The following is a 230,686-nucleotide window of genomic DNA, read 5'->3' on the forward strand; positions in this document are numbered from 1 at the left end:
ACCTCTTCGCCATCACGCAGCAAATGGGCGCCGAGCGCAACAACCTGCTCACCGGCATTGAGGCCCGCAGCGATACGTACCGAATCATCGCTCAATCCCGACACCTGAACCGCTCGCCAATTCACCTTTGCCGGTGCACCGGCGATCACCCAGACACCCGGACCTTTGCCCGCGTCGTAAACAGCTGCGATGGGGACTTGTAACGCCGGTGTCTGGCTGGCGCCCTCGGCAATTTTGAGGGTCACTGTTGCACCGATCGGCGCATTGGCCAGCGGCCCCTCGAGCACATAGCGCGCCTCAAACGTGCGCGTTGTTTGATCGGCCGAGTCCGAAAGCAGCCGCAGTTTCACCGTAACCGCCGCTGAATCCACCCCGTAGAGGCTCGCTTGCGCGGTAGAACCCGCAGCCGGACGCAGGGTTTCCGGCAGATGTACGATGGCTTCGCGTTGACCGGCGCGCGCCAGGCGCACCACCGGTTGTCCCGGGCTGATGACTTGTCCAGGTTCGGCGAGTGTTTCCACCACCACGCCGTCCGCATCAGCGACCAGCAGCGCATAACCTGAAGCATTACGCGCGACGTCCGCTTGCGCTTGCGCGGCGTTTAGCTGCGCTTTTGCAGTCTCGGCGGCGGCTCTGAACTGATCGTAGGCTGATGCCGAAATGGCGCCAACGCCGACCAGTTTGCGATAGCGAGCCTCATCGTCGGCCGTCTGTTTGGCGCGGGCGTGAGCTGCAATGACCGCCGCCTGCTGCGCCCGCGCTTGCAGCCCGAGGTCGATCGGGTCGAGCCGCATCAGCGGCTGCCCTCGCTTGACGGCCTGTCCCGTATCAACCAGACGTTCGAGTACCTTGCCCGATACACGAAAACCCAAGTCGCCCTGAACGCGCGCCGCGACCACGCCGGTGAAAGCGCGAGCGACAGCGGGTGACGTTTGAACAGCAGCGGATCTGACCAGCGGCGCCTGCGTACGGGGATCTGCAACGCTGGCAGATTCGCCACAGGCGGTCAGGGCAAAAGGCAACAAGCATGCGGCAATGGGGAAAGGTCGGAGCCGGCGCATAGATTCCCTTACTGAGGAATAGGATGGTCATCATATTCTCAGTCTTGTGACCAATATCGTCAATGGTCACCCATCGAGAAATAACTGCATCCTGACCAGCAGCAATATTGGACTATCAATCGTCTGAGGGCGCGACTCGCTATTGCTATGGTTACCTGACATCCAGGCGTGCATGTAGTCATATCATTCATATGACCAATTCAGTCAATAGTCACTAAGAGCGTGTCGCCTTGAATTGATTCGCCTGAGAATTTTGCTCAGGGAAGGGTCAAGGCATGAGGCTGCGCAGGATGAGATTGGTGGTCAGCGTGGGCGCTTGCTCGATCAGATCCAGATTGTGTTGCAACAGCAGCGGGTTGACGAAAGGTCGCAGCGCCAGATTGATCGCCTCGACGGTCTCGTCCAGCGGCGTCTTGCGTTCGAACTCCCCCGCTTCTCGACCTTGACGCACGATGTCGAAGATAAAGCCCTTGATCTGCGCTTCATACACCTGGGCACTGTTCCAGCGCTCCGATGCGGAAAACGCCGCGATGTCGTAGAGCTTGCGATCGTTGAAGAACAGGTCCACACCCGTGGCGATCACGGTTTTCACCAATCGGCGCAGACGCTCGGTCGCTGAAATGGCTTCTGCGTTAACCGCCTGTTCGACAGCGGCAGCGATCTGGCCCAGACAATTGGCGCAAATGGCCTCGCCAATCGCCTGCTTGGAATCAAAGAATTTATAGATGTACGCTTTGGAAAAACCGATGGCCTTGGCCAAATCGGAAACCGTGGTTTTAGCGTAGCCATACTGGCTGAAGTGTTCGTTGGCCGCAGCGACAATCTGGTCACGAATGTCGTGCTCGGCGGGGCCACGAGTGCTCGGCGAGGAGGTAGATAGAGATGGCTGGTTCATGAGGGCAGCTTACTCACCCCATCAAGGACTGACAACTCGCCGAGCATTGTTCAACTGTTCACCGCGAGCTTGTCACACCACGGTGGCTGCAATCATTCTGGAACGCCAGGCAAACGCCAACACCATCAGCAGCCCCAGGCCCGCCATCGCCGCTCCGGCCAGAGAAATCGCCGGATAACCCAGACCCGCGTTGATCACCGCGCCACCCAGCGCCGCGCCAATCGCGTTGCCGAAATTGAAAGCGCCAATGTTCACTGCCGAGGCGAGATTGGGTGCGTCCTTGGCCGCTTCCATCACGCGCATCTGTAGCGGTGGCACCAGGGCAAAGCTGGCGATCCCCCAAATCAGGATGGCCACGGCGGCCGGGAGCGGCCAACGCATCAGTACGGTGAACGCCAACAAGACCAGAATCAGTACGCTCAGCGAGACGATCAGCGTGCGATCAATCGAGCGGTCAGCGGCCTTGCCGCCCCACATGTTGCCCAGCGTCAACCCGACACCGTAGAGCACCAGCATGGCGGTGATGTAAGCGGTTGACGCATGGGTTTCATTGCTGAGGATCGGTGCGATGTAAGTGAACACGGTAAACATGGCGCTCGAACCGACGACGGTCAGGGCCAGCGCGCCCAACACCGGACCGCGCCCCAATACCCGAATTTCCGCCATGACACCGACGCTTTGCGGCGCCCGCACATTGGGCAGGGCAAACCACAGCGCGACCATGGTCACCACGCCCAGGCCGGTAATGCCCCAGAAAGCGGTGCGCCAGCCGTACAGTTCGCCAAACCAGGCTGCCAGCGGCACACCGCCGATGGTCGCCAGGGTCAGGCCCATAAACATCGCAGCAACCGCCCCGGCACGTTTCTCAGGGGCGACCACGCTGGCGGCGACAATGGAGCCAACGCCAAAAAATGCACCATGGTTCAGTGAGGTCACCACCCGGGCGACCATGAGACTGTAGTAATCGGTGGCCAAGGCCGACATCAGATTACCCAGGGTGAAAATCGCCATGAGTCCGATCAGCAGATAGCGTCGGGGAATCTTGCCCGTGGTCAGGGTCATCAGCGGAGCGCCGAGCAACACACCCAACGCATAAGCACTGACCAGCAAACCGGCAGCGGGAATGGAAACGCCCAGATCCGCAGCGATACCCGGCAACATGCCCATGGGGGCGAATTCTGTTACGCCGATGCCAAAGGCACCGATGGCGAGTGCAACAAGTGGTGGATTGATACGCATGGAAGGCTCCTTATCTATGCGGCTAATGCTACGATCCCGTCATTTCGGGCGGTAGATAGCATTTTTGGCAATCACCTTTGCGCAGGAGGCACAAGTGGATTTCAACGGCAGGTCAGGTGACATGAGCGTATTCACCACCGTGGCGCAGGAAGGCAGTCTGTCGGCCGCCGCGCGTGTGTTGGGCCTGACACCCTCGGCAGTCAGTCGGATCATCGCGCGTACCGAGCAGCGCCTTGGCACCCGCCTGCTCTTGCGCACCACCCGGGCGATCACCTTCACGGCCGAGGGCGAAGCGTTTCTGCGCGGCGCCCGACGTATCCTGGCCGACATGGACGAGGTCGAAGAAGCCATCGCTGACCAGGGCGTACCCAAAGGGCGATTGCGGGTCAGTGCCGCCCTTGGCCATGGACGGCTCGCCATCGTTCCCTTGGTCGCCGCATTCAGCGCCCTTTACCCGAACATTGTCGTCGACCTCACCCTCGGCGACGAAGTGGTCGACATTCTTGGCGGGCAGGCCGACGTCGCGGTCCGCTTTGGCCATCTGCCCGACAGCCCGCTGACCGCGCGCAGGATCGGCGACACCGGCCAGGTCGTGGTGGCATCGCCCGGTTATTTGCAGCGTCACGGCATCCCCCAGCAACCGGAAGACCTGCTACAGCACAACTGCCTGCGCTTCAATTTCAAGCGTGCCGAACCCAACTGGCCGTTCATCCGCGATGGCAAAGAGTTTTCCCTGAAGGTCAGCGGCAACATCGAATGCAGCAGTGGTGAAGCGCTGGCACAACTTGCACGAGTCGGTGCCGGCATTGCACGTATCGGTGAGTTCAGCGTGCGCGAGGATCTACAGCGCGGCGACTTGATTGCGCTATTGGGGGACTGCAATCCCGGGGATGAGGAACCGATCCATGCGGTGTTCGTTGGCGGAGCAACAATGCCGGCGCGGGTGCGATTGTTCGTGGACTTTTTGCTGGAGCATCACCGGATGTAAGCTCCCGCCCGCAGCCCTGCACCGTCGCGAATGAAACAAGGCGATCGCATTATCGCGCCCCCTGCTGATACTCCCGAGGTGTACAACCCAACTCCCGTCGAAACACCGTGTGCAAATACTGCGCAGATTTAAACCCACAACTGCGCGCCACGTCGGCAATCACCGAGTCAGTATTTTTCAAGCCGGCGGTGGCCGCTGCCAGTTTGAAACGCAGGATCTCGTCGTGCACGCTGCAACCGCGCTCGGTGCGAAAATGCGCTTCGAGTGACGACCGCGAAACGCCGACATAAGCCGCCACCTGCGCCGTTTTGATGCCTTGGCAAGCATATTGGCGAATGAACAGCAGCGCTTGCATGACGTACGGATTGCCCAATGGCTGGTGCAAGCTCGACACCTGCACGTTGACCGCATCAGGAGGAATGAGGATCTGCGAGCCGGTGGACGGCATGCCGTGCAGCATCTGGTGGAGTAATTGCGCGGCGGTACGGCCCATGGTTTCGGTGCCCTGGATGACCGAGCTCAGGGGCACTCGGGTCAGGCTGCGGGTCAGCGGATCATTGTCGATGCCAATCAATGCCACCTGCTCCGGAACGGCGATGCCGGCGGTCAGACAGGCTTGCAGCAACTGGCGCGCGCGGGCGTCGCTGACGGCGATGATGCCGATGGGTTTGGGCAGGCTTTGCAGCCAGGCGATCAGTTGTTCGACGGCGCTGTCCCACAGCGGTGCACTGGTGCCCATGCCGCGATAGATTTCGCCGTGCAGGCCGTCGCGCTGCATCAGTTTGCGAAAGGCTTTTTCGCGCTCCTGCGCCCAGCGATTGGCCTGCGCTTCAGGCAGGCTGAAGCAGGCAAAGCGCTGCAGTCCCGCCTCGATCAAATGCGAGTAAGCCAGGTTGATCAGCGCATGGTTATCGGTGGCGACGTAGGGAATCGCTTTCGGATAGGCGCGCTTATCCTCGTACGAGCCCCCTACCGCTACCACCGGCATCTGGATATCGGCCAACGCCTCGCCAATCAGCGGATCGTCGAAGTCGGCAATGATCCCGTCACCCTGCCAGCGCTCGATGCCTTTCAAACGGCAGAGAAAATCCTCTTCCAGAAACAGGTCCCAGGAGGCACGGGTGCTGCTCAGGTAGTTGCCGATGCCGCTGATGATGCCGCGGTCGTAGATCTTGCTGCCGTTGAACAACAGCGCGATGCGGTGCACAGGCGGGACTGTTTTCATTGTTTTTATGCTTGTTCGAGGCCCCTTGTTTGGGAGGCGATTGGCACAGACTAGGCGCGTGGGCGACGAAGCTCAATACGCAAAATCGCACTCGGTGTTGATGTTTTTCATAATCAGCAGGGTCGGGGCCGTTGCTAGTATCGAGACACCGCCAAGAACAACAAGGACAAGGTCCATGCCGTACTTCCCCGATGTCGAGCCGATTCGCTACGAAGGCCCGGATAGCGATTCTCCCCTCTCCTTTCGTCACTACGACGCCGACAAACTCATCCTCGGCAAACCCATGCGCGAACACCTGCGCATGGCCGCCTGTTACTGGCACACGTTCGTCTGGCCGGGTTCCGATGTGTTCGGCGCGGGGACGTTCAAGCGACCATGGCAACACGCCGGCGACCCGATGGAAATGGCCATCGGCAAAGCAGCCGCCGCCTTCGAATTTTTCTCCAAACTGGGTATCGACTATTACTGCTTCCATGACACCGATGTCGCCCCGGAAGGCCAGTCGCTCAAGGAGTACCGCAACCACTTCGCGCAAATGGTTGATCACCTCGAGCAACACCAGGAAGAAAGCGGCATCAAGCTGCTGTGGGGCACCGCCAACTGCTTCAGCAATCCGCGCTTCGCCGCAGGTGCCGCGAGCAACCCCGATCCGGAAGTGTTCGCCTGCGCCGCTGCTCAGGTGTTCAGCGCCATGAACGCAACCCAGCGCTTGAAAGGCGCCAACTACGTGTTGTGGGGCGGTCGCGAAGGCTATGAAACCCTGCTCAACACAGACTTGAAACGCGAGCGTGAACAACTGGGGCGCTTTATGCGCATGGTGGTCGAGCACAAGCACAAGATCGGTTTTACCGGCGACCTGCTGATCGAACCGAAGCCGCAGGAGCCGACCAAGCACCAATACGATTACGACAGCGCCACTGTGTTCGGCTTTCTCCAGCAGTACGGGCTGGAGCACGAAATCAAGGTCAACATCGAGGCCAACCACGCGACACTGGCCGGACATAGCTTCCATCACGAGATTGCGACGGCGGTCTCGCTGGGGATTTTCGGCAGCATCGACGCCAATCGGGGTGATCCGCAGAACGGCTGGGACACCGATCAATTCCCCAACAGCGTCGAAGAAATGACCCTGGCCACTTACGAAATCCTCAAGGCCGGCGGGTTCAAGAATGGCGGCTTCAACTTCGACTCCAAGGTGCGCCGGCAAAGCCTCGATCAGATTGACCTGTTCCATGGCCACGTCGGCGCGATGGATGTTCTCGCCCTGTCCCTGGAGCGCGCTGCGGCCATGGTTCAGAACGACCGGCTTCAACAGCTCAAGGATCAACGCTACGCCGGCTGGCAGCAACCGTTCGGGCAGGCGGTGATGGCCGGTGACTTCAACCTTGAGTCGTTGGCCGAGCACGCATTCACCAACGAGTTAAACCCGCAAGCCGTCAGCGGCCGCCAGGAAATGCTCGAAAACGTCGTCAACCGGTTTATCTATCGCTGATCACACAGGGAGTCTGCGGGCGCGACCACGCGGTGACATTTCTACGACAAATCTGTGCCTGCGGCGTCTGCGGATTCTCTACAGTTTTACCAGCCCGATACTCATCGTCAGGCCGTGTCTTTCCAACAACAATAAAAGGACGCCCCACTATGAAGAACGTAAAACGCACGTTATTGGCCACTGCCCTGGCGTTGCTGTCACTGCCGGTGATGGCTGACGCAGCCCACCCGAAAATCGGCTTCTCCATTGATGACCTGCGGCTGGAACGCTGGTCGCGTGACCGTGACTACTTCGTTGCGGCGGCCGAGAAAATGGACGCCAAGGTCTTCGTGCAATCGGCCGATGCCAACGAGCAGAAGCAGATTTCCCAGATCGAAAACCTGATTTCCCGGGGTGTCGATGTCATCGTCATCGTGCCGTTCAACGCCACGGTGCTGACCAACGCGGTGGCCGAAGCGAAGAAAGCCGGGATCAAGGTCGTGTCCTATGACCGGCTGATTCTCAACGCCGATATCGACGCCTACATTTCCTTCGATAACGAAAAGGTCGGTGAGATGCAGGCCAGCGGTGTGCTGAATGCAGCGCCCAAGGGCAATTACTTTTTGCTCGGCGGAGCGCCCACCGACAACAACGCCAAAGTCTTGCGTGAAGGCCAGATGAAAGTGCTGCAACCGGCCATCGACAAGGGCGATATCAAGATCGTCGGCCAACAGTGGGTGAAGGAATGGAACCCGACCGAAGCGCTGAGCATTGTGGAAAACGCGCTGACCCGCAACGACAACAAAATCGACGGCATCGTCGCCTCCAACGACGCCACGGCCGGTGGTGCGATCCAGGCACTGGCGGCGCAGCAACTGGCCGGCAAGGTGCCGATTTCCGGGCAGGACGCTGACCTTGCAGCGGTCAAACGCGTGATCGCCGGCACGCAAACCATGACCGTGTACAAACCGTTGAAACTCATCGCCAGCGAAGCGGCCAAGCTCTCGGTGCAACTGGCGCGCAACGAAAAACCCGCCTACAGCTCGCAGTACGACAATGGCAGCAAAAAAGTCGACACCATCCTGCTCACGCCAACCCCGTTGACCAAGGACAACATCGACCTGCTGGAACAGGACGGCTTCTACACCAAGGCGCAAATCGCCGGGAAGTGATCACATCACAAATCCCCGGTTATGCGAAAACCCTTGTGGGAGCGAGCTTGCTCGCGAATGCGGTGTGTCAGTCAACGCAGCATTGTCTGAACTGACGCCTTCGCGAGCAGGCTCGCTCCCACACAGGTTCAGGTGTGTGAGTCTTTGATATACGAGCCCTGTCCATGTCCGACTATCTGCTGCAAATGAATGGCATCGTCAAAACCTTCGGCGGTGTCAAAGCACTCAACGGCATCGACATCAAGGTCAGGCCGGGTGAATGCGTTGGCCTGTGCGGCGAGAATGGCGCCGGCAAATCCACGCTGATGAAGATCCTTTCGGCGGTCTACCCCCACGGCACCTGGGACGGCGAAATCCTCTGGGACGGGCAACCACTCAGGGCGCAATCGATCAGTGAAACGGAAGCCGCCGGTATCGTCATCATTCACCAGGAACTGACGCTGGTGCCCGACCTGTCGGTGGCCGAAAACATTTTCATGGGCCATGAACTGACGTTGCCCGGCGGACGCATGAATTACCCGGCGATGATTCACCACGCCGAAGCGCTGATGCGCGAATTGAAAGTGCCGGACATGAACGTATCGCTGCCGGTTTCGCAGTACGGAGGCGGCTATCAGCAACTGGTGGAAATCGCCAAAGCCCTGAATAAAAAAGCCCGCCTGTTGATCCTCGACGAGCCTTCATCAGCCTTGAGCCGTTCGGAAATCGAGGTGTTGCTGGACATCATCCGCGACCTCAAAGCCAAAGGTGTCGCCTGCGTCTACATCTCGCACAAGCTCGATGAAGTGGCCGCCGTGTGCGACACCATTGCGGTGATCCGCGATGGCAAACACATCGCCACCACTGCCATGGCCGACATGGACATTGCGCAGATCATCACGCAGATGGTCGGCCGGGAAATGAGCAACCTCTACCCCACTGAACCCCACGATGTTGGCGAGGTCATTTTCGAGGCCCGTCACATCACCTGCTACGACGTCGACAACCCCACGCGCAAACGGGTCGACGATATTTCCTTCGTCCTCAAGCGCGGCGAGATCCTTGGCATTGCCGGCCTGGTCGGTGCTGGCCGTACCGAACTGGTGACCGCGTTGTACGGCGCTTACCCCGGTCGCCACGAGGGCGAAGTCTGGCTGGACGGTCACCCCATCGACACCCGCACGCCACTCAAGTCCATCCGTGCCGGCCTGTGCCTGGTGCCCGAGGACCGCAAGCGCCAAGGGATCATTCCCGACCTGGGCGTCGGCCAGAACATCACCCTCGCCGTACTGGACAACTACGCGAAACTGACCCGCATCGACGCCGAAGCCGAACTGGGCAGCATCGATCGGGAAATCTCGCGCCTGCACCTCAAGACCGCCAGCCCGTTCCTGCCGATCACCAGCCTGTCGGGTGGCAATCAGCAAAAAGCCGTGCTGGCGAAGATGTTGCTGGCCAAACCCCGGGTGCTGATTCTCGATGAGCCCACCCGAGGCGTGGATGTCGGCGCCAAATACGAAATCTACAAATTGATGGGCGCGCTGGCCGCTGCGGGCGTGTCGATCATCATGGTCTCGTCGGAACTGGCTGAAGTGCTCGGCGTTTCCGATCGCGTGCTGGTGATCGGCGAAGGCCAGTTGCGTGGCGACTTCGTCAACCATGAATTGACGCAGGAACAGGTGCTCGCCGCCGCCCTCAGTCAGCCTGGCAGTCATAACAATAATGATCGGAAATCCGCGTAAATGAATCAGGTCAAACAACTGTTCACCCGCTACAAAATGCTCGCGCTGGTGTTTGCCGTGGTGCTGATCTGGCTGTTCTTCAGCTGGCAGACCGAGGGCGGATTCCTGACCCCACGCAACCTTTCCAATCTGCTGCGCCAAATGTCGATTACCGGCATTCTCGCCTGCGGCATGGTGCTGGTGATTATCAGCGGCGAGATCGATTTGTCGGTCGGCTCATTGCTGGGCCTGCTCGGTGGCCTCGCGGCCATTCTCGATGTGATCTACCACATTCCGTTGCTGGCGAATCTCAGTCTGGTCGCCCTGTGCGGACTGTTGATCGGTCTTGCCAACGGCTACATGGCGGCTTACCTGCGCATCCCGTCGTTCATCGTCGGCCTGGGTGGCATGCTGGCTTTTCGCGGGATTCTGCTGGGAATTACCGGCGGCACCACCATCGCGCCGGTGTCGCCGGAGCTGGTCTACATTGGCCAGGGCTATTTGCCCCACGCGATCGGCACCGGCCTGGGCGTTCTGCTGTTCGCGCTGACGCTGTTCCTGACCTGGAAACAACGGCGCAATCGCGCCCTGCACGGCCTCGCGGCGCATTCATTGGTGCGCGATATCATGCGCGTGCTGGTGATCGGCGCCGTGCTGGCCGGTTTCGTCCAAACGCTAAACAGCTATGACGGCATTCCCGTGCCGGTCTTGTTGCTGCTGATTCTGTTGGGCGTGTTCAGTTACGTGACCAGTCAGACCGTGTTCGGTCGCCGCGTCTATGCCGTGGGCAGCAATATGGAAGCGACGCGCCTGTCCGGCATCAATGTGCAGGCGGTAAAGCTGTGGATTTTCGGAATCATGGGCGTCATGTGCGCCCTCGCCGGCGTGGTCAACACCGCGCGCCTGGCCGCCGGCTCGCCTTCGGCCGGCAGCATGGGCGAACTCGACGCCATCGCCGCGTGCTTCATCGGCGGCACTTCCATGCGCGGCGGCTCTGGCACGGTGTACGGCGCCCTCCTCGGCGCATTGGTCATCACCAGCCTGGACAACGGCATGTCGATGCTCGACGTCGACAGCTATTGGCAGATGATCGTCAAGGGCAGCATTCTGGTGTTGGCGGTTTGGGTGGATGTGAGTACACGGACCGGGCGCCGTTGAGCCACAGGTATCACGCGGCGGGCGTGGTCACGGCCGCCGGGTTGAGAATCTCCACCAGAAAATCGATGAACACATTGATCCGGCTGGACCCTCGGTGATTGGGTAAATACAACGCGTTGATGCACGTGCTGGCGCTGCCAGGATTGACCTCGTACTGCTCAAGCAATCGGGTCAGCCGGCCGGCGGCGACGTCGTCGCGTACCAGCCAGTCAGCCAGCAGCGTCACCCCGCCGCCGCCGATGGCTGCTTCGCGCAGGATATCGGCATTATTGCTTTGCAGGCGCCCATGGACGTTGAGCTGAATAGGCGCGTCTTCATTCTGAAAGGTCCAGTGCTGGTGGGTGGCGCCGTAATCGAAACGCAGGCATTGATGCTCCAGCAAATCCCGTGGATGACAGAGCGCCGCGCTACGCGCCAGATACGCCGGACTGGCCACCACCCAGCGTTCGAAATGCCCCACGCGTTTGCTGACGATGTCTTCACTGACCACGGACGACCCCAGCCGCACCGAAACATCGATCTGCTCGCTGAGCAGATCGCTGACCTGATCGCTCAGCGACAGACTGATCTCCAGACCCGGATGCCGTTCAAGCAAGCGGCTCAAGTGCGGCGCAATCAGGCGCCGCCCGAACTCCACTGGCACGCTGATGCGCAGACGGCCCTGCGCTTCGGCGCCACGATCGGCAACGACGGCATCGGCTTCGTCGATCGCGTCGAGAATCGCCACGGCTTTTTCGAAATAGGTCTGGCCGGCAACGGTCACGCTGGTGTTGCGCGTGGTGCGATTGAGCAGGCTCGCGCCCAGCTCGTGTTCCAGCCCTGCCACTTGCCGTGTCACTGACGACGTTGATATCCCGAGTTTGCGCGCTGCCGAGGAATAGCCCCCGCAGCGCACGGTTTCCACAAACATCTTCAGTGCCAGCAACTTGTCCATAAGCGGGGTCCGGTCGATAGGGAACGCGGATGATTGTGCATCACTGTTGCCCCGTCGTCTTGTACCGCCGTGCTTGCCCGCACTCGCCGGCTGTTCAGGCATCGGCCTGGCGGCTCAGGAACAACCCGAGCGCCAGCGCTGGCAACAGCGCCACCGCAGCGGCGGACAGGTTCCAGCCGAAATGCTCGTACAGCGGGCTCGCCACCAGCGACCCCAACGCGCCGCCGACGAAAATGCTGGTCATGTACACGGCGTTGAGGCGCGCGCGGCTGTGGGGGTCGAGGGCGTACACCTCACGCTGGCCGAGCACCATGTTCAATTGCACGGCGAAATCCAGCAGCACCGCGCACACCACCAGCCAGACATAGCCGCTGCCCGGTAGCGCGGCGACCAACAGCGCCACCGGCGCCAGCAACAACGCGACCAGGGTGCCGCGACGACCATGCCCGGCATCGGCCAGACGCCCGGCAATCGGCGCCGCAATGGCACCCACTGCACCGACCAGCGCGAAGATCGCCACGTGCGCCTGAGTGAAGCCGTGGTGACGCATCAGTTCAATCGGTGCGAGGGTCCAGAACAGGCTGAAACTGGCAAACAGCAGCCCTTGATACAGCGAGCGCTGACGCAACAGCGGATAGCGCCGGGCCAAGGTAAACACCGAACCGATCAGCGCAGCATACGTGGCCTTATGCGTCGGCAGCCGGCGCGGCAATGCCACGGCGGTAATCAGCGCGATGACAGCCATCAGGGCCGCTGCGCTGTAAAACACCCCGCGCCAGCCGAACACTTCCACTAACAGGCTCGACAGTGGCCGCGACAACAGAATGCCCAGCAGCAGACCGCTCATGATATTGCCGACGACACGGCCACGGCTGGCCTCGGGCGCCAGGTGTGCCGCCAGCGGCACCAGGATCTGCACGGCCACCGACGTCAGGCCGATCAGCAAAGACAACACCAGGAACATCGACGGTGAATGGCTCAGACCGGCGCACAACAGCGTGACGCTCGCCGCGAGGGTGAAGCCGACCACCAGCCGACGGTTCTCCATCAGGTCGGCCAGTGGCACCAGCAGCAACAGGCCGAGCGCGTAACCAAACTGCGTCAGCGAAACGATCAGGCTGGCATTGGCGCTGGACAGACCGATCTGCGGTGCAATCAGCTCGACGATCGGCTGTGCGTAATAAAGATTGGCCACGACCGCGCCACAACAGAACGCGAGGAACGCGACCATCAGGCCGGAAAGTCCTGCCGGCTGTTCGGCGTTGGTCGCAACGACCGGATTGCCCGTGAGCATGATGACACCTCATTGAGTTCAGGAAAGTGCGGCCAAGGCTACGGCCCTGTGGCGATCCGCAGAATCCACGCGGCGGGCAACGCTGTGATGCGTGCGGCGCAACGGCGCAGGCGTTGCTTCTCGCGCAACGCGCTGTTGCGTGCGCCGGTGATTCTCCCGCGCCGGCGGTTTCTCTAGGCTTTGCCCCATGGCGCCGCCGTCTCCGGCGGTGCCCTTCCCCGGCTGTCACAAGGAGCGTTGTCATGACCCGTATCCCATCCGTTCTGCCATTGCCTGCCGCGTTTTTCTCTGTCCCATGAACCGCCACTTCCTGAAGTCCAGAACGCTTTGGATCAGCGTGGCAGTCGTCGCCGTGCTCGGCCTGATCGGCGCCGTTTGGCTGATGTGGCGCCCGGCAATCGCGCCGATAGAGCACCCGACGCTGTTCGATACTGCGCAGTTGCAACGCGGGGCGCGGGTGGTAGAGGCCGGCGATTGTGCGGTCTGCCATACCCGCCCCGGCGGTGAATATCTGGCCGGTGGCCTGCCGCTGGTGACGCCATTCGGCACGCTGTACAGCACCAACATCACCCCGGACGCAGAGACCGGTATCGGCCAATGGTCGCTGCCGGCTTTCGAGCGGGCGATGCGTCAGGGCATTGCTCGCGATGGTCACTTCCTCTATCCGGCGTTCCCCTACGTGCACTACCGGCGCATGAGCGCAGCAGACATCGCCGACGCCTATGCCTACTTGATGAGCGGCCCCGCCGTGCACGCGCCGGTCGAGCACAACCAGATGAATTTTCCGATGAACATTCGGCCGTTGGTGGCGTTCTGGAACCTGCTGTTCCTGCACGGTGAGCCGCTGACGCCGGTGGCGCAGCGAAGCGAGGCGTGGAATCGCGGGCGTTATCTGGTCGACGGTCCGGGCCATTGCGCCGGCTGCCATTCGCCGCTGAACCTGATCGGCGCAGAAAAATCCGCGGACTATCTGCAGGGCGGCAGCGTCGATGGCTGGCAAGCACCCGCGCTGGTCGGTATGGGCCAACGCAGCAACCCGTGGAGTCGCGAGCAACTGGTGGGCTATCTGCGCGCCGAGATTATTGATGGCCACGGCACACCCGCCGGGCCGATGCGGCCGGTCAGCTTGAGTCTGGCCCGCTTGCCCGCCAGTGAAGCCGAGGCGATCGCCGAATACCTGCTCAGTCTGGAAAACCCGCGTTCGGTGACAGAGACGACGCCCAAGACGCCTGCCAGTGAACCGGCAGACTCTTCGAACGGCGCCCTGCTCTTCAGCAGCGCCTGCGCCGGTTGCCATGGCCCGGCGGCGCCGATGCGCACCATCGATGGTCGCCCGGGCCTGCAAAACACCTCGGCGCTGCAAGCGGCCAGCTCGCGCAACTTCCTCAAAACCGTGCTTGAAGGGTTGCCCGCCACACCCGGATCGCCTGGCCCGGTGATGCCTGCATTCGCCGCCAGTCTCGACAACGCGCAACTCGGCGCACTGGCCGCGTATCTGCGTCAGCAAGCCAGCCCCGATCAGCCGTGGGCCGACCTCTCTTCCACTATTGAAGCGTTACGTCAGGAGACGAAATGAGCCAGATCACCCTCAACGTCAACGGGGCCGCGCAACCGCTTGAGCTGGAACCGGACATGCCGCTGCTGTATGCGCTGCGCAATCACCTGAACCTCAACGGCGCCAAATACGGCTGCGGACTCGGCCAATGCGGCGCCTGCACGGTGATCGTCGATGATCAACCGGTGTTCGCCTGCCTGACGCCCTGCGCCGGCCTCGAAGGCAAAAAAATCCGCACCGTGGAAAGCCTCGGCAGCGCGGAAAAACCGGGCCCTCTGCAAGCCGCATTCATCGAGAAACAGGCCGCGCAATGCGGCTACTGCATTGCCGGCATGCTGATGCGCGCGCAGGCGTTGCTTGAGCGTGATCGACACCCGGATGAGGCGACCATTCGCGAGCACATGGCCGGTAACCTGTGCCGCTGCGGTACGCACTTGCGGATCATCGAGGCGATCAAACAGGTGGCCGGGCACAACGGGAGCCTGACATGAGTGAGTCGAATGAATTGAACCCAAGCCGACGCGCCTTCCTGCGCGGCGGCGCGTTGCTGATGGCGTTCACCCTGATGCCGGTGGCGCGACGTGTGTTGGCCGATACCGAAGTCGATACGCTCGGCACCGTGGTCCTCGCGCCCGACCTCCCCGGAAGCCTGCGCACCAACCCGTTTCTCGACGCCTGGATCCGCATCGGCGCCGACGGCATTACCGTCTACACCGGCAAGGTTGAATTGGGCACTGGCGTGAAAACCGCGCTGCTGCAAATCGCCGCCGAGCGTTTGCAGGTGCCGGCAACCTCCATCAATCTGCTCACCGCCGACACCGCGCTGACGCCCAACGAAGGCTACACCGCCGGCAGCCACAGCATTTTCGACAGCGGTACCGCGTTGTATAACGCCGCCGCACAGGTGCGCGAACTGCTCGTCGCTGCCGCCGCGCGCAGTTGGCAGGTCGATGCAGCGCTGCTCAGCACCCGCGATGGTGTGATCGAAGGCCCGGCCGCTCAGCGGATGAGTTACGCCGACGCGGTCAAGCATGTCGATGTGCATCAATATGCCAAGGCTCAGTCACCGGCGATGGCCGCCGCTGACTTCAAACTCATCGGCCATTCATTGCCGCGCCTCGACATCCCGGCGAAGGTCAGCGGTGGTGCAGCATTCGTTCAGGACATGCGCCTGCCGGGCATGTTGCATGCGCGGATGATCCGCCCGCCTCGTCCGGGCTGCACGCTACAAGCATTCGATGCGGCGTCCATCGAAGCGCTGTCTGGCGTGGTCAAGGTAATCCGCGACGGCAACTATCTGGCGGTGGTCGCCGGTGATGAGTGGCAAGCGATCAAAGCCATGCGCCGTGCCGGCGAGGTGACGCAATGGAGCGAGGGCGAGGCGATTCCCGAGGCGGCCGAGATTCATGGTCTGCTCAAACGCCTGCCTTCACGGCGCTATCCGATCAGCCACAACGGCACGCCGAGCGGCGCGGCCGACACGCGTTTTCAGGCGCGGGTCACCAAGCAATATCTGATGCACGGCTCGATCGGCCCGTCTTGCGCGGTGGCCTGGTTCAAGGACGGCACGCTCACCGTCTGGACCCACACCCAGGGCGTTTACCCGCTGCGCGCCGGCATTGCCGAAATGCTCGGTCTGCCACCTGAGCGGGTGCGCTGTATTCATACCGAAGGCTCAGGGTGCTACGGGCACAACGGCGCCGATGATGCCGCCGCCGATGCAGCATTGATTGCCCTGCGTGTGCCCGGGACGCCGGTGCGCGTGCAATGGATGCGCGAACAGGAAAATCTTTGGGAGCCGTATAGCTCGGCGATGGTCACCGAAGTTGACGCCGGTCTCAGCCAGGGCCGCCTGCAGGACTGGGCCTACGAACTGTGGACCACGCCGCACAACGAACGCATCGTCAACGCCGGGCGTCTGTTGCCGGCACGCTTGCTCGCACGGCCCTTCGCTTCGGCGCCCTCCGTGCCGATCGCCCAGCCCGAAGGCGATGGTGATCGCAACGCGGTGCCGCTGTACGACCTCAACTCGACACGCATCAACATGACCTTCGTCACCCAGATGCCTTTTCGCACCTCGGCCATGCGTTCGCTGGGCGCGCACATCAACATCTTCGCCATCGAGGCGAGTATCGACGAGCTGGCGATCCGGGCCGGCATCGACGCGGTCGCCTTGCGTCTGGCCCATCTCAGCGATCCGCGTGCTCGCGCGGTCGTAGAACGTGTGCGTGATGAGATCGGCTGGCCGCAAAAAAGCAGCGAGCCCGGCGCCGGTATCGGTTTCGCCTTTGCCCGCTACAAAAACATCATGGGTTACTGCGCCATCGCGGTGAAGCTGCGGGTGCATCCGCAGACCGGCGAGATCCGCATCGATCACGTGGTGACGGCGGTTGACGTTGGCCAGATCGTCAGCCCCGATGGCCTGCGCAATCAGGTCGAGGGCGGGATTGTCCAGTCCGCGAGCTGGACCCTGTACGAAAAAGTCGCCTACGACGCGGGGGGCATTCGCAGCTACGACTGGAGCGGCTATCCGATTCTGCGTTTCACGCAACTGCCGAAAAAAGTCGAGGTGCATGTGCTCGACCAGCCGGGAGAACCCTTCCTCGGTGCCGCTGAAATTGTCCAGGGGCCGATGGCCGCCGCCCTTGGCAACGCCGTCGCCAACGCCACCGGCCGGCGCTGGCTGAACCTGCCGCTGACCCGCTCCAACCCACTCGCCTGAGCCACGCCCGTGTTCATCGCCGATGAGCACGGGCGCCGTTGCGCCCTACGCAAAACAGCGTAGCGCCGGCCACCGATTATCAGCCCCGCCGTACCCGGTTAAGTTAGCGCCACTGGTTCGCGGCACCGCTGCCGCGCTTGAATTCCTTTTATTGAAATCTGGAGCTACCCATGACCCGTCGCCTGTTCCAACCCCTCGCACTCGGTCCTTACACCCTCGCCCATCGCGTGGCGATGGCGCCATTGACGCGCTCACGCGCCGGCCAACCGGGCGATGTGCCGACGCCGATGAACGCCGAGTATTACCGCCAACGGGCCAGCGCCGCGCTGATCATCACCGAGGCCACGCAAATCTCCCGGCAAGCTCAGGGTTACGCCTGGACGCCGGGCATCTACAGCCCTGCGCAGGTCGACGCGTGGCGCGACGTCAGCGCGGCGGTGCACGAGGCCGGCGGTCTGATCTTCATGCAACTGTGGCACGTCGGCCGGGTGTCCCACCAAAGCTTTCAACCCGATGCCGGCCTGCCCGTTGCGCCTAGCGCGCTACCGGTGCCTGGCAAGACGTTTATCGTCGACGAAAACGGTAACGGTGTCTGGGGAGATGTGCCGGTGCCGCGCGCGCTGGAAACTGCGGAAATCGCCGGCATCGTCGAAGACTATCGAGTGGCCGCGCGCAACGCATTGCAGGCGGGCATGGACGGTGTCGAGATTCATGCCGGCAACGGTTACCTGCTCGATCAGTTTCTTAACAGCAACAGCAACCAGCGTGACGATGCCTATGGCGGCAGCGTGGAAAACCGCGCGCGGTTTCTGCTCGAAGTGGTCGCGGCCGTCGCTGAAGAAGTCGGTGCCGAGCGGGTCGGCGTACGCCTGACACCGATGGGCCGCTTCATGGGCATGGGCGATGACACCCCGGAGGCGACCTTCGGCCACCTCGTCGAAGCACTTAATCAATGGAATCTGGCGTACCTGCACCTGGTCGAGCCAGCGATGGTCGGCACAGTCAAAGATGAAAATTTCGACCCGCGCTGGGACGCGATCATTGCCCAGTTGCGCAAGACGTGGAACGGCGTACTGATCCTGGCCGGCGGCTACGATGCGCAATCTGCCGAACAGGCACTGATCGCCGATCGTGCCGACATCATCGCGTTTGGCCGCCCGTTCCTGGCCAACCCGGATCTGCCGCGTCGACTGCACGATGGCCTGACACTTAACGCGCCGGATCCAAGTAGCTTTTTTGGCGGGGATCAACGTGGGTACATTGATTATCCATTTCATGCTTGAACAGAAACAGACGGGAGCCAGACCAGTGGGAGGGGCCGATGGGCCCCTTTTCTATTAGGTCAACAAATGGGCTACGCCAGCATTCTCATGAGGTCGGCATAGCTATTAAGCGACGCATACTCAATTTTCATCCTGACTATTGATTAGCCATTGCACTGGCGTTTGTCTGGCCTGCTTCGTCCAGCTTCTTTTGCAGATAAAAAAGCATCAAAACCGAATTTTTCTGAACCTGCCGAGACTGCTGTTCAAACAACGCCACAAGCTCTTCTTCACGTTTGCACTCCGCGTTGACATTGCCCTTGGCAAATTCGCAGGTAGCGTATTGGCCCCAGCCTATGCGGGCTTCATCGGTGTCTCGGGCGGGATACAGCCAATACGCTTTCCATGCACCGTCGACGACAGGTTGACCGGCCGAGTCTATCTGCTCTATCGCCTGCAAGGTCGCTGTGGCAGCGGCGTCCAGAAAACGTTGAGGGGTGGCGTCGGCCTTACCCGCCTCATCGCGCAGCGCCTGACACTGCGCGTCAGACAAGCCGAACACTGGCAGCGCTTCAATGCTTTCGAACTCATCGAACGGATCGGCATGATTGCCTGGCAACTTGGCGTGGTAAGCCGGCACCACATGGCCGGGGACGCTCATGTCCTGAATGTAATGCAAGACCCGCCCCGCTTGCTCGTACACCTCGACCGGATCGGCAACAGGTTTCACCAGGAGCTCGTTCAACTGTTCAATGCGTTTGGAAAAAATCACATCCAGGCTGCGATGGGCGAACCAGAATGGCTCGAGTTTTTTGTTGCGGTTGTAGAAGTGCCAGTTGGTGATGCGCTGAAGAATCGTCAGCGGGCTTGAATCCTCAGCTTCAGTGCCTTTCGCCAATGCCTCGGCCAACTGTTCGGGCAACTTTACTCCCGGGCAGCGCTGATACGCCTGAGCTGCTGTCAGTGCATAGGCCGAATGCAGGTCGGGGTTGAAGGCGAAGGCCGGGGTTGAAGGGTTGAACAGCAGCGATAGGCCAAAGGCTGCGAAGTAACGTGTTGCGGCTGTTCGGCCTATTGGGGTGGCTTCCATGCTGCTGATCTCCAGAAACGTGCGTAATTGCGCAACACTGAGCGTACGTGAGGCAATTTAGCACTTGGGTGATGGCCGAAAGCTATTTTTTCTCCGGCCACTCAAGACAAACATAAATGGCAACACCTGCGTCCTAACGCCGCAGCAAACAGCTATTGGCAAATCCTGCACAAGCCTTAGAATCCCGCGCTCTCTTGCAGCCCCCGTCGGTGGCTGCCTGCATCAGTGTCACAAAACGCGTACCTGAATGGCTGGCCACACCTCGCTGACGTGTGTCCGACTCAACCGCCCTGCCCGATCGGCGGGCACTTGAACCACAACACACTTGGGCTTGGCAATCGCCTGCGCAGAGGCGCACGTTGCGCTGTTCGTTTTCTAGAGGTTTTTATGTCTCCGCGTTTGCTGGCCATGGCGCTGGCGCCCCTGCTCGGGCTGTTCATTGTTGCGCTGGGCAACGGTTTTCTGTCTTCCCTGACCACCCTTCGCCTCGATGCTGCCGGCGCGTCAACGACGATGATCGGTGTCGTTTCATCGGCCTACTTCATCGGTCTGACTCTGGGTGCCGTATTCAATGACCGCTTGATTCTGCGCATCGGCCATATCCGCGCCTACGGCAGCTTTGCTTCGCTGATCGCCGTGACCATCCTGCTGCAGGGATTGTTCTATGACACCTGGGGCTGGTTCGCCCTGCGCCTGATCAATGGCTGGGCCACGGTCGGCGTATTTCTGGTGATTGAAAGCTGGCTGCTGCTGGCCGGTGACGCGAAGATTCGCGGGCGCTTGCTCGCGTTGTACATGATCGTTCTGTACGGCGCCGGTGTGCTGGGTCAGGCCACGCTGGGTAAAATCACCGGGTTGAGCGACAGCGCGCCGTTTATGGTCGCCGGCATGCTCGCCTCTTTTTCGGTGTTGCCGATCGTGATCCTGCCGCGCGTGTCGCCATTGCTCGATCAGGTTGAGCCACTCAAGCCACGGCAACTGCTGGGCGTGACGCCGACCGGACTGGTCGGGTGTTTCGGCTCGGGCGTGACCATCGCGGCGATTTACACCTTGCTGCCGTTGTACCTGCAGCGCACCGGCCTGAATGTCGGTGAGGTCGGCAGCATGATGGCCTGGACGATTCTCGGTGCGATGCTCCTGCAATACCCGGTCGGGCGCTGGTCCGACCGCAAGGATCGCTTGCAGGTGCTGACCATTCTGACGATAGCGTGCACTGTGTTATCGCTGGTGATCGTGCTGCTGCCGCTGTCCTCGACGATGCTCGCGGCGATGCTGTTTTTGCTCGGCGGCGGCGTGTTCGCGCTGTACCCGGTCGCCGTCAGCCACGCCGCCGACCGTGCGCCTGCCGAAGCGTTGGTGCCGATGATTCAGGGCTTGCTGCTGATCAACTCGCTGGGCTCGGCGCTCAGTCCGATGATGATTTCGCCGGTCATGAACTCATTTGGTGCCAATGGTTTGTTCTGGGTCTTTGCGCTGGTCAACCTGTGCATGGTCACGTTCTTCCTGTGGCGACGTGGCAAACGCCCGGTTCCGGCCAATCCTGCGCCGTTTGCAGCGGCAGCCACGTTCTCGCCGACAGGTGCTGAACTGCGGGTGACCGAAGATTTGCGTCAGGCGGTGCAAGAGCATCCGCCGATGGTGGATGCGTTGAGCGGTGAATCGGTGCCCACGGTGTGAAATGTGCTGAGGAGAATCTGGTAAGCCCCACTCCGGTTGCTACCTGTCGCCGAAAGTAGTTTTCTGATGGGATAAGCGTTGAAGAGATGAACTTCAGCGCTTACTACATTGGCCTCTACACCTTGTCTTCCGGTTTTTATCAACTGAAGATCTAATTAAGATTTAACCAGTTTGCGTGTTCAAGTAAGTCAGAAAACGTCGGTTTTTTCACTTCCGTATAGTATGTAAGCGGGAGAACGAAATCATCAGCATCAAAACCTCCACCGAACAGCAGGTTTTCCCTGGCGCCTATAGAAAGCCCGGCAAACCCAGCACGCTTCATCTTTTTGACAAGAAAATCCATTCCTACTTTAGTTAAAGATGAATGTTCACTTTCAGGCACATTTAACTTCCACTCCGGGTCGATCAAATCAGGCACCTTGTGCGAATTCGGCGCATTCTTCCTGCGAAGGTGGAGTAGCAGCTCAGGCGGGTTATCTACGTTAACATTGCACCTCGGGCTCCCGATGGCGCAGACGCGGAAGAAAAAGTTTGAAACCAACGCGGCAAGTGCATGCGGCATTACCTCTTCTCTGACGACTTGAATAGGTAAGCCGATCTGGCTGGCAAGCAAATAGCAAAAAGACTCTGTATTTGCCGAAGTGATAATCGCCAGTAAATCCTTCCCTATAATCGAAGCCCTAGTGGCTTCCACTCTAAATATAAAATTTGGCGTTTTCGAAATGATACTTTTAACGTTTTCCAAGTCTTTGGCTGATGGCCGAATAAACAATAACGCCCCATCGCTTATACGGTTGAACGAGAGCTCGGGACTCCAGATTATCCCGCGCGAACGTGCAAACTGCAGCACCTGTTGGGGGGCTTCGATGAAGTGGAATCGACCGTCGATTTTTGCTTGTGCTCTAACTTGAGCCCAAGTCAATGGCGCCATGGCTAAAGCGTCTATAGTGCCTACACCACCCATTGCGGATAAAAATCCCGACCTGGAGTTATCAAGAAAGTTAATCAGCCAGTTGGCATGTTTCTCAAGTTCACCACTCGTCCAACGCAGGAATGTTTCGTCAGGCTCGACCAATCGCTGAGTCATGACGACGATGGGCGTGGCGCCCCTTGCTCCGACGTCGGAAACGCAGCCCGGGCGATCCATCAGTTCCTCATTCCAGGTCAATGAAAGTTCGGACTTGATCGGCTGCGTGGCTTTCCCACATGAGAAGGAGTTGAAGCAACTCCGCTCCGTGTCACAAGACTCAGAGGGAGGCGAGATACGCTCCACTCCGCGAACATTGGTGCACATGACGGCGGCACCTACCGACCGCAGCGCGTCTCGCATTCGATTATGCGGCAAGCCATACCTACCGCTAGCGCTGACGATGGCGATGCGAGGCCTGAGCCAGAGATAAGTCTGCTCGACTGCCGCTTCATTAAAATTATTCGCGCCTTTTTTGTTATCCGTCAGGTAGACCATTCCGCCATGGTGAGGAACCTTGAGCACATCCACGCCCAACCCGGCCGGATGGCGAGAGGCGATATACGCCCAGTTCTCCTGGTCACCCGTCAGTAAGATCCGCCGCCGATGCTTACCGTCCAGCCACACATCGAGCGCGATAACAAGTGAGGTGTCGTTAAGGACTTTATTGCCGAAGAAATCGGGTTCCTCAGATTCATCGGCAAACAACTCAGGGCGCTCTGGCTGTACCGAAACAGGGGGAAAATCCGCCCGGAAATCGTTGGGCACGCAGAAAGAACGCTGATCAAAACCAGGAAGAGTTTCTTCATCATCGTTAATCGATGGGCCGATCAGCCATTCAAGTGGTAACTGCCCAGTGTTCGTCACCGTTTCTTCAAGTTCTTGTGGGAGTGATTGATACAGGCGGCGAATCAATCGGGCTGGAGGCGAAATGACACTCGCCGTAACTTTTCCGTCTACCCATCTATCCGAGTGCCCTTCCATTGGATAAATGGTCTTTATGTCACGTTCACTGAGTGTAAATTCCAGGAAAGCGGCCGTCTCCACTGCTTGTTGTATCCGGTCGCGAAATAACCACCCTAGTTTCCTGAAGGCTGGCAAGCAAGGAGCCCAATACGAACCTAAAGTGATTGAATTATTCGAGAACAGTTCGAGCATTCCACCTTGGTGATCGGTGTCGACATGTGATAAGACCACCAAATCCAGATCATTCTGTTCCGGTCGTCTATTGGCTTCCAGATAGGCAATCAATTCTTTTACATGCGGGCCTGCTTGGCCGGCATCGTTCAGCATGCGAAAAACAGCTTTACCGGCGGACAGTAATTCGATTAACAGGCAGTCACCATGACCAACGCCAAACGTATGTATTTTAAGCTCGTCAGCTGGTTGGCCGTTGGGAGCTTGGGGTTGGCTTGATTTGATTGGCACTCACATCATCCTTGTCTGAACTGCCTTGAAGACAAAATCGGGAGATTCCCGTTATCAGGCAATAGTAGTGGAAGACATGTGCGAAGTGCCATCACCTTGTCCGTACTTACGCTGCGCAACTGTCAGTTGGAAATCCTACGTCACTTTAGGGGCCATGTTCCCGAGGACCTTGCCCTTTGCAGTTCAAGCGGGAGTCAAATATGCCCTATTCAGATTTGATCGCTCCGCTGTTTGCCAGAGTCCACGAAAATCAGCTCGCGCTCGAAGCCGCCATCATGGAGCTCTCGAACCGGGTTGAACAACGCGGCCCGGCGGACGTTGCCGACAATGTCCGCGAGGCGCTCTCGGCAAATGACCGAAACGAAGAGTTCATCAGAATGACACTCGCGTTGATTGACGCACCTCTAGAGACACCGCCTTCAGACACCGTCAACAATACGTCTCCCGTTTTCCTGCATCCGCCCGCACAGTCATTCGTCTTCGTGGGTGATGTCCACCAGCGGAATCGGCTCGATCGCCCAAGCGCGAACATGACGCCGTTCCGGACTGGGGACTGCACAGGCCTTGCGCCCGGTGAACGTTCGCGCAAGACGTTCTTCATCGATGCGCCAACCACGCTCTTCCAGTGCCTGCACGCTTCTGCGAAAGGCAATCTGCAGCGCATCGGACTTCAACGAAACCTCCTGCTGGAAAGACTCCGGTACGCGCTCGGGCCGCACGTTTTTCAGCACCGCATGATCTTGTTCGAAGATGCGGATATTGCTGGCAATGAACCTGCGATCCAGCAGTCGGGAGCGCAGAAAGGTTCTGCCCATCATCCACCAGGTGCGCGTGCGATTGGCGTCAATCGGGACATGCGCCGAAACGATGTAGATCCGCCAGCCATTCGGCAAGTTGAGTTCTAGTGTTGTACACGGACCGGACAGGTGAAATCCCGGAACAGTGGCGACGCTGACAAACTCGGTAGAGGATTTGCGCCGCAGCAGTCCTTTGCGTGCAGGCCTGCGCATGAGCATTTGGGCGCTGCCGCTCCACGCATCGCTTTCGACTTCGAATGATTCAATCTCGGGATGATCAGGATCGCCGAAGGTTGAACCATGGACAAACGGTGCGTGCGCGAAGTCGAGGCCGTTTTCGATAATCCGGTCCCAGCTGGCTTGCCAATCGAAATGCCCGGCGACCACCCGAATGGCCGGGTCATCGACCCAGTCGAGGGTGGGTAAAGGCGGACGTTCAGACTCAGGGAGATCCCCCAGAAAAGCCCAGATCCAGCCGTATCGCTCCAGCGTCGGGTAGGCATCCACTCGGGCCTTTGCCGGAATCCGCAGGTCGGGCTGCGCCGGTATCAGCGTGCACACACCGTCACCGCCAAACCGCCAGCCGTGATAGGGACACTGCACGCTGTTGCCCACTTTGCTGCCGGCGGACAGTGAACCGCCGCGATGCACGCAAACATCCGACAGCAAGCGAGCGACGCCGTCCTCATCACGGAACGCCACGAAGGGTTGGCCGAGCAATCGAACCGGCATCAGTCCGTCAGTCAACTGTGACGATGGGAGAACGACATACCAGAGGTTGGTGAGCATGGGCGGCGTGCGATCCGTCAGTTCGGTGAGTTCGGTGAGTTCAGATCAGAGAAACCCGGCATTCAACACCACGCCAGGTGGCTCCACTTTGACAATCAGCGAAGCACTTTATAAATCTCTGCAACCACCTGAGTCGTTGCAGCTTCGATGGTTCCTTCATTGCGGCACAACACCCAGCCTTGATCAGCCACTGCCTGCTCGAACATCTCGCTACACGCGACGTGTTCTGCGTGTTTCTGGATCACCGTGCCGCCCAGTCCACGTGAGCGGGCCGTTGCCCGCGCCCAGGAAATATCCGGCGCGGTGACGACGCCGACATGCAGATCCGGCACGCGCACGCCTCGCTCCATGTTCAACTGCAGAATCTCGGCAAACGGCACGCTATGACGAAATGCGGCATCCGACGGATACCAGCGATCGATCAAGATGATGCTGTTCAATGGCTGTTTGGGCAGCACCTGCCGGGAAATCCAGCGCCGGCTATCCGCAAAGCGCTGACACACCGCCCACTCCAGATCCCGCGAGGGATGTCTGGCGAGTTGGTTGACGAGGGCCATGGTTTCACCCCGGTCGGGATCGCTTTTCCTCTCGCACAGGCGGATGACTTTCTGGTTATCTGCCCGCAGTGCGGCGGTGACGGCCTCCAGCAGTGTGGTTTTGCCGGTGCCCTTGGGCCCATCCAGAGAAATGAACAGCGGGAGATTCATGGTTTACGCAACGATTGAGACATTGATGAGCACTTTAACCTCATTTTTGCATTTCAATGAGCTGATCCCTGCCCTTTGCCTACACTTGCTTGCCAATGAAGTTCGCCTCTCTGCCAAAGGAGTCACCCCATGTCACAACTCTACCCCGGTATCGATCCTGAGGGGCTGGTCGAGTATTCAGTGGTCTATACCGACCGCTCGCTGAACCACATGTCGCAGTCCTTCCAGGGCGTGATGAACAATATTTCCAGGACTCTTAAACAGGTCTACCACGCCGAGGCGGTTGCGGTGGTTCCGGGCAGCGGCACCTTCGGCATGGAAGCGGTGGCGCGCCAGTTCGCCACCGGCCAGCAATGCCTGGTGCTACGCAACGGCTGGTTCAGTTATCGCTGGAGCCAGATTCTGGATATGGGCAACATCCCCGTAGCCACCACAGTGCTCAAAGCCCGGCCGGTCGACACGGGTCGCCAGGCCGCCTACGCCCCGGCGCCGCTGGACGAAGTGCTGGCCGCCATCGCGGCGCAGAAACCAAAGGTTGTCTTCGCCCCTCACGTTGAAACCTCGTCAGGGATTATTCTGCCCGACGCGTACCTGCGGGCCGTCGGCGACGCCGTGCATGCGGTGGGTGGCCTGTTCGTGCTGGACTGCATCGCCTCGGGCACGATTTGGGTGGATATGCACCAATGCGCCGTCGACCTGCTGATCAGCGCACCGCAGAAAGGCTGGAGCGCGTCCCCTTGCTGCGCGCTGGTGATGTTCAGTGCTTTGGCCCTCGAGCGTATCGAGCAGACGCAAAGCAGCAGCTTCGCCTGTGACCTGAAAAAGTGGCTGCAGATCATGCAGGCCTACGAACAGGGCGGACATGCCTATCATGCGACCATGCCCAGCGATTCCCTCGCGCGCTTTAACGATGTGATGAAAGAGACGCAAGCCTACGGTTTCGACAAGGTTCGCGATGAACAACAGGCGCTGGGTGATCGGGTGCGCGCGATGTTGACCGGCAAGGGTTTCAAAAGTGTGGCCGCAGAAGGCTTTCAAGCCCCTGGCGTGGTGGTGAGCTACACCGAGGACGCCGATATCAAAAGCGGCAAGAAATTTGCGAGCCACGGCTTGCAGATCGCCGCCGGTGTGCCGTTGCAATGCGACGAACCGGCCGACTTTCAGACGTTTCGCATCGGGCTGTTCGGACTCGAGAAGCTGCAGAATATCGAGCGCACGGTCAGTACGCTTGAGCAGGCGCTGGACGAGGTGATGGCTGACTGATCTTGTGCAGACCGCTCAGCGTCCCGGACACATTGTGTAAAGCGATCAGCGAACCTTTCCCACGGAAACACCGTCCGAGCTAAGGCATCAATGCGTCCCGCTCGCCACGAGGTTTCCGTTTGAAAGCTGCCATCGTCAGAAAATACCGTTTGATCATCAAGACTATGGGCTATGTCGGCTGGGCGTTGTTCTGGCTGCTGCTGTGGGACATCGCCGTCACCGTCGACTTTATGCTGTTCCTCAACGCCAAGCTGAATCTGCCATTGATGCCCCTGACGTTATTGGGTTCGGCGTTGATTGTGCTGATCAGTTTTCGAAACAGCAGCGCTTATAACCGTTGGTGGGAGGCACGGACGTTGTGGGGATCGATGATCAACAATTCGCGCAGCTTCGCCCGACAGGTGCTGACGTTGCTGGATGACCCCGACGGCGAGGTCAACCCGGTCAAATCTACGTTGTTGCGTCGCCACGTGGCGTATGTGAATTGCCTGGCGGCGCATCTGCAAGGCCAGCCTTGCCCGGAGGAAGTCCGCGCCTTCATTCCCGCCGATGAGTTCGCCCGCAGTGGCACCACCAATAACTTTGCCAATGACATCCTCACCGGCTCGGCGACTTTGCTTGCGCGCGAATACAAGGCCGGACGCCTGGACAGCATTCGCCTGGCGCGGCTGGAATCGACGCTGGTCGACCTGTCCAACAGTCAGGGCGGCATGGAGCGGATTGCCAACACGCCGCTGCCCTACCCTTATGTGTATTTTCCGCGCCTGTTTATTTCGCTGTTTTGCCTGATCGTCCCGGTGGGATTAGTGGAGTCCCTGGGCTGGTTCACGCCGCTGGCCTCGACCGTGGTGGGTTTTATGCTGCTGGCCATCGAGCGCATTGGCACCGACCTGCAAAGCCCGTTTCGCCACAGCGAACACCAGATTCAGATGGAAGCCCTGTGCGAAACCATCGAGAAAAACCTGCAGTCGATGCAGCGTGATTCTTTGGGTGACGTGCGCCGGATTGAAGAGAACGCTTAAGGGGGCGGGAACCTTCAGGGCTTCTGACGGTTCCCGAGTCAATCAGAATGCCGGCACGACATCACCGTGATAACGCTCAAGAATGAACTGCTTCACTTGCGGGGAATTGAGCAGCGCGCCAAGTTTCTGCACCGCCGGCGCGTTGGCCTTGTCGCGACGCACGTACAGGTAATTGGCATACGGCGACTCCGAACTTTCGATAAACAGCGCGTCCTTGTGTGGCACCAGTTTGGCTTCCAGCGCGTAGTTGGCATTGATCAACGCCAGATCGACCTGATTCAACACGCGCGGCAGCATCGCCGCTTCCAGTTCCTGAAACTTCAGGTGCTTGGGGTTGCTGACGATGTCCAGGCGCGTCGCCATGATGTTGTCAGGATCCTTCAGGGTGATCAGGCCTTGTTTAGCGATCAGCAGCAGCGCACGACCGGAGTTGGTCGGGTCGTTGGGAATGGCGATCGTCGCGCCGTCCTTGAGTTCGTTGATGTTTTTGATCTTCTTCGAATAGGCACCGAACGGTTCGATGTGCACGGCCACGACCGGCACTTGATCGCTGCTCGGCCGGTCTTTTTTGTAGGCCTCGTAATACGGTTTGCTCTGGAAATAGTTGGCGTCGAGCAAGCCTTCATCCGTTTGCCGGTCTGGTTGGATATAGTCCGAGAACACTTTGACGTCCAGCGTCACCCCTTCCTTGGCCAGCTCCGGTTTCAAGAACTCCAGGATCTCGGCATGGGGCACGGGCACCACGGCGATTTTCAGGGTTTCGGCAGAGGCTGAGCCCATGGCGGCGACCAACAGTGCTACGGAGAGCGCGACGCGTTTCACGATAGTTTTCCTTCGAAGCGTTTCAGGGAGAAAGAGGACAGATCCAGGTCGGTCGAGCCATGCATGCACCACTGGGCAAACGCCTCGCCCAACGCGGCGGAGTGCTTGAAGCCATGACCCGAGCAGGCCGAGACGAACAGGGTGTGTTGCAGCGACGGGTGCTCATCGATGATGAAATGACGATCCGGCGTCACGGTATAAGCGCAGACCGCAGTCTTGAGCACTTTAGAGGTGACGCCGGCGATGCGGCCGTGCACCTGGTGTTCGTACATGTCCTGCTCTTCGGCGGCTGAAACCGTGCGATCAATGGCCTGTGGCGAGGATGAAGTGTGGTATTGCGCGGTGGCGATTTTCAGGCTGCCTTCGCCGGGGAGCGCGGGAAAACCGTAGTTGATCTTGTCGTCACCACGGCCGTGCGTGAGGATGAACGTCGGTGAGTGGCCAACCAGCCCAGCGCTTTCATCCACTTCGAACCAGAACAGTTTTTGCCGGTAAACACTCAGCAGATGCTCATACGGCTCACCGAGCCACTCGCCGTTCCAGTTACCTGCACTGATCACCAGTTTGTCGGCAAACAGCGTGCGTCGGTCGGTGGTGACCGTGACACCTTGCTCGTTCGAGCGGATAGCCGTGACGGTTTCGCCTTTATGCAGGATCGCCCCGTGTTGTTCGGCCAATTTGAGCTGCACGTCGATGCAACGCTCGGGGCGCAGGAAACCGCCGCCCGGTTCGAAATAACCAATGGCCGAGTCGTGTACGTTGGCGAATTGCGGGAAGCGCTGGCGGATCTGCTCAGCAGACAAGACCTCGTGCTCGATGCCATAGGTCTGCGCCAAGCCGATAGTACGCAGGGTGAAGTCGGTGTGGTCATCAGGATCGAAGTCGGCACTCGACGTCAGGACCAGCAGCCCCGATTGCTCGAACAGTGACTCTCCCGTCAGCGCCTCAAGCTCACGCCAGATGCGATGCGCGTTACGCACAATCGGCACGTATTGCGCGCCCTCGCCGACCGAAAGCCGGGTGATGCGTGTATCGCCATGGCTGGAGCCGAGGTTGTGCGGCGGGTGATGGCGGTCGATGCCGACGACGTTCACACCCGCTTTCGCCAACTGATAAACCGTGGCGGCGCCCATCGCGCCCAAGCCTAAAACCAGCACCTCACATCGCTCGGACATAAATAGCCACCTATCAAAAAGGCGCCAGTTCAGCGGTAAAACACGACGAATTCCAAGATTAAAAAAGCATATCCATATAGCTCTATGCGTTTACCGACAGCTCTGGATCGGGCTGATGGGCGGTTATTCGTCGCATTTACATTCCGGCGCGGATAATTTAAGCCTGAGAGCACGGGATCTTATATCTGTCACAACTGACAATAAATCCTACAGAACAGCGATTTTTTCGCGGATTTCGACAAACTTTTCATCATCTGAGCCCCTCTCAGGCGCGAGTCAAAAGCGCGAACTACGCTTCACGTTGAAATTTGTGATTTAACTAGGTAGTTACCTAACTATATAATGCGCGCCTCATTTCAACGGGACACTCAACGTGAAGCAGAGTCAACGCCTCTCGGGCATATCAAAATTCATTCTGGTCGGGCTGGGCGTCGTCATCGCCCTGCTCGGCTTGGCGCTGGCTGCGGGCGGCGTGAAGTTGGTCAGCCTGGGAGGGTCGTGGTACTTCCTGGTGGGTGGCTTGGTCATGGCCGTTTCCGGTCTACTGATCGCGCGCTTCAAGCCGGCCGGTGCATGGCTGTTCGCCGCGTTCCTGGTGGGCACCGCGATTTGGGCGGTGAGCGATGCAGGCCTGGTGTTCTGGCCGGTGTTCTCGCGCCTGTTTATGTTCAGTGTGATCGGCCTGGTCGTGGCACTGGTTTATCCGCTGCTCAAGCGTGCCAACGGTGACGTTGCCGGTCGCGGCGCCTACGCCGTGGCGGCGGTGCTGGCGGTCGGCGTGGCTGTGGCGGCTGGCAATATGTTCGTTGCGCACCCGACCGTTGCCGCCACTGGCACCGGCCCGGGCCTGACCCCGGTCGAGCCGGACAAGGCGCAAAAGGATTGGGCACACTACGGTAATACCGAAGGTGGCAGCCGCTTCGCCGCGCTGGACCAGATCAATCGCGCCAACGTCGACAAGCTGAAAGTGGCGTGGACCTATCACACCGGTGACGTCGCCGAGAGCGATGGCAACGGTGCCGAAGACCAGCTCACCCCGCTGCAAATCGGCAACAAGGTGTTCATCTGCACCCCGCACAACAACCTGATCGCCCTCGATGCCGACACCGGTAAAGAGCTGTGGAAAAACGCGATCAATGCCCAGTCGAAAGTCTGGCAGCGCTGCCGTGGGATGGCGTATTTCGACGCCACTACCGCCATCGCTCAGCCGGCCAATTCGAAAATCATCGAAGCCAAGCCCGCGCCGGCCGCCAATTGCCAGCGTCGTCTGCTGACCAACACCATTGATGCGCGTCTGATCGCGGTCGATGCGGACACCGGCGAGTTCTGCCAGGGTTTCGGCAACAACGGCCAGGTTGATCTGAAGGCCGGTCTGGGTAACGTGCCGGACAGCTACTATCAGTTGTCCTCCGCACCGCTGATGGCCGGTACCACGGTGGTGGTTGGCGGTCGCGTGGCTGACAACGTACAAACCGACATGCCAGGCGGCGTGATCCGTGGTTTCGACGTGATGACCGGCGCCATGCGCTGGGCTTTCGACCCGGGCAACCCGCAGGATAAAAACGCTCCGGCCGAAGGCAGCACTTATGTGCGCAGCACGCCGAACAGCTGGGCGCCGATGTCCTATGACCCGGCGACCAACACCGTGTTCCTGCCGATGGGCAGCTCGTCCACCGACATCTATGGTGTCGAGCGCAGCAAACTCGATCACACCTACGGTGCTTCGATCCTCGCGTTGGACGCCACCAGCGGTGAAGAGCGCTGGGTGTTCCAGACCGTGCACAACGATCTCTGGGACTTCGACCTGCCGATGCAGCCGAGCCTGATCGACTTCACCAAGGACGGCAAAACCGTACCGGCCGTGGTCATCGGCACCAAGGCCGGGCAGATCTACGTGCTCGACCGCGCCACCGGCAAACCGCTGACCGACGTTAAAGAAGTACCGGTCAAAGCGGCGAACATCCCGAACGAACCGTACTCCCCTACTCAGCCGAAATCCCTGGGCATGCCGCAGATCGGTGCTCAGCACCTGACTGAATCGGACATGTGGGGCGCCACGCCGTACGACCAGTTGCTCTGCCGCATCGACTTCAAAGGCATGCGTTACGACGGCTTGTACACCGCGCCGGGCACTGATAAATCGCTGAGTTTCCCGGGTTCGCTGGGCGGCATGAACTGGGGCAGCATCTCCACTGACCCGGTGCACGGTTTCATCTTCGTCAACGACATGCGCCTGGGTCTGTGGATTCAGATGATCCCGTCGCAGAACAAAGGCCAGGCCGCTGGCGGTGGCGAAGCGCTGAACACGGGCATGGGCGCCGTGCCGCTGAAAGGCACGCCGTACGCCGTCAACAAAAACCGCTTCCTGTCGGTCGCCGGTATTCCTTGCCAGGCACCACCGTTCGGCACGCTGACCGCGATCGACATGAAAACCCAGAAAGTCGCCTGGCAAGTGCCGGTCGGCACGGTTGAAGACACCGGTCCACTGGGCATCCGCATGCACTTGCCGATCAAGATCGGTCTGCCAACCCTCGGCGGCACCCTGTCGACCCAAGGTGGCCTGATCTTCATCGCCGGCACCCAGGACTTCTACCTGCGCGCCTTCAACAGCGGCAACGGTGAAGAAGTCTGGAAAGCACGTCTGCCGGTTGGCAGCCAGGGCGGCCCGATGACCTATGTTTCGCCGAAAACCGGCAAGCAATACATCGTCATCACCGCCGGTGGCGCGCGTCAGTCGACCGATCGTGGCGACTACGTGATGGCTTACGCCCTGCCGTAACCCCCTGCGTCCACGTTAAACGCGGACGCTTGTTTTAAGCGCGGCACCTTCGGGTGCCGCGCTGCTTTCTCCTAATGCTCGAGTTTTCAGCAGGAAGATTTACATGCTATCGGCTGTTCGTTTTTCCCGTTCCGACCTGTTCAAAGGCCTGTTGCTGGGCCTGACGTGCACCGCCACCCTCCCCGCGCTGGCCGACAACGATTCCGATCTGTTGACCCGCAGCACCCTCACCGGTGACTGGGGTGGCTTGCGTCACCAGATGGATGAACAAGGAATCAAATTCACCGGCGACTACAGCGGTGAAATGGCTTACAACGCCGACGGCGGTTTGCATCGATCGGCGCGCTACTCGCAGAACATCAAACTCGGCGTGCAGTTCGATCTGAGCAAACTGTACGGCGTCGACAATGCCGGCAAGGTCCAGTTGACCATCAACGACCGACGCGGCAACAGCGCTTCGGAAGACCTCGTCGGCAACCGTTTGCCGATTCAGGAAAACTACGGCGGCCTGTACACGCGCCTGACCGAACTGAGCTACGAGCGCAGCCTGTTTACCCCGGCGCTCAACGTGAAACTCGGTTACATGGCCATGGGCAATGACCTCGGCGGCCTCGACAGTGGCATTCTGTGCAACTTCATGAACGCCGGTTTCTGTGGCCACCCGCTGAACATGTCCGGTGGCAGCGGCTGGACCAACTACCCCAACGCGCGCCTCGGCGTGCGGGTGAAATACGATCTGTCGTCTTCCTGGCAACTGCGGGTGGCTGCATTCAACGTTGATCCTGAAAGCAACGGCAACTCCAGCCGAGCTTGGCACCTTGACCCGAAACACACCACCGGCACCGTGGTTCCCATCGAGTTGGTGTACAAGCACGCGGGCACCCTGCCCGGCGAATACAAGCTCGGCTACTACTACGACAGCTCCGATGTAAAACGCATCGGCAGTGACAAAGAAGTGTCCGGTCGCGGCGGTCATTATCTGCTGATCGATCAAGCCATCTGGAGCTCGCCAACCTCCGAAGGCCGCAGCCTGCACGCCTTCGGTCAATACTCGGCGGCCAGCGAAGCGGCTTCGCCGTTCAGCAAGTGGTACGGCACCGGCGTGGTTCTGTACAAGCCGTTTGAAGGTCGCCCGCGTGACACCGTCGCCCTGGGTTATGGCCGCGCCGTGCCGAACCCGCGCAGCCGCGATGTGCAGCAGGACGCCGCATTGAACAACGGCACTGCGTTCCCGAACCTGGACAGCGCCGAGCAATTGATCGAACTCGGTTATGGCTACCAGGCGACGCCTTGGCTGACGCTGCGCCCGAATGTGCAGTACATCATTGAGCCCGGCGCGTTTTCCGGGCAGGACATCGATAATGCGTTGGTGTTTGGACTGCAAGTGAAAGCGGCGCTCTAAGCCCCCCATAAAAGGCAATAAAAAACCCGGTTCGAATGCCGGGTTTTTTATGGGCTTTGTATTATTTCGGCTCGGGATGTTCGCTCGAGACAGAGTTGTTGGCATCGACATCGCTCATGTCTTCATCGACCGGCGAATCGTCGTCCGCCGGCAGCGGCACTTCAGGTTCATCGTGTCGCGGATCATGGCCGGTCTCGTTGTCCGTAGTGCGGGTGACTGGCTGCTGCGAGATGTTGCCCTGCGCTTTCTCATCAATGTCCATGCTGGCTCTCCTGCTGAAGCACGGAAGTTCCGCGCATAAATGTCAGAGACGATCCGTCATCGCGAGTGCCAGCCAGTGGACGAATGGCAGCACTCCATGGCTTTGGCCATGAACAATATTCTGTCGTGAATCGCCCAAAAAGAAGCCAGGGCATAAAGCCCTGGCAGACAGAAAAAGATCACTTTTTCTTTTTAGCCGGCTTATCAGCCTTCTTCGTATCCTTGGCCTTCTCAGGCTTGCTGTCCGTTTTTTTCGCGGACTTCTTGGGCTCGGCATCTTTCTTCTTGTCTTTCTTGTCGGAAGACTTTGAAAGCGCCGAAGCCGCCGCTGATTTCTTCTCAGGTGATGACTTCTTGTCTTTCAAATCCTTGCTGGCTTTCGAAGCGTCACCTTTGTCTTTGCTTTTCTTTTCGTCTTTAGCCACGTTGACCACCTCTCGGAGTGTGCCGTTATTGACACAGCGCCTGTGCGATTGACCACAAGCTAATCATTAGGCGAGCAGGCCTCTGAGCGGTTCAGATTATTTTGAGGCATCAGCAACAAGCCAAATGAAGTGGCGCCGGCTGTCGCCAGCGCCACCCGCACCCCGCGCGCTAGATTCGCGTGCTCACTGATCTGCTGGTCGAGTACTTCGGCGAATCTCCGCACCTCGCGGCGCAGCCGCTGTCACAGCACGATGAAGCGCCGGCCTCTGGTTGAGGGTTCCATTGGGAGCTTTTTTGCTGACGCCATGACAGGGGAAACGAAGTGACGCAACGCCTGCAACCGCCAACGCGTCGGACTGCATTTATCGCAGACACCACGGCGCTGATCCTGTTTTTCACCACCACCGGCATCATCAATGAGCGTTTCATTGCCGGCATGACGTGGGATCAGGTTCTGCACGCGCGCCTTCTGGGTGCAGCGCTGATGGTTCCGGTCGCGCGACCTTACGGTATCTGGCGCGATTGGGTGATGACGCGCGCAGGTCAGGGCCGGGTGTCGAGATTGATATGGGACAGTATTGCCCTGGTCAGCTTTCAAGTGCCGATCTATGCGGCGATCATTGCCTTCAGTGGCGCATCGGGAGCAGGACTGGTGCGCGGCACGCTGGGTGCGGCCGTGATGATGCTGGTTCTGGGGCGGCCTTATGGAGCGTTTCTTAATGGGGTGCGGAGGCTGTTTGGCTTGCCTCCGGGTGGAGACAAGCCGATGTCGTTGAATGGTTGAGTGGCTGTTATCGGCCAAGAGCGGTCAGTCATGATCGACTGTTATCGACCCTTAGAGGACGTTGTCAGTGCACTGAGTAACTAGTAAAAAGGTCATCTCCAGTTCTAGGTGCTGAAACGAATTTATGATTACTGGCTATGGTCAACGCGTTTGTAATCGTTGCGGCGAGTCAATTACTGCTTATTGTCCATCAACTGAAACGCTAGCAATCATTGGGATTTTCCACGGAAAAGGTGATCGGGTAGTAGTAGATGAGATAGTCCGCAGAGAAAATATTGATCCGGATGTTGTCTGGGAGTATTTCCACCATCGGATGAATTCTCTGTGCGAGCAAAAGCTTGCCCAGTGCTCATTCTGTGGAGGTCAGTTGAGGACTTGGCGCGCGCGTCAATGCATGCACTGCTTTAGAGACTGGCACTGATACACAGCGATTATCGAGCTGAGCTTTCATGTTCTGAATTGCATTCTGACGATTTCTGACTGATCGCTTCTGGTCGGAAGCAGTCCACTGCCAACGGCTGCTCTTGGCCGTTTGCTGCCTGTCACAAAGGGCAGCAGTCGACCCAAAGCTGCCGATCAGCACAGGCAGTAAATAGCCACAATCAGACATCCGTGACGGGTAGCATTCAGCTCGAAGTAGCCTCCCGCACGGTAGTTACGTCAGCTTTTCAATCAAAATCGAGGTGGCTGTGATCGTTATATCTCCAAAATCACCTTCAAGGGATAGAACATTATCAAGGATGTTTATCCCTTCAAGCTCTCCGAGTTCACTGGTGTTTTGAACGTTAAGAGCGCCAAGCCTGATAGTTAGCTCAGTGCCATCCGCGTTCCATGCCATCAGCTTATTTCTGGACCCGTCATCCAGTCTGACAACCATCTCGAAATAGCGATGGGCTTGGTCCACTGTGATCGATAAGACACTGCTTTCTTCAAGTGCGTGAACATCCATGATGAAGCTTCTTTTGTTCAAATCCGCATCCTACTACAGGCCGCTATAGGCGAATGCATGCGTCTGAAATGAAGGTCCGCTTCTGGCCGAAAGCAGCCGTTCTCAACCACCAGCGTTCGGCCAAAAGCGGTAAGCGTCTGCTGAAAAGTTGGACGGGTTGCATCCTTCTTCTAACAAGCGCTCTGCAAGCTCGTGTGAATTCATTACATTCAAGAAATTGCCCTCGCCCTCACAAATACCACCGATACTCCCGCGCCCCAATCTCCTGCATAAACGCCAAATGATCCTGCCGTTTATTCTCACAATAAACATCCACAAACTCTGCGCCCATGCCCTCACGCAACAGCGGCTGATGCTGCATCGCCCGCACGGCCTCGAACATCTCCTTGGGAAAATCAATCCCGCTGTTGCGGTCTTCATTCAGCGGCGCAATCGGCTCTTTGGCCGATTGCAGCCCATGCTCCAGCCCCACCAGAATCGCCGCCAACACCAGATACGGATTGGCATCCGCCCCCGCCAGCCGATATTCAACCCGCAAATTCTTCGCGTCCGACTCGGGAATTCGCAGGCATGCATCGCGATCCTCAAATCCCCAACTAGCCTTGGTCGCCGTATTCACCGTGCCGCCCAATCGGCGCATCGAGTTCTGGTTCGGGGCGAAGATCGGCATGCTGTGCGGCAGTAATTCCAGGCAACCTGCAACTGCGTGGCGCAACGGTTGCTGCTGGTTCGCAGCCAACAGGTTATGGCCATCAGCGTCGTTCAAACTGACATGCACATGCATGCCGCTGCCCGGATGCTGCAAGTACGGCTTGGCCATGAAACTGGCGCGATAGCCGTGTTTAAGCGCAACCCCGCGGGTGCTGCGGCAGAACAACGCGGCCCAATCCGCTGCACGCAAGCCGTCGTCGAGATGGCCGAAGTTGATTTCAAACTGGCCGGGACCGAGTTCTGCGGTGATCACCGTGGCGTCGATACCTTGCGCCCGCGTCGCTTCGACCATGTCATCCAGCACCGGCGCGAAGCGTGAAAGACGCTCGATGTGCAAGTTCGGTTGATCATCAGCATCGTCGGTCAGGTCGTCACGAGGAAATTGCGGCAGACCGTCGCGCAGCTTTTTGTCGAACAGATAAAACTCCAGCTCGAACGCCACCACCGGATGAATGCCTTTGTGCGCCAGACGCTTGAGTACCTGCGCGAGGACTTCACGGGGTTCGAATTCGATCGGCTTTTCAGTGCCATCCGAGGTAATCAGCATCTGCCCCAGCGGCTGCGCTTCCCACGTCACCGGCTTCAGCGTGCCCGGCACGAGGCGGCGCACGGCATCCGGGTCGCCATCGTTGAAGCAGTAATCGCCAATTGGAAACAAACCGCCCTGCACGCCCAGCAACACACAGTTCTGCGGCAATTTCAGGGTGCTGCCAGCGGCAACTTTTTCGAGCATGTCCACCGGATAACGCTTGCCGTAAAAGTGCCCGGGAATGTCCAGGGAAATCAGGTCGACATAACGCACCTCGGGGTAGCGTTGGCGAAAGGCTCGCACTTCAGCGAGCAGGTCAGCGCAGACAGCGTCCATCGTGTTCATCCTTTGTTGTGATCAGGTATAGACCCAGAGCACGCGGGTGAGCTGCTCGGTGAGGTTGCCGTAGCGGCAGCGGGTATGACTGTCGAATTGAAAGCTGTCGCCGGCCTTCAAGGTGGTCGGTTCTTCGTCGTCGCCCAACCACAACGTCAGCTCGCCTTCGAGGACGTAACCGCCCTGCTCCGAGCTGTCGGTCAGATGGCGGTCGCCGCTGCTGGCGCCGGCTTCGAGATGACTTTCGAGCATCGAGAACGATGCGCGAATCTGCGGCGACACCAGAATGTCGGTGATGCCGTTGGCGTAATACAACGTGCGGCGCTCGGCCGGACGCGTCACCCAAGGCAGTTCCTTGGGCTTGGGCAGGCTGTAGAAATAGGTGGTCGGCACGCCAAAGGTTTCACTGATCGCGGTCAGATCTGCCACGGTCGGCCGCGACAAGCCGCGCTCGACCTGCGAGAGAAAACCCACCGAACGGCCGATCTTGTCGGCCAGCTCCTTGAGGGTCCACTTCTTGTGCTTGCGCAGGTCGTGGATAAGGATCGCCAGCGCGGCGATTTCTTCTTGCTTGTTCATGGTCAATGTCTCATCAAATGCTGTCGCGCAGTCGGTACCAGGCCTTGCCGATGGCTTCCAGCGGTGCGGCGAGGTATTTGCCGCCGGGGAAACGGCCATTGCTCAGGCCCTTATACAACGCCAGTTCATCGCCATCGCCAAGAATCGCATCCGACACCGCGCGCGCGGCGGCCAATGTCGGCAGAACGCCGTGGCCCGAGTAGCCTTGCAGCCAATAACGATTGCCCGCGCCGCCGACATCGGGTGTGCGGTTCATCGTCAAGTCGATATGCCCGCCCCAGGCAAACTCGATGCCGACGCCTTTGAGCTGCGGGAACACCCGCTCCAGAAACGGCCGCGTCGCTGCCGCAATGTCCTTGGGCATGCCGCCCAGATAGGTGCAACCGCCACCGAACAACAAACGGTTGTCCGGCGTGCGCCTGAAGTAATCGAGAACGAACTGGTTGTCGGTCACGCAGACATTGCGCGGCAACAGCGCGCTGGCCTGCTCGGGCGTCAGTGGGGCGGTGGCCACCTGGTAAGTGCCCACCGGCAGAATGCAGCTGGACAGTTGCGGGTCGAGTTCATCGAGATAAGCGTTGCACGCCAGCACCAGCACATCGGCGCGAACCGAACCGCGCTCGGTGTTGACCCGGAAACCGTCGCTCTCTTCCTGATAACTCAACGCTTTGCTTTGTTCATGAATACGCCCGCCGGCTCGCTCGATGGCGTCCGCCAGGCCCAGTGCCAGTTTAAGTGGATTGAGGTGCGCGCCTTCAGGGTCATAGAGCCCGGCCTGATAGCGATCGGTGGCCACCCATTCCGGCAGTTGTTCCCGAGCAATGAACTGCAACACATCGTGGCCCCACTTGTGGCTGGCCTCGTGTTGCCATTCGCTGAGCAGACTGACCCGCCGAGGCATCACCGATGTCCACAGATGCCCGGGCCGATAATCGATGTCGAAGCCGTGACGATCCGGCATTTCACGCAACTCCCGGGCGGCCCAACGCATGCCGTCCCATAAGCGTTTCGCCCGCTCATGACCGAGTGCAGCTTCCAGCGGCGGCATGTCACACGACCAGCCGAGAATGGCCTGCCCGCCATTACGCCCCGACGCCGCCCACGCCACGCGACTGGCTTCGAGTACCGTCACGCGCTTGCCAGCCAAGGCGAGACGCAGCGCCGTGTGCAGGCCACTGAAACCGGCGCCGATGATCACCACGTCGGTGTCATGGTCACCTTCCAGCACAGCCCGATGGCGCAGGATATCGGCGCAACTGTGGGCGTAATAGCTGTCGACGTGCTGGCTGGATTGCAGGAACATTCGCGACCTCATGAAATTATCTTTTTATAATTTCATGAAAATCTACAGAATAAATTTCACGCCGGCAACCCGCAGATGTCCCGATCAAAAATCGTAGCGCGCCGTCATGCCGAGTGTTCGGGAGGTGCCCAACACCCCTGTGTACGCACCGTTGGGTGAATTCCACAGCGTGGTGTAGTAGGTCTTGTCGAAAGCATTCTTCAACCACAACGACACGTCCCACTGGCCCTTGCCCCAATCACCGCGCACACCGCTGGACAGGTTCACCAGCCCGTAACCGGGCAACTGCGCGTAACGGGAGTCATCGACGGTGCCGACCGCATGGGAGCGCCACGCGTAGCTGCCGTTGACGTAGGGTTGCAGGCCATTGTGCAGGCTCCATTGGTAACTGGCGTTAGTGTTGAAAACCCATTTCGACGCGCCGACCACCGCGTGACCACTCAGGTCGCAGGCAGCCGGAGCGCCGGGACGCAAGGCAACTTCTGCCGGGCACGGCGCATCCTCGTAAGACAGATAGCGCACATCATTGAAGGCGCCGTTGAGGTTGATGGTCAGGCCCGCGACTGGCCGCCAACTGCTGTCGACTTCCAGACCCCGGCTGCGCACCGTGCCGGCGTTGGTCAGGTAACTGCTCAGACTGGCGTCATCGTAGGCATTGGTCTGATAGCCGTGCACCACTGTCCAGAACAGGTTGGCATTGAGCAACAGACGCTGATCGAGCAGCGTGGTTTTGATGCCAAGTTCGGCGTCGTTGGCCCGTTCACTGCCGATCAACAGTGAGTCGGCCCCCGCGACCGGCGCACTGGCGACACTGAGGTTGACCCCGCCAGATTTCTCGCCGTGAGACAGCGAGGCATACGCCAGTACCTGATCGTTGACGTGCCAGGCCAGACTGGCCAGCGCCGAAGGGCTGAAGCTGTAGAGGCTCAAATCACCGGAATCGTAAGCACCCAGGCGCCCTGCTCTGGCGGCGGCTGCCGCGCCGCTGACGTTGGCACCTGCGACGGGTGCGTTGCGTGTGACTTGCGCCTGTTTGCGCTCATAGGTACCGCGCGCGCCGAGGCTGAAATCCAGTTGTGGCGTCAGGTGCCAGGTGCCTTGGGCAAACGTGGCAAAACTGTCGGTGTCGACATCGCCATGGCCAATACTGATGACGTTGTTCAGCGCGCCTTGCGGGGTGCCATTCCAGGTGTCGGCCAACGGCCCGTAGTCGGTGAAAACCTTGTTGCTCATTTCCTGGCGAAAGTAATACGCGCCCAGCACGTAATCGAAGTGTTCGCCGACCGGCGAGGCCAGGCGAATCTCCTGCGAGTATTGCTTGTCGCGCGCTGATTGCCCGACGTTGTCCATCACATCGACGTTCAGCTCATCGTCGTTACGCGGCGTGAAATCCCACCAGCGATAAGCGCTGATCGATGTCAGCGTGTAATCGCCGCTCAGCGTCCAGTTCGCCTCCAGCGACGTGCCGCCCTGAAACACCGTGACATTCTGATCGGCGTCGAGGTTGACCCGACGTCCTTCGACCAACGTCGCGCCGACGGCGGCGGCGCGTTGTTCATAGCGGTTGACGCCATTGACGGTCGTTCCGGTGCTGAACAGCGAGCGCGTGCCGGCACTGGAATCTTCCTCGTGGTAATCGGCCAGCCAGCGCAGATTGAAATCGGCATTGGGCTCGAACAGCAGTTGCCCACGAACGCCCTGACGCGTGCCGCCGCCGAGGGTATGGCCGTCATATTGGTTGTTCACGTAACCATTTTCGTGGGTCTTGTACGCCGCGATACGGCCAGTCAGCGTGTCATTGAGCGGACCGGAAAAACTGGCCTGGTTTTGCGAATAACCGTCCTCGCCCACCGAAGTGGCGAAGCTGCCTTGCGGCGTCGTTGAAGGCCGGCGCGTGGTGATGTTCAACACGCCGGCCGTGGTGTTCTTGCCGAACAAGGTGCCTTGCGGGCCGCGCAGCAGTTCGATCTGCTCGATGTCGAGCAAATCCATCACCGCCATACCGGGACGACCGAGATAGACGTTATCCAGATAAATCCCGGCGCTGCCTTCCAGGCCGTCGCTGGCCGGGTTGTTGCCCAAGCCGCGAATCGACAGGCTCGATTGCCGGGCGTGCATGAACGCGACGTTGACGCTCGGCATCGCCTGCTGCAGATCCTGCAAGCGGTACAGGCGTTGTTCCTCCAGAGTCTGCGCGCCCAGCACGCTCATCGCCGTGGGCACTTGCTGTGCGTCCTCGCTACGGCGCCGGGATTCCACCGTGACCGTTTGCAGAACATCGTTATTGTTGGGTAAATCACTGGCGGTGGCCGGCAGCAGCGGCATTAACCAGCACAAACCCAAGGTGCCAGCGCAAACGTTGCGCGAATAAAGAAGTTTCATCGGTGATTCCTGGAGCGGCTTCACGCCGCTCTTCGAGAGGAGTCGATACTTCGCTGCGCGTGGCTTGCGTGAGCGTGATCGTTGCGGTGGATGTCAGAAAGTGTTCAGTCACGCAGCCAGGGCAGGTCTGTGCGCTGATAACGGTGGGCACGGAATATGGCGTTGTTTTCGCCCGGCAAATAACCTCGCGAGGCCGCATCGGGGTACGTGGCGAAGTGCGGATTGACGTACTCCCAGACCACTTCACCGGCCGGCGTGACCTCGAATAACCGGCCGAAATTGGCCTCGGTGATCAGCGTATTGCCGTTGTGCAAACGCTGCGCTCCGCCCATGAACGGGGTGAAAAACGCATACCCCGGGGTATCGGCGTATTGCCATTCGATGCGTTGCGTCGACGGGTTGATTTCGAGTATGCGCGAGTGCGGCATGCTCACGTGCGGGCGGAAGATGCCGTTGTCGAACACCAGCACGTTGCCGTTTTCCAGTTCACTCGGGCAATGCTGCTGCGCGACCAGATCGTGGCCCAATCGCCACAGCACTTCACCACTGCCGCGCTGTACAGCGATGACTGAAGAAACACTGCGCAGGCTGAGGATCACCTTGCCGTCACGGCCCGGTGTGACCGCGTTGGTCATTGGCCAATGGTGGCGTTCAAAGCATTCGTGCAGCGGATAGTCTTCAGGTCGCAAATGTTCCCAACTGCGCCATTCCCAAACCACATTGCCTTGGCGATCAACCTCCTTGACCACGTCGGCATAAATCACCCCGCCGGGCGCCTCGCTGCCGGGAATGCCGCCCACCACACGCCGGGCCAAATCGGCACTCAACGGCTCGGCGGTGGTGTAAAGCAGATGGCCGTTGTCCAGCCATTGCGCATCATGGTGGTGAAGCAGATCGGTGTGTTCCCAGACCACCTCGCCTGCCGGCGTCACTTCGCTGAACGCGCCGCCATGCCACACCGACCAGCCCGGAAACAGATCCGGTGAGTCCGGATGGTTGCCGTTGTAGCCGAGGTTACCGTTGCGCAGGATCACCGCGTCGCGGCCAGGGCGCTGAGGCAGTTTCCAGCGATGGACGACCTCGCCGTCGAGATCGACCAGGAACACATGGCCATCTGCTGTTTGTGGCGCGAACAGCGTGTAGCCGCCAGCGCTGCGGGCATGATCTACAGCAATCAGGCCGGTTTTGCGGCGCTTGAGCGTGGTGGCTTCGAGGTTAGACATGGCTTTTCTCCGGGCGTGTAAAAACCTGCCGCCAGCAACGCGGCAAGATGAACTGGATGGGTTATGGGTGGTTTGGCAGTAAAGCGTTGAAGCGATCGTCGAAGATCTGCCCGACCTGCAGCGGCCGTGGAATCAGACGTTCGCTGGCGAACAGGTCGGCCAGACGCTGCTGCGAAGTGATGACTGACGACTCGATCGGCACGTAGTGAAGATCCTGATGCGCGAGCATTTCTTGCACCAGCGAGACGGGCAGCCGCGTGGTTTGCGCGAACACCTCAGCCCATTCTTGAGGGTGCGCAGTGGCCCAGGCTTGCGCGCGGGCCAGCCTGGCGAGCAGGTCGCCCAACGGCCCTGTCCGCTGCGGATCATTCAGTGCCTGCAGGCTGGCAACCGTGAAATTCAGCCCGGTTTCCGGCCAGGCGCTGCCATCGACCAGCACCCGTGCACCGCGTGAAGTGGCCTGGCCGACAAAGGGATACCACACCGCCCAGGCATCGAGCTTGCCGCTGGCAAACGCATTTTGCGCATCCACCGGACTGACGTAGGCAATGTTCACCTCGCGGGGTGTGAGGCCGGCTCGCTGCAGCGCTGCCAGTAACAAGTAATGGCCGCTGCTGCCCTTGGCCACAGCGATGCGCTGGCCTTTCAGGTCGGCGACCTGGCGGACGCCGGAACCTTCGGGAACCAACAGCGCATTGTTGTTTTGCGCGCCGCTCGCCACGCCGACAATGCGCACATCGAACCCGCCAGCCTGAGCGAACACCGGCGGTGCATTGCCCACGACACCGGCATCGATCGCCCCGGCGCTCAAGGCTTCGAGCATCGTCGTCCCGGCCAGAAACGGGTGCCACGACAGCGCATAAGCGATGCCTTGGTCTTCCCCCGCTGCCTGTAACAAGGCCTGAGTCAAACCGCTCTGATCGCCGACTTTCAATGCGCTGTCGGCCGCTGCCGCCGAATGCGTCAGCAGCAACGTGGCAGCGCACAGCAGCGCCCGCAGGTACAACGCGACGTGTCGGGTGAGCGGGTGCTTGGCAGCAGAAGGATTTACCGGCATTGTCGTGCCCTCGTTTTTGCGTTGAACCCAGTATGTCGAGGCCCGCCGTGCCGCTCCATGCCAAACACCCCTCCTTTACTGCCATGTCGGACACCCCGCCGCTGCCGTCGCGCACGGTCGTGGTGCTGGCCTTCGATGATCTATTGCTGCTCAATGCGGCCGGCCCGCTGGAGGTATTCGCAGCGATACCGCGCGTATTGGGCGGCACCTTCATTGGCCAGCCGCCCTATCGGCTGTTGGTGGCGTCGCCACAGGGCGGCCAAGTCACGTCGATTTCAGGCATCAGCGTGGCGACCTGCTCACTGGCGCAGATCGACCAGATAGCCCCGGTGATCGATACCTTGATCGTCGCCGGTGGCCCCGGAATGGCCGTGCTGGAAGCCGATGAACATGCCTGTGACTGGTTGCGCGGTCGCGCGCCACAGATCCGTCGCCTCTGCTCGATTGGCACCGGCAGCTTTGCGCTGGCCGCCGCCGGGTTGCTCGATGGTCGTGAGGTGGTCACCCACTGGAAATTCGCCGCTGAACTGCAGGCGCGCTACCCGGCAGTACGCTGTCAGAGCGATGCGCTGTACCTGCATGACGGCAACCTGTGGACCTGCGGCGGTGCCACCGCTGGCATTGATCTGGCACTCGGTCTGGTTGAACAAGACCTCGGCGCGCACGCGGCACTGTCGCTGGCGCGTTATTTCACGGTGTTCCTCTGGCGCGGCGCGGAGCAGCCGCAACTGAGCGCTTCGCTCAACGCTCAGTCCAACGCTTTGCGCACCGATCCGGACGGGCGACTGGCGCGTCTGCACGCGTGGATTGCGGCTAATCTGAATGGCGATTTGCGCGTCGAGCGGCTGGCTGAACAGTTCGGCATGAGCCCACGGCATTTTGCCCGCGCCTATGTCGCCGCCACCGGGAAAACCCCGGCGCAAGCGGTGGAGGATCTGCGCCTGGAAACGGCCACCCGATTACTCAAAACCACCAGCGAGCCGATCAAACGGATTGCCGAAACGGCGGGGTTTGGCCGCGAGGAACGGATGCGCCGTGCCTTCCAGAAGCATTTGGGCATCAGCCCTCACGGCTACCGCAGCGAAATGAAAGCGGCTACCGCGGGTGCGCCGCAGCCGTTGGGCATTGCGCTGGCGGGGCTGGCCCGGTAGCTCGATCAATGCTGGAGCGCATAGCGCCGACAATGTTCCAAATAGCCTTTTTCATGATTGCCGACCAATTGCACAACACTGGTCCACAGCCACGAAGGCGCATCCAGACGTTTCGACCGGCAGGTTTGCAAGTCCGCCATCCACTCGGATCGGGTGGCCAGATCCATTTGCCGGGCATGCGCCACGCCGACGACTCGCGCCAGGTAGCCGGCCGCGAGCATCGCATCGCGCTGACTCAGCTGATCCAGTTCCAGCTTCATGTCCTGCGGCAGTAATTCCCGGACGAAAAAGCCGTGGTCGAGCATGCGTGTCGCCAGCATCCGATTGCCCAGCCCAGGAGACAGAAACCGCGCGCCTTCGACCACGCGTTTGCCATTGTCGCGGGGCATGGCCGCTCGGGCGGCGCGCGGTGCCGCAGCACCGACGGCTTCTTTGATATCGAGCAGGCAATATTCCTCATCGTCGCCCTTGCCCACGCCCAGCAGCACGGCGTAACGCTTCAACCCCAGCGAACTACAGCCTTTTACCCAATACGCCGAGTCGAGCATTTTCACTCGATCATCCTTGGAGCGGCCCTTCAAGGAAGTCACCAGCGTATGGATTTCGGGGGTGGCACAGAGCGTTTTCAACGCCGCGCGTTCATCGCGTGAAAGCGTCCAGAACTGTTTGCCCAATGGAATGGTTGGCTTGGTGTTCTCGATGCGCTCTTCGGCCAAATGCTTCCAGGTGCGCTGCACGGCGCTGCGCATCCCGGCTTTGACTTGTGCCGGCCGCGGCGGATCTTCATCAAGATTGCCGGCAAAGGCTTGCTCGTAGCCGCGCATCATTTCTTCCAGCATGCGTGCGGTCGCCACGCCCGGCAGGTCTGAGCCGCGTGCTGCCGTCGCGAGTGACAGCGCCAGACGCACCAGATCATGCACCGGGTTGCCGATCACGGTCTGGTCAAGGTCACGGATATGAATATCGATCTGCCCTTTGAGATCCCCGGTCGGGCCCAGATTGCCGGCATGACAATCGCCGCAGATCCACACCGGCGGGCCTTTTGGCAGGCTGCGGCCCGGCTGGCTGTGCAGCCACTCGTAAAACTGCACGGTGCTGCCGCGCACATAGGCGTGCGCGGATCGGGCCATCTTCAGATTGCGCAGTTGCGACAGCGGTTCAAGTCGGGCGGAAGGACGCGGGGTTTTCATGGACGCTTCTTATGCGGGATGTGACCTGTTGACCGCTCGCGACGCACGAATGTTTCAAAGTGTTTCAGAGAAATTCGTAAAAGCTATTCGCTCTAGAGTGGCAGTTCTACGCACGCCAGTAACCCTCCAGCGTGGCGGTTGCTCAGCGTCAACTCGCCCCCCTGCTCGCGCGCAATCGCCCGCGCCGCCGACAGCCCCAGGCCTACGCCCCCGGTGTCGCGGTTGCGCGAAGCCTCCAGACGAAAGAACGGATCGAACACCCGCTCCAACGCCGCTTCGGGAATACCGGGGCCTTCGTCGCTGACCTCGATACGAATCGAATACTCGTCACGCGTCAACGCAATGGCCGGACGCTGCGCATACTTCAACGCATTTTCCAGCAGATTGACGATCACCCGTTTGATCCCCAGCGGCCGGCCTTCGTACACCAGATGCGCCGGGCCATCGAAATCGACATTGATGTGTTGATCGCGGTAATCGTCGACGATGGTTTGCAGCAGCTCCGACAGATCGAACGCAGTGGTCTGCTCGCGGTGCGTGTCCTCGCGAAAAAACGCCAACGCAGCGTTGATCATCGACTGCATCTCCTCAACGTCACGAATCAGTTTGCCCTGATGATCGAGGTCTTCCATGAACTCACTGCGCAAACGCATGCGTGTCAGCGGTGCGCGTAAATCGTGGGAGATGGACGCCAGCATGTGCGTGCGCTCGGCGATGAAGTGCTGGATCTGCGCCTGCATGGTGTTGAAGGCGATGATCGCCTGGCGAATTTCGTCGGGGCCTTCGAGCTTGATCGGCGGTGCGCGTAGATCGGTGCCGAAGCGTCTGGCGGCACGCGTGAAACGCTGCAACGGATTGGCCAGTTGCCGGGTGGCGACCCAGGCGACGAGCAATGTGGCAATCAGTCCCAACGCGATGACGATCGCGATACGCACGCCAAATTCCAGACCCCAACTGCGCTCCGGCGGGATAAATGACAACCAGCTGCCATCGACCAATTGCACGACGGCGGCGTAATGCGCCTGGGGATTACCGTTCGGCCAGTCGCCTGGGCTGAACACCTCGATTTTTCGATCATTGCCCAGCAGTTGCTGCAGCACCGGCACCCGGCTCGCTGGCAGGCGAAGCCCGTCATTGGGCAGGCCGAAGTCCGCACGCTGCGCTTTCCACGTCACGTGCAGCATGGCGCTGCTCGCCGCTGCGGCCAGTTGCGGGCGCAGGTTGGCCGGGGCCGCTTCGATCACCCGCGAGGTCGCGGCAATCTGCTCTAGCAGGCCGGTGCGTTCAATCGGTGGCCGCGCCCAGATGCCGGCGACTTGCACGAACAGCGCATTCAATGCCAACGAAGCGACCATCGCCGCCACGATGGTCAGGGCGATGTGCCGGCGCAGGGTGTCGCCGCGCAACAGTCGGCGGATCATCAGCGGCTGACCTTGGCGGTGAACAGATAGCCGCCGTTGCGCACCGTACGAATCAGGTCCGGGCGCTTGCTGTCCGGTTCAATCTTGCGGCGCAGGCGGCTGACTTGCACATCGATGCTGCGATCAAAGGCGTCATGGCCGTGGCCGTGGGTCAGGTCGATCAACTGTTCGCGGGTAAGAATGCGCTGCGGGTGATCGAGGAACACCACCAGCAAATCGAACTCGCCACCGGACAGCGGAATCATCACGTTCTCCGGTGAGCGCAGTTCGCGACAGGTGATGTCCAGATGCCAACCGGCGAAACCGATCACCGGCCGCGACGGTTCGACCGGATTGCGCTGTTCAGCGGCGCGGCGCTGCAAGGCACGTACGCGTGCGAGCAGTTCCTGTGGGGCGAACGGCTTGGTCAGGTAATCGTCTGCACCCAGTTCCAGCCCGACAATGCGATCGCTCAGCTCGGCCATGGCCGTGAGCATGATGATCGGAATGCCCAACTGCGCGCGCACTTTCTGGCACAGGCTCAGGCCGCTTTCGCCGGGCATCATCACATCAAGAATGATCGTGTCCGGACGGTTCTGCGCGATCGCTGCCCACATGGCCTCGCCGTGCGGCGCCACGTCGACTTCATAAGCGTGCTGAACGAAGAACTTCTTCAGCAGCGCGAGGATTTCCACGTCGTCGTCGACGAACAGCAGTCTGCTCACAGTCACAGGATCCATGCACCCAAAAAAGCCAATCTAAAGCCATTTCGCCGCCCGGGTCATTTATTTCAATCGAGCAACATTTCTACCCGCCAGACATCAAGCGGACATTCTCTGGCAAAACCTCGCGGGCATTCTGCAGCCATTCCAATCCAGGGGGTTCGCATGAAGCTATTGAACGACAACCATTGCGCCGAGGGGCACAACAGCAATCGTCCCTTGATCCTCAGCCAGCGCACTGCCGCGCTCGGCCCTGATACACCGATTGTGTTTCAGGAGTCGTGCCTGAGCGTGTCCGGCGATCAGAGCCGCATCGTCCTGCGCCGCTACTTCGAGCAGTTCAGCCCGACCAATGCGCACTGGGTCGAATACGTCCACAGTATTGCCGCCGCCGACCTCATCGCATGGATCATGCGCCACGGCCAGTTGCACATCGAATGCTCGGACAGCGTCACGACACAACACCACAAGGGAACCCGGTCATGAGAAGCCCTTGCCTGATGACGCTGCTCTGTACGACGTCAATGAGCCTGTCCGGGTGCAGCAGCAATAACGTCGAACCGACGGGGTTTCTGCATGATTATTTGCAGCACACGGGATCTGCCGATCAATGCGTTGGATATCGTTGTTCGCTGACGAATTAGGTGTTATTTAAAAAGACAGATCAAAAGATCGTTCGATCTTTTGATCTAAACAGACACGTTTAAAAGACACCTTCAGACACGGGTTCAAGGCTACGCATCCTTGCGTAATTGCCTACAGCTACGCCAGAATCCGCCGGCTTGTGCGCCTTGGGGCCGGGTTCTATTGTGGTTCGGTCGCTGACGAATCAGCGATCGGGTTTCGCAGCCCGGACCAATCAAGGCGCACAGCGCTCCCGATCGTTGCTCTCAGGATTTATTGCAACGGTGCTTCATGGCGGCTGTGCGCGGGATACCTTCGGGTATGCCGGGTTCCTTGATTCCCGGTCTGCGAACCTGCGTACAGTTGCCACCTCTCTTCGTTTCGCAGCGAAATGTGGCGGCTCCAACAATCAAGGAGCTTCACCATGATCAAACCAACGCCAAACCCGCCCGAAACCGACCTCACCTCCCCCTACGAATCCCTCGATTCGAAAAAGCTAAACGACGCCGCCGACCGCGCCCTCGATCACTACCTCTGCCCGCCCGGGTCGACGCCACCGCCCCGTAGAACCCGCAGGATGTACGCCGTTACCGCGGACTTCAAAAACGAGGAGCTGCTGGCCGATGCCTTTGAAACCCTCGCCTCGGCAAGAACCATCGCCAATGACTTCGCCCATCTCATGCCTGCTTCGCAGCGTCGAACGCTGTTGGGCATTGCGCAACTGATCATGCTCGGGGAACTGGCGGTGAATCGGGTACTGGATAATTTGCAGGTGCCGAGTTGAAGCCGGGACTGTAAACACTGGCTGAGTTATTCATTAACCCTCTGGCCCCTTCGCGAGCAAGCTCGCTCCCACGGTTGATCGCGTTCCAATGTGGGAGCGAGCCTGCTCGCGAAGACTGGCGTGTAAGCAACGCAATTCCATCAGACAAAAAAAGCCCCGCCACCCCGTGCAATCGGGATGGCGGGTTTTGTCGTTTTCGCGAGGCAAGATCAGCAGATCGCAGCCTTCAGCAGCTCCTACATGGACCAGTGTAGGAGCTGCCGAAGGCTGTGATCTTTTGATCTAAACAGACGCGTTTAAAAGACACCTTCAGACACGGGTTCAAGGCTACACATCCTTGCGTAATTGCCTACGGCTACGCCAGAATCCGCCGGCTTGTGCGCCTTGGGGCCGGGTTCTATTGTGGTGCGGTCGCTGACGTTTCAGTGATCGGGTTTAGCAGCTCGGCAATTCTCAAGGCGCGCGAGTTTCGCCATTACGTTATGGCGGCTTTGCGTGGGGCACTTCGGTGCGCCGGGATCCTTGAGCCTGGTCTGCTAACCCGCGTACAGCCGCCACCTCTTCGTTTAGCAGCGATGGTTGACGGCTCCGTTTTTCTCAAGGAGCTTCACCATGATCAAACCAACGCCAAACCCGCCCGAAACCGACCTCACCTCCCCCTACGAATCCCTCGATTCGAAAAAGCTCAACGACGCCGCCGACCGCGCCCTCGATCATTACCTCTGCCCGCCCGGGTCCACGCCACCTCCCCGTAGAACCCGCAGGATGTACGCCGTCACCGCGGACTTCAAAAATGAGGAGCTGCTGGCCGATGCCTTTGAAACCCTCGCCTCGGCAAGAACCATCGCCAATGACTTCGCCCATCTCATGCCTGCTTCGCAGCGTCGAACGCTGTTGGGCATTGCGCAACTGATCATGCTCGGGGAACTGGCGGTGAATCGGGTACTGGATAATTTGCAGGTGCCCGGTTGAGGCCGGGACTGTAAGCACTGGCTGAGTTCTTCAGTAACCCTCTGGCCCCTTCGCGAGCAAGCTCGCTCCCACGGTTGATCGCGTTCCAATGTGGGAGCGAGCCTGCTCGCGAAGACTGGCGTGTAAGCAACGCAATTCCATCAGACAAAAAAAGCCCCGCCACCCCGTGCAATCGGGCTGGCGGGTTTTTCCTTTTCGCGAGGCAAGATCAGCAGATCGCAGCCCTAGAGAAGCGTCTACAGGGAAAAAAAGCAGTTAGCGGTGAATTATTTCGTGTCCTCATGTATCTGAGCCAAAGAGCACGCGCCATCAAATAGATGGCATCTACGCGGCAAGATGGATTAGTAAAGAGAATACGCGGATGAAATCACGTAAAAACAGCGTCAAACCGATCGGCCTGAAAGACATCACCATCGTCGACGACGCCAAGATGCGCAAAGCCATTACGGCCGCCGCACTCGGCAATGCCATGGAATGGTTCGACTTCGGGGTCTACGGCTTTGTCGCCTATGTGCTCGGCAAGGTGTTTTTCCCGGGCGCCGATCCGGGCACGCAAATGATCGCCGCACTGGCGACGTTCTCGGTGCCGTTCCTGATTCGGCCGTTGGGTGGGCTGTTCTTCGGCGCACTGGGCGACAAGTACGGGCGGCAGAAAGTCCTCGCCGCGACCATCGTGATCATGTCGCTGAGCACCTTCGCCATCGGCCTGATTCCGTCTTATGCCTCGATTGGCATCTGGGCACCGATTCTGCTGTTATTGGCAAAAATGGCCCAAGGCTTCTCGGTGGGCGGCGAATACACCGGCGCGTCGATCTTCGTCGCCGAATATGCGCCGGACCGTAAACGCGGGTTTCTCGGCAGTTGGCTGGATTTCGGTTCGATTGCCGGTTTCGTTCTCGGTGCCGGCGTGGTGGTGTTGATTTCTTCGACGCTGGGTGAGGCGAAATTCGAAGAATGGGGCTGGCGCCTGCCGTTCTTCCTTGCCCTGCCGCTGGGCATGATCGGCCTCTACCTGCGCCACGCTCTGGAAGAAACCCCGGCGTTCCAGCAGCACGTCGAAAAACTCGAGCAAGGTGATCGCGAAGGCCTCGCCGGCGGACCGAAAGTCTCGTTCAAGGAAGTCGCGACCAAGCACTGGCGCAGCCTCATGACCTGCGTCGGCGTGGTGGCCGTGACTAACGTCACTTACTACATGCTGCTCACTTACATGCCGAGTTACCTGTCGCACAACCTGCACTACAGCGAAAACCGTGGCGTGCTGATCATCATCGCGATCATGGTGGGCATGTTGTTCGTGCAACCGGCCATTGGCTTCATCAGCGACAAGATCGGCCGCAAGCCCTTTATCGTCGTCGGCAGCATCGGTTTGTTCATTCTGGCGATTCCGGCGTTCATGCTGATCAACAGCGGCAAGATCGGCCTGATCTTCGCAGGCTTGCTGATGTTGGCCGTGCTGCTCAACTTTTTCATCGGCGTGATGGCCTCGACCTTGCCAGCAATGTTCCCCACGCACATCCGCTACAGCGCCCTGGCCGCGGCCTTCAACATTTCGGTGCTGATTGCCGGTTTGACCCCGACTGTCGTCGCCTGGTTGGTGGAAAGCACCAACGACCTGTACATGCCGGCTTATTACCTGATGGTCATTGCCGTGGTCGGCCTGGTTACTGGCGTGACCATGAAAGAAACCGCCAACAAACCACTGCGTGGCGCGGCACCGGCGGCTTCCGACCTGGAAGAAGCGAAAGAGTTGTTGCAGGAGCATCACGACAACATCGAGCAGAAGATCGAAGACATCGACGCTGAAATTGCTGAACTGGAAGCCAAACGCAAGAATCTGGTGCAGCAGCATCCGCGGATCAACGAATAAACAATCCGCCCTTGTGGCTGGGGAGCAAGTTCCCTGGCCACAAAGTCATTCGGGGTTCCAAGTCTGCGCCCCGGGATTTTTATCAGCTAGCCTTGATTGCTGAGCGTCATCAAGGAGCTGTCATGTTCAAGTTCATCAAAACCACAGTGATCGGCGGACTGCTATTTATTTTGCCGTTGGTGCTGATCTTCATCCTGATCGAAAAAGCCATTCACCTGCTGCGCGGACCGATGCAAAAGCTGCTGCCGATGTTCGAAGGTCATGATGTGGCGGGCGTGACCGTGGTGACGCTGGCCACGCTGCTGGGCCTGATCGTGCTGTGTTTTCTCGCAGGACTTCTGGCCAGGACCTCGGCGGCGGCCCGGGCGATTGAAGCCACCGAAGACAAAGTGCTGAGCAATCTGCCGGGTTATCAGTTGCTCAAGGACACCACGGCGCGGTTTGCCGGCATGGAGCACGCCGATGGGACGAAGGTCGGCATGATCGCCGTAGAGCAAGGCTGGCGACTGTGTCTGGTGGTGGACAGCAGCGACGACTGGCTTACGGTGTTCATGCCTGATGGCGGCACTTCCGGCGGCACGGCTGGGGAAGTTCGCTTGCTGCGCGCCTCTGAGGTAATCATGACCGACCTGTCATGGCTGGGACTGGCAGCAGGATTGCGTCGGGGCGGACGCGGTTTACTGGAGCAGATGCAACCATGGTTGCCGAAAACCTGATCTCTGGATGTTGAAGACCCTGTGGCGAGGGAGCTTGCTCCTTCGCTACGGTTGATCACTGATCGTTTGGCTTCTGCACCCTGCTTAGAATTCCATGGCAGATCAGCCCCAGCACACTGCGCATATGCCGGGCATGCGCTTCTCGATCCGGCGCCACTTCGGTCGCCAGTCGAATAAACGCCATGTTTGCGTACTGATTGAACAACGTCGCTGCGACGTCGATATCGACGGACTCGCGCACCTTGCCCTGCGCCTGAAAATGCGTCAGCAGCGCTTTGGTCTCTTCGATCACCGCCGCGTTCCAGGGGCTCAACGCCTGCGCCATCTCCCCCGTGAGCAGAAACGGCGCCAACTCGCGCCACAGCGAAGCCGGCATGGCATGCAGTTGGTAGTCGGTCATCAGCCCTTCGAACTCGCACAGCGCCTCCAGCGGATCGCTGTCGTCATCAAGATTGGCGCGGGCGTCGCGCATGGCCTGCTCGTCCGGTTGCTTGAGCAATGCCAGCAGAATCTCCTGTTTGCCGCCGAAGTAGTTGGTCACCGTCGGCGCGGAAACCGCCGCTGCATTGGCGATCTGCTCGAGCGTGGTCGCGCCGAAGCCGTTGCTGATAAACAGCTCCAGTGCCGCCTGCGCAATGACTTCCCTGCGCTGTTCCTTTTGCCGCTCTCTGAGTCCGCTCATGTCGTGCCTGCTGTGCCTTGCCAATGTGCTTCAGCCTACGGATATCTTTTTCTACCGACAAATATTTTCTTTACAAAAATATTTTTAAGTGACAAAACTTTACTCGTGCAGCGCAGCACCGAACGCACTCATTTGCCCTTTGCTCTGGAGATCCGCCATGTCCGCCGAATTCGATTCGACCCGCAGTACCCGCGATTACCAAGCCTCTGACGCCGCTCACCACATCCACGCGTTCGTTGATCAGAAGGCCCTCAACGAGGAAGGCCCGCGGGTGATGGTCAGCGGTGATCGGCTGGCGTTGTGGGACAACGATGGCAATCGTTACCTGGACGGCATGTCCGGCCTGTGGTGCACCAACCTCGGTTACGGACGCAAGGATCTCGCCGCTGCCGCGACCGCGCAGCTGGAACAACTGCCCTACTACAACATGTTCTTCCACACCACTCACCCGGCGGTAATCGAACTGTCCGAGCTGCTGTTCAGCCTGCTGCCCAGGCACTACAGCCACGCGATCTACACCAACTCCGGCTCTGAAGCCAACGAGGTGCTGATCCGCACCGTGCGCAAGTTCTGGCAAGTGATGGGCAAGCCCGAGAAGAAAATCATGATCGGCCGCTGGAACGGTTACCACGGCTCGACGCTGGCCGCGACGGCGCTGGGCGGTATGAAATTCATGCACGAAATGGGCGGCACCATTCCCGATGTGGCGCATATCGATGAACCGTACTGGTTCGCCCACGAAGGCAACCTCAGCCCGGAAGAATTTGGCCTGCAAGCGGCGCGGCAACTGGAACACAAGATTCTCGAACTGGGCGCCGACAAGGTCGCCGCGTTCGTCGCCGAACCGTTCCAGGGCGCGGGCGGCATGATCATTCCGCCGGCGACGTACTGGCCGGAAATTCAGCGCATCTGCCGTCAATACGATGTGTTGCTGTGTGCTGACGAGGTGATTGGCGGGTTCGGCCGCACCGGTGAATGGTTCGCGCATCAGGCGTTCGGTTTTGAACCCGACACGCTGTCGATCGCCAAGGGCCTGACCTCTGGTTACATCCCCATGGGTGGCCTGATTCTGTCGCGGCGCATGGCCGAGGCGCTGGTGGAAAAAGGTGGCGTGTTTGCCCACGGCCTGACGTATTCCGGGCACCCGGTGGCTGCCGCCGTGGCGATTGCCAACCTCAAGGCCTTGCGCGATGAGGGTGTGGTCACTCAGGTGAAAACCGACACCGGCCCGTACCTGCAAAACTGCCTGCGCGAAGTGTTTGGCAACCACCCGTTGGTGGGTGAGATTCAGGGTGTCGGGCTGGTGGCGGCGTTGCAGTTCGCTGAAGACAAGGCCACGCGCAAGCGTTTTGCCAACGAGAACGACATCGCCTGGCGCTGCCGCACGATCGGCTTTGAGGAGGGTTTGATCATTCGCTCGACGTTGGGCCGGATGATCATGGCCCCTGCCCTGATTGCCAACCGTGCGGAGCTTGATGAGCTGATCGACAAGACGCGGATTGCGGTGGATCGCACGGCGCGTGAGTACGGGGTGCTGTGATCGGCTGAAGTGATGGGTTGGCCGGGCTGACGCCTTCGCGAGCAAGCTCGCTCCCACATTTGGAATGCATTCCACTTTGACTGCCTGGTTGCAAATTTGGAATGCAACCCCTGTGGGAGCGAGCTTGCTCGCGAAGGGGCCGTCCGGAGAGAAACTCGGTGTGAGATCAATACCGTCGATTACTCAGCGCGCCGCTTGGTGTTAAATAGGCGCCAGTCTTAACCTTGTCGCTTATAGCTGTGCAACGAGAACCGATATGAACACCCCTTCCAAGAAAAACACCCCAATTCCAACAGCGGTGAACGCATGATCGAAGTCACCGAAGTTTCCATTGCCCAACTGCGTGCCGCGCTTGAGTCCGGCCAGACCACTTCGGTCGAGCTGGTGCAGGCTTATCTGGCGCGTATCGATGCCTACGACGGCGCCGACACCGCTACAGCGCTGAATGCCGTAGTCGTGCGCAATCCTGAAGCGTTGGACGAGGCACGGGCCTCCGATGCCCGTCGCGCCAAAGGCGAAACCCTGAGCCCGCTCGATGGCATTCCTTACACCGCCAAAGACAGCTATCTGGTCAAGGGCCTGACCGCCGCGTCCGGCAGCCCGGCCTTCGCTGATCTGGTTGCCTATCGCGATGCCTTCACCATCGAACGCCTGCGCGCCGCCGGGGCGATCTGCCTGGGCAAGACCAACATGCCGCCGATGGCCAATGGCGGTATGCAACGCGGCGTCTACGGTCGCGCCGAAAGTCCTTACAACGCCGATTACCTGACCGCGCCGTTTGCCTCCGGCTCGTCGAACGGTGCCGGCACCGCCACCGCCGCCAGTTTCGCTGCATTCGGTCTGGCTGAAGAAACCTGGTCGAGCGGGCGTGGCCCGGCGTCGAACAATGGCCTGTGCGCCTACACCCCGTCGCGCGGGGTGATCTCGGTGCGCGGCAACTGGCCGTTGACCCCGACCATGGACGTGGTCGTGCCTTACGCGCGGACCATGGCTGACCTGCTTGAAGTCCTCGACATCGTCGTGGCCGAAGACCCGGACACCCGTGGCGACCTCTGGCGCCTGCAACCGTGGGTGCCGATCCCGAGCGTCAACGAAGTGCGCCCCGCCGCTTACGCCGATCTGGCCGCCGACGCCAAAGCGCTGGCCGGTAAACGTTTCGCCGTACCGCGCATGTTCATCAATGCCGACTCTGAAGCCGGCACCAGCGAAGCACCGGGCATCGGTGGCCCGACCGGGCAACGCATCAACACCCGCGCCTCGGTGATCGACCTGTGGCAGCAGGCGCGCCAGGCCCTCGAAGCCGCCGGTGCCGAAGTCATCGAAACCGATTTCCCGCTGGTCTCCAACTGCGAAGGCGATCGTCCCGGCGCGCCCACCGTGTTCACCCGTGGCCTGGTCTCGAAAGAGTTCCTCCACCATGAACTGTGGGACCTGACTGCGTGGGCGTTCGACGACTTCCTGCAAGCCAACGGCGACCCGAAACTCAATCGTCTGGTCGACGTCGACGGGCCGAAAATCTTCCCGCACGAACCGGGCACGCTGCCTAACCGTGAGGGCGATCTGGTGGCGGGGATGGACGAATACGTGCGCATGGCCGAGCGCGGCATCACGCCGTGGAATGAAATCCCGACTGTGCCTGACGGCTTGCGTGGCCTGGAACAGACCCGACGCATCGACCTCGAAGACTGGATGGACACACTCGGCCTCGACGCTGTGCTGTTCCCGACTGTTGCCGATGTCGGCCCGGCGGACGCCGATGTCAACCCTGAGTCGGCCGACATCGCCTGGAGCAACGGCATCTGGGTGGCCAACGGCAACCTCGCGATCCGCCACCTCGGCGTACCGACCGTGACCGTGCCGATGGGTGTGATGGCCGACATCGGCATGCCGGTCGGCCTGACCTTCGCCGGCCGCGCCTACGACGACTCGAACCTGCTGCGCCTGGCCGCCGCGTTTGAATCGACTGGCAGCAAACGCCAGATCCCGCCGCGTACGCCGCCGCTGACGTAACGCTTTTAAAACTGTAGGAGTGAGCCTGCTCGCGATAGCGGTGTGTCAGTTAAATTTATCGAGACTGACACACCGCTATCGCGAGCAGGCTCACTCCTACAAGGGTTTGTGTGATGCCGTTCATTGAGCACATCCGCTCAATCTCCCGCGCTGTAAACACTTGATCATCCCAGCCATCTTAATTGCTGCTGGCCACTGACCATGATCGACCGCGCCCCCCTGCGTTTCACCCTCCTCGCGCTGCTCTGCAGTCTGAACACAACCGCCCACGCCAGCGGTTTTTTCGACGATGCCAAAAGCGACGTGCTCAGCCGCAACTTCTTTCTGAGCAATGACTATCGCTCGCCTTCACCCTCCGGCAAAAACTATAAACAAGAGTGGGCTCAAGGGCTTATCGGTACTTTCTCATCTGGATTCACATCCGGCACAGTCGGTTTCGGCATCGATGCCCACGCCTTCGCCGGGCTGAAACTGGACGGTGGCAAAGGGCATTCCGGGACCGGTCTGCTGCCAGTCGACAGCGACGGTCGCAGCGAAAACGACTATTCCAGCGCGGGCGGCGCGCTCAAGTTGAAAGCCTCGCGCACCACCCTCGCCTTCGGTGAAATGACCGTCGAAACCCCGGTGTTCGACACGTCCGACAAACGCTTGCAACCGGAGTACGCCACAGGCTTTCTGCTCAACAGCGCCGAGTTCGACCACCTCAATCTGGTGGCCGGGCATTTCACCGCGTTCAAGAACCAAGACAGCTCATCCGGCAAAGGCGATTTCTACGGCTATGGCGCCAATACCGAGGCCGGCGGGATCAGTTTTCTTGGCGCCGACCTGTTCACCGACAGTCCAGTGGGCGGCGCGTTGTATGCCTCGGATCTCAGCGACACTTGGCACCAGTACTACGGCAATCTGCATTTCAAACAATCGGGTTTATTGCTCGACGCCAACCTCTACCATACCCGCGACACCGGTCGAGCACTGGCAGGTGCCATCGATAACACCGCGTTCAGCCTGTCCGGAAAGTACGCCTTCGGCCCCCACGCGGTCATGCTCGGCTGGCAACGGATCAACGGCGACACGCCGTTCGACTTCGTCGGTGGCGACTCGATCTACCTCGCCAACTCGATCAAATACGCCGATTTCAACGGCGCCAACGAACGTTCCTGGCAAGCGCGCTACGACCTCGATCTCGGCGCCTTCGGCATTCCCGGTCTGAACTTCATGACTCGCTACGTCTCCGGCAGCCACATCGACGGCACCCACGCGCCAGAGGGCGGCGCCTACAACCCGTTCGATCCTGACAGTGGCCGTTACCAGCCACAGCAGGGCGACGGCGGCAAGCATTGGGAGCGCGATATCGATATGAAGTACGTCGTCCAGTCGGGCGCGGCAAAGGATCTGTCGGTGCAGGTATCGCATGTCTCGCACCGGGCCAATGCGGCGCAGGCCGGTGATGACATCGACCGGATCTACGTAGTCGTCCAGTACCCCTTGAGTTTCTGACAGCACGCGGTCGACCGTAGGCGTGAGCCCGGCATTGAAACATCTTCAAATAACAATATTTCTCGTTTGACACTAAATCCCCGCCGTCCCCCTCGTCTTTGAACAAACGGAATTTTTCCCTCAAAGACAAGGAGTCGGCTGCGATGTTCGCGCCCATTACCCGTTCCATGACCCTCACCATAGGCCTGTGCAGCGCTGCATTCAGCGCCGATCTGCTAGCTGAAACCGAAGCTGAAAAACCGTCGCAGCCTGCTAACACAGCGCTTCAGCTGGCGGCGACCAACGTCAGCGCGCAAGGCCTGGGCAGCACCACCGAAAACACCGAGTCCTACACCACCGGCGCCATGAGCACAGCGACGCGGCTGAACCTGTCGATCAAGGAAACCCCGCAATCGGTGTCGGTGATCACCCGTCAGCAGATGGATGATTTCAAACTCGGTACATTGTCCGAGGCGATGCGCCAGACCACGGGCGTGGTGGTGCAGCATCTGGATTCGGATCGGGTCAGCTATTCGTCGCGCGGTTATGCGATCAACAACTTCCAGATCGACGGGATGCTCAACACCTTCGATCGCATGAAGTCCGATTCCGACACCATCATTTACGACCGTATCGAGGTGGTGCGCGGTGCCACGGGGCTGACCACGGGGGCCGGTGATCCCTCGGCGACCATCAACATGGTGCGCAAGCGTCCGACTGCGCAATGGCAGGCGCTGGCCGGGGTCAGTGGCGGCAGCTACGACAATTATTACAGCTACGTCGATGTCGGCGGGCCGCTGGCTTTCGACGGACGCTTGCGCGGGCGGACGGTGTTGGCCTATCGCGACAACCAGTCGATCAAAGACAAATACGCGCTGCAACGGGAAGTCGGTTATGGCGTGCTGGAAGCCGATCTGACCGACTCTACCGTGCTGGCGGTCGGTTACGACTATCAGAACAAACATGTGCAAGGCTCGTCCTGGGGCACTGTGCCCTACTGGAATGCCGATGGCAGCAAGGCCGGCCTGGGACGTTCGACCAACATGGCGACGTCGTGGAGTTCCTGGCCGCTGCAAGACAAAACCGCATTCGCCACCCTTGATCAGCAACTGGCCGGCGGCTGGCGTCTGAAAGCGGCGTACACCCACCGCGACAGCGCGAGCGACGGCAAGGTCTATTACGGCGGTGCCGGTTTCCCCGAGGCCGACCGTAGCGGCATGCTCGCTTACACCTCGCACATGATCGGCACGCAGAAAATGCAGGCGTATGACTTCAACGTCTCCGGCCCCTACGCGTTGCTGGGTCGTGAGCACGAAATGATGTTCGGCTACGGAGAAGCTGAGCGCCGTTCGAACTCGCCGTACACCATTGCCGGCGCACGACCGAGCGATTACGGGAAAATCCGCGACTGGAAATACATGGGCGATATCGCCAAATTCAGCGATACCATCACCGACCTCACCGGTTCCAAAGACAATACCCGACAAAAAGCCGGCTACATCGCCACGCGCCTGAGCCTGACCGATGAACTGCACGCGGTGCTGGGCAGTCGCTACGGCAGTTGGGAGGCGTCCAGCACCAGCAACCGTTACGACGCCAACCGGCAACTGACCGAGGTCGATCACACGAGCCAGAAACAGAACGACGTCTGGACCCCTTATGCCGGTCTGTTGTACGACCTGACCCCGGAATACACGGCGTACGTCAGTTACACCGACATCTTCAAACCCCAGGGCAACCGCGACAAGAACCGTAAATACATCGACCCCGTGGTCGGCAAAAACTATGAAGTGGGCGTCAAAGGCAGTTTGCTCGAGGAACGCCTGAACCTGTCCACGGCGCTGTTCTGGAGTAAACAGGACAATGTCGCCGAACTCGACAACTCGGTCCCGGCGGATCCGGTGACCCGCGAGCAGTTCTACAAATCCGGAGGCAAGGGCAACAAGGTCAACGGCTTTGAGGCTGAAGTGTCCGGCGAAATCCTGCAGGGCTGGAACATGACCGCCGGTTACACCTATACCCACTCGGTCAACGGCGACAGCGAGCGCACCAACACCAATCAGCCGATGAACCTGTTACGCGTCTCTACGGCGTACCGTTTGCCGGGCGAATGGCAGGCGCTGACCGTCGGCGGCGCGGTGAACTGGCAAAGCGATGTGTATGGCACGTCGAGCCGACCGGTTGGCGGCGACACAGAGCAGGCGCGCATCAACCAGAGCGCCTACACCGTGGTCAACCTGATGTCGCGCTACGCGTTCGATCGACACCTGTCGGCGTCGCTGAACGTCAACAACCTGTTCGACAAGAAGTATTACGACAACGTCGGCTTCTATAACGGCGTGTATTGGGGCGATCCGCGCACGGTGACGCTGAGTCTCGACTGGAAGCTCTGACCTGCCCCTTCGACGCGGTGCTCTGGACTTGATGTGCACCGCGTCTGTCAGTTATCGCGTCGCAACATGCCGCAAAACCTCAACTTAACCGGCGTTAACCCGGTGTTAATTCATGCCATCCAGACTCTCTTCCGAGATCTGTTTCATGGACGAACGGCTCCCACTTGTTCAGTAGGAGGCACCATGAAAATCACCACCGCAATTGTTGCCGGGCTGTTTGCCCTGGGTTCTGCCAGCGTCTTTGCCGAAGGCGGCGCTGAGCGTATGCGTTATTACTACAACAACTTCCCGGTTCACCACGCCCAGAGCGCGCAGCAGAGCGACGCCAACGCAAAAGAAATTCGCGTTCCCGCCGACCAGACGGCGCAAGTGACCGAGTCTTACCGCGACTGAGATTGACCGAGCAACCGATGGACCTTCCCTGGCTCCGCTCTGGCCCGGGAGAAGACAGTTTGGCGCCCTGATTGGGGCGCCTTTTTTATGGGCATTGAGTTAGGTGTTCGGCTTTCTACCGTGGCGAATTCGCCCCTCACCCCAGCCCTCTCCCCAAGGGAGAGGGAGCTGATTTGTGTGCTCTTCAAAACTTGAGTTCGGCTCGATATTTCAGGTCGGCGTATTTACTCCAATCAACTCGGTCAGTCCCCTCTCCCTCTGGGAGAGGGTTAGGGTGAGGGCCTTCTAGGCCTGCAGATTCTTGATCCAGAACAGCATGCGCCCGTGATTCGGGTCGAACATCCCCGGCGCGAAGCCGAACTTGCTGTAGGCGTTCTGCGCGACGGCGTTGCCTTCCAGCACTTCGAGGGTGATCTTGCAGCAGCCGCGCTGGCGAGAGATTTCCTCGACTTTCTGCAGCATTTTCTGACTCAGGCCGAGGCCGCGAAACTTCCCCACCACCGCCACGTCGTGGATGTTGACCAATGGCTTGCAGGCAAACGTGGAGAACCCTTCAAAGCAGTTCACCAGCCCCGCCGGTTCCCCCCCGACAAAGGCCAACACGCTGAATGCATACGGGCGTCGGGCCAGTTCTTCGGGCAGTCGACGCAACATGTCAGGGTCGAGCGAATGACCGCCGCCCATGGGGTCTTCTGCGTAATGATTGAGCACGATACCGATGGCCTCGGCGTGCGTTGGATTGCTGTAACTGGCTTGAAGCACAAGAATCTCTGCGGAATCCATTTCCATCCCCGAACACACAAAAGCCCCGGCGCGCAAAGTGCGTGCTGAAAGGCTGTCTGACCTTAGCGCGAGTGTGGACCGGCCGACAATCGTAAAGATCAAAAGATCGCAGCCTGCGGCAGCTCCTGCACACGATTACCTGTAGGAGCTGCCGCAGGCTGCGATCTTTTGCTTTGTCAGTGTCCCCAGATCAATTCCTCGGTCCAGCCAAGTTCAGCAAAATCTTCAGCACGCAGCTCACTTTCTCCGACACAAAAGAACTCATCCAGTTGCGGCGGCTTCACTGCGGTATCGCTGAGCATCGCATGCACCTGGCCCCGGTGATGAATCTGGTGTTCAAACAGGTGCGACAGCATGCGCAAACGGCTGTCGTGCTGCGGCGTGTCGCGGGCGATGGTGACGATCCGGGCCAGATCGGCATCGCGCAGTTGCTCGCAATAGGCGATCAGGCGTTGATCAACGTGCGCCTGCTCTTGGCGCAGTTGCGGGCCGTCAGTGAACGGCTCATCGACGTTGAAAAACACATAGCAGTCGGGATGCGGCTCAGCCCCGCGCAGCTCGCGTTCCAGTGCATCGACGTAGAACCAGTCGCAGGTGAGGATGTGATTGAGGGTCAGACGAATGCTCGGGAAGAAACTCACCCTGGGGGCGGCCAGATCTGCCGCACCGAGCTGGCTCCAGGCCTTGGCCAGACGATGATTGGCCCAGGCATTCTGGTAAGCCATCGTCAACAGGTGATGGGAAAGCGGTTGGCTCATGTCGGCGCCCTCTTCACTCAAGTTTCGGCAAAGCGCTGCAGTTGCATCTCCTGCAAACGACTGAGGGTGCGGCGGAACGGGAATTCCAGGTAACCCTCGGTGTACAGCGCATCCATTGGCACTTGCGCCTCGATGTACAGCGGTACTTTGCGGTCATAGCACTCGTCGACCAACGCGATGAAGCGCCGCACGCCATCATCGTGAACCGACAATTGCGGCAGCTCGCGGTCACCTGCAACGACCCGCTGCGCGCCATCTTCAGTGCCGCGCGCGATGCGCCCTTCGCGTTTTTGGGCGCTGAGGTTCGGCACCTCGCTCAACAGAATAGCCGTGTAGCGATCGCACAGCGCGATGAAATCCATGGCGGCGAACGGCTGCTCGCAGAGATCCGCATAGCGACACCACAACACCGATTCGCTGGCCTGCACTACGTGCAACTGACGATGACCGACCGACACCGGTTCGCTGCTGGCGGGCTGTCCGGCGGTCAACGCCTGAAAGACTTCTTCCAGCGCGCTGGCCGGGGATGTGGCGACAAAGTAGCGTTGCAGGCCGGCCCCCGGATGCAAGCGATGATCCTCGGCACCATTCACCGCCACCACCTGCATATGCGCCTTGATCGCGGCAATTGCCGGTACGAAGCGATCGCGGTTGAAGCCATCGGCGTACAAATCATCCGGCGGCAGGTTGGACGTGCAGACGATGACCACGCCTTCGTCGAACATCACCTGAAACAGCCGACCGAGAATGATCGCGTCACCGATGTCGTTGACGAACAGCTCATCGAAACACAGCACCCGCACCTCGGATGCCAGCTCCCTGGCCAGCGCGCGCAACGGATCGGCAATCCCGGTCAACTGGAACGAACGCTGATGCACCCAGCCCATGAAATGATGAAAGTGTTGGCGTCGCGCCGGTACGCGCAGGCTCTGATAGAACTGATCCATCAGCGACGTCTTGCCGCGCCCGACCGGGCCCCACAGGTAAACGCCGGTGACCGAACGGGCACCGGCGTGCAGCGCTTCATGGCATTTTTGCAGTGCCCAGACCGCGTGTTCCTGAGCTTCATCCTGGATGAAGCCCTTGTGTTGAACGGCGTGTTGCCAGGCGCTGAGGGGGGAGTCGAAAGTCATGCGCGGCAGTATGCCACGATGCTTACAGGGAAATATCCAGGCGGGCGATTTTCCCTGCTCGTTCAACCGGAACGTGTAGCGCAGCGTGTCAGTAACGAACAGTTTGACTGACACGCTGCATTCGCGAGCAGGCCCGCTCCCACTGGAATATGTTGCGCCGGTTAAATATCCACTTTGTGTCGGGCGGCGTAGAGGCAGAGCATTTCCATCGCCAGTGTGGCGGCGGCCAATGAGGTGACTTCGGCGTGGTCGTAGGCCGGAGCGACTTCGACCACGTCCATCCCGACCAGATTGATCCCGCGCAAACCACCGAGAATCTCCAGCGCCTGCACGGTGCTCAAGCCCCCGCAGACAGGCGTTCCGGTGCCGGGAGCGAACGCCGGATCCAGACAGTCGATGTCAAACGTCAAGTACACCGGGTTATCGCCAACCCGGGCGCGGATCGCTTCGACAATCGCTTCGCAGCCACGGCGATGCACCTGTCGGGCGTCCAGCACCTGAAAACCCATGTGATCGTCATTGGTCGTGCGCAAGCCGATCTGAACCGAACGCGCCGGATCGACCAGACCTTCGCGCGCCGCGTGCCAGAACATGGTGCCGTGATCGACGCGTTTACCCTCTTCGTCCGGCCAGGTGTCGCTGTGCGCATCGAAATGAATCAGCGACAGCGTGCCGTGCTTGCGCGCATGGGCCTTGAGCAGCGGATAACTGATGAAGTGATCGCCGCCAAACGTGAGCATGGCGCTGCCGGCATTGAGAATCTGTTCGGCGTGGGCTTCGATGCTTTCCGGGACGGTGTGTGGCGAGCCGTAATCGAAATCGCAGTCGCCGTAATCAATGACCGCCAGATGATCGAACGGGTCAAACGTCCACGGCCAGTGGCGTTCCCAGGCGATTCCGGTGGAGGCGGCGCGAATCCCCCGTGGCCCGAAACGTGCGCCGGGGCGATTGCTGGTGGCCGTGTCGAACGGCACGCCGCTGACCGCGACATCGACGCCGCGCAGGTCACGGCTGTAACGCCGGCGCATGAAACTGGTGATGCCGGCGTAGGTGCTTTCGGCGGCGGTGCCATAAAGGCTGTCACGGGTCAGGGCCTGGTCGTTTTGCATGGGCGCATCCATCGTGGTGCTCCTGTTGTTATTGGTGGCTACGGAAAGTGGTCCACAGACGCGTGCGCTGACGCATGTCCTTGAGGCTCATGCTGCGATCGGCATAGAGCCGCGCGCGCACCTCGCTCGGTGGGTAGATGTCGGGATCGTTGCGCACGGCTTCATCCACCAATGGCGTGGCGGCCTGGTTGGCGGTGGCAAAAAACAGCGTGTTGGTCAGTTCGGCCACCGAGTCCGGCCGCAGCATGAATTCAATGAACGCCCGCGCAGCTTCGGGGTGCGGCGCATCTTTGGGGATGGCCAGATTGTCTTGCCACACCAGCGTGCCCTCCTTGGGAATGCGATACGCCACTTCGAAGGGTTTATTGGCCTTGTGCGCTTGATCAGCGGCCATGCTCGCGTCGCCGTTGTACGTCAGCGCAAGGCACACGTTGCCGCTGGCCAGGTCATTGATCTGCCGGCCGGTGGCGACGTAGAGCACCGACGGCTGAAGTTTCTGCAACAACGCTTCGGCGGCGGCCAGATCGTTCTTGTCCGTGCTGTAGGGATCTTTACCCAGGTAATGCAGGGCCAGTCCGATGACCTCTTGCGGCGAATCGAGGATCGCGATGCCGCAGTCTTTCAGCTTGCTGGCGTTCTCGGGCTTGAACAGCAGATCGAGGCTGTTCAGCGGCACATCGGGCAAGCGCTGCTTCACCGCCTCAACGTTCATTCCCAGACCCAAGGTGCCCCAGGTGTACGGCACACCGTAGCGATTACCGGGGTCGACGGCGGCCATTTTTTCCAGCAAGTCCGGATCAAGGTTGGCGTAGCCCTTGAGGCCTTCGTGGGGGATTTCTTTCAACGCACCCGCCGCGAGTCCTCGCGCCAGAACGCTGGACGACGGCACCACCACGTCATAGCCGCTACCACCGGTGAGCAACTTGGTCTCCAGCACCTCGGAGGTGTCGAAGGTGTCGTAACGCACATGGATACCGGTTTCCTGCTCGAACCGTTGCAGGGTTTGCGGCGGCACGTAATCGGCCCAGCTGTAGAGATTTAGCATGTTGTCCTCGGCCTGAGCCTGAAGAGCCACGGACAACAGCAGCGCGGGGAAACACAGCTTGAACACGAGAGCCATGACGAACACCTGACCGGAGGAAGTGGTTGCAGGATGCGCGGTTCGATACATTAGAAAAATAGCCGAATAATTATCCTGACTTTATCCCGGAGTAATGTGATGTTGGGTCAACTGCACGACGTGGATTTGCAACTGTTGCGCCTGTTTGTACGGGTGGTCGAGTGCGGTGGTTTCAGTGCAGCCCAAGGGGATCTGGGCCTGAGCCAGTCGAGCATCAGCCAGCAAATGGCCAAACTGGAAACCCGCCTCGGCTATCGCCTGTGCAGTCGCGGCAAGGGCGGTTTCAGTGTCACGCCCAAGGGTGAGCAGTTGCTGATCGCGGTGCGCACGTTGTTTGAATCGATTGAAACGTTCCGCCATCAATCCAACGGTGTTGCCGGACGCTTGATCGGTGAAGTGCGCCTGGGGATCTCCGAGTCGGTCGATCAGTCGGTGTTGCAGCGAGTGGCGCTGGCGATCCGACGCTTTCGCGAGCGCGACGAGTCTGTACGCATCGAACTGATCAGTGCCATGCCCGGCGAAATGGAACGGCTGCTGTTGCAGCAGCGACTGGATCTGGCGATCGGCTATTTCTCGCAAGTGCAAAGTGCCTTCGACTATCGCCAGTTGTTCAGCGAAACCCAGCATTTGTACTGCGCTGCCGGCCATCCCTTGTTTACCGATGTAGCGCCGAGTGATGCCGCCCTGCAGGCCTGCGACCGAGTCGATCACCCCTATCGGTTTTTGCGCAGCGACGAACCGTTTCAGGGCAAGGTCTGCTCGGCGCGGTCGGAGCAGGTTGAAGGCACGCTGACCTTTATTCTGTCCGGCAAACATGTCGGTTATCTGCCGGATCACTATGCGCGCAGCTGGCAAGCCAAGGGCCTGCTGCGGCCAATCCGCGAGGGCGAGTTGAGTTTCGAGGTGGCGTTTCATCTGGCCCGGCATCGGGCGCAGGTGCCGGGGGATGCGCAAAAAGCCTTTGAAGAGGATCTGCTCGCAGCGTTCTCCTGAGACATCTCCCTGTAGGAGCTGCCGCAGGCTGCGATCTTTTGCTCTTAAAAGATCGCCACCTCGTTTCACTCGACAGCGCCTGCACCGGCGTTTACCGCTAGCGGCCAATAAAACCTGACCTTTCAGGCAGTTATTGCTCGTTGCCCTCGCCGCCCTCTTCCGGCATCCTGCGCCTCCATTTTCTGACCCGGCCCCGCCTCGCGGCGCGCAAAACACCATGACCGCCTCTGAAAAAGCCCCGCGCAACAACGACCTGATCTATGGTCTCAACGACCGCCCGCACCTGACCGCCACCGTATTTGCCGCGCTGCAACACGTGTTGGCGAGCTTCGTCGGCATTATCACCCCGACCCTGATCATGGGCGGCGCCCTCGGTCTGCATAGTGAAATCCCCTACCTGATCAGTATGGCGCTGTTCGTTTCCGGCCTCGGCACCTTCGTCCAGGCCAAGCGCTTCGGCCCGGTCGGTTCGGGATTGTTGTGCCTGCAAGGCACCAGTTTTTCCTTTATCAGCGTGATTCTCAGCGCCGGTTTCATGGTCAAGGCGCGCGGTGGCGGCACCGATGAAATTCTCTCGACGATCTTCGGCGTGTGTTTTTTCGCCGCGTTCATCGAAGTGGTGCTGAGTCAGTTCATCGGCAAACTGCGCATGCTGATCACCCCGGTGGTCACCGGCACCATCATCACGTTGATGGGCCTGTCGCTGATCAAAGTGGCAATGACCGACATTGCCGGCGGTTTCGGCGCGCCGGATCTGGGGGCTGCCAGCCATCTCTTTCTGGCAGCGCTGGTGATCGGCACCATCGTCGTGCTGAACCGCGTCGACGTGCCGTTTCTGCGCCTGGGCGCGATCGTTATCGGCCTCACTCTGGGTTATGTGGTTGCGTGGCTGATGGGCACCGTGGATTTCGCCTCGATGCCCGAGGTGCCGCTGGTCAGCGTGCCGGTGCCGTTCAAGTACGGTTTCAACTTCGACTGGGTGGCGTTCGTGCCGGTGGCGGTGATTTTCCTCGTGTCGCCGCTGGAAGCTGCCGGTGACCTGACAGCCAACTCGATGATCTCCCGGCAACCGGTCAAAGGCCCGCTGTACATCCGCCGAATCAAATCCGGCCTGCTCGCCGACGGCCTCAACTCGGCGATGGCTGCCGTGTTCAACAGCATGCCAATGGTGACCTTCGCGCAGAACAACGGCGTGATTCAGCTCACCGGCGTGGCCAGCCGCTACGTCGCCTTCTTCATTGCCGGTCTGCTGGTGCTGCTGGGGCTGTTCCCGATGATCGGCGCGGTGCTGCAGTTGATGCCCAAACCGGTACTGGGTGGCGCCGAACTGGTGATGTTCGGCACCGTCGCGGTGGCCGGCATCAAGATCCTTGCCGAGGCGGGCCTGCATCGGCGCAACATGCTGATCGTGGCGATTTCGCTAGGCATGGGCCTGGGCATTGCGGCGGTCCCGGAAGTGTTGCGCGAGCTGCCGCAAGCGCTGCGCAACATCTTCGAATCGCCGATCACCGTCGGTGCGTTGTGCGCTATCGTGCTGAACATCTTTCTGCCGGAAGAATTCATCGAGCTGGAAGAAGACGATTTCGACCCGGAAGCTTCTATTCTTCAGGTCATGGAAAACCCGGACATGCCGGCCAAAGGTGAACCTGCTCCGGCGGCGGCTGTCGCACAGTTGAACCGCTAACGTCTGGCCTTTGATAGAAAGGGCTGAGCCGGTGACGGTTCAGCCCTTTTTTGTTGAGAGACTGTTTATGCGCCGTTTTCAAGCCGTCATTCTGTCACTGCTCCTGCTGTCCCTCAGCGCCTGTGCGCTATTCCCCAACCGTGATCCGGTGAACATCAACGTGGTCGGCCTGGAGCCGTTGCCGAGTCAGGATCTGGAAGTGCGCTTCGCCCTGAAAATTCGCGTACAGAACCCCAATGAGACGGCCATCGACTACAACGGCATCGCCCTGGATCTGGAGGTCAACGGCCATTCGCTGGCCTCGGGCGTGAGCGATCAGAGCGGTTCGATCCCGCGTTTTTCCGAAACCATTGTCAGCGTGCCGGTGAGCATTTCCGCGTTCTCGGTCCTGCGCCAGACGCTGGGGCTGAGCCAGACGCAAACCCTCAATAACCTGCCCTACGTGCTGCGCGGCAAGCTTGCCGGCGGTCTGTTTGGCACCATGCGCTTCGTCGACAGCGGCAAGCTCAGCCTGCCCAAGGCCACTGCCGCTACCTGGTAAAAATGCGCTAGCCTGCTTCGTTCCTGAAAGACACTCATGGAGGCTGCAGGTTTATGGAAGACACACCGACGCTGTACACCGAACGACTGATCCTGCGCCCATTGCAATTGACCGATGCCGAGTCCGTGCAACGCGAATTTGCGCATTGGGACGTGGTGCGATATCTGAATGCGGCCGTGCCATGGCCGTACCCGGACGATGGCGCCCTCACCTATCTGCGCGACATTGCCTTGCCGGCGGTGGCGGCCGGCAAGGAATGGCATTGGACGATTCGTCTCAAGTCCGCACCTGAACAGTTGATCGGCAATATCAGCCTGATGGATCAAGCGGACAACCATCGCGGTTTCTGGCTGGCGCCGGCGTGGCAAGGTCAGGGGTTTATGACCGAGGCGAGCGCAGCGGTGACCGATTACTGGTTCAACGTACTTCAACGGCCAGTGATGCGCGTGCCCAAAGCAGCGCCGAACCTGGGCTCTCGCAGGCTCTCGGAGCGCGCCGGGATGCGCTTGATTCGGACCGATGAAGACGATTTCGTCGGTGGGCGTTTTCCTCGGGAGATTTGGGAAATCACCCGCGAAGAGTGGCTAAAGCACCACTGATTTCCAGACACACCACCAATCCAATGTAGGAGCTGCCGGAGGCTGCGATCTTTTGATTTTGATCTTGAAAAGCAAAAGCAAAAGATCGTCCGATCGCGGCCCGAGCCTTCGGCAGCTCCTACAGGGGTCACGAAGACAGTGGGTTATGTGTTAAAGCGCACACCCGGTTTTGCCCGTTCATCCACGCTCAACTCAAACACATCCGGCCGCGCATAATGGCCGACCACATCGTAGTCATAACGTGCGCGCACCAGTTCATCGGTGTCGATTTCAGCCGTGAGCAACCCCGCCTCCCCGCGCAACGGCCCCGCCAGCACATCGCCCATCGGCCCGACGATCACGCTGCCGCCGGCAATCAGCGGGCGATCCGCTGGCCAATTGGCGATTTCCACGCCCAGTTCATTCGGCGAGGCCTGCACCTGGCACGCACTGACTACAAAGCAGCGGCCTTCATGGGCGATGTGGCGCATGCTGACCTGCCACATTTCCCGCTCGTCCACAGTCGGTGCGCACCACACTTCAATGCCTTTGGCATACATCGCCGTGCGCAGCAGCGGCATCATGTTTTCCCAGCACACCACGGCGCCGAGCTTGCCAACCCGGGTGTCGAACACCGGCAAAGTCGAGCCGTCGCCCTTGCCCCAGATCAACCGTTCGGTGCCGGTGGGCATCAGTTTGCGGTGTTTGCCGACGAGGCCGGCCTGCGGGTCGAAATACAGCGCGGTGCAATACAGCGTGCTGCCGGAGCGTTCGATCACACCGATCACCAGATTGGCCCCGGTGCGCGCCGACAGATCGGCCAGTGCTTGCGTCTCGGGCCCCGGCACGTCGATCGCATTGGCGAAGTAACGGGCATAGGCTTCACGCCCCTCGGGCAGGCGATAACCTAATTGTGTGCCGAAACCCTCGCCTTTCGGATAACCGCCCAACAGGGCTTCCGGCATCACTACCAGCGCCGCACCGGACTCGCTGATCGCGCCTTCCCAACTCAAAATCTGTTCCAGAGTGGCAGCTTTGCCGTCGGGCAATGCGCCGATTTGCAGCGCAGCAACAATCGATTTGGCCATGGCGGGGATTCCTTAAGGTTCAGTGGTTGCTGATTCTGCGGCGCCACGCGATCATGAATAAAGCCCCGATCACTGCTGAATGATATGAGCCAAATGAATATCGCCACGATCGACCTCAACCTGCTGAAAGTCTTTGAAGCCCTGCATGAAGAGTCCAGCGCCAGCCGCGCGGCGTTGCGTCTGGGCGTCACGCAATCGGCCGTCAGTGCGGCGTTGCGCCGGTTGCGCGAGTTTTACGGCGATCAATTGTTCGTGCGCACCGGGCGTGGGCTGGCACCGACGCTCAAAGCCAATCAATTGAAACCGGTGGTCAGCGACGCGCTGAACAAATGCCGGCAGACTCTGGCGATGGTCGACCCGACGGCCAATCAATACGATGGCCGCTCGGTCACGCTGGGGTTGTCGGATGACTTCGAGATTGCCTACGGCCGTCGCCTGATCGAGGAAATTGCCCGCAGCGCACCGAGGCTGCGGGTGATCTTCCGACAGACTCACAGCCAGATCGTCGCCCGCGCGCTGATGGAGCGCAGCATCGATCTGGCGATTACTGCCGGTGGCTTTGCCGAGCGCTTGCTCAGCCGTCAGGTGTTGGGCGAAGGTGGCTATGCGTGTCTGGTCGATCCGGCGAGCCTTGCGCCCGGCCAGCAGCAGATTGATCTTGAGGCGTTCGTTGCCCGCGAGCACATTCTGGTGTCGTCCGGCGGGTTTATCGGGATTACCGATGAGGGGTTGGCGGCGCTGGGCCGGAGCCGACGGGTGTGCGCCTCGACCACGCATTTCGCCGCGCTGCCGTATCTGCTCAAGGGCAGCCGGGCGGTGGCGACGATTCCGACGCATGCCGCCGAGAGCATCGCAGCACTCAGCGGTCTGGCGCTGCTGCCCTGCCCGCTGCAGTTGCCGCGGTATCCGGTCGAACTGGGCTGGCGCACCAGCACGCAGATCGATCCGGTGGTGGTCAAAGTGCGTGAAGCGATTGCCGCGACGTTCAGGTGAGGCGTTACTTGTTGGCGGCCATCAGTCGATTGACTTCACTGCGAACCATGTTGGCGAACTCCGGCGGCGACATGCCGTCCAGTTCCGCGCGGACCCACTCAGCCCATTTGCCTTTGCGCTTGCCGCGCTCGCCGAACAAACGCGCGGCTTCGCCTTTGGCTTTGCCCAGATTGTTCTGCCAGAGTTCGAACAGACGGGATTTCTCGTCTTCCAGCGCGGCGCGCTCTGCGAGTGATTTGTCGGCCAGATTGAAACTCATGGGGAATTATCCTGCTGCGTAAAATGGCGACATCTTACACGCTCGGCAGAAATCTCCCGCGCAGGTTTTTCTTTCTGGCCTAAATTCAGTGCAACTTTTCCGTAAGCGCCACACTCCATTGATCACTGTCCATTCAACTGCAAGGAGTCACCCAATGGCCCGTAAATCCGCCGTGCAAGCCGCCGAAGATCAAATCAAGGATCAGGCCTTCAGCGAACTTCAGGCTCTGATCGAAGAGTCCGACAAACTGCTCAAGAGCAGCGCCTCACTGGTCGGCGAAGAAGCGGAAACGCTGCGCGGACAAATCGCCCTGAAACTGCAACAGGCTCTGGATTCCGTGTCGAGCGTGCGTGATCGCACCAAACCGGCGGTCGATGCCACTGAAAGCTACATTGGCGGCCATCCGTGGCAGACCGTGGCAATCTCCGCCGGTTTCGGTCTGGTGGTCGGCTTGCTGCTCGGCCGTCGCTGATTCAAAGTGTCTAGTCCTGAAATAGGTTTACACCTGTTTCACCCCAACGCCCGATGCACCGCATCGGGCGTTTTGTATTTTAAGGACAGGTGCGGGCGTTCCTGGTTGTAGATCAGGATCGCTTGTCGCACCATTTGCTCCGCTTGCGCCAAGTCTGTCGGCCGGTGGAGTAATAGTTCTGTTTTCAAGATGCCGTTGACCCGCTCTGCCAAGGCGTTTTGGTAGCAGTCGTAGCCATCCGTCATCGAACACGTGATGCCATGCTTGGCGTGGAGCTTTTGATACAGCGCCGAGCAGTACTGGACTCCTCGATCCGAGTGGTGGACCAGTTTCTGACGTGTTCGACGTGCCTTTAACGCCATGCGTAAGGCTTGGGCCACCGAGTCGGCATGCAGGCTGCCATGCACGTGATAACCGACAATTTTTCTTGAGAAGGCATCTGTGACCAGGCTCAGGTAGACCGGATCGTCACGCTGGGTGGACAGGTAAGTAATATCGGCCACCCAGACCTGTTCCGGACCGGTTGCAACGACTTGCTGCGGACCTGGCTTTAGCAGATTGGGATGGCAGCGAAAGTGATGATGGCTGTCGGTCGTCTTGTGATAGGCCCGTTTCCTGCGAACCAACTGCCGGTGCTCGCGCAGCACTTCAAACAAGCGATCCCGGCCAACATGCAACTCAGGTTTCTCACGCTCCGCGTGCATCAATGACTGGAGCTTGCGTGCGCCAATGCAGGGTTGGCGCACTCGGATTGCCTGCACAAACTTGATGAGTTTCTGATCTTGATCGACTCGCGCCCGATAGACGCGATCACGCTTGTAAAAGGCTTGGCGACTGATCCCCATAAACTGGCAAGCCCTGCTGACACTCAGGGTTTGGGTTTGCGCAACGACTTGCCGGGCCGCTTTTTTACAATGGATACGCCGTAGTCATTCTTCAAGACATCAACCACATCTTCAAAGAATTTGGCTTTCTGATTTGCTAGTGCCAGTTGCTCCTCAAGCTCTTTGATTCTCTGCTCGGGGGTCAAAGGCAAAGTTGGCTCGTCCATCGGTCGAGTCCTCTGCGTACGAATGGAGGCGCCTTGGCTCCAATCTTGTCGACCATGCTTGCGTAACCAGACCAACACCGTCGATCGACCCTGAATCCCATAACGCCGTTGAGCCTCTTTATAACTCAACTCGCCTTTTTCTACTTGGTCGACAACCGACAATTTAAAAGTCAGCGTGTAATCGCGCTGACTACGTTTTGCGCCCGTATCCATTGCACCTTCCTGATAAAAAGCCAGAAGGTGTAAACCTTATCCAGGACGAGACAAAGACGAAAAAAAAGGCGAACCCGCTGGGTTCGCCTTTTTTATGCCTGCGTGATTTAGGCGACTCCAGGCTTGCAAAACCTGAGTTCAGCTCGATCTTTCACGTCGGCGCACATCCCCCATTCACCGCGGTCAGACCCCTCTCCCTCGGGGCGGTCCGACGTTTCGGGAGGGCCAGGGTGAGGGGCTTTCGATCTTTGATCATGCTCCCGCCAGTCCACGCAACTGCGCCAATGTCTGCTCATCCAGCACAATGCCCTCAGCCAACGATTTGCTCCGCTGCCAATGCCGACGATCCCCCGGCAAACGCTTGAGGCCGACGCCGTGCATCTGGCGCACCAGTTCGCCACTGCGTTCGGCAAAACCCTGCCCGGCGGCCTTGCTCGGATCGATGACGATCAACAATTGCCCGGTCCACGGCGTTTTCGCCCCGGGATGATCGGACCAATCGAACTCGAAGGAAAAGTTGCCTCCCGTCAGCGCCGCCGCCATTAGCTCGACCATCATCGACAGCGCCGAGCCTTTATGACCGCCGAACGGCAGTAACGCGCCGCCTTCAAGAATCGCTTTGGGGTCCTGGGTCGGCTGACCGAGGCTGTCCACGCCCATCCCGGCCGGCAGCCGCTCACCTTTGCGCGCGGCGATCTGCACGTCGCCATGGGCGATCGCGCTGGTGGCCAGGTCGAAGACTATCGGCGCGGCGCCGGCTCGTGGGGCGGCGAACGCAATCGGGTTGGTGCCGAACAGCGGCCGGTCAGCGCCATGGGGCACCACGCAGGTCATGCTGTTGACCACGCTCAGCGCCACCAGCCCCTCGTCGGCGAAAGGCTCGACGTCCGGCCACAGCGCGGCGAAGTGATGCGAGTTGCGAATCGCCAACACGGCAATCCCGGCGCTTCGCGCCTTCTCCACCAACAACGGCCGAGCGGCGGCCAGTGCCGGTTGCGCGAAACCGTTGCCGGCATCGACACGGACAAATCCCGAGGCGACATCTTCGACTTGCGGCACGGCGCGGCCGTTGACCCAGCCGCTTTTCAGGGTCGAGACATACCCGGGAATGCGAAACACGCCATGGCTATGGGCACCGTCACGCTCGGCGCCGGCACAGTTGGCGGCCAGCACTTGCGCGACTTCGGCGGAGGTGCCGTGGCGCAGAAAAATCGTTTCAAGCAGTTGCGTCAGCGCTTCAAGAGACAACGAGGACGAGACAGCAGAGGACACCTGATCGTGTGGCGCAGACATCTGAAGCTCCAGAATGATTATTGGAGGGAACAACAGCGTATGGACGACTTGCTCACCGATTAACCATGGCGGAGCTGTCGGCTGTCAACCCTTCGATCATTCGGGAGTGACTGACGCCCTTCCCTGCATATTTCAACTCGGCGTGTGCGGTAACTATGTACCGCCTGTGCACGGAACTGCGTACCTATTCTTGAGCCCCCCGCCCAAGGCGCCTGCATTCAGAGCTCGATGATGTCTAGCCCCACTGCACCTTTACTCTTCCCCGACATTCTCAAATCCCCAGGCCTGCATAACGACTTCCGTCAAGCCCACGGCCTGAACAGCAAGGATTTCCCTTGGCTCGCTCATGTGCAACTGGCAACCCATGCGCTGCGCAGCGAACAAACCCCACCCATGCTGGCCGAACGCATTCTGTTAAACGCCGACAAGCAATTGGCTGTGCCGCTGGCCGGCAGTTTTATTCTCAGCGCCGGGCCGGATGACCAGGGCGTGTTTCTCTACACCCCCTACGATGGCCTGAAAAAATACGCTGATCACGAGGCGCTGACCGAGGCCTTGCAAACGCGCCTGGACAACGCTGACGAAAAGGATGATCTGTTCGCCTTTCTCACCGTGTCGCTGCGCAAAGAGTTAGTAGAAAAACGCGGTATTACCCAGACCCGGGAGACGATCGAAGGCGATGTGTTCGACGATCAAACTGCCGCGATCAACCAATCTCAGGACACCTGCGCGCGCGACCTGCTGGATGAACTCAAACGCCTGCCTTCGCTGACCACCCTGCTGGAAAAGATTCTCGATGAACTGCTCGAACCTCACTTCGCCGGTTTGCAGCAGTCGCGCACCCGGGTCAGTTTTTTCGCCGAAACCGATCCACTCTCCGGGGATGTCAGGCAATGGGTCGATTCGCTGTCGCTCAGTGAAGCGCTACTGCTGTACTTCCGTCATCAAGGCTGGCCGCGTGGTCAGACAGCTGAATTTTCCCATGCCGCCCGCTCTGGCCGGGAGGCTGACCAGATCGCTTGGGCGCATGCGATCAAGTCCGCAGCGGGAAAACTTGCCATGCTGTTGTTTCGACAGCTCGAGGCCTACTGGAATGCCGCCTCATTCGAGGGCTCGCCCAGACGCGCATTCTTCAGCCAGACACTGCAGGATCAGGTGCGTGCGGATTTGATGATCAAGCGCGAAACGGAAATCCTCTCCGCCGCTGAGTTCAACGCATTGCACTGCTTGATTCGGGAACCGAATGTCGCTTTCCAGCGACCCACCTTCGAAACCGTGTGCTTGCGCGAGGACACCGCCTATGTCGAGTTGGCCGGCTCGCTGATGATCAACCATGACAACGCCTATCTCTACACCCCCACTCAAGGCTTTCAGGTCCTCACCAACTACGCCGATCTGAAACAGACGTTGACCGCCAAACTCAATGCCGCCGGACATGAGGACGAGCTATACGGCCTCATGAGCCTTGAGGAACGCAATCGCTATCTTGGTTTCGCCAACGCCCAGGTGGCCGGTGAACACATCGGCGGCGAGATCATTACGACGCTGTTTGAGGCAATCCTCACCAAACAACGCCAGAACGTTGAATACGCCTTGCAGCTCTTGCGCCAAAGCGAACGCACGACTGACATCCATGCGCTTTTCGACAAGGCGCTGGATATCCGCGCAATGATTCACGAGCGCCTGCTCAAGCTTGACGTCAACGAACGCTGGAGCACCCGCCCGTTGTTTTCCAGCGCACCACCCTCCTCAATCGTGCAGGCCGACAAGGCTGGACAATTGGCGACAAAGCTGGAACGCACCCTGGAGAATCTCACCAGCCACTTTAAAGACCAGCCGACCACCAGCAGCACTGAGCAACGCGCCTTTCTCGAAGGTATTCGATGGAAACTGGCGCAGGCCTTCGAGGACGGTGTGCGTGGTGAGGCACAGATGAGAAACCTCAGCGGATCCTGGCTGACGGCCGAGCGAACAATCGTCGAAGCGGTGTTCAACGCAAAACACGCAACACGCATGGATCGCCAGTCCGTCAATGGCTTCCGGCCGGATGCCTGGTCGCTCACCCTCACCCGCACAGGCCAAAGTGAAGTGATGTCGCTTGCCCACTGCGTACTCCTGACCGAACGCGGAGGCATGGATGTCGAGCATTCCGGGCGTGCCATTCTGTGGACCCCAGCCATGGGCCTGGAATCGTTCGACGACATCGCCATTGCGCAAAAGCAGCTGCAACGGCGGCTCGACGACAACAATCAGAATCAGACACTGCTGGAAAATCTGCCACCGAAGCAACGCCCACTCGATCAGCAATACATCCTGGGTACCTTCCAACTGATTGAAGGCAATGTGATGAACGATCGCATGCAATCGGCCATTGAACATTTCCTCGACCATTGTCAGGTGTTACGCGTTTGCATCAAGGACAAGGACACACTCGCAAACTTCCTGAGTCAGATGAAAAACACCGTCATCGATACCAACTTGCGCCGGACCATTGAACTCGCGTGGGCCATCGTCCGTCGTCTCGACTATCCAGACTGGTTGCGCATGGCCCCGGTTACCGAACAACGCACGCAACTCGCCCTGCTGGATGAACTGCGACGCAGCTTTATCGATGGCAAGGATTTTCTCGAAGGCATACCTGCGTTAACCACCCATGTCGAGGACACGCTGAAGACCCTGCTCGACGCCAGATTCCCGAACAAAAGACTCAAGCCGCAGGAGATTCAGATCACCCCGAATCTGACGCTGGCCGGTCCATCCTGCAGTTTGCTCGATTTTGCCTTGCATCACTACAACATCGTGCAGGGCACCGGTTTCAAGGTTGCCTCGAACACAGCCACCGCGTTACCGAAGAACCTCAATCAGTCTGCCGTGCAGCAACTGTTGCAATCCCTCGATATCACCACCACCTACACGCAGAAAGTGACCGAAGCGCTGTCAGCTGACAGCGACTCGGCACGCCTCAGCAAAACACGCTTTTTACGTCAGGTGCCCTGGCAGTTGATGCAGCACGCGCACTCGTTGAAGTTGCAGCAACAGCTGTCGGAAAACGGGTATGACTACATTTGCCAGGTTCTGGACATGCCGGACGGGGTGGCGCGTGCGACGGTAAAGGACGCCCACGCCATTGTTTGCCCGCTGTCATCGATCAAGGCCACAGGCGGCACTGTTGTCGACGCCCTCGGACTTTATGTGATCGGGCCGGGTCCGGGACAAACAGGCCCACGGGTGCTCTACGCGCCTTACTCCAAATACGTTTTTCGCGAATTCGATACTGAAGCGCAGTTGATCGATGCGTTTAATACACCGGGGCATTTCCAGGACTTGATCATTCGACGCTTGCCCTCAGGGCAACAGGCAGGCTTCAAGAATCTTTTGAAAACAACGATCGGCAAACCTGCTGAAATCAAGCTGCAAAGCACTGCCATCAACGGCAATCTACTGGAGCGGTTGCACAAGGACACGCTCAGCCTGCTGCCACAGTTGCTCAGTTGCCAGCCGCAGATCAATGCGCAATCCGACTGGGAAGCGGCGAAGTTTCTATTCAGCCACGGTGTGCGTCTGGTTCCGTACCTGTTGCAGGGGAAACTCGCCTCATTGTTTTTTCTCTGGAAGAGTTACCAGGACTTCAAAGAGTCTGCCGAAGATTTGCAGGAACATCATTGGGCGAACGCCCTGAAAAGCTTCATCACAGGAGCGATCTCCCTGTTCAGTCTGGGCCGTTTATCCTGGGAAACAGAAGTGCAGGAGGAAACAGCCGAATTTGCGCAGGCGCCTGGATCGACGGCTGGCGAAAACGGCGGGAACCCAATGGTAAAAGCCGCTCGCTGGGCAAAAGTCGCACCCGTTACGGACTCTCGCATTAATCTGCAACGCTTTGAAACCACCACCGCTCTCGAGAAGCTGAAGCTTGAGAACAACAAACTTGTTTATGGGGATTCGTCGACGGGACAAAAATACGCGGCGATTGCCGGCAAGGTCTATCCGGTGATCCAGTCTGAAAAAACCTGGTATTTGCGTATAAAAAACGCGGGCCAAGGGCCGGCGCTGGCACAGAAGAACTCAAGACTTGTGGTTGCCGGCGCCGACAAGTCGGCTCGTCGTTGCCGGTCAAAGCAACGCAACCGCGCGCAAACCGACATCGAGCGCAGCCGCTCGATAATGATGTATGTCCAGGCCAAAGGGATGGCCCAAATCAATCGGCGCTATCCCGCCCGAGCCTTCGTGATACAGCAAGCTGTCAGTCGGGCGAGAGACTATGCGCTGAATTGCCTGCACAACTTCGTCATACATCGCGACAACCTGGGTGGCACTCGAGTTGAAACAGTACTCAAAGATTTTTTCGAAGTAGCGCAAATCCCCCCCAGGCTACTCAGAAGATTCGAACAGGTGATCATCCCCCTTTGCCGTGAGTTGACTGATCCAACAGATGACTTGCTCTATACGGAACGCTTTTTCGCAGGCCTGAATGCGCGCTTTGGCGACGATACGGTTGCATTTGTTTTCAAGGGAGACAGGCGAAGGGTCGTCCACTTCACCGAACTCTTTTTTAATCCGGGGATGCATGCCTACACTGCTTATCTGCCGCCCAGGTTCAATGTTGACTCTCATGCTCGCGCGGTCACGCTGTTCCATGAACTTTCGCATCTAGTCTCCGACAGCGAAGATTTCGTCTCCGTAGAGGCGATGGCGCCATTTCCCCATCTTATCGATACATCAACCGCGAACGGGCAACTTCTCAAAGCTGATATTGAACAGTTGCGTAAGTCCTTGTCCCGCTCCACCCCACTTTCGCAGTTGTTCGCGGAGAAGAGTCAGAACGGGGTGTGGGTGGGGCTGGATCAGTTGCCGGAGCGCGCCAATGATTACAAGAAAATTCTCAGCCTGACAAAAACCACAAATCTTGCAGATGCACGTAAAGCCTTTCGCAGTGCCGTCTCTGATGAAGCACGCGTTGATGTGATGCTGGCCAACGCCGACTCGATCGCGTTGCTCATCAGCGAAATGGGCCAGACGCTGGACCCGCCTCCGGTCCACATCCCTTTACCGGCGCCAACTTCAAGCCAGACGGGCTCCTTATCTGCCTTGCCTTGACGACTGGAATAAAAAAATACGCCGGCGGGAAGCCGGCGCATTTTTACAAGCAGCATTCGGGTTGTTAATCCTTCTGATCACGCAACACATTGCCCGACGCCCCGTCGATACGGAACTCGTAAACAACACCATCGGCCTTGCGTCCTTCACCCTCCCAATAGCCATCGTTATCAGCCTCGATCTTGTAGATCTCGACATAGCCTGCTTTAGTCTTGGCCGTTTCGATGGCTTTTTCGATGGTAATCCAGCCGGCGCCCGGTTTGTCGGCAAAGGCTGCGCCCGCCGCCATCAAAGAGGCAGTGGCAAGCAATGCGGCGAAAGTCTTTCTGATCATTTTTTCACTCCATTTATGGATAGTGGTCTTGGTCGTCCTGCTTTTTGGGTGCCTGAGCGAAAAATAAGTTCCACTTTGATGGGTAAATGCCATGACGCATGTTCTCGGCAACTTGCCGACAAGGTTAGAATGTGCGAAATCAGGACGAGTCAATGACCCAAGACACCCTCTCGGAAGCGGAATATGATGCGATCACCGATGCCGCCGCGCATTGGTGCATGCGTGTGCACGCCGCCGACTGCACGGACTCAGAGCGTCGCGCATTCAGGCAATGGCACGACGCACATCCACTGCATGCTTTCGAATATGAAGCCATGCTGGAAATCTGGGACGTGGCTGAACACTTGCCTCGCCCGGAATCTGCGTCAGTCGTGCCAGTGCCTCGACCTTCGCGCTCATGGCGTCAATTCGCTGTTGCAGCCGGTGTCTGTGCGCTCGCCCTGCCACTGGCCGCTTACACTGGCTGGAACCTGGGCTGGCTGCCCGACAGCTATCAGCATTACGCCGCCACCAATGATGTCCGGCAGGTTACGCTGAGTGATGGCAGTCAGATCGAACTGAACCTGAACACCGACCTGACCTTCAGCAATTACAAGGACGAACGCCGGGTTACCCTGAAAAAAGGTGAAGCTTTCTTTACCGTCAGTCACGACACGGCCCACCCGTTTGTCGTCCGCGCAGGCGAAGGCAAGATTCGAGTCACGGGAACACGCTTCAACGTCTGGATGTATCAGGATCAAGTGCGCGTGAACCTGATCGAAGGTTCGGTGCTGGTCACCAGCAATCGTTCATTACCAGGCGATGGCTTGCGCCTTGGCCCGTCGATGCAGGCACGCTACAAGCCAGGCGATTACATGCCGCAGATCAGCCAGACCTACGCCAGCGACACTTCACTGGCGTGGCGCAATGGCAAACTTGTGCTGGATAACCTGGCGTTGAGCGAAGCACTGCCACTGATCAACCGTTATCTGAGCAATCCACTCGAACTGGCTGATAACAACACCGGTTCGATTCGCGTGGGTGGCATCTACAACATCAAAGAGTTGAGCAACCTGGCCAACAGCCTGCCCAAGGTGCTGCCGGTCTACCTGAGCCGTAACAAGGAAGGTAACCCGGTGATCAACTCGATGCCGCAACAGCCGCCAAAAAGCTGAAGGCCGCGTCCCTTGCAGGATGCGGCCTTCAGGCTCGATGCGATGAACGCTGGTACTTATTGAGCGGCGACTTTCCCCGCCTTGTCCAACGTCTCGTGAACAGTCTGCACCTGATACTGCGGATCAGCCTGAATCTGCTGCTCGGTGAACGGCAGCACACTCCACTGCTTCTTCGAGAACGCCTCGGTCTGATCCCGTGAATACTTCGATGCCGGATCGCTCGACAGCGAGAACGCCAGCAGCCCCTGGGCGTGCGGGCCCTTGTCGTCAAAGGTCACGACTTGCAGGTAGCTGGTGCCACTGACCACTTCGAGTTTGCCGTCCTCACGAGGCACGCTCTGGATGGCGTTGTAGATCCCGAGAGCAGCCGGCCCGCCGTGAATCGGCGTCTGTTGCCCGCCGCTGCTGACCACCTGGATATCACCCCAGCGAGTTTGCGGGGTGAGGCCCATTTTTGTACTCGACTCGACCGACGCCAACATGGCCTCACGCAACGCCTTGGCCACCGCTGGCTGCTCGACGGCCAGGCCACGCGGAGTGTGTTGCGCATCCTTGGGATCGAACGCCACGCGCCAGACATCCGGCGAAGCCTGCAACGCCTGCATGATGTTCTGGAAGTGCACCAGGCCCACGCCCGAATCGAGATTGGCGCGGCCATCCCAGGCCTTGAGGCTGACGCACACCGGTTTAAGGGCCTGAGCATCGGCGCCGAGGTCAGCAGCACAGAACTTCAACAGATCCGGCACCACCTGCGTCGCCAGGTACACCTGGTCGTCCATCACCATTTGCTGCAGATCCTTCACCGCCAACGGCCCTTTCTTGCTCAGGGTGCTCAAACGATCCAGAGCAAACCGGGCGCGCAAGCCCAGCGGCTGGCCATCCTGACTGATCAACGGCGAGAAACCGGTGAGCGGCTGCGCCGGGTTGGCCAGCCATGCCGAGTCATTGGAGTGCTGGACAAAGTCCTTGCGCAGCAGTTGCGGCAGTTGGCTGGCGGCATAAATGCCTTTCTGCGCAGCTTGTGGGTCGATGTCCCACGCGCAGGCACTGTTGGAGCCGTCCAGCACGATCAGTTGTGTGCCGATACGCGGATCGCTGCACTTGGCCAGTTTCTCGGCGTTGACGTTCGGCACCACCGACAGGTTCATGTACAGCGTCTGGCCTTTGTCATCGACAGCCAGGGTGTTGACCCACGGAATACCCTGAATCTTGTGCACCGAATCCTGCAGCTGCGAAAGTGTGGACGCCTGATTCATCGTGTACCACTGGTTCAGCACCCGATCATTGTCGAGGTTGGCGTCGCGCAGGCTGTAGGCGAACTGATTGTCCCAGTCGAGCTTGCCCGGCCATTGCACAATCGGCCCGAATTGCGAGCTGTAGACATCGCGCGAGACCGGCACCACTTGCCCGTCGGCCTGTTTCACCTGCACGGTGACGGTCTGCTTGTTCAACGGCAGAGATTTGCCATCGAGCAGATAACGGGTGGCATCCTTCGGATCGAGTTGCAGACGATAGAGCGTGAAGTGTTTCGACGAATCGACCGTGTGCGTCCAGGCCAGGTGCTGATTGAAGCCGATATTGATCATCGGCAGGCCTGGCAAGGCGGCGCCCATGACGTCGAGTTTGCCGGGAATGGTCAGGTGCATCTGATAGAAGCGCATGCCGCCGACCCAAGGAAAGTGGGGGTTAGCCAGCAGCATCCCGCGGCCGTTGACCGAGCGTTCACTGCCCACTGCGACAGCGTTACTGCCACGGTCCAGGGCAAAGCGTTGCTGACGTGCGTCAGCCAACTGCCAGGCCTGCACGTTTTGTGCGATTGCGGCGCTCGCATGCGGCGGTGTAGCACCGGCCAAGGCCTCGGCGAACTGGCCGACACCGCCCTCGACCAACAGACGGCGGGTCAGCTTCACCAGATCTTGCGGTGCAATATCTCGCACCCACTCGCCCTGACACTGTTGCGGCAAGCCTTGCGGACGGCGCTCGGCCAGATAACGGTTGTAGCCGGCGGCAAAGCCCTCGACCAGATCACGCACCTGCGCAGGCTGCGCCTGCCAGAAATCGCTGACCGCTTCAGGCGTATTGAGCCAGGTAAAGAACACGTCGCTGACGCGGTTTTCGCGTTGTTCGACGGTGAACTGATCCGGGCCGAAGTAACGGGAACGCTGGCCATTGACCGTCACGATCTCGTTGGCCAACAGGCACAGATTGTCCTGGGCATAGGCATAACCGATGCCAAAACCCAGCCCGCGCTCGTCTTGGGCGCGGATATGCGGCACGCCAAAAGCAGTGCGGCGAATATCGGCGCTGACATCCGTGGCCGGGCTGAACGCATGGGCCGAACCACTCAAGCCAAAAACCACGCCGGCCAAGGTCAGTCCGGTTAACTGTCTGGAAATTATCACGCTCGCTCCTGATCGACATGCCAAAGAGCGGATCTGACGCTGACGCGGACCCGCCCTGGAAACACCCACGCGTCCACGCGCAATGAGCCTGTCGAAGAAACGAAGTCAGAGGAAAAAATTTAGTGCCGCATGCAATACCCAAAAACGCAAAATCAAAAGCCCCTCACCCTAGCCCTCTCCCGGAGGGAGAGGGAACTGACCGAGGTGATTGCGAGAGGTACGCCGACTTGAAATACCGAGCCGAACCCGGCTTTGAAAAGCCCACAAATCGCACCCTCATCCTCATCCTCATCCTCACCCTCACCCTCACCCTCACCCTCACTCACCCTCACCCTCACTCATCCTCATCCTCACCCCAACCCAAACCCAAACCCAAACCCCAAATCCAAACCCCAAACCCCAAACCCCAAACCCAAAGCAGACCGCATGCTCTTCCACCACTCAACAGGATGAGCGTTAGCTCGACTGCAGCTCTTGATCTTGCCGTGCCGGCCCCTTCGGCAGGCTGAGTGGAGGGATTGATCCGGGGGTGGGAGCGCAGCGACCGTTTGGCGCAGCCAAACACAGCGAGAGGAGGTGCAGCGAAGCAAACCGTAGGCGCTGCCCCCGGATCAATCCCGTAACGAAGGAACCCCGAGCCCCAGCGAGCGGGCCGAACGTCGGGGCCCAGCCTTTTGCTTACTTTTCGGCGTCTGGAAAAGTGAGTCGCTGTAAGAGCGAAACCGCCAGCCGCAGCACCCGAAGCAACGGATATTCCCCCAAAACCCCAAGAGCATGGTCGGCCCAAAGGCCGCCACGCCCAAAGCAACCAAACCAAATCACAGGGAAAAGACAAATCCCCGACAAATTTTCTACATTTTTTCTTTCATGATTTGTCGTGCTGATACGTCTTGTTTAGAGAGAGCAAAAAAACCTTTCCCGATCAGGCTCTGAAAAGGAGTAATCGCATGTACAACTCGCAACTACCAACGGACGGTAGCCAGGCCCCCAAAGGAGTTTCCATGAGCCCCCACGCGAGCGATTTCGGGCAGCGCGTCGAGCGTCACGGCAACGAACGCATCCGTTTGCTGCTGAAAAGTTTCGGGCTGCGCACCAGCCTGATTCGTCTGAAAGTCATTGATGCCCTACTGGTCGCAGCACAAAGCGAGCGGCGTCTGGGCGTGCGCGGCGTCCACAGTCAATTGCTGGACCTGGATATTCCGCTGTCCTTCCTCAGTGTGCGCGAAGTGCTGAAGCGTCTGTGCGCCGAAGGGGTGATCACCTTCAATGAAGACAAGAGCTACAGCCTGCATCCACAGGCTGCGGCCGTCCTCAACAACGATTGAAGCGTGCGGCAAACGCCGTCAAGGCTTGACCTTGCGGCGCATGACGCCGTTGATCACCACCACAATCACCGCCACACCGATGGCGACGAACTGGAAGGTCTTCTCCGAAATCATTCCGGCATTTTGCAGCCAGGACAGGCCAAGCATGATGGCCAGGACCGACACGGCGATCAGAATCGAATAAATCAAGCGTTGCTTGTGGGTCATTACGGCTTCCTGAAACGTTGAAAATGTATCCGGTTTGTATCCGTTTGCATGCCATGCACATACCGTTCTACGGGGATGCGCCGCGGCAATCGGGGTCTCATGTTACAGCCGATGAAGAGTTTTGGCTTCATGACGGCGTAACCATGAGGAATTTTCAAAATGCTGCGTCGAATCACCTGGCTGATTCCCGTTCTTGCCCTGCTGACCCTGAGTGGCTGCATCATCTTCCCCCACGGCGGCTGGCATGGCGATCACCACCGTTATTACCAGGGTGGCCCTGGTTATTACCAACATCGCTAGAACAGGATTGTTCGCCCTGCCCGCTTGCCCATGAACAGATTGAGGCAGGAAATCAACAAGCCCGATCAACTTCAAACAAAGCCCGCCCTGTTGCGGGCTTTTCTGTTTTTTGCCGACGACTTCTGCCGCGCATTTGAAATTCGCCTGCTACGCAAAGCGGACTGACTAAACAAGTTGCAAGCATTTGAAATCTAATGTCGCAGCAAAAGAATAGGTCGCATCAGCCTCTGCAACTAGTCTCTGGCAACTTTCTTCTACTCTCTAAATGGGACGTTTATGCAGAGAACACTTATAAGAATCGGGCCGCGACAAGTACTCGGGTTTTGTTTGGCACTCAGCGCTTTTGAACTTCTGACGTATATGGCAAGTGACTTGATCATGCCAGCCATGTTGGCCGTGACAACAGAACTTCAGGCCGATGTACGACATGTTCCCAACGCGTTCAATCTGTATCTGATTGGCGGAGTCTGTCTGCAATGGCTGATTGGGCCGCTGTCCGATCAATGGGGCCGGCGGCGGGTACTGTTGGTCGGCTGCGCATTGTTTGCGGTGGCCTGCGCAAGTGCATTTGCCACCCAGAGCATTGAAACCTTCAATCTGCTGCGACTGCTGCAAGGCATGGGCCTGGGTTTCGTGGTCGCGGTCAGTTATCCCGCCCTTCAGGAAGTATTCTGCGAGGCCGATGCGGTGCGCTTGATGGCGCTGCTCGGCAATATCGCCCTGCTTTCACCGCTGATGGGGCCGCTACTGGGCATTGTCTTGTTGAAATGGCTGTCTTGGCGCGAACTGTTTCTGGGCCTCGGTTTCGCCGCAGCAATGGTCTGGCTGGGGCTTTGCGTCTGCATGCCGGAAACGGTCGGGGTCACTCGCCGCGATGGGCAAGTACAGGCCGCCGTACGGTTTTCCTGGCGCCAGACCGGTCAACGCTACCGAGCCCTCTTGAGTAATCGTCGCTTCCTCGCTGCCAGTCTCGCACTGGGGTTCATGAGCCTGCCGCTGATTGCCTGGATCGGCCTGGCACCGTTGCTGTTGATCCAGTTGCTCGGGCTGACGCCGCTGGAATATGCCTTGTGGCAGATTCCGGTTTTTTCCGCCGTTATCACCGGCAATCTGATCCTCGACCGCTTGCTGGTTATGCATTCTTTGTCGCGGTTGATCCGATTGGCGCTCTGGCCTTTTTGTCTGGGCCTTGGGGCGTTGATTGCCTGTGCGCTGGCCGGTGCTGGACTGGGCGCAGTGGTTGCCAGTCTGGCGCTGTACGCGGTCGGACTGGGCATGAGCAACGCTGCGCTGTATCGGCTGGCGCTGTTTGCTAGCGACGACAGCAAGGGGTTGGTCTCGGCGCTGGCCGGCATGATTTCGATTGCTGTGATGGGGCTCGGCGGCTCACTGATTGCCGCCATCGGCGGTGGCGCCCGCCTCGAACTCTTCGCACTCTGCGCTGCCTTCAGCGGCCTGATGTGCCTGCCCCTGTTGCACGGTTTGTTGCAACGCAGACCTCCCGACTGTGCCTCTGCTCAATAAAGGAATATTGAATGAATCACTTCCCCGCCAGCGATGCGCTTTGCGCATTGCCACACCCCTATTGCCCGGATTCCGTGCCAGCCGGCCTGCTCGATCAGGCCATGACCGAGATCAGTCGTTTTCATTGCCAGCACACTCCCGGCTACGAACATTGGCTGAACGCCAACGGCCTCGATGTGCAGGATCTGGACAGCCTCGATGACTGGTCCCGGTTACCGCCGATTCTGGCCAATTTTTTCAAGCAGCAACTGTTGCTCAGCTCCACCGGGGAAAATGCCCTGGAACTGACATCGTCCGGCACCAGCGGGCAAAAAAGCCGCATGCGCTATGACTCGCGCAGTCTGTCGGCCGCGCAGTTCATGGTCGAGCGAATCTTTAGTCATTACGGTTGGCATTGCGCGGATACGCCGTGCAACTACCTGCTACTGAGCTACGAACCGCAGGGAGCGATCACACTGGGGACGTCCTACACCGATCAATTCCTCTGCCGCTTTGCGCCCGTCAATCGCGTTGTCTACGCCTTGCGCTGCAACGGCGATGGCCACCAGTTCGACGTGTTCGGGGTCATCGCGGCCCTGCAAGCGTTCGCTGAAGAAGGCCTGCCCGTGCGCATTTTCGGCTTCCCGGCGTTTCTTTGGCAGACCTTGCAGCAGATGCAGGCCACCGGCGTGCCTGCACTGAAACTGCCGAGTGATTCACTGGTGTTTTTCGGCGGTGGCTGGAAAACCCTCGCCAGCGAGGAAATTCCAAAACAACAACTGTATGGGCGCATCGCCCGGCAACTGGGCATTGAAGTGTCGCGGTGCCGCGACGGTTACGGCGCGGTCGAGCACGCGGTGCCCTACATCGAATGTGCCCGGCATCATTTTCATGTCCCCGTTTACGCAAGGGCTTACGTGCGCAATCCGCAGGACTTTGCCATCCAGCCTTACGGTCAGCAAGGCTTGTTGGGATTCGTCTCGCCCTACATCTCGTCCAGCCCGGCGCACGCGGTGGTGATGAGCGATCTGGCGACGCTGCATCCCGGGTCGAGTTGTGATTGCGGCCTCGCCAGTGACTGGTTCGAACTGCACGGTCGCGCGGGCACTACGGCCGGTAGAAGCTGTGCGATGGCCGCGTCCGAATTGCTGGGGGGGCACTGAAATGTACCTGATCAACGGAGAACTGCACGCAGACGTCGATCTCGACAACGCACTGGCGCTGCTGCATCAAGCCTTGCCGCAACACCTGAATACGCCGCTAGACAGCGCTACCGTACTGACTGCCGCCGCACATTTTGCCCAGCAATTGCACAGCGCCGAGCTGCCGCTGGACGATGAGCAACGCCAGGCTCTGATCGACTTCTGTCAGCCTCACGCCTTGCAACGCAAGCTTGCGCGCGAACTCGGCGATCAGGCTGAATCGCTGCGACGTATCGATTATCAGCAATCGCGCTTTGAGCGCTGGAGTCCGCTGGGCCTGGTGCTCCACGTCACGCCGGCCAACTCACCGCTGCTGGCGTGCTGCGCGATGATTGAAAGTCTCTTGGCCGGCAACATCAACTGGCTCCGGCCCAGCAGCAGTGACCCAGGCCTGACGGCGCGCCTGCTGCACACCCTGGTGCAAGGCGACCCCAGCGGCAAGTTGCGCCATTACGTCGCGGTGTTACCAGTGGCGACAGCGCAGATCGGCCGTTTGTGCAAAATGGCCAACGGCGTTTCGGCGTGGGGTGGCGAAGCGGCGCTGCACGCGATCCGCCAACAGTTGCCGCCCGGATGTCGCTGGATCGACTGGGGGCACCGCATCAGTTTTGCCTACCTGACGCCGCAAGCGGCCTCGGCAAAGGCACTCGACGCGCTGGTCGATGAGGTCTGCCGACTGGATCAGCAAGCCTGCTCCAGCCCGCAATGGTTGTTGGTCGACAGCGACGATCCCGCCGTTTTACAAGCAATCGGCAGCGAATTGGCCAAGGCGTTCGAGCGCCGCGCCGGGCAATGGCCGGCACTGATCCCGACGGCTCAGGAGGCCAGCGAAATCACTGCCCGCACCCTGATGACGCGTCTGAGCAAGAGTTTTTCCGAGGTGACGGCGCAGGTCTGGAGCGCACCGGGATGGCGGGTGATCTGGAGCCATGATCAGTCGCTTGCGCCCTCGCCGCTGTTTCGCACGGTATTGCTCAAACCTCTGCCGCGTGCGCGACTTACACAAAACCTGCTGCCCTGGCGCAACGTTTTACAGAGCTGTGCACTGATGTGCAGCGAAGCGCAGATCGGTGCATTGTCGCGAACATTGATTGCCGCCGGCGTCAGCCGAATTGCGCCCATTGAGGCAATCCATGATGGCTACGAGGGCGAACCTCACGACGGCGTCTATGCGCTGCAACGTCTGAGCCGGCGGGTGTCGGTCAGCGTCGCCCCGACGCAGTTGCCTACCCACGTGAGCCTCGACCAGCCACCTTGCAAGCCGACGCTGGCGGGCCTGGCGATTACCGACAAAGAAGCGTTTATCGCGCGACCGACGACAGCCGCGGCGCAATTGTTTTTCCGCTCTGGCGGCAGCAGCGGCACACCGGCGCTGGCGGGATACAGCTACGACGATTTTCAACGGCAAATGCGCGCGACGGCCGACGGCTTGTTTGCGGCGGGTCTCGATCCGAGCCGCGACAAAGTGATGAACCTGTTCTTCAGTGGCGGTTTGTACGGCGGCTTCTTCAGTTTTGCCAAAGTCCTGGAAACGCTGGGTGCCAGCCACCTGCCAATGGGTGCTCCCGCCGACGATGACTACCGCGATATCGCACAAGTCATCATCGAGCAACAGGTCACCGTACTGATCGGCATGCCCAGCACCCTGCATCGCTTGTTCCTCAACGAACAGCAACGTCTGAGCCGTTATGGCGCCGTCAAAAAAGTCTTTCTCGGCGGTGAACACATCAGTGATCAGTGCCGCGAACTGTTGCAGCGCTGTGGCGTTGCCAGCATCCGCTCGGCGGTGTACGGCAGTGTCGATGCCGGCCCCTTCGGGCATGCCTGCGCCGCGACCGGCGACGGTGTGTTTCATCTGATGGACGCGATCCAGCATCTGGAAATCGTTGCGCTGGAGGAGGACGTGCCTGTCGTTGGCAATGAAGTCGGCCGTTTACTGTTCACCTCCACAGCCCGCGAAGGTCAGCAGGTACAGCGTTATGACGTCGGCGACACGGGGCGCTGGGTGCCCGGCGATTGCGCGTGCGGGCTGAGTTCCCCGCGTTTCGAGCTGCTGCAACGGCACGGCAGACTGCTGCGTATCGGCACCGATTTCATCTGCCTGAACGAACTCGCCAAGCACCTGCAAGCACCGTTTCAGTTGCACCTCGATCACGCCCCTGACGGCCTCGAACGCCTGCAGATTCGCAGCCCCGCTGCCCCCGCAGACATTCTCCGCCGACTGCAAGGCTACGCAACGCTGGCGACCCTCGTGCGAACCGGGCTGCTCACCGTGCAAGCGCATACCTGCGAGCCGCAACAGTTCGACAGAAACAGGCATAGCGGAAAGATACCGGCAGTGGTCGACGCTCGCCGCTAAAAGGCCAACATCGTCCATTACCAAAACAATTAAAGAGACACCATGAACACAACACTTGAACTGAACCAGTTACTCGCCTTCGCCCGCGAACACTCAACGTATTACGCCAGACATTGGCAAGACTTCGCGCCGCAGATCAGCACACTGGATGAACTTCCGCCCATTGATCCGCAACAATACTGGGCCAGCAGCGATAACTTCGAGCAATGGCCAGTACTGACTTCAACAGTCGAACGCGCACTGGTGTTCAAGACCGGTGGTACAACCAGCGCGGGTAAACTTTCGGTATTCACCCGTGAGGAATGGCAGACACTTGTGCGCGACTTCGGTCGCCATCTGGCGAGCCAACTCAATCCGGGAGACCGGGTTGCCAATCTGTTTTTTGTCGGCGATCTGTATGCCAGTTTCATCTTTATTCACGACGCCTTGGCACACGAAACGTCGGGTATTACCGAATACCCCTTCACCGGCGACGTCGACTTTACGGTGCTGGCTGACTCCATCCGCCAGCACCGGATCAATGTGCTGGCCGGCGTGCCTGCGCAATTGCTGACGTTCGCCAGCGTGCTGGAGCGCCGGGGGCAAACCCTGGCCGAGGTCGACAGCGTGCTTTACGGCGGCGAAAGCCTGTTCGCCGGGCAATTGCAGATGTTGCGCCGAGTGTTCCCCGGCGCACGGATCGCTTCCATCGGCTACGCCAGTGTCGACGCGGGGCTCATCGGCGCCACAAGCCGCGATTGTGCCTTGGGCGAACACCGCATGCTCGCCAGCCACAGCGTGCTGGAAATTATCGATGAGCACACCGGTGAAGTGATTGAAGAATGCGATCGCACCGGGCGTCTGCTGATCACCAACCTCACCCGCCGGCTGATGCCATTGATCCGTTATCCCGTGGGTGACCTCGCCTGCTGGCGAGAACCGGCCACGGCGCCCATGCGCAAGTTTGCCTTGATGGGTCGCAGCATGGGCAGTCAGCGCGTACGGGTCAGCAGCCTGACCCTGCTGATCGAAGACATCCACACAATCATTCAGCGCAACACCGTCAGCGACGACTGGCAACTGGTCATCAGCCAATCGGCAAACATCGATATCTTGTGCCTGAAATGGGTGCCCGAGGCGTTGAAACCCGAGACGACGCAGATCAGCACAGCCTTGCAAAACGGCTTGATCGAGCATTATCCGCTGATCGCGCAACTCTGCGCTGATGGCCAACTTGAGCTGCAGGTCGCCCATTGCACAGCCGATGAACTTGCTCGCCATCCGCGCTCCGGCAAACGCCAACGCGTCGTCGATCGTCGCGACTACGGCACCCCACGTCCGGAGCAACGCCCATGGACAACGTGACGCTGCGCAGCTATCGCCGCTCCGATGCCGGAGCGGTCAGCCGTCTGTTCCGGGAAACCTATGGTGACCATTACGTCCAGCCGCACGTGTATTTGCCGTTGATGATCAACCAGAACCACGGCGATGGAAGATGGCATTCACTGGTGGCGGAATCCGGCAAAAAAATCCTCGGCCACGCCACGTTGTGCCGAAATGCCGGATCACAGACTGCGGAACTGGCATTGAGCGTGGTACATCCGTCGACACGCGGGCAGAACATCGCCACCCAATTGGGCATTCGCTTATTGATCCATGCGCAAGCGCTGGGTTGCCATGGTGTGACCATCAAACAGGTGACGCAGCACGCCTATACCCAGCGCATGGCTGACCGGCTCGGCTTTTGCAGCACCGGGTTATTGCTCGACTATGTACCCTCGCCGTTTGGCGATGCACTGCCGGAGTCTATCGTCATCGGCTACACCCCTATCGATGGCTACCGCCGCCCGCTCCCGGCATTGCCATGGCCGCAAAGCTGTCGCGAACTCATGGAGCATTTGTGCGAGGTACACGGGATGCAGGAAAAAGAAGCACCCTGGGTGGGGCCGCCGATGCATGTCGAACACGCTTTCGGGCGTTATGACGTGATGCTGAAAAAACTCGATAGCGGTTTGCTCAAACAGTTACGACAACTGCCGGGGCACTGGATGATCTCGATCAGACTCAGGCTGGCAACGGGTTTCGCCAGCGCCGTGGACAGCCTCGCGGCGATGGGTTTCGTCTTCACCGGGATTGCCCCGAATGAACGTTGCGCGGGATGGCTGGCGTTGTTTCATCGCGGTTATCGGTCACGTACGCTGGAGTTGCGTTGCCCGCACATCCAGCGCCTGCATGATCAGGCGCAACAGCACGTCGCCGCACGCGCCAGCGAGGCGTCGCCGCTGTCTTGAACAAAAAGCCTGCACAGCGACCAGCCCGTTCAAGGTTGAACGGGCTACGACGGTGGGGCTCAAGCCTTGGCTTTGACGCCCTCGTCGACGGGCTTGGCGGCGTTGCCTTCACCGTAGGTTTTCAAGTTCTGCAAGACATAGATCGCTTTCTTGAATTCGGGAATCAGGTTCTTGCCGTAAGCGTTGCCATTGAGCCCATTGGCCTGGATGGCATCGAGTTGGGTGGCGAAATACTCCAGCGCATTGAATTTCGCATCGACATCTTTGGTCACGCCGAAACGGTCGAATTTGTCGCCTGCGTTCATCAACGTGAACGAAGTAATCTCGGAGATCAGCCCGCGGCCACGCAGAAACGCGCTCAGGTTACCCAGTTGTTTGACCGACACATTCGCAGGATCAAAACCCTTGATCTGCTTGCGCAAACCCTGCTTGTCCATTTCGGCGGTATTCAGCGCGTTGGGATCGTTGCCGACCATGGTCAGCATCTGCTGCACCTTGACGCTCTGCGCCACCTGTTTTTTTGCGCCGGTGTTACGAACCAGAACCCCTGCCTTGCTCTCCCAACCACCGACAATACCGATCGTCATGAGAAGACTCCCTGTGAGATGACCATAAAAATATCCGTGCCAAGCACCATTAATGGGCGCGAGTATCGGCGGGCGAACTGATGGCACCAACCTATTTCTGCACTTTTTTACAATTCTTGTACATTCTCGATACAAAAGCCAAATGCCACGCAGATCCTGCCTCAGAGCTGTCATCACCATGAAATGAAAACCGCGATTACCCACGTTCGCCTGCGCTGATCAGCGCTTGTGTATCGATGCTGATACCGACCAGTCATCGGCACCTGCACTTTTTAGGACGTGAGTACCTAAAGCTTCCCGTCGCAACGACGATACGCTGTGGATACCCGCACTGTTTTAACCCTGCCCCCTAATAAGAAACGCTGCTCAAGGACCGGTCTCCATGCCCGCATTCCGTACTATTCAGGCTCGCTACACGCTGTTTCTGGTTCTGTTTATCCTGCTGTTGTCGGTATTGACCGTGGTCGGCATCAGCCAGTTGGTCGCGCCGAAACTGCGCCATACCGAAGAACAAGTGGTGCTCAACCGCATCGCCGAAGTCGCCGAGCAGATTCAGGGCGAGTTGAACAAAGTGCAGGCGCAACAGCGCAGCATCACCCAGACCATCCCGCTGCTCGACAGCGCCGCCATCGACACGGTGCTGCCAGGCCTGGTGGATCAATACGGCGAGTTGAAGGTTTTCGGCGGCGGGATCTGGCCGCTGCCGGGGCAGCGAGAGGCCGGGCGCAATAAATTCAGTACGTTCTGGCACCGTGACGCATCGGGCAAACTGGCCGTGAACACGTTCTGGAACAGTGACGCGGCCCCCAACTATTACGACCAGAGCTGGTACAAGGGCGGCATGGCCACACCGCGTGGCCAATGCGCCTGGGCGGCGGCTTATAAGGATGATGCCAGCGCCGAGCCGCGCACCAACTGCGCCATGGCCATCCAGAAAAACGGCAGCGCCTGGGGTGTTTCGACCATCGACGTGACCCTCGGCTTCTTCAATGATCTGGTGGCGCGCAAGGAGAAAGACCTCAACGCCGAAATGCTGATCATCGAAGCCGACGGCAAGATCATCAGTAACAGCTCGCGCATCAGTGGCCCGATCGTGCTGAAAAACATCAGCGAACTGGCCGCCACGTCGACGTTCGCCAGCCAGGTAAAAAACGGCCTGCAGAACCGTGATCAAGCGCAACGCATCGAGTTCGACAACAACGGTGAAGCCAGCACCTTCTTCATGCGTCCGATTGAAGGTACGCCTTGGTTCCTCGCCACCGCCCTGCCGACAAAAATGCTCACGGCGCAGCGTGATGACGTCCTCAGCACCTTGAGCCTGTTGCAGATTCCGCTGGTGATTCTGCTGGTGCTGTTGCAGGTCTACGCGATTCGCCAATTGGTGCAGCGCATGAAAGCGTTGAAAGCCAACATCGATTTGCTGTCCAGCGGCGATGCCGACCTGACCCGCCGCATTACCATCCGCGCCGAAGATGAACTCGGGGCCATCGGTCACTCGGTCAACACCTTTATTGCCTACCTGCAAAACATGATCGGCGAAGTGACCCAGGCCACCGGCGCCATGGCGTCCAGCCTCGACAACCTGCAACGCACCTCGGCACACACCAGCCAGATTCTGCTGCGTCACGCCTCGGAAACCGATCAGACCGTTACTGCCATCACCGAGATGAGTTCGACGGCAGAAAGCGTGGCGCAGAATGCCGCCGAAACCGCCGCATTCACCCAGCGCGCCAATGAAAACGCCGACCGCTCCCGCGTGGTGGTGGGCGAAGCGACCAACAGCGTGGTGGCGCTGATCGATGAAGTGGCCAGCGCTACGCACAAAGTCGAAAACATGCAGCAGGACGCTCAGCGCATCACCGAAATCCTCGGGGTGATCGGTGCGATTGCCGGGCAGACCAACCTGTTGGCGCTCAACGCCGCGATCGAAGCAGCACGGGCCGGTGAGCAGGGCCGAGGTTTTGCCGTGGTCGCCGACGAAGTCCGCGCCCTCGCCGCACGCACCCAGGCCAGCACCTCGGAAATCAACGAGATGCTGACGCGCCTGACTCAGGGCGTGAGTTCTTCGGTCAACGCCATGGAAAACACCCAGGCCAGTTGCCAGTCCGCCGCCGACGCCACCGCCCGGGTCAATTCGGGTCTGGATGAGATGGCCGGTTCGGTCAGCCACATCAACAGCCTCAGCACCCAGATCGCCACCGCCGCCGAGCAACAAAGTGCCGTGACCGAAGAGATCAACCGCAGCATGGTGCAGATCCGTCACATGGTCGATGAACTGGTGCAGAGCGGCAAAGCCAGCGAACTGAATACTCACCAGTTGCTGGAAGCCAACAGCCGGGTGAGCGCGATCATGGGGCGTTTCAAAGTCCGCTGACTCACCCTGATCCGCTGTAGGAGCTGCCGCAGGCTGCGATCTTTTGATCTTGTCTTTTAAAAACAAAGTCAAAAGATCGCAGCCTTCGGCAGCTCCTACAGTGGGATCGCATGCAACCTGACAGATTTGTCATCTCACGCTCAGCAACCTGTCAGCCTTGATCTACGATCATCCTGGCCGCTTGTCTCGCAACAACTGGAAACATTGCGTTGAAGCCAGACAGGAAAAACCGGTCAAAATGCGTTCTTTTTGATCGTCACCCGAGCCGAGAATCCGCTATGCGTACCCACCTGCGTCTGGTCGCCCTGAGCGCCCTGTTCATTTCTTCCCTGGCGCAAGCCGCCGATCTGATCCCGATCGAAGTCCATCGTGACGCCAATTGCGGCTGCTGCAAAAAATGGATCAGCCACCTCGAAGCCAACGGTTTCAAGGTCGAAGACCACGTCGAAAGCGACATGAGCAGCTTCAAGCAACAACATGGCGTGCCGCCGCGTCTGGCGTCGTGCCACACCGCAATCATCAACGGCAAATTCGTCGAAGGCCACGTGCCGGCGGAACAGGTGTTGGCCCTGAGCAAGCGTGACGATCTGCTCGGCGTGGCCGCTCCGGGCATGCCGATGGGCTCGCCGGGCATGGAAATGGACGGCATGAGCGATGCGTATCAAGTCATCGGCCTGAAAAAGGATGGCGCTGACGTGGTGGTGGCGGATTACCCGGCCCATTGATCAGCGCCGCTTACCTCGGGTTGTTCTTTGCTGCGTTCGGTGCAGCGACCTTACTGCCGATGCAGTCCGAGGCATTGCTGGTCGGTTTGCTCATCAGCGAGCGCTACTGGCTGTGGGGTCTGCTCGCCGTGGCAACGCTGGGCAACGTACTCGGTTCGCTGGTCAACTGGTGGCTGGGCCGCGGCATCGAACGCTTTCAGGCTCGACGCTGGTTTCCGGTCGGCCCCGCGCACATGGCCCGGGCGCGCAAACATTATGAGCGTTACGGCCACTGGTCATTGCTGCTGAGTTGGTTGCCGATCATTGGCGATCCGCTGACACTGATTGCCGGCGTCATGCGTGAACCGCTCGGGCGGTTTTTGTTGATCGTCACCCTGGCCAAAGCTGCACGTTACGGTGTGCTGGCCATGCTGACGCTGGGCTGGCTGGGTTGAACGATCAGACGCGGGCATTGCCTGTGTTTAACGTCGGCATAATCCAGTCATTCCAGCATCGGCCGATTTCAAACGGAGTTTGACCTTATGTCTGTCATGTTTTCCCGTTGGCTCCCCGGTTTGCTCCTGTGCGCTGCGCTGCCCCTGTCTGCACACGCTGCCACGCCAACCGAAACAGCACCGGAAGGCCCGGCCTATGGCCCGGAACTGCAAGGTTTCGAATACCCCTACACCCTGAAACACTTCGCTTTTCAATCTCAGGGTAAGTCCCTGCAGATGGGCTACATGGATGTCGCCGCTCACGGCAAGGCCAATGGCCGCACCGTGGTGCTGATGCATGGCAAGAATTTTTGCGCAGCGACCTGGGACAGTTCGATCAAGGCCTTGAGCGAGTCCGGTTACCGCGTGATCGCGCCGGATCAGATCGGCTTCTGCACCTCCAGCAAACCTGACAACTATCAGTACAGCTTTCAACAACTGGCGACCAACACTCAGCAGTTGCTCAAAGCGCTGGGCATTCAGAAAGCCACGTTGCTCGGCCACTCCACCGGCGGCATGCTCGCCACCCGCTATGCCTTGCTATTCCCCGAGCAGGTCGAGCAACTGGCACTGGTCAACCCAATCGGTCTGGAAGACTGGAAGGCCCTCGGCGTGCCCTATCGCACGGTGGACCAGTGGTATCAGCGCGAGCTGAAAGTCAGCGCCCAAGGTATTCGCGATTACGAACGCACCACCTACTACGACGGCCGCTGGAAACCGGAATTCGACCGCTGGGTGGACATGCTCGCCGGCCTGAGCAAAGGCTCGGGCAAGACCCAGGTCGCGTGGAACTCGGCGCTGATCTACGACATGATTTTCACCCAACCGGTGTACTACGAGTTCAAGGACTTGAAGATGCCGACCCTACTGCTGATCGGCACCTCCGACACCACGGCCATCGGCAAAGATCTCGCGCCGCCAGAAGTGAAAGCGAAAATCGGCCACTATGACGTGCTCGGCAAACAAGTGGCCAAGCTCATCCCGCAGTCGACGCTGGTGGAATTTCCCGGCATGGGCCACGCGCCGCAAATGGAAGAACCGGCGCAGTTCCACAAGGCCCTGCTCGACTGGCTCAATACATCCAATTCCGTTCGTTGATGAGGTAAGGCTGATGGCGGTGCAGATTGCAGTGATCGATGACTGGCAGGACGTGGCCCGCGACGTGGTCGACTGGTCCGTGCTCGACGGCATTGGCGAAGTGACGTTCGAACATGACTACCCGACAGACCACGCCACCCTGGCCGAGCGTCTGGGCAAGTATCAGGTGATCTGCGTCATGCGCGAACGCACGCGCTTCGACGAAGACCTGCTCAAGCGTCTGCCCAAGCTGAAGTTGCTGGTCACCGGCGGCATGCGCAACGCGGCGCTGGACATGCAAGCGGCAGCGAAACTGGGCATCAAGGTGTGTGGCACCGACAGTTACAAGCATGCGGCCCCGGAGTTGACCTGGGCACTGATCATGGCTGCGACGCGCAATCTGCTGAATGAAGCCAATGCCCTGCGCAACGGCCACTGGCAGCAAGGGCTGGGCGGCGATCTGCACGGCAAGACCCTGGGCATTCTCGGCCTGGGCAGCATCGGTCAACGGGTTGCACAGTTTGGCCAGGTGTTTGGCATGCAGGTGATCGCCTGGAGCGAGAACCTTACCGCTGAACGTGCGCAACAGGCGGGCGTGACGTATGTCAGCAAGCAGGCCTTGTTCGAACAGGCGGACGTGCTGTCGGTGCATCTGGTGCTCAGCGAACGCAGTCGCGGCCTGGTCGACGCGCAAGCGTTAAGCTGGATGAAACCGACCGCGCTGCTGGTCAACACCGCGCGCGGGCCGATTGTCGATGAAGGGGCGCTGATCAAGGCCCTGCAAAAAAAGCACATCGCCGGGGCAGCCCTGGACGTGTTCGAACACGAACCGCTGCCGGCCATGCACCCGTTTCGCACACTGGACAATGTGCTGGCGACGCCGCATGTGGGGTATGTCAGTCGGCAGAACTATGAACAGTTCTTTTCCCAGATGATCGAGGATATTCAGGCCTGGTCGAGCGGTAACCCGGTTCGCCTGCTGAACTGAGTTGTGCGTCAATGATCAGGGTCGGGCTTGATCGCGATATCAGGCAGCGGGTTGTAGGACGTCCCATAGTCCACCAGCAATTCGTCACCTTTTTTGATGTCCTTCAGCGCTACATAGAACGTCAGGTTTTTCCCGACCCCGACGGAGATCACATTGTTCGACCTCCACACCGGCCCATTGCCCATTTGCGAGGTATTGATCAGGCTCAGGGTGTTGCCCGTATGCAGCGCACTCACCGAGCGCGAGTCCGAACGAGTACCGAACAGGTAGGTCAGGACAGCCCGTGAACCCTGCTTGCGTTGTTCCTGGAACAACGACGCCTCTGATGCATGGTATTTGCCGGCATACGGCCCAAGCACTTCAAATTGGGGAATGTCGCGCCGCGCCCACACCGAAGCGCCTCGATCCGGGCCGCCATCGTCCAGCTTCGTGACCACCTCCAGTGTTTCATCAAACCGCGACTGATGTTGACCTTCGGTGCGCAACCAGTCTTTGATCGACTCCTTCATTTGCACTCTGACGCGCGCTTTCGTCGCAGTATCAAGGTCTGCCAGAAGGCCACTCCAGTTGGTGATACGGATGTCATCGATGGGGCCCTCAAGCAAGCGGGTCAGGCTCACTGCAGGGTTTGTCGGGTCTTGCAGAATCGGCAGTGTGTTGTCGATTTGATGCGGAGGTAATCGCGGGGAGACGCCGGCTTCCACCTTGATAACCACAGGCAAGTCTTGCGTCGATGGCCCGGGGACCGGTTCGCTCGGTGGCGTGTCGGCGGGCTGGTTCTGATCCGGATATTTCGGCGGTGGCGCATCCACAGGCTCTTGCGCAGGGCGCTTTCGTGTCGGAGTCGTCGCCGGTTGGTCGGGCAGGCGAGGCAGTTCGGTGTTCTGCACAGGCGGATAAAGACGCTGCAAAGTCGTGTTCTTCAAAGACCCGTCAAAGTTGACCTGTTTCAGCCATTTGATGGGATCGAGTCGACGTTCGCGCATGAATTGCGTGGGGGTGAAGGTATTGCCCGCTGTCTCGGTCAGCGCCCTCCATTCGCGTAAAAGGTCATCGGTAATCTCTCTATAACGGTGGCGGACCACCGCCATACCAGCAGGTGTCAAAGTACCATTGTGCCGGACATGGCTTTGAAATGTACTCAGCTGCAGATGATGACGACGAGCAAATTCCTCCATTGTCATTGCGTCACGCTGCGCTTGTGTCATGTCCAGCCAGGTATGAATATTTGTTTCGTAGGGCGCGTAGACAGGGGGTTTACGTACGGTAACGCCAGCCTTCGGCGGCTTTGCTTTCAACGCCGGCAATTCATTACCAGTGGTGCCCTGCGCGTTGCCACTCAAAGCCCCGTCCGGCGCCTCAACCTGCGGGATAACAGGTGCATCTGGCTGCAGGACTGGGAGGGGTCGCTTGTTGCTGGTTTGCGCTGCGCGCTTGAGACGCTGCAAGCCCCTGACTTTCAAGGGGCCATTAAATGTAACGTAATTGCGCCATTTGACGGGGTCGAGTTGTCTTTGTTGCATGAATTGCGTTTGCGTGACGACGTTGCCCGGACTCTCGAAAATCGCCTTCCAATCGCGTAAATCGTCCTCGGTAATCGATTTATAGGTGCCGCCGGCCAGGCTGTGCAACAGCGCCTCTCCCTTAGGCTTCAGCGTGCCATTTTGCCGTGCATGTTTTTCGAACACATTGTGATCAAGGTGATGCTGACCGACAAATCCGGACATGGTCATAGTGTCACGCTCAACTTGTGACAGGGCTTGCCAGGTATGAAGATGCATTTTGTTCAGTTGATTGAAGGGGGTATTGGCCGGGCGATGAAGCACGAGCCTGCCGACATCGCTCAACTGGCCATCGACCTTCACGTAATACTCAAAGGTTTTCACGGCCAAGTCGTTCTGTATGGCAAAGCCCCGACGGCCAAGCCTCAATTGTTCTTCGCTCGATAACGCCTCCCAAATCCGTAAATGGTCTGCGGTAACCGTCATGCCCCCAATATTTTGCCGTAAGTGTTTCAGGAACACGTCAGGATCAAAGTGATGCTGACCGACAAATCCGGCCATGGTCATAGTGTTACGCTCAGTTTGTGTCATGGTTTGCCACGCCCGAAGGTGCGTTTCGTCCGGTAGATTGAAGGGCGTGTTGGCCGGGCGATGACGCACGAGCATGCCGGCATCGCTCAACTGGCCATCGAACATCACGAAATACTCAAAGGTTTTCACTGACAGGTCATTCTGTCGGGCAAAACCCTCACGGGTAAGCCTTTGCCGCTCCTCGCCCGACAACGCCTCCCAGGCCTGCAAATGCTCAGCGGTGATCGGCTTGCCCCCACCGCCGGCCCCCAGACGTCGCCATTGGTCACCCTCTATATGCCCGACCCGCAAATGGGTTGGCTTGCCATTGTGATAAATCATTGCATTGACTACGCCCTCCGCCCGGCTGGAAACATCCCGCACCTCGTACACAGCCGTTCTGCCACTGCCGTCGGTATGGCGGATATGAGTCAGGTGCCCATCGGCGGCAATGTACAAGCCCCGACTGTTGCGGGAGAGGCCGGCGATGCGCGACTCGGGAACTTCGAAGTGACCGGACAGCGTATTGCTCAGCTCATGCAGGTCATCAATATGCGCGATGTCCACCTGACCCGCGACAGCCTGGGTCGCGACCCTGAACTCGTCGAGCGGACTGCCATAAGGTCGCATCACGTCGGCATCAAAGGCATACCAGTGGCCATTTTTCAGCACGGCAGCGCCTTCCTTCGTCTGACCAGCGACCTTCACGACCCCTGTCGCCGCAGCGTCATAATCTAGGCTGATTGCCTTCAACACATCGTAACTGCCACTGGCGCCCCTGAGCCGGTTGACGAGTTTGGCGCCTTTGGACAACAGATAAAGACCACCGGTCCCCAGCAGCCTGGCCAGATCCCCCAGACCGCCAACAGGGTTAAGTGCATCGATGGTGGCGACGCCAATGACCTTGACCGCGCGTAATACTCTGGCCCCGCCGGAAAGGGCAGAACGGCCGATCTTGATCAACTTTCCTGCAGTAGCGGCGCCAGCGGTGAGGAACCCGAAGACATCCAGCAAGAGATCGAATACGCCCTCCCCCACGTGGCCTTTGTGAAAATTGACAATGGCTGATCTGAAAGGGATCAGGTTTAGCAAAAACTCGGTCAGCGGCTTGGGACCACCCAGTAATTTGTCCAGGGTGGTCTGCCCGCGCGCCTGTTCTTTTATCGTCGGATCGTCGAGATCGAGGTGCTCGACAAAAGCCTTGGCAATCCCATGGGATCGCTCGCTGTTGAAGCTATCGGGGGGGAATCGGTTCGCGGGGCGCTCACGACCGAGATCATTCGCCGCCTCACGGGGCGTGAACAGTCGGGTGGTAAAAACCCGGTTGGCTTCTCGTGACTCCTGATGCCTCACTCTGTACAGCGCCGTATGTGCAATCGTGCCCTTGTTGAAATTAACTTCGTACGCTTGCGGAGCAACGCCTGCGCGCTCAACCCTGACCAGCAGCCCCGGTTTATTCTGACCGGGCGTCCTGTCGAAAAAACCCGTGCCGATCTGGTATGAGCCTTCCTGGAAAAAGCTGATGGCTCCCCACTCGAAGTTCTTCCGATCCTCCAATGGCAACTGCGAGAGCAGGTGCCTGACCGTTGTATTGACGGCAGCTTTTTTTTCCTCGATCGCGCTTTTGAACTGTGTTTCGAACGCTGTCCGTACGCCAAACTGCGGTTTATCGTTCAGCGTCCTCAGCACCTCGCGCAGTTTTTCCGAGTTGAGTGAACTCAGGCGTTCATCCGCCTTGAACGGTCTGGGATTGGCCCAGTCCATCATGGCGATATCCAGTAATGAATGCAGACCACTCAGCCCGGTCTGTTCGGCTGTACCGCGATATTCATCAGTACTGAATATTGGCTCTTCGAAAAACGCGCCCAGGTCGCCAAATCGCGCTATCAACTGCTCCCGGCCGATGCCTTCCCGTGTGGGCAGTTCGTTATCCAGAGTCCGCGAGGCAGAGAGCCGAGTGACAAGTTGCGCGTTGAAGGTGGTTCTTGCGGATTCCAATTGTGCGGGGAGACGGGTGTCATCGTGGGTTTTGGTGATCACTGCGTTAACGACCCCCCCAATCCAGCAATGCGGCTGTCTGTGCCCACTGGGTGGACCCGGAATCAATCAGGAGAGCTTTTTCGGCTTCACTCATGACGTGGGCAAACGTCATGCCGGGGACTTTCCCCGGCGTATGAGCCTCGATCGTCATGGCTGCAATCGTCAGGTTCGCCCATGCCTGGCTGCCGATCTTCACATCCGCGGGAATGTCTTTGATCAGCCACTGCGGCGCGGCTCTGGCCAGCAAGAGGTGGGCAGCGACTGTTGCCAGTCCCGCGCTGGTTCTGCCTGTGCTGCTCAAGTGCTCGGCGAGGTTATCCAACAGGACGCCAGCGGGTTGGCCCCAATATTCGTCACTGGTCAGATTGAAACCGGCTATTTTGTCGCGGTCAGGGGCGGTGATCGACTCGGGATCCATCTGCAGTGCAATACCGGCCAACAGGTAATCCGTCACGCTGCTTTCGCTGTCAATGCCTTGCATGCTTTTTTGCAGCGCTTTGCCCATCAGTCGGGCCTGCACAGAACTGATCAGAGCTTCGAGCGTTGCGGCAGGGTCGCTCAGTACGTGCTCCGGGAGGGGTTGGCGATAACGCAAGAATTCCAACACACCGCCCCGGGTTTGCATCACCAGCGGCTGGTCGCCCAATGGGTGTTGGTAATTCATCGTGATCAGACGCAAGCGACGTTGTTCATCTGCACTCAATGGAATCGGCCAGGACAACGCCCCGCCCAGATTACCGAGTGAGAGATCCCGGGTCTTGCCAGTGAGGGTATCGCCGTGGGCGGGCGCCATCAACGAGCCGGCTCCATCGGCCATCGGCGGTGGTTGATGGTCAGGCGTAAGCGAGGTCAGCGAGGATTGTGTGGCAACTGCGATAGCGTTTGTCATAGAAGGGACTGTCCATAGTCTGAGAATCATCCTTGTGCGATGTTGATTAATTAATCTATCCGCAAGTGGTTGACGCAGTCGCCTCAGGAGCGCCCGAAATTTGATTCAAAATGTCAGCTTCGCTGGCGCTCCGGCAGGACGTCATTGCTGCCCTCCCGTTCACCCCAGCAACAAACTGTCCGCACCACAACAGTGCGACCGCCCTCCCCGCTAGCACAGAATCGTGACCAACCAGTCACCGTTTTGGCCCTTACCCGTCCATAAACCTGCACTTCGTCGGTGCGTTTACCCCTCCAGACCCGGGTTGCCGTTAACGGCAAACCGATTGTCGAACAATTTACCCATTTGCTCTGGCCCGCTCTAGGATCTGGCCTAGACTGATTTTTTCGGGGCTCGACCCAGCGGTCACATTGGGCAAAAAAAGTCGAAACTTTTGCTTCGCGTGACGGGTCATCTGAGAGACAGGGCCACAGCGACTGGTGCAATCCTTGCAACGGCCCGATCACCCATTCTGCTTGCGCGTGTTGGGTAGCGTTTGCTCACCGATGCGTGGCGCGTTTGCGCCCGGCCACAGGACTTGGCCATGGACATCGCTTGTTCAAGACAAGAATCAGATCAACGATACGGGAGATACATATGATCAGTGCGGCATTGGATATTCAGGGAGAGCGTGCTCAGCAGGCGGTTGGTGAATCGAGCACCATCAGTGTTCCCGGCAGCCGACAGATCAACGTCCCCGGCACCAAAACGCTGACTCCAGTAGCGAGCCAGAACCCCAACAAGAAAAAAGTATTGTTCGTCACCTCGGAAATCGCCGATCTGGTCAAGACCGGCGGCCTGGGTGACGTGTCTGCCGCCCTGCCCCGCGCCATGGCCCATCTGCACGACGTGCGGGTACTGATCCCCGGTTATCCGCAGGTGATGCACAGCGAGAACCCGATCCACATCATCGGGGAACTCGGTGGCCATGCAGCGCTGCCGCCGTGCAAGATCGGGCGCATGGACATGCCCGACGGTCTGGTGATCTACGTGTTGATCTGCCCCGAGCTCTACGAGCGTGAAGGCTCGCCGTACGGCGCGAACAACGGCCGCGACTGGCCGGACAACCATATCCGTTTCGCCCGCCTGGGCCTCGCGGCTGCCGATATCGCCGCCAATCTCGCCCAGATTCACTGGTGCCCGGATCTGGTGCACGCCCATGACTGGCCGGCCGGTCTGGCCCCGGCTTATATGCACTGGCGCGGGCAGCGCACGCCGACCCTGTTCACCATTCACAACCTTGCGTATCAAGGCGTGACCAGCCTCGGCTCGTGCCCGGAACTCGGCATTCCCACCCATGCCCTGCAACAGGAAGGCATGGAGTTCTACGGCAAGATGTCGTTTCTCAAGGCCGGCATGGCTTATTCGAGCCATATCACCACGGTCAGCGCGACTTACGCGCAGGAAATCACCACCCCGGATTTCGGCTGCGGCCTCGACGGCTTTCTCGCCGCCAAGACCCAGCAAGGCTTGCTCAGTGGCATCCCCAACGGCATCGATGAGAGTTGGGACGCTGCCACCGATCCGCACCTGTTCGCACCGTTCGCCATTGGTGACTGGGAAGGCAAAGCGGTCAACGCCGCGCATGTGCGTGAGTTATTTGAATTGAATGACTCAGAGGGCCCGCTGTTCGCCGTGGTGTCGCGACTGGTCTATCAAAAAGGTCTGGACCTGACGATAGCGGTGTCCGAGTACATCGTTAAAAACGGCGGCCAGATCGCGATCATCGGGCGTGGCGAGCCGGAAGAAGAACAAGCCATGCGCGAACTCGCCCTGCGTTTCCCCGGCCAGATCGGTGTGCGCATCGGCTTCAACGAAACCGACGCCCGCCGCATGTTCGCCGGCAGCGATTTCCTGCTGATGCCATCGCGTTATGAACCGTGCGGCTTGAGCCAGATGTACGCCCAGCGTTTCGGTTCGTTGCCGGTGGCGCGCAATACCGGCGGCTTGGCCGACACCATTGAAAACGGCGTCACCGGTTTCCTCTTTGATGAGTCCACCGCCGAGAGTTATCAGGAAGCCCTGAGCCGTGCGTTCAAGGTGTTCGCCTTTCCCGAGTTGCTCAACGCCATGCGCTGCCGCGCCATGGCTGCACCGTTCAACTGGTCCAAGGCTGTCGAACCGTACGCTGAACTTTACGAACGACTGGTGGCCAAGGCGCTGGGTAAAGCTCACCACAAATAATCACGGAGTTGTCACACAATGCCGTTACGGACCCAAGAGAACTGGCCCCACGGCGCGATCATGCAGGACGCCGAACATACACAATTTGCGCTGTGGGCGCCGGATGCGTTTTACGTCAGCGTCGAGCTGGGAGACGGCCAGTCACTGCCGATGTTGCCGCAGGCAGATGGCTGGTTCGTGATCAAGGCCCGCTGCCCGGCGGGTACGCGTTACCGCTTCAACATCGATGGCGAACTGGAGGTGCCGGACCCGGCCTCCAGAGCGCAAGACGGTGACCTCGACCGCCACAGCGTGGTGGTCGATCCGCTGGCCTATCAATGGCGACACAGTACCTGGCACGGTCGGCCGTGGAACGAAGCGGTGATCTACGAGGTGCACGTGGGTGCGCTGGGCGGATTCGCGGCCATTGAAGCGCATCTGTCGCGGCTCGCCGAGTTGGGCATTACCGCCATTGAACTGATGCCCATCGCGCAGTTTCCCGGCGAGCGTAACTGGGGCTACGACGGCGTTCTGCACTACGCGCCACAAGCGTCCTATGGCACGCCGGAGCAACTCAAACATTTGATCGACACCGCCCACGGCCACGGTCTGGCGGTGATACTCGACGTGGTCTACAACCACTTCGGCCCAGATGGCAACTACCTGAGCCACTACGCCAAAGGGTTTTTCCGCGAGGACAAACACACGCCATGGGGCGCCGGGATCGATTTCAGGCGCCGTGAAGTGCGCGAATTCTTCATCGAAAATGCCCTGATGTGGCTGCTTGAGTACCGCTTCGACGGCTTACGCCTGGACGCCGTACATGCCATCGAGGACCCGCATTTTCTCCGTGAACTGGCGCAACGCATCCGCCAGCAAGTCGATCCGGCACGGCATGTCTGGCTCACGGTCGAGAACGAACTGAACCAGTCGAGCCTGCTCGAAGAAGACTACGACGCACAGTGGAACGACGACGGTCATAACGCCTTGCACGTGCTGCTGACCGGAGAAACCGACGCCTACTACGCCGATTATGCGATGCAGCCGACCGAGCAACTGGCGCGCTGCCTGAGTCAGGGGTTCGTGTTCCAGGGCCATATCACCCGTCACGGCGAACCCCGTGGCGAGCCGAGCGAACACCTGCCCTCCACGGCATTTGTGTTGTTCCTGCAGAACCACGACCAGATCGGCAACCGCGCCTTCGGCGAGCGCCTGCATCAACTGGCCGATCCGCGGGCATTGCAAGCCGCCACCGTGTTGCTGCTGCTCTCGCCGATGATCCCGTTGATGTTCATGGGCGACGAGTTTGCGTGTGAGCAACCCTTCCTGTTTTTCACCAGCCACCACGGCGAACTGGCGGAGCTGGTACGTGAAGGCCGGCGCAACGAATTTGCCGCGTTCAGCGCCTTTACCGACCCGCACCAACGCGAGCAGATCCCCGACCCGAATGCCGAACAGACCTTCCATGCCTCACAGCCACGGCTGATCGGCGAGGGCACGGCGCAGCAGAAAGAGACATTTGAGCTGTACCGCCAGCTCCTGCAACTGCGCCATCAATACATCATCCCGCACCTCTGCGGAACCCAGGCCCTGGGCGCGCAAATGCTCGGGCGCGGGGCCGTCAGCGCCCGCTGGCGCCTGGGCGATGGCAGTGAGCTGCGAATCGACCTGAACCTCAGCGATACGGCAGTGGTCAACCCTCCACGGACCGGCGCAGTGTGGCTGTTTCAAAAGCCACCCGCCGAAGAACACGCCGATGAGGGCCTGCTTCCCCCGTATTGCGCGCTCGTCAGCCTCACGGCCGCAACCCCCTTGCAACCTCTGAATGGAGAGCGCCTATGAGCGATGCGCAACTGGAAATTCTTGCAAGCCGCGCCGGCCTTGCCGTCGACTGGATCGACGCCAACGGCCGTCCGCAAAAAGTCGCCCCGGCGGTGCTGCGCAATGTGCTTATCGGGCTCGGCCATCCGGCCAGCACGGCGCAGGAAATCGACGCCAGCCTGTTGGAACTGCAAGCCGTTCAACAAGACCGCCATCTGCCGCCGCTGCTGACCAGCGATGTCGGCGTCGGCGTTGACTTGGCGCGCTATTTCGCCCCGGAAACTCCGTGTGAAATTCATCTTGAAGACGGCTCGCGGTTGAACCTGAAACTCGACTCCGAAGCGGTGTTGCCGGGCCTGATCCCGGTGGGCTATCAACAAGTACACATCGCCGATCAATATTTCACCCTCGCTGTGGCCCCGGAGCGCTGCTTCAGCGTCGGCGATGCGGTCGATAACCCGATTCCCCGCGCCTGGGGCTTGAGTGCGCAGCTGTATGCCTTGCGCCGTCCCGGCGACGGCGGTTTCGGCGACACTCAAGCGCTGGAAGAACTGGTGCGCGTGGCCGGTGAGCGTGGCGCCGATGCCTTGGCAATCAGCCCGCTGCACGCCATGTTCAGCGCCGATACCGGCCGTTATAGCCCTTATTCGCCGTCCAGCCGGCTGTTCCTTAATCCGCTGTACGCCGCACCGGGCGCGATTCTCGGTGAACGCGCCTTGCGCGATGCGATCGATGCCACAGGTTTGGCCGAGCAGTTTGCGCAACTCGAAGACCTGAAACTGATCGACTGGCCTGCGGCTGCCGAGGCCAAGCAAAAGCTTTTGCAAGCCTTGTACGAAGGCTTCGTCGCCGGTGACCATCCGTTACACCCCGACTTTGCCAGTTTCCGCCACGCCGGTGGCGAAGCACTGGAAAACCACTGCCGGTTCGAAGCGATTCAGGAAATGCGCGCCGCCCGTGGCGAAAACCTCGACTGGCGGCAATGGCCAGAGCACTGGCACGACCCGCGCGGCGCCGCGCTGGAAGCCTTTGCCGAGGAATATGCCGAGCGCATCGGCTACTTCGCCTTTTGCCAATGGCTGATCCACCGCTGCCTCGAGCGTGCGCAAACCGCTGCCCGCAGTGCCGGCATGGGCATCGGCCTGATTGCCGATCTGGCCGTCGGTGCTGACGGCGCCGGCAGTCAGGCGTGGAGCTTTCAGGATGAATTGCTCGCCTCGCTCACCGTGGGCGCGCCGCCGGACATTCTCAATCGCTCCGGCCAGGGCTGGGGGATTTCCGCGTTTTCCCCTGAGGGCCTGATTCGCAATGGTTTTCGTGCCTTCATCGACATGCTGCGTGCCAATTTCGCCCACGCCGGCGGCTTGCGCATCGACCACGTCATGGGCCTGCAACGCTTGTGGGTGATCCCCAATGGCGCCGCGCCCGCCGACGGCGCCTACCTGTATTACCCGGTGGATGATCTGCTGCGTTTGCTGACCCTGGAATCCCATCGTCATCAAGCCATCGTCCTCGGCGAAGACCTCGGCACTGTGCCCGATGGCTTGCAGGAAAAACTCATCGCCCGCTCCATGCTCGGCATGCGCGTGCTGTTGTTCGAACAGAACAACAGCCATTTCAAACCGATTCTCGATTGGCCGGACAATGCGCTGGCAACCACCAGCACTCACGACCTGCCGACGCTCAATGGCTGGTGGCATGGCCGCGACATCGACTGGAACGCGCGCCTGGGGTTTGTCGACGCCAACGGCGAAATCGAATGGCGCCATCACCGCCAGCGCGAGCGCGAAGGCCTGCGCAACGCCTTGAGTCAGGACCCGCAGAATTTTCGCGAGGAGTCCCACGAGGCCGATCAAGTGGTCGATGCCAGCGTGCGTTTCCTGGGCCACACCCGTGCGCCGCTGGTGCTGTTACCGCTGGAAGATGCGCTGGGCATTAACGAGCAGGCCAATCTGCCGGGGACCATCGACACCCATCCGAACTGGTCGCGACGCTTGCCCGCCCCGAGCGAAACCTTGCTCGATGGCGCGGATGCGGCGCGACGTCTTGAACTACTGGCGTGCGCGCGCCTCCAGGCTGCCGAGCGTGACCAATGAATCAAACGCTTATCCAGCCATTGCGTGCGACATTACGTCTGCAATTTCATAAGGGCTTCACCCTCGAACAAGCCGTGCCGCTGGTGCCGTACTTTGCCCGACTGGGCATCAGCCACATTTACGCCTCGCCGCTGCTCGCCGCCCGCGCAGGTTCAATGCATGGCTACGACGTGGTCGACCCGACTCAGGTCAATCCGGAACTGGGTGGCGAACCCGCGTTGCGGCGTCTGGTCAGCACCCTGCGTGACCACGACATGGGGCTGATCCTCGACATCGTTTCCAACCACATGGCGGTCGGCGGCAATGACAATCCGTGGTGGCTGGATTTGCTCGAATGGGGACGCCTGAGTCCCTATGGCGAATTCTTCGACATCCAGTGGCACTCGCCGGACCCGCTGATGGAAGGCCAGTTGCTGCTGCCGTTTCTCGGCAGCGATTACGGGGTCGCGTTGCAGGAAGGCACGCTGAAGCTGCGCTTCAATGCGCAGACCGGCAGCTTTTACGTCGAGCATTACGACCATCACTTCCCGATCTGCCCGAATGATTACGGTGAGTTGCTCAAATCCGCAGAGGCGTTGAAACCACTGGCCGATCGTTTCACTGCGCTCAGCTATCAGACCGACGCCCATTCGCTGGCCATGCCATTAAAGGAAGAGTTGCGGCAACTGGCGAGCGATCCGCGAACGCTCGACGCGATCCAAAGCCTTCTGGCGCACTACGATTCCACCACCGAGGAAGGCTTCCACAAGCTGCATCAATTGCTGGAGCGTCAGAGCTATCGTCTGGCGAGTTGGCGCACGGCGGCGGACGACATCAACTGGCGGCGCTTCTTCGACATCAACGAGCTCGGTGGGCTGCGCGTCGAGCGCCCGGCGGTGTTCGAAGCCACCCACGGCAAAATCTTCCAGTTGATCGCTGAAGGGCTGGTCGACGGTCTGCGCATCGACCATATCGACGGCCTCGCCGATCCGCGTGGTTATTGCCGCAAACTGCGGCGGCGCGTCGATCTGCTGGCACCGGGCAGGCACCTGCCGATCTACATAGAGAAGATCCTCGGCGCCGGTGAAACCCCGCGCCGCGACTGGGCAGTGGACGGCACCACCGGTTATGAGTTCATGAACCAGTTGTCGCTGCTGCAACACGACCCGGACGGCGAATACGTGCTCGGTGATCTGTGGCAACGGCGCAGCGAACGCCCCGCCGCGTTCATCGAAGAAGCACAACTGGCGCGGCAGCAAATTCTCAACGGCTCGCTGGCCAGTGATTGCGAAAGCGTCGCCCAGGCCCTGCTGCAAGTCGCCCGCGATGACCTGATGACCCGCGATTTGACCCTGGGTGCAATCCGCCGGGTGTTGCAGGCGCTGATCGTGCACTTCCCGGTGTACCGCACTTACATCAGCGCCTTGGGCCGCTCGGCGCAGGACGAGGTGTTTTTCCAGCAGGCCATGGACGGCGCCCGGCAAACGCTGAGCGAAGCCGACTGGCCGGTGCTCGACTGCGTTGCCGCCTGGCTCGGTGGCACACCGTGGCGGCGCAAACCGCACGGCCGCTCACGCAAGATTCTCAAGCATGCCTGCGTACGCTTTCAACAACTGACTTCTCCGGCGGCGGCCAAAGCGGTCGAGGACACCGCGCTGTACCGCTCGGCGGTACTGTTGTCGCGCAATGACGTCGGCTACAACACTGAACAGTTCAGTGCCCCGGTCAGCGACTTTCATGCGGTCAATCAGCAACGGTTGAATGAATTCCCCGACAACTTGCTCGCCACCGCGACCCATGATCACAAACGTGGCGAAGACACCCGCGCACGGCTGGCCGTGCTCAGTGAACGCAGCCATTGGTACGCCGAGCAGATCGAACTATGGCGCGCCCTCGCCCGCCCGGTGCGGGTTGACGAGCAAATGCCGTCGAGCGGCGATGAGCTGATCCTCTATCAAGCGTTGCTGGGCAGTTGGCCGCTGCAATTGTGCGATGACGATCAGGCCGGGTTCGCCGACTACGCCAGACGCATCTGGCAATGGCAACAGAAAGCCCTGCGCGAGGCGAAGCTGCAAAGCAGTTGGAGCGCACCCAATGAAGCCTATGAAAACGCCGCGCAGGCGTTCACGGAAAAACTCCTCACCGGTGAAGAAGGCGAACTGCTGCGCGCAGCACTGAGCAAGACCGTCAACAGTATCGCCGCTGCCGGCGCCCTCAATGGCTTGGCGCAAACCTTGCTGCGCATGACCGTGCCGGGGGTGCCGGATCTGTATCAGGGTAACGAGTTCTGGGACTTCAGCCTAGTCGATCCGGACAATCGCCGGCCGGTGGATTACGCCGCTCGCGAGCAATCACTGCAAGCACCTGCGCCGATCGCGGACTTGTTGCCGCACTGGCGTGACGGGCGCATCAAGCAAGCCTTGATCGCCCAAGTGTTGAACCTGCGTGTCGAGCATGCCGAGCTGTTCCGCCGTGGCAGCTACCAGGCCCTGGAAGTGCTCGGCAGTCAGGCGCACAACGTGCTCGCGTTTGCCCGTGAGCACGAGGGGCAGCAGGCCATCGTGATCGTGCCGATCCGTTGCGCAAACCTGCTGGAAAACGGTGCTGTACCTCAGGTTGATGCGCTGCGCTGGGGCGATACGCGGGTGGTTCTACCGTTCGCCGCCTCTGAAACAAACCTGAAGGGACTTTTTTCAAGCCGCGCAGTCACAAAAAACAGGGAGCTGAATATCAGCGACGCGCTGGGGGATGTCCCGGTCAATCTCTTTATCCAACACTTAACGTGAGCATGAGTTCAGATCAGGAGCATTGCGATGAGTACCGACGATAAACGCATTCGCGAATTCGCCTATCAAATCTGGGAATCGGAAGGCAAGCCTGAAGGGCACGAGGAGCGCCACTGGGAGATGGCGCGCAAACTGGCCGAAGCGGAAGCCCTGGCACCGAAGAAACCACCGAAGGCTGCCGGCAGCAAAACCGCAGGCAAGGCCGCCGAGGCCAAAGCGCCGGCCGCCAAACCGAAACCTGCGGCCAAAGCCAAACCCGCCAGCGCCGCCAAAGTGATTCCCCCGGGCGAAAAAGCCGCCGAGAAAAAGCCTAAAGCGCCGCGAAAGCCTTCGGCGATCTGACGCTTACCGGACTGTTGAAATGAATCAATGTGTGGCGGGTCAGCTCGCCACCCAGGGCTCACTCGCCCTCAAGAAACACACAAAACCCCTGTGGGAGCGAGCCTGCTCGCGAAAGCGTCGGCACATCCGACACCTCTGTTAGCTGACCCAGCGCTTTCGCGAGCAGGCTCGCTCCCACAGGGGAAACAGTGTCAACCGAACCATCCCGATTTTTGCAGGAGCAATCATGACCCGTCCAAAGAAAGCCGAGCCCACCGCGCACGCCGAGCCGTCGAGAATCCGTGAAGGCCTGCCCTTCCCGCTCGGAGCGACCTGGGATGGTCTGGGGGTGAACTTTGCTCTGTTTTCCGCCAACGCCACCAAGGTCGAACTGTGCATCTTCGACGATGCCGGCGAGGTCGAACTCGAACGCATCGAACTGCCCGAATACACCGACGAGATTTACCACGGCTACTTGCCCGATGCGCACCCGGGGCTGATCTACGGCTACCGCGTCTACGGCCCGTATGACCCGGCCAACGGCCACCGTTTCAACCACAACAAATTGCTCATCGACCCGTACGCCAAACAATTGGTCGGCGAACTGAAATGGTCGGAAGCGCTGTTCGGCTACACCATCGGCCACCCTGACGCCGATCTGAGTTTCGACGAACGCGACAGCGCGCCCTTCGTGCCCAAATGCAAGGTCATCGACCCGGCGCACACCTGGGGCAACGACCACCGCGTCAGCGTGCCGTGGGACAAGACCATCATTTATGAAACCCATGTGCGCGGCATCAGCATGCGCCACCCTGCGGTGCCGGAGAACGTGCGCGGTACCTTCGCCGGGTTGATGGTCGACGACGTGCTCGAACACATTCGCAAGCTCGGCGTTTCCACGGTCGAGTTGCTGCCAATTCACGCCTTCGTCAACGACCAGCACTTGCTGCACAAAGGCATGACCAACTACTGGGGCTACAACAGCATCGCGTTTTTCGCCCCCGACCCGCGCTATCTCGCCAGCGGCAAGATCGCCGAGTTCAAGGAGATGGTTGCGCACCTGCACGAAGCCAATCTCGAAGTGATTCTCGACGTGGTCTATAACCACACCGCCGAAGGCAACGAGCAAGGCCCGACCCTATCGATGCGCGGCATCGACAACGCCTCATACTACCGACTGATGCCGGATGACAAACGCTTCTACATCAACGATTCCGGCACCGGCAACACCCTCGACCTGAGTCATCCGTGCGTGCTGCAAATGGTCACCGACTCGCTGCGCTACTGGGCCAGTGAGATGCATGTCGACGGCTTCCGTTTCGATCTGGCGACCATTCTCGGCCGCTATCACGACGGTTTCGACGAGCGCCACAGCTTCCTCGTCGCCTGTCGTCAGGACCCGGTGTTGCGTCAGGTGAAAATGATCGCCGAGCCGTGGGACTGCGGCCCCGGTGGCTATCAGGTCGGCAACTTCCCGCCGGGCTGGGTCGAATGGAACGACAAGTTCCGCGACACCGTGCGTGCGTTCTGGAAAGGTGATGACGGCCAGGTTGCCGACTTCGCCAGTCGCATGACCGCCTCCGGCGAGATGTTCAACCAGCGCGGGCGGCGTCCGTATTCCTCGGTGAACTTCATCACCGCCCACGACGGTTTCACTCTCAACGATCTGGTCTCGTACAACGACAAGCACAACGAAGCCAACGACGAGAACAATCAGGACGGCAGCAACAACAACCTGTCGTGGAACCACGGCGTCGAAGGCCCGACCGACGATCCGGAAATCAATGCCCTGCGCCACCGGCAGATGCGCAATTTCTTCGCCACGTTGCTGCTGGCCCAAGGCACGCCGATGATCGTCGCCGGTGACGAGTTCGCGCGCACTCAGGACGGCAACAACAACGCCTATTGCCAGGACAGCGAAATCGGCTGGGTCAACTGGGATCTGAGCGAGGACGGCAAGGCCCTGCTCAAGTTCGTCAAACGTCTGATCAAGTTGCGTCTGGCCTATCCGATCCTGCGCCGTGGGCGTTTTCTGGTTGGCGAGTACAACGAGGACATCGGCGTCAAGGACGTCACCTGGCTGGCCCCGGACGCCACCGAGATGACCACCGAGCACTGGCACGACGCGCACAATCGCTGCCTGGGCATGTTGCTCGATGGTCGCGCGCAAGAAACCGGCATTCGCCGCAAAGGCGCCGACGCGACCCTGCTGCTGGTGGTCAACGCCCATCATGACGTCGTCAACTTCACGTTGCCGGAAGTGCCGGAAGGCAGTTTCTGGACCTGCATGATCGACACCAATCAGCCGGCGATCCGTGGCCAGGAACGCTTCGACTTCGGCCACGAATACTCGGTCACCGGGCGCTCGCTGCTGCTGTTCGAACTGCAACGTGAAGAAGAAGACTGATATGGACTTGCACAACTACATCGCTCGCCGTCCGCCGGACTATGCCGACACGGTGGCCCTCGGCAATTGTCTGCGGGCCATGGTCGAGGCCGGGCTGGACCGTTTGCCGTTGCCGGGCAGTGGCCACACGCTGGAACGTTTTCAGTGTCTGGCGCAGGTCGCCGGGCATGATCTCGGTTTGTGCAAACTGTTCGAAGGCCATACCGACGCACTGGCGATTATCGAGCAACTGGGCGGCACGCCGACGCCGGGCAGCACCTGGGGCATGTGGGCGGCTGAACCGCCGCAGGCGCGAGTCAAGGTCAGCCAGGCCAGGCACATGGTCACGCTGCACGGGCGCAAGGCCTGGTGCTCCGGGGCCGCCGTGCTCAGCCATGCCTTGCTCACCGCGTGGGATGCCGAGGATCAGCAACAACTGGTGGCCGTCGCCCTCGACCAACCTGGCGTGACCGTCACCGAGCAAGGCTGGCAAGCCGTGGGCATGGCCGCCACCGGCAGCGTGGAGGTGCTGTTCGACGGCGCCGAAGCGCAGGCCATCGGCAATCCCGGCGACTATCTGCAACGACCGGGCTTCTGGCAAGGCGGGATCGGGATTGCGGCGTGCTGGTATGGCGCCGCCAGGCAAATTGCCGAAGCGTTGCGCGCACAGTGTGGACAGCGCCCGGAGCCGCACGCCCTCGCCCACCTTGGCGCGGTCGATAGCGCCTTGCAGGCAGCCGCCGATGTGCTGCGTTTCAGCGCCCTGCACATCGATGCACATCCCGAAGACAACGCCGAACTGCTCGCCCGTCGTGCCCGCGCGGTGGTCGAACAGTCAGCTGAGCAGGTGATCCGTGAAGTCGGTCGCGCCCTCGGCGCCGGGCCGTTTTGCAAGAATCGCCACTTTGCCCGGCTCAGCGCTGATCTGCCGGTGTTCCTGCGGCAAAGCCACGCCGAACGCGACCTCGCGGCCCTGGGCCAAATGGTCACCGCCCAATCCAGGGAGGCATGGCGGCTATGAGCGCGGTCAAGAAAGATAATCCGATCGTCGGCCAAGGCACGTCACTGCAGCAATGGCAGGGCTCGCGGCAACTGGCGGAACTGGACAGCATCGATGTTCTCGATCTGGTCCCGCCGGGTTCGCGGGCGGTGATCATTGCGCCGCACCCTGACGATGAAGTGCTCGGTTGCGGCGGTTTGTTGCAACTGCTCGCCGCCGCTGGCCGACCTTTGCAACTGATCTCGGTCACCGACGGCAGCGCCAGTCATCCCGGTTCCGAGCGCTGGTCCGTCGAGCGCCTCAGCGTGATCCGTCCGCAGGAATCCTCTGAAGCACTGCGCCGTCTCGGCGTACCCATGCATCGTCTGAAGTGGCTGCGTGGCGGGTTCACCGACACCCAGGTGGCGGCGCAAGAAGCCGAGCTGAGCGATTTCCTCGAGCGCCATCTGCGCGCCGAAGATGTCATTTTTACCACGTGGCGCGAAGACGGCCATTGCGACCACGAAGCCGTCGGCCGCGCCAGTGCCGAGGCCGCCCGCCGCGTCGGTGCGAGTTGCCATGAACTGCCGGTGTGGACGTGGCACTGGGCAACCCCGGAAGACGCCGTCGTACCCTGGCAACGGGCACGCAAGATTCTCCTGACGCCGGCGCAAGTCGCGCGCAAGCGCCACGCGGTGCATGCCTTCGCCAGTCAACTGGAAGGCGATGCTGACGCCGGACTCGCTCCGGTGCTGGCGCCCTACGTGCTTGATCGCCTGTTGCAGCCCTTCGAAGTGGTGTTTCTATGAGTGTCGAGGATCGCTATTTCGACGGCCTGTTTGCCGGCAACGATGACCCGTGGGCCTTCCGCGATCGCTGGTACGAGCAGCGCAAACGCGCGATCACCCTCGCCGCCCTGCCGCGTCCGCATTATCGGGCAATCTTTGAGCCGGGATGCGCCAACGGCGAGTTGAGCGCCGAACTGGCCAGCCGCTGCGATCGCTTGCTGTGCTGCGACACCGCCAGTGCGGCGGTGACCTTGGCGCGCACGCGTTTGAGTCTGTTCGATCACGCCGAAGTGCGGCAAAACCGTCTTCCCGGCGACTGGCCGGAGGAAAAATTCGACCTGATTGTATTTAGCGAGATCGGCTACTACCTCGATGGCGAAGATCTGACAGAAGTAATCCGTCGGGCCAGTGATTGCCTGACTGCCGACGGCCAGCTCCTCGCCTGTCACTGGCGTCCGCCCATCGATGGCTGCCCGCTGAACGCGCGACAGGTTCATGACCTGATCCACGAAAAACTGCATCTGCCGCGACTGGTGCTGCATCAGGAAGCGGATTTCATCCTTGAGCTGTGGAGCCGCGAACCGCGCTCGGTGGCGGCACTGGAGGGATTGCGATGATCGGCATTTTGATCCCGGCGCACAACGAGGAAGACTTGCTCGACGATTGCCTGAAGGCAGCGATGCGCGCCAGCCGGCACGGCTTGCTGGCCGGCGAACGGGTCGAGGTATTGGTGGTGCTCGACAGCTGCACTGACCGCTCGGCGCAAATTGTCAGCGGCTATCCAGTGCTGAGCCTTCACATCGACGCGCGCAATGTTGGTAAGGCCCGCGCGGCGGGTGCACAGCTTTTGCTGGAGCGCGGCGCGCGCTGGATCTCCTGCTCGGATGCCGACAGCCGCGTGGCCGACGACTGGCTGGTGGCGCAGTTGGGCTTGGGTGCGGACGCAGTCTGCGGTACCGTCACGGTCGAACGCTGGCATGAGTCGTTCGATGCGGCGGCGCAAATCCGCTACCACCGGCATTACCGTGCCTGCGATGGCCATCGGCACATTCATGGCGCTAATCTGGGCATCAGCGCCGACGCTTATCGCTGGGCCGGAGGCTTTAAACCGTTGGCGTGCGACGAAGATGTGCAGCTGGTGAGGGAGCTGGAACGGGACGGTGCCAACATCGCCTGGAGTCATCGCCCGCAAGTCCACACCAGCGCTCGATTCGACAGCCGTGCTCGCGGTGGCTTTGGTGACTATCTGCGAAATCTGGCACAGGTGGAGCAAAAAAAAGCGGATCAGATTGATCTGTGACGCGACGGATCTGCCTTCATGAGCAATACTCTGCTGCGCGGCAATCCAGGGTTCGGAGCGTCGCAAGGCATTCAACCAGCCTTCACGGGTCGGTGGCGTCTGGCAATCACGGCCACGCACACGACTGAGGGCGAGACAACACAAGGACGTCAGACCATGAAACCGTTATCCCTGAGCGACAGCAGTCTGCCGGCGCAAATATGGAACAGCGCCGCACAACTGGACAACATTCCCGTCATCAATACCCGCAGCCTGGTGCCCGACGGTGCCCGCGCCGTGGTCATCGCGCCGCATCCCGGCGATGAAGTGGTCACCTGCGGCGGACTGCTGCAATTACTTGCCAGCCTAGGCCATCCGCTGCAACTGCTGTCGATCACTGACGGCAGTGCCAGCCACCCGGGCTCGCGGCAGTGGTCGGAAAAACGCCTGAGCGTGTTTCGCCCGCAAGAAAGCGTCGAAGCCTTGCGCCGCCTCGGTCTGCCGATGCACAGCCTGAAATGGGTGCGTGGCGGCTTCACCGACAACGCCCTGTGCGACCAGCAGGCGCAAGTGACCGAGTTCATCAGCCGTTACCTGCGCCCCGGTGACGTGGTGTTCAGCACCTGGCGCGGCGATGGCAACGACGATCACGAAGCAGTGGGACGGGCCAGCGCGCAAGCGGCGGAACAGGCCGGCGCGACGTTCCATGATGTACCGGTCTGGGCGTGGCACTGGCCCGAGCGCGACCAACAGATGATCCCATGGGAGCGTGCACGCAAACTGCGCCTCGACACCTGGACCGTGGCGCGCAAGAGCCACGCCACTCACGCCTATGCCAGCCAGCTCAAGGGCGAACCGGCCATAGGCATCGCGCCGATGCTACCGCCGGTAATTCTTGAGCGGATGCGTTTGCCGTATGAAATCGTCTTCGTCTGACTGCTACAAGATTCAAAAACAGCAAAATCCCTGTGGGAGCTGGCTTGCCAGCGATGCGTCGGGTCAGCCAATGAAGGCGTCGCTGGTGGCGCCATCGCGGGCAAGCCCGCTCCCACGGAACCCGTAGCCTTAAAAAACCACGCCTGACCGCCTTAACCGTTCGTCTGGAAACCGCCCATACCTGTCAACTCTGACAGTACCCGGTTTCTCCTGCCTGATGTGTGATGAGCCCACTTTCCGAACGCATTCGGGCCTCTCGTCTCCAGGAGCAAGTGATGGATATCCAGTCCTCTGTACTCAACGAACTGTTCGTGCTGTACCCGGTGATCATTCAGGGCTGGGTCACCCCGGTAAAACCGGACGGTATTGCCCACGGCGGCATTCCCAAAGTGCTCTACGACGGGCAACCACAGGGCCTTGAGTGCCTGATCGATCCCTGGACCGAGTTGCAACTGAAATCCTGGACCATGGCCGCCGATGATCGCGTGGATTTGTACGTCAACGACGACCCCTCACCGGCAACCGGCACGACCGTGAAACCCGGGGAGGAAAATCTGCGCGTGCGTCTGTACCTGCCCCACGGGCATTTGAGGCAGGGTCCGAATCCGCTGAAATATATAGTCACCCGCGTCGGCGGCAACACTGAGACATCCCGTGAACTGGTGGTGCTGTATCACCTGCGCGCACCGGACAGTCTGGATCTGGTCATCCCGCCAGACGTTATCAAGGACGGTGTCAGCGCCGCACGGGCCGCACAAGGAGTGATATTCACGTTCCTCTATAACAATCGACGCCAATACGACCGCATCCAATGCCTGGTGGGCGATACCCAATTCTGGTTCGACGTCCCCGACGGCACAGCACCCATCACTTACACCCTGTACACCGACACCTTCCGCGCGGCGGGCGACAACCCCAGCGCGGTGGTCGAATTCTTTGTCGTCGACCAGTTGGGCAACCGTAGCCAATCACCGGAGAAACGGCTGGATATTCATCTGGATCGAGTGGATCTGACCACGCCAGTTCTCGACAACGTATTGGACGCCGCCAATAAGGAAGTGCTGGAGGGCACAAGCACTTTTAGCACCACGCTGAAACTCAAAGGCAAGGCGAGCAATGGTCAGCAAGTCGAGATTTTTGACGGGAGCGGTGCCAGCGCGGTGCCCAAAGGCACAGTAACCGCCCATCCAACGACGGGCGAATGGGAACGCACGATCACCGTACCGGTGGGTGTTCGCCGGTTGTATGCCAAGGCGCTGTATGCGGTGAGTCCGGTGTATTCGAATGTGCGTAACCTGACCGTTACGGCCGCCACCACTCCGACACTGGTCAATGTGCTGGATGCGAGCAACGAGGAAGTGCTGGAAGGTACGTTCACCATCAGCACCACACTGAAACTCAGAGGCAAGGCCAGCAACGGACAGCAAGTCGAGATTTTTGACGGGAGCGGCGCCAGCGCCGTCCCCAAAGGCACAGTAACCGCCCATCCAACGACAGGCGATTGGGAGCACGAGATTACCGTGCCGGTGGGTGCTCGCCGGTTGTATGCCAAGGCACTGTATGCCGTGAGTCCGGTGTATTCGAATGTGCGTAACCTGACCGTTACGGCCGCCACCACTCCGACACTGGTCAATGTGCTGGATGCGAGCAACAAGGAAGTGCTGGAAGGTACGTTCACCATCAGCACCACACTGAAACTCAGAGGCAAGGCCAGCAACGGACAGCAAGTCGAGATTTTTGACGGGAGCGGCGCCAGCGCTGTGCCCAAAGGCAAAGCAACCGCTCATCCAGCGACAGGCGATTGGGAGCACGCGATCACCGTACCGGTGGGTGCTCGCCGGTTGTATGCCAAGGCGCTGTATGCGGTGAATCCGGTGGATTCGAATGTGCGCAATCTGACCGTAACATCGCCATCGGACTTTGTAATAACACCGTCCACTTTAACTATTAACGGGTTTAACTTGTTCATCGAAGACTCTGGGTTGAACTGGACTAAAACGGGTGCCGACGCCCCGAATACTTTCCAGCAAGTGACAGTAACGGGCGGTGTTCCACCCTACTTTTACAGTATCCCTCCAAACCAATTCGCATCCGTAGACTCCACCGGATTAGTCAGATCGATAGGGAACGGCACGTCGACACTCACCGTCAGGGACAGCGCTGGGAATGCCAAAACTGTCAGCGTGAATACGTCAAGCGTTTACAAAATCCTGGTCAATAACACACCGCAGAGCCGTGCCCAGGCAGAGGCTTGGATGAGGTCTGTAGGAGGTACACCGATATATGACCAACCCGACGACGAACAGTACAAACACGAAAATTATGTCTCCTTTCAAATCGTCTCAAAATTCAATCGACCACCCGGTGAACGGCAGGACTATCACAACGTAAGATTGCGGAAAAACAACGCAGAAACATACATTACAATAAACGCGAGACCTAATTACAGATGGTGTTGGACATCTAACTCCCCCCCAACACTTGTTGCTCCAGCCATGTGCAAAAAACCAATTTAGCCATGCCGTGAGCAATTGAGGAGAGACCACTTTTTCATAATGTGGTCTCTCCCCTTTTAGCGTTCGCCGCGCAATACAGGAGCTGCCGAACATTTATCAGGGACAAACATTTATCAGGGACAGACCACGTTTCTATCCAGACAGATCACCCGGGTAAAAAGGGGACGGACTTATTTAACCATTGATTTAAACAGCGGGGCTTGATCGAGATTTTTCTGCTGACCGGGATGGCCCTTTCGCGAGCAAGCTCGCTCCCACAGGGAAACGCATTCCAAATGTGGGAGCGAGCCTGCTCGCGAAGGGGCCAGTGAAGTCAGCGCAAATTGCGTTTTAAACTCAGGCGTTTAAAGGACACCTCCAGACACGCCTTTCAGGCTACAAATTCTTGCGTCATTGCCTACAGCCAAGCCAGAATCCGCCGGCTTGTGCGCCTTGGGGTCGGGTTCTATTGTGGGTCGGTCGCTGATTGTTCAGTGATCGGGTTTAGCAGCCCGGATGTTTCTCTAGACGCACAAAGTCCGTTGCCGTTATGGCGGCTTTGCGTGGGGCACTTCGGTGCGCCGGGTTCTAGAGTCCTGGTCTGCTAACCCGCGTACAGCCGCCACCTCCTTCGTTAGCAGCGAACGGTGGCAGCTTCACTACTCTAGAGGCTTTACCGATGATCAAACCAACGCCAAACCCACCCGAAACCGACCCCACCTCCCCCTACGAATCCCTCGATTCAAAAAAACTCCACGAAGCCGCCGACCGCGCTCTCGACCACTACCTCTGCCCACCCGGCTCGACGCCACCGCCCCGTAAAACCCGCAGGATGTACGCCGTAACTGCAGACTTCAAAAACGAGGAGCTGCTGGCCGAGGCCTTCGAGACCCTCGCGTCGGCAAGAACCATCGCCCATGACTTCGCCCATCTCATACCCGCGTCGCAGCGCCGGACGCTGATGGGCATTGCGCAACTGATCATGCTCGGGGAGCTGGCGGTGAACCGGGTGATGGATAATTTGCAGTTGCCGGACTGACACCAGCCCACCCTGTGGCGGGGCAGCTTGTCGAATCGTCGCACCGTCTCGCTCGGCTGCGCAGCAGTCGTAAATCCTGAGTACGCAGTATTCTGAAGGATTGAATTCTCAGGTTTTGGGGCGGCTATGCAGTCCATCGGGGCTGAGTCCCTTTACCACCATCACGACTGTAGGAGCTGCGGCACGCTGCGATCTTTGGATCTTGATTTTTAACAGCAAGATCAAAAGATCGCAGCGTGTCGCAGCTCCTACACAGGGGCGGTGTAGTGTTTTTCAGACGGAACTGCCGCCCTCACCCATCAGTCGCATGAACAGGCACTCAGGATTCAGAGGAGTAACCGTGTCCAGCGATCCCAAGCGTCATGCCGTCGACGCCCCGGTCATCCAGCGCCTGCGGGTGCTGACGGTCAATACCCACAAGGGCTTCACCGCACTCAATCGGCGTTTCATCCTCCCGGAACTGCGCGAAGCGGTACGCAGTACCTCGGCCGATCTGGTGTTTTTGCAGGAAGTGGTGGGTGAACACGAGCGGCATTCGAACCGCTACAACGAATGGCCGCAAACCTCGCAATACGAATTCCTCGCCGACAGCATGTGGAGCGACTTCGCCTACGGACGCAATGCGGTCTACCCCGATGGCCACCACGGCAACGCACTATTGTCGAAATACCCGATTCGCGAATACCGCAACCTCGACGTGTCAATCACCGGTCCCGAGCGCCGTGGCTTGTTGCACTGCGTGCTGGACGTGCCCGGTCACGCTGAAGTGCATGCGATCTGCGTGCATTTGAGTCTGCTGGAAAGTCATCGCCAATTGCAGCTGCAATTGCTTTGTCAGTTGCTCGAATCCCTGCCTGACGATGCGCCGGTGATCATCGCCGGCGACTTCAATGACTGGCAGCTCCAGGGCAACGCCGCCCTCGCCCGGCGCGACTATCTACACGAAGCCTTTGAACGCCATCACGGCCGACCGGCCAAGACCTACCCGGCGCGTTTTCCGTTGCTGCGTCTGGACCGGATCTACCTGCGCAATGCCAGCAGCCATGACCCGCGGATCCTCGGCAACAAGCCGTGGACGCACCTGTCGGATCACCTGCCGCTGGCGGTGGAAGTGCACCTGTAATCGCCGTTCGGCGCAGACCGTCTGTCAGGACCACTTGCTCAGTGCACGAAAGCAACTACACCTAAAAGCAGCTCAAGGAGTAGCGCATTCAACTTGTTAGCGCATGGATCTCACGTAGTGCATCAGCTGCACAGGATGGCCGATCCAACGCTCGCTCAAGGATGAATTCCCCGTATTTGCCACCAGGGAATTGCCATGACGCGCTACGCCAGAAAACTGCGGGCACTGCCCCAGTCCTTGATTCTGCCTGCCTCTTTGCTGCTGCTTTCCGGTTCGCCCGCCTCCGCCGCTTGTTTGCTGGTCCCGGGTCCCGGCAACGACGCTTTCAACTGTGACAGCGGCACCAGCGGTTCGCTGACCGATCTGTCGGGCAATAACAGCCTGACGTTCCCCGCCAATGGCACTGGCCGAATCAACGGCAGCGTGACTTTTGGCGCCGGCACCGACCGAGTCGAGATGAACTCCGGGGTGATCACTGGCGCGGTGAACCAAGGCAACGGCATTGATGATTTCATCATGACCGGCGGCTCGATCGGTTCACTGGCCCAAGGCGACAGTCGCGACACTTTCTTGATGACCGGCGGCACCATCGTTGGCGCCTTCGAGGACGGCGATGTCGCACGCATGACCGGCGGCAGCATCGGCCGCGTCGACATGAAACTGGACAACAATATTTTCGACCTCTCGGGCGGGCAGATCATCGGCAATCTGGTCACCGGTTTCGGCACTGACACCATCATCGTCTCCGGTGGCCGCATCGGCGGTAACGTCAGTGTCAGCGGTGGCAACGACAGCATCACGGTGACCGGTGGAGAAATCGTCGGTGAGATCCGCGCCAGTGTCGGCGATGACCGCTTGCTGTGGGACGGTGGCGGCATCATCCGCTCGGCCATTCTGATGGACGTCGGCAATGACAGCGCGACGCTGCGCAATCTCGACGACAGTATTCTTGCACTCACTCCCAGTGTGGACGGCGGCACAGGCAACGATGTGCTGAGCTTCGATAACAGCCGAACCGCCCTGCCCGCGCGCTTCACCCAGTGGGAAACGGTGAATCTGAGCAACGGCTCGCAACTGGATCTGAGCGCCAGCAGCCTGGTGCTGGGCGATGCCGGAACCGGCAGCGGCGTGTTAAATATCGATGCCAGCAGCGTGGTGTTGTCAACCCAGGGTGCAGTCTCGACTGCTGTGGCCGGGCAAGCCGTGACGCTCAACAACGCAGGCATCATCGATCTGACGCGCGGCAATAGTCGCACTGACGACACGCTCACCGTGCAAGGCAACTACGTCGGCAATAACGGCCAGTTGTTGCTGCAAACCGTGGTAGCCGGCGACGATTCGCCAAGCGACAGGTTGGTGGTCAACAATGGCAGTCTCAGTGGTGCCTCGATCATCAGCGTCAGCAATACCGGCGGTCTGGGCGCGCTGACCCAGGCCAACGGCATTCAATTGGTGCAGGCGCAAGGCAGCACGGTCAGTACTGATACCGCGTTTACCCTCAGCGGCCCGGTGTCTGCCGGCGCCTACGATTACTACCTGTTCAAGGGCGGTGTCACTGCCGGCACCGAGAACAGTTGGTACTTGCGCTCGGCGGTGGTCGCGCCGCAGGTGGTGAGCGTGCCCAATCCCGATCCGACGTTACCGCCGCTTCTGGTGCCGGTGGTGGCCACGCCTGTCGCGGCGGCTATTACGCCGATTGTCGCGACACCGGGCGAACCTGCGCCCACTCAATCGCTGCCTGTGCTGCCGGCGGCCGTGGCGGGTGCCGCTCCGATCCCTCTGTATCGCCCGGAGGTACCCACCTGGTCGGTGCTGCCACCCGCCGCCGCGCAATTGACCCTCAACGCGCTGGGCACCTTTCATGATCGTCAGGGCGATCAGCGCCTGCTCAGCGAAACCGGCGCGTTCGGCGCGGGTTGGGGTCGGGTCTACGGCAAGAATTTCGATCAGACCTGGGCCGGGACCGTCACCCCACGCCTGGACGGATCGCTCAACGGCTTTCAGGTCGGCAATGATCTCTACAGTGCACAAACCTCTGGCGGCCAGACTCAACGCCTCGGCTTTTTCGTCGGCCATAGCCGCCTACAGGGTGACGTCGACGGCTTCAATGAAGGTTTTCAGAACAAAAGCGCCGGTAAAATCAAACTTGAAGGCGACAGTTACGGCTTGTATTGGACGCTGACCGATCCGTACGGCTGGTACATCGACACGGTCGTGATGGGCACACGTTTCGATGGCGACAACCACTCCGACCGTGGTGTGAAGCTGGACAATCGCGGTCATGCCCTGACGCTTTCGGCGGAAGCGGGTTATCCGTTTGCGCTCGACGACACCTGGGTGGTCGAGCCACAAGCGCAAATCATTCACCAGAAAATCTCCCTCGACAGCCAGGACGACGGCATTTCACAGGTCTCGTTCGATTCCGATGGAGCCTGGACCGGTCGCCTCGGTGCGCGCCTCAAAGGACGTTATCAAATCAGTGGCTTGCCGGTGGAGCCGTATCTGCGCGCCAACCTGTGGCACACGTTCTCCGGCACCGATTCGGTAACCTTTGGCGACAACGATGTGATCAGTAGCGAACAGAAGTCGTCGACGGCGGACGTCGGTCTCGGTTTGGTGCTGACACTGGATGGCGCGGTGAGTGTCTACGCCAGTACCGATTACAGCCGCAATATTGACAGCAATGACTTGCGCGGGGTGTCGGGCAACCTCGGGGTTCGTATCAGCTGGTAAACCTTCTGTCGGCAATAAAACACCTCTGGCGCGGGGCTTTCGCAGCGATTTTCCATACAAACAACCACTTAGTTATGCTCGATAAAACAAACGCTTGCAAAGCCTGATTTGCCACTACCGCTCATCGTTCAATTTCTTGACGGCTGCGCACGACTCTTCTTATCTCTACCTTACTACCCCCGGAATCACTACCCGGGATGAGCCTTCGGACACTCGCGAAATCGAGCGGCCACGGTTCGCCCCGCTCCATTCGGTCGCCCCTCGTTCGGGGTAGGAGAGACGCCACATCGAGATACCGCATGCGCCTGCAAGGTAGACCTCCATGAAAATTTCAATCACCCCACACGAGATCAAAATCACTTTCTGCACAGTGTCGAGTTCTATCTTGCTGTGCTCATCCATGGAGGCGCAGGCCGGTCCTGCGGCGGATGAAACGGCCCCGTGGTACCGCGCGGATGTGCCCGTCATGACCTTGCCCGCCACCGTCATCACCCCCGGACCGCAGCGTTTGAGTCCACGGCCTGACTTGCAAGGCGCCAACCTGATCACCGAAGACCTGGCCCCCGGCGCCTGGGATCAACTCTATGGCCGCAGTGCCCGGCAAGCGCAAACCGATGTGCTCTCTTCAGGTTTCGCAACGCCCGGCAGCGGCGACTTCAAAGGTCCCGCCGTGCTGACCGTCCAAGGTGGCAGCCATACCCAGACCATTGGCCTGATCGGCGGCCTCAACCAGATTCAAGCCAACGCCAATGGTCTGCTCACCAGCCGTGCCTTGGCAGATCCGAACAGTGACACCCTCAACCTGCAAGGCCAGAGCCTCGGCGCCTACTACAGCCTGATCGGCGCCCAGGGCTGGCATGTGGATCTATCGGCCAGCGGTGGCCGGGTCAGCGGTTTCAGTCGTAATGAACAAGGTGCGCGCCAGGCCACCGAAGGGAGCGCACTGACTTTGTCGGTAGAGGGCGGTTATCCGATTGGTTTGAGCGACAACTGGGTGGTCGAACCGCAGGCGCAATTGATCAATCAACGCATCACCCTCGACACGCCGTATGCCGGCTCGGACAACGCCTCCTCCACGGATTTGACAGCCTGGAGCGGCCGCGTCGGTGCGCGCTTGAAAGGCAGTTACGATCTGAACGGTTTGCCGGTCGAACCCTTCGTGCGCACCAACCTCTGGCACACGGTGTATACCGGCAGCACGGTGACCCTGGACCAGGTCGACAAGATCAGCAGCAGCCGCAAGTCATCCACCGTTGAGCTGGGCCTGGGCCTGGTAGCGCGGGTGACCCCGGCGGTGAGTCTTTACGTGAGTGCCGATTACAGCAGTGACGTCGATGACAATGATTTGAACGGGATTATTGGCAGCCTTGGGGTGCGGATGCGCTGGTAAGCGGTGAGCCGGATTTTGAAGGTGTCTGAACTGACGCCTTCGCGAGCAGGCTCGCTCCCACATTTGGAATGTATTTCCCCTGTGGGAGCGAGCCTGCTCGCGAAGGCAGCGACGCGGTCTCGGATCAGCCCTCCGGTTTGAGGATCAACACCGCCAACGGCGGCAGATTCAGCTCCAGCGACAACGACTGGCCATGACTCGGCACTTCCTCGGTAAACGCCCCGCCACCGTTGCCATAGTTGGAACCGGCGTAGGTGTCGGCGTCGCTGTTGAGCAACTCGCTCCAGCGCCCGGCAAACGGCACACCGACCCGATAGGATTGACGAGGCACCGGGGTGAAGTTGGCCACCACCAGCACCGGTTCGCCTTCCTTGCTCCAGCGCAGCCAGGCATAAACGCTGTTGATCGCATCGTCGCCGATCAGCCACTGGAAGCCTTGCGGTGCGTCATCCTGATCGTGCAGGGCGGGCAGTTCGCGGTACAGGCGATTGAGGTCGCCGACCAGTTTCTGCACGCCTTTGTGCTCGGAATACTGCAGCAAGTACCAATCCAGTTGCTGATCGTGATTCCACTCGCGCCACTGACCAAATTCGCAGCCCATGAATAGCAGCTTCTTGCCCGGGTGGGTCCACATGAAACTCAGGTAAGCCCTCAGGTTGGCGAATTTCTGCCAGCGATCACCGGGCATCTTGTCGATCAGCGAATGCTTGCCGTGTACCACTTCGTCGTGGGAGATCGGCAGGATGAACCGTTCGGACCAGGCGTAGACCAGACCAAAACTCAACTCGTTGTGATGATGGGCGCGGTACACCGGATCCTGCTGAATGTAATGCAGCGAATCGTGCATCCAGCCCATGTTCCATTTGTAGGCGAAACCCAGACCGCCCTGTTGCGTGCTTTGGCTGACACCGGGCCACGCGGTGGACTCTTCGGCGATCACCAGCGCGCCCGGCGCTTCCAGTTCGACCACGTCGTTCAAGTGGCGGAGGAAGTCGATGGCTTCCAGATTCTCGCGGCCGCCATGGCGGTTCGGCACCCATTCGCCGGCCTTGCGTGAATAGTCGCGATAAAGCATCGAAGCCACTGCATCCACTCGCAGGCCGTCGATGTGGAAATGTTTCAACCAGTGCAGCCCGGAGGCCAGCATGTAGCCATGCACCTCGGTGCGCCCGAGGTTGTAGATCAGTGTGTCCCAATCCTGATGGAAGCCTTCCAGCGGGTTGCCGTACTCGTACAGCGCGGTGCCGTCGAACTGCGCGAGACCGTGAGTATCTGTAGGGAAATGCGCCGGCACCCAGTCGAGAATCACGCCGATCTCGGCCCGGTGGCAGGCGTCGACGAATTCGGCGAACTGCGCCGGCGAGCCATACCGCGCGCTCGGCGCGAATTGTGAGAGCAGTTGATAACCCCAGGAGCCGCCGAACGGGTGCTCCATGATCGGCATCAGTTCGATGTGGGTGAAACCCAGTTCCTTGACGTAAGGAATCAACCGCTCGGCCAGTTCCGGCCAGGTGTACTGACGCGCGACTTCGCCCAGATCATCCAGTTCGCACTGCCAGGAGCCCGCATGCAGTTCGTAGATCGACAGCGGCGCAGAATGCTTTTGGCGTTCGCGGCGGCTGTTCATCCAGTCGTGATCCTGCCAGTCGATTTGCAGCGGCTCGGCGACTTTCGACGCAGTGTCCGGCGGCAGGCTGGTGGCCAGCGCCATCGGGTCAGCCTTCAGCGGCAAAATCCCGTGAGCGCCAAGAATCTCGTATTTGTAAAACTCCCCCGCTTGCAGGCGCGGAATGAACAACTCCCAGACCCCGGACGGATGACGCAGACGCATTGGATGGCGGCGACCGTCCCAGACGTTGAAATCACCGACCACCGACACGCGTCGGGCATTCGGCGCCCACACGGCGAAGCGCACACCATCGACGCCATCAACGGTTTTCAGTTGCGCGCCAAGACAAGCGCTGAGGTCACGGTGATTGCCCTCGGCGAACAGATACAGATCCATTTCACCGAGCAACTGACCGAAGCTGTAAGGATCTTCCGCCTCCTGCTCGCCACCGGCCCAGCGGGTGCGCAGCCGATAGGGCCGCACCTGGTCGAAGTGGCCGACAAACAGCCCCGGCGTTTCGCTCTGCTCCAATGTGCCGAGCTCTTCACCTGAGTCCTTGTCGATTACCACAACGCTCAGCGCACCCGGTAAATAGGCGCGGATGAACTGCCCGCCGGCGCCATCGCCATGCGGACCGAGAATGGAAAACGGATCGGGATGTTCAGCACGCACCAGCGCATCGATGTCTTTGGCCGACGGCAGCAACGCTTCTTTAAGCTGACCCTGTTCCTTGTTCGAGAAACTCATGACTACTCTCCACCAAGATCGGAAAAGGGTTTAAGCCCTGTCAATAACCCATACAAACCGTGCAGTGGCACGGGCAGCCACGTCGGGCGATTTTCGGCTTCATAGGCCACTTCATAGGCCGCCTTCTCCAGGCCGAACAACGCCAGCGCGGCGTCGGCACCTTCAGGATCTTGCCAGGCATGATCAAGACTAGCTGCCGCGCGGCGATATGCCTGAACAAATGCCTCACGGGCCTCACGCAGATAGCGCTCGGCGACCAGACGCCGCGCGGTTTCAGACTCGGCGCTGTGGTCAACGTTGTGCACGTTGATGGTCATCGCCGCTGCGTAATCGAAGGACCGCAGCACACCGCTGACATCCTTGTACGGACTGTGTTTGCCACGACGCTCGCTCAATGGCCGCGCCGGTTCCCCCTCGAAGTCGATCAGATAGGCATCGCCTTTGATCACCAGCACCTGGCCCAGGTGCAAATCACCGTGGACGCGAATGCGCAAACCGCCCGTGGCTTTTTTCGCCAGATCCTGCACATGCGCAAGAATGGTTTTTTTCTCGTCGATCAATCGCTTGACCAGTTTCTGATCTGCCGCGTTGAGTTCGCCCTGATGCTGCTTGAGCAGCTTCAAGGCATGTTCGACCTGTGCCGCGACATCCTTGCCCGTAGCCTGCATATCCTTGGCCGTCGACACCTGGGGCGCGAAGTCCGGATTGTCGGTCGGCGCGGCAAGCACCTCATGCATTTCGCCCAGGCGCTGACCGAGCATGCCGGCAAAATCCTTCAACTCGCCGAGGGCGTTGTAGTGCTGTTCCTGCTCGGACATGGCATCGGCCAGTTCATCGCGCAACGCCCGTTCGAGGTTGTTCTGCGTCCACTCCCAGGCGTCGCCCTGATTGCTCAGATAACCCTGAGCGATCATCAACAGGTTGTCTTCACCCTGCGCGTCGCGGCGAATCACCGAACCGAGCAGCGGAGAGATATTGGCAAATCCGGCCTCGGTCAGGTAAGCGCTCATCTCCAGTTCGGGGTGTACGCCAGAAGCGACTTTACGTATCAGCTTGAGCACCAGGCTGTTGCCGATCACCACCGAACTGTTGGATTGCTCGGCGGACAGATAACGCACTTCCGATTCGGCACCGAGGCCGAGTTTTTCCAGATGTGGCGTCGGCGCAAAGCGGATTTCACCCTCAGCCGACTCCAGCACGGTGTTGTTCTGCATGCCTTGCAGCACCGCACGGATAAACGCTTCAAGGCTGAACGCGTCAGTGATCAGACCGACTTGTCGCACTCGGCGCACACGAGACAAGGCCAATTGCTGCGGCAGCGCCGGGCCGACCTGATCTTCAGCAATGAAGCCGAACGGCAGTTGATAACGACTGGTCTGCCCGCCGCTGGTGACTTCGATTTCGCTGAGCAGCACCGGATGCTGTGCATCGCCAAAGCGCACGCCGTACGCCAGATGCACCTTGTCGATGGCCGCGTCCTTGCCGGCGAACCAGCGGCGGTTCTGCAGCCAGCTCGGCAGAATGCTTTGCTCCAGCGTCGTACGTGACGGCGCTTCGAGCAGTTCTTCCATGCGTTTTTTCAACACCAGCGTGGTGAAGTCCGGCAGGCTCTGCGCCGGTTCAACGTGCCAGCTCGGCATCTGGTTTTCCGCCGCCAGCGCGAACCAGTAGAAACCGTACGGCGCCAGGGTCAGCAGGAAATTCAACTGGCCAATCGGCGGGAACGCGTTACCGCCAAGCATCTCCACCGGCACCATGCCGACGTAGGCCGACAGGTCCAGCTCCGCCGCTTGCGCACTGCGCGAGACGTTGGCCACGCACAGAATGATTTCGTGCTTGCCATCGGCATCGGTGAATTCACGGGTGTAGGCGAGAATCCGCCGGTTGCTCGGCGAAAGCATTTTCAGCGTGCCGCGTCCGAACGCCTTGGACTGCTTGCGCACGGCGAGCATGCGTCGCGTCCAGTTCAGCAGCGAATGCGGATCGCCGGCCTGGGTTTCGACGTTGACCGACAGATAGCCGTACTGCGGGTCCATGATCGGCGGCAGCACCAGACTCGCCGGATCGGCGCGGGAAAAGCCGCCGTTGCGGTCGATCGACCACTGCATCGGCGTACGCACACCGTCGCGGTCGACGAGGTAGATGTTATCGCCCATGCCGATTTCATCGCCGTAATACAACGTCGGCGTGCCCGGCATCGACAGCAGCAGGCTGTTGAGCAATTCGACGCGACGACGGTCGCGCTCCATCAACGGTGCCAAGCGACGGCGAATACCTAGGTTGATCCGCGCGCGACGGTCAGCGGCGTAGTAATTCCACAGGTAGTCGCGTTCCTTGTCGGTGACCATTTCCAGGGTCAGTTCATCGTGGTTGCGCAGGAAAATCGCCCACTGACAGTTGGCAGGAATTTCCGGGGTCTGGCGCAAAATGTCGGTGATCGGGAAGCGATCTTCCTGGGCCAACGCCATGTACATGCGCGGCATCAGCGGGAAGTGGAACGCCATGTGGCATTCGTCACCGTTGAGGCCTGCAGCATCGGTGTCGCCGAAGTACAGCTGAGTGTCTTCCGGCCATTGGTTGGCCTCGGCCAGCAGCATGCGGTCGGGATAGTTGGCGTCGATTTCCGCACGGATTTGCTTGAGGACGTCGTGGGTCTCAGGCAGGTTCTCGTTGTTGGTGCCGTCACGCTCGATCAGGTACGGAATGGCGTCGAGGCGCAGGCCGTCGATGCCCATGTCCAGCCAGTAGCGCATCACCGACAGCACGGCTTTCATCACTTGCGGGTTGTCGAAATTCAGATCCGGTTGGTGCGAATAGAAACGGTGCCAGAAGTACTGGCCCGCGACCGGGTCCCAGGTCCAGTTGGATTTTTCCGTGTCGAGAAAAATGATCCGCGTGCCGTCGTATTTCTGATCGTCATCCGACCATACGTAAAAGTCCCGCGCTGCCGAACCGGGCTTGGCCTTGCGCGCACGCTGGAACCACGGGTGCTGGTCGGAGGTGTGGTTGATAACCAGCTCGGTGATCACCCGCAATCCGCGTTTGTGCGCTTCGGCGATAAAACGCTTGGCGTCGGCCATGGTCCCGTAATCGCTGTGCACGCCCCGGTATTCGGCGATGTCGTAGCCGTCATCGCGGCGTGGCGAGGGATAGAACGGCAACAGCCAGATAGTATTGACGCCGAGTTCGGCGATGTAATCGAGTTTGGCGATCAGGCCGGGAAAGTCGCCGATGCCGTCGTTGTTGGAGTCGAAAAACGATTTGACGTGAACTTGATAGATCACCGCGTCCTTGTACCAGAGCGGGTCTTTGATAAAGGTGGCTGCCTTGGGTTTCTTCGCCATGTGAAACTCCTGAAAAATTCGTCTCTGCACATCATCTGAGTGTGCTGATACCTGTGTAGGAGCTGCCGCAGGCTGCGATCTTTTGATCTTGCTGTTAAAAAATCACAGTCAAAAGATCGCAGCCTTCGGCAGCTCCTACAGGGGGGGGTGTGCAATGTCTTAAGCGGCGCTGATTCTCCAGATGCCGAACGGCTGATACGCCGGGTCAATGCGCATGAACTGGTATTTGCCGTGCCAGTCCCAGCGATGCCCGTTCATCAAATCCTCGCCGTGGGTCGTTGCATCGTCCGGCAAGCCCATTTCCCACAACGGCAGCTCGAAATTCGCTTCCTGCACGTTATGCGGATCGAGGCTGACCGCGACCAAAATGAAATTGCTGCCGTCAAAGCTGCGCTTGCCGAAGTACAGAATGTTGTCGTTCCAGGCGCTGTAGACCTTCAGGCCCAGATGCGTGTGCAGCGCCGGGTTCTGCCGGCGAATGCGGTTGAGCTGGGCGATCTCGGCAATGATGTTGCCGGGCGCGGTGAAGTCGCGGACGCGAATCTCATACTTCTCCGAGTCAAGGTATTCCTCCTTGCCCGGCACCGGCGCCGACTCGCACAGCTCGAACCCCGAGTACATGCCCCACAGGCCCGAGCCCATGGTCGCCAGCGCGGCACGGATCAGAAAGCCCGGGCGGCCTGATTCGTGGAGAAATGCCGGGTTGATGTCTGGTGTGTTGACGAAGAAGTTCGGCCGGTAGCATTCGCGCCACGGCGATTCATTCAATTCGGTGAAATACGTCGCCAGCTCAGCCTTGGTATTGCGCCAGGTGAAATAGGTGTAGCTCTGGGTGTAACCGACCTTGCCCAGGCGCGCCATCATCGCTGGCGTGGTAAAGGCTTCGGCGAGAAAAATCACTTCCGGGTACAGCGCCCGCACATCGGCGATCAGCCATTGCCAGAACGGCAGCGGCTTGGTGTGCGGGTTGTCGACACGGAAGATCTTCACGCCCTCTTCGACCCAGCCGATGACGATGTCACGCAGCTCGACCCACAGGCTCGGAATCGCCTCCGGCGCGTAGAAGTCGACGTTGACGATGTCTTGATATTTCTTCGGCGGGTTTTCCGCGTACTTGATCGTGCCGTCCGGCCGCCAGTTGAACCAGCCCGGGTGCTGCTTGAGCCATGGGTGATCCTGAGAACACTGAATGGCGAAATCGAGCGCGATTTCCAGACCGTGATCGGCGGCAGCGGCCACCAGTCGGCGGAAGTCTTCGCGGCTACCCAGTTGCGAGTGAATGGCTTCGTGGCCGCCCTCCTCGCTACCGATGGCGTAAGGGCTGCCGGGATCATCGGGGCCGGCGGTCAATGAGTTGTTGCGACCCTTGCGATGGGCGCGACCAATCGGATGGATCGGCGTGAAATACAGCACGTCGAAGCCCATGTCCTGAATCATTGGCAGACGTGCGTGCACATCATTAAAGGTGCCGTGACGGTGGGGATCGTCGGTGATCGAACGTGGAAACAGTTCGTACCAACTGGCGAATTCAGCCAGTTCACGCTCGACGTCCATGGGGAACTCAGGACTGACGCTCAAGTAGGCGCGGTGATCCGCTTGCGCCATCAGTTGCGCACTGCGCGAGTGCAGAAACAGCGCGACCTGCTCGGTTTCGAGCAACCCGGATAATTCGTGGTGCAATGCGGCGAGCTGTTCGCTCAGTTGGCCTTCGCTGCGTTCAGCGGCCTGTTGCACCATCGTGCGGCCTTCTTGCAACTCGAGCGAAACCGGTACGGCGGCGTTGTGTTTCTTCTCCAGCTCGTACTGGAAGCTGGCGAAGTGGTCAATCCACGCTTCGATACAATAAAGGAAACGGCCCTGATGCTCAGGACGGAACTGGCCTTGCCAGCCGTTATTGCCCTGATCGGCCATGACCTCGCTTTGCCAGGTCTCTTCGCCTTCCTCGCGCCAGCGGATGCGCACGGCCAGTTTGTCGTGGCCGTCGGCAAACACCTTGCTGGTGACCACCACTTCACGGCCGGCAATCGACTTCACGGCAAACTGTCCGCCGTCGAGGGTCGGCATGGTGTCTTCGATGACAATGCGCGGCAGCAGCAAGGCCTGCGACAACGGCATGTGTGGGTTGTAGCTCAGTTCTGAGGGTTTTTCAGCAGTCATTGAGCATCTCTCCTTAACGCCCCAAGGACGCTCTTGTGCCGGATCGGTGTTCACAACGAAGCACCTGCCCCGTAATGAACTCACTTAGGTTCCGAGCGACCGGCGCCGGGAAAAGTTCAGATGAAATTGCCGTGTCAGAAAAGCGGATCGAATTACGCGCAGGGCGGTCAATCCACTTAAGCACTTCTCACGCCATGTGCCACACGGAGGTCTACAAATGAACAACCCGTTCCCGGCCGAAACGCCCGACCCGAACATCGACAACCCGACGATTCCCGAAACCGAACCGCAACCGGTTCCCGAGCAGGAACCGCCGGGCACCACGCCACCGCCGAAGGAAGAACCGCCGAGCACGATGCCGCCAGTCATCGTCTAACTGATCGTTCCCACGCGCAGCAAAGGCATAACTGATCGTTCCCACGCTCTGCGTGGGCATGCAGCCCGGGACGCTCTGCGTCCCAAAGCGGACGCGGAGCGTCCATTGAGGCATTCCCACGCGGAGCGTGGGAACGATCAACGTGGCAACGATCAGTCAGTGGTCATCACTCTTCTCTTCTTCTTTTTCGAAAAATTTCACGATCCGCGGCATCACGCTAAAAATCCCCAGCGCCAGAAAGGTGCTGAGCAACGCCGTTGCTTCCTTGCCCAACCCAGCCGCAACACCGATCGCGGCGGTCATCCACAGCCCGGCTGCCGTGGTCAGGCCTTTGACATGGCCTTCATCGCCTTCCTTGTTTTTCAGGATTGTCCCGGCACCGAGAAAGCCGATCCCGGCAATGACCCCTTGCACCACCCGACTCATTGCATCGGACTCCGCCCCTGACGTTTGCGGCACCAGCACAAACAGCGCCGCCCCCAGCGCCACCAGCATATGCGTACGCACCCCGGCAGCCTTGCCCTTGTGCTCGCGTTCGAAGCCGAGAATCCCGCCCAGCACCGCCGCCATCAGCAGGCGAACGGTGATCCGCGTCAACTGTGAAGCATCACCAACGTCGGCGAATTCCGCTTGCAGGGTCTCCCACACTTCATGCCACCACGCGTTCATCGTGCAGTCCTTGTTATTGGCTCGATAAACGATGGACAGCGGCGACCATTAATCAGTTGCGCAGAACGATCAGCGAAGCGCGCGCCCTAACCTTTCAGACCTCCCTGAAAAAGGACTGCGCCATGCCCCTTCGAGTCGATGAAACCAATCCCGAGCAAAAAGTGTGTTTTTTCACCGTTGAAAATGGCGAGGAAATTCGCATCTGCGAGGCCCTGGTAGTCGAAACAGATAGCGACAAAGCCATGTCGTTCGTGGAAATAGACGGCCGCCGCGTTTACATCACCGAAAAAGAAGCCGACGAGTTGACCGTCGCAGGCGCCAAGGACGGTCGCAAGCACTTGAAGGCCGACGAGAGTGGTTCGGTGATTTGACTGACCTTGATCAACACTTCGCGCAAACGTCTGCGATAGGCGTTTGCGCCTTTGCCTGCGGGCTGCTTCAAGTTGTCGCAGACGTTACGCAAAATCTCATCTGATCCGCTTTTTATTGAGATACCTGAGTCTGTTATGCAAACAGATCGACGCTCATAGTGCGCTGGCCTGATGGAGGCTGATGAGCGAATAACCATGAGCGAACAAATCCCCGTCCGAACCGTAGAAGCATCCCCGACCATAGCTCCTCATATAAAGAAGGTGCCCGCGCGCCCAATGAAGGCGACGGCCAAGTCCAGCGACAACCAGATCCACACCCGCAGCTTCACCGGCCTGTTCCGCACCTTGCGCATGAGTGGCGCGGGATTTCTGTTTGTGCTGTTTTTCGGCACCGTGTGGCTGAACTGGGGCGGTCGCCAGGCCGTGTTGTGGGATTTGTCGGAAAGCAAATTCCACATCTTCGGCGCAACCTTCTGGCCACAGGATTTCATTCTGCTCTCGGCGCTGCTGATCATCGCAGCCTTCGGTTTGTTCGCCATTACCGTGTTTGCCGGCCGGGTCTGGTGCGGCTACACCTGCCCGCAGAGTTCGTGGACATGGATCTTCATGTGGTGCGAGAAGATCACCGAAGGCGAGCGCAACCAGCGGATCAAACTGCAAGCCGCACCGTGGGGCCCGAGCAAACTGGCCCGGCGCGCCGCCAAACACACCTTGTGGCTGGCGATCAGCGTGCTCACCGGCCTGACCTTCGTCGGTTACTTCACGCCGATCCGGCCACTGGCCGAAGAATTGCTGACCCTGCAAATCGGCGGTGTCAGCCTGTTCTGGGTGCTGTTCTTCACCGCCGCCACCTACATCAACGCCGGTTGGCTGCGCGAGGCGGTGTGCATGCACATGTGCCCGTATGCACGGTTCCAGAGCGTGATGTTCGACAAAGACACCCTGGCGATTTCCTACGACGTGGCCCGTGGCGAAAACCGTGGCCCGCGTAAACGCGACGTGAAACCGCTTGAAGCCGGCCTCGGTGATTGCATCGACTGTCAGTTGTGCGTGCAGGTCTGCCCGACCGGCATCGACATCCGCGACGGCTTGCAGATGGAATGCATCGGTTGCGCCGCGTGTATCGACGCCTGTGACTCGATCATGGACAAGATGAACTACCCGCGCGGTTTGATCCGCTACAGTTCCGAGCGCGAATTGCAGGGTGGCAAAACCCACCTGCTGCGCCCGCGACTGATTGGCTACACCGTGGTGCTGGTGGCGATGATCGGCGCACTGGCATTGGCGCTGGTCGAACGGCCGATGGTCTCGCTGGACGTGACCAAGGATCGCGGCTTGTTCCGTGAAAACGGTCAGGGCCAGATCGAGAACATCTATACCCTTAAAATCATCAACAAGACCCAGCAACGCCAGGATTACAACCTGACGCTGGTCGACGGCGACGGCTTCCAGTTGCAAGGCAAGACCGATCTGAGCCTGGCGCCGGGTGAAATTGTCGATGTACCGGTGTCGGTGGCGATGACCACGGAGCGCCCGGCCAGCAGCTCGCAGACTTTGAGTTTCAAGATTGCCGACAGCGATGAGCCAGAGGTTTATAGCGTGGCGAAGAGCAGGTTTGTTGCGCCGATGAATCGTTGATCCCTTAGAATCCGGCCCTCACCCCAGCCCTCTCCCAGGGGTAGAGGGAGCCGACCGAGGTGTCTGCCGCTATACATCGACCTGACAGACCGAGTTGATTATGGATTCGGCAAAGCACTTTCAGGTTGGTGTAGTTCACAAGCATCCCCCAATCAGTGCCCTCTCCCTCTGGAAGAGGGTTAGGGTGAGGGCTTGCTCCCTGACACACTTCAAAAACACCAGCACCAAGGTACTCGATGAAACGCTACGAAAAATTCGCCGACGACATCGCTGAACTGATCCGCTCCGGCGTCCTCGGCCCCGGCCAGCGCGTGCCTTCGGTGCGCTACGCCAGCCAGACCTACGGCGTCAGCCCGTCCACGGTGTTCCAGGCCTACTACCTGCTTGAACGCCGCGGCCTGATCCGCGCCCGGCCGCGCTCCGGCTATTTCGTCAACACCCATGCGCCGAGCCCGTTTTCCGAGCCGGTGATCAGTAGCCACGTCAACGATTCCACCGAGGTCGACGTCAGCGAACTGGTGTTCTCGGTCCTTGATTCGATCAAGGATCCAAGTACCGTGCCGTTCGGTTCGGCATTCCCCAGCCCGACCCTGTTCCCGCTGCAACGCCTGTCGCGCTCGCTGGCCAGCGCCGCCCGCGAGATGGACCCGCGCATGGTTGTCACTGACATGTCGCCGGGCAATCCGCAACTGCGCCGGCAAATCGCCCTGCGTTACATGGTCGGCGGCCTGATGCTGCCGATGGAAGAGTTGCTGATCACCAACGGCGCCCTCGAAGCGCTGAACCTGTGCCTGCAAGCCGTCACCGAACCGGGCGATCTCGTCGCCATCGAAGCCCCGGCGTTCTACGCCAGCCTGCAAGTCCTCGAGCGGTTGAAACTCAAAGCCGTGGAAATCCCCGTGCACCCGCGCGACGGCATCGACCTCGGCGTACTCGCGCAAACGCTGGAACGCCACCCGATCAAGGCCTGCTGGTGCATGACCAGTTTCCAGAACCCGATGGGCGCGACCATGCCCGAAGCGAAGAAACAGGAGCTGGTCGAACTGCTGCGCCGCCATCAGGTGCCGCTGATCGAAGACGACGTCTACGCCGAACTCTATTACGGCCAGCAGGCACCAAAACCGGCCAAGGCTTTCGACACTGAAGGTCTGGTGATGCACTGCGGCTCGTTCGCCAAGAGCCTGGCTCCTGGCTACCGCATCGGCTGGGTCGCCGCCGGCCGCTACGCGCAAAAGATCGAACGGCTGAAACTGATGACTTCGCTGTGTGCCTCGATGCCAGCGCAAGCGGCGATTGCCGACTATCTGCAACATGGCGGCTATGACCGCCACCTGCGCAAATTGCGGTACGCACTGGAAGAACAGCAGAGCGCAATGCTTGCAGCGATCGCCCGCTACTTCCCGGCACAGACGCGGGTCAGCCAACCGGCGGGCGGCTACTTTTTGTGGCTGGAATTGCCGCCGCAGATGGATTCGCTGAAGTTGTTTCAGATGGCACTGGCGCAAGGCATCAGCATTGCGCCGGGGCCGATCTTTTCGCCGACGCAGCGGTTCAGGAATTGTATTCGGTTGAACTATGGCAGCCCGTGGACCGAGGATTCGGAGAAGGCGATGGAGACGTTGGGGCGGATTGTGCGGTCGTTCTGAAGTGCGATGTCGCCTGGACTATTGCTTTCGCGAGCAGGCTCGCTCCCACAAGGAAATGCATTCCAAATGTGGGAGCGAGCCTGCTCGCGAAGGGGTCGGGTCAGGCAACACAGCTTTTGGAGCTCAGCGCCCGCCTCCGAGATCAACAAAAGTCCCTGTCGCATAAGAAGCCTTGTCCGATAGCAACCAGACAATCGCCTCCGCCACCTCATCCGGCCGCCCGCCGCGGGCCATCGGGATCGCCGACTCCAGCTTGCTGACCCGATCCGGGTCGCCGCTCAAGGCGTGGAAATCGGTGTAAATGTAGCCCGGGCGCACGGCGTTGACCCGAATCCCCTCGCCCGCCACTTCCTTGGACAAACCGATGGTGAAGGTGTCGAGCGCGCCTTTGGACGCGGCGTAATCGACGTATTCGTTCGGCGACCCCAGGCGCGCGGCCACCGACGACACATTGACGATACTGCCGCCCTGCCCGCCGTGCTTGGGCGACATGCGCAGAATCGCGTGCTTGGCGCAGAGGATTGGCGCCAGAACGTTGGTTTTCATGATTTTCAGAATGCGGAATTCGGACATTTCATCGACCCGCGATTTGTGTCCGACGGTGCCGGCGTTGTTCACCAGTGCGGTGACCCGACCCAGTTCACTGTCGACCCGCTGGAACAGCGCGATCACTTCATCTTCGATGCTGACGTCGGCGCGCACCGCAATGGCCTGCGCGCCCAATGCACGGACTTGCTCCAGCACGCTTTGCGCGGCCTGTTCATCCGACTGATAGTTGATGCAGATCCGATAGCCCTGCTCGGCAGCCAACAGCGCCGTAGCGGCGCCAATCCCGCGCCCGCCACCGGTGATCACAATGACTTTATCCATGCTGGCCTTTCTCCCCCAATGCACACGTAACAGTCGGGGGGAAGAATAACCGCCATTGGCGGGATTTGCATGAGGTCTGTTGTGTCTGCTCGCGAAGGACGATAACGCGGTCGATCAGACCACCGCCACCTGCTTGGCGCGCGCAATATCCTGCATGAATTTGTCCGCCGGCATCGGATGCCCCAGCAGATAACCCTGCAGCGAATCACAACCCAACTGCGTCAAGAACTCCTGCTGCACCCCGGTTTCCACACCTTCAGCGACAATGCGCAAACCGAGTGCCTGCCCCAATGCGACAATCGCCGAAACAATCGCTGCATCGTCGCTGTCATGCTCCAGATCCCGCACAAAACCACGGTCGATCTTCAGCTCGTTGGCTGGCAAACGCTTGAGGTACATCAGGCTGGAATAACCCGTGCCGAAGTCATCGATCGACAGATCGACGCCCATGTCCGACAACTCCTGCAACACTGTCATGCTCGCATCGGCATCGCTCATGGCCGTGGTCTCGGTGATTTCCAGGGTCAGGCTGTTGGCCGGCAAGTGATGCGTGGCCAACGCCTTGGCCACGCTGCGCACCAGTCCCGCGTGGCAGAACTGCAGCGCCGACAGGTTCACCGCGATACGCCAATCGGTGTAACCGAGCACGTACCACTCGCGCATTTGCCGGCAGGCTTCATTGAGCACCCATTCACCGATCGGAATGATCAGCCCGGATTTCTCCGCCAGTTCGATGAACTTGTCCGGCATCAGCATGCCGTGAATCGGATGCTGCCAGCGCAGCAAGGCTTCAGCGCCGACCGCACGGCCATTGGCCGCGTCGAACTTCGGTTGGTAATGCAAACTGAACTGGCTGTGCTCCAGCGCCGCGCGCAGGTCCTGCAACAGCTGCAACTGCTTGCGCGCGTTGTTGTTCATCGACGCGTCGAAAAAGCTGTAACCGTTTTTACCGCCGCCCTTGGCGTGGTACATCGCCGCGTCGGCGTTCATCAGCAGTTCCTGCGCGTTCTGGCCATTACCCGGATACAGGGCGATGCCGACGCTGGCGGAGATCTGCAAATCATGGTCGGCGACGCGGAATGCTTGCGCGATCAGGCCGACCTGACGTGCAGCCAGTCCCAGTGCGTCATTGGGTTCGGTCAGACGCACCAGCAGCACGAATTCATCGCCGCCGATTCGCGCCAGTGTGTCCGGACCGCGCAAGTCTTCACGCAGACGCAACCCCACTTCACGCAACAACTGGTCGCCCATATGGTGACCGAACGCATCGTTGACCGGTTTGAAGCCGTCCAGATCGATGAACATCAAGGCAAAACAGCCGCCCTGTTCATGGACCTTTTTCATCGCCTGATTGATCCGGTCGTCCAGCAGCATGCGATTCGGCAGGCCGGTCAGGGTGTCGTGCAGGGCCAGTTGCGTGAGTTCACGGTTGGCCACGGTCAATGAGTGCGCCAGATCAGCGGTGCGCGCTTCGAGGCGTGCGTCGAGAATCGAGGTGAGCAAGGCGATCGACAGCACTGCCAACGTCGTGATCAACACCAGACTGTCGAGGCCGTTGCCCTTCAGACCATTGAGCGTGGCGCCGCAGAAGCTGCCATTAGGGAATTGCGCGGCGGCCATGCCGGTGTAATGCATGCCGACAATGGCCAGCCCCATGATCACCGCAGCGCCGGCGCGAATCAGCCGCACATATGGCGAGTGCTGACGCAGGCGGAAAGCGATCCACAGTGCCGCCGCCGAGGCACCGACGGCGATCAGCAAGGAGGCGCCGAACAGTGTCGGGTCGTAGTCGATCCCGGGGGTCATGCGCATCGCCGCCATGCCGGTGTAGTGCATGGCGCTGATCCCGGTGCCCATGATCAGCGCGCCGAACGCCAGTTGCAGGATCGGCAGTTTCGGCTGACTGACCAGCCACAAGGCGAACCCGCTGGAGAGCATCGCGATCAGTAGCGACAGCGCCGTGAGCGTGACGTCGTAACCGAGGTCGATCGGCAATTTGAACGCGAGCATGCCGATGAAGTGCATCGACCAGACGCCGACGCCCATGGCGAACGCGCCACCCGCCGTCCAGAAATGCACCGCACGCCCCTTGGCCGTGGCGATACGCCCGGTGAGGTCGAGCGCGGTGTACGAGGCGAGTATCGCCACGCACAACGAAATGAAAACCAGGGTGGAGGAATAACTACCGATGAGCATGAGCGTTCTCGTGGCCACCCGACGCGGATTGCGTCCATTCTCGGTCGGGCAAATGCGGCGATTGTACTGATTGCACAGAAGAACGCACTGACAAAGTAACCAAATTGCCATCAACCCGATGAAACGCTTGTTCGATCGTCCTACAAGGCTCTGCCCCGGCGTTCACGGCTTTACCCGATCGTTCTCACGCTCTGCGTGGGAATGCCTCGGCGGCCGCTCTGCGTTCGGCTCTGGAGGGGACGCGGAGCGTCCCGGGCTGCATTCCCACGCGGAGCGTGGGAACGATCAAACATGGCGTGATTTATTGGGCGTCACTGACATCCAGTTGCCCATCCCAGCCACCGCCCAGCGCAGCAATCAATTGCACGCTGGCAATCAAGCGGCTCTGCAGAATACCCAGCACGCTGCGTTCGTTGCTCAGTGCCGTGGCTTGCACCACGACCACATCGATGTAAGCAATCAACCCGGCCTTGTACTGGTTTTCCGTCAGACGCAGGGAGTCGCGCGCCGCATCCAGCGCTTCCTGACGCACGGCGGCTTCGTCCTCGTACACCTTGAGCTGCACAAGATAGTTTTCCACCTCGCGGAAACCGTCGAGCACGGTCTGCCGGTATTTGGCCACGGTCTGGTCGTAGACTGCCTCAGTGCGGTCGACTTCTGCCGAACGGATACCGCCATCAAACAACGGTAGCGAAAGTTTCGGCCCCACCGACCAGAAGCGGTTCGGCAGGCTGATCAGGTTCTGCGAAGTACTGCTGCTGTAGCCGCCGCTCAGGCTCAGCGACAGGTCCGGGTAATACGCCGCTTTCGCCACACCAATGTTGGCGTTGGCGGCGATCACCGAACGCTCCGCCGAAGCGATGTCCGGGCGCCGCTCCAGCAACTGCGAGGGCAGGCTCAATGGCACCTGGGGCAGCTTCGGAATGGTCTGCACTTCGGCAATGTTGAAATCCGCCGGCGCTTGGCCGGTCAGTACGGCAATCGCATTTTCGAATTGCGCGCGCTGCCAGATAAGGTCGACCAGATCGGCCTGGGTGCTTTTCAGTTGCGTCTGCGCCTGCGCCACCGCATCGCGCCCGGAAACCCCGGCGCGGTACTGGTTCTGAGTCATTTTCAACGAGCGCTCATAGGCGGCGACCGTGGCTTCGAGCAGCCGTTTCTGCTGATCGATCACGCGCAGTTGCAGGTAGTTCTGCACCAGTTCCGATTGCTGGCTGAGGCGCATCGCCGCCAAGTCCGCAAAACTCGCCTGGGCGCTGGCCTTGTCGGCCTCGAGGCCGCGGCGCAACTTGCCCCACACATCGGCTTCCCAACTGACGCCCAACTCGGCGTTATAGGTGTCACGAATGCCGCTGGCGGAACTGCTCAGACTCGAACTGCTGCTACCGGTGCCCTGACTGGAGCGGGTCTTGCCCAGGCTCAAGTCAACGCTGGGGTAAAACGCGCCACGGGCACTGCGCACCAACGCCTGCGCCTGACGGAACTGGGCTTCCGATTGTGCGACTGTCTGGTTGGAGCTGTTGAGTTTCTCGATCAGCCCGTTGAGCTGCTGATCACCATACAACTCCCACCAGGCACCCCGGGCCAGCGAATCGCTCGGGTTGGCCTGAGTCCAGCCTTCGGCTTGCTTGTACTGGACGATTTCAGCGGTTTGCGGGCGCTGGTAATCAGGGCCGACAGCGCAGGCACTGAGCATCGCCACGCACAGTGACAAGCTCAGCAGACGCGAGCCCCGAACAGTGGCCAGATGGATAAGCGAACGGTCAGTCATAGCGGAGTTTCCAGAGCGGCGTCAGTGCGCACGCCACGCCATTTGTTGAAACGATGGCGCAGCTTGTCGAGATAGAGGTAAACCACCGGGGTGGTGTAAAGCGTCAGCACCTGGCTGAAAATCAGCCCGCCGATGATGGTCAGACCCAGCGGCTGGCGCATTTCCGCGCCTTCGGCCCGGCTGAGCAGCAACGGCAAGGCACCGAGAATCGCCGCCAGCGTGGTCATCAGAATCGGCCGCAAGCGTTGCAGGCAGGCACTGCGGATCGACTCCAGCGGCGACAGCCCTTGATGCCGTTCCAGTTGCAGCGCGAGGTCGATCATCAGAATGGCGTTTTTCTTCACCACGCCAATCAGCAGGAACAACCCGAGCAACGAGATCAGGCTGAACTCGCCACCCAGCGCATAGATCGACAGCAACGCGCCGACCCCGGCCGACGGCAGGGTCGATAGAATCGTCAGCGGATGGATGTAGCTTTCATACAACACACCCAACACCAGATACACCGCCAGCAGCGCTCCGAGAATCATGAACGGCTGGCTCTTCTGCGTAGCGGCAAACGCGTCGGCGGTACCGGCCATTTTCGCGATCACGTCTTCCGGCAGGCCGAGTTTGGCAATCGCCCGCTCGATGGCAGCACTGCCCTGCTCCACCGTCACGCCTTCGGCCATGTCGAAGGAAATGTCTTCGGAGGCGAACTGGCCTTCGTGACTGACGCGATCGTCTTCCAGGCTGTTTTCGTAATGAGCGAACGTCGACAGCGGCACCCGCGCACCGTCAGCGGTGATCACCTGCACTTGCTTGAGCGTCACCGGGTCCTGGGCGTATTTCGGGTTGACCTCCATGACCACCTGATACTGGTTGAGGCTGTCATAGATCGTCGAAATCTGCCGCTGGCTGTAGGCGTTGTTCAGTACGGCGGTCACCATGTTCATGTCGACCCCCAGACGTTTGGCCTGATCGCGGTCGACGATCAACGTCACTTGCTGGGCACCTGCCCCCTCTCGGGCATCAATGGCTGTCAGTTCCGGCAAGGCCCTTAACGCCGCAACCACTTTTGGATACCACTTGCGCAACTCGCCCAGATCACCACTTTGCAGGATGTAGCTGTATTGCGACGTGGTCTGCTCGCGACCACCGCCAAATTGCAGATCCTGATCCGCCATCAGCATCAGCTGCGCACCCGGCACCTTGGGCATTTCCTTGCGCAGGCGCTCGATGACTTTCTGTGCATTGAGCTGGCGATCCTTGATCGGCTTCAGACGCACCAGCATGAAAGCGTTATTGGTGCCGTTGGTGCCGCCGATGAACCCGGCGACACTTTCCACCGCTTCGTCCTTGAGCACGGCGCGGCGGAAAATTTCCATTTTCGGTTGCATCACGCTGAACGACAGGCCGTCGTCACCGCGCACAAAGCCGATCAACTGACCGGTGTCCTGCTGCGGCATAAAGGTTTTCGGCACCACCACGTACAGCGCAACGTTGACGCCGACGGTGATCAGCAAGCTGAGCAGGGTCAAGCGGCGGTGGCGTAACACCCAGTCGAGGCTGGTGGCGTATTTCTCGACCATCCAGTCGTTGGTGCGGCGGCTCCAGCGTTGCAGACGGTTTTCCTGCCCCGGCGTGTGCGGCTTCAGCCACCGGGCGCAGAGCATCGGCGTCAGCGTCAGTGAAACCACCAGCGACACGACGATGGCCGCGGCCAAGGTGATGGAGAACTCGCGAAACAGGCTCTCGACGATCCCGCCCATGAACAGAATCGACAGGAACACCGCCACCAGCGAGACGTTCATCGACAGCAACGTGAAACCGACTTCCTTGGCCCCCAGGTACGCGGCCTGCATCGGTTTGACGCCATCGTCGATGTGCCGGGAAATGTTCTCCAGCACCACGATGGCGTCGTCAACCACCAGGCCGGTGGCCAGAATCAGCGCCATCAGCGACAGGTTGTTCAGCGAGAAACCGTAGAGGTACATCACCGCAAAGGTGCCGACCAGCGACACCGGTACGGCCAACGTCGGAATCAGCGAGGCGCGGAAGTTACCGAGGAACAGGAACACCACCAGGATCACCAGTGCCACGGCAATCAGCAAGGTCATCTCGGCTTCATGCAGGGTAGCTTTGATCACCGGCGAGCGGTCCATGGCCAGATTCAGCTTCACGCTGGCTGGCAACACCGCTTGCAGCGCCGGCAGTTGCGCCTTGATCTCGTTGACCGTCTCAATGATGTTGGCGCCGGCCTGACGGTTGATGACCAACAAAACCGCCGCGTCATCGTTGAAGAAACCACTGTTGTAGCGGTCTTCGACGCCGTCGCTGACCTTGGCCACGTCCTTGAGGCGCAACGCGGCGCCATCGGCATAGTGGATGATCAGTGATTCGTAATCCTTGGCTTTCTCCAGCTGGTCATTGGCCTGGATCTGCCACAACCGTTGGCCGTCCTCAACCGAACCTTTCGGCCGGCGCACGTTGGCATCGGCGATGGTCTTGCGCACATCGTCGAGCGCCACGCCGTACTGGTTCAGTGCCTGCGGCTCGAGTTCGATACGCACCGCCGGCAGTGAACTGCCACCGATCTGTACTTCGCCGACGCCCTGCACCTGGGACAGGCTCTGGGACAAAATGGTCGAGGCCAAGTCGTAGAGCTGGCCTTTTTCCAGCACGTCCGAAGTCAGCGACAACACCATGATCGGCGCCTGCGACGGGTTGACCTTCTTGTAGGTCGGCATGCTGCGCATCCCGCTCGGCAACAGATTGCGCGAAGCGTTGATCGCCGCCTGCACTTCCCGCGCCGCACCGTTGATGTCGCGGTCGAGGTCAAATTGCAGAATGACCCGGGTCGAGCCCTGACTGGAACGGCTGCTCATGGTGTTGACGCCGGCGATCGCACCGAATGAACGCTCCAGCGGCGTCGCCACGGTGGACGCCATGACCTCCGGGCTGGCACCGGGCAGGCTCGCCTGCACGACGATCACCGGGAAGTCCATTTGCGGCAGCGGCGCCACTGGCAGCAGGCCGAAGCTGACACCACCGAGCAGCATGATTGCCAGGCTCAGCAGCATCGTCGCTACCGGGCGTTTGATGAAAGGACCGGAGAGATTCATTGACCACAATCCCCAACTTCACACCGATCCCCTGTAGGAGTGAGCCTGCTCGCGATAGCGATGTGTCTGCCTCCACTGATATTGAATGTGCCGGCCTCATCGCGAGCAGGCTCACTCCTACATGGGTTATGTGTGCGGACAGTCATACCGAAACCTCTTCGGCGTCCGCATTGGTCTTGCCAAAGCGCCGACCGAGACGGTCGAAATACAGATAGATCACCGGCGTGGTGAACAGCGTCAGCACCTGACTCACCAGCAGACCGCCAACCATCACCAGACCCAACGGCTGACGCAATTCAGCCCCGGAGCCGGTGGCCAACATCAACGGCACGGCGCCAAACAGCGCGGCCAGCGTGGTCATGAGGATTGGCCGGAAGCGCAACAATGCCGCCTGATAGATCGCCTGTTCCGGCGCCATGCCTTGGGTGCGTTCAGCATCGAGGGCGAAGTCGATCATCATGATCGCGTTCTTTTTCACGATACCGATCAGCAGGATGATGCCGATGATCGCAATCATGCCCAGGTCATTGCCGCTGAGCAGCAACGCCAGCAAGGCACCGACCGCCGCCGACGGCAAGGTCGAGAGAATGGTGATCGGGTGAATGTAGCTCTCGTACAGCACGCCCAGCACGATGTACATGGTCACCACGGCCGCCAGAATCAGCAGCAAGGTGCTCGACAACGACGCCTGGAAGGCTTCGGCCGCCCCCTGGAACTGGGTCTGCACGCCGACGGGCATGCCGATGTCTTTCTGTACCTGCTCGATGATGTCGACCGCATGCCCCAGTGCCACACCGGGCGCAAGGTTGAACGACATCATCACTGCCGGGAACTGGCCGATATGCGTGATCGCCAGTTGCGCCTGACGCTCTTCGACATGGGCCAGACTCGACAGGCGCACCTGCGCGCCATCGGTGGTTTTCACATGAATCTGATCCAGCGCCTGCGGGCCGATCTTTTCCCCGGCCTGGGCCTGCAGCACCACGCGGTACTGGCTGGCCTGGGTGTAAATGGTCGAGATCTGCCGCTGACCGAAGGCGTCGTACAACGCATCGGTGATGTTCGCCACCGTGACGCCAAGGCGTGAGGCGGCATCGCGGTCGATCACCAGATAGACCTGCAAACCCTTGTCCTGCAAATCACTGGCGACGTCGGTCAGTTCCGGACGCTGCGCCAGCGCTTCGACCAGCCGGCCGCTCCACTGGCTGAGGAGTTCGGAGTCCGGCGAAGACATGCTGAACTGGTATTGCGTGCGGCTGACGCGGTCCTCGATGGTCAGATCCTGCACCGGTTGCATGAACAGACGGATGCCGACCAGTTTGTCCAGCTTCGGTTGCAGGCGCGCAATCACTTCAGTGGCGCTCAGATCACGATCGCCATGGGGCTTGAGGTTGATCAGCAAGCGGCCACTGTTGAGCGTGGCGTTATCGCCGTCGACACCGATGTAGGACGACAGGCTTTGCACCGCCGGATCTTCGAGAATGATTTTCGCCAGTTCCTGTTGGCGCTCGCCCATCGCCGCAAAGGAAATCGACTGCGGCGCCTCGGAAATACCCTGAATCACCCCGGTGTCCTGCACCGGAAAGAAGCCTTTGGGCACAACCATGTACAGAAACACCGTCAGCGCCAGCGTGCCGATGGCCACCAGCAACGTCAGCGGCTGGTGCTTGAGCACCCACTGCAACTTGCGCCCGTAAGCGGCGATCATCCAGTCAATGACCGCGCCACTGGCGCGGTAGAAACGGCCCTGCTCATGTTCTTCCGGCTCACGCTTGAGCAAACGCGCGCACATCATCGGCGTCAGGGTCAGCGAGACCACCAGCGAAATCAGGATAGCCACGGCCAGGGTGATGGCGAATTCGCGGAACAACCGCCCGACCACATCGGCCATGAACAGCAGCGGGATCAGTACGGCGATCAGCGACAGGGTCAGGGAAATCAGGGTAAAGCCAATTTGCCGGGCGCCCTTGAGCGCCGCTTGCATCGGGCTGTCGCCCTCTTCGATGAAGCGTGCGATGTTCTCGAGCATGACGATGGCGTCGTCGACCACAAAACCGGTGGCAATGGTCAGCGCCATCAGGGTCAGGTTATTGACCGAGAACCCGGCCAGGTACATCACGCCGAAGGTGCCGATCAGCGACAGCGGCACGGCCACCGACGGAATGATCGTCGCGCTGGCACGCCGCAGGAACAGGAACGTCACCATGACCACCAGGGCGATGGCGATCAGCAATTCGTGTTGCACGTCAGTGACCGAGGCGCGAATGGTCTGCGTACGATCCGTCAGCACGGTGACATCAAGACCGGCCGGCAGGTTGTCGGTGATGCTCGGCAGCAGCGCCTTGATACGGTCGACCACCTCAATGACGTTGGCACCCGGCTGACGCTGGATGTTCAGCAACACGGCCTGATTCTGGTTGGCCCACGCCGCGAGACGTTCGTTCTCCGCGCCGTCGACGATTTCCGCCACGTCCTTGAGCCGCAGCGGTGCGCCGTTCTTGTAGGCGAGAATCAGATTGGCGTAATCCTTCGGCGAGGTCAGTTGGTCGTTGGCGTCGAGCATTGACACTCGGGTCGGGCCGTCGAAGTTGCCCTTCGGCTGGTTGACGTTGGAAGCGCTGATCAAGGTGCGCACGTCGGCCAGGTTCAGGCTGTTGGCCGCGAGCGCCTCGGGATTGACCTTGATTCGCACGGCCTGACGCTGACCGCCGGCAATGCTGACCATGCCGACGCCGCTGATCTGGGCAATTTTCTGCGCCATGCGCGTATCGACCAGATCATTAAGCTTTGGCAGCAACATGGTTTTCGAGGTGATCGCCAGGGTCAGCACCGGGGTGTCCGCCGGGTTGACCTTGTTGTACACCGGTGGCGCCGGCAAATCGGTCGGCAGCAGATTGGTCGCGGCGTTGATCGCGGCTTGCACCTGCTGTTCGGCGACGTCCATGTTGATGTCGAGGCTGAAACGCAACGTCAGCACCGACGCACCGCCGGAACTGGTCGAGGCCATTTGCGTCAGGCCGGGCATCTGCCCGAACTGGCGCTCGAGCGGCGCCGTCACGGCACTGGTCATCACATCCGGGCTGGCGCCGGGGTACAGGGTCATGACGCGGATGGTCGGGTAATCGACTTGTGGCAGTGCAGAAACGGGCAGCAAGCGATAGGCAATCAGGCCGGCCAGAACAATGGCCAGCATGCTCAGGGTGGTGGCTACCGGTCGGAGGATGAACAGCCGCGAAATGTTCATGCGCCCTTCTTGGCCTTGTCGGTGACAGCAGCGTCAGTCGGGGTGGCGGCAGATTTGCCTTGCAGGTGTTCGGTCGGGGTGGTCGGCACTTGGTTGCTGTCGTTGACCACTTCCACTTCGCTGCCTTCCTTCAGGCGGTCGGTGCCTTCCAGCACCACGCGGTCGCCGGCAGCCAGGCCTTCAGTGATCACGGTGTTTTCGCCATCACTGGCGCCGATCTTCAGTTGGCGAATGGTGACTTTCTTGTCGCCGTCCAGCGCATAGACAAAGGTGCCGTTGGTGCCGAACTGGATCGCCGCCGACGGCGCCAGTACCACGCCTTTCAGTGTGTCAGCCAGCAAGTGAACGTTGACGAACTGATTGGGGAACAGCGCCTGATCGCGGTTTTCGTAGCGGGCCTTGAACTTCAGGGTGCCGGTGGCGACGTCGATCTGGTTGTCGAGGCTTTGCAGAACACCGGTGGCTTGCAGCTTGCTGTCGCCGCGATCCCACGCCTCGGCCGGCAGCTTGGCGCCGCTGCGATAGCGGGCGAGCACGGTTTCAAGGCTGTTTTCCGGCAGCGTGAAGGCCACGCTGATCGGTTGGGTCTGGGTGATCACGGCGAGGAACGTGGTGTCGTTGGCCGTCACCAGGTTACCGACGTCAACCTGACGCAGACCGACACGGCCGGCAATCGGTGCGCGGATTTTAGTGAATTCGAGATTGAGTTTTGCATCGTTGACGGCGGCCTGGTTGGTCTTGACCGTGCCCAGATACTGGCCGACCAGCGCTTCGGCGGTGTCCAGTGTCTGCTTGGCGATGCTGTCCTCTTTAAACAGACCGCGATAACGCTCGACGTCGACCTGAGCATTCTTCAGTTGCGCCTGATTCTGCAGCAAGGTGCCTTCGGCCTGCAGCAAGGCGTTCTGGTACGGACGCGGGTCGATCTCGGCCAGCAGGTCACCGGACTTGACCATCTGCCCTTCTTCGAAATTGATTTTCACCAATTCGCCGCCCACCCGGCTACGCACATTGATGGTGTTGAGCGCCGTCACCGTGCCCAGCGCCTTGTAATACAGCGGGAAGTCGCCGGTGACGGCTGGCGCCACGCGCACCGGGATTGGCCCGCTACCACCACCGAAGCCCGGCCGCATCATGCCCGAACGCCCGGTGTGCCCAGCGGCTGCCTTGTCTGTGCCCTCTTTGTGGGCTGAACCGGCGGGCCAGAATTTCCAGCACAGGACGGCGATCACCAACAGGACAAGCAGGCTGATCAGCCAGCGACGGGAGTTACGGGGGGACGATTGCATGGAGTGATTAACCATTGGGCGCGTGGGCTTCTTTTACGGGAGGCTGAACGATAAGCACTGATGGAGAAATAGCAAAGCAGCTTTACCGGCAATTTACCTTCAACTTACGTTTCAAGGTGTGAGGCAAAACACTGATACACAAATGAAAACGGCCTGGACAGGGCCAGGCCGTTAACAATTGTAAAGCGCTTGTTTCAGAACACTTATTTCAAAACGGAAAGCGCCGCTTCGTAATTAGGCTCTTCCGCGATTTCCTTGACCAGTTCGCTGTGCAGGACGTTGTCGTTTTCGTCCAGCACTACCACGGCGCGAGCGGTCAGGCCTTTCAGCGGGCCGTCAGCGATGGCCACGCCATAGTTCTCGATGAACTCGGCACCGCGCAGGGTCGACAGGTTCTGTACGTTTTCCAGGCCTTCGGCGCCGCAGAAGCGCGCTTGGGCGAACGGCAGGTCAGCGGAGATGCACAGCACGACAGTGTTGGCGATGTCGTTGGCCTGAGCGTTGAACTTGCGCACGGAGGTGGCGCAGGTCGGGGTGTCGACGCTTGGGAAGATGTTCAGCACTTTGCGCTTGCCGGCAAAGTCTTTCAGGGTGACGTCGGACAGATTGCCGGCAACCAGAGAAAAGGCTGGCGCCTTGGAACCGGCTTGTGGCAACTGGCCGTTGACTTGAACCGGATTGCCTTTGAGGGTGACTTGAGCCATGACTTGAGTCCTTCTGATGTTTTGATTGGAAAGCATGCAAGAGGCCGAAGTTAACCACGAAATTGTCCGACGACCTATGCCCTGTTTTGAAATTGTTGGGTGCCTGCGCAAAAAATTGTATACAAAGTTCCGCGCAATTCCCGTGTGGGAGGGAGCCTGCTCGCGAAAGCGCTGGATCAGTCAGCATAAATGTTGAACGTGACGACGTCTTCGCGAGCAGGCTCGCTCCTACATTGGATTCTGCGGTGTGACTGGTCTTTTATTTAGAGACCCTGTCGATTCACCGCTGGCCCGTTCGACTAAGCAGTGAATCCCCCACACTCCACGGAGTAACCGCCATGCGATTCATGATCCTTGTAAAAGCCAACGCCGCCTCTGAAGCCGGCATCATGCCCAGCGAAGAACTGATCACCGCGATGGGCAACTTCAATGAAGAACTGGTCAAGGCCGGCATTCTGGTCGATTGCGATGGCCTGCACCCCAGCAGCAAAGGTGCCCGCGTGCACTTCTCCGGCGACAAACGCACGGTCATCGACGGGCCGTTCATCGAGACCAAAGAATTGGTGGCGGGTTATTGGATCTGGGAAGTGAAATCAAAAGAGGAAGCCATCGAATGGGTCAAGCGCTGCCCGAACCCGATGCCCGGTGAGTCCGATATTGAAATCCGCCAGATCTTCTCCGCCGAAGACTTCGGTGCCGAGTTCACCCCCGAAGCGCGCGAGCAAGAAGAGCGCATCCGCGAACAAGCCAAGAAAAACGCCTAAACCGGATACCCCGTGTAGGAGCTGCCACAGGCTCGGGCCGCGATCGGACGATCTTTTGATCCTGCTTTGATAGATCAAGGTCAAAAGATCGCAGCCTGCGGCAGCTCCTACAGTCGCGGGGATGCTCAGATCGACCGGATATTATTAGCGTAGGCGCCTTTCTTGTTTTGCATTACCTCGAATTCAACTTTCTGACCTTCTGTAAGCTTTTTTTTCAGATGCAATCTTCGAGAAATGCGCAAGTAATTCCAAGCCACCATCATCCGCTGTAATAAATCCGAAACCCTTTTCTGCGCTAACCCTTGTCACCGTTCCCGTTGCCATACTCGCCCTCCTCTCAGCCGGTTTGCGCACAAGCCAAGAATCTTGCGCGACACCCAACCATCAAACGCCCTTCCCCACACCCCGACAACTGTCAAACCTGACAGGGTGTAAATATCCACAGTCTCACCTCCGCCTGCCAGCCACTGGCCAAGCCCGGTTTAACTGCTAGCTTCAATCAGACGTGTCCTGCAGATGTGGCAAACCCAGGATGACGCAACGACGGCACACTGGTGCCGGCATCGACAATGGTCATCGGAGCATCATGAAGTCATGGCGAAGAAAATGAGAAGACATGCATGGCTATTGGCGGTGGCACTGCTGCCTGCGATTGCGTTTGTCAGCTGTGGCGTCGGTACTTGAGGCCGCGATGCACGGGGTGCTGTTGCCTCAGGCTGTGACCACCACCGATCACGCCTGAGACAACGCCCAAGCATCGGTTTATTTGGACTTGAGCTTGAGATACGACTGACGCAGGTCTGACGCCCAGCCATCGATCACGCTTTTAACGTCATCGGTCTTCAGCACCTGGGTGTCGTTTGCCAGTGGTTTACCGGAGCCTTTGCGCACGACCTGCGCAACCACCTTATTGTTGCCGCCGTCGAGGAACACCGCCTCGGTGGCCAACGTGGTTTCCTGATCACGTATACCACTGGCCGTGCTGACTGCCGCCGCCACCAAGGCAATCGGGATCACTTCATAGGGTTTTAGGCCCTCGGTCTTGCTGCTGACCGCAGTAATCGCCGCCCGCACCACAATCACACCCGGGCCCGGCCCGGTGGCCAGTGGCAGATCCTTGCCAATCTCACGCTTGAGCGCCTGGTCGTAGTAGCTGGTGATACCGTTGAGGGTTTGCTGTGGAATCTTCGCGGTCGGTTGCGGTTTGGGGTAGAGCTGAGTCGGTTCGATGTACACGCTGGTGAACTTTTTCACATCGACCTTCGGATCGATCCAGCGCATCACCTCGGCGCCGGACGGCGACTTGGCCTCCTTGAGCTGGCTGTAGTCCTTGAGAAACCCGGAGTACTCATCGGGAGCAACGGTTTTGCTTGAGCAGCCGACCACGCCGAGGGTGGCGACGCAGAGCGTGCCCATCATTACTGCTAGCTTCATGCTGTAACTCCTGTCAGAAGACCTCATTGGTTTGTTCGAGGGGTGAATTCAGGTATAGCTAAAACTCTGACAATTGCTGCTTGGAATTAAAAAAAACTCGCGAAACCTGCAGGCGTTTCGCAATGAAGCGCCATGCGCGGTTGTCGCTGATTCAGTGGTATCTCGACAGTGGACAGGAACCGAAGGCGCTGGTGTTGGTGCAGGGGTGGAAGAAGATGAATAGGGGGGATCCGGCGCTTAAGTGACCGGCTGGAGATTGTCTTGCCCTCACCCTAGCCCTCTCCCAGGGGTAGAGGGGACCGATTGGGGGATATCCAAGAGATACGCCGACGTGAACGATAGGCTCTGAATCCATAATCGACTCGGTCTTTTACGTCGGTGCAGGACGACAGACACCTCGGTCAGTCCCCTCTCCCAGAGGTAGAGGGACCGATTGGGGGATATCCAAGAGATACGCCGACGTGAACGATAGGCTTTGAATCCATAATCGACTCGGTCTTTCACGTCGGTGCAGGACGACAGACACCTCGGTCAGTCCCCTCTCCCTCTGGGAGAGGGTTAGGGTGAGGGGCTTTTAAGGGTTCACGCCATTACCAGGACGAAGTCTCGCCACTGCGCAACGCCATCTCGCGCCGACTATTGATGTGCATCGCCTTGATCAGCGACACCGTCCCGACCATCAAAATCGCCGCCCCCAACAGGAAGTCGATGTTGTACAGCTGGAAGTCCTGCACCGGCCCGATCAGCAACACCCGTACGATCGCGGCGCCCAACAGCGTGGCGAGGAAGTCGATTCCCGGCTCATTGCGGTAAAACACCAGCAGTAATGGCAGACACAGCACCAACAACAGCAACATAACCACAACCTTGAACGAACCTTTACGCTCAACGCTGAAGGCACATTCGTGCGGCCCGTAAGCCTTGTAATCGTCGTCGCGGATCATCGAGTTGTTCTCGTTGATGTAGTCGACGCGGTTGTATTTCTGAATCGGTGTGAAGGTGTTGGACATCTCCATCAGCGTGGTGATGTTCTTGAAGCGCAGGTCGATGCGCTCGCTGCCCTTGAGGTAGTAAAGGACCGGTTTGTAGCCGTAGCGATAGGTGTCGAAGGGGAATTCGGTGACCTGACCCTGCACGCCGATCGGCCGTGGTTCGAGTTCGGCGTAGGCGCTTTTGTTGGTGGCGGACAGGTTGCGGCTCAGCGGCTGAACCTTGACCTGTTCAAGGAAGATCGGCGTGACGCCGTAGGACCACTGCAACGGTTCCAGACGCAGGCGCAGTTCGTTGCGGCCCAGGTCGTAACGGTTGAAGGTGCGTTCCGAAACCACCAATGAGCCACTGAGCATGAACTCGCCGCGCAGGTTGTTGGTCACGCGCAAGGTCAGTTGGTCCTTGCCCAGCAACGCCGCCTCCGTGGACGGCGGCGTGCCGCACCATGCGCTGCTTTCGCCGACACCGCCGAGCTGGCCGCTGCGGTTTTCCTTGAATACGTAAAAGTAACTGGCCCACAGCGTCAGCATCAACAGCATCGCTGTGAGACCGAGGATTTTTTTGCCCGGACTCACTGATCAGACTCCCTTCTTCGATTCCATCGTCCAGCCGAAAACCCGCTGGCGACGGCGACTCTACCAAAAGGCCAGCATCGACCCAAGGGAAAATGCCCGCCTCATCAGGTTTCTAGGGGTTTCCCCGGTGTACATCGAAGAACAAAAGTTCGCAGCCTGCGGCAGCTCCTACAGTGGATCGCGTGTAGGAGCTGCCGCAGGCTGCGATCTTTTCAAGCGTCAGCGACGACGAAACAGCGGGAGCGGTTCGATGACCGAGCGACCGTACAGCACACTCATCCCCGCCAACCCCTTCAGCGCATCCTCAGCGGATTTGTCCTCACGCACGGCAAAACTGTCGAACCCGCACTGGCGCATATGGCTGAGCTGATCACGCAGCACATCGCCAATCGCGCGCAACTCCCCTGCCCAGCCGAAACGACTGCGCAGCAGATACGCCTGGCTGTAAGCGCGGCCATCACGAAAACTGGGAAAATCCAGCGCAATCAGCGGCAACGAGGCCAGCCACGGCACCAGGCTTTCCACCTCGTCGTCCGGGCCGAGCCACACGGCGTGGGTCGACGGTGACTGCAGCCAATGCGTCAGCGGCAGCATGAGTAATCCGTCGGGCCTCGGCATTGACGGATCGCGCACCAGGGTCCACGGATCATCCGTCACAATCCGCGCCACACCCTGTTCCAGTCGCAACAGATTGTTCATGCCATCGCCTCCAGCGTTTTCGGATAGACCCGCTCCTTGAACGGCTCCAGGCCAATCCGCGCCACGGTATCGACAAACAATTCCTCGTGCTCGCGATAGCGGACAAAGGTGCCGATGATCCGCTCGATCACCTGCGGCACTTCGGCGGCGCTGAACGACGGGCCGATGACTTTGCCCAATGCGCTGTGCTTGCCCTGCGCGCCGCCGAGGGTGATCTGATACCACTCGCTGCCGTTTTTATCGACGCCGAGGATGCCGATATTGCCGATGTGGTGATGGCCGCAGGCGTTCATGCAGCCGGAGATGTTCAGGCTGATATCGCCCAGATCATGCAGGTAATCGAGGTTGTCGAAGCGCGCCTGAATCGCCTGGGCAATCGGGATCGACTTGGCGTTGGCCAAGGCACAGAAATCGCCACCGGGGCAGGCAATGATGTCGGTCAGCAGGCCGATGTTGGCGCTGCCCAGATCGTGTTTGCACGCCAGTTGCCACAACGCATAGAGATCGGTTTTCGCGACGTCGGGCAGGACGATGTTCTGCTCATGGGCGATCCGGATCTCGCCAAAACCGAAACGCTGCGACCAGTCGGCCACCGCCAGCATCTGCACGCCGGTCACATCTCCGGGTGGCGACGCCATGCCCGGTTTGGTCGACAGCACCACACTGGTGTAGCCCGGCACTTTGTGCGGCTGCACGTTGCGCGCGACCCAACGAGCGAACGCCGGGCTTTCGGCCAGGCGCGTGCCGAAGTCCAGGTCGGTGTCGGCCAGGGTGTGATAAACCGGCGGCACGAAGGCGCTGGCAACACGCTGATATTCGGCCTCGGTCAACTGCGCCGGGCCGTCCTTGAGGTGTTGCCATTCCTCTTCGACTTCCTTAGCGAAAGCCTCGATACCCAATGCCTTGACCAGAATCTTGATCCGCGCCTTGTACTTGTTGTCACGCCGGCCGTGACGGTTGTACACCCGCAAAACGGCTTCGACGTAGGACAGTAAATGCTGCCACGGCAAGCCTTCGCGGATCTGCAGACCGAGGATCGGCGTGCGTCCCAAACCGCCGCCGACGATCACCCGCAACAGCATCTGCCCGTCGCGACCGGTGTAAAGGTAGAGGCCGATGTCATGCATCATGATCGCCGCGCGATCCTGCTTCGCCGAGCAGATGGCGATCTTGAATTTGCGCGGCAGAAAGAGGAATTCCGGGTTGATCGTCGACCACTGCCGGAGGATTTCGGCCAGCGGGCGCGGGTCGATCAACTCGTCCGCCGCGACCCCGGCGAAGGCCTCGGTGGTGATGTTGCGCACGCAGTTGCCCGAGGTCTGGATCGCGTGCATGTTGACCTGCGCCAGACGTTCGAGGATGTCCGGCACCTCGGCCAGTTCGATCCAGTTGAACTGCATGTTCTGCCGTGTGGTGAAGTGGCCGTAACCGCGATCATAGTCACTGGCGATGCTCGCCAGCGTGCGCATCTGTTCGGCACTCAAGGTGCCGTAAGGAATCGCCACACGCAGCATGTAGGCGTGCTTTTGCAGGTACAGGCCGTTTTGCAGGCGCAGCGGCAAGAACTCCTCTTCGCTCAATTCCCCGGCCATGAAGCGCTCGACCTGATCGCGAAACTGCGCGACGCGCTCGAACACTAGCGCCCGGTCGTAATCATCGTATTGATACATGCCTGCCACCTCATCAGTTATTCCTGTGGGAGCGAGCCTGCTCGCGAATGCGGTGTGTCAGGCAATTGCATTGTTGGCTGACACACCGCATTCGCGAGCAGGCTCGCTCCCACAGTTTTCTTCAGAGCACTATGACGAAGCAGCGCAGCGCGTTACAGATTCACCTGAAGTCATAAAAACCATATCAGGGCGCGGCAGAACGCCGCAGCCGGCCCTTCAATCTGATCCGCACAAATGAAAGATTCCTGAGCCTGTTTTGTTTCTGGCGGGGTTTCTACAGTGCAGCTCATGCCAGACCGGGTGGCCTGGCAAGACTTTGCAACCGTGGATGAACTGACCATGAGCACAGCAACAATCGGACAGGCTTATAACTACAAGGTCGTCCGCCAATTCGTCATTGCGACGATCTTCTGGGGGGTAGTGGGCATGGCGATGGGCGTGTTGATCGCCTCGCAACTGGTGTGGCCGGAGATGAATCTGGACCTGCCGTGGACCACCTTCGGCCGCTTGCGACCGCTGCACACCAGCCTGGTGATTTTCGGTTTCGCCGGCAGCGCACAATTCGCCGCCAGTTACTACGCGGTGCAGCGTACCTGCCAGGTGCGGCTGTACTCGGACACCCTCGCCGCGTTCACATTCTGGGGCTGGCAGTCGGTGATCGTGATCATGCTGATCACCCTGCCGATGGGCTACACCACCACCAAGGAATACGCCGAAATCGAATTCTCCGGCGCGGTGTGGATGGCCGTGGTCTGGGTCGCGTATGCGGTGGTGTTCTTCACCACCGTGGTGCAGCGCAAGACCAAGCACATTTACGTCGGTAACTGGTTTTTCGGCGCGTTCATTCTGGTGATCGCCATGCTGCACGTGGTCAATCACCTGTCGATTCCGGTGGACTGGTTCAAGTCGTATCCAGTGTATTCCGGGGCCACCGACGCGATGGTGCAGTGGTGGTACGGGCACAACGCGGTGGGCTTCTTCCTGACCACCGGGTTCCTCGGCATGATGTATTACTTTGTGCCGAAACAGGTCAATCGGCCGGTGTATTCGTATCGCTTGTCGATCGTGCATTTCTGGGCGCTGATCACGCTGTACATCTGGGCCGGCCCGCACCATTTGCACTACACCGCGCTGCCGGACTGGGCGCAATCACTGGGCATGGCGATGTCGCTGATCCTGCTGGCGCCGAGCTGGGGCGGGATGATCAACGGCATGATGACCTTGTCCGGGGCCTGGCATAAGTTGCGCACCGATCCGATTCTGCGCTTCCTGGTGCTGTCGCTGGCGTTCTACGGCATGTCGACATTTGAAGGACCGATGATGGCGATCAAAACCGTCAACGCCCTCTCCCACTACACCGACTGGACCATCGGCCACGTGCACGCCGGCGCCTTGGGCTGGGTGGCGATGATCACCTTCGGCGCGACCTATCACATGGTGCCGAAAGTGTTTGGTCGCGAGCAGATGTACAGCACGCCGCTGATCAACCTGCACTTCTGGCTGGCGACCATCGGCACGGTGTTGTACATCGCCTCGATGTGGGTCAACGGCATCACCCAAGGCCTGATGTGGCGGGCGATCAACGAGGACGGCACGCTGACCTATTCGTTTGTCGAGGCGCTGCAGGCCAGTCATCCGGGGTTCATCGTGCGCTTTGCCGGGGGGGTGTTCTTCCTCAGCGGGATGTTGCTGATGGCCTATAACGTCTGGCGCACAGTGCGGGTTGCCGACGTCGCACTGGCGCGCAGTGAAGCGCAGATCGCCTGAGGCAGGGAGCCGCTCGTGATGGAGATTTTCTTTGATGTGTTGGGGGTGGTGTTTCTGTGGCTGGCGGTGGAGTACTGCCTGCGGCGGGAGACGGCGGACAGTCTGGACGAAGCGAGTATGGTGCCGTTTGCCGATGATCCGGAGGTGGCGCGGCGGCTTGAGCTGGCCACTGGCAAGACTGTGAAAGCTGTGGCGCCGGAGGTGGCGAAGCCGGGTTGGGTCAATCTTGATATGTGAGGCGTGTCAGGTGGGCTGCCCTCACCCTGGCCCTCTCCCAGAGGGAGAGGGAACTGACCGAGTTGTTTGTTCGGGTTACGCCGACCTGAAATATCGAAAGTGAATGCAATCTCGAAAACAACGAAGATCAGCTCCCTTTCCCCCTCGTCCGCAGAGGGAGAGGGAACTGACCGAGTTGTTTATTCGGGGTACGCCAACCTGAAATATCGAAAGTGAATGCAATCTTGAAAACAACGAAGATCGGCTCCCTTTCCCCCTCGTCCGCGGAGGGAGAGGGAGAGGGAACTGACCGAGTTGTTTAATCGGGGTACGCCAACCTGAAATATCGAAAGTGAATGCAATCTTGAAAACAACGAAGATCGGCTCCCTTTCCCCCTCGTCCGCGGAGGGAGAGGGAACTGACCGAGTTGTTTGTTCGGGTTACGCCGACCTGAAATATCGAAAGTGAATGCAATCTTGAAAACAACGAAGATCGGCTCCCTTTCCCCCTCGCCCCCTTGGGGGAGAGGGCTGGGGTGAGGGGGTAAGCTCTTGATCTTAACTGCGGTCGCGAGGAATCAGGCTCTGCAACTGCTGAGCAAGAAAGTTGGCGTCGAAGGCAAACGTATCCGGATCCTTCAAACCATTGGTCTTGCGCCACTGCCACGTGCCGTCGGGCAATCCGACTAGCGAAATGCTGCCATAACGCGCCGCCGTCAGCCCCATCACGGCGAGCGAGATCTGCCCCGCGCTGCCCATCACATCCGGCACGAACTCCACCGGTTTGCCGGCAATCACAATGCTCAGCTTTTCCGTCTTGAACGTGGACGTTTCCACCGGTGTGCTCGGCCCGAACGCAACATACGCCTCGCGACTCACCTCCAGCAGATTCGGCGCCTGCACCGGTTCCAGCCATTGCTGAATATCACCGAACAGCGCGGTAATCCGCGTGGCCCACGCCGCCGATTGCGTCTCGAACAGTTGCTTCTTGTGCGCTTCGCTCTCGGCGTAATGACGAAGCATCTCGCCCAGTTGTTGTACGTCGTCCATAGCGGTGTTCCTCGGAAAGGACCTGCAAAGGTTGATAGTGGCAGATACCAGCCCCGGCGTACGTTTAACCTGCACCAGGCCCGACGAAGCACCATGACACTTGAGCAAAACATCAGCAGTACAGTCACTTGTCGCTGGCATCGGATCGTGAACAAAAGGAAACTCCGGGCAGACCTGAACGCTCGACACTGTCATTTGCCTGAGGACATCCAATGCGCACCATCGGCCTGATCGGCGGCATGAGCTGGGAATCCAGCGCCGAATACTATCGACTCATCAATCAGCAAGTCCGTGATCGTCTCGGCCCGTTGCGCTCGGCGCAAATGCTGATGTACAGCGTCGACTTCGGCCCTGTCGAACAGGCCCAGCACGCCGGACGCTGGGACGATGCGGCGGCAATTCTGGTGGACGCCGCGCGCAGGCTCGAAGCCGGCGGCGCTGATTGTGTGGTGCTGTGTACCAATACCATGCACAAAGTCGCCGAGCAGATTCAGGCGGCGATCAGCATTCCGTTTCTGCACATTGCCGAACCGGCCGCGCAGGCGGCTCTGGACATCGATGCTCGCACCGTCGGTTTGCTCGGCACGGCATTCACCATGGAACAGGACTTCCTCAAGCAACGCCTGATCGCTCAGGGTTTGACCGTGTTGGTGCCGGACGAAACAGAACGCAAGGACGTGCACCGGATCATCTACGACGAACTCTGCGTCGGCGTGATCAGTGAACAGTCGCGAGAAATCTATCAGCGAGTAATCGAATCCCTGACCAGGCGCGGCGCGCAGGCAATCATCCTCGGTTGCACGGAAATCGGCCTGTTGATCAAAGCCGAACACAGCGCCCTGCCCATGCTCGACACCACCGAGCTGCATGCGCAGTCGGCGGTGGCGTTCGCGCTGGGCGACTGAGTCAGGTTTTCGGGCGATTGCGCAGGCGGGCCATGCTCAGGGTGTCGACCCACTGCCCGTCGCGCACTGCGTAATCGCGAAACAGGCCTTCGTCCTCGAAACCGAATTTGCGGTAGAGAGCGATGGCCGCTTCGTTATCGGCATACACAGTGAGTTCGACGCGGTGCAGGTTCATCCAGTTGTCGGCGACGTCCAGCGCCGCCGCCAACAGCTTCGAACCCACGCCTTTGCCCTGCCACGCCACCGCCACACCCATGCCGAAACTGCCGGCGTGCGCCCGGCGCATCCGCGAATGAGCTTCCAGCCCCAGATTGCCGATCACCACGCCCTGATGCAGCGCCACCAGTTTCACCGCGCGTTCGTTGTCCGCCAGCAGGCGTTGGCGCCAGACCTCGGTGGATTGAAACGGCATCTGCAACACCTGCCGCGCCACGGCCGGATCGTTATAGAGCGCGGTGATGCCCTCGATGTGGGATTCGTTGAAGCGTTCGAGGTGGATGGCGGCGTTGTGCTCAGGCATGGCGGATCCTTCCTGGATCGGTGTGTGGCTGACCACTCTAAACTACAAACCATAGGAGCTGCCGCAGGCTGCGATCTTTTGATCGTGTTTTTTGAAAATCAAATTCAGGATCAAAAGATCGCAGCCTTCGGCAGCTCCTACAGGGGGTTATTCGAACCATTCGTGGCGTTCGTTGAAGGTGTGGTGGATCAGGTCAGTCAGGGTCTGCACTTCGGCCACATTCTGCGACTCGGCGTTGACCGCCAGCCACGCCTGCAATTGCATCGGTTCTTCAAACAGCCCCGGCAGCGCGATCAGGCCACGGTCGAACCGGCTCATATACGCCGGCAACAAACCAATGCACGCGCTGCAACGGATCATCTCCAGCATCAATTCATAAGACTGCATCTGCACCACCCCGGCCAAGCGTTGTTCGACCAACTCGTTCCACGGCCGGAAACTGTCGATCTGCCGATCGTGTTGCCATTGCACGAGCATGAAGTCGGCGAGGTCGTCGGGGGTGTCCGGGCGGGCGGTGACGCGGGAGTAGCGTTTGGCGATGTGTGGCAGGTAGTCGAGGCGTGCCAGCGCTTGCGGTTCGCTGGTGGCGAAGGTCGGGCCCGGGTGCGGGGTTTCGCCGTGGGCAAGCCAGAGGACGACGTCGGCGCTGACGGCGCGCAGCGACAGTTCGCTGTCGAGGGCGATGATTTCCAGACGTACGCTGGCGTTGCGCCGCAGCAGTGCAATGAGGTCGCGGCCGAGGATGTCGTGCAGGATCGATTCGGCGACGGCGAGGCGAATCAGCGGTTGTTCGATCACCGGCAGTTTGCGCTCGTTGGCCAGCGCCACCAGTTTGGCCTGCAGTTGCTGGCCTTCGCGGGTCAGGCTCAAGGCGCTGCCCTGAAAGCTGAACAGCGTGTGTTGCAGTTCTTGCTCAAGCTGCGCCAGTTGTTTGCGCAACAAGGTCGAGCGCACATTGAGGCTGCGCGCGGCTTGCATGAAGCAGCCGCAGCGGGCGCTGACCAGGAAGTATTGCGCGACATCCGGGTCGACCTTCGCGGCTTGCGCCAGCCAGGGTTCGTGGTTGTCGATTGGCCAGCGGAATTCGCCATTGCCCTGTCGTCCTGCGGGTTCGGTGAATGACATCGATGACTCCCTGTCGATCTTTGTATTTATGAATTCCACCCATCCCCATGTGGGAGCGAGCCTGCTCGCGAAAGCGGTGTCTCAGACCCCGCAAGTGTTGAATGTGCAGACGCTTTCGCGAGCAGGCTCGCTCCCACAGGAGAAAAGTGGTGAAGGTGAAATCAGTGTTTTTCCTCGAGGACTTTGTTGAGCTCGGCACCGTCGATACTCAGCGTCGCGGTGTTGAGCATGCCGTCCAGGTACGCCTGGGCAATCTGCTCCTGCCGTTGTGTACGCAAGGCCTGGGTCAGTTGCTCGCGCAATTCGTCGAGGGTCGCCAGACGCGCTGGCAGTTGCTCGGTGAGTTTGATCACGTGAAATCCGGCGGCGCTCTGAACAGGCTCGGAAACCGCGCCAACCTTGAGCCGTGCCACGGCGCTACGCACTTCCGGGACGAGTTGCTGCAACGGTTGCAGACCGCTATCCCCACCACGTTCAGCGGTGACGCGATCCTGCGAATATTGAGTCGCCAGTGCGGCAAATTCCGCCGGCGTCGCCTGAGCCTTCTTGCTCAGGTCGGTAGCCTGCTTGCGCACGGTCTCAAGGTTCTGCGGGTCGTTCACCCCGAGGAAAATCTGGCTGACCCGATACAACGCCGGTGTCTGCCAATTCGCCTTGCCGGCGTCATAGGCCTGCTGCAACTCAGCGGCACTCGGATAGTCCGCCGGCACCTGGCTGACCGAACGCAAGTAATCGCGGAAGACAATCTGCTCAGTCGCCGCGCGAGTCTGCCGCGCTACATCCGGACGCTGCGCCCAACCCTGCGCATCGGCCTGTTCCAGCACCGCTTTCTCGGCCAGACGCGTGCGAATCCAGCGCTCCAGCGCCTCACGATCGCCGCGTAATTGTTCGCGGGTTTGCGGCGGGACTGTCGCCAGCAACGCCTGCAATTCGTCAGGTGACACTTGCTGATTGCCCAACCGCGCCACCGCCGGCCCCGCAACAACCACCGCCAGCGGCGACGATTGCTGGGCGGCGACCGGGTCACTGCCCGGCCGCACCACCAGCGCCACGGCCACCACCAACAGCGCCACCGCAGCGGCGCTGATCACCATGGCAGGCTTTTTCACAGCGCGACTTCCTCTTGTTCAGCGACGGCCACTTTCGCGGTGGATGCTTGCGCGGCCTGAGTGAAATCACGCAGGTAGACGATGAACTCCTGCAACAGGCGATCCCACAATTCCAGGTTGCCGCGCAGGTGATCGTTGCTTACGCCTGCCGCCACCACCACGTCCATTTCCATCACCAGAAACTCGCCTTGCAACGACAACCGGGCAAAGCGACGGCTGGCGTTCCACTGCTCGGCCACACCCTGTGGCAACTCACCCTGCACGCGCAGCGCACAGCTGAAGGTGAAGTCGACGTAGCTGCCCTGCTCCACCGCCGGGTTGCCGAAACGCACGGCGTAGCCGATGCCCTGGCTGGCGCTGAGCAACTGGACGATGCCGTTCTGCTCGGTCTGATTGACGCGATAACCGGCGGCTTGCAGGACTTCGGTCAGGGATTGTGGGGAAACATGGCTGATCAATTGGGTCATTGTTTCTTCCTTGTTTATCAGTGCGTGAGCGCGGCTTGCGGCGCGTCGAATTGAGTCTTGTAAAGGTCATCGCCGAACCCTTGGGCCAGTTCATCGAACTTGACCCGGGCGCTGCCCGCGAAGGGCTGGCGGATCTTCATCACCTCGGCCACATCGATGTTTTCGTAGGCGGTGAGGATCTGTTTGGCGACGCCGTACATCTGCTGATTCTTGACTGAACATTGCTGCACTTGTGTGTCACGTTCAGTCAATTGCGCTTGAAGCTTAGACCGTTCTGCCTCTTTGGCACGGGCCATGACCAGCAACTCGTCATAGGCCTTTTTGAACTTGCCGGTCTGCTCGGCGCTGGCCGCCATTTGTGCCTGCGCCTGGCTGTGCAGGCTCTGCTGCTGCCCGGCGAGTTGCTCGGCGAGTTGCTCGGCAACGCCCTTGGCCTTGGCCAGTTCAGCAGTCAATTGCTTGATTTGCGCCTGCGCAGCCTTGGCCTCATTCTGCGCCGCCAGTTGCGCGGCGCTGGCCTGGGCCTGCTGACTTTGCAGGGCCTGCAACTGTTGCGTGGTGCTGCGCAATTGCGTGCGCAGGCGTTCTTCCATGCCTTCGGCATGCGCGCCAGTGGCGATCAAAAGCCCGAGCCCGAGCCACACAAATCGCGTTTTCATAACCCTCTCCCGGCGCCTTAGAAGCGCGTGTTGATCTCAAGCTGCAAGACGTCGATGTCGAACGGCGCGCCGTACACCGCTTCGGTGCTCATCCAGCGACCGGTCGCGTAAACGTTCTTCGCCAGACCGTAGTTGCCGCCAATGAAATAGCCCTTGGCGTTGGTGCCACCGAGATGAAATGACGAGTCGTTGAAGCCGTCCGGCAACGCGTCCGGCTGGATGTATTTGTAGCCAGCGAACATGTTCCAGTCGCCTTGCTTTTTCAGGTCCAGCGCGCTGCCAAGCGTGAACTGCACCATCCATGCATTGGCGCCGCTTTCGATGTCGCCGTTGCTGTCGAGGTTGTTGACGATCTGCCCGGCCGAACGCTTGCGCATGTCGCCTTCGTCGTAAGCGAGGTTGTGGATGTAGTTGCCCTGGCTGCGCAGTTTGAAGTCTTCTGGCAGGTCGGCATCCCACACTACGTTCAGATCAAGCAGATTGAATTCCGAAGCAAGGCCGACAAACTGAGGCTGCGGCGTGGTGGTCGGGTTGAGCGGGTTCGGCGTGATGTCACGCAGCAGGAACACGCTGTTGCCCTTTTGCATGAACGCCGCGCGGCTGCCGTCGCTGTCGCAACCCGGCGCGCCGGCCCACGGTTCGCAAGGGCTGGAACGCTGACCCTGAATGTCGTCGAAGCGGTAGTACGCCAGCGCACCTTTCAAGCGGTTGTTGCTGTTGATCGCCCATTTGGCGCCGATCTGCGCACCGTACAGCCACTTGTTGTCGCTCTCTTCCTTGTCGAAGCCGTTGCTGCTGGCGGTGTCGTTGGTGTAATCCACCGGGAACGCGCCGACGGTGCCGAACACGCCCCAATCGCGGTTGAGCTTGTGGTCGAAAATCGCTGCCATGCCGTCGAAGTTCAAGTCGTTGGAATAGAGCATGTCGGTGGACATGAACGGGTTGGCGAAACGCCCGCCGGTCAGGGTCAGTTCATCCGTCGGCTTCCAGTTCAGGTAGCCCTGATCGAGCCAGATGTCCTTTTTGGCGAAACCGCCGCCGAGGCTTTGCGTAGTCGACACCGGGTTGTTGTCCGAACCGGTGCCGATGCGAATGCCGGCGGTCCACTGCGGCGAGATCTCCGCTTTCATGCCCAGTCGCGCACGAATACGGAACTGGTTGGTGCGGTCTTCGCGGGTGTTGAGCAGTGGCGGCAGATTGGTGCTGCTGTTGGGATTGACGTCGTACGGGCCGTTGTTGTTGAGCTTGGCGAAGTCGACGATCTCGTTGCTGTTGCTGTCGGAGTAGTAGCGCGACTCGTCACGCAAACGAATGTCGCCGTCGAAACTGATGCGTGCAGCCCATTCCGGAAAGCTGTTGGGCGCGGCCCAGTTTTCCTGTTTGGCGGTGGCCATGACCTCAGCTTTGACCTGATCACGAATCTGGTCACGCACGGCAGCTGGCACGTATTGCACACGCACGTCACCCGGCGCCGCCACTGGCCCGGCCGCGACGGCGGTGGAAGCCGCTGCTTGTTTAGCCTGCGCCGCTTCGTTCTGCGCCTGAGCGATCAGCGCGTCGGCCTTGTCCTGTTTCAGAATGCCCTGCTCGACCAGCAAGCGGATCAGATTGATCGTGGCGTTCTCCGAGGGCGCAGGCGCTGCCACGGCCTGACCGACCAGGGTCGCAATGACCATGCCGACCGCCAGGGACAATCGATTCACGTTGGAAATCATCTGCACACAACTCCTTTTCATACAGCTTTATGAATTCGGTTAACCCGGACGCCGCCCTTGCAGGGACATGCGCACAGGCAGGGTGATGGAGGCCGGCGGCCGTTCGCTCAGGTGCGGCGCGTTACGCAGTGCCGCCAACACTTGAGTGTCAATCTCGGGGTTGCCGCTGGACTTGATCAGCTCAACCCGGGTGATCTCGCCGACGCTGCTCAGCCAGACATCGGCCTGCAGCGAGAACGCGAGGTTGCGCAGGTCGGGGTTCTCGCGCAGCAGCTTCTGGAAGGTGAACGCGAGGAACTGGCTGTAAGTGCCGTTGCCCAGTCGTCCGCCACCGGCACCGGCCATGCCGCCGCCCTTGCCCGCGCCGATGTTGAACGCGTCGTTACCGGACTGAGCGTCGCCGTCCATTTGCATCGGATTGGCCAGATCGTCCGCCGGCGATGGCGGAGCTTCTTCCTCGGGCTTGACCTCTTCCGGTTCCGGCGTTGGCTCAGGCTCGACGACTTTTTCTTCCACCGGGGTTTCCGGCTCTGGCGGTTTTTCCGGCGGCGGAGGTGGCGGTGGCGGCAGCGGAATGATCGTCGGCACCTTCGGCGCTTCGCGGCGGATGCCGCTCATGTCGTTGGCCCATTGCCAGAGGAACCACGCAGCGAGCGCGCCGATCAGCAATCCGGCGCCCCATTTCGCATAACGCAGCGCTGGTTTTTTCACCGGCAGCGGCTCGATCGGAAGTTGTGCGGTCATGACTCAGCCCTGACTCGGTTTGCCGGTGACGAGACCGACCTGGGACAGTTCGAGCCGGCGCAACAGGTCCAGCACTTCGATGACTTTCTGGTATTGCACTGTGGCGTCGCCGCGCACGATCACCGGGAAATCCGGGCTCTGCGCTTTCTCGATGCGCAGGCGTTCTTCCAGCTCGGCCAGGGTCACCGGGTAGGCATCGAGGAACACCTGGCCGCCGTCGTTGACCGAGATCGCCTTGGTCTTGGCCTCGGACAGCGACACCGACGCGCTGGCCTTGGGCAGGTTGATCTGGATCCCGGAGACCTGCGCGGTGGCGGTGAGGATGAACATCACCAGCACCACCATCAGCACGTCGACCAGCGGGGTGATGTTGATGCTGTCCACCGCGGCATCTTCGTCATCGTCGTGGGAGGCATTTACGGACGCCATGTCAGTGCTCCTCAGGCCGGTACGGAGTGGTTGGTGTGATGGCCGCGATGCGCCGCCTCACTGAACTGGCTCTCGCCGTGCATCTCCGCCAGCCGGGTGATGAACTCGTCGACGAACACACGCATGTCGGCGCTGACTTCCTTGTTGCGGGTGATCAGGCGGTTGTAACCAAACAGCGCCGGAATCGCGACGAACAGGCCCATCGCCGTGGCCAACAACGCGGCGGCCATACCGGGAGCAATGGCGTTGATGTTGACGTCGCCGGCCATCGCGGTGCCGAGGAACACCACCATGATCCCCAGCACCGTACCGAGCAGACCGATGTAAGGGCCGCCGGCGATGGCGTTGGACAGGGTCGAGAGTTTCGAACTCAGTTGCTGGTTTTCACGGGTGCGCACGCCGTCCATGGAGCAACGGATCGCTTCGATGGTGGCGGCGGACACCGACGAGGTATCGGCACCCTGCTCGCGGCGGGTGCGGATCTCTTTGACCGCCACCAGGTACAGGCGCCACAGCGACGAATGCTGCAGGCGCTGGGCGAGTTGCGCGTCGTCGGCGAACATCTCCAGACGCGTGCCGACCTTGGCGAACTGCACACGGAAGTCTTCGTTGGCGGCGGACACGCGGCTGAGGCTGCGGTTCTTGCGCAGCATGATGATCCACGACTGGAACATCATCAGCACCAGCACGGCGATGATCACCCAGGCGTCGATTGGCACGGCGTTGAGCAGGAAGCCGAGGCTGCCGAAACCGAACCCGGACTGCTCTTCGTCGACGCCGTAAGCCACCAGTTTCGACTCGGCGCCTTGCGAGGTGGCGTCGGCCAGCAGCAGCGGCGCCGGGCGTGACACTTTCGACAAGCGCAATTCGTCGATGGCGCCCACGAACGGCTGGAACGGGCCTTCATGCACGTCAGCACCGATGGCCATGACCGAGTTGAATGCCGGCATCGCCTGGGCGAGCGTCGCGCCTTCGCGGCCATTGATGTACAGCGTGACTTTCGAGCCCTCAGCGGTCAGCGCGATGTGCTGCCATTGGCCCGGATTAAGCGCTTGGGTAGCGACCGCACGTTGGCCGTCGATCTCCACAAACGGCACCCCTTGGTTGGCACCGATCAGTAGACTGTTGGCTCCTTCACGACGGGCGAGAATCAGTTGCTCGCCACTGGCCTGATCCAGACGCAGCCAGGCACTGAAGGTGAACGCACTGCCGGCGTTGTGCTGCAAGGAAGGACTGGCCGGCAGCAACAATGGCTGGCCGCTGAACTGCAACGCGCGCCCCACTACGCCGTCAATCGACGCGCCAGTCGCACTTTGCGCGGTGTTGCCGTAGGCGGTGGTGTCTTTGGCCGGGGTGCCGGTGGCGCCGTCAAAGTGATAGAGCGCGGTGTAATTAGGATCGAACGTCAGTTGGCCGTTGCCGGTCGCCGGGGCCTTCTGATTGCCGTAATACATCCAGATGTCCTGGCGCTGACCGCCCTCGACATTCGGCACATCAACCCAAATCAGCGCCATGCCCATCAGCGCGTCGAAGCTTTCGATCTGGTGATTGAGCACAGTCTTGTCGTCAGCCGCGACGAAGCGCAGATCCGAACCGTCCTCTTTCACCCCGTCAAAGGTGAAGTTGCCGGTGTGCAGGCGCACCAACAGCGCCGTGCGGCCGAGGGCCTGATTGATCGCCGCGCCTTGTGGCGTGGTGTCGACGGCGATCTGTTTGCGATAGTGCCAGTCGTCCTGCCACCAGGCCTGAGCCGTGGCCGGGAGCACGAAGCCCAGGCAGATCAACAACGAAAGAATGAGGCGCTGCATGAACGTGCTCCTTTAGAAAGTGGCTTGAAGGTTGAAGTGCAGGCGCGATTCCTGTTTCGAGGTGTTCGGCCCTTCGAGTAGCGGGTAGCCCCAGTCGAGGCTGCCGGACAGCCATTTGCTCAGGCTGGCGCGGGTGCCGAAGCCGACGCTGGCCAGGGCGTAATTGGCGTCCTGATCCGGCAGTTCATCGCGCAGGTAAAGTTGCGCGCCTTCGGCGAAGGCATAGAAGCGCCAGTCCTGCATCCACGTGCCGGCGTACTTGGCCAGCGACGGCGTGCGCACTTCCTGGCTGAGCAACAAACCGTCATCACCGGTGCGTTCGGCGGCCAGATAGCCGCGCACCGAAGTGGCGCCGCCGGCAGAAAATTGTTCGTTGGAAACCAATGGCCCCGACGCCAACTGGAACGCGGCTTTGCTCGCGCTCTGCCAGTCGCTGTCGAAGGTCCAGGTGTAATTGGTGTCGCCCTTGAGCACGGCGAAACTCGGTTTGGCGCGATAGCGTTTGTAGTCGAAGTCTTCGTCGGAGCTGCCGTAGCCGAAAATGCTGCGGGTGGCAGCGACCAGGCTCAGACCCAAGCCGAGCTGGCTTTTTTCGCTGTAGCGATAGCCGTTGTAGGCGAAGGTGAACGGCGCGTATTGCAACGGGACTTTGTCGCTTTCGCCGGAAAGGGTCAGGCGTTCGTCAAAGTCCTTGAAGTCGATACCGGCCGACAACGAGTTGGACCAGTTGCCGCTGGAGGGCAGCGTGTAGATCGCCGAGACGCCATAGGAATGGCCCTTGCCCAACACGTTGCTGCCACCGATGGTGGCGACGTTGCTGTCGGACTGATAACCGGAGAACTGCACGCTCCAGCGCTCGGTCAGCGGCGCGGTGTAGGAGCCCGACCAGACCTTGGCGTTGTCGGTTTCCTGCGGCGCGGTGAAGAACGTCAGGTTGACGCTGTGGCCGAGTTGCCAAAGGTTGTTGTAGCCGAGGCTGGTGACGGTGCGCAGCTTTTCAGTGTCGGCGCTGTAATCGTTATTGAGGCCGACGCTGGCGGTCCACGGGTTCTGGTCTTCGACCTGCAAATCGACGTCCATGGTGCCGGGGCGCTGACCTTCGCGCACCAGTGGCATGACTTGCCGGCCCGGCGTCTTGTTGAGCTGCGCCAGTTCGCCCTGAACCTTGGCGAAGTCCGGCACCTCGCCTTCCTTCAGCGCCGGGACGTCGTCGCGGATGTCCAGCGGCGAATAATGTTTGGCGCCGACCACACGCACGCGGCCGACCTTGGTTTCGCTGACTTGCAGATAGACGATGCCGTCGGCGACAGCTTGCTCGGGCAGCTCGACGAACACCGATTGATAGCCGCGTTCCTGATAAGCCTTCTGCAAGGCATCCCGCGCGCCTTCGATGTCGTTCATGCCCTTCTGCGGGCCGAGAAACGGATACACCGCTTCTTCAATCGCCCGCGCATCGAGCACGGTATTGCCGCGCACGAAGTATTCGTTGACGTCGACCAGACGCTGCGCTTCGACGGCCTCTTCGGCCAATGCCGGCTGCACGCCCGCCGTCACCAGCAGCCAGCCCCACAGCGCCAGCCGTGACTTGAAAATCGGTTCCACACTACCCCCTGAATTCGCGATGACCTGTTGGCGTTTCGAACGCCGCGTGTATGGCGTCAATTGCTGGCTGTCGAGGCACAGGCGTGTTTGCCCAGCCACGTGTGCAAAAGCGCGAAGTTCAGCGAGAACTCGGGCATTTGCAGCAACGCGCCGCAGAACACTTCGCCGATGATTTTTTGAATGAGCAGCACCGCGCGCGGCTCGTTGAGCAGCGTGGCGATGTCGCGACTGAGGGCGTTGAAGCTCCAGACTTTCTGGTTCAGGCCAAGGCCCACGAACCAGCGGAACAGCAGGTTGTAGTTGAGCTGTTCATACAGTTGCTGCTCGCTGGGCACCGAATACAGCAGTTGCAGGAGCAGGATGTGCATGACCGTTTGCGCGGGAATCAGCATGCCGGGCTCGGCATTGAGGTCGTGCAGGAGATCGCGGTGGGCGTCGAGCAAGTCGTCGATCTGCGGGCGCAGCAACACCAGCGAATGGCCCGGCGGAATGTAGCTCGACACCTCTTTCAAGGCGCCCTGCCAGTCATCCTGCGAGACGATCCAGACCCACGGCGCGCCGTAGCGATACACCGAAACCGGCTTCTTGCGCGCGGCTTCGACGATCTTCGACAGGCGTTGATCGAGTTCCTGCATGCCCACTTTCGAGTAGCGTTCCATAGTCCCCATTGCCTCACTCCCGGCGTCCCGCCTCGGCTTGTGAAAAGCGCCCCGTTGGGCCCCTCAAGCGCGTTACATAGGCATGACCGGACTGGCGATGTGCTACCGAACTTTTGTCATAAAAGCTTCATTACAGAAATTGCCGGGGGAGCAAAATCAAAAGATCGCAGCCTTCGGCAGCTCCTACATTAAGATTGAGTACACCCTGTAGGAGCTGCCGAAGGCTGCGATCTTTTTTCAGGAATAAACCGGCCAGATGTCGACGATCTTGCCTCCGCGTACTGCCAGCAGATCACCGAATTGCAGGAGGACAGCCTCAGTCTGCGTCGGACGCAGGAACACTTGGTCTTCAATGGTCAGGCCAACCGCGTTGGAGCCATTGACCATCTCCTGATTTGAACTGCGGCCGTAAACGCCGTTGCTCTGGAGTCCAGGCGGCGATTCGAACTCGGCCATCCAGTTGCCGCCGTAGATGAAAAAGGTCTGGCGCTGATTCTGATCCCACCACGAGAACAATTTCGACTTGTCATCCAGCGCCGGAATATTCACCGCGCCCGTGCTCTTTAAAACCGGCGTGGCGATGTAGGTTGCGGGCACGTGTTCGACCAACGACGGCAAATCGTAGTGCGTCGGTTTGAGCATCGCCGTGCCCACGGAAACCTCGCTGCTGAGCTTTTCGTTTTCGTGAATGCGGTAACTCGGGCTGCCGGCGGTGTTGAGGCACAAGCCGTCGTGCCACAACGCAGGAAACTGCTGGCGGGTGAAATCGACGCAGCGCTGATAAATCACCATGACCTTGGCGAACAGTTCTTCCGGCGAGCCGAGAATCCCCGGCACGCCCATGCCTACGAACGGGTCGTAACCCATGAACCCGGCGAACTGCAGATGCTGGGGGTTGGCGCTGATCAGCGTGAGCATCTGCCCCAGCTCATTCACATCACTGACCCCGCCGCGATGCAGCCCGACGTCCAGTTCGATGTTGATGCGCATCCGCGTGCCCAGACCCTGTGCCAGCGCGAGGTATTGCTGTAAACGTTCAGGGCTGTCGAGCAGCCATTGCAGTTGCTTGCCCGGATCGAACGGACCTTTGTGATTCTGATAGAACAACTCGGCCGAACGCACCGGCAGCGGTTTGCCCAGCAGGATGTCCGATTGCGGGAAGGTGACGGCGTCGTGATTGAGAAACGGCTGGTGGAACGACATCAATTTTTGCGTCCCGGCACGTTGCGCGATATAGCTCAACAGTCCCGGTGACGGCAGCGACTTTTCCACCAGACGCAATTGTTTGCCACCGCGCCTGACCGACTGCATCACCACATCGATGTTGTGATCGAGGCGATCCAGATCGATCAGCAGCACCGGGCGCATCGGGCCTTTGCCCTTCAACTCGTTGTTCAGTGCGCGGAAATATTCGCTGTACGGCCCACCGCGATCGCCCGGCCGCAGCCACGCGCCCACACCCATCAGCAAAGCACCAACGCCCAATGTGCCGAGCAGGAATTTGCGGCGATTAACGGCCATCAGCTCACCCCCAAAATCGATGACAGATGCGCGTTCAGAAAGCGCCCGTTCGGATCGAGCGCCTGGCGCACGTCGGCAAATTCGCGCCAGCGCGGATACAGCGGTTGCAGGTTCTTCGCGTTGAGCGTGTGCAACTTGCCCCAGTGCGGCCGGCCGTTGTACTTCCAGAAAATCGGCTCCACCGCCGCGAAGAAGTTGTGGTGATCCATCTGGTAATGCTGGTGCACCGAGATCGAACAGCTGTCGCGGCCTTCGAACATACTCAGCGGAATATCGTCGGCCTTGACGTAGCGATACTCAATGGGAAACCAGGTGCGCAAATCCTTGTCCTGAATCAGCTTGAGAATTTCGCGCAGGCACGCCGGGCCGTGTTCGGCTGGCACGGAATATTCCATCTCGTTGAAGCGTACGGTGCGCACGTTGGCGTAGATGTCGAACGAGTCACCCACGCGGTCATCGAAACTCGCCAGATGGCGCAAGCTGTTAAGCAGCGTGCGGCGCAGGTCGGGGAAGTCGCTGCCGTACTTGTCGATCTTCTCGATCAGGGTGACGAACTCGTTGCCGCCCTCCTCTTCGGGCGGGATCGGCGGCGTGGCCGGGTCGTCGGTTTCGTTGAGGGCGATGGACAAGGCGTAATCGGAATGGGTGACGACGAGCATTTCCCAGTGCTGGTTTTCGCGGGTGTTCTTGTCGAGGTCTTCGAGCAACTCTTCGGTCTTGGCGATCCACTGGCGTTCGCGCAGGCGATAGGCCGGGCGGTTTTGCAGACGGATCTTCGTCGCCACACCGAGTGCACCGAGGGAGACGCGCGCAGCGTTGAACACTTCGGGATGCCGTTGACTGTCGCAGTCGAGCACTTCGCCGCTGGCCGTCACCAGCTGCAGGCCGCAAACGTGCGCTGAATAGGACTGGAATTGTTTACCGGTGCCATGGGTCGAGGTAGCGATGGCCCCGGCGAGGGTCTGGTAATCGATGTCAGCCATGTTTTGCAGGGCCTGGCCGATGTCTTTCAGCGGTACGCCCATGCGTGACATCGGTGTGCCGGCGGCGAATTCGGCTTGCAGGGTTTTCGCGTCGTGATCGAGCAGGCCGTTGAAATAGCTCAGCGACAACAACGTGCCGTCGGTGGGCACCAGCGCGCTGAAGGAATGCGCCGAACCGACCGGGCGAATCTTGCCTTGCGCCTGCTTGATGACGGTTGTCAGTTCATCAAGGTCCTTCGGTGCGAGCCTTGCCGCTGGCAGGCAACTCTGCCCGCCCGACCAGTTGCGCCACGGAATCAAGCGCGGCGCACGCATCAACTGGCCCAATGCCGGGTGGCTCGCCAACGCGCTGAACGCGCCGACAATGCTTGCCCGTTGCAACAACTGACGCCGTGTCAGATCCATCGTCATGCCGGGCACCTTATTGTGGGAGGGGCTGGTCGGCCATGAAGCCGATCAATTGCACAAATTGTTCTTCCGAGCACTCGACGCACTGGCCCATCGGCGGCATGCCGTTGTAGCCGTTGATGGCGTGATCGAGCAGCGTGTCAGCGCCCTGCTGGATGCGCGGCTCCCAGGCTTTGCGATCACCGGTGAGCGGTGCGTTGGCGGCGGGGTTGGCGTGGCAGAGCTGGCAGCTGTTGGCGTAGATCTGCGCCAGTGCCGGGTCTTTGGGCATGGCGTTGTTATTGATGCTGGCCGGGGGCTTGGGATCTTCGCCGCAGCCAGGCAACGCCATGGCCAACGCCAGCAGTAATGTGAGTCGGATTGCCCGCATAACGGCCTCGCTTATTGTTGTGCTCACACATTAAGGCAGCGGCTGCAACGGGTTGAGGGCATTGCGGGACAGCGAGGGGGGCAAACGGGGCCAGCCCTCCCCCCCGATGATGAAGATCGTTCCCACGCTCCGCGTGGGAATGCAGCCCGGGACGCTCTGCGTCCCATTGGAACGCGGAGCGTCCCTTGAGGCATTCCCACGCGGAGCATGGGAACGATCTTCAAGCCACCCCTTCTGTTTCGCGCCTCTGCGTGACATTCGCGTGACATTTGCGGGTTTAAATTTCGGCGCATTCAGGCGTATAACCTGTGAAGACTTTCTGATCTGCATACGGACATCAACACGGGGTAGCGACATGACCACAGCAAACATCCTTGGCAACCTGTTCTCTTCTGTCAGCGACATCCCGGAAAAATACCGCCTCGACGCTCAGGTCGAGCAACGTGAATATCTGGTCGACGGCCAGTTGCGCCGCTGGGACGGCCCACTCGCCACCGTACGCAGTCCGGTCTACCTGCACGGCGAAAACGGCGACGAACAAGCGATCCTCGGCAGCACGCCGCTGCTCGATGCCGATACCGCCCTCACCGCCCTCGACGCCGCCGTGCGCGCCTACGACCGTGGTCAGGGCCTGTGGCCGACCATGCGCGTGGCTGAACGTATCCAGCATGTCGAAGCCTTCCTCGGCCGCATGCGCCAGCAACGTGATGCTGTGGTGAAGTTGTTGATGTGGGAGATCGGCAAGAACCTCAAGGACTCGGAAAAAGAGTTCGATCGCACCTGCGACTACATCGTCGACACCATCAATGCGCTCAAGGAACTCGACCGCCGCTCCAGCCGTTTTGAACTGGAACAGGACACCCTCGGGCAGATCCGTCGCGTACCGCTCGGCGTCGCGCTGTGCATGGGGCCTTACAACTATCCGCTGAACGAAACCTTCACCACGCTGATTCCGGCGTTGATCATGGGCAACACCGTGGTGTTCAAACCGGCCAAGCTCGGCGTGCTGCTGATTCGTCCGTTGCTCGAAGCGTTCCGTGACAGCTTCCCCACCGGCGTGATCAACGTGATCTACGGCAGCGGCCGCGAGACCGTCAGCGCGCTGATGGCCAGCGGCAAGATCGACATCTTCGCCTTCATCGGCACCAACAAAGCCGCCAGCGACCTGAAGAAACTGCACCCGAAACCGCACCGCTTGCGCGCCGCGCTGGGTCTGGATGCGAAAAACCCGGGCATCGTCTTGCCGGAAGTTGATCTCGACAACGCGGTCAGCGAGGCGGTCACCGGTTCACTGTCGTTCAATGGCCAACGCTGCACTGCGCTGAAAATACTGTTTGTCCACGAAGACGTCGTTGACAGTTTCATCGAGAAATTCAACGCCAAACTGGCCACGCTGAAACCGGGCATGCCGTGGGACAGCGGTGTGTCGCTGACGCCGCTGCCGGAGTCAGGCAAAGTCGATTATCTGCACGGTCTGGTGGCGGATGCGCGCAGTAAGGGCGCTGAAGTGGTCAACCCGAATGGCGGCGAATCCCGCGAGTCGTTCTTCTACCCGGCGGTGCTGTATCCGGTGAACCCGCAGATGCGCGTGTACCAGGAAGAACAGTTCGGCCCGGTGGTACCGATCGTGCCGTACCGTCACCTCGATACCGTGATCGATTACGTGCTGGAATCGGACTTCGGTCAGCAGTTGAGCATCTTCGGCACCAACCCGGTGGCGGTCGGTCGGCTGGTCGATACGTTCGCCAACCAGGTCGGCCGGATCAACCTTAACGCGCAATGCCAGCGCGGCCCGGACACGTATCCGTTCAACGGCCGCAAGAACTCCGCCGAAGGGACGCTGTCGGTACACGATGCGTTGCGGGTGTTTTCGATCCGCACACTGGTCGCGACCAAGTTCCAGGACAGCAACAAGGACCTGATCAGCGAAATCATTCGCGGGCGTGATTCGAGCTTCCTGACCACTGATTACATCTTCTGACGAGGGCCTTGCACTGAGTACGTTCAGCACCCACCGACTGCCACCGCTGTTGCGCCGAATCCTGCGTCCGCTGCTGGACCCGTATCGGCGCTACCGCCACGCCCGGTTGATCCACGCGGTGCGGGTGGCGTTGGGGTTGCTGGCAACGATTCTGTTGACCACCGGCATCAACCTGCCCCACGGCGAATGGGCCTCGGTGACCATGCTGGTGGTGATCGGCGGTTTGCAGCATCACGGCAACATCGGCAAAAAAGCCGCCGAACGTGCCACCGGCACCCTGATTGGCGCCGGCGTCGGTTTGTTGCTGGTGGCGCAGCAGGCTTGGCTCGGCATGCCGTGGCTGACCTATTTCGCCATGGCGGTGGTCTGCGGTTTCTTCTCTTATCACGCGATTGGCAAGGGCGGTTATACCGCCCTGCTCTCGGCAATCACCGTATTCATTGTCGCCGGGCACGGCGACAATCCGATCACTGACGGCTTGTGGCGCGGCGTCGACATCCTCATCGGCATCGCGTTGGCGCTCGCATTCTCCTTCGCCCTGCCGCTGTATGCGGTCTACTCGTGGCGCTACAACCTCGCCGATGCCTTGCGCGACTGCGCCACGGTGTACGGGCGGATCATCAGCGGCCAACCGGTCAGCGCCGACGAACATCTGAAATTGATGAGCCGCTTGGGCGCAGTGATGGTGCAATTGCGTTCGCTGATGCCGTCGGTATCCAAGGAAGTGAAAATCTCCATGACCGAACTCGATGCCATCCAGCGCAACCTGCGCATGTGCATCAGCACGTTGGAGATCCTCGGCAACACTCGCCCGGATGCCAACGACCCGCAGGCGATGGCCCATCTGCAAACAGCATTGAAAGCAGAGCACCGGCAGATTCGTGTGCAATTGATCGGCATGGCCCGCGCGTTGAAAACCGGTGCTGCGCAACGCCTGGACCGGCCGCTGGAACTGCCGGACGCCAGCCTTGAGGCACCGGTTTACACCGCGCTGGACGGCTATCGGATGTTGACCCGGCAATTGGCGGTGAACGTTACCGAGATGCGCCAGCGTCTGGCGAAAACCGCGCCGCGCTGGAACATCTGAGCGTTACTGCGCGGCCAGTCGCCGGGCCTTCAGGCCCCAGCCCTGTTGCATGCCGGCCGCCGCCAACAGGATCGCCGCGACGCCCACCCATTGCAGGATTTCCAGGCGATGACCGAAGGCGAACCAGTCGACGAAAATCGCCGCAATCGGGTAGATGAATGACAGTGCCCCGGTCAACGCGGTCGGCAGTTTCTGAATCGCGCCGTACAACAACACGTACATCAATCCGGTGTGGACGATGCCCAGTGTGACCAGACTGGCCCAGGCGCTGGGTGCCTGCGGCAGCGCATCGAAGTGCGCAAACGGCGCCAACAGCAAAATCCCGGTGCATACCTGAATCAGCGCGATCAGATGCGGCGGCGTACCGCTCAGACGCTTGATGATCAGCGCGGCAATCGCATACAGAAACGCCGCGCCCAACGCCAAAGCAATCCCCAGCAAATAATCGTCACCGCTGCCGCCCTGCGTGCCATGTGCGCTGACGATTGCCAGCATGCCCATAAACGAAATCGCCAGCCAGAACAGCTTCTGCACGGTGATTTTCTCGCCAAGGAACAACGCGGCCAGGCCGACCAGCATGAACGGCTGCACGTTGTAGACCGCTGTGCCGATGGCAATCGAAGCCCGCGAGTACGAGGCGAACAACAGCAGCCAGTTGCCGACAATCGCCACCCCGCTGAGCACCGCCAGCAAGAACGTCGTTCTGCTCAAAATGCCCGGACGCAGAAAGCCGAACGCCGCGCAGATCAACAGCAAAGTGCCGGCACCGAACACACAACGCCAGAACACCACGTCCAGCACGGGTTGCCCGGACACCAGCACAAACCAGCCGATCGTCCCGGATATCAGCATGGCGGCGGTCATTTCAAATGAGCCGCGACGGAGGGTTGTGTCCATCATCAATCTCCTTAGCGAGTGTCGAAAGCGTGGCAAAAGTATGCCAAGCCGAGACACGCTCACTCCAGCGCAAAAAGCAGGCTAAACTCGGTTTCTGCCTTTTTTATCGAGGGTGGTTTTCAGTAATCGCCTAATACGGGAGTTGGCTTATGACTGACGACATCGACCAGATCCTCATCAGCGCGTTGATGGAGGATTCGCGGCGCTCACTCAAGGCGCTGGCACAAATCAGCGGCCTGTCCTCTCCCAGTGTCGCCGAACGTTTGCGACGGCTGGAAGAGCGTGGCGTCCTCACGGGCTATACCGTCGAGATCGACCCCAAGTGCTTCGGCTATCAATTGCAGGCCATCGTCCGGGTACGTCCGCTGCCGGGACAGTTGCAGGAAGTGGAGCGGCAGATTCTGTCGATCCCGGAATTCACCGAGTGCGACAAGGTCACCGGGGAGGACTGCTTTATCGCCCGCCTGCACGTGCGCTCGATGGAGCAACTGGACACCCTGCTCGACCGTCTCAATACGTTGGCCGAAACCAATACGGCGATCGTCAAGAAAACCCCGGTCAAGCGCCGTTTGCCGCCGATGGCTTGAATGCGTTTTTATGACGTTCAGCGTAGATTGAAGGTTTCCGGCGAAGGATTGGCGGTATGAGAATTCAGGCAATGATGTTGACGGCGGTGATGCTTGGCGGGTGCGGGACGGTGCAGACCGTCGCGCGTAGCGATCAGGTGGCCGTGGACGATTTGAAAAAGAACAAATCCTATTGCGGGGCTGTGCCCCGGATCTACAGCGGCGTGATGTACGATTTCTGTAATCTGCATGCGCCAATTGGCCAAGGCAACGCCTACAACAATGCGCTTCCTGGCTGGGCAATTGATGCCGTGGCATCAGGGGTACTCGACACGTTGCTGCTGCCCTACACGATTTATAAGCAACAGACCGATGGCAGCATCGTCATCAACTGATTGAAAGCCTCCGGACACCAAGGCATCCGGAGGCTGCTGCGGTTTACTCGAGCAGTTGTTGCAGGCTTGGGTCACGGATCACTTTCTGCTGCGGCTGCGACGTATCATCGCCGGCCTTGAGCATCTTCAACTTCAGGTTCTGCACTTTCGCGCAAGCATTCTTGCCGTCAGCGTAGATCCCGCTCATGTCGCACTTCCACTCGTAGTAATTAATCAGCCCACCCGACAGTTGCAGGCTGTAGTCGGTGCTCTTGGTACCGGGCGTGAACGGATGGCCGGCGGGAATATTCTGGAACCACTTCATCCATTCCGGCGTGCCCGGCTTCGGCGCGTTCGCCTGGAATGTCGGGTTCATGATCGCCACTTGCGGGCTCTCGGCGGTGGCGTGGCAGCTCAGGCAGGAACTGTTGGGGTTGTCCACCGGACCATTGAGGCGACCGTTCCAGCCCAGGTGAGTCGGTGGCAGCTCCTTGGTATTGGCGTTGATGGCCGTCTGTTGCAGCGCCGTGTTGATCTTGGTGACGGTCGGCTGCGGGTTGGTGAAATCATTGCCGGTTTCCTTCGGATCGTTGCCCCACATGATCCCCACCGGCACCAGGTTGTCCCAACCGGGTTTACCGGTTTTCTCGCCGTTGTACTGGAACGTACCGAAAATCCAGCCGGTATCGCTCATGCGCGTATCGCGCACGGCGATGTCCATCTGGATCAGGGCGACGTCTTTGACCTTGCGATTGGCTGAGGTGAAAGTTTCGGTGATATAGCCTTTCCACAGAACCGGATTGACCAGGAACGGCACGGTGCTGCGATCAATATCGGCGAACAGCGCTTTGCACACGACGGTGCCGTTGGGGAAGCTCTTGGGCTGGGAGGTAAAGCTCGGGTCCGGGTTGTTCGGATCTTTCCAGACCTCGCCGATGGTGTAGGCACCGATGTCGTTGTAAATGCCTACCGCATACGTCTGGCCGGTGGCTGTTTGCGTCGAGGCCAGTTGCTTGACCTGAATCTGCGCTTCCTTGGTCAGACCGTGAATACCTTCGCGCCCCAATGGCCCGTAATGCTGCCACGGCATGTGATACCACTGGCGCACCTTGTTCTTCTGCACATTCCAGTCAACCTCGACGTTGCCTTCAAGGCAATAGTCCTTCACGTCCTCCAGATAGCCGCGCCAGGTTTCAAAGTCGTTGTTCGGCTTGGTCGGCAACTTCTTGAAGAATTCAGGCAGCGGCACTTGAGGCGGCGTGACCGGGTAACTCTGGCTGAGTTGAAACAACGGGCCAGAATACTGACTGGAAGGCGGTTGGTAACCGAAGTCGGGATAGACACCGGCAATTGTCGAAGCGCTGAACAGCGCGGTCGTCACGGCCAGTGCCGCCAGTTTTCCTTGGGGCTGGTTCATCGATGATCTCCTTGTCTTGGGACAACGCCTGTTCTGGCTCGGGACATGCCCGCCCAGCAGGGCCTCCATTATTTTTGTTGATATCAGTTTCCCGGTTCGATAGCCGGGCGGCGGTCACGATTGAGTGGTTTTTTGGATCAGGCACCTCCAGTTCCATTGGACGAACGAACACAATCAAACCCGGCCGCAAGGCCTGGCGATCACATGCAACGATAGGGAAACGTCAAGGGCGCACGGGTGACGCGAGGGATTCTGCATACCGACTCCTGTCGATCAGACGGGCTGTTCTTCCTTGTTCTTAGGTGTAGGCCATTTCCAAAAAGGTGCCATTATTTTCAGATCATTTTATGGGTAAAAGGCCACTACCCTTTTTCACAGGCGACAAAAAACCCGCCGAAGCGGGTTTTTTGTTTAAACGGCGGCTGTGATCAGTCGTCGCGGCTCATGATGCCGAAGATCTGCAACAAGCTGATGAACAGGTTGTAGATCGATACATACAGGCTGATGGTCGCCATGATGTAGTTACGCTCGCCGCCATGAATGATGGCACTGGTCTGGAACAGAATGCACACCGACGAGAACAGCACGAAACCTGCGCTGATCGCCAGTTGCAGGCCGCTGATCTGGAAGAAGAAGCTCGCCAGCGTTGCACCCAGCAACACGAAGAAACCGGCGGTGATAAAGCCACCGAGGAAGCTCATGTCCTTGCGGGTGATCAGCACGTAGGCCGACAGACCACCGAACACCAGTGCAGTCATCGCAAACGCGGAGCTGACCACTTCAGCGCCGCCCTGCATGCCCAGGTAACGGTTGAGGATCGGGCCGAGCAGGAAACCCATGAAACCGGTCAGCGCGAACGCAGACACCAGGCCCCACGCGGAATCACGGAGTTTGTTGGTGAGGAAGAACAACCCGTAGAAGCCGATCAGCACCACGAAAATGTTCGGGTAGCCAACACGCATCTGCTGAGCCACGAAAGCCATCACACCACTGAATGCGAGGGTGAGAGCGAGTAAACCATATGTGTTGCGCAGGACGCGGCTAACCTCTAGCTGCTCAGCCTGCACGCCGTTATTAACTGCGTAATCCTGTTCGCGCATGGCGACACTCCTGTTGGTTTGAAACGTTCAGTCGCAAAGATCATAACAGACGCTCTGTAACAAGCCATGCAGAGAGTTTGACAGTGTGTTTCATTCAGGTATTATGGCGCCCGCAACGCAACGGAGGTGTGGCCGAGTGGTTTAAGGCAACGGTCTTGAAAACCGTCGACTGTAACAGGTCCATGAGTTCGAATCCCATCGCCTCCGCCATATTTGTACTGACAAAGCCCTGATTATTCAGGGCTTTGTCGTTTCTGGGATCTGAGATTTTTGCGGCTTTTTCCGAAGCGTTACAAAACTTTTTGCAACGCGTTACAAAACTCCCCCCTCTCCGGCGTCCTGCCGATCGCTAAAAAACTCTTCATGTAACACGGTGCTACGCTGGTTCTTTGGCTACCAAGGAAACCAAAATGCCCAACTCAGACCTGCCCCCTTCCCTGCTCTTCAAGATCAACGAAAACCAACTCGCCCTCGAAGCCGCCATCATGGAGCTATCGAATTGGGTTGAGCAGCGAGGGTCGGCCGATGTCGCCGAGAACGTCCGGGGCGCCCTTTGGGCAATCGACAAGAACGAGGAATTCATCAAGATGACGCTTGCGGTTTTGATGACACCCGAATGACCGCTATCGGCCAAAAGCGGACGATTCTGACGTCTCATGGAAAACCGGCAAGGAGAAAGGGCCAATGGACTTCATTATCGATTTGATAGCTCATCGAATTGGCGTGTTTGTGTTGGGCTTGCTGAGTGGCGGCCGTTTCAAGGGTGAGAGTGGTTTTGCCTGGGGCTGGGCAGTTGTCGTCGGTGGACTGATTCTGCTATCTCCATTCGCAGCATTCATAGCTGTGCTCATCTATACCAGTGGCCCGTGAGTTAATGTTTGTAATGTTCAGAAACTGCATTTCTCAAACGGTAGCTCTTGGCCGGTCGCTGCCTCAGCGACCGGCTAAAAACGACCCTAAACGGACGATCGCCTTAGCCTGAGTTCAAATTGAACAAACCGGGCGCTCTCCCAAACGCTCTACCAACCTTACGAGATAGCCATCGGGATCCTGGACGATGAATTCGCGCTGACCGACTTCTACATTGTTAGCCCGATACCAGGTGTCTTTGCATTCTCGATAGAGTGGAAATCCAGCCAGACCAAGTTTTTGGATGATCGGGCCGACAGCCACAACGTCAATCTGGAGGTTGATTCCTCTTCCAAACGGCTTGGTCAGGTGGGCAGTTAGCCATTGGCCTGCGTCCGGGTCAGCCTGCTCAAGCATTACTTGCGCACCGTTCAAGTCGAGGTAAGCGAATCCGTCTTCTGGCCGTTGATAAGCCACTTCAAGTCCCAGGCAAGAAACCCAAAAGGCCAAACTGCTATCCAGGTCAGTGACCATTAACTCTGGAACCAGTTTGCTACGTTCGAACATGAGATGACTTCCATTTCAATCGGCTCAATCGCCGGGGGTGAGCAGTGTAAAAATCTGATTCGCGAAATCAGGCTGTGCTCTTCTGGCACGGCGCCATGGGAGAAGGTGGCGAGCATCATGATGCACGGTCGGCTGAGTATTATCGAGTCGAGTTGAATGGCGGCTTATGGCCGGTTACGACCGTTTACAGATGCCAGTTAATGGTCGATAGCCGACTTCAATCGCAGCTCGTCGCTTCTTGCTCGCTCTACGGCCGGACCTCGATTACTGTACATACATACAGCTTTTGTACAGTGAACCCGTTTTCATGAATTTCGACCAGGCCAAATCTCTGAGGCTCCAGCAATGGCGCGCAACTCTCGATGACCAAGACTTCCGCATGCAAAACCCCGAGGGACATCGGGAAACGCTCCGCGAGATGGCGTCTGCGCTGTGCTCTGAGGGATTGATCAATCAGCTCGAGCAGTTCGAACTGAACGAGATGGCGGACGCTGCCTACTGGCACGCCGTTGAGGAGTTGCAGGACTCATCTGGCCAGTACCGCGGAGCGTCGACCTATGGCGTCGTGCAGGTCGACACCGGAAGCCTTCTGGCCATTGCACAGGGGCTGCTGTTCAAGAAATTGAACAGGCATGAAAACGCCTACAGCCCAATAGAACCGGGGGGGGACCCCACTAAAAACCACTGTTTGGATCATGCGAACTCTGTCGCTGAAAACCCGGCATTCCTTGTCAACCTGTCAACCGCTGTCAACTAACTTTCCAACCCTGTGGCTAACGCTTTCCCGCGGGTTTCCGACCCCGTACCCTTCGGATAACCCCAGGGTCCCCGGCGATGTCAGCTCCAGGTTGGGTCTCACCTTTGACCCACAACTCCTTCCCGTCATCGCCTATCACGCGGACCTGCATTGGCCGATCTCCTTGGAGTATTTGATTGTCAGCGACCTACTCATCGACTTGAATACCTGCCTTCTTTGCCAAGAACCGGGTGTACAAACCGCCGGCTACATCGGCACCAATCACCGCAATGACAATGCCCAGTCCGGCGGCGAGGTACAGGTTGTTCCAGAGCGCCATTGCGAGCAGCAGCGTGGCCATACCCAGTAGACCGGATGCGAGAAACCGCAAAGCTACCCGTTGCAGGATCTGCCGGAGACCAAGGTCACTACCTGACGCCCTCAGCATTTCCCCCGACAGGCCCGCCATGCTCAGTAAGATCAAAAGCCAAAGGGGCACATCCGCGAGAGCTTGTTGCTCCGTGCTCATCTGTAGTCCTCAAATAGGTTCGGCCTCCATGTCACTGTCATCCGCGCAGAGCAAAGAGGCAGGCATGGGGCCGAAAACGAAAAAGCCCCGCTCAATGGCGGGGCTTGTAATGGGTACAAAAAATCGACTCATTGGTCGTTTTTTTGAAAGTGTCTCGCTGCGTTCACAGCAGTCCACGTTGCTATAAAAACACATCGTTTCCGCGCGGAAAAGCCATTTTCATCCTTGCCCAATGCTGGAGAAATATTCAATGTTAGTCATAGCTTAATGATAAAGTCATTAAATCTTATTTATTATTTCTCTCAAACATTTTGGGGATTGTTCTCACAATATTTCGCGTCAACTCGGAGTCCGACTTAGCCTTTTCCAGTTCTACTGTTGTCTGCCCCTTCTCTAGTACGAAATTCCGCTCGGTTCTAGAAAGAGCCTCAATAGCTGTTTTCAACGCTGCTTGATTTTTAGTTACATACGCAAATTCAATGGCCGCCAATTTAGACTCAACGTTAGTCAGCTCATTCTGAAAGTACTTAATTTCGGAAAGGCCATTTCTATATAAGCGCAAAAAGAAATAGGCAAACACCTCAACAAATAGCACCAATAAGACACGAGGCACTATAGGCAAGATCAAATTTTTTAGAAACTTTGAGTTCGACTCAGCACCTTCTGAAGCTAAAGCCTTCAATAACTCAGAAGCATCCACCATGGAAACTGTAGACCATAGCAACCACAATCCACCGGCAGTAATTGCCATTCCAAGAAGAAGATTAGTGTTGGATCGCAAGCGCAAGTCAGATATCTCTCGTTTTAAGCGCTCTATACTGCCCCTAGACGATAACGTTAAGCGCTCAAGACCTAAATTATCTTTAAGCCCCTGCTCAAATCGGCTCGCCTCCCTTTCGAAAACCTCTTTCATGGCGTCAGAACTAGCAAAGGAAATGGCGCCCTCAACCACTTTCTCTCTTTCAGCATCGGTCAAGACTCTAGCCGATTCTGCATCCCCCAGCTTTTTATCCAACAGATCAAATCTTTCCGCAACTTCACGACTGCGACGCTCAAGCACCTCAAACATCTTGCTCGCTTTAGTGAGCGACGCGTCGCTTAGCGATGCAATAGAATGATCAGAGCTAACCCTAGTTCCACCTGACTGCAAATAAACGAAGGAGAACGCCAAACCAGAAGTTATTAAAAGAGCGACCGGCAAACCACTACCATAAGTATCTATACCCGTGAGTATATAAAACTGCTTATTGAAAATCTCGGAGAAGAACAGCAAAAAAGCAACTATACCATTTAGCACACCAACCATAAATACCATGCGCTTTATTGTATTAGCATCAGAAATCCTTAACTTCATACCCATCCACCCCCCAAAAAACCAGATAGTTATTTAACAAATAGAAGCAGCCATGACGCGAGCAACAACATTACTACGCAATCACACTGCAATAAGGGGGAATTGATAATTCTTCCATGTTTTTGGAAAGCTCCCTATCTCTTTAGGTGTGAATTTTGTTGGAAAAAGCGACGGTGTCAAGCTATTTAGGCTACCTGACGTTTGTCATCTATGGCGCAGTCCACCCAAGCTGATCCAGCCCTGACCAATTCTCTTGCTTTTCCCTCGCTGATCCCAAAGTGTTTTCCCACTCTTACCATTGCCCACTTTTCACCGAAGTACAGCCAAAGAACGTCGCCCATCTGTTGATCTCGGTGAGTGAGCCTTGCCACTGCATTGTCGATAGCAACGGCCCAATCATCAGTAATGCAGTAATTTTTGCTGACTGATGTTTGCACCCCCGCTATGCGCATGAGCGCCAACGTCGGTGATGTATAACTAGGCAACCCCCTTCCATCCATTCGCCACCAACCCCATTGCTCGAGTAGGTACAGGTAATCGACCATGAAGCACGAAGCGACAATCGCCCTACTCGAGCAACAGGCGACCAATAACGAACAGAACGCCGTGATCCAAGAACGTGAAGGCCAGTTCGAAGACGTCGCGAATAATCGTAGAAACGCTGCCGCTTACCGGGCGGGTATCGAAACTCTTCAGGCCGAATGATCATCGCTGCTTCACCTTGGCGACAGGGTGCAGCGGGATGAAAAGCGAAGTTATTGGCTTTCGTTTTCTTCAAGAACGCGGCGGTCTTCTGCGATCTCAGCCTTGGCACCTTTCAGCAGGTCGATCAAAGCATCAACCTCATCGTCATCAAATATCAGCACCAGCTCGTGCTCAACGCCTTGGTTCTGCCTGATACAGGCTTTGCCAGCTTCCGATACGTAAACCTCCGCGCCGAAACGCGGTTCGATTGTCCCAACCATGGAGTGCTCCCGTGCAATTTACCTACGAAGTGAAGGGTGGAATGTACATCTACAAAGGGCCGCGCGGCCATGGCAGAATCGCCTATTCGCTTCATCAGATCAACGATCTACTTACCAAAGCATATGGCGCCGACGGCTACGCCCTGAACCAACTCTGATTCATCGGAGAATCACATGCTTCTGATCATCCTGATCGGCGCAGCGCTGGATCATGTGCGGCCAGAACCGCCCTCCTCTATCGCGCTTCCAACAAATCCGCAATGTGCACACCGCAAGCGATGGCGATGTACCGCCGGGGGTCACCGCGTTCTGGCGCTGAACGATCCCGCCAAAAATCTCGCCACCTGAGGTCACTGCATCGGAAACACCAAAAGGCCCTCCCGTCCAGTTGGGCCTTTTCTTCGCCCGCCTTTATCCGTCAGCACTCTCCTCTGCGCCCAACGGCAACCAGCAGGCGGCGCCGAGTGCTGACGAATACACGCAACCCCACCACCGAGAGATCAGCCATGCAACCGCAACCACCGATGCAACAGCGCCGGGAAGTTCTCAACGCCTTGTTTGTTCGTTCTCACGCAGCCCGTGGAGAATTCGCCCGCCTTGCTGGTCTGGCAGCGCCGGATAAGAAAGTGCGCTTCCAGGTGAAGTCGGTCGGCAATGCCTACCACATCGTTGATCTGGTCACCGGAAAGACCAAGGCCTTTCGCTTCAACTATCAGGTAGCAGTGAACATAGCGATCGCGTTCGAGAAGCAGGCCAACCGCCTGGCGGAAGGTCTACATTGATCGGTACTCCAATCCCAGATCCGCGCGATCAGATCACCGCCCACCTGAACCGAGCGCTGGAACAGTTCTTCGGCGTCGGCCGTGAGGTTCAACACGTCGAGCCAGGGGTTTCTGGTGAGCGCGAACTGACCTTCGGCACCGCGCACGGTGACAAGCTGCGCGCCAAACGAGACAAGATCGCGCCGGAGCTGAAGCGACTGGCCGACAGCGGCGCATCACTCTACCAAGCCTGCAACGAGCTGAAGATCAGTCACAAACGCGTTCTGCTCATAGCAAGCGAGAACAAGATCAAATTCAAAGTCTCATGAAACGAAGACCCCAACAAAGCAAACGACAGACCTGGCTGCACTTGCCGTCCAGCAGAATTGAAGAGGTAAGCCATGGCCAAGACTGGAAAAGAGCGATCGGCGAAGGCCGCGCTGAAACGGATCGAGTTCGACGAGAAGGAGCTGCGGCACCGGTGCCGGCTCGGAACACGGCAGAAGCTGGAAGAGCTCATGGCCTGGAACGAGGATACTGAACAGGCCTCGGTCATTGAGGGCTGCCTTCGGTATGTTCATTCGCTTGGGCCTGAAGCTGCGCGCGATGCTTTGAAATCGCGCCACGAAGTCGTGATTAGCGAAAGTGTGGCGCGTGATTTCAGAAATCAAAGCTTGGCGGAACTGAAGCGTGATCCCGACGACGAAGTGTTGTTGCCAATTTAGCCAACAAGCTGAGGTATATCTTTCTTTTTGTGAAAACCAGGAATTTTGATTGCGTAGGAAGACGGATCAAATTTTGCTTTAAAAATCTCTACTTTCTTGCCTAATGAAACTGAAGCAGCAGTCACGCAATCTTTAATCTCGTAGTAGCTACTGGATTTCGCCCCAACTATCACCGAATGTAAAAGATCATGATTGTAGTCAAAAATTCCGGAGCCACCTAGCCGCTTTATCACCCTACTCTCTTGTTCATAAGCCCAGTGCTGGGACTTCGCCAAAAATAACTGCCGAAGTATTTCCGAGCCATCAACTACGGCACCGTTATATTCCAAAGTAGGCCGAGAATCAGTATAGTCCACATCAAATGCAACCAAGTCTCGGTAAGCTTCGCTGAGACGGATCAATCTATTGCTAATTGGAATCTTGAACTCTACTACAGCTCCGCGATGAAAGTCAGCATAATGTGACCACATTAAAATACTGTCAGGAATTTTAGAAAGAGATAGAACCGACGCTTGCTCAAGAAGCCGCTGCAGCAATTCTCCGCTTTCAATTTTCGCGCGCAGTATGCGCTTAGACTGCTCCATCCCCATCAATCGCTGAGCGGGGCTACCGGATTGGGCGGACCACGCGTCATACAGGCGAGGGTTGAGATGCTTAAGATTGGTAAAAGTGCCAAACTTACTAGACGGCATACAGTCAAACGGATCATTGAACGCGCTGGGATGTGTAAACTTTATGGTGCCGCCCTGAACAACGCCTTTGATACCGACCATATCCGGAAGATACTTATATCGGTAAATATATCTGCTCATCGTTCCCTCAGAGATTTGGAGTTTGGTTGTAGCTATACTAAACCTGACTCAATGATTTAGTAATTACCATCTTGAACTGAGCGATGATCAGAAAAAAACTCGCACATGTATACAGCCTGAATCGCGCGAAAATCTTTCGTGGGAATTTTTTGCCCTCCGCGCATATAACTCAACAGCTTATGAGCTTCAATGTGTACGTTATCGGCAAACAACTTTTGATGTGCCCGTGAAGCAATCGACGGGGGTGTATTTGCAAAGTCCTTGGGACAGTCAGTCCAGCGCCTGAAAAGACCAGCGTGATCCTCACCAGCAAAATCATCGTCTTGTGACATATCTATCTCCATAACCCGGTTCCATTCCGGTCACCCGTAATACCCCAATCCAAACCAAACTGCTACCACCGATCACGGAGGGCAGTGTAAGGTTGTTTATCTATTAGATTGTATCAAGCCTACAAGAGTTTCTTTTACAACTTCTATTTTAGAAATACAGTTTTCGCAACCGTTGTGATAGCCAAGATTGTCGGGCAATGCGCTTAGATCAGTGGATTTCGTTACTCGAAGATACTGGTCAATTTCAGCAGCATACTCATACGCAAACTTTAGATCTGTGAGCAACGTGATCTCAAATGCAACAACCATGTTTGCAGGTATTTCGTTAAGAGATTTTCCAAGAATTCCTAGCTCCCGAGACTCATCTCCAGCTAACCATCTGTTTTGGTAGTCCACTTCCAGAAGAGCTCTACTAAGCATCTTCATAAACCTTTCAAGTGGATCGGCCAAGTAACTTAATGACCTGAGAACATTGCGACGATCACGCTTCTCCCGCGCCTTCTCGTGCGCAATTGGAAAATAGCCAGCAGCGATTATCGCGCCAATTGATCCAATTGCTTGCACCCAAGAAGCCAATCCCGGGTGATGCTCAATCCAATACGAGACACACTCCCAACTCATCGCTCGCCCTCTCCGGCCGCATGCCTGACCGAACACAAATACCGCAATGGGCGGCAATTTGCCAGCAAGGCTGAGCTCAGACGATGCTCGGCGCTTCAACCAGCCGATGCTTCGACTCCATATAGCTGGCCAGATCGATCACCTCGCGAAGGAACACGACCACCTCCAGCTTCACTGCGTCGTCCAGCAGCCCTATCCGTTTAAGCATCGCTTTAGCGTCCTCTTCGATAGCCGCTAGTGCATCTACATCGCTCTGCAACCTCATGTCGGCCTCCTGCCAGTGTGAGATTTCAGATAAATACCCCACTTCAACGAATCACGCCAACCGGCGAGGATCCCATGTCGCCTTATAAAATATCAGGGACGACCGTCGTGAGTTTTTCAGACGGCCGGACCAGCGCCCTTCATGCTGCGTCAGGTGCTGGACAACAACGATGACCTGAGCAATTTGGTCGTCACCTTCGCCAACAGCAACTGCTTCCAAACATCCATTGTTATATCCTAAGCGGAGCTCGCTAACGTCTCAGACGAAATCATTAGTAGCGAAAATCTTTCGAGGATCGCTACCAAACCAGCACGATATTATTTTGGCGGCCTCAGCTTATCAATAATTTTTGCGACCCCATCCAACCCATCAAAAGTTGACGGCAAGTCTTTTTCTCCACTGACCAAACCACTAAATATAAGCTGCTCAAACTTATCGAAAGTTGCCTCACCGGAAGCCCTCTCGCCCTTTGCAAACTTCGCATAACTTTGAATAAACTGCAGAAGAGCAACCCTAAGATCTAGCTGAAGTATTTGAGCCTTCACGGCTCTAAAGTTATGCAGAGCCACCCTAAAGAAATAAACAAATATCAACTCCAGAGCACCGATAGAAACTGCGGTATAAATATCAATCTGCGGTATATCTATCTTTGAGTAATAAAAATACACCTTCAGCGCAGCAGGAGAAACCAATAGCACAGCTAATAAAATCAAACTAAAAAAATTGAAATGCTTTTCTATTTCCTTCTTAAATCGCATCGAGGCGAACCCTTCAGCCAGCTCGACAAAGTCGGATCGAATTTTGATCTTATCTAGAGCCTCCTCAAGATGTTTGACCTTTCCTACTCTTTTATTTAGGCTTTCCTCGCTATCAGTTCTGACTCGTTCAGCGCGGTCCAGCAGTGTCGGCAAATTCTTTATTGAAACTATTCTGTCGTGATGAAGGTATTTTCTAAGAACAGCAATCAGCATGGAGTGCTGTGCATAATCTATATGACTACTCGCATTAGAGTTAAAGGTCGCGGAGCGCACATCACTAGCACTTATAGCAAGTTCTGCAGAAACTTCCCCGGGAAATACCACTTGAAATTCCGTAACAAATCTATATGCAAGAGCCGCTAACAGCTCGACCTGAGAGTCCTTTGACAAATCAATTGTGGCAACTAAATCTCTAAATTCACTACCAATTATTTCAATATTAAAGGCACATGCCCCATCGAACATCTTTGCGTTATTTCTCATACTACCCAAGGCAATAACAAGAAAGCGCAATACATAATCACCCGCAACCAAAAAACCGTTATCGCCGCTATAATCCGAAATCAGTTTTTGCACCACATTAGACAAGCCACGCTGCATTTCCTCATCTCGAAAATATACATCAGCCCGTTCCTTAAGCTCATTAACACTTGAATCTTCCGACATAAAAACCCTTAAATACAATCAAAACTACGCCATGTTTATTCTTCACTAACACCACGCAACTTACCCACGAAGTTCACATTCTAAAGCTGTGTAGCCGTCGAAGGTATGTCTCGCGTTATTAGTCTGTCGTACCGACTCTCATATAACTTCCATAGGAGGTTTATGAACCGTACCGGCCAGGAGCCATTATGCCCATAACCTACGGAAGCGTCTGCTCCGGCATCGAGGCGGCAACGCTTGCTTGGAAGCCGCTCGGCATGCGCGCCACTTGGTTCGCCGAGATCGAAGCGTTTCCCAGCGCAGTGCTGGCTCACCACTACCCGAACACTCCGAACCTCGGCGACATGACCAAACTCGGCGCCCAGGTGCTGGCCGGCGAGATCGCCGCGCCGGACATACTAGTCGGCGGGACACCGTGTCAGGCGTTCAGCGTGGCAGGCATGCGCGAAGGCCTCACCGACCCGCGCGGCACCCTCACCATCAAATACGTGGAGCTTGCAGATGCAGTTGACTATGTTCGAGCAGGTCAGCGAAAGCCGCCCTGCATCATCGTCTGGGAAAACGTCCCCGGCGTCCTCAGCGACAAAGGCAACGCCTTCGGATGCTTTCTTGGCGCGCTTGCTGGGGAAAACTGCGAACTGCAGCCTTCAGGGAAAAAATGGCCGGACGCTGGTTGTGTGTATGGACCCAAAAGAACAATCGCGTGGCGGGTCCTGGACGCCCAATATTTCGGCCTGGCCCAACGACGCCACCGTGTGTTCGTTGTCGCAAGTGCTCGAGACGAATTCGATCCCACCGAGGTACTTTTTGAGCGCGAAGGCCCTCGCAGGGATCGGCCGCCGGGATGGCCGGAGAAGCTCGCAGTTCATCCTACTCTCACGGCACAAGGGGGAGGCTCTCTCGATGACAGAGAGGCATATGTATTGGAGCCCGAGGGTGTGCGCCGAACAAGCGTAATAGAATGGGAGCGTTGTCAGGGGTTTCCAGATGATTACACACGGATACCATGGTATGGAAAGCCTTCAAGTGAATGCCCGGATGGACCCCGATACAGGGCGATCGGGAACAGCAAAGCAGTTCCGATCGCGGAATGGATTGGTATCCGAATCATGAGTTCGCTAAGTTACCCTTCATAGTTATTGACTTGCCTCCTCCAGACACTCTTCATCCACCTCATCGGACTCGTCCGATTCTTCCTCAGCAGTGTCTTGAAATGCCGAGATGAAAGCAGCGCGCTCTGCTGCTGGCAAATAATCAATTACGATTACATCATCACCTAGCGTAAGCGCCCATCGCAGCGGAACATTATCACGGTAGCGTTGCCAGTCCGAAATGAGCATCCAGTCTCTAACAACGCCATAAATCGTCGTCGTAACTCCGGCATTTTTTGATCGCTTAACATAGTCATCTGGTATAAGTTCATTTAGTTCCGCAAGTGTAACAACACCAAAAAGCCGGAGCTCCTCTATCAAATCACCCAACCCATCTTTCAACTCGAGATGCTCTAAAGGAAAGCCACGAGTTCTCGACCAATCCTCAACAAACTCCAGCAAATTTATTGAGTTTATTTCCATATTCAAGTCCCCTGCCGTTACCTCGCGCTGAACATCCTGAATATAGGTATCAATTTCACTTGATAGCTCATCAAACCCTCTATCAGCAATTTCCAGCATCCCTGCATACAAGTACAGCTTCCTTTCCGCCGCCTTTGGTAACTTTCCGGAAAATTTATAATTCCTATCATGCGCCAACTCGGCCCAAGCGTGCTGCAAAACAGTTCTCACTTGGAACTCAAACTTCAGCCCATCAAGTCCTTCATACTCGGGAAGCCCCTGCCTCTTTGAACCTAAATCACATACAAAATGCAATGACCTATATCCGATCTGATTAACTAACAAAGAAGCATCTTTGTTGCTCGAGTTTTTTAAATCAACATTAAAAGCGTCGCTAATCAAATTAGAAACCTTTTCAACCTGAGACTCAAAAAAAACAATTACTCTTATCCCTGAGAGATCAGTGAGTTGCGACGCCGGATCCTTGTACCCCTTCCTTTTTACTTTTTTAACGACACTTTCGACATCTTTTACACGACTAGTTACGGCCAAATAGTCTACGGAGTTGCTTTTCAGCAAGTTCTCCACGATTGACGAAACAGATCTGGCCAACAACTCATGCTTCGGCAGGGTCTCACCCAGCCACTCCTTTAACTTAATCGAGTTCAACTTCAACCTCCATGATTTCTTTATCGATTTGAAATATGACCAAGAACCAGCTCAACAAACGCTACCGTAAATTGACATTTTTTGAAAACAATTCCTGCTTCGGCATCGCTAAAAATCCTACCCGATTAGAAGCCAAATGCTGCGCGCCCCAACTAGTAGTTTTGGTTAAGTCGAACTCTACTCGTGTTCAGCTCAACAAAGCCACTCATTGTTGGGGGCAACAAAAAGCATGTCCCGCAGTTCGCCATACAGGCGCGCAGCTTTTCAAAGCTTGGATTGAACAATTCACTACCACCTGCTGCCGGTGCATTCGGCATGGAGCAACAAAATGAAAACTGAAATCCTCTCGGATGAAGAGCTGGCCGAGCTTACCGGTTACAAAGCCCGGGCATATCAACGTCGCTGGCTGATTGATCGACAATGGATGTTCGTCGAAAGCCGCGGCAAGCGCCCACTGGTTGGTCGGATGTACGCCCGAATGAAGCTGGGCATGATCAGCTCCACGATTACCGATCTGAACCCGCCGCCGGCGGCCCCGGTGTGGACGCCTGACTTCTCGCGAGTGAACTGATATGCGCCCCCGCAAGATCGAAACCCGCAATTTGCCTCCCAGGATGTATCAGTGGACACGAAAACGGAAGAGCGGAAAGGTGTGGATCGCCTATTACTACCTGGACATGACCGGCAAGGCTATCCCGCTGGGCAAGGATCTAGACTTGGCTAGGATCAAATGGGCGGACCTGGAGGCGAAGGAAAAGCCGCTCGATCTGCGCACCATGAAAGGCATCTTCGACCGATACATCCGCGACATAGTATCGAAGAAAGCGCCGCGCACGCAGAGAGACAACCTTTCGGAGATTAAGCAGCTCCGGCCGATGTTCGACGGCGCGCCCATCGACTCGATCACTCCTGCAACGATCGCCGGATACCGCGACGCGCGGACGGCCAAGGTTCGAGCAAATCGGGAGATTGCGACACTATCGCACGTCTTCAACATCGCTCGGGAATGGGGACTGACGACCAAAGAAAATCCCTGCCAGGGCGTGCGAAAAAACAAAGAAACACCGAGGGACTATTACGCAAACGATGTGGTTTGGGATGCTGTTTACATGAAGGCAGCTCAAGAGCTGAAAGACGCGATGGACTTGGCATATCTGACCGGGCAACGACCGGCAGATGTCTTGGTCATGAGGAAGGACGATGTCGAGGGAAATTACTTGGGTGTTCAGCAGAACAAGACACACAAAAAGCTGCGTATCCAGATGACTGACGGTGATGAATCAAACAGCCTAGGCTTGCTGATCGGGAAAATGGCCGAGCGCAATGCTCAACACATTTGCAGCTATTTGATCGTGAGCTCGCGCGGCAAACGGATGACGGCGAAGATGCTTCGCGATCGATGGGACGACGCTAGAGAAAGAGCCAAGAAAGAGGCCAACGAAAAAGGCGATGTCCAGCTGGCGGAGAAAATCGGAGGCTTCCAGTTCAGAGACATCAGGCCGAAAGCGGCGTCGGAAATCCTCGACGTCGGCGATGCGAGCCTACTCTTGGGGCACACCAAAGGAGACATTACCGAGCGCGTCTATCGACGAATTGGCGCCATTGCCAAGCCATCGAAATAGCTCCAAAAACCGTTACAAAACTCAAAATCCGCCCCTTGTAGAATGCGGTCTGTAGAGGTGTCAAAAAATAAACGTATCGTAACGAAAAGCGGCTACAGACCCCGGTTTCATTGGCCTTGCATATCGGTCTTGAAAACCGTCGACTGTAACAGGTCCATGAGTTCGAATCCCATCGCCTCCGCCATCTTATGTACGACAAAGCCCTGATTATTCAGGGCTTTGTCGTTTCTGGCATTTAGAAAAATTCGGTTCCGTCCCCTCTGGATCATTTCCGCATCTTTTCGGTCATTTCCGCAACCCTACCCTTCCGACATCACTTGTTCGAACTCGACACACCCGCGGATGTAGCTGTATTCAACTGGCAGCTTCCGGCCAAAAGCGGACGCTAACTGCCATTCCCCATCCAGTGCTCCCAGACAGGAACCTGACCCAGTCATTTCAATGGGTCATAGCTGATCAACGTCTTTGGCTCCAAATACGCGCTCATCCCCCACCTGCCCATTTCGCGCCCAAGGCCTGAATGCTTGAATCCACCGAAGGGGGCACGCGGTTCGTGGGCCAGGGTGTTGATGAGCACGCGTCCCGAATCGATCTGACGGGCGACGTTCATACAACGTTCGGAGCTTTTTCCCAGCACCAGGGCACTCAGCCCATAGTCCGTATCGTTGGCAATGCTGATCGCATCGGCATCATCCTCGTAGGGGATGATCGTCAGCATGGGGCCGAAAATTTCCTCACGCGCGATGCGCATCCGGTTGGTGGCATCAGTGAAGATCGTGGGCTTCACGAACCATCCGGCATGCAAGCCTTCCGGGCGACCTTCGCCACCCGCCAGCAACCTCGCGCCTTCTTCGTGGCCGGTACGGATGTAGCGCTGCACCCGCTCCCATTGTTTCTGGCTCACCATCGGACCGATGTCGGTGTCGGCGCTGCGTGGATCGCCCGATTGAATCTGTGAGACACCCTCCTTCGCAATCCGCTCGAACTCTGCCAGCCGGCTGCGCGGCACGAGGATGCGAGTGCCCGCGATGCAAGCCTGGCCGCTGTTGAGAAATCCGGCTTGCAGCACCAACGGCATGACCGCCTGGAAATCAGCATCGTCAAGCACCACGGTGGGGGACTTGCCGCCCAATTCGAGCGTCACGCGCTTCATGGTGTCGGCACCGGTTCTTACCAGATGCTGACCGACAGCGGACGAACCCGTGAACGAGATCTTGGCAACGTCGGGATGACGGACGATCTCCTCGCCAACCACATCGCCCCGTCCGTTGACGACATTGAATACACCCGGTGGCAGCCCCGCTTCGTGCAACGCCCTGACCACGACCTGCGTCTGCAACGCGCTCATTTCGCTGGGCTTGATGACAGCGGTGCAGCCTGTCGCCAGCGCGGTGGCCAGCTTGTTGCAGATGAAGCCCGCATTGCTGTTCCAGGGCGTGATCAGACCGGTCACGCCCACGGGCGTCAGAATGACCCTGGCCACGCCGACCTGTTCCTCGAAATCGAACGCCTCCAGTGCATCGATTGCTTGCGCAATCACATCGGCCGGATAAGTCGCCATCCAGCGCCCGCGAACCGCAGGCGCGCCGTATTCCACGAGGATGGCTTCCAACAGTTCCTCCTCCCTTGCCGCCATGGCCCGGTGCATGCGTTGCAGTGCCGCAATGCGCTCCCCCCGGCTAGTACGAGCCCACGCCGGGAACGCAACCTTGGCGGCTGCGATCGCACGCTGTGCGTCCAATGCATCGCCCAGCCGAACCTGACCGATGACTTCCTCGGTGCTCGGGTTATGAAGGTCGAACCATTCCTGACCGTGCGGAATGACGAACTCGCCGTCGATGTAGATATGTTCAATGAGTTGCATGGCGACTCCTCGCTCAAAAACGACTCGCCTGAATCGAGCCTCTGTGATGAAGTCTAAGAAGGGTTCATTATTCCGATAAGCCACCCTTTGGCTTATGAAGCATCCGCATATTCAGGACAATCCATGCACAGAACAGGAATGACCGAGCTGGAAGTGGTTCTGGCCGTGGCGCGCCGCAGCAGTTTTCGCGGCGCAGCACAGGAATTGGGCATGTCCACTACCGCCGTGAGCAGCGCGGTGGCCGGCCTGGAAGCACGCCTGAAAGTGCGCCTGTTCAATCGCTCCACGCGCAGCGTGGCCCTCACCGACATTGGGCAACGCTATGTGGCACGTATCGCCCCTGCGTTGGCGCAGATCAAAAGTGCCGGCGAAGAAGCCAGCCTCGGCCCCGATGAACCCAGCGGCACATTGCGCATCAATGCACCGCATGGCGCGGCCTACCTGCTGTTGGATCCGCTATTGAAGCAGTACGCTCAGCGCTATCCCGAAGTGCGCATCGACATCGTCAGCGAATCAAGCATGGTCGACATCATCGCCGGTGGCTTCGACGCCGGGATCCGCCTGGCGGAGTCTGTGCCGCAAGACATGATTGCCGTGCCATTGTCAGGTGACATCCGGATGCTCGTAGTAGCAACGCCCGAGTACCTCGAACGCTACGGCGTGCCCGAGCATCCGCGAGATCTGCTCACCCACGAGAGCATCTGCATGCGCATGGCCCACGGTGGCCTCTACCAGTGGGAATTGGAGCGCGATGGCCAAAAGCTGCAGATGGATCTGCCGGTGCGCTTCGCCTCCAACGAGTTGCTGGCCATCAAACAGGCCGTGGTGTTGGGCCTTGGCATTGGTTTCATTTCCGAGTGGTTCATCCAAGAAGAACTGGCGAGCGGCGCCCTGGTGCCGGTGTTAATGCCATGGTGCCCGTCGTTTGGCGGGTTGAGGCTCTACTACTCGGGCCATCGCTTCGTGCCGGCGCGATTGCGCGCACTGATTGAACTGGCGCAGGAGTTGCGGCCCACGGTGGTTTGATAATGTTCCGCCGCCTTTTTATCGTCCCCCCTTCGGCCAAAAGCAGACGTCCGCGATCGACCGTTAACGGCCAGAAGCCGCCATTCAACTCGACTCGATAATACTCAGCCGACCGTGCATCATGATGCTCGCCACCTTCTCCCATGGCGCCGTGCCAGAAGAGCACAGCCTGATTTCGCGAATCAGATTTTTACACTGCTCACCCCCGGCGATTGAGCCGATTGAAATGGAAGTCATCTCATGTTCGAACGTAGCAAACTGGTTCCAGAGTTAATGGTCACTGACCTGGATAGCAGTTTGGCCTTTTGGGTTTCTTGCCTGGGACTTGAAGTGGCTTATCAACGGCCAGAAGACGGATTCGCTTACCTCGACTTGAACGGTGCGCAAGTAATGCTTGAGCAGGCTGACCCGGACGCAGGCCAATGGCTAACTGCCCACCTGACCAAGCCGTTTGGAAGAGGAATCAACCTCCAGATTGACGTTGTGGCTGTCGGCCCGATCATCCAAAAACTTGGTCTGGCTGGATTTCCACTCTATCGAGAATGCAAAGACACCTGGTATCGGGCTAACAATGTAGAAGTCGGTCAGCGCGAATTCATCGTCCAGGATCCCGATGGCTATCTCGTAAGGTTGGTAGAGCGTTTGGGAGAGCGCCCGGTTTGTTCAATTTGAACTCAGGCTAAGGCGATCGTCCGTTTAGGGTCGTTTTTAGCCGGTCGCTGAGGCAGCGACCGGCCAAGAGCTACCGTTTGAGAAATGCAGTTTCTGAACATTACAAACATTAACTCACGGGCCACTGGTATAGATGAGCACAGCTATGAATGCTGCGAATGGAGATAGCAGAATCAGTCCACCGACGACAACTGCCCAGCCCCAGGCAAAACCACTCTCACCCTTGAAACGGCCGCCACTCAGCAAGCCCAACACAAACACGCCAATTCGATGAGCTATCAAATCGATAATGAAGTCCATTGGCCCTTTCTCCTTGCCGGTTTTCCATGAGACGTCAGAAGCGTCCGCTATTGGCCGATTGCTGTCCGCTGCGAAGGGCAGCAGTTGGCCATTAGCGCACGTTGAACTACGTCCGCTTAACCCTAAATCTGACTATCGGCTTGACTCAGATTCAAATTCAGATTGAGCAAATCAGCCTCTCACCCAACCGCTCTACCAACCTGATGAGATAACCGTCGGGATCCTGGACGATGAATTCACGATGGCCCACTCCAAGAAGGGTTAGATCCTCCAACTATAGTTCGGTGCCACGAGGGGATCGTGGCGAGCATCATGATGCAAGGGCGGACGGGAATTAGAGTGACGCGTTGATGGCTGCTATTGGTCGAAGGGACTCATGCACGCAGCGCATGTTTAGGCCGGTGGTTATCGATAAGACACGCTCGGATGAGCGGCGATCGAAGCGCGTCAGGTCATAAAACATTTTTGGGGTGAACCTGCCAGCGGTTCGGATACGCATATACTGTGCGTATTACGACTGGTAGCTTTTTGATATTACGGATTAAGGGTTGTGTAACTTTGATGAACAAGACTGATCTGCTTGAGTATTTGAAAGAGACCAGTTCCGAAATGACCCGAGGCAATATAGATGAAGCGGTTCTTCTGCATTTCGATTTGGTCATGGAAAGCTATCGAGAAAAGCCTTCATTTTATAAAAATTTGTTGAAATATGATCGGTTCATGGTTGCCCTGTCTTTATTGAGCTTCAGCTACAAAGACGAGGAAGCTCCTTTATCCAAAGTAAAGGCATTCTGCCAAGAACGTGGCTATATGTCTCGAAACAGCCTGGACTCTTATTGTTCATTTTTGTCCATCGCCGGATATATGGATGTTCGGTTACATGTCCAGGATGGACGTCAACGTAGTTTCCGACCTACGGAAAAAGCGCTAAGCAATACCGTGCAGCTAATAAAATCGTATTTGCTTCCTTCGCAAATGATCTCTCCATACGACAGTTGGTTGTCGGGTTTGGGGAAGAATGCTGACCTGTTGCGCGTATATTTTCGAGGGTTTGCCAAGATACTTGAAGGTGACTTCCTGCTCGATAAGCTGTTGCCTGAAGCGAAATGGATTCTCAACCGGGACGGCGGTCATCTGCCAATGCTCGCACTCTATGCCGATGCCCTGCGCACCGGCTCGTTAGAGACCGGCTACAACGTATCCTCTTACGTTGAGCTTTCATCGCGTCTGGGCGTGTCAAAAACGCATATGCAGCGCATGATCAAAGAAGGCCAGTTACAGGGGTATTTCAAATGCGACAAACGTTTGGTGGAATTAAGTCCTGCCTTTCTCGAATTGATGCGGCGGGCCATGTCAATCTACTTTGCAGTTGCCCGTGTCAGCATGGAGTTGGGAGTTGATGAGAGCGAAGTGGAAAACGAGACTAGCGGTATTTGCAGTGTTTGTGGGCGTTAGCGCGATGAGTTCGCTTGTTATTCGATCGTCCCCTTGGGGAGCGATTTAATCACTGAGCAATGTCCTTTATGTTGTAATCGTTTATGTCGGAGTTGAGCGTGTTTAATCGCCAGTTGAAGAATGCTCTTTTTACCTGCCAAGAGGAATTGTGCCTGGCGCTCGGGACAGTCGCCGACATCGAAGCGGTTTTTCTTTCAGTACGTGTCGATGGAGCTGGCCGGATTATCTCGGCCAACCAGCGGTTTGCGCAAACGCTGGGATACTCGCTGGAACAGCTTTCAAATATGGCGATGAATAACATCAACGCGGAACCGCAGAATGATTTTGCACCCAACCTGTGCGCCATCGAACGGCAACGCTATCGTGCCTCCGACGGCCGTGCTGTGACACTCAATATAGCCTGGATCGCTGCAGCGAACCGGACGTTTCAAGGCTACGGCATGGTTGCACCACCGCTGGCGCGGGACGAACAGGAGGTCATCGAAATGTTCAGCGCACTGAACCGCTCGATGGCGATCATCCAGTTCAGTCTCGCGGGTGAGGTCGTCTACGCCAACGAATCGTTCGTCCAGGCCATGGGTTACAGCCTTGCGGAGATAGAAGGCAAGCATCACCGCCTGTTCTGCCTGGCGGAGGACGTGGCTTCGTCGCATTACGCCGAGTTCTGGAATAGTCTTAATAAGGGCGTGTTTAACGCTGGTCGCTTTCGCCGGGTAGATAAAAGCGGAAAAGTGGTTTGGCTGGAGGCTACTTACAATCCTATCAGAGACGCTTCCGGTCGGGTTTATAAAATTGCCAAATTCGCCAGCGTAGTGACCGAGCAAGTTGAAAAAGCCGACGGAATCAAACAAGCAGCGACCATGGCTTACGACGTGTCGCTAGATACCGATGTGAAAGCTAACCGAGGTATGGAACTGGTCGCCGACTCCGTGCTCGGCACACAGAATATTGCCCAACAGATGGCCTTGGTGACCGACAGCATGACCGCGCTGGAGTCGCAGTCGCAGTTGATCGGTTCCATCGTCGACACGATCGGCGCCATCGCCACCCAGACCAATCTCTTGGCGCTTAACGCCGCTATCGAAGCTGCACGCGCTGGAGTGCATGGGCGAGGATTCGCTGTTGTGGCGGATGAAGTGCGCAAGCTCGCCGGTCGTACAAGTGCGGCCACGCAGGAGATTAACGGCGTGGTCAGGCAAAATCGAGAATTGGCCGGCGAAGCAGCGTTGCATGTCCAGTGCAGCAGAGACCAAGCCGACGTTTTATTGGAGTTGTCCGAACAGGCAGGTATGGCGATGGCAGCTATCCAATCAGGCGCAAAGCAAGTAGTGAAAGCCATTGGTAGAGTCACCAGCGATCTGCATTGAACGCTCTATCTGCGTTGCGGTAACGCCTCCTCCTTCTATGGTGAAAGCAATATGGAGGTTTTTGCGTGCAGTTTTTCCGATTGATAACTGGCGTTTGGATGCCGGAACACACTTACTTCATTGATCAGGTATTGCCCAGACGTTGACATCACATTCAGGTCGTTTCGGAAAAGGAGTTTAGGAATGCCGGCGATTTTCAAAATCAGACCAAGAATGCGAACGCTGCTGTCACCAGCGGTAACCAAGATTGAAATGGCGGGAATTGTTTCCTGGCTTTGTGTGTTGCTGATTGAGCCTGCGACAACGTTAAATCTGCCAAATCTGTTGGTTACAGCATCGTTGTTGGTTATCTGGTACGTTCATCGCGTAGTTGCTGATTTCCGCATATGGAGAATGCTCGGCGGCGTCTATATATTGATTTTGTCACTCGGCTTTGCGCATGTGATTGACACCAATGTGCAGCTGCGCGTCTTTACGCTGCCCTTAGCTGTGATCATCGTGGTAAGCAGTGCGATCTTATTCGTCACGGTTCAGGACTATCTTCTGTCTACATTGCTGGTCTGGATACTGATGTGGCCCGCTTTGGACGTTGGCTTTTACCGGGAACTGGAAGTTTATCTGGTCATTTTTTGCGTTGCTTCCATGTCCATCGGTTTTACTCTCAGCTTTACCTATCTAAGAAATATGCGGTCAGTGTTGTTGGTCGAAAGTGAATTCAGGACACTGGCGGAGACAGACTTTCTCACCTCCTTACTTAACCGAAGGGCCTTTATGGGGATCTTCCAAAATGCATTGACAGAAGGTCACAGCGGCTACTTTATAATGTTGGATATTGACGGCTTTAAATTAAAAAACGATCAGTACGGTCACGACGTCGGTGACAAGATTTTGTGTGCCATGGCCGCGTGCCTGAAATCCACCCCTGGCAGCCACAGTGTCGGGCGGATTGGAGGTGAGGAATTCGGTGTCTTGTTGTTAGGCGAAGATGATGCGGTTGCTAATGAATACGCATTGCGCCTGCTGGCCAATATCCGTTGCAGTGTATTGCCTCCGCATCAGTTCACTTGCAGCGCGGGCGTCGCGCAGTTTCGAGCGACATCGGACATGTCAGCAGTGCTCAAATGCGCCGACAGCAATATGTATAAAGCGAAGCATGATGGTAAGGATCGGGTGTTTCAGAATGGAAGGCAGGTCAAACCGCTACTTCCTGTAACTACGTAATTAAGATTTGACTGGAGGACGTCTGTGAAAATCGTTTTCGAAGAAATCGAATCTCCCCCTTGTTGCTTGCTTACGCTGGGCACCTTCACTTTAATGTTCCAGAACCGTTCAGAAGCTGAAAGCTTTCTCAAGCTCCTGACGGGGGCGGAGACATCGTTTAGCCCCCATCGCTGAGCGTCTGCTTTTGGCCGGTAGCAGTCGCCTGCCGACGTCCGCTTTTGGCCGTGTCCTGCCTATTACGGCTGACCAGGTTGGTTGCAAATCTCACTTCAGATGAAAATCGCTTTCCATCAAGCACAGTCTCTCGATTGCAGCTTGAAGTCTAGGGCGATTTGAGCCTACCCAGAACGCCAAATAACCGGCCAAATTCGTTTCCGCAAATAAGTGTCCACCCCTTGATTTCAGAGGCCTCCAGAGCATTAATGAATACCGCCTAGCGGAAACGAATACAAGGTAAGGCATTGAAATATAAAGATTAATCTTCGGACTTGAAAACCGTCGACTGTAACAGGTCCATGAGTTCGAATCCCATCGCCTCCGCCATCTTATGTACGACAAAGCCCTGATTATTCAGGGCTTTGTCGTTTCTGGGGTTTGAGAAAATCTACGCCCCCACTGACGTGTTCCATTACTTTTGTGGACGCGTTCCATAACGAGCTGTGTTTCAGCGACTTTCCCCGGGCGTTCTGCCGCCTGAAAAACCAATCCCCCCCCCTGCTACGCTGGTTTCGTGCTTTCGAAGAAGCGATTTCCCACCCGTTGCAGCCCGAGGTTTTCCCGCAGGCTGCGGCCTTCGTAATGGGTGCGGTATAGCCCGCGCCGTTGCAATTCAGGCACCACCAGATCTACAAAATCATCGATGGCACCCGGGAGATGAGTGAACAGCACATTGAAGCCATCCGCTGCATATTCTTCATACCAGGTGGCCAGTTCGTCGACGATCTGCGCCGGTGTGCCGACCTGAACCTTATGCCCACTGGCTGACAGGCTGCGCAGCAGTTGCGCGACCGTCGGTCGCTCGCGACGGATCAGATCGAGCACCAGTTGCTGTCGGCTCTGGTGCCGTTGCGTCGGCGCGAGATGTTCCGGCAACGGCACCACGGCGTGCAATGGCAAGTCCGACAGATCAATGCCCAGGTCAAGCAGCCAGGACAAGCTCTTGAGCATCACTTCGGGGTCGAGTAGTTCTTGCAACTGCTGGTACTTTTCTTCGGCCTCGTTGAGGGTTCGGCCGACAGTTGGCGCAATGCCCGGAAAGATCTTCAACTGCCCGACGTGTCGCCCATAGTGCGGCAAACGCTCCTTGAGTCCGGCGTAAAAAGCTTTGCCCTCCTCCAGGGTTTGCTGAGCGGTGAACACCAGTTCAGCGCTGCGCGCCGCCAGCTCTCGACCCGGGCCAGACGAGCCGGCCTGAGCGATCAGCGGCCAACCTTGCAGGGGGCGCGGCGCGTTCAATGGACCGCGAACCTGGAAGTGTTGGCCGTGATGCTCAAGCACGTGCATTTTCTCGGTATCGAGCCAGGTGCCTGTGACCTTGTCGCGCACAAACGCATCATCGGCCCAGCTGTCCCAGAGCCCTGTTACCACGTCGAAAAACTCTTCGGCCCGGGCATAACGATCAGCGTGCGCCAAGGGCTGGGCATGATTGAAATTTTCGCCGCCAATCAAACCGGTTACCAGGTTCCACCCGGCACGACCACCGCTCAGGTGATCGAGTGAAGCGAACTTGCGCGCGACGTTATAGGGCTCGTTGTACGACGTATTGACGGTGGCGATCAGGCCGATGTGTTCGGTCAACACCGCTAGCGCCGGCAGTAGCGTCAACGGGTCCCAGCGCAGGCTGTAAGACGTGCGGCTGAGCACCCGTGGATCGAGGTTGCCCACGGCAACATTGTCATTGAGAAACAAGGCATCGAAGCAGCCTCGTTCCAGCGTTTGCGCGTAGTGCCGATAGCGCTGAAAATTCAGCGAAGCATCGGCATCCGCCTGTGGGTGACGCCAACTGCCACCGTGCGCCCCGGAGCCGGACAGAAAGGCCCCAAGGCGTATTTGCCCCGTACGTTCAGCCATGACCCGGCCCTTCTCCGGCGAGTGCCTGCGCCGTTTTTGCCCTGCGCAGCAACCACGCCACCGAGGCCCAGACACTGAGGCTGGCCACCGCCAGAAACACCATGACCGCACGATAGCCATTGAGGAACGCGCCCGGCACATCATCCAGCGGCAGTGCGGAAAAATGATGATAAATCCCGACGCCAACCGCCAACCCGAGACCGCCACCTACGTTGTGCAACGTCATCAGCGACCCCATCGCTACCGAACCGACCTGCTGCGGCACCGAAGAAATCCCCAACACCGTCGACGGCCCGAGAATGCTCGCCCAGCCCAGGCCCATGACCACGAACGCGGCCAGGACATAGGCCAGGGACGTCTGGCGATCAAAGCCAGCCTGCAACAACGCCGACACCACAAACAGCAGTAACCCGGTCTTGATCAGCAACGCCGGCCCCTTGCGATCCACCAACCGCCCCACAAGCGGTGACAATACCGCGACCCCAAGTGTGGTCGGCAACAGCAACAGACCGCTGGCCTGAACGTTTTCGCCGCGAATCAATGCCAGGTAAAGCGGCATGACAAAAAACGCCACGCAGTAAAACAGCGCCAGGCCGAAACTGGCGGTCACCGCGGCCACGAAGCGCCGGTTGGCGAATAACCGCAAGTCGATGATCGGTGCCGCGACACGTTTTTCGACCTCAATGAACGCCCAGAGCGCCAGCACCGCCAGACTGATCAAGCCCAGCGTAACCGGCGAACGCCAACCCCACGCTGCGCCTTGCACGATCACCAGCACCAGGCTTGGCAACCCGACCAACAACAAAATCGCCCCCAGCCAATCAAGCCGGGTGCCTGTCTGCTCAGCACGGGACTCATCGACGCTGACGCTACAAATCGCCAGGCTGAGCAGCACCAACGGCACGTTAATCAGGAAAATCCATTGCCAGCCGAACGCACTGGTAATCACGCCGCCCAATACTGGCCCGATGGCCAGTCCGATGCCATTGACGCCGAACAGCACACCGAATGCCTTGCCTTGTTCGGCGCTGTCGAACGTGCTGGAAACAATGGCGCCGGACGCGGTGTAGAGCACCGCGCACGCCAGGCCTTGGACGATTCGCGCGGCGATCAACTGGTCGATGTCGCCGACCAGACCGGCCGCCAACGAAGCCAGGCCAAACAGGCTCAGACCGATGAACAGCACGCGTTTGCGCCCATGCACATCCGCCAGCCGCCCGACCAGCACCATAAAACTCGACAGCGCCAGAATGAAACCATTGATAACCCACTGCAAACGGTCGACGTCCGCCCCCAGATCCTGCTGCAACGCCGGCAGTGCGGTGTTGACGATGGTGAAATCGACGCAGCCCAGAAAACTGGCAATGCTCACGCCGAGCAATGCCCACCATTTGCGTTGCTGTTGCGCAAAAACGCTCATGGAAACTCCTTGTTCAATTGAATAAAAACAGCGGTACGGTGGTGCATAACGGCAGGAGCTCACGCTGCGCCGTTTTCTTCAAATCGCGATCGCGCCACTCGACCAGTTCGGGTGAATCGCCCCAGGCAGCGTGAAGGGAATCGGGATCCCGCGTTTCTTGAATTTCAACGGCAACCAGCGCACGCGGTCCGGGCTGTAAGGCTCGATCAGCAGGTCACGGCTGGTGGCCATCGCGGCGGTCATCTGCTGCGGATACAGCACGTAGTCGTAACCCTCGGCGGCCCATAGCGGCAGGATGATCGGGATTTCTTCGAGGATGTATTCGCGGCACTGGTTGGCGGCACGCGTGATGTCGGCGTGTTCGTCACGCAATCGCAAACGCTCGGTAAACACCGCGATGGTGCTTTCGATCGCTTCGCGCAACTCTTGACGCTCTTGGTAGATCACATTGAGTTGCTGGCGCAGTTCGGCGTATTGGTCGCTTGCCAGTTCCTGGTTCCAGCGGGTGATGTGATAGGGCACGCGCAAACCGTCGAGAATCTGCTGATTGCGTGCCAGCCAGGCGTCGCCGTCGCGGATGGATGCCGACAGCGCTTCGCCGGGGGATTTGCCGTGCTTGTTATGGCGCTGCAAGGTGTCGGCGACCACGACTTTGACGTGGCTGAAGCCCGACTGATTGATCAAGTGGATGGTCGAACGCAGCTTTTGGTCTTCGTGATACTCCTGGCCAACACTGACCGCCAACACCACCCGCTTACCTTCAAATTCGTGCTCTTCGCCACCCTTGTTGAAATAGGCCTTGAGGTTGATTTCCTGTGTGTTGCTCATGAGTTAGCTCCAGTAGGCCAAAGGCTGGTGTTCGCCGTAAAAACCGATAAAGACGCCGAGTGTCACGCGGGTGCTGCTCGCTGAAGGGCGCACCGCATGGATCAACCGCGGGTTGAGCAGGATCAGGTCGCCAGGCTCGGGCTTGATCACAAAGTCCGGTGGCGGTAGCAAATGCCGATCGATGCCGTAGGCGCGTTCGCCACGCAGGCGCTGGTATTCTTCCTCGTCCGGCTCGATACCCCAGATCTCGAGTTCGCCACCGTCCTCGGGGATTTCCAGATAGATGTTGGTCGACAACTGCGTGAGCAATTTCGGGTGGTGCCCTTGAGGGGCATTGCGTTCCAGATTGTCAGTGTGTGGTGTCAGGTCGACGCCGCTGCCCTGGAAGCGGGCGATGCCGACGAAGCATTTTTGCCCATCCACTTGCAACAGGTGCGCACCGTGGGGCCAGACTTCATCGAGCAGCAAACGCAGCTCGTCGATCGGTGAAGCCAGTGGCCGGAACAAGTTGCGAATCCGGCGGATGTTGGCGTGGGCCTGAGCGTGATAGTCGGCACGGCTCTGCTCATCCTGGATTTCGATGTAAGCCTTGCCGATCCGAACGAATTCCTGCTGCTCGGTAAAGGCGCTGCGCAATTCAGGGCGGAATAAATGATCGCGTGCGACCTGCAAGGTGTCCGGTGGACAAAAGCCTTTTAGTTGCACGCCATAAGAGCGTTTTTCCACGACATCAAGAATATGCCTTGCTTCAAGTTGGTCGGCAGTAATGACTGTAAACATTCAAGCTTCCTCATTCCCTGGAAGTAACGACGGGACAGACCGGGCAAATCTTTCAAATTGTTTCAAGGCAACCTTAGGTAATTGCCCCAGGCTTGTGAAATATCGTTTATCTCTAACTACCCAACTAAAAAACGTATCAAAAATCAGGCAAATAGAGCCCTGCACCGATCCTTGACGATTCGAGCTAAAGATTATTAAAAATACTGATAGTTAAACTAAGTAACGCACATTATTCGAATGCTCTAATTGATCACCCTCATTCAAACAGTCATCAATTTGTCACTTCGTTAAATTGCTCATCAAAGTAAGCCGGCGCATTAAATGAGTTCTGAATAATGCCTTCCTCTCGATAAAGATCGGCGGTGTGCTGCACATCTTCAACGACTGCTGGCGCAATCGGAATACGATGCGGTACGGCGAAGCGATTGGAGCGTTCGTGGATCTCCACCGGCAAACCGCTGTAGCCCGCCTGGATTTTCGAGAACGCCTCCTGATGGTGGTTAGCCCAGGCATAGGCGCGATCGAGCCGTTTGAGCAGGTCACGAATTTGCAGGGATTTGTCACGGATGGCGTTGTCGTTGGCGACCAACAACATGTGCCCGGCAAACAGCCCTTCGCCACTGACCAGCACCCGCGTGCCGCCTTCCATTTGCACCATGCTGGTGTAAGGATCCCAGGTCGACCAGGCGTCTGCCTGACCGTTGGCCAGCAAGCTGCGGGACTCGCCGGGTTGCAAAAAAATGAACTGCGCATCACGGCCGTGCAGCCCCGCCGAACGCAGCGCCGCCAGTGCCATGAAATGCCCGATGGAGCCACGGGTGGTGGTAATGCGCTGGCCCTTCAGGCTCGCGGCGTCCGTCAGCGGCGAGTGCTGATTGACCACAATCGCCACCGCGGTTTGCGTCACGTTGACCTTGATCACCCCGACCGTTTTGATCGGCGCTCCGGCCGCCGCCGCAAACACGAACGGCGCGTCCCCAAGGCTGCCGAAATCCACTGCGCCAGCCGCCAATGCTTCGGCGGTGGGCGCGGCAGCGGCGAACGAGGCGAACTCGATCGGGTAAGGCAGATTCTCCAGTTCACCGGCCGCTTGCAGCAAGATTTTCAGCGACTGCTTTTGGCTGGAAACACGCAAAGTGTCATCGGCCACGACCGGGGTGCTCAAGCCCGAAATCATGAGCACCAGCATCGACAGCCCGCCGAGTTTTGCAACCGCGTTACGGGCCTTATCTCCAGCAAGCCGGCACCCACGGATTTGGGTGGCGCCGCCAATATCGTCGGTGAAACGTTCGTTGCCAGCGGATGTGTGTTGGGTCATCGGTCAGAACGCCAGGCTGACGCGGCTGTAGTAATACCCGCCGCCCAGACCGTACGGCGAGAACATCCCGTATTCGTAGGTGCCGGCCCAAGCCTTGAGGCCGATCTTGTCCGGGTATTCATCAAACAGGTTGTTGGCGCCCAACGCCACGGTGAGGTTTTTGGTGACGTCGTAGGCCACGTCGATATCGGTGATCCACTTGGCGCTGTAAGTACGATCGTTGGCCGGGATGTTCGAGCCTTCGGTGTACTCGCCGAACCGCGTCAGTTGCAGGTTGGTGGTCCAGTCGCCGACCTTGTAGTTGGTCGACAGAATCCACTTGTCTTTGGGCGTCGACTTGGTCAGGTCGATCTGTTGCTGCCGGTCGAACAACAGGTAGCTGGAACCTAACCGCGCCAGGGCTGCCGGGGTGTCGGCCAGGTCACGGATCGTGGTTTTGTTGTGGTTGTAGGCGATGCTCCATTTCGCCGTGCCGTACTCACCAAACGATTGGCTGTAATCGGCCACCAGGTCCACACCTTTGGTGCGGGTGTCGGCGGCGTTGGTGTAATACTGGCCGGCGAGGTTCGGCGCCAGTCCGTTTTCGACGAGGATCTGCGAGACGGCGGCACCTTGCAGCAAACCGGTCTGCAGGATGCGTTTGTCGATGTCGATCAGGTAAAAGTCAGCGGTAAAACGCAGGCGCTCGGCAGGTTCCGCCGTAAAGCCCAGGCTGTAGTTGCGCGAGGTTTCCGGTTCCAGGTCTTTGGCGCCCAGGGCGATCGCTTCGGCTGAATCCGGACGCATTTGCTTGGTGCGCACTGAACTGGTGGTGCCGTTGGCGCCGAACTGGGTCACGGTGCTGGTGGTGGAGAAGACACTTTGCGCCAGCGACGGTGCGCGGAAGCCATTGCTGACCGCGGCCCGCACTGCGTAACCCGGCAGAAACTCGTAACGCGTGGTCAGCTTGCCGCTGGTGGTGTCGCCCACGCCAAGGTTGTACTTTTCATAGCGCCCGGCCGCACCGACGTACCAGTTGGGCGTGATGTTCAGACCGAAGTCCAGATAGGCCGCTTCGCTGTGACGCTGCAAGTCATAGGCGTCATCCGGTGTTGTGCCGTTCACCGAAAACAGGCCCGGGTCCGGACGCACGCCGGCGAATCGCCCGACTGCCGGCACATAACTGCCATAGTTGTAGGCGTTCGGTTCGCCCTCCTCCAGCGCGTACTTCTCCCATCGATATTCGACGCCGAACGAGGTCTCCAGCGGGCTGCTCCAGCCGATATCCAGCGCTTGGGTGAAGTCGAGATTGTTAGTCCACTGATCGAAAATCAGATTGCCCAGGTGGAAGTCGTGCTGGCCGTAAGGGCCGTTGGAAATGTTCAGGTTGTTGTCGGTGTCGAGCACCGCGCGATCCTTGCCGTAGGTACTCGACAGATCCCAATCCCAGTTGCCCAGCGCGCCCTTGGCACCACCGGCCACCTGAAAGTCCACCTCGTGGATTTCCCGTCGCGCCTGCCCGCCATTGGGGTACGGCGCATCCGGCACACCGTTGAGGCTGGTAATGTCAGTGGGTTTGCGGTGGCCCAGGTCCTTGTTGCTGGTGCGGTAGCTCAAGGTCGAAAACGAATACAGCTTCAGATCGTCCTGCAACGGCAACTCGGCGTTATAGGCGACGCTGGTGGTGCGATCGCGGCCGAGCCCGTACTCGGTGCCCCAGCCTTGGCGATTGCTTTCACGCGAGTCGGGTGTGCCGTTGGGCTGATTGAAATACAACTGGCCGGTGGCAGCGCTGGAGCGCTCGTAAGGCTCTTGCAGTTTGCCGTCCCACGACAGGTTGAAAAAGCCGCCGTTTTCGCCCAGTGCCGAGCCCCAGTTGAACGCCTCATGGCCGGTGGTGCCATCGCCGTCGTAGTACTGGCCGACGCTGGTGTCGGACGTCAGGCCTTCGGCATTGCGCTTGAGGATGATGTTGATCACCCCGGCAATGGCATCGGAGCCGTACTGCGCCGCCGCGCCGTCACGCAGCACTTCAATGCGCTCGATGGACGCCGTGGGAATCAGGTCCAGGTCGACCGGCACCGAGGCGTTGCCGACGCGGGCGCCGTTGTTGATCAGCGCCGAGTTGTGACGACGCTTGCCGTTGATCAACACCAGCACCTGATCGCCGCCAAGGCCACGCATGCTCACCCCGCGCACCAGGAACGCAGTACCGCCGCCGTTGATGGTCGGTACGTTGAACGATGGCAGCAGGCGCCCGAGCATTTCTTTCAGACCATTCTGACCGATGGTGCGCAGTTGTTCGCTGTCGATCACATCGATCGGCGCCGGGCTGTCGGTGACGGTACGCTGCTGACTGCCGCGGACCCCGGTGACCACCACGGTGCCCAGGGTTTCATCGGCGGCGAACAGTACGGAGGGCACCGCCATGCCGAGCAGGCCGAAGCTCAGGGGCGCAGCACCGAACAGGGTTTTATGCAAAATTGAACGCATGACTAAGATCCTTTTCTGACGGCGCTCATTGCGACCTAGCGGCAACGGTTTCGACTTCGATCAAGGCACCGGGCAACACCAGTCCGGCCACTTGCACGGTGGTTCGCGCGGGTTTCAGCGGTTGTTGTTCGGTACCGAAAAACTCGCGGAAGGCCACTTGCAGCCCGTCGAAATCCAGCTTGCCGCCCAACGCCGGATCGCCCACCAGATAGATCCGCAGTTGCACCACGTCGGCCAGTTTCAACCCCTGGCTCGCCAGAATGCTCTCGACCTTGCGCAGCACCACGCGGGTCTGCGCTTCGGTATTGCCGACGGCACGCACCTGATCTTTCGGGGCTTTGGGATCGACCGGATCGGGGAGCAGGCCCGAGAGATACGTGACCTCGGTATTCGCGGCGAGCGTCACCGATTGCAGGATCGGTGAGTTGGGGTACGTGGACGGCACCCGCGAAATCGAAGCGGCCAGGGTGTTGCTGGCCGCAAAGAGGATCCCCATCCCCAACAAAGTTTTTTTCAAAGACATGCAAAGACACTCCAAGGTTGTTTAATGCCAGCCTCGGAGGTCCGCTACCTGGCAAATCGTGTGTGGCTGTTTGAATGAAAGCGCGGCTTTTTCAGGCCGTTTGCTTGATAGGCGAGCCTTGCGCCCGCTCGAAAAGATTGCGCACTACCCGCCGCGCCGCACCGGCCGCCGCTTCCTGCCAGATCCCCACGCCGCTGTGCGCCAGGCCGTCACTGGTCAGGTACACCCGACCCTGCGGTTGGTTGAGCAAGCTGTAATCGGGATCGGCCACTTCGTGATTGATCCACGGACCAAGGTTGTACGGAATTTTCGCCCAGGCAATGGCCAAGGGTTTGCGCAGTTCATGGCTGTGGCCGGGGTGCAGCAATTCAACGGCCTGACGGGAAATCGCTATCTGCTGATCAAGGCTTTTCTCGCCGAACTTGCGCGCCGTTTCGCCATTGTTATAAGCCGCCACCAACACCCCTTGCGCCTGGTTGAAACCACCGCTGGGGTACCACAGGCCCGAAGCTTCCTGATTGATAAATGACAGCCCGCCGTAAATCTGATAATCGCTTTCCCAGAAGCGTCGCGACTGCCAGGCGACTTTGTTCGCGTAGCCGAATTGCACGGCGGCGATGGCTTGGCGCACCGGTGCCGCGAGGTTGCTGTCGATCTTCGCCAGCAGTGGCAGCGGCAACGCGCTGATCACGTAATCAGCACGAATTTTTTGTTCGTGGCCACTGCGTCGGTCCAGATAAGCGACCTCGACGAAGTCCGGTTGATTAGTGATCGAGCGCACTTCGGCGTTCAGGCGTAGCGCTGCTTTCAGGTGCCGCGCGAAGGCCTTGGGAATGCGGTCCATACCGCCCACCGGCTGAAACATGGTCGGCGAAAATTCCGGGTATTCATCAATCATCAACGCGGTGGTCAACGCCGGGTTGAGCAACGTCTGCAACGGCAGCGGATCTTTTTTCTGTGCGAGTTGATCACCGGCGCCCGGCCATACCTTGTACCCGGAGCGAGCAGAACCGACGTACTCGAGTTTGTCCGAGAGATCGCCCCAGGTCTTGAGGAAACTCAGCAGGTTGCTGCGGTCTTCGAGGCTGAGTTCCTGATCCAGCGCGTGGCGATTGACCGCTTTTGCCAGCAGCTCGGAGAAGTGTCCACGGCTGTCGTTCACGGCTTGGCGAATCTGGATCGCCGGTTGATTCAGGTCGGGTCGCACCAGTGCGTTGCGGCTGGTGTTGACCAGCACTTCCAGCTCCACCCCGAGCTCGCGGCAATAGCCGAGCATCAACTGATGATGGCTAGGCAGGCGACCGGGGCCGGCGTTGAGGTAGAAGCCGTTGTCGAAGTCCGCGACCTGCACGCTGCCGTCGGTGTACTCGACACGATCACCCCCGCGTACCGTCCAGTTGCGTCCGCCAACACGATCACGGGCCTCCAGCAGCGTGACGTTGAAACCGGCCTTTTTCAGCTCATAGGCGCTGACCAGGCCGCCGATGCCGGCACCAATCACCACCACGCTGGCACCTTGACCAACACGGGCGGTGGGCAACGCGGCGTAGTTCTCCGCAGCGGCCTGCGCCGTGTCGGTCACACCGAGCATGCCCATCACCGCGGAGGCCGCCTGAAGACCGCCGACGGCGGCGACACGGGCGATCAATTGTCTTCTGGTCAATGGCATTCAAGCGCTCCCTGCCTGGCGGATAGATAGTGCATTCGGTTATAGCCCGGCAACTTGTACAGTCACTTGGGTCTATGCGAAGCCATCCTAGGGGGCACTCTTTAATAAGAGAAATACATTTTAAGCATATGCAAATATTAATTTGTGTCATATTCGGCGCAGGTGATTCTGCGGCGATTGCATAGTCACATCGTCAGTCGATTCAACCCGATCAATGTCTGCGCTGCGCCTCGCTCAGCACCCGCAGCAAATTCCCGCCCCAGATCTTTGCCACATCCCTTTCGTTGTAACCCGCCGCCAGCAAGCGCTCGGTAATTCGCGGCAACTGCGACACATCGCTCAAGCCTTGCACCCCGCCGCCGCCGTCCCAGTCAGCACCGATCCCGACATGGTCGGCGCCGACGACTTGCAGAATGTGCAGCAGGTGCTTGATGAAATCATCAAGGTTTGCTTGCGGTTGCGGGTAGCGGTTTTCGACCTCGTGGATACGCGCTGCCAGGTCCGCCACCTCGGCCGGGCTCAGGCTCGCCGCCAGTCGAAACTCGCGATACAGCGGGCCCAGCGCCTTGTCGCGCTCGGGGTTGGGCTCGTGGTTGATCAAGTCACCGGGAAAGCTGTTGACCTGCACCACACCGCCCTTCGCCGCCAACCGGCGCAAGCGCTGGTCGTCGAGGTTGCGTGGGTGCGCCGTGATCGCCCGACTGCTGCTGTGCGAAGCAATGATCGGGGCACTGGATAGCTCCAGCACTTGGTCAAACACCTGGTCCGAGGCGTGCGAGACATCGAGCAAAATCCCCTGCCGGTTGGCCTCCACCACCAGGGCTCGACCGGCCGGGCTCAAGCCGTGCCATTGCGGCAACGCGGTGGCTGAATCGGCGAAATCGTTGTTGGCCGCATGCACCAGCCCAAGCATGCGCAAACCCAGTCGGTAATAGGTCTGCAATCGTTGCAGATCAGCCGCCAGCGGCTCGGCGTTTTCCATGCTGATAAACACCACCCGCTGCTGGCGCGCGACGATGGCCGGTACGTCTTCGGCGCGCAACGCCAAGGCAAAATCCTTGGGGTGCGCCGCTACCATGTCGCGAATGCGGGTGATCACCGCCAGGCCATGCTCGCTGGCCAGTGTCCGGCCTTCGGCGGTGAGTGGACCCTGCGGGGTGAATATCGCCCAGAAGCCACCGTCCAGCCCGCCCTCCTTCATGCGCGGCAAGTCCACTTGGGACAGGTCGGTGTCGAAGCTGTGCCGCTGGGTGATGTCCCAATCGGGACGCGCCAGTTGCATCGGAGTGTCGAGGTGGCTATCGAGGACGGTGAGACGCTGGTGAAGTTGCGTAACGGTTTCCCCGGCGTGGGTGAAAGCGCTGATCAGGCACAACAGCACTGCGCAACAGCGCGCAAAAGAAGTGAGCATGCATGCCCTCCCTGGCAAGTGTCGGATGTGCAAATGCGGGTTCAGCTCCAGTGAAAACTGCGGTCCCACAAACCGGACACGTCGAGCTGCTGCGGCAACACCCCGGCCTCGAAAAACAGATCGGCCACATCCTGCTGGGATTTCACCGCCGCATCGTCCACCGGTTGCAGCAGACGCGGGCCACTCTGGGCACGATACTGGGCCAGGAATACTTCCCGTGGCATGCCAAGGATCTTCGCACTCTTGGTTGCCCACTCTTCGGGATGCGCCGCAATCCATTGCCAGGCACGGTACTCGCGCAAGATGTAATCGGTAATCGCCTGATGTTTGAGCGGGTCGGCGATGCTGTTCTGATTGGCGGCGATCACGTAATTGCCGGACAGATAGCCCTGACCGGTTTTCAAGACACGGGCCCCGGTGCGTTGCTCGGCGAGCTGGATGAAGTAGCCAAAACTGACCCAGGCATCCAGCGCCCCGTTCTGAAACGCGGCAAAACCGTCCTGCGGTGTCAGCGCCATGGGCACGATGTCATTGAACGTCAGGCCCTGCTCCTTCAGCGCTTTAAGCAAAAAATAGTGTGAACTGGTCGAGCGGATGTAGCCGATGCGCTTGCCCTTGAGTTGCGCGATCGACTGCACGTCAGAGCCTTTGGGCACGATGAACGCCTGGTTGTTGACGTCACCGGTCAACACCGCAATGAGCTTCACTGGCGCGTGATTCTTGATCCCGAATATCGGCGGTATCTCACTCATTGGCGAGATGTCCAGGGTGCCGCTGACCAAGGCCTCGAAACTCAGATTGCCGCCCGTGAACTCGGCGTATTTGACGGTGTAAGGCGCAGGCTCGATTCCCGCTTCGGCGAAGAATGTCGGGGCCGCGCCTTTGTAGGTCGCCACGTTCAGCGTGACCCCACGCAAGTCGTTGGCGGCCAGGCCCAAGCGTGGCAGGCCGACGCTGAATGCGCCGAGGCTGGCCAGCGCCGAGAGTTCGAGAAAACGTCGACGGTGCATGGTGCAACTCCTTAAGTCAGAACATCCGGTTCTGCGCGCAAAATCCGTTCGCGAAACGGCTGGAAGCTGAACCAGCCACCAAATTCAGTACCGACCTGCCTGGCCGTGTGTCGCGCCACGTCATGCGGGATAAGCCGTGGCGCCCCCGCCGCTTCGGCGAGCAGTTGCGTGCGTGCCGCGTTGTCCATCGCGATGAAACGCCAGACGGCCGCTTCGACAGTCTGGCCAACGGTTAGCAGGCCATGATTTTGCAGGATCAACGCGTTGTGTTCGCCAAGGGTCTGGGCGATGCGCGCGCCCTCGCTGGTGTCCAGCACCACCCCGGAAAAATTGTCGAACAGTGCGTGCTTTTCATAAAAGGCACAGGCGTCCTGGGTCAGCGGGTCCAGCAAGCGTCCCAGACTCGACCAGGCTTTGCCGTACAGCGAATGCGCATGTGCCGCGGCGATCACCTGCGGGCGGGCTTCATGCAGCGCGGCATGGATGGCGAACGCGGCCAGGTTCAACGCGCCCTCGCCTTCGAGGATTTCGCCATCAGGGTTGACCAGCAACAAATCCGACACCCGCAAATGACCGAAATACACGCCCACCGGGTTGACCCAAAAGTGATCCGGCCGCCCTGGGTCGCGCACCGTGATGTGCCCGGCACAGCCCATATCAAACCCTTGCAGGGCAAACACCCGGAACGCGATGGCGAGGCTCTGTTTGCGTTGCAATCGTTCCTGCTCAACGCTCTCGTGCTGCGGCGGCTGCTCCCAGCGAAACACGGTGTGGCCGTCGCGCGGCAAGTCGTACACCCCCGGCCGGTGAACTGCGTTGGCTGTGCTCATGGCTGACTCCTTTCAATATCCACGGCTGATCTCCACCGGGTTTTCCAATGGCAGCCCGTTGCGCTGGCGTTCAATGTTGCGCCCCAGCAAGCGGGCAATGTTGAGGTACACCTGCGGCGAATTGGCCGAGGTGTGCGGTGATAAATGGATGCGTCGATGACTGTAAAACGGGTGCCCCGCCGGCAGCGGTTCCGGGTCGCTGACATCCAGACTCGCCAGGCCGACCTGCCCGGCATCGAGGGCGCGCAACAACGCGTGCTGATCGATCAGCGCCCCGCGCGCAAGGTTGATCAGATGCAGCCCCGGCCGGGCTGACGCCAGCACCGCTTCGCTGACGATGTGCCGTGTCGCAGGCGTGACCGGTGCCGCCAGCAGCACATGATCGGCACGGCCAAACAACTCATGAATGTCCGCCACCGCGCGCACGCCGGGCACTTCAAAAGGTTGCGCGGAGTGACGCAGCGCGAGGACGTGCATCCCCAGTGCCTGCGCTTTCGGCGCCAGGGCCTGGGCAATACTGCCGAAACCGAACAGCCCCAGCGTGCTGCCTGACACCGAAGCCAGCGGCCGCTGCTGCCAGTGCGCCGCGTCGTTGATCCAGACGTCCGGCAGTTGCTTGGCGGCTGTGAAAATTGCGGCCAGGGCAAACTCGGCCATCGTCTCTGCGGTAGTGCCTCGCGCACTCGCTACCGGCAAGCTGTCGAACAGCCAGCGAGGGAAATAATCGAGGCCGCTGGTCACCAGTTGAACCAGCTGCAAACCAAACGGCCAACCGGGCGGCGGCGCCGACGCGTCCCGAAATTCGGCATGCGGGGCGGCGAGCAACACCTGGACATCCGCCGGCAAATTCGCTGGCAAACCTCGTGGCAACTCAAGCACTTCAACATCGGGCAATTGCGCTCGCAGGCGTTGATTGAACGCCGCGTCCAACTGACTGGCGATGCGCGTCATGCCTGGGCGCCCCGGCTCGGCAGAGCGAATGCGGCGCGGCCGACGGCACCGAGGATCGCGTCGTTCTGCGGGGTGTGAATCCGGCTGCACAACACATCGCGGTAATGCCGCTCGATCGGATTGCCACGGGCCAGGCCGGGGTTGCCGATGGCTTCGATCCCCAACTCGACGGCGCTGATGGCGTTGCTGGTGACCAGGTATTTGACCTGCGTGGCTTCGCTCGGATCGACCCGTCCTTCTGCTGCAGCATCCAGCAGTACGCGGTTGGCAAACAGCAACGCGTCGATGCGCCCGATCAGTTCATGAAACCTCGGCAGGCTCGACAGCGGCGCTCCCAGATTGGCCGGCGTGCGCTCGGCAAGCCATCCCACTAACCAGTCGCGGGCGGCGCGGGCTACACCGTCGTAGATCGACGAAAGCAGCACTGCCAGCCACAACACGCCGGTGCTGTCCAGTTCCGAGGGGCGCGGGACGTTGGCCGGCAGAATGTCCACGGCGTATTCGGTGGCGACGAACACGTCTTCGAAAATCACATCGTGGCTGCCAGTAGCACGCATGCCCAAGTGATCCCAGGTTTCCTCGATGCGAATCCCCGGCGTATCCCGATGCACCAGCCAGGTGCCCACGTGCGGCTCACTGTCGTCGCTGCGCGCCCAAACCGCCAGCCAGGTCAGACCGGGAATGCCGGTGGAGTAAATCTTTCGGCCGCTGAGCAACCAGCCTCCGTCCACGCGTCGCGCAAGGGTACTGGGCAAGCCGCCACGGGCCGGTGTGCCGAGGTCCGGCTCGACCCGCAACGCATTGATCAATGCGCCCTCTTCCACTGCTTCGCGTGCCAGCCGTTCGCGCAGGTGCAGCGGCCATGCCTGATTGCCTTGCAGGCGCGTGTGTTGCAGGTATTGCATCACCAGCACCAACGCGGTGGACGGTTCGCCGCGAGCCACTGCGCTGACGACCCGGCGCGCCTGGGCCAGTGTCGCCTCGCTGCCACCCAGCCGACGCGGCACCGTCAACGCCAGCAAACCGTGCTCATGTAAACGCAGCAGATTGGCGTGGGGAAACTCGCTGTGTTTGTCGTAATAAGCCGCCGTCGCGGCAAATTCCTCGCTGAGCGCTTCCAGCCGTTCGGCGAATGCCGGGGCGTCGAGATCGGGTTGCCGAGCCTGATGCTCGGCGCGTGGTTGCACGGTGGATAAGCTCATCGGTGGCTGGTCCTGCTCAAGGGTTGGCAATCGTCAGCGGCACTGGCAGCGTCGGGATCGCTGTCGACCCCGAGCAATTCCAGCAGGCGCGAACGCAAATCATGGAACGCCGGCGTCGCGATCTGACGCGGGCGCGGCAAGCGAATCTGGATCTGTTCGGCGATGCGCCCGTGGGCCAACACCACCACCCGATCTGCCAGCAGCACGGCTTCGTCAACGTCGTGCGTGACCAGCAATACCGCCGGGGTGTGCACTCGCCACAACGCAATAATCAGTTGGTGCATGCGGATGCGCGTCAAGGCATCGAGAGCGGCGAACGGTTCGTCCAGCAGCAACAGTTTCGGCTCACGGACCAGTGCCCGGGCCAGCGCGACGCGCTGCGCTTCGCCTCCGGACAACGTGCCAGGCCAGGCATTGAGCCGATGCTCCAGGCCGACCTCGGTCATCGCCGCCAGCGCGCGCTCTTTCGCCCCTTCGCCACGCACCCCGAGGGAGACGTTGCGCCAGGCGCGTTTCCACGGCATCAAGCGCGGTTCTTGAAACACCGCTGCCAGCGCTTCGGGCACCTGCAACCGGCCCTCGTCGATCCGGTCGAGCCCCGCCAGCGCTCGCAACAAAGTGGTTTTACCCGAACCGCTGCTACCCAGCAGGGCCACAAATTCGCCGGGCGCAATCTCCAGGTCGAGGTGATCGAGCACCGCCTGGCCGGCAAACCGGCGCGTGACCTGTCGGCACTCGACGGCTGACAGTGGGGGTTTGGCAAACAGCACAGTCATGGTCAGCTCCTGATAAAGGTCGGGCGCCAGGCCAGCGCAAAACGTTCAAGCAAACGCACCAGGCCGTCGATACCCAACCCCAGTACGCTGTAAATGATCAGGCAGATGACGATGACGTCCGTGCGCATGAAGTCCCGCGCATCGTTAACCAGGTAACCAATGCCGGCGCTGGCGTTGATCTGCTCGACCACCACCAGCCCCAGCCAACTGATGCCGAAGGCGTAGCGCAAACCGACAAAGAATGCCGGCAAGGCACCGGGCAAGATCACGTGGACGATCAGTTCCCAGCGTTTGAGGCCGAGCAACGTTGCGGCTTCGACAAGCTTGGGGTCGAGGCCGCGGATACCGGAAAACAGCGTGAGATAAATCGGAAAGGTCGTGCCGAGGGCAATCAAGGCGATCTTCGGCGTTTCGCCTACGCCAAACCACAGAATGAACAGCGGCACGATGGCCAGGAACGGCAAGGTTCGGAGCATTTGCATCGGCGAGTCGATGGCGATCTCGCCGCGTCGCGACAACCCCGCCCCCAGCGCCAGGACGGTGCCGACGCTGACCCCGATCGCCAGGCCGCTGAGGGCGCGTTGCAGGGAAATCCACAAATGCCCGGCCAACTCGCCGCTGCCAAGCATCTGCCACAGCGTGGCGCCAATCGCACTGGGCGCGGCGATGATCCGTGGTGGCAATAGTCCCGTACGCGAGGCCAGTTCCCACAGCAACAACAGCAACAACGGGCTGAGCAAGCGCGCGAGCAGATCGCGCCCGGCGGGCCATTGGGCGATGGACTTGAGGCGATCCAGCGGTGTAACGGGGGTTTGCGGCGGCATTTCAACTTCCCTGAATAAGCGCGTCGAACCCCATGCTAACTACATAAAAATCGCTCGTGAAATTCGTTTTAGTTCTAACTTAATATACAAAAAATGCATTTATCAAAATCAACGATATGCAAGAAACTATCAATCCGGTCAGTGCTTGCCCACCCGAGCCGCGACCATTTCGCCAAATACGCTGACCGGTTCTTGCAGGTTGCCGAGGAAACGCGGATGGATCAGCCACAAATCAATCACCGGTTTGAAGTCCGAGACCGGGACAATTTCCAGTTTGTCGCGATGGCTGCTGTTTTCCAGCAACGGCAACGGCACCAGACCATAGCCCAGGCCATTGGCGATCAACCCCAATTGCAATTCGGTGCCGAACGTTTCCAGGTTGATTTGCAATGACAACCCCTGCGCGCTCAAGGCCCTTTGCAGGCCGGCGCGGAAACCACAGCCGTCAGGGTTGAGCACCCAGCCGCGCTGATAGCAATCGGCGAGTTTGCAATTGCGTTTGCGTACCTCGCCTTTGGCGGCGACCACCACCAGGCTCATGCTGGCCAGCGAACGCCCGAGCACTCCCTCCGGAAACACTTTACCGGCGGGAAACAGCGCCGCGACCACGTCCAGTTCGCCGTTCTCGACCCTGCCCAGCAAATGGCTGCCCCAGCCCGTGGCGACCGACGTCTGTAATTGCGGGTAGAGGGTTTTCAATTGGCTAAGGGCATCCAGCAACACCACATCGCCGATGGTCTGCGGGACGCCGATACGTAACGCTCCGCTGGGCGGGCCGTCGCTGGCCACCAACTCGCTGAGGGCATCAATGGTGCGCAGCACTTCCAGGCACTGCCCGTAAACCCGCAGGCCCATGCTGGTCGGTTTCAGCGGCTTGGTGTTGCGGTCGAGCAACTCGACGCCCAAGGCTTCCTCGAAGTTCTGCACCCGCCGAGTGATCGCCGGCTGGGTCAACTGCAAGGAATCAGCGGCCTGGCTGATGGTTTGGCAACGGATCACTGCCACGAACGCGTTCAGATCATCTATCTTCATTCTTTTTTCGCATAATAAATGACTGGAAAAATGTTCATAAAGAATAATACCTTTTAGCTCGCCCGTGTAGTTCGCGTTTATTTCAGTTTCCACGGAGGGAGCTCATGCCCCAGAACATTGTGTCCAACCCATCTGCGCCACCGAACCTGGCGCGCTTGCGCCAGTTTATCGACCAGTTGGCCGCGCTGCTCGACGTACAGCCCGGTGAAGCAGCGATCCTTGAGCAGGGCGGCCGCTTGCTGCAGCAGCTGGTCAGCGTCGATGACTGGCTGCCGGAGGCATTCGCCCGGCCTGACCCCGAACGTTATCAGCAGTTTTTGCTGCACGCTGATTCCCGGCAACGCTTTTCCATCGTCAGTTTTGTCTGGGGTCCGGGACAACGCACGCCCATCCATGATCATCGGGTTTGGGGGCTGATCGGCATGTTGCGTGGCGCGGAGTATTCGCAAGGATTTGCCCGGCAACCCGACGGCACATTGGCAGCGGCCGGAGCAGCGCTGCGCTTGCATCCGGGCCAGGTCGAAGCGGTGTCGCCAACAGTCGGCGACATTCACCAGGTGGCCAATGCCTACAGCGATCAGGTGTCGATCAGCGTGCACGTGTATGGCGCCAACATCGGCGCGGTGAAGCGCGCGGTGTATGGCCTGGACGGTACTGAAAAACCCTTCATCTCGGGCTATTCCAACAGCCTGTTGCCGAACCTCTGGGACTTGTCGAAGGAGCTCCCGCAATGACCGATTTCGCTATCCGCCGTTACGCCGATATCCGTAAAGCTCTGCTGGCACGCGAGGAACTGGCGTTGCTGGACGTGCGCGAAGAGGCGCCATTTGCCGAAGCTCATCCGCTGTTTGCGGCCAACATCTCGCTGTCCAAACTCGAACTGGAAGTGCTGGCACGGGTGCCACGCAAAGACACCCGGGTAACGGTGTATGACGATGGCGAGGGCTTGGCCGCCATCGCCGTTGAACGCTTGCAAGCGCTGGGCTACACCGACGTGGCGCTGCTTGAGGGAGGCCTGCAAGGCTGGCGCAATGCCGGTGGTGAGCTGTTCAAGGACGTCAATGTGCCAAGTAAATCCTTCGGTGAACTAGTGGATGCCGAACGCCACACCCCGTCCCTGGCAGCGGAAGAAGTGCAGGCGCTGCTCGATGCCAAGGCTGACGTGGTGGTGCTGGACGCCCGACGTTTTGACGAATACCAGACCATGAGTATTCCCGGTGGCATCAGCGTGCCTGGCGCCGAACTGGTGCTGCGCGTGCGCGATTTGGCTCCGGACCCGCAGACGCAGGTCATCGTCAATTGCGCCGGGCGCACCCGCAGCATCATCGGCACCCAGTCACTGGTCAACGCCGGGATTCCCAACCCAGTGTCCGCCCTGCGCAATGGCACCATCGGCTGGACCCTCGCCGGCCAGACCCTGGAACATGGCCAGGACCGGCGCTTCAAACCCGTCAGCGCCGACAATAAAAACCTCGCCATCGAAGCCGCCCGCGCCGTTGCCAAACGCGCCAACGTGAGCCGCATCGGTCTGGCCGAGTGGCGACGCTGGCAAGCCGATCCGGCCCGCACAACGTACTTGTTCGATGTGCGCACGCCGGAAGAATTTGCCGCCGGTCACTTGCCGGGCTCGCGCTCCACACCCGGTGGGCAACTGGTCCAGGAAACCGACCATTTCGCCAGCGTTC

Annotated in this window: 194 protein-coding genes, 1 tRNA gene and 7 pseudogenes (2 of these 202 only partly in view); 98 read left to right on the forward strand and 104 right to left on the reverse strand. The window is 59.1% G+C overall.

The window, feature by feature from the left end:
• From P3G59_RS15095 to P3G59_RS15105, 3 genes are all read right to left on the reverse strand, one after another.
• Positions 1-1,061, reverse strand: the 5' portion of a protein-coding gene (locus P3G59_RS15095; protein ID WP_277757861.1) for an efflux RND transporter periplasmic adaptor subunit. The gene continues 49 nt to the left of window position 1, outside the view; only the first 1,061 of its 1,110 coding nucleotides appear in the window; the start codon lies at positions 1,059-1,061; its stop codon lies beyond the left edge, outside the window.
• A gap of 268 nt (positions 1,062-1,329) precedes the next feature.
• A complete protein-coding gene (locus P3G59_RS15100; RefSeq protein ID WP_103301970.1) occupies positions 1,330-1,956 on the reverse strand; it encodes a TetR/AcrR family transcriptional regulator in 627 nt (208 codons plus the stop codon).
• 72 nt (positions 1,957-2,028) lie between these two features.
• On the reverse strand, positions 2,029-3,195 hold the full coding sequence (locus P3G59_RS15105; RefSeq protein WP_277757862.1) for an MFS transporter: 1,167 nt from the start codon (positions 3,193-3,195) through the stop codon (positions 2,029-2,031).
• Positions 3,196-3,289: 94 nt separating this feature from the next.
• Between P3G59_RS15105 and P3G59_RS15110 the strand changes: the two genes are divergently transcribed.
• Entirely contained in the window at positions 3,290-4,183 is an 894-nt protein-coding gene (locus tag P3G59_RS15110; RefSeq protein WP_277757863.1) for a LysR family transcriptional regulator, read from the forward strand.
• Positions 4,184-4,232: 49 nt separating this feature from the next.
• Here P3G59_RS15110 and P3G59_RS15115 read toward each other — a convergent pair whose 3' ends face one another.
• Positions 4,233-5,408 carry a XylR family transcriptional regulator gene (locus P3G59_RS15115; RefSeq protein ID WP_277757864.1) on the reverse strand — a complete coding sequence of 392 codons (1,176 nt, stop codon included), beginning with the start codon at positions 5,406-5,408 and terminating at the stop codon, positions 4,233-4,235.
• A 175-nt stretch (positions 5,409-5,583) separates the two neighbouring features.
• Between P3G59_RS15115 and xylA the strand changes: the two genes are divergently transcribed.
• The 4 genes from xylA to P3G59_RS15135 all read left to right on the forward strand — a co-directional run bounded on the left by xylA (position 5,584) and on the right by P3G59_RS15135 (position 10,909).
• A complete protein-coding gene (xylA, locus tag P3G59_RS15120) occupies positions 5,584-6,900 on the forward strand; it encodes a xylose isomerase (protein ID WP_277757865.1) in 1,317 nt (438 codons plus the stop codon).
• Between the two features lie 149 nt (positions 6,901-7,049).
• Positions 7,050-8,051 carry a D-xylose ABC transporter substrate-binding protein gene (xylF, locus tag P3G59_RS15125; RefSeq protein WP_277757866.1) on the forward strand — a complete coding sequence of 334 codons (1,002 nt, stop codon included), beginning with the start codon at positions 7,050-7,052 and terminating at the stop codon, positions 8,049-8,051.
• Positions 8,052-8,215: 164 nt separating this feature from the next.
• Entirely contained in the window at positions 8,216-9,772 is a 1,557-nt protein-coding gene (gene xylG, locus P3G59_RS15130; RefSeq protein ID WP_277757867.1) for a D-xylose ABC transporter ATP-binding protein, read from the forward strand.
• On the forward strand, positions 9,773-10,909 hold the full coding sequence (locus P3G59_RS15135; protein ID WP_277757868.1) for a sugar ABC transporter permease: 1,137 nt from the start codon (positions 9,773-9,775) through the stop codon (positions 10,907-10,909).
• 10 nt (positions 10,910-10,919) lie between these two features.
• Here P3G59_RS15135 and P3G59_RS15140 read toward each other — a convergent pair whose 3' ends face one another.
• Positions 10,920-11,843: a LysR family transcriptional regulator gene (locus tag P3G59_RS15140; RefSeq protein WP_277757869.1), complete on the reverse strand. Its 924-nt coding sequence runs from the start codon at positions 11,841-11,843 to the stop codon at positions 10,920-10,922.
• A gap of 94 nt (positions 11,844-11,937) precedes the next feature.
• On the reverse strand, positions 11,938-13,137 hold the full coding sequence (locus P3G59_RS15145) for an MFS transporter (protein ID WP_277757870.1): 1,200 nt from the start codon (positions 13,135-13,137) through the stop codon (positions 11,938-11,940).
• A 295-nt stretch (positions 13,138-13,432) separates the two neighbouring features.
• On the opposite strand from P3G59_RS15145, the gene P3G59_RS15150 reads away from it, so the two are divergent.
• From P3G59_RS15150 to P3G59_RS15165, 4 genes are all read left to right on the forward strand, one after another.
• Positions 13,433-14,713 carry a c-type cytochrome gene (locus tag P3G59_RS15150; protein WP_277757871.1) on the forward strand — a complete coding sequence of 427 codons (1,281 nt, stop codon included), beginning with the start codon at positions 13,433-13,435 and terminating at the stop codon, positions 14,711-14,713.
• Complete coding sequence (locus P3G59_RS15155; RefSeq protein WP_277757872.1) at positions 14,710-15,183, forward strand: (2Fe-2S)-binding protein; 474 nt, start codon at positions 14,710-14,712, stop codon at positions 15,181-15,183. Before P3G59_RS15150 ends, P3G59_RS15155 begins: the two co-directional genes overlap by 4 nt.
• On the forward strand, positions 15,180-17,414 hold the full coding sequence (locus P3G59_RS15160; RefSeq protein ID WP_277757873.1) for a molybdopterin cofactor-binding domain-containing protein: 2,235 nt from the start codon (positions 15,180-15,182) through the stop codon (positions 17,412-17,414). The genes P3G59_RS15155 and P3G59_RS15160 overlap by 4 nt, the downstream gene beginning before the upstream one ends.
• A 170-nt stretch (positions 17,415-17,584) precedes the next feature.
• Positions 17,585-18,697: an alkene reductase gene (locus P3G59_RS15165; RefSeq protein ID WP_277757874.1), complete on the forward strand. Its 1,113-nt coding sequence runs from the start codon at positions 17,585-17,587 to the stop codon at positions 18,695-18,697.
• A 136-nt stretch (positions 18,698-18,833) separates the two neighbouring features.
• Here the strand turns inward: P3G59_RS15165 and P3G59_RS15170 are convergent, their stop codons facing one another.
• Complete coding sequence (locus tag P3G59_RS15170; RefSeq protein WP_277757875.1) at positions 18,834-19,766, reverse strand: hypothetical protein; 933 nt, start codon at positions 19,764-19,766, stop codon at positions 18,834-18,836.
• Between the two features lie 342 nt (positions 19,767-20,108).
• Between P3G59_RS15170 and P3G59_RS15175 the strand changes: the two genes are divergently transcribed.
• Complete coding sequence (locus P3G59_RS15175) at positions 20,109-21,443, forward strand: MFS transporter (RefSeq protein ID WP_347276975.1); 1,335 nt, start codon at positions 20,109-20,111, stop codon at positions 21,441-21,443.
• A 151-nt stretch (positions 21,444-21,594) separates the two neighbouring features.
• Here P3G59_RS15175 and P3G59_RS15180 read toward each other — a convergent pair whose 3' ends face one another.
• Positions 21,595-23,838, reverse strand: a complete 2,244-nt coding sequence (locus tag P3G59_RS15180) for a hypothetical protein (protein WP_277757877.1) — start codon at positions 23,836-23,838, stop codon at positions 21,595-21,597.
• 200 nt (positions 23,839-24,038) lie between these two features.
• On the opposite strand from P3G59_RS15180, the pseudogene P3G59_RS15185 reads away from it, so the two are divergent.
• Positions 24,039-24,242, forward strand: a pseudogene (locus P3G59_RS15185) (hypothetical protein); the annotation flags it as partial.
• A gap of 66 nt (positions 24,243-24,308) precedes the next feature.
• Here P3G59_RS15185 and P3G59_RS15190 read toward each other — a convergent pair.
• Together P3G59_RS15190 and P3G59_RS15195 are read right to left on the reverse strand one after the other, a co-directional pair.
• The gene (locus P3G59_RS15190; protein WP_277757878.1) at positions 24,309-25,424 is read right to left on the reverse strand and encodes an aromatic ring-hydroxylating dioxygenase subunit alpha; all 1,116 of its coding nucleotides are present in this window, start codon (positions 25,422-25,424) and stop codon (positions 24,309-24,311) included.
• A gap of 95 nt (positions 25,425-25,519) precedes the next feature.
• Positions 25,520-26,131 (reverse strand): dTMP kinase, encoded by a 612-nt coding sequence (locus P3G59_RS15195; RefSeq protein ID WP_277757879.1) that lies wholly within the window; start codon positions 26,129-26,131, stop codon positions 25,520-25,522.
• A gap of 129 nt (positions 26,132-26,260) precedes the next feature.
• Between P3G59_RS15195 and P3G59_RS15200 the strand changes: the two genes are divergently transcribed.
• Both P3G59_RS15200 and P3G59_RS15205 read left to right on the forward strand, forming a co-directional pair.
• Positions 26,261-27,394: an aminotransferase class V-fold PLP-dependent enzyme gene (locus tag P3G59_RS15200; RefSeq protein ID WP_277757880.1), complete on the forward strand. Its 1,134-nt coding sequence runs from the start codon at positions 26,261-26,263 to the stop codon at positions 27,392-27,394.
• A 119-nt stretch (positions 27,395-27,513) separates the two neighbouring features.
• Complete coding sequence (locus P3G59_RS15205) at positions 27,514-28,416, forward strand: bestrophin family ion channel (RefSeq protein WP_277757881.1); 903 nt, start codon at positions 27,514-27,516, stop codon at positions 28,414-28,416.
• 42 nt (positions 28,417-28,458) lie between these two features.
• Here P3G59_RS15205 and P3G59_RS15210 read toward each other — a convergent pair whose 3' ends face one another.
• Positions 28,459-29,196, reverse strand: coding sequence for a MetQ/NlpA family ABC transporter substrate-binding protein (locus P3G59_RS15210; RefSeq protein WP_277762162.1), 738 nt, complete (start codon positions 29,194-29,196; stop codon positions 28,459-28,461).
• Between the two features lie 38 nt (positions 29,197-29,234).
• Positions 29,235-30,413 (reverse strand): N-methyl-L-tryptophan oxidase, encoded by a 1,179-nt coding sequence (gene solA, locus P3G59_RS15215; RefSeq protein ID WP_277757882.1) that lies wholly within the window; start codon positions 30,411-30,413, stop codon positions 29,235-29,237.
• Positions 30,414-30,786: 373 nt separating this feature from the next.
• On the opposite strand from solA, the gene P3G59_RS15220 reads away from it, so the two are divergent.
• Together P3G59_RS15220 and P3G59_RS15225 are read left to right on the forward strand one after the other, a co-directional pair.
• On the forward strand, positions 30,787-33,192 hold the full coding sequence (locus P3G59_RS15220; RefSeq protein ID WP_277757883.1) for a glucose/quinate/shikimate family membrane-bound PQQ-dependent dehydrogenase: 2,406 nt from the start codon (positions 30,787-30,789) through the stop codon (positions 33,190-33,192).
• Positions 33,193-33,295: 103 nt separating this feature from the next.
• Entirely contained in the window at positions 33,296-34,594 is a 1,299-nt protein-coding gene (locus tag P3G59_RS15225; protein WP_277757884.1) for a carbohydrate porin, read from the forward strand.
• A gap of 61 nt (positions 34,595-34,655) precedes the next feature.
• Here P3G59_RS15225 and P3G59_RS15230 read toward each other — a convergent pair whose 3' ends face one another.
• Both P3G59_RS15230 and P3G59_RS15235 read right to left on the reverse strand, forming a co-directional pair.
• Positions 34,656-34,856 carry a hypothetical protein gene (locus P3G59_RS15230; RefSeq protein ID WP_277757885.1) on the reverse strand — a complete coding sequence of 67 codons (201 nt, stop codon included), beginning with the start codon at positions 34,854-34,856 and terminating at the stop codon, positions 34,656-34,658.
• Between the two features lie 178 nt (positions 34,857-35,034).
• The gene (locus tag P3G59_RS15235) at positions 35,035-35,289 is read right to left on the reverse strand and encodes a hypothetical protein (RefSeq protein ID WP_277757886.1); all 255 of its coding nucleotides are present in this window, start codon (positions 35,287-35,289) and stop codon (positions 35,035-35,037) included.
• A gap of 146 nt (positions 35,290-35,435) precedes the next feature.
• Here P3G59_RS15235 and P3G59_RS29470 point away from each other — a divergent pair.
• Both P3G59_RS29470 and alaE read left to right on the forward strand, forming a co-directional pair.
• Positions 35,436-35,555, forward strand: a pseudogene (locus tag P3G59_RS29470) (LysR family transcriptional regulator); the annotation flags it as partial.
• Between the two features lie 48 nt (positions 35,556-35,603).
• Positions 35,604-36,065, forward strand: coding sequence for an L-alanine exporter AlaE (alaE, locus tag P3G59_RS15240; RefSeq protein WP_277757887.1), 462 nt, complete (start codon positions 35,604-35,606; stop codon positions 36,063-36,065).
• Between the two features lie 655 nt (positions 36,066-36,720).
• Here the strand turns inward: alaE and P3G59_RS15245 are convergent.
• The 7 genes from P3G59_RS15245 to P3G59_RS15275 all read right to left on the reverse strand — a co-directional run bounded on the left by P3G59_RS15245 (position 36,721) and on the right by P3G59_RS15275 (position 45,134).
• Positions 36,721-37,014, reverse strand: coding sequence for a hypothetical protein (locus P3G59_RS15245; protein ID WP_277757888.1), 294 nt, complete (start codon positions 37,012-37,014; stop codon positions 36,721-36,723).
• A gap of 229 nt (positions 37,015-37,243) precedes the next feature.
• Positions 37,244-38,590, reverse strand: a complete 1,347-nt coding sequence (locus P3G59_RS15250) for a glutamine synthetase family protein (protein ID WP_277757889.1) — start codon at positions 38,588-38,590, stop codon at positions 37,244-37,246.
• A gap of 21 nt (positions 38,591-38,611) precedes the next feature.
• Positions 38,612-39,169, reverse strand: coding sequence for an XRE family transcriptional regulator (locus tag P3G59_RS15255; protein ID WP_277757890.1), 558 nt, complete (start codon positions 39,167-39,169; stop codon positions 38,612-38,614).
• 13 nt (positions 39,170-39,182) lie between these two features.
• Entirely contained in the window at positions 39,183-40,472 is a 1,290-nt protein-coding gene (locus tag P3G59_RS15260; protein ID WP_277757891.1) for an FAD-binding oxidoreductase, read from the reverse strand.
• Between the two features lie 84 nt (positions 40,473-40,556).
• Complete coding sequence (locus P3G59_RS15265; protein ID WP_277762163.1) at positions 40,557-42,797, reverse strand: TonB-dependent receptor; 2,241 nt, start codon at positions 42,795-42,797, stop codon at positions 40,557-40,559.
• Positions 42,798-42,958: 161 nt separating this feature from the next.
• Positions 42,959-44,077, reverse strand: coding sequence for an aryl-sulfate sulfotransferase (locus P3G59_RS15270; protein ID WP_277757892.1), 1,119 nt, complete (start codon positions 44,075-44,077; stop codon positions 42,959-42,961).
• Between the two features lie 61 nt (positions 44,078-44,138).
• Complete coding sequence (locus P3G59_RS15275) at positions 44,139-45,134, reverse strand: ABC transporter substrate-binding protein (protein WP_277757893.1); 996 nt, start codon at positions 45,132-45,134, stop codon at positions 44,139-44,141.
• A 47-nt stretch (positions 45,135-45,181) separates the two neighbouring features.
• Here P3G59_RS15275 and P3G59_RS15280 point away from each other — a divergent pair, with 47 nt between their 5' ends.
• On the forward strand, positions 45,182-46,285 hold the full coding sequence (locus P3G59_RS15280) for a helix-turn-helix domain-containing protein (RefSeq protein ID WP_277757894.1): 1,104 nt from the start codon (positions 45,182-45,184) through the stop codon (positions 46,283-46,285).
• Positions 46,286-46,290: 5 nt separating this feature from the next.
• Here the strand turns inward: P3G59_RS15280 and P3G59_RS15285 are convergent, their stop codons facing one another.
• From P3G59_RS15285 to P3G59_RS15295, 3 genes are all read right to left on the reverse strand, one after another.
• Positions 46,291-47,475 (reverse strand): DUF2252 family protein, encoded by a 1,185-nt coding sequence (locus P3G59_RS15285; RefSeq protein WP_277757895.1) that lies wholly within the window; start codon positions 47,473-47,475, stop codon positions 46,291-46,293.
• Between the two features lie 92 nt (positions 47,476-47,567).
• Positions 47,568-48,896 carry an ATP-binding protein gene (locus P3G59_RS15290; protein WP_277757896.1) on the reverse strand — a complete coding sequence of 443 codons (1,329 nt, stop codon included), beginning with the start codon at positions 48,894-48,896 and terminating at the stop codon, positions 47,568-47,570.
• Positions 48,896-49,615 (reverse strand): response regulator transcription factor, encoded by a 720-nt coding sequence (locus tag P3G59_RS15295; protein WP_277757897.1) that lies wholly within the window; start codon positions 49,613-49,615, stop codon positions 48,896-48,898. Before P3G59_RS15295 ends, P3G59_RS15290 begins: the two co-directional genes overlap by 1 nt.
• 147 nt (positions 49,616-49,762) lie before the next feature.
• On the opposite strand from P3G59_RS15295, the gene P3G59_RS15300 reads away from it, so the two are divergent.
• The 5 genes from P3G59_RS15300 (at position 49,763) to P3G59_RS15320 (ending at position 54,560) form a co-directional block, all read left to right on the forward strand.
• The gene (locus tag P3G59_RS15300) at positions 49,763-50,083 is read left to right on the forward strand and encodes a hypothetical protein (RefSeq protein ID WP_277757898.1); all 321 of its coding nucleotides are present in this window, start codon (positions 49,763-49,765) and stop codon (positions 50,081-50,083) included.
• Positions 50,084-50,645: 562 nt separating this feature from the next.
• Complete coding sequence (locus P3G59_RS15305; RefSeq protein ID WP_277757899.1) at positions 50,646-51,005, forward strand: DUF6124 family protein; 360 nt, start codon at positions 50,646-50,648, stop codon at positions 51,003-51,005.
• A 612-nt stretch (positions 51,006-51,617) separates the two neighbouring features.
• Entirely contained in the window at positions 51,618-51,977 is a 360-nt protein-coding gene (locus tag P3G59_RS15310) for a DUF6124 family protein (protein ID WP_277757900.1), read from the forward strand.
• Between the two features lie 361 nt (positions 51,978-52,338).
• Positions 52,339-53,844 carry a glycine betaine/L-proline transporter ProP gene (proP, locus tag P3G59_RS15315; RefSeq protein ID WP_277757901.1) on the forward strand — a complete coding sequence of 502 codons (1,506 nt, stop codon included), beginning with the start codon at positions 52,339-52,341 and terminating at the stop codon, positions 53,842-53,844.
• A 122-nt stretch (positions 53,845-53,966) separates the two neighbouring features.
• Positions 53,967-54,560 (forward strand): hypothetical protein, encoded by a 594-nt coding sequence (locus P3G59_RS15320; RefSeq protein ID WP_277757902.1) that lies wholly within the window; start codon positions 53,967-53,969, stop codon positions 54,558-54,560.
• Positions 54,561-54,615: 55 nt separating this feature from the next.
• Here the strand turns inward: P3G59_RS15320 and P3G59_RS15325 are convergent, their stop codons facing one another.
• Positions 54,616-55,242 carry a TetR/AcrR family transcriptional regulator gene (locus P3G59_RS15325; RefSeq protein ID WP_277757903.1) on the reverse strand — a complete coding sequence of 209 codons (627 nt, stop codon included), beginning with the start codon at positions 55,240-55,242 and terminating at the stop codon, positions 54,616-54,618.
• 157 nt (positions 55,243-55,399) lie between these two features.
• Here P3G59_RS15325 and P3G59_RS15330 point away from each other — a divergent pair, with 157 nt between their 5' ends.
• From P3G59_RS15330 to P3G59_RS15350, 5 genes are all read left to right on the forward strand, one after another.
• Positions 55,400-56,782, forward strand: a complete 1,383-nt coding sequence (locus P3G59_RS15330) for an aspartate aminotransferase family protein (RefSeq protein ID WP_277757904.1) — start codon at positions 55,400-55,402, stop codon at positions 56,780-56,782.
• A gap of 306 nt (positions 56,783-57,088) precedes the next feature.
• On the forward strand, positions 57,089-58,792 hold the full coding sequence (locus tag P3G59_RS15335; RefSeq protein ID WP_277757905.1) for an amidase: 1,704 nt from the start codon (positions 57,089-57,091) through the stop codon (positions 58,790-58,792).
• Between the two features lie 201 nt (positions 58,793-58,993).
• Positions 58,994-60,289, forward strand: coding sequence for an OprD family porin (locus tag P3G59_RS15340; RefSeq protein ID WP_277757906.1), 1,296 nt, complete (start codon positions 58,994-58,996; stop codon positions 60,287-60,289).
• Positions 60,290-60,432: 143 nt separating this feature from the next.
• Complete coding sequence (locus P3G59_RS15345; RefSeq protein WP_277757907.1) at positions 60,433-62,661, forward strand: TonB-dependent siderophore receptor; 2,229 nt, start codon at positions 60,433-60,435, stop codon at positions 62,659-62,661.
• 183 nt (positions 62,662-62,844) lie between these two features.
• Positions 62,845-63,054: a hypothetical protein gene (locus P3G59_RS15350; protein WP_277757908.1), complete on the forward strand. Its 210-nt coding sequence runs from the start codon at positions 62,845-62,847 to the stop codon at positions 63,052-63,054.
• A 285-nt stretch (positions 63,055-63,339) separates the two neighbouring features.
• On the opposite strand, the gene P3G59_RS15355 is transcribed toward P3G59_RS15350, so the two are convergent.
• The 5 genes from P3G59_RS15355 to P3G59_RS15375 form a co-directional block, all read right to left on the reverse strand.
• Entirely contained in the window at positions 63,340-63,837 is a 498-nt protein-coding gene (locus P3G59_RS15355; protein WP_277757909.1) for a GNAT family N-acetyltransferase, read from the reverse strand.
• A 176-nt stretch (positions 63,838-64,013) separates the two neighbouring features.
• Positions 64,014-64,595: a DinB family protein gene (locus P3G59_RS15360; protein ID WP_277757910.1), complete on the reverse strand. Its 582-nt coding sequence runs from the start codon at positions 64,593-64,595 to the stop codon at positions 64,014-64,016.
• A 17-nt stretch (positions 64,596-64,612) separates the two neighbouring features.
• The gene (gene zapE / locus P3G59_RS15365) at positions 64,613-65,728 is read right to left on the reverse strand and encodes a cell division protein ZapE (RefSeq protein WP_277757911.1); all 1,116 of its coding nucleotides are present in this window, start codon (positions 65,726-65,728) and stop codon (positions 64,613-64,615) included.
• 161 nt (positions 65,729-65,889) lie between these two features.
• Positions 65,890-66,849, reverse strand: a complete 960-nt coding sequence (gene speB / locus P3G59_RS15370) for an agmatinase (RefSeq protein WP_277757912.1) — start codon at positions 66,847-66,849, stop codon at positions 65,890-65,892.
• Positions 66,850-66,865: 16 nt separating this feature from the next.
• The gene (locus P3G59_RS15375) at positions 66,866-67,957 is read right to left on the reverse strand and encodes a polyamine ABC transporter substrate-binding protein (RefSeq protein WP_277757913.1); all 1,092 of its coding nucleotides are present in this window, start codon (positions 67,955-67,957) and stop codon (positions 66,866-66,868) included.
• A gap of 99 nt (positions 67,958-68,056) precedes the next feature.
• On the opposite strand from P3G59_RS15375, the gene P3G59_RS15380 reads away from it, so the two are divergent.
• The 4 genes from P3G59_RS15380 (at position 68,057) to P3G59_RS15395 (ending at position 71,774) form a co-directional block, all read left to right on the forward strand.
• A complete protein-coding gene (locus P3G59_RS15380; protein ID WP_277757914.1) occupies positions 68,057-68,950 on the forward strand; it encodes a LysR family transcriptional regulator in 894 nt (297 codons plus the stop codon).
• A 217-nt stretch (positions 68,951-69,167) separates the two neighbouring features.
• A complete protein-coding gene (locus tag P3G59_RS15385; RefSeq protein ID WP_277757915.1) occupies positions 69,168-70,634 on the forward strand; it encodes a nucleobase:cation symporter-2 family protein in 1,467 nt (488 codons plus the stop codon).
• A gap of 67 nt (positions 70,635-70,701) precedes the next feature.
• Positions 70,702-71,175: an LEA type 2 family protein gene (locus tag P3G59_RS15390; protein WP_277757916.1), complete on the forward strand. Its 474-nt coding sequence runs from the start codon at positions 70,702-70,704 to the stop codon at positions 71,173-71,175.
• 53 nt (positions 71,176-71,228) lie between these two features.
• Complete coding sequence (locus P3G59_RS15395; RefSeq protein WP_277757917.1) at positions 71,229-71,774, forward strand: GNAT family N-acetyltransferase; 546 nt, start codon at positions 71,229-71,231, stop codon at positions 71,772-71,774.
• Between the two features lie 143 nt (positions 71,775-71,917).
• On the opposite strand, the gene P3G59_RS15400 is transcribed toward P3G59_RS15395, so the two are convergent.
• Complete coding sequence (locus tag P3G59_RS15400) at positions 71,918-72,841, reverse strand: carbon-nitrogen hydrolase family protein (RefSeq protein WP_277757918.1); 924 nt, start codon at positions 72,839-72,841, stop codon at positions 71,918-71,920.
• Positions 72,842-72,925: 84 nt separating this feature from the next.
• Between P3G59_RS15400 and P3G59_RS15405 the strand changes: the two genes are divergently transcribed.
• Positions 72,926-73,834, forward strand: a complete 909-nt coding sequence (locus P3G59_RS15405) for a LysR family transcriptional regulator (RefSeq protein ID WP_277757919.1) — start codon at positions 72,926-72,928, stop codon at positions 73,832-73,834.
• 4 nt (positions 73,835-73,838) lie between these two features.
• Here the strand turns inward: P3G59_RS15405 and P3G59_RS15410 are convergent, their stop codons facing one another.
• Entirely contained in the window at positions 73,839-74,093 is a 255-nt protein-coding gene (locus P3G59_RS15410) for a hypothetical protein (RefSeq protein ID WP_007917411.1), read from the reverse strand.
• 154 nt (positions 74,094-74,247) lie between these two features.
• On the opposite strand from P3G59_RS15410, the gene P3G59_RS15415 reads away from it, so the two are divergent.
• Positions 74,248-74,565 (forward strand): DUF883 family protein, encoded by a 318-nt coding sequence (locus P3G59_RS15415; protein ID WP_016982860.1) that lies wholly within the window; start codon positions 74,248-74,250, stop codon positions 74,563-74,565.
• 10 nt (positions 74,566-74,575) lie between these two features.
• On the opposite strand, the pseudogene P3G59_RS15420 reads toward P3G59_RS15415, so the two are convergent.
• Together P3G59_RS15420 and P3G59_RS15425 are read right to left on the reverse strand one after the other, a co-directional pair.
• Positions 74,576-75,829 (reverse strand): annotated as a pseudogene (locus tag P3G59_RS15420) (IS3 family transposase).
• Between the two features lie 252 nt (positions 75,830-76,081).
• Complete coding sequence (locus P3G59_RS15425; RefSeq protein WP_277757920.1) at positions 76,082-77,122, reverse strand: Ldh family oxidoreductase; 1,041 nt, start codon at positions 77,120-77,122, stop codon at positions 76,082-76,084.
• A gap of 231 nt (positions 77,123-77,353) precedes the next feature.
• On the opposite strand from P3G59_RS15425, the gene P3G59_RS15430 reads away from it, so the two are divergent.
• Positions 77,354-82,216, forward strand: coding sequence for a DUF6543 domain-containing protein (locus tag P3G59_RS15430; protein WP_277757921.1), 4,863 nt, complete (start codon positions 77,354-77,356; stop codon positions 82,214-82,216).
• A gap of 64 nt (positions 82,217-82,280) precedes the next feature.
• Here the strand turns inward: P3G59_RS15430 and P3G59_RS15435 are convergent, their stop codons facing one another.
• Complete coding sequence (locus P3G59_RS15435; RefSeq protein WP_277757922.1) at positions 82,281-82,550, reverse strand: PepSY domain-containing protein; 270 nt, start codon at positions 82,548-82,550, stop codon at positions 82,281-82,283.
• 152 nt (positions 82,551-82,702) lie between these two features.
• On the opposite strand from P3G59_RS15435, the gene P3G59_RS15440 reads away from it, so the two are divergent.
• The gene (locus P3G59_RS15440) at positions 82,703-83,704 is read left to right on the forward strand and encodes a FecR family protein (RefSeq protein ID WP_277757923.1); all 1,002 of its coding nucleotides are present in this window, start codon (positions 82,703-82,705) and stop codon (positions 83,702-83,704) included.
• A gap of 56 nt (positions 83,705-83,760) precedes the next feature.
• On the opposite strand, the gene P3G59_RS15445 is transcribed toward P3G59_RS15440, so the two are convergent.
• Complete coding sequence (locus tag P3G59_RS15445) at positions 83,761-86,106, reverse strand: acylase (protein ID WP_277757924.1); 2,346 nt, start codon at positions 86,104-86,106, stop codon at positions 83,761-83,763.
• Between the two features lie 947 nt (positions 86,107-87,053).
• Between P3G59_RS15445 and P3G59_RS15450 the strand changes: the two genes are divergently transcribed.
• The gene (locus P3G59_RS15450) at positions 87,054-87,431 is read left to right on the forward strand and encodes a fe2+ zn2+ uptake regulation protein (protein WP_077572726.1); all 378 of its coding nucleotides are present in this window, start codon (positions 87,054-87,056) and stop codon (positions 87,429-87,431) included.
• 18 nt (positions 87,432-87,449) lie between these two features.
• Here the strand turns inward: P3G59_RS15450 and P3G59_RS15455 are convergent, their stop codons facing one another.
• Complete coding sequence (locus P3G59_RS15455) at positions 87,450-87,638, reverse strand: hypothetical protein (RefSeq protein ID WP_038363103.1); 189 nt, start codon at positions 87,636-87,638, stop codon at positions 87,450-87,452.
• 159 nt (positions 87,639-87,797) lie between these two features.
• On the opposite strand from P3G59_RS15455, the gene P3G59_RS15460 reads away from it, so the two are divergent.
• The 6 genes from P3G59_RS15460 (at position 87,798) to P3G59_RS15485 (ending at position 95,272) form a co-directional block, all read left to right on the forward strand.
• The gene (locus P3G59_RS15460) at positions 87,798-87,938 is read left to right on the forward strand and encodes a hypothetical protein (protein ID WP_008077622.1); all 141 of its coding nucleotides are present in this window, start codon (positions 87,798-87,800) and stop codon (positions 87,936-87,938) included.
• A gap of 276 nt (positions 87,939-88,214) precedes the next feature.
• Complete coding sequence (locus P3G59_RS15465) at positions 88,215-89,462, forward strand: MFS transporter (protein ID WP_277757925.1); 1,248 nt, start codon at positions 88,215-88,217, stop codon at positions 89,460-89,462.
• Positions 89,463-89,473: 11 nt separating this feature from the next.
• Positions 89,474-90,604, forward strand: coding sequence for an acyl-protein synthase (locus P3G59_RS15470; RefSeq protein ID WP_277757926.1), 1,131 nt, complete (start codon positions 89,474-89,476; stop codon positions 90,602-90,604).
• Between the two features lies 1 nt (position 90,605).
• Positions 90,606-93,002 carry an aldehyde dehydrogenase family protein gene (locus P3G59_RS15475; RefSeq protein WP_277757927.1) on the forward strand — a complete coding sequence of 799 codons (2,397 nt, stop codon included), beginning with the start codon at positions 90,606-90,608 and terminating at the stop codon, positions 93,000-93,002.
• 42 nt (positions 93,003-93,044) lie between these two features.
• Positions 93,045-94,346, forward strand: a complete 1,302-nt coding sequence (locus P3G59_RS15480; protein ID WP_277757928.1) for an AMP-binding protein — start codon at positions 93,045-93,047, stop codon at positions 94,344-94,346.
• Positions 94,334-95,272: a GNAT family N-acetyltransferase gene (locus P3G59_RS15485; RefSeq protein ID WP_277757929.1), complete on the forward strand. Its 939-nt coding sequence runs from the start codon at positions 94,334-94,336 to the stop codon at positions 95,270-95,272. The genes P3G59_RS15480 and P3G59_RS15485 overlap by 13 nt, the downstream gene beginning before the upstream one ends.
• A 59-nt stretch (positions 95,273-95,331) precedes the next feature.
• On the opposite strand, the gene P3G59_RS15490 is transcribed toward P3G59_RS15485, so the two are convergent.
• Positions 95,332-95,859 (reverse strand): hypothetical protein, encoded by a 528-nt coding sequence (locus P3G59_RS15490; RefSeq protein WP_277757930.1) that lies wholly within the window; start codon positions 95,857-95,859, stop codon positions 95,332-95,334.
• A gap of 382 nt (positions 95,860-96,241) precedes the next feature.
• Here P3G59_RS15490 and P3G59_RS15495 point away from each other — a divergent pair, with 382 nt between their 5' ends.
• From P3G59_RS15495 to P3G59_RS15515, 5 genes are all read left to right on the forward strand, one after another.
• Positions 96,242-98,233, forward strand: coding sequence for a methyl-accepting chemotaxis protein (locus tag P3G59_RS15495; RefSeq protein WP_277757931.1), 1,992 nt, complete (start codon positions 96,242-96,244; stop codon positions 98,231-98,233).
• 278 nt (positions 98,234-98,511) lie between these two features.
• Positions 98,512-98,958, forward strand: coding sequence for a DUF411 domain-containing protein (locus tag P3G59_RS15500; RefSeq protein WP_077572718.1), 447 nt, complete (start codon positions 98,512-98,514; stop codon positions 98,956-98,958).
• Positions 98,958-99,392, forward strand: coding sequence for a YqaA family protein (locus P3G59_RS15505; RefSeq protein ID WP_277762164.1), 435 nt, complete (start codon positions 98,958-98,960; stop codon positions 99,390-99,392). Before P3G59_RS15500 ends, P3G59_RS15505 begins: the two co-directional genes overlap by 1 nt.
• 87 nt (positions 99,393-99,479) lie before the next feature.
• Complete coding sequence (locus P3G59_RS15510; protein WP_277757932.1) at positions 99,480-100,529, forward strand: alpha/beta hydrolase; 1,050 nt, start codon at positions 99,480-99,482, stop codon at positions 100,527-100,529.
• A gap of 13 nt (positions 100,530-100,542) precedes the next feature.
• On the forward strand, positions 100,543-101,496 hold the full coding sequence (locus P3G59_RS15515) for a D-2-hydroxyacid dehydrogenase family protein (protein ID WP_277757933.1): 954 nt from the start codon (positions 100,543-100,545) through the stop codon (positions 101,494-101,496).
• 8 nt (positions 101,497-101,504) lie between these two features.
• On the opposite strand, the gene P3G59_RS15520 is transcribed toward P3G59_RS15515, so the two are convergent.
• Positions 101,505-105,608 carry an SET domain-containing protein-lysine N-methyltransferase gene (locus P3G59_RS15520; protein WP_277757934.1) on the reverse strand — a complete coding sequence of 1,368 codons (4,104 nt, stop codon included), beginning with the start codon at positions 105,606-105,608 and terminating at the stop codon, positions 101,505-101,507.
• A gap of 4 nt (positions 105,609-105,612) precedes the next feature.
• Positions 105,613-106,497 (reverse strand): hypothetical protein, encoded by an 885-nt coding sequence (locus P3G59_RS15525; RefSeq protein WP_277757935.1) that lies wholly within the window; start codon positions 106,495-106,497, stop codon positions 105,613-105,615.
• A 636-nt stretch (positions 106,498-107,133) separates the two neighbouring features.
• Between P3G59_RS15525 and glgA the strand changes: the two genes are divergently transcribed.
• From glgA to P3G59_RS15605, 16 genes are all read left to right on the forward strand, one after another.
• Entirely contained in the window at positions 107,134-108,720 is a 1,587-nt protein-coding gene (gene glgA / locus P3G59_RS15530) for a glycogen synthase GlgA (protein ID WP_277757936.1), read from the forward strand.
• Between the two features lie 18 nt (positions 108,721-108,738).
• Positions 108,739-110,541 carry a malto-oligosyltrehalose trehalohydrolase gene (gene treZ / locus P3G59_RS15535; protein ID WP_277757937.1) on the forward strand — a complete coding sequence of 601 codons (1,803 nt, stop codon included), beginning with the start codon at positions 108,739-108,741 and terminating at the stop codon, positions 110,539-110,541.
• Positions 110,538-112,616: a 4-alpha-glucanotransferase gene (gene malQ, locus P3G59_RS15540; RefSeq protein WP_277757938.1), complete on the forward strand. Its 2,079-nt coding sequence runs from the start codon at positions 110,538-110,540 to the stop codon at positions 112,614-112,616. The genes treZ and malQ overlap by 4 nt, the downstream gene beginning before the upstream one ends.
• Positions 112,613-115,381 carry a malto-oligosyltrehalose synthase gene (locus P3G59_RS15545; RefSeq protein WP_277757939.1) on the forward strand — a complete coding sequence of 923 codons (2,769 nt, stop codon included), beginning with the start codon at positions 112,613-112,615 and terminating at the stop codon, positions 115,379-115,381. Before malQ ends, P3G59_RS15545 begins: the two co-directional genes overlap by 4 nt.
• A 27-nt stretch (positions 115,382-115,408) precedes the next feature.
• Positions 115,409-115,723, forward strand: a complete 315-nt coding sequence (locus tag P3G59_RS15550) for a DUF2934 domain-containing protein (protein ID WP_277757940.1) — start codon at positions 115,409-115,411, stop codon at positions 115,721-115,723.
• A 226-nt stretch (positions 115,724-115,949) separates the two neighbouring features.
• Entirely contained in the window at positions 115,950-118,109 is a 2,160-nt protein-coding gene (gene glgX / locus P3G59_RS15555; protein ID WP_277757941.1) for a glycogen debranching protein GlgX, read from the forward strand.
• A gap of 1 nt (position 118,110) precedes the next feature.
• Positions 118,111-119,109, forward strand: a complete 999-nt coding sequence (locus tag P3G59_RS15560; protein ID WP_277762165.1) for an acyl-CoA dehydrogenase family protein — start codon at positions 118,111-118,113, stop codon at positions 119,107-119,109.
• On the forward strand, positions 119,106-119,876 hold the full coding sequence (locus P3G59_RS15565; protein ID WP_277757942.1) for a PIG-L family deacetylase: 771 nt from the start codon (positions 119,106-119,108) through the stop codon (positions 119,874-119,876). The genes P3G59_RS15560 and P3G59_RS15565 overlap by 4 nt, the downstream gene beginning before the upstream one ends.
• Entirely contained in the window at positions 119,873-120,472 is a 600-nt protein-coding gene (locus P3G59_RS15570; RefSeq protein ID WP_277757943.1) for an SAM-dependent methyltransferase, read from the forward strand. The genes P3G59_RS15565 and P3G59_RS15570 overlap by 4 nt, the downstream gene beginning before the upstream one ends.
• A complete protein-coding gene (locus P3G59_RS15575) occupies positions 120,469-121,155 on the forward strand; it encodes a glycosyltransferase (RefSeq protein WP_277757944.1) in 687 nt (228 codons plus the stop codon). The genes P3G59_RS15570 and P3G59_RS15575 overlap by 4 nt, the downstream gene beginning before the upstream one ends.
• 156 nt (positions 121,156-121,311) lie before the next feature.
• The gene (locus P3G59_RS15580; RefSeq protein ID WP_277757945.1) at positions 121,312-122,070 is read left to right on the forward strand and encodes a PIG-L family deacetylase; all 759 of its coding nucleotides are present in this window, start codon (positions 121,312-121,314) and stop codon (positions 122,068-122,070) included.
• Positions 122,071-122,345: 275 nt separating this feature from the next.
• Positions 122,346-124,586: a hypothetical protein gene (locus P3G59_RS15585; RefSeq protein WP_277757946.1), complete on the forward strand. Its 2,241-nt coding sequence runs from the start codon at positions 122,346-122,348 to the stop codon at positions 124,584-124,586.
• 658 nt (positions 124,587-125,244) lie between these two features.
• Positions 125,245-125,604, forward strand: a complete 360-nt coding sequence (locus P3G59_RS15590; RefSeq protein ID WP_277757947.1) for a DUF6124 family protein — start codon at positions 125,245-125,247, stop codon at positions 125,602-125,604.
• A gap of 340 nt (positions 125,605-125,944) precedes the next feature.
• Positions 125,945-126,727 carry an endonuclease/exonuclease/phosphatase family protein gene (locus P3G59_RS15595; RefSeq protein WP_277757948.1) on the forward strand — a complete coding sequence of 261 codons (783 nt, stop codon included), beginning with the start codon at positions 125,945-125,947 and terminating at the stop codon, positions 126,725-126,727.
• A gap of 195 nt (positions 126,728-126,922) precedes the next feature.
• Entirely contained in the window at positions 126,923-129,460 is a 2,538-nt protein-coding gene (locus P3G59_RS15600) for an autotransporter outer membrane beta-barrel domain-containing protein (protein ID WP_277757949.1), read from the forward strand.
• 322 nt (positions 129,461-129,782) lie between these two features.
• Positions 129,783-130,850 (forward strand): autotransporter outer membrane beta-barrel domain-containing protein, encoded by a 1,068-nt coding sequence (locus P3G59_RS15605; RefSeq protein WP_277757950.1) that lies wholly within the window; start codon positions 129,783-129,785, stop codon positions 130,848-130,850.
• A 124-nt stretch (positions 130,851-130,974) separates the two neighbouring features.
• On the opposite strand, the gene glgB is transcribed toward P3G59_RS15605, so the two are convergent.
• The 3 genes from glgB to P3G59_RS15620 form a co-directional block, all read right to left on the reverse strand.
• Entirely contained in the window at positions 130,975-133,206 is a 2,232-nt protein-coding gene (gene glgB / locus P3G59_RS15610; protein ID WP_277757951.1) for a 1,4-alpha-glucan branching protein GlgB, read from the reverse strand.
• Positions 133,207-133,208: 2 nt separating this feature from the next.
• Positions 133,209-136,550, reverse strand: coding sequence for a maltose alpha-D-glucosyltransferase (treS, locus tag P3G59_RS15615; protein WP_277757952.1), 3,342 nt, complete (start codon positions 136,548-136,550; stop codon positions 133,209-133,211).
• A gap of 159 nt (positions 136,551-136,709) precedes the next feature.
• The gene (locus tag P3G59_RS15620) at positions 136,710-138,707 is read right to left on the reverse strand and encodes an alpha-1,4-glucan--maltose-1-phosphate maltosyltransferase (RefSeq protein ID WP_277757953.1); all 1,998 of its coding nucleotides are present in this window, start codon (positions 138,705-138,707) and stop codon (positions 136,710-136,712) included.
• Positions 138,708-138,924: 217 nt separating this feature from the next.
• Here P3G59_RS15620 and P3G59_RS15625 point away from each other — a divergent pair, with 217 nt between their 5' ends.
• Positions 138,925-139,083 (forward strand): hypothetical protein, encoded by a 159-nt coding sequence (locus P3G59_RS15625; protein WP_277757954.1) that lies wholly within the window; start codon positions 138,925-138,927, stop codon positions 139,081-139,083.
• A gap of 156 nt (positions 139,084-139,239) precedes the next feature.
• On the opposite strand, the gene P3G59_RS15630 is transcribed toward P3G59_RS15625, so the two are convergent.
• Positions 139,240-139,752 carry an MgtC/SapB family protein gene (locus P3G59_RS15630; RefSeq protein ID WP_277757955.1) on the reverse strand — a complete coding sequence of 171 codons (513 nt, stop codon included), beginning with the start codon at positions 139,750-139,752 and terminating at the stop codon, positions 139,240-139,242.
• Between the two features lie 122 nt (positions 139,753-139,874).
• On the opposite strand from P3G59_RS15630, the gene P3G59_RS15635 reads away from it, so the two are divergent.
• From P3G59_RS15635 to mapR, 3 genes are all read left to right on the forward strand, one after another.
• Positions 139,875-140,123: a DUF3203 family protein gene (locus tag P3G59_RS15635; protein ID WP_277757956.1), complete on the forward strand. Its 249-nt coding sequence runs from the start codon at positions 139,875-139,877 to the stop codon at positions 140,121-140,123.
• A 195-nt stretch (positions 140,124-140,318) separates the two neighbouring features.
• Positions 140,319-141,761 carry a cytochrome c oxidase accessory protein CcoG gene (gene ccoG / locus P3G59_RS15640; RefSeq protein WP_277757957.1) on the forward strand — a complete coding sequence of 481 codons (1,443 nt, stop codon included), beginning with the start codon at positions 140,319-140,321 and terminating at the stop codon, positions 141,759-141,761.
• A gap of 236 nt (positions 141,762-141,997) precedes the next feature.
• A complete protein-coding gene (mapR, locus tag P3G59_RS15645; RefSeq protein ID WP_007919188.1) occupies positions 141,998-143,407 on the forward strand; it encodes a GntR family transcriptional regulator MpaR in 1,410 nt (469 codons plus the stop codon).
• 123 nt (positions 143,408-143,530) lie between these two features.
• Here the strand turns inward: mapR and P3G59_RS15650 are convergent, their stop codons facing one another.
• The 7 genes from P3G59_RS15650 to tpx all read right to left on the reverse strand — a co-directional run bounded on the left by P3G59_RS15650 (position 143,531) and on the right by tpx (position 156,585).
• Positions 143,531-144,277 carry an SDR family oxidoreductase gene (locus P3G59_RS15650; protein ID WP_277757958.1) on the reverse strand — a complete coding sequence of 249 codons (747 nt, stop codon included), beginning with the start codon at positions 144,275-144,277 and terminating at the stop codon, positions 143,531-143,533.
• Between the two features lie 114 nt (positions 144,278-144,391).
• A complete protein-coding gene (locus tag P3G59_RS15655) occupies positions 144,392-146,473 on the reverse strand; it encodes an EAL domain-containing protein (protein ID WP_277757959.1) in 2,082 nt (693 codons plus the stop codon).
• Positions 146,474-146,774: 301 nt separating this feature from the next.
• A complete protein-coding gene (locus P3G59_RS15660; RefSeq protein WP_277757960.1) occupies positions 146,775-148,244 on the reverse strand; it encodes an efflux transporter outer membrane subunit in 1,470 nt (489 codons plus the stop codon).
• Complete coding sequence (locus tag P3G59_RS15665; protein WP_277757961.1) at positions 148,241-151,348, reverse strand: efflux RND transporter permease subunit; 3,108 nt, start codon at positions 151,346-151,348, stop codon at positions 148,241-148,243. The genes P3G59_RS15660 and P3G59_RS15665 overlap by 4 nt, the downstream gene beginning before the upstream one ends.
• A gap of 142 nt (positions 151,349-151,490) precedes the next feature.
• Positions 151,491-154,592, reverse strand: coding sequence for an MdtB/MuxB family multidrug efflux RND transporter permease subunit (locus tag P3G59_RS15670; RefSeq protein ID WP_277757962.1), 3,102 nt, complete (start codon positions 154,590-154,592; stop codon positions 151,491-151,493).
• On the reverse strand, positions 154,589-155,896 hold the full coding sequence (locus P3G59_RS15675; RefSeq protein ID WP_277757963.1) for an MdtA/MuxA family multidrug efflux RND transporter periplasmic adaptor subunit: 1,308 nt from the start codon (positions 155,894-155,896) through the stop codon (positions 154,589-154,591). The genes P3G59_RS15670 and P3G59_RS15675 overlap by 4 nt, the downstream gene beginning before the upstream one ends.
• Before the next feature lie 188 nt (positions 155,897-156,084).
• Positions 156,085-156,585, reverse strand: a complete 501-nt coding sequence (gene tpx / locus P3G59_RS15680; RefSeq protein ID WP_007914372.1) for a thiol peroxidase — start codon at positions 156,583-156,585, stop codon at positions 156,085-156,087.
• Between the two features lie 338 nt (positions 156,586-156,923).
• On the opposite strand from tpx, the gene P3G59_RS15685 reads away from it, so the two are divergent.
• Complete coding sequence (locus tag P3G59_RS15685) at positions 156,924-157,349, forward strand: YciI family protein (protein ID WP_277757964.1); 426 nt, start codon at positions 156,924-156,926, stop codon at positions 157,347-157,349.
• A gap of 125 nt (positions 157,350-157,474) precedes the next feature.
• Here P3G59_RS15685 and P3G59_RS15690 read toward each other — a convergent pair.
• From P3G59_RS15690 to P3G59_RS15710, 5 genes and pseudogenes are all read right to left on the reverse strand, one after another.
• Positions 157,475-157,673, reverse strand: a pseudogene (locus P3G59_RS15690) (cold shock domain-containing protein).
• Positions 157,674-158,111: 438 nt separating this feature from the next.
• Positions 158,112-158,783 (reverse strand): DUF3313 domain-containing protein, encoded by a 672-nt coding sequence (locus P3G59_RS15695; RefSeq protein WP_277757965.1) that lies wholly within the window; start codon positions 158,781-158,783, stop codon positions 158,112-158,114.
• A 590-nt stretch (positions 158,784-159,373) separates the two neighbouring features.
• A complete protein-coding gene (locus P3G59_RS15700) occupies positions 159,374-160,348 on the reverse strand; it encodes a hypothetical protein (protein WP_277757966.1) in 975 nt (324 codons plus the stop codon).
• 219 nt (positions 160,349-160,567) lie between these two features.
• Positions 160,568-161,047, reverse strand: a complete 480-nt coding sequence (locus tag P3G59_RS15705) for a DUF934 domain-containing protein (protein ID WP_277757967.1) — start codon at positions 161,045-161,047, stop codon at positions 160,568-160,570.
• On the reverse strand, positions 161,044-162,717 hold the full coding sequence (locus P3G59_RS15710; protein WP_277757968.1) for a nitrite/sulfite reductase: 1,674 nt from the start codon (positions 162,715-162,717) through the stop codon (positions 161,044-161,046). The genes P3G59_RS15705 and P3G59_RS15710 overlap by 4 nt, the downstream gene beginning before the upstream one ends.
• A gap of 339 nt (positions 162,718-163,056) precedes the next feature.
• On the opposite strand from P3G59_RS15710, the gene ccoN reads away from it, so the two are divergent.
• Positions 163,057-164,484 carry a cytochrome-c oxidase, cbb3-type subunit I gene (gene ccoN / locus P3G59_RS15715; RefSeq protein WP_277757969.1) on the forward strand — a complete coding sequence of 476 codons (1,428 nt, stop codon included), beginning with the start codon at positions 163,057-163,059 and terminating at the stop codon, positions 164,482-164,484.
• Between the two features lie 18 nt (positions 164,485-164,502).
• On the forward strand, positions 164,503-164,721 hold the full coding sequence (locus P3G59_RS15720; RefSeq protein ID WP_277757970.1) for a cbb3-type cytochrome c oxidase subunit 3: 219 nt from the start codon (positions 164,503-164,505) through the stop codon (positions 164,719-164,721).
• A gap of 537 nt (positions 164,722-165,258) precedes the next feature.
• Here the strand turns inward: P3G59_RS15720 and P3G59_RS15725 are convergent.
• Positions 165,259-165,750, reverse strand: a complete 492-nt coding sequence (locus P3G59_RS15725) for a hypothetical protein (protein ID WP_277757971.1) — start codon at positions 165,748-165,750, stop codon at positions 165,259-165,261.
• 212 nt (positions 165,751-165,962) lie between these two features.
• Between P3G59_RS15725 and P3G59_RS15730 the strand changes: the two genes are divergently transcribed.
• Positions 165,963-166,655, forward strand: a complete 693-nt coding sequence (locus tag P3G59_RS15730; RefSeq protein WP_277757972.1) for an aspartate/glutamate racemase family protein — start codon at positions 165,963-165,965, stop codon at positions 166,653-166,655.
• Between the two features lies 1 nt (position 166,656).
• On the opposite strand, the gene P3G59_RS15735 is transcribed toward P3G59_RS15730, so the two are convergent.
• The 14 genes and pseudogenes from P3G59_RS15735 to P3G59_RS15800 form a co-directional block, all read right to left on the reverse strand.
• Positions 166,657-167,175: a GNAT family N-acetyltransferase gene (locus tag P3G59_RS15735; RefSeq protein WP_277757973.1), complete on the reverse strand. Its 519-nt coding sequence runs from the start codon at positions 167,173-167,175 to the stop codon at positions 166,657-166,659.
• Between the two features lie 147 nt (positions 167,176-167,322).
• Complete coding sequence (locus tag P3G59_RS15740; protein WP_277757974.1) at positions 167,323-168,300, reverse strand: LysR family transcriptional regulator; 978 nt, start codon at positions 168,298-168,300, stop codon at positions 167,323-167,325.
• A gap of 161 nt (positions 168,301-168,461) precedes the next feature.
• Positions 168,462-169,409, reverse strand: a complete 948-nt coding sequence (locus P3G59_RS15745; RefSeq protein WP_277757975.1) for a peptidylprolyl isomerase — start codon at positions 169,407-169,409, stop codon at positions 168,462-168,464.
• Entirely contained in the window at positions 169,406-169,876 is a 471-nt protein-coding gene (locus P3G59_RS15750) for a YbjN domain-containing protein (RefSeq protein ID WP_277757976.1), read from the reverse strand. Before P3G59_RS15750 ends, P3G59_RS15745 begins: the two co-directional genes overlap by 4 nt.
• Before the next feature lie 17 nt (positions 169,877-169,893).
• Positions 169,894-170,535, reverse strand: a complete 642-nt coding sequence (locus P3G59_RS15755; protein WP_277757977.1) for a DNA repair protein — start codon at positions 170,533-170,535, stop codon at positions 169,894-169,896.
• 17 nt (positions 170,536-170,552) lie between these two features.
• On the reverse strand, positions 170,553-172,250 hold the full coding sequence (locus P3G59_RS15760) for a putative porin (RefSeq protein ID WP_277757978.1): 1,698 nt from the start codon (positions 172,248-172,250) through the stop codon (positions 170,553-170,555).
• Positions 172,251-172,289: 39 nt separating this feature from the next.
• On the reverse strand, positions 172,290-172,994 hold the full coding sequence (locus P3G59_RS15765; protein WP_277757979.1) for an energy transducer TonB: 705 nt from the start codon (positions 172,992-172,994) through the stop codon (positions 172,290-172,292).
• Between the two features lie 3 nt (positions 172,995-172,997).
• Positions 172,998-173,423: a biopolymer transporter ExbD gene (locus P3G59_RS15770; protein ID WP_007915482.1), complete on the reverse strand. Its 426-nt coding sequence runs from the start codon at positions 173,421-173,423 to the stop codon at positions 172,998-173,000.
• A gap of 11 nt (positions 173,424-173,434) precedes the next feature.
• Entirely contained in the window at positions 173,435-175,231 is a 1,797-nt protein-coding gene (locus P3G59_RS15775; protein ID WP_277757980.1) for a MotA/TolQ/ExbB proton channel family protein, read from the reverse strand.
• 12 nt (positions 175,232-175,243) lie between these two features.
• The gene (locus tag P3G59_RS15780; protein ID WP_277757981.1) at positions 175,244-176,833 is read right to left on the reverse strand and encodes a ShlB/FhaC/HecB family hemolysin secretion/activation protein; all 1,590 of its coding nucleotides are present in this window, start codon (positions 176,831-176,833) and stop codon (positions 175,244-175,246) included.
• Positions 176,834-176,889: 56 nt separating this feature from the next.
• Positions 176,890-177,219, reverse strand: a pseudogene (locus tag P3G59_RS15785) (transposase); the annotation flags it as partial.
• A gap of 510 nt (positions 177,220-177,729) precedes the next feature.
• On the reverse strand, positions 177,730-178,938 hold the full coding sequence (locus tag P3G59_RS15790; RefSeq protein ID WP_277762166.1) for a DSD1 family PLP-dependent enzyme: 1,209 nt from the start codon (positions 178,936-178,938) through the stop codon (positions 177,730-177,732).
• Positions 178,939-179,012: 74 nt separating this feature from the next.
• Entirely contained in the window at positions 179,013-180,341 is a 1,329-nt protein-coding gene (locus P3G59_RS15795; RefSeq protein ID WP_277762167.1) for a D-arabinono-1,4-lactone oxidase, read from the reverse strand.
• A gap of 76 nt (positions 180,342-180,417) precedes the next feature.
• On the reverse strand, positions 180,418-180,774 hold the full coding sequence (locus tag P3G59_RS15800) for a c-type cytochrome (protein WP_277757982.1): 357 nt from the start codon (positions 180,772-180,774) through the stop codon (positions 180,418-180,420).
• Between the two features lie 355 nt (positions 180,775-181,129).
• On the opposite strand from P3G59_RS15800, the gene P3G59_RS15805 reads away from it, so the two are divergent.
• Both P3G59_RS15805 and P3G59_RS15810 read left to right on the forward strand, forming a co-directional pair.
• The gene (locus P3G59_RS15805; RefSeq protein ID WP_277757983.1) at positions 181,130-182,755 is read left to right on the forward strand and encodes an NADP-dependent glyceraldehyde-3-phosphate dehydrogenase; all 1,626 of its coding nucleotides are present in this window, start codon (positions 181,130-181,132) and stop codon (positions 182,753-182,755) included.
• Between the two features lie 46 nt (positions 182,756-182,801).
• Positions 182,802-183,842 carry an FUSC family protein gene (locus tag P3G59_RS15810; RefSeq protein WP_277762168.1) on the forward strand — a complete coding sequence of 347 codons (1,041 nt, stop codon included), beginning with the start codon at positions 182,802-182,804 and terminating at the stop codon, positions 183,840-183,842.
• A 3-nt stretch (positions 183,843-183,845) separates the two neighbouring features.
• Here P3G59_RS15810 and P3G59_RS15815 read toward each other — a convergent pair whose 3' ends face one another.
• Positions 183,846-184,739, reverse strand: a complete 894-nt coding sequence (locus tag P3G59_RS15815) for a DMT family transporter (RefSeq protein ID WP_277757984.1) — start codon at positions 184,737-184,739, stop codon at positions 183,846-183,848.
• 149 nt (positions 184,740-184,888) lie between these two features.
• Between P3G59_RS15815 and P3G59_RS15820 the strand changes: the two genes are divergently transcribed.
• Positions 184,889-185,326 (forward strand): Lrp/AsnC family transcriptional regulator, encoded by a 438-nt coding sequence (locus P3G59_RS15820; RefSeq protein WP_277757985.1) that lies wholly within the window; start codon positions 184,889-184,891, stop codon positions 185,324-185,326.
• Positions 185,327-185,382: 56 nt separating this feature from the next.
• A complete protein-coding gene (locus P3G59_RS15825) occupies positions 185,383-185,700 on the forward strand; it encodes a YceK/YidQ family lipoprotein (RefSeq protein WP_277757986.1) in 318 nt (105 codons plus the stop codon).
• A 43-nt stretch (positions 185,701-185,743) separates the two neighbouring features.
• Here the strand turns inward: P3G59_RS15825 and P3G59_RS15830 are convergent, their stop codons facing one another.
• Positions 185,744-187,096 (reverse strand): hypothetical protein, encoded by a 1,353-nt coding sequence (locus P3G59_RS15830; RefSeq protein ID WP_277757987.1) that lies wholly within the window; start codon positions 187,094-187,096, stop codon positions 185,744-185,746.
• A 428-nt stretch (positions 187,097-187,524) separates the two neighbouring features.
• On the reverse strand, positions 187,525-188,196 hold the full coding sequence (locus P3G59_RS15835) for a Bax inhibitor-1/YccA family protein (protein ID WP_053120677.1): 672 nt from the start codon (positions 188,194-188,196) through the stop codon (positions 187,525-187,527).
• A gap of 122 nt (positions 188,197-188,318) precedes the next feature.
• Between P3G59_RS15835 and P3G59_RS15840 the strand changes: the two genes are divergently transcribed.
• The 3 genes from P3G59_RS15840 to P3G59_RS15850 all read left to right on the forward strand — a co-directional run bounded on the left by P3G59_RS15840 (position 188,319) and on the right by P3G59_RS15850 (position 189,066).
• Positions 188,319-188,406, forward strand: a tRNA-Ser gene (locus tag P3G59_RS15840).
• A 200-nt stretch (positions 188,407-188,606) separates the two neighbouring features.
• Complete coding sequence (locus P3G59_RS15845; RefSeq protein ID WP_277757988.1) at positions 188,607-188,816, forward strand: hypothetical protein; 210 nt, start codon at positions 188,607-188,609, stop codon at positions 188,814-188,816.
• Positions 188,817-188,880: 64 nt separating this feature from the next.
• Positions 188,881-189,066, forward strand: coding sequence for a hypothetical protein (locus tag P3G59_RS15850; protein WP_092280466.1), 186 nt, complete (start codon positions 188,881-188,883; stop codon positions 189,064-189,066).
• Between the two features lie 114 nt (positions 189,067-189,180).
• On the opposite strand, the gene P3G59_RS15855 is transcribed toward P3G59_RS15850, so the two are convergent.
• Complete coding sequence (locus P3G59_RS15855; protein ID WP_277757989.1) at positions 189,181-189,612, reverse strand: VOC family protein; 432 nt, start codon at positions 189,610-189,612, stop codon at positions 189,181-189,183.
• Between the two features lie 307 nt (positions 189,613-189,919).
• On the opposite strand from P3G59_RS15855, the gene P3G59_RS15860 reads away from it, so the two are divergent.
• Complete coding sequence (locus tag P3G59_RS15860) at positions 189,920-190,369, forward strand: hypothetical protein (RefSeq protein WP_277757990.1); 450 nt, start codon at positions 189,920-189,922, stop codon at positions 190,367-190,369.
• Positions 190,370-190,556: 187 nt separating this feature from the next.
• Here P3G59_RS15860 and P3G59_RS15865 read toward each other — a convergent pair whose 3' ends face one another.
• The 3 genes from P3G59_RS15865 to P3G59_RS15875 all read right to left on the reverse strand — a co-directional run bounded on the left by P3G59_RS15865 (position 190,557) and on the right by P3G59_RS15875 (position 192,776).
• The gene (locus tag P3G59_RS15865; RefSeq protein WP_258449127.1) at positions 190,557-190,877 is read right to left on the reverse strand and encodes a phage holin family protein; all 321 of its coding nucleotides are present in this window, start codon (positions 190,875-190,877) and stop codon (positions 190,557-190,559) included.
• 286 nt (positions 190,878-191,163) lie between these two features.
• Entirely contained in the window at positions 191,164-192,231 is a 1,068-nt protein-coding gene (locus P3G59_RS15870; protein ID WP_277757991.1) for a hypothetical protein, read from the reverse strand.
• A 185-nt stretch (positions 192,232-192,416) separates the two neighbouring features.
• Positions 192,417-192,776: an antiterminator Q family protein gene (locus P3G59_RS15875; RefSeq protein ID WP_277757992.1), complete on the reverse strand. Its 360-nt coding sequence runs from the start codon at positions 192,774-192,776 to the stop codon at positions 192,417-192,419.
• Here P3G59_RS15875 and P3G59_RS15880 point away from each other — a divergent pair.
• A complete protein-coding gene (locus P3G59_RS15880) occupies positions 192,775-192,936 on the forward strand; it encodes a hypothetical protein (RefSeq protein ID WP_277757993.1) in 162 nt (53 codons plus the stop codon). The genes P3G59_RS15875 and P3G59_RS15880 overlap by 2 nt on opposite strands.
• Before the next feature lie 50 nt (positions 192,937-192,986).
• On the opposite strand, the gene P3G59_RS15885 is transcribed toward P3G59_RS15880, so the two are convergent.
• Complete coding sequence (locus tag P3G59_RS15885) at positions 192,987-193,196, reverse strand: hypothetical protein (RefSeq protein WP_277757994.1); 210 nt, start codon at positions 193,194-193,196, stop codon at positions 192,987-192,989.
• Between the two features lie 11 nt (positions 193,197-193,207).
• Between P3G59_RS15885 and P3G59_RS15890 the strand changes: the two genes are divergently transcribed.
• From P3G59_RS15890 to P3G59_RS15910, 5 genes are all read left to right on the forward strand, one after another.
• Complete coding sequence (locus P3G59_RS15890) at positions 193,208-193,354, forward strand: hypothetical protein (RefSeq protein ID WP_277757995.1); 147 nt, start codon at positions 193,208-193,210, stop codon at positions 193,352-193,354.
• Between the two features lie 16 nt (positions 193,355-193,370).
• Positions 193,371-193,544, forward strand: a complete 174-nt coding sequence (locus tag P3G59_RS15895; protein ID WP_277757996.1) for a hypothetical protein — start codon at positions 193,371-193,373, stop codon at positions 193,542-193,544.
• 158 nt (positions 193,545-193,702) lie between these two features.
• The gene (locus P3G59_RS15900; RefSeq protein WP_277757997.1) at positions 193,703-193,978 is read left to right on the forward strand and encodes a hypothetical protein; all 276 of its coding nucleotides are present in this window, start codon (positions 193,703-193,705) and stop codon (positions 193,976-193,978) included.
• The gene (locus P3G59_RS15905) at positions 193,975-194,286 is read left to right on the forward strand and encodes a hypothetical protein (RefSeq protein WP_277757998.1); all 312 of its coding nucleotides are present in this window, start codon (positions 193,975-193,977) and stop codon (positions 194,284-194,286) included. Before P3G59_RS15900 ends, P3G59_RS15905 begins: the two co-directional genes overlap by 4 nt.
• 72 nt (positions 194,287-194,358) lie before the next feature.
• Positions 194,359-194,682 carry a hypothetical protein gene (locus tag P3G59_RS15910; protein ID WP_277757999.1) on the forward strand — a complete coding sequence of 108 codons (324 nt, stop codon included), beginning with the start codon at positions 194,359-194,361 and terminating at the stop codon, positions 194,680-194,682.
• On the opposite strand, the gene P3G59_RS15915 is transcribed toward P3G59_RS15910, so the two are convergent.
• The 4 genes from P3G59_RS15915 to P3G59_RS15930 form a co-directional block, all read right to left on the reverse strand.
• Positions 194,679-195,494 carry a DUF2971 domain-containing protein gene (locus P3G59_RS15915; RefSeq protein ID WP_277758000.1) on the reverse strand — a complete coding sequence of 272 codons (816 nt, stop codon included), beginning with the start codon at positions 195,492-195,494 and terminating at the stop codon, positions 194,679-194,681. The genes P3G59_RS15910 and P3G59_RS15915 overlap by 4 nt on opposite strands.
• Positions 195,495-195,550: 56 nt before the next feature.
• Positions 195,551-195,826, reverse strand: a complete 276-nt coding sequence (locus P3G59_RS15920; protein WP_277758001.1) for a hypothetical protein — start codon at positions 195,824-195,826, stop codon at positions 195,551-195,553.
• A 96-nt stretch (positions 195,827-195,922) separates the two neighbouring features.
• Positions 195,923-196,447: a hypothetical protein gene (locus P3G59_RS15925; RefSeq protein ID WP_277758002.1), complete on the reverse strand. Its 525-nt coding sequence runs from the start codon at positions 196,445-196,447 to the stop codon at positions 195,923-195,925.
• A 76-nt stretch (positions 196,448-196,523) separates the two neighbouring features.
• Positions 196,524-196,712 (reverse strand): hypothetical protein, encoded by a 189-nt coding sequence (locus tag P3G59_RS15930; protein WP_277758003.1) that lies wholly within the window; start codon positions 196,710-196,712, stop codon positions 196,524-196,526.
• Between the two features lie 74 nt (positions 196,713-196,786).
• On the opposite strand from P3G59_RS15930, the pseudogene P3G59_RS29475 reads away from it, so the two are divergent.
• A pseudogene (locus tag P3G59_RS29475) lies at positions 196,787-196,916 on the forward strand (Nin-like protein); the annotation flags it as partial.
• Positions 196,917-197,029: 113 nt separating this feature from the next.
• Here the strand turns inward: P3G59_RS29475 and P3G59_RS15935 are convergent.
• Positions 197,030-198,136, reverse strand: coding sequence for a hypothetical protein (locus tag P3G59_RS15935; RefSeq protein WP_277758004.1), 1,107 nt, complete (start codon positions 198,134-198,136; stop codon positions 197,030-197,032).
• A gap of 188 nt (positions 198,137-198,324) precedes the next feature.
• On the opposite strand from P3G59_RS15935, the gene P3G59_RS15940 reads away from it, so the two are divergent.
• Positions 198,325-199,272 carry a DNA cytosine methyltransferase gene (locus P3G59_RS15940; protein WP_277758005.1) on the forward strand — a complete coding sequence of 316 codons (948 nt, stop codon included), beginning with the start codon at positions 198,325-198,327 and terminating at the stop codon, positions 199,270-199,272.
• Here the strand turns inward: P3G59_RS15940 and P3G59_RS15945 are convergent, their stop codons facing one another.
• Entirely contained in the window at positions 199,273-200,358 is a 1,086-nt protein-coding gene (locus tag P3G59_RS15945) for a hypothetical protein (protein ID WP_277758006.1), read from the reverse strand.
• 35 nt (positions 200,359-200,393) lie between these two features.
• On the opposite strand from P3G59_RS15945, the gene P3G59_RS15950 reads away from it, so the two are divergent.
• From P3G59_RS15950 to P3G59_RS15960, 3 genes are read left to right on the forward strand one after another with little or no spacing between them, the layout of a single operon-like run.
• The gene (locus P3G59_RS15950) at positions 200,394-200,690 is read left to right on the forward strand and encodes a hypothetical protein (protein WP_277758007.1); all 297 of its coding nucleotides are present in this window, start codon (positions 200,394-200,396) and stop codon (positions 200,688-200,690) included.
• Complete coding sequence (locus P3G59_RS15955) at positions 200,687-200,929, forward strand: DUF4224 domain-containing protein (RefSeq protein ID WP_277758008.1); 243 nt, start codon at positions 200,687-200,689, stop codon at positions 200,927-200,929. Before P3G59_RS15950 ends, P3G59_RS15955 begins: the two co-directional genes overlap by 4 nt.
• A 1-nt stretch (position 200,930) precedes the next feature.
• Complete coding sequence (locus tag P3G59_RS15960; RefSeq protein WP_277758009.1) at positions 200,931-201,980, forward strand: tyrosine-type recombinase/integrase; 1,050 nt, start codon at positions 200,931-200,933, stop codon at positions 201,978-201,980.
• 433 nt (positions 201,981-202,413) lie between these two features.
• Here P3G59_RS15960 and P3G59_RS15965 read toward each other — a convergent pair whose 3' ends face one another.
• Positions 202,414-203,844 carry an aldehyde dehydrogenase family protein gene (locus tag P3G59_RS15965; protein ID WP_277758010.1) on the reverse strand — a complete coding sequence of 477 codons (1,431 nt, stop codon included), beginning with the start codon at positions 203,842-203,844 and terminating at the stop codon, positions 202,414-202,416.
• 123 nt (positions 203,845-203,967) lie between these two features.
• Here P3G59_RS15965 and P3G59_RS15970 point away from each other — a divergent pair, with 123 nt between their 5' ends.
• Entirely contained in the window at positions 203,968-204,870 is a 903-nt protein-coding gene (locus P3G59_RS15970; RefSeq protein WP_277758011.1) for a LysR family transcriptional regulator, read from the forward strand.
• Between the two features lie 240 nt (positions 204,871-205,110).
• Positions 205,111-205,542, forward strand: a complete 432-nt coding sequence (locus P3G59_RS15975) for a VOC family protein (RefSeq protein ID WP_277757989.1) — start codon at positions 205,111-205,113, stop codon at positions 205,540-205,542.
• Positions 205,543-205,656: 114 nt separating this feature from the next.
• On the opposite strand, the gene P3G59_RS15980 is transcribed toward P3G59_RS15975, so the two are convergent.
• Positions 205,657-205,842, reverse strand: coding sequence for a hypothetical protein (locus P3G59_RS15980; protein ID WP_092280466.1), 186 nt, complete (start codon positions 205,840-205,842; stop codon positions 205,657-205,659).
• A 157-nt stretch (positions 205,843-205,999) separates the two neighbouring features.
• Positions 206,000-206,098, reverse strand: a pseudogene (locus P3G59_RS15985) (VOC family protein); the annotation flags it as partial.
• Between the two features lie 305 nt (positions 206,099-206,403).
• Here P3G59_RS15985 and P3G59_RS15990 point away from each other — a divergent pair.
• The 3 genes from P3G59_RS15990 (at position 206,404) to P3G59_RS16000 (ending at position 209,885) form a co-directional block, all read left to right on the forward strand.
• Positions 206,404-207,297, forward strand: coding sequence for a hypothetical protein (locus P3G59_RS15990; RefSeq protein WP_277758012.1), 894 nt, complete (start codon positions 206,404-206,406; stop codon positions 207,295-207,297).
• A 98-nt stretch (positions 207,298-207,395) separates the two neighbouring features.
• Positions 207,396-208,664 carry a PAS domain-containing methyl-accepting chemotaxis protein gene (locus tag P3G59_RS15995; RefSeq protein WP_277758013.1) on the forward strand — a complete coding sequence of 423 codons (1,269 nt, stop codon included), beginning with the start codon at positions 207,396-207,398 and terminating at the stop codon, positions 208,662-208,664.
• Positions 208,665-208,847: 183 nt separating this feature from the next.
• Positions 208,848-209,885 (forward strand): GGDEF domain-containing protein, encoded by a 1,038-nt coding sequence (locus P3G59_RS16000; protein ID WP_277758014.1) that lies wholly within the window; start codon positions 208,848-208,850, stop codon positions 209,883-209,885.
• A 717-nt stretch (positions 209,886-210,602) separates the two neighbouring features.
• Here the strand turns inward: P3G59_RS16000 and P3G59_RS16005 are convergent.
• The 16 genes from P3G59_RS16005 to P3G59_RS16080 all read right to left on the reverse strand — a co-directional run bounded on the left by P3G59_RS16005 (position 210,603) and on the right by P3G59_RS16080 (position 229,001).
• Positions 210,603-211,955 (reverse strand): LLM class flavin-dependent oxidoreductase, encoded by a 1,353-nt coding sequence (locus tag P3G59_RS16005; protein WP_277758015.1) that lies wholly within the window; start codon positions 211,953-211,955, stop codon positions 210,603-210,605.
• The gene (locus P3G59_RS16010) at positions 211,948-213,375 is read right to left on the reverse strand and encodes an MFS transporter (protein WP_277758016.1); all 1,428 of its coding nucleotides are present in this window, start codon (positions 213,373-213,375) and stop codon (positions 211,948-211,950) included. The genes P3G59_RS16005 and P3G59_RS16010 overlap by 8 nt, the downstream gene beginning before the upstream one ends.
• 78 nt (positions 213,376-213,453) lie before the next feature.
• Complete coding sequence (locus P3G59_RS16015) at positions 213,454-214,203, reverse strand: tRNA-dependent cyclodipeptide synthase (protein ID WP_277758017.1); 750 nt, start codon at positions 214,201-214,203, stop codon at positions 213,454-213,456.
• Between the two features lie 3 nt (positions 214,204-214,206).
• Positions 214,207-214,983, reverse strand: coding sequence for a 2OG-Fe(II) oxygenase (locus P3G59_RS16020; protein WP_277758018.1), 777 nt, complete (start codon positions 214,981-214,983; stop codon positions 214,207-214,209).
• A 271-nt stretch (positions 214,984-215,254) separates the two neighbouring features.
• A complete protein-coding gene (locus P3G59_RS16025) occupies positions 215,255-216,301 on the reverse strand; it encodes an aliphatic sulfonate ABC transporter substrate-binding protein (protein WP_277758019.1) in 1,047 nt (348 codons plus the stop codon).
• A 3-nt stretch (positions 216,302-216,304) separates the two neighbouring features.
• Positions 216,305-218,773, reverse strand: coding sequence for a TonB-dependent receptor (locus P3G59_RS16030; RefSeq protein ID WP_277758020.1), 2,469 nt, complete (start codon positions 218,771-218,773; stop codon positions 216,305-216,307).
• Between the two features lie 25 nt (positions 218,774-218,798).
• A complete protein-coding gene (locus tag P3G59_RS16035) occupies positions 218,799-219,296 on the reverse strand; it encodes a RidA family protein (protein WP_277758021.1) in 498 nt (165 codons plus the stop codon).
• A 91-nt stretch (positions 219,297-219,387) separates the two neighbouring features.
• Entirely contained in the window at positions 219,388-220,965 is a 1,578-nt protein-coding gene (locus P3G59_RS16040; RefSeq protein WP_277758022.1) for an FAD-dependent oxidoreductase, read from the reverse strand.
• Positions 220,966-221,176: 211 nt separating this feature from the next.
• Complete coding sequence (locus P3G59_RS16045; protein WP_277758023.1) at positions 221,177-222,376, reverse strand: dipeptidase; 1,200 nt, start codon at positions 222,374-222,376, stop codon at positions 221,177-221,179.
• Positions 222,377-222,417: 41 nt separating this feature from the next.
• Entirely contained in the window at positions 222,418-223,386 is a 969-nt protein-coding gene (locus tag P3G59_RS16050; protein ID WP_277758024.1) for an ABC transporter substrate-binding protein, read from the reverse strand.
• A gap of 11 nt (positions 223,387-223,397) precedes the next feature.
• On the reverse strand, positions 223,398-224,216 hold the full coding sequence (locus P3G59_RS16055) for a class II aldolase/adducin family protein (RefSeq protein ID WP_277758025.1): 819 nt from the start codon (positions 224,214-224,216) through the stop codon (positions 223,398-223,400).
• A 12-nt stretch (positions 224,217-224,228) separates the two neighbouring features.
• Positions 224,229-225,167, reverse strand: coding sequence for a D-isomer specific 2-hydroxyacid dehydrogenase family protein (locus P3G59_RS16060; RefSeq protein ID WP_277758026.1), 939 nt, complete (start codon positions 225,165-225,167; stop codon positions 224,229-224,231).
• Positions 225,164-226,369: an acyl-CoA dehydrogenase family protein gene (locus P3G59_RS16065; RefSeq protein WP_277758027.1), complete on the reverse strand. Its 1,206-nt coding sequence runs from the start codon at positions 226,367-226,369 to the stop codon at positions 225,164-225,166. Before P3G59_RS16065 ends, P3G59_RS16060 begins: the two co-directional genes overlap by 4 nt.
• Positions 226,366-227,145, reverse strand: coding sequence for an ABC transporter ATP-binding protein (locus P3G59_RS16070; protein ID WP_277758028.1), 780 nt, complete (start codon positions 227,143-227,145; stop codon positions 226,366-226,368). Before P3G59_RS16070 ends, P3G59_RS16065 begins: the two co-directional genes overlap by 4 nt.
• Positions 227,146-227,147: 2 nt before the next feature.
• Positions 227,148-227,969: an ABC transporter permease gene (locus P3G59_RS16075; RefSeq protein WP_277758029.1), complete on the reverse strand. Its 822-nt coding sequence runs from the start codon at positions 227,967-227,969 to the stop codon at positions 227,148-227,150.
• 138 nt (positions 227,970-228,107) lie between these two features.
• Positions 228,108-229,001: a LysR family transcriptional regulator gene (locus P3G59_RS16080; protein ID WP_277758030.1), complete on the reverse strand. Its 894-nt coding sequence runs from the start codon at positions 228,999-229,001 to the stop codon at positions 228,108-228,110.
• Positions 229,002-229,105: 104 nt separating this feature from the next.
• Between P3G59_RS16080 and P3G59_RS16085 the strand changes: the two genes are divergently transcribed.
• Both P3G59_RS16085 and P3G59_RS16090 read left to right on the forward strand, forming a co-directional pair.
• Positions 229,106-229,735, forward strand: coding sequence for a cysteine dioxygenase (locus P3G59_RS16085; protein ID WP_277758031.1), 630 nt, complete (start codon positions 229,106-229,108; stop codon positions 229,733-229,735).
• Positions 229,732-230,686: the 5' portion of a rhodanese-related sulfurtransferase gene (locus P3G59_RS16090; protein ID WP_277758032.1), read on the forward strand. It continues 629 nt past the right edge of the window; only the first 955 of its 1,584 coding nucleotides appear in the window; it begins with the start codon at positions 229,732-229,734; its stop codon lies off the right edge, out of view. Before P3G59_RS16085 ends, P3G59_RS16090 begins: the two co-directional genes overlap by 4 nt.

Origin of the sequence: Pseudomonas sp. A34-9 (genome assembly GCF_029543085.1) — a bacterium.
Lineage (GTDB): Bacteria > Pseudomonadota > Gammaproteobacteria > Pseudomonadales > Pseudomonadaceae > Aquipseudomonas.

What these genes read in the sequence shown, in the direction of transcription:
- P3G59_RS15195 (WP_277757879.1), bottom strand. Translation starts at nt 26,131, where the DNA reads ATGAATCTCCCGCTGTTCATTTCTCTGGATGGGCCCAAGGGCACCGGC.
- ccoG (WP_277757957.1), top strand. Translation starts at nt 140,319, where the DNA reads ATGAGCGAACAAATCCCCGTCCGAACCGTAGAAGCATCCCCGACCATA.
- P3G59_RS15390 (WP_277757916.1), top strand. Translation starts at nt 70,702, where the DNA reads ATGCGCCGTTTTCAAGCCGTCATTCTGTCACTGCTCCTGCTGTCCCTC.
- P3G59_RS15630 (WP_277757955.1), bottom strand. Translation starts at nt 139,752, where the DNA reads ATGAACGCGTGGTGGCATGAAGTGTGGGAGACCCTGCAAGCGGAATTC.
- P3G59_RS15925 (WP_277758002.1), bottom strand. Translation starts at nt 196,447, where the DNA reads ATGAGTTGGGAGTGTGTCTCGTATTGGATTGAGCATCACCCGGGATTG.
- P3G59_RS15620 (WP_277757953.1), bottom strand. Translation starts at nt 138,707, where the DNA reads ATGACTGCTGAAAAACCCTCAGAACTGAGCTACAACCCACACATGCCG.
- P3G59_RS16010 (WP_277758016.1), bottom strand. Translation starts at nt 213,375, where the DNA reads ATGAGCGTTTTTGCGCAACAGCAACGCAAATGGTGGGCATTGCTCGGC.
- P3G59_RS15140 (WP_277757869.1), bottom strand. Translation starts at nt 11,843, where the DNA reads ATGGACAAGTTGCTGGCACTGAAGATGTTTGTGGAAACCGTGCGCTGC.
- P3G59_RS16020 (WP_277758018.1), bottom strand. Translation starts at nt 214,983, where the DNA reads ATGTTTACAGTCATTACTGCCGACCAACTTGAAGCAAGGCATATTCTT.
- P3G59_RS15160 (WP_277757873.1), top strand. Translation starts at nt 15,180, where the DNA reads ATGAGTGAGTCGAATGAATTGAACCCAAGCCGACGCGCCTTCCTGCGC.
- P3G59_RS15585 (WP_277757946.1), top strand. Translation starts at nt 122,346, where the DNA reads ATGGATATCCAGTCCTCTGTACTCAACGAACTGTTCGTGCTGTACCCG.
- P3G59_RS16085 (WP_277758031.1), top strand. Translation starts at nt 229,106, where the DNA reads ATGCCCCAGAACATTGTGTCCAACCCATCTGCGCCACCGAACCTGGCG.
- zapE (WP_277757911.1), bottom strand. Translation starts at nt 65,728, where the DNA reads ATGACTTTCGACTCCCCCCTCAGCGCCTGGCAACACGCCGTTCAACAC.
- P3G59_RS15475 (WP_277757927.1), top strand. Translation starts at nt 90,606, where the DNA reads ATGTACCTGATCAACGGAGAACTGCACGCAGACGTCGATCTCGACAAC.
- P3G59_RS15425 (WP_277757920.1), bottom strand. Translation starts at nt 77,122, where the DNA reads ATGTCTGCGCCACACGATCAGGTGTCCTCTGCTGTCTCGTCCTCGTTG.
- P3G59_RS15950 (WP_277758007.1), top strand. Translation starts at nt 200,394, where the DNA reads ATGACCAAGAACCAGCTCAACAAACGCTACCGTAAATTGACATTTTTT.
- P3G59_RS15910 (WP_277757999.1), top strand. Translation starts at nt 194,359, where the DNA reads ATGGCCAAGACTGGAAAAGAGCGATCGGCGAAGGCCGCGCTGAAACGG.
- P3G59_RS15655 (WP_277757959.1), bottom strand. Translation starts at nt 146,473, where the DNA reads ATGCTCATCGGTAGTTATTCCTCCACCCTGGTTTTCATTTCGTTGTGC.
- P3G59_RS15330 (WP_277757904.1), top strand. Translation starts at nt 55,400, where the DNA reads ATGTCCGCCGAATTCGATTCGACCCGCAGTACCCGCGATTACCAAGCC.
- P3G59_RS15670 (WP_277757962.1), bottom strand. Translation starts at nt 154,592, where the DNA reads ATGAACATTTCGCGGCTGTTCATCCTCCGACCGGTAGCCACCACCCTG.
- solA (WP_277757882.1), bottom strand. Translation starts at nt 30,413, where the DNA reads ATGTCCGAGCGATGTGAGGTGCTGGTTTTAGGCTTGGGCGCGATGGGC.
- P3G59_RS15800 (WP_277757982.1), bottom strand. Translation starts at nt 180,774, where the DNA reads ATGCGGGCAATCCGACTCACATTACTGCTGGCGTTGGCCATGGCGTTG.
- P3G59_RS15245 (WP_277757888.1), bottom strand. Translation starts at nt 37,014, where the DNA reads ATGGATGTTCACGCACTTGAAGAAAGCAGTGTCTTATCGATCACAGTG.
- P3G59_RS15260 (WP_277757891.1), bottom strand. Translation starts at nt 40,472, where the DNA reads ATGTTCCTGCAATCCAGCCAGCACGTCGACAGCTATTACGCCCACAGT.
- P3G59_RS15765 (WP_277757979.1), bottom strand. Translation starts at nt 172,994, where the DNA reads ATGACCGCACAACTTCCGATCGAGCCGCTGCCGGTGAAAAAACCAGCG.
- treZ (WP_277757937.1), top strand. Translation starts at nt 108,739, where the DNA reads ATGCCGTTACGGACCCAAGAGAACTGGCCCCACGGCGCGATCATGCAG.
- P3G59_RS15380 (WP_277757914.1), top strand. Translation starts at nt 68,057, where the DNA reads ATGTTGGGTCAACTGCACGACGTGGATTTGCAACTGTTGCGCCTGTTT.
- P3G59_RS15210 (WP_277762162.1), bottom strand. Translation starts at nt 29,196, where the DNA reads ATGGGCTCAGCCTCTGCCGAAACCCTGAAAATCGCCGTGGTGCCCGTG.
- P3G59_RS15435 (WP_277757922.1), bottom strand. Translation starts at nt 82,550, where the DNA reads ATGATCAGAAAGACTTTCGCCGCATTGCTTGCCACTGCCTCTTTGATG.
- P3G59_RS15495 (WP_277757931.1), top strand. Translation starts at nt 96,242, where the DNA reads ATGCCCGCATTCCGTACTATTCAGGCTCGCTACACGCTGTTTCTGGTT.
- P3G59_RS15455 (WP_038363103.1), bottom strand. Translation starts at nt 87,638, where the DNA reads ATGACCCACAAGCAACGCTTGATTTATTCGATTCTGATCGCCGTGTCG.
- P3G59_RS15165 (WP_277757874.1), top strand. Translation starts at nt 17,585, where the DNA reads ATGACCCGTCGCCTGTTCCAACCCCTCGCACTCGGTCCTTACACCCTC.
- P3G59_RS15275 (WP_277757893.1), bottom strand. Translation starts at nt 45,134, where the DNA reads ATGCCGGTAAATCCTTCTGCTGCCAAGCACCCGCTCACCCGACACGTC.
- P3G59_RS15570 (WP_277757943.1), top strand. Translation starts at nt 119,873, where the DNA reads ATGAGTGTCGAGGATCGCTATTTCGACGGCCTGTTTGCCGGCAACGAT.
- P3G59_RS15665 (WP_277757961.1), bottom strand. Translation starts at nt 151,348, where the DNA reads ATGAATCTCTCCGGTCCTTTCATCAAACGCCCGGTAGCGACGATGCTG.
- P3G59_RS15580 (WP_277757945.1), top strand. Translation starts at nt 121,312, where the DNA reads ATGAAACCGTTATCCCTGAGCGACAGCAGTCTGCCGGCGCAAATATGG.
- P3G59_RS15975 (WP_277757989.1), top strand. Translation starts at nt 205,111, where the DNA reads ATGTTCGAACGTAGCAAACTGGTTCCAGAGTTAATGGTCACTGACCTG.
- P3G59_RS15230 (WP_277757885.1), bottom strand. Translation starts at nt 34,856, where the DNA reads ATGGACATTGATGAGAAAGCGCAGGGCAACATCTCGCAGCAGCCAGTC.
- P3G59_RS15510 (WP_277757932.1), top strand. Translation starts at nt 99,480, where the DNA reads ATGTCTGTCATGTTTTCCCGTTGGCTCCCCGGTTTGCTCCTGTGCGCT.
- P3G59_RS16080 (WP_277758030.1), bottom strand. Translation starts at nt 229,001, where the DNA reads ATGAAGATAGATGATCTGAACGCGTTCGTGGCAGTGATCCGTTGCCAA.
- P3G59_RS15360 (WP_277757910.1), bottom strand. Translation starts at nt 64,595, where the DNA reads ATGAGCCAACCGCTTTCCCATCACCTGTTGACGATGGCTTACCAGAAT.
- P3G59_RS15300 (WP_277757898.1), top strand. Translation starts at nt 49,763, where the DNA reads ATGAAGCTATTGAACGACAACCATTGCGCCGAGGGGCACAACAGCAAT.
- P3G59_RS15350 (WP_277757908.1), top strand. Translation starts at nt 62,845, where the DNA reads ATGAAAATCACCACCGCAATTGTTGCCGGGCTGTTTGCCCTGGGTTCT.
- P3G59_RS15625 (WP_277757954.1), top strand. Translation starts at nt 138,925, where the DNA reads ATGAACAACCCGTTCCCGGCCGAAACGCCCGACCCGAACATCGACAAC.
- xylG (WP_277757867.1), top strand. Translation starts at nt 8,216, where the DNA reads ATGTCCGACTATCTGCTGCAAATGAATGGCATCGTCAAAACCTTCGGC.
- P3G59_RS15730 (WP_277757972.1), top strand. Translation starts at nt 165,963, where the DNA reads ATGCGCACCATCGGCCTGATCGGCGGCATGAGCTGGGAATCCAGCGCC.
- P3G59_RS15500 (WP_077572718.1), top strand. Translation starts at nt 98,512, where the DNA reads ATGCGTACCCACCTGCGTCTGGTCGCCCTGAGCGCCCTGTTCATTTCT.
- P3G59_RS15485 (WP_277757929.1), top strand. Translation starts at nt 94,334, where the DNA reads ATGGACAACGTGACGCTGCGCAGCTATCGCCGCTCCGATGCCGGAGCG.
- P3G59_RS15415 (WP_016982860.1), top strand. Translation starts at nt 74,248, where the DNA reads ATGGCCCGTAAATCCGCCGTGCAAGCCGCCGAAGATCAAATCAAGGAT.
- P3G59_RS15545 (WP_277757939.1), top strand. Translation starts at nt 112,613, where the DNA reads ATGAATCAAACGCTTATCCAGCCATTGCGTGCGACATTACGTCTGCAA.
- P3G59_RS16040 (WP_277758022.1), bottom strand. Translation starts at nt 220,965, where the DNA reads ATGCCATTGACCAGAAGACAATTGATCGCCCGTGTCGCCGCCGTCGGC.
- proP (WP_277757901.1), top strand. Translation starts at nt 52,339, where the DNA reads ATGAAATCACGTAAAAACAGCGTCAAACCGATCGGCCTGAAAGACATC.
- P3G59_RS15525 (WP_277757935.1), bottom strand. Translation starts at nt 106,497, where the DNA reads ATGACAAACGCTATCGCAGTTGCCACACAATCCTCGCTGACCTCGCTT.
- P3G59_RS15490 (WP_277757930.1), bottom strand. Translation starts at nt 95,859, where the DNA reads ATGACGATCGGTATTGTCGGTGGTTGGGAGAGCAAGGCAGGGGTTCTG.
- P3G59_RS16060 (WP_277758026.1), bottom strand. Translation starts at nt 225,167, where the DNA reads ATGACGCGCATCGCCAGTCAGTTGGACGCGGCGTTCAATCAACGCCTG.
- P3G59_RS15405 (WP_277757919.1), top strand. Translation starts at nt 72,926, where the DNA reads ATGAGCCAAATGAATATCGCCACGATCGACCTCAACCTGCTGAAAGTC.
- P3G59_RS15955 (WP_277758008.1), top strand. Translation starts at nt 200,687, where the DNA reads ATGAAAACTGAAATCCTCTCGGATGAAGAGCTGGCCGAGCTTACCGGT.
- P3G59_RS15335 (WP_277757905.1), top strand. Translation starts at nt 57,089, where the DNA reads ATGATCGAAGTCACCGAAGTTTCCATTGCCCAACTGCGTGCCGCGCTT.
- P3G59_RS15820 (WP_277757985.1), top strand. Translation starts at nt 184,889, where the DNA reads ATGACTGACGACATCGACCAGATCCTCATCAGCGCGTTGATGGAGGAT.
- P3G59_RS16030 (WP_277758020.1), bottom strand. Translation starts at nt 218,773, where the DNA reads ATGCGTTCAATTTTGCATAAAACCCTGTTCGGTGCTGCGCCCCTGAGC.
- P3G59_RS15265 (WP_277762163.1), bottom strand. Translation starts at nt 42,797, where the DNA reads ATGCCGCTGCTGCCGGCCACCGCCAGTGATTTACCCAACAATAACGAT.
- P3G59_RS15980 (WP_092280466.1), bottom strand. Translation starts at nt 205,842, where the DNA reads ATGGACTTCATTATCGATTTGATAGCTCATCGAATTGGCGTGTTTGTG.
- P3G59_RS16025 (WP_277758019.1), bottom strand. Translation starts at nt 216,301, where the DNA reads ATGACCCAACACACATCCGCTGGCAACGAACGTTTCACCGACGATATT.
- P3G59_RS15150 (WP_277757871.1), top strand. Translation starts at nt 13,433, where the DNA reads ATGAACCGCCACTTCCTGAAGTCCAGAACGCTTTGGATCAGCGTGGCA.
- P3G59_RS15565 (WP_277757942.1), top strand. Translation starts at nt 119,106, where the DNA reads ATGAGCGCGGTCAAGAAAGATAATCCGATCGTCGGCCAAGGCACGTCA.
- P3G59_RS15375 (WP_277757913.1), bottom strand. Translation starts at nt 67,957, where the DNA reads ATGGCTCTCGTGTTCAAGCTGTGTTTCCCCGCGCTGCTGTTGTCCGTG.
- P3G59_RS15605 (WP_277757950.1), top strand. Translation starts at nt 129,783, where the DNA reads ATGAAAATTTCAATCACCCCACACGAGATCAAAATCACTTTCTGCACA.
- P3G59_RS15345 (WP_277757907.1), top strand. Translation starts at nt 60,433, where the DNA reads ATGTTCGCGCCCATTACCCGTTCCATGACCCTCACCATAGGCCTGTGC.
- P3G59_RS15460 (WP_008077622.1), top strand. Translation starts at nt 87,798, where the DNA reads ATGCTGCGTCGAATCACCTGGCTGATTCCCGTTCTTGCCCTGCTGACC.
- P3G59_RS15660 (WP_277757960.1), bottom strand. Translation starts at nt 148,244, where the DNA reads ATGACTGACCGTTCGCTTATCCATCTGGCCACTGTTCGGGGCTCGCGT.
- P3G59_RS15865 (WP_258449127.1), bottom strand. Translation starts at nt 190,877, where the DNA reads ATGAGCACGGAGCAACAAGCTCTCGCGGATGTGCCCCTTTGGCTTTTG.
- P3G59_RS15725 (WP_277757971.1), bottom strand. Translation starts at nt 165,750, where the DNA reads ATGGACGACGTACAACAACTGGGCGAGATGCTTCGTCATTACGCCGAG.
- P3G59_RS15895 (WP_277757996.1), top strand. Translation starts at nt 193,371, where the DNA reads ATGCTTCTGATCATCCTGATCGGCGCAGCGCTGGATCATGTGCGGCCA.
- P3G59_RS15395 (WP_277757917.1), top strand. Translation starts at nt 71,229, where the DNA reads ATGGAAGACACACCGACGCTGTACACCGAACGACTGATCCTGCGCCCA.
- P3G59_RS15515 (WP_277757933.1), top strand. Translation starts at nt 100,543, where the DNA reads ATGGCGGTGCAGATTGCAGTGATCGATGACTGGCAGGACGTGGCCCGC.
- P3G59_RS15755 (WP_277757977.1), bottom strand. Translation starts at nt 170,535, where the DNA reads ATGAAAACGCGATTTGTGTGGCTCGGGCTCGGGCTTTTGATCGCCACT.
- P3G59_RS15990 (WP_277758012.1), top strand. Translation starts at nt 206,404, where the DNA reads ATGAACAAGACTGATCTGCTTGAGTATTTGAAAGAGACCAGTTCCGAA.
- speB (WP_277757912.1), bottom strand. Translation starts at nt 66,849, where the DNA reads ATGGATGCGCCCATGCAAAACGACCAGGCCCTGACCCGTGACAGCCTT.
- P3G59_RS15145 (WP_277757870.1), bottom strand. Translation starts at nt 13,137, where the DNA reads ATGCTCACGGGCAATCCGGTCGTTGCGACCAACGCCGAACAGCCGGCA.
- P3G59_RS15560 (WP_277762165.1), top strand. Translation starts at nt 118,111, where the DNA reads ATGGACTTGCACAACTACATCGCTCGCCGTCCGCCGGACTATGCCGAC.
- P3G59_RS15860 (WP_277757990.1), top strand. Translation starts at nt 189,920, where the DNA reads ATGAATTTCGACCAGGCCAAATCTCTGAGGCTCCAGCAATGGCGCGCA.
- P3G59_RS15875 (WP_277757992.1), bottom strand. Translation starts at nt 192,776, where the DNA reads ATGGTCGATTACCTGTACCTACTCGAGCAATGGGGTTGGTGGCGAATG.
- P3G59_RS16055 (WP_277758025.1), bottom strand. Translation starts at nt 224,216, where the DNA reads ATGAGCACAGCCAACGCAGTTCACCGGCCGGGGGTGTACGACTTGCCG.
- P3G59_RS15850 (WP_092280466.1), top strand. Translation starts at nt 188,881, where the DNA reads ATGGACTTCATTATCGATTTGATAGCTCATCGAATTGGCGTGTTTGTG.
- glgX (WP_277757941.1), top strand. Translation starts at nt 115,950, where the DNA reads ATGACCCGTCCAAAGAAAGCCGAGCCCACCGCGCACGCCGAGCCGTCG.
- P3G59_RS15310 (WP_277757900.1), top strand. Translation starts at nt 51,618, where the DNA reads ATGATCAAACCAACGCCAAACCCGCCCGAAACCGACCTCACCTCCCCC.
- glgB (WP_277757951.1), bottom strand. Translation starts at nt 133,206, where the DNA reads ATGAGTTTCTCGAACAAGGAACAGGGTCAGCTTAAAGAAGCGTTGCTG.
- malQ (WP_277757938.1), top strand. Translation starts at nt 110,538, where the DNA reads ATGAGCGATGCGCAACTGGAAATTCTTGCAAGCCGCGCCGGCCTTGCC.
- P3G59_RS15740 (WP_277757974.1), bottom strand. Translation starts at nt 168,300, where the DNA reads ATGTCATTCACCGAACCCGCAGGACGACAGGGCAATGGCGAATTCCGC.
- P3G59_RS15735 (WP_277757973.1), bottom strand. Translation starts at nt 167,175, where the DNA reads ATGCCTGAGCACAACGCCGCCATCCACCTCGAACGCTTCAACGAATCC.
- P3G59_RS15250 (WP_277757889.1), bottom strand. Translation starts at nt 38,590, where the DNA reads ATGGACGCTGTCTGCGCTGACCTGCTCGCTGAAGTGCGAGCCTTTCGC.
- P3G59_RS16035 (WP_277758021.1), bottom strand. Translation starts at nt 219,296, where the DNA reads ATGTCTTTGAAAAAAACTTTGTTGGGGATGGGGATCCTCTTTGCGGCC.
- glgA (WP_277757936.1), top strand. Translation starts at nt 107,134, where the DNA reads ATGATCAGTGCGGCATTGGATATTCAGGGAGAGCGTGCTCAGCAGGCG.
- P3G59_RS15880 (WP_277757993.1), top strand. Translation starts at nt 192,775, where the DNA reads ATGAAGCACGAAGCGACAATCGCCCTACTCGAGCAACAGGCGACCAAT.
- P3G59_RS15845 (WP_277757988.1), top strand. Translation starts at nt 188,607, where the DNA reads ATGCCCAACTCAGACCTGCCCCCTTCCCTGCTCTTCAAGATCAACGAA.
- mapR (WP_007919188.1), top strand. Translation starts at nt 141,998, where the DNA reads ATGAAACGCTACGAAAAATTCGCCGACGACATCGCTGAACTGATCCGC.
- P3G59_RS15550 (WP_277757940.1), top strand. Translation starts at nt 115,409, where the DNA reads ATGAGTACCGACGATAAACGCATTCGCGAATTCGCCTATCAAATCTGG.
- P3G59_RS15285 (WP_277757895.1), bottom strand. Translation starts at nt 47,475, where the DNA reads ATGAAAACCCCGCGTCCTTCCGCCCGACTTGAACCGCTGTCGCAACTG.
- P3G59_RS15835 (WP_053120677.1), bottom strand. Translation starts at nt 188,196, where the DNA reads ATGCGCGAACAGGATTACGCAGTTAATAACGGCGTGCAGGCTGAGCAG.
- P3G59_RS16050 (WP_277758024.1), bottom strand. Translation starts at nt 223,386, where the DNA reads ATGCACCGTCGACGTTTTCTCGAACTCTCGGCGCTGGCCAGCCTCGGC.
- P3G59_RS15685 (WP_277757964.1), top strand. Translation starts at nt 156,924, where the DNA reads ATGCGATTCATGATCCTTGTAAAAGCCAACGCCGCCTCTGAAGCCGGC.
- P3G59_RS15255 (WP_277757890.1), bottom strand. Translation starts at nt 39,169, where the DNA reads ATGAACAAGCAAGAAGAAATCGCCGCGCTGGCGATCCTTATCCACGAC.
- P3G59_RS15710 (WP_277757968.1), bottom strand. Translation starts at nt 162,717, where the DNA reads ATGTATCAATACGATGATTACGACCGGGCGCTAGTGTTCGAGCGCGTC.
- P3G59_RS15590 (WP_277757947.1), top strand. Translation starts at nt 125,245, where the DNA reads ATGATCAAACCAACGCCAAACCCACCCGAAACCGACCCCACCTCCCCC.
- P3G59_RS15870 (WP_277757991.1), bottom strand. Translation starts at nt 192,231, where the DNA reads ATGAAGTTAAGGATTTCTGATGCTAATACAATAAAGCGCATGGTATTT.
- P3G59_RS15650 (WP_277757958.1), bottom strand. Translation starts at nt 144,277, where the DNA reads ATGGATAAAGTCATTGTGATCACCGGTGGCGGGCGCGGGATTGGCGCC.
- P3G59_RS15100 (WP_103301970.1), bottom strand. Translation starts at nt 1,956, where the DNA reads ATGAACCAGCCATCTCTATCTACCTCCTCGCCGAGCACTCGTGGCCCC.
- P3G59_RS15695 (WP_277757965.1), bottom strand. Translation starts at nt 158,783, where the DNA reads ATGAAGCTAGCAGTAATGATGGGCACGCTCTGCGTCGCCACCCTCGGC.
- P3G59_RS15270 (WP_277757892.1), bottom strand. Translation starts at nt 44,077, where the DNA reads ATGTCTAACCTCGAAGCCACCACGCTCAAGCGCCGCAAAACCGGCCTG.
- P3G59_RS15600 (WP_277757949.1), top strand. Translation starts at nt 126,923, where the DNA reads ATGACGCGCTACGCCAGAAAACTGCGGGCACTGCCCCAGTCCTTGATT.
- P3G59_RS15290 (WP_277757896.1), bottom strand. Translation starts at nt 48,896, where the DNA reads ATGATCCGCCGACTGTTGCGCGGCGACACCCTGCGCCGGCACATCGCC.
- P3G59_RS15825 (WP_277757986.1), top strand. Translation starts at nt 185,383, where the DNA reads ATGAGAATTCAGGCAATGATGTTGACGGCGGTGATGCTTGGCGGGTGC.
- P3G59_RS15805 (WP_277757983.1), top strand. Translation starts at nt 181,130, where the DNA reads ATGACCACAGCAAACATCCTTGGCAACCTGTTCTCTTCTGTCAGCGAC.
- P3G59_RS15675 (WP_277757963.1), bottom strand. Translation starts at nt 155,896, where the DNA reads ATGGTTAATCACTCCATGCAATCGTCCCCCCGTAACTCCCGTCGCTGG.
- P3G59_RS15775 (WP_277757980.1), bottom strand. Translation starts at nt 175,231, where the DNA reads ATGCAGCGCCTCATTCTTTCGTTGTTGATCTGCCTGGGCTTCGTGCTC.
- tpx (WP_007914372.1), bottom strand. Translation starts at nt 156,585, where the DNA reads ATGGCTCAAGTCACCCTCAAAGGCAATCCGGTTCAAGTCAACGGCCAG.
- P3G59_RS15340 (WP_277757906.1), top strand. Translation starts at nt 58,994, where the DNA reads ATGATCGACCGCGCCCCCCTGCGTTTCACCCTCCTCGCGCTGCTCTGC.
- P3G59_RS15325 (WP_277757903.1), bottom strand. Translation starts at nt 55,242, where the DNA reads ATGAGCGGACTCAGAGAGCGGCAAAAGGAACAGCGCAGGGAAGTCATT.
- P3G59_RS15915 (WP_277758000.1), bottom strand. Translation starts at nt 195,494, where the DNA reads ATGAGCAGATATATTTACCGATATAAGTATCTTCCGGATATGGTCGGT.
- P3G59_RS16075 (WP_277758029.1), bottom strand. Translation starts at nt 227,969, where the DNA reads ATGCCGCCGCAAACCCCCGTTACACCGCTGGATCGCCTCAAGTCCATC.
- P3G59_RS15305 (WP_277757899.1), top strand. Translation starts at nt 50,646, where the DNA reads ATGATCAAACCAACGCCAAACCCGCCCGAAACCGACCTCACCTCCCCC.
- P3G59_RS15295 (WP_277757897.1), bottom strand. Translation starts at nt 49,615, where the DNA reads ATGGATCCTGTGACTGTGAGCAGACTGCTGTTCGTCGACGACGACGTG.
- P3G59_RS16000 (WP_277758014.1), top strand. Translation starts at nt 208,848, where the DNA reads ATGCCGGCGATTTTCAAAATCAGACCAAGAATGCGAACGCTGCTGTCA.
- P3G59_RS15480 (WP_277757928.1), top strand. Translation starts at nt 93,045, where the DNA reads ATGAACACAACACTTGAACTGAACCAGTTACTCGCCTTCGCCCGCGAA.
- ccoN (WP_277757969.1), top strand. Translation starts at nt 163,057, where the DNA reads ATGAGCACAGCAACAATCGGACAGGCTTATAACTACAAGGTCGTCCGC.
- P3G59_RS15635 (WP_277757956.1), top strand. Translation starts at nt 139,875, where the DNA reads ATGCCCCTTCGAGTCGATGAAACCAATCCCGAGCAAAAAGTGTGTTTT.
- P3G59_RS15105 (WP_277757862.1), bottom strand. Translation starts at nt 3,195, where the DNA reads ATGCGTATCAATCCACCACTTGTTGCACTCGCCATCGGTGCCTTTGGC.
- P3G59_RS16015 (WP_277758017.1), bottom strand. Translation starts at nt 214,203, where the DNA reads ATGAGCAACACACAGGAAATCAACCTCAAGGCCTATTTCAACAAGGGT.
- P3G59_RS15320 (WP_277757902.1), top strand. Translation starts at nt 53,967, where the DNA reads ATGTTCAAGTTCATCAAAACCACAGTGATCGGCGGACTGCTATTTATT.
- P3G59_RS15465 (WP_277757925.1), top strand. Translation starts at nt 88,215, where the DNA reads ATGCAGAGAACACTTATAAGAATCGGGCCGCGACAAGTACTCGGGTTT.
- P3G59_RS15410 (WP_007917411.1), bottom strand. Translation starts at nt 74,093, where the DNA reads ATGAGTTTCAATCTGGCCGACAAATCACTCGCAGAGCGCGCCGCGCTG.
- P3G59_RS15155 (WP_277757872.1), top strand. Translation starts at nt 14,710, where the DNA reads ATGAGCCAGATCACCCTCAACGTCAACGGGGCCGCGCAACCGCTTGAG.
- P3G59_RS15885 (WP_277757994.1), bottom strand. Translation starts at nt 193,196, where the DNA reads ATGGTTGGGACAATCGAACCGCGTTTCGGCGCGGAGGTTTACGTATCG.
- P3G59_RS15900 (WP_277757997.1), top strand. Translation starts at nt 193,703, where the DNA reads ATGCAACCGCAACCACCGATGCAACAGCGCCGGGAAGTTCTCAACGCC.
- P3G59_RS15940 (WP_277758005.1), top strand. Translation starts at nt 198,325, where the DNA reads ATGCCCATAACCTACGGAAGCGTCTGCTCCGGCATCGAGGCGGCAACG.
- treS (WP_277757952.1), bottom strand. Translation starts at nt 136,550, where the DNA reads ATGGCGAAGAAACCCAAGGCAGCCACCTTTATCAAAGACCCGCTCTGG.
- P3G59_RS15400 (WP_277757918.1), bottom strand. Translation starts at nt 72,841, where the DNA reads ATGGCCAAATCGATTGTTGCTGCGCTGCAAATCGGCGCATTGCCCGAC.
- P3G59_RS15225 (WP_277757884.1), top strand. Translation starts at nt 33,296, where the DNA reads ATGCTATCGGCTGTTCGTTTTTCCCGTTCCGACCTGTTCAAAGGCCTG.
- P3G59_RS15920 (WP_277758001.1), bottom strand. Translation starts at nt 195,826, where the DNA reads ATGTCACAAGACGATGATTTTGCTGGTGAGGATCACGCTGGTCTTTTC.
- P3G59_RS15750 (WP_277757976.1), bottom strand. Translation starts at nt 169,876, where the DNA reads ATGACCCAATTGATCAGCCATGTTTCCCCACAATCCCTGACCGAAGTC.
- P3G59_RS15935 (WP_277758004.1), bottom strand. Translation starts at nt 198,136, where the DNA reads ATGTCGGAAGATTCAAGTGTTAATGAGCTTAAGGAACGGGCTGATGTA.
- P3G59_RS15965 (WP_277758010.1), bottom strand. Translation starts at nt 203,844, where the DNA reads ATGCAACTCATTGAACATATCTACATCGACGGCGAGTTCGTCATTCCG.
- P3G59_RS15770 (WP_007915482.1), bottom strand. Translation starts at nt 173,423, where the DNA reads ATGGCGTCCGTAAATGCCTCCCACGACGATGACGAAGATGCCGCGGTG.
- P3G59_RS15575 (WP_277757944.1), top strand. Translation starts at nt 120,469, where the DNA reads ATGATCGGCATTTTGATCCCGGCGCACAACGAGGAAGACTTGCTCGAC.
- xylA (WP_277757865.1), top strand. Translation starts at nt 5,584, where the DNA reads ATGCCGTACTTCCCCGATGTCGAGCCGATTCGCTACGAAGGCCCGGAT.
- P3G59_RS16005 (WP_277758015.1), bottom strand. Translation starts at nt 211,955, where the DNA reads ATGGCTGAACGTACGGGGCAAATACGCCTTGGGGCCTTTCTGTCCGGC.
- P3G59_RS15855 (WP_277757989.1), bottom strand. Translation starts at nt 189,612, where the DNA reads ATGTTCGAACGTAGCAAACTGGTTCCAGAGTTAATGGTCACTGACCTG.
- xylF (WP_277757866.1), top strand. Translation starts at nt 7,050, where the DNA reads ATGAAGAACGTAAAACGCACGTTATTGGCCACTGCCCTGGCGTTGCTG.
- P3G59_RS15815 (WP_277757984.1), bottom strand. Translation starts at nt 184,739, where the DNA reads ATGGACACAACCCTCCGTCGCGGCTCATTTGAAATGACCGCCGCCATG.
- P3G59_RS15115 (WP_277757864.1), bottom strand. Translation starts at nt 5,408, where the DNA reads ATGAAAACAGTCCCGCCTGTGCACCGCATCGCGCTGTTGTTCAACGGC.
- P3G59_RS15970 (WP_277758011.1), top strand. Translation starts at nt 203,968, where the DNA reads ATGCACAGAACAGGAATGACCGAGCTGGAAGTGGTTCTGGCCGTGGCG.
- P3G59_RS15960 (WP_277758009.1), top strand. Translation starts at nt 200,931, where the DNA reads ATGCGCCCCCGCAAGATCGAAACCCGCAATTTGCCTCCCAGGATGTAT.
- P3G59_RS16070 (WP_277758028.1), bottom strand. Translation starts at nt 227,145, where the DNA reads ATGACTGTGCTGTTTGCCAAACCCCCACTGTCAGCCGTCGAGTGCCGA.
- P3G59_RS15705 (WP_277757967.1), bottom strand. Translation starts at nt 161,047, where the DNA reads ATGAACAATCTGTTGCGACTGGAACAGGGTGTGGCGCGGATTGTGACG.
- P3G59_RS15170 (WP_277757875.1), bottom strand. Translation starts at nt 19,766, where the DNA reads ATGGAAGCCACCCCAATAGGCCGAACAGCCGCAACACGTTACTTCGCA.
- P3G59_RS15385 (WP_277757915.1), top strand. Translation starts at nt 69,168, where the DNA reads ATGACCGCCTCTGAAAAAGCCCCGCGCAACAACGACCTGATCTATGGT.
- P3G59_RS15450 (WP_077572726.1), top strand. Translation starts at nt 87,054, where the DNA reads ATGTACAACTCGCAACTACCAACGGACGGTAGCCAGGCCCCCAAAGGA.
- P3G59_RS15930 (WP_277758003.1), bottom strand. Translation starts at nt 196,712, where the DNA reads ATGAGGTTGCAGAGCGATGTAGATGCACTAGCGGCTATCGAAGAGGAC.
- P3G59_RS15720 (WP_277757970.1), top strand. Translation starts at nt 164,503, where the DNA reads ATGGAGATTTTCTTTGATGTGTTGGGGGTGGTGTTTCTGTGGCTGGCG.
- P3G59_RS15135 (WP_277757868.1), top strand. Translation starts at nt 9,773, where the DNA reads ATGAATCAGGTCAAACAACTGTTCACCCGCTACAAAATGCTCGCGCTG.
- P3G59_RS15440 (WP_277757923.1), top strand. Translation starts at nt 82,703, where the DNA reads ATGACCCAAGACACCCTCTCGGAAGCGGAATATGATGCGATCACCGAT.
- P3G59_RS15200 (WP_277757880.1), top strand. Translation starts at nt 26,261, where the DNA reads ATGTCACAACTCTACCCCGGTATCGATCCTGAGGGGCTGGTCGAGTAT.
- P3G59_RS16065 (WP_277758027.1), bottom strand. Translation starts at nt 226,369, where the DNA reads ATGAGCTTATCCACCGTGCAACCACGCGCCGAGCATCAGGCTCGGCAA.
- P3G59_RS15470 (WP_277757926.1), top strand. Translation starts at nt 89,474, where the DNA reads ATGAATCACTTCCCCGCCAGCGATGCGCTTTGCGCATTGCCACACCCC.
- P3G59_RS15355 (WP_277757909.1), bottom strand. Translation starts at nt 63,837, where the DNA reads ATGGATTCCGCAGAGATTCTTGTGCTTCAAGCCAGTTACAGCAATCCA.
- P3G59_RS15830 (WP_277757987.1), bottom strand. Translation starts at nt 187,096, where the DNA reads ATGAACCAGCCCCAAGGAAAACTGGCGGCACTGGCCGTGACGACCGCG.
- P3G59_RS16045 (WP_277758023.1), bottom strand. Translation starts at nt 222,376, where the DNA reads ATGCTCACTTCTTTTGCGCGCTGTTGCGCAGTGCTGTTGTGCCTGATC.
- P3G59_RS15760 (WP_277757978.1), bottom strand. Translation starts at nt 172,250, where the DNA reads ATGATTTCCAACGTGAATCGATTGTCCCTGGCGGTCGGCATGGTCATT.
- P3G59_RS15430 (WP_277757921.1), top strand. Translation starts at nt 77,354, where the DNA reads ATGTCTAGCCCCACTGCACCTTTACTCTTCCCCGACATTCTCAAATCC.
- P3G59_RS15190 (WP_277757878.1), bottom strand. Translation starts at nt 25,424, where the DNA reads ATGCTCACCAACCTCTGGTATGTCGTTCTCCCATCGTCACAGTTGACT.